The organism is Streptomyces johnsoniae (genome assembly GCF_031845565.1).
GTDB lineage: Bacteria > Actinomycetota > Actinomycetes > Streptomycetales > Streptomycetaceae > Streptomyces > Streptomyces johnsoniae.
The window spans coordinates 56,956-282,739 of record NZ_JAVREV010000004.1; the positions used below are offsets into that span (position 1 = coordinate 56,956).

Sequence of the window (225,784 nt, forward strand, 5' to 3'; positions counted from 1 at the left end):
CCTCACATCCGGGATCGCAGCACGTCGACCTCACAGCCCGGCGCGAACGCGTCGAAGCCATGCTCGACCAGCCAGCGAACCCCCAGCAGGCTTCGCAACGACCACCACGCGCGGATCACGTCGAGGTCGACGTCGGTGCCATAGCCGTCGATGACGTCGCCCAGGTGTTCCTCGTGTCCGAGCGTGAAGGTGGCGAGGTCGAACAGGGCATCGCCCCGGCCCGCTTCGGACCAGTCGATGATGCCGGTGACCTCGTCGCCATCGACGAAGACGTGCTCAATCTGCAGGTCGCCGTGCGCGAACACCGGAGTCCACGGCCGGATCGCGGCCTCGGCGACCTGGCGGTTGCGGGTGACAAGGTCGGCGGGCAGGATGCCGTTCGCCACGAGCAACTCGCACTCGCCGTCGAGTTCCGCCGCCAACTCGTCGGCATCCCGTCGGCGCCGGCCGGGCCAGGGCGGCAACGGCGCCTCGTGCAACTCCCGGATGGCGGCACCCGCCGCGGCCCACGCCGCCGGGGGCGCGGTCGACGGCTCCCCGAGGCGGCCGAGCGCCGTTCCTGGGAGTGCGGCGATCGCGAGCACAGGCGGCTTGCGCCACAGCACCTCCGGGGTCGGGACCGGCGCCAGGGCCATCGCCTCGACCTCCACGTCGATGTGCGCCTGATCGGAGTCCACCTTCAGGAACACGTCGCCGACGCGCAGAGTCGCGCGCTCGGAATGGGCGACGACGACTTTGACCTCATCCATGGGCGACCAGTATCCCGGGGGTGGTCGCCGACGTCGCCGGATTTATCGCGTGCGATCGCGCGGCTGACCGCGTCCCGCTACCCAGCGGCCTCATGCACGACGCCGACCGCTGACCAGGTCAGGTCCGCCGCTTCTGCTGGGAGCCTCCAGACCCTGGACGCGTCCTGCCGCCCTTTCTCGACCGCGAGGAGGAAAAGCCCTTCATGCCGCCCGATGACAGGGGCAGGGACAGGGGGGCGACGATCCCCGTGCGAGTCCAGGATCACCGCCGCAGAGGTGAGGTGCAGTTGTGTTCTGAGTCCCTGTTCGGAGCCGCACCGCTCCCGAGGAGCCGCTTCCGGAACCGGTGCGGCTGACACCGTCGCAGCTCGCCGAGGTCGACGCCGTCCTCGGCCGCCCGACCGCCGGGTCCGGGACCATCACCGGCCTGCGCGGCCGGGCCTGCCAGCGGGAACTCGCCCGCCTGCGTTCCTGGGTCGAGGAGGTGCTGCTGCCCGTCTACGGCCGGGAGATCTTCACCAACGCCCCCTGGTGCTCCTGGTGCCCCTGGTGCCCCTGGTGCCCCTGGTGGAGCGAGCATCCCGCAGCCGTGCCCCGGCCGCACGGGCTGTGGCAGGCGTGGCTCCAGCACATGGCCGCCGATGCCGGACCCAGCGGACCGGCGATCCGGCACCGTGATTTCCTCGACCACACGCCGTCGCCCAAACGCTCAGCCCACCGTCTCCTGCCCGCACCGCGGGCCATGAGCGCGGTCTTCGGCTTCGCCGCCGATCCTCGCGCCCTGGAGGACCTGCGCGCCGCCCCCGGCCGCATTCACGACCTCGCGCTGCTCGCCCTGAAAGATCTCGTCCACGGAGAACAGCGCGGACCGCGCCTCGGTGAACGTTCCGGGATCGACCTGATCGACTACCGCAAGCTGTACATCGACCCGGCAGCCGAATGGCGCCTGGTCTACGCCGAACGCCCGGCCCCGCCCGGCGACATGCGCAAGCAGGAAATCCTCCACCTGACGCTCGGGCCACCAACGACACACACCCAGCCCCCCGCTACATCACATAGGTGCCGAGGTCCTCGGCCTCCACGATGCCCGGCAGCGAGCCACCCTCCCGCGGCATTCCCCAAGGTGAGAACGGCGCGCGCCCGGTACTCTCGGGCCCCCCGGCGCCGTTCGCGCAGGGGCGCGGGCGGGTACGTTCGCGAGCGGGCACAACGAGGAAGGGGCCGGCGTGACCGGACCGATGACATCCCGTCGGAGTGTGGTGGCGGCGGGTGCCGCGGGACTGACAGGGCTGCTCGGCGCCTGCGGTTCCGAGACGGGCGGCAGTGAGGGCGGCGGCGAGGCGGGCGAACGCCTCGGTGCCGCCTCCGACGTGCCGGAGGGCGGCGGCAGGGTCTTCGACGGGCAGCGGGTGGTGGTGACGCAGCCCGCCGCGGGTGACTTCCGCGGGTTCTCCGCGGTCTGCCCCCATCAGGGCTGCACCGTCTCCGAGGTGCGCGACGGAACGATCGACTGCCTGTGCCACGGCAGCAAGTTCGCCATCGAGGACGGCAGCGTCGTGCAGGGGCCGGCCACCGAACCGCTGACGGCGCGCGAGGTCACCGTCAGCGGGGAGGACATCCGGCTCGCCTGATCAGCCGGCGGCGGCCCCCAGCGGCTCCTCGGCGACCTCAAGGGCCGCGGCGCGCAGCGCGCCGACCGCCGCCGCGACCGACGGCCTGCGGCCGGCGCCCGCACGCCAGACCGCGTACACGCGGCGGGTGATCGTCTGCCGCACCGGCACCACCGCGACCCCGGCCGGCACCGGCGTACGTCCGAGCCGGGGCGCGACGGCGACGCCGAGACCGGCCGCGATCAGCGCGAGCTGCGTGTGGTGTTCGGCCGCGGTGTGCGTGATCCGGGGCTCGACGCCGCGGCTGCGCAGCGTGAACATCAGCCACTCGTGGCAGATCGCGCCGGGCGGCCAGGACACCCAGGGGTCGTCGGCGAACTCCTCAAGATCCACCTCCCGCCGCCCGGCCAGCGGGTGGTCGGCGGGCATGGCGACGTCGGCCACGTCGTCCAGCAGCGGCTGCCTGGCCAGGCCGCCGGGCAGGGCCAGCGGCCTGTTGTACCAGTCGAGGACGACGGCCAGGTCGATGTCGCCGCGGGCCAGGTCGCGCAGCGCCTCCTCCGGCTCCACCTCCCGCAGCCGCGGCGCCAGCCGCGGATGCCAGGACCGCAGCGCGGCGAGCGTCTGCGGGAACAGGCCGCGGGCGGCGGTGGCGAACGCGCCGATGAGCAGCTCGCCGACGGCCCGGCCCTGCTGGGCCTCCAGGTCGGCGTGGGCCAGCTCGACCTGGGACAGGATGCGGTCGGCGTGCTCGCTCAGCAGCCGGCCCGCGTCGGTGAGGCGGATGCCGCGGCCGTTCTTGGCGAGGAGGCGCTGGCCGGTCTCGCGCTCCAGCTTGGCCATCTGCTGGGACACCGCGGACGTGGTCACGTGCAGCGCCGCCGCGGCGGCGCTGACCGAGCCGTGGTGGCTGATGGCGTGCAGGACGCGCAGCCGGTCGATGTTCAACACCTCAGTGATGCTACGGGCCCATGCGCCGGCTTCGTCGCTCTGCTTCACGGTCGCCCGCGCGGGCGACCCCGCGGTCAGTCGTACCGGCGCGCGGCCGAGGGCCGCACGGCCGCCGCGACGGCGTCCGCGAGCGGCGGGACCTCGGCCACGTCGAGGTCCGCAACGGTGATCCGGACGCCCGGCGGCGCGGCGAGCCGGAAGCGGGCCCCGGGCGCGACGGCCCATCCCGCGTGCAGCAGCCTGGCGACCGTGGTGGTCTCGTCCGGAACCGGCAGCCACACGTTCAGACCGCTGGGACCGTGGGCCGGCACGCCGCGGGCGGCGAGGGCGCCCAGCAGCGCATCCCGGCGCTCGCCGTAGGCACGCGCCGCTCGTCGCGCCTCCTCCGCGCCCCCTGCCCACAGTTGCGCCACCGCGTCCTGGAGCAGGTGGCTGACCCAGCCTGGGCCGAGGCGCTGCCGCCCCAGCACCCGATCGACGGTGACCGGGTCGCCGGTGCACGCGGCAACGCGCAGATCGGGCCCGTACGCCTTGGCGGCGGAACGGACGAACGCCCAGCAGCGGGTGTGCCCGGCCAGGGGGTGCGGGGGCACCTCCACGATGCCGTCGCCGTGGTCGTCCTCGATGAGGAGGACGTCCGGATGGGCGGCGAGAACGGCACGGAGCGCCACGGCGCGCGACGCGGAGACGGCGGCGCCCGTCGGATTCTGCGCGCGGGCGGTCACGATCAGGGCGCGCGCCCCCCGGCGCAGCGCATCCGCCGCCGGCTCCGGCAGCGGGCCCTCGTCGTCCACCGCGACGGGCGCGGTGCGCAGGCCGAGTGCGGGGATCAGGTCGAGCAGCGCACCCCAGCCCGGGTCCTCGACGGCCACGGTGTCGCCGGGGCGCAGGCGCGCGGCGAGGACACGTTCCACGGCGTCGAGCGCGCCCGAGGTGACGGCGATCCGGCCGGCCGGCACGCCGTCCCGCTCGAAGCGGTCGCGGGCCACCCGTTCCAGCGCGGCGTGCACCGGCGGGTCGCCGTAGAGCACGGGGGAACGCGTGGCGCGGGCGGCGGCGGACGCGAGCACGGTGCCGAGCCGCGGCAGCAGGTCCTGGGCGGGATTGCCGCGGGACAGGTCGCGGACGCCGGGCGGTACATCGACGCCGACGGCCTCGCGCGGGGTGCTGGCCGGACGGGCGCGCACGCGGCTGCCGCGGCGGCCGGCCGTTTCGATGACGCCCCGCTCGCGGAGCATCCGGTACGCCGCGGCCACGGTGTTCTGGTTCACGCCGAGCAACTCGGCCAGCTCCCGCAGCGTCGGCAGGGGCCGACCGGGGGCCAACGCGCCGCTGCCGACGCCCCGTTCGACGCTGGCCGCAATGTCGGAGGCGCCGCGACCCTCGATCCGATATTCTCCTAGCACAATCAGCATTTTGCACTAGTGTAATGCGCTGTGCAAGTCCGACCCGAGGAGCGTCCGATGTCCACCGCCCCCGACGCGGCCGACTACCCGCAGACCACCCGCACGACCGCGACCCGCGCCAGGCAACGGGTCTCCTACGACCGGGAGCTGGTGCACGCCGTCCTGGACGAGGGCTACCTGTGCCACCTCGGCTTCGTGCGCGACGGCGCGCCCGCCGTGCTGCCGACCCTGTACGCGCGCGAGGGCGAGCGGCTCTACCTGCACGGTTCCACCGCCTCCCGCCCGCTGCGGGCCGCCGGCGGACCGGAGCGTGGCCTGCCGGTGTGCCTGACGGTGACCCACGTGGACGGCCTGGTGCTGGCGCGCTCGGCGTTCCACCACTCCGTCAACTACCGCTCGGTGGTGGTGCACGGCACCGCGCGCCCCGTGACCGACACCGCGGAGAAGGCCCGCGCGCTCGACCTGCTGGTGGACCACGTGGTGCCGGGCCGGGCGGCCGACTGCCGCCCGGCCAACGCCCGGGAACTGGCCGCGACCGCCGTGCTGGTCCTCGACCTCGCCGAGGTCTCGGCCAAGGTCCGCGGCGGCGGCCCGAACGACGATCCCGAGGACGCCTCACTCCCGCACTGGTCCGGCGTCCTCCCGGTCCGCACCGTCCACGGCGCCCCCGTTCCCCATGACACCGAGCGGCTGCCCGCTCCCGGCTACCTGACGGCTTACGCCCGGGGCTGACCGGCCCTCGGCCAGGACCAGGCCCACGACCGCGCCGAGCAGCAGCGCCGTGCCCACGACGACGGCCGCGGTCAGCCGCTCGCCGAGCAGTGTCACGGCGATCAGCGTGGCCGTCACCGGCTCGATCAGCGCGATCACCGAGGCGGTGGCGGCCCGCACCACGGCGAGCCCGGCGAAGTACAGCGCGTAGGCCAGGGCGGTCGGCACGGCCGCCAGGTACCCGAGCAGCAACAGCGAGGCGGCCAGGTCCTCGCCCCGCGGAAGCACCCCGTCGGCCAGGGCGAACGGCAGCAGCAGCCCCGTTCCCACGGCCAGGGAGGAGAGGGTGGTCGTCAGCGGGTCGGCCGCCACTGCGGCCGTGCCCTGCCTGCGGCTGTGCAGGGTGATGACGGTGTAGCCCGCCGCGGCCAGCATGGCGAAGGCCAGCCCCGAGGGCCGTACCGCGCCCGCCCCGTCCGCGCCGCCGAAGGAGAGCACGGCGAGCCCCGCCAGCGCACCGGCCACCGCCACCGCCCCGCCCCTGCCGAGCCGCTCCCCCAGCAGCAGCCTGCCGCCGAGCGCTATCAGGACCGGGCCCGCGCCGAGGGTGACCACGGTGGCGACGGCCAGCCCTGTGGCGTCGACGGCCGCGAAGTAGGCGGCCTGGAACAGGGCGAACCCGGCGCCCATCACCCCGACGCTCGCGGCCCGGCGCAACGGGCGCTGCGCCGCGGGGCGCACGCGCGGGCGCGCCGCGCCCCGCCCGCGCAGCAGCGGGCGTACGGCGAGCAGCAGCACGAGGCCGCCCGCCGTACGCCAGAAGGTCAGGTCGATGGCGCCCAGCCCACTGGTGTCGAACAGCAGGGCCGCGACGGCGCCCGCGGTGCCCCAGGCGACGGCGGCCAGGGCCACGAAGGCCGCTCCACGGCCGGTCGGCAGCCCGGCCGGCAGCCCGGCCGGCACACGCGAAGATGATGAATGACGCATGAAGGTTCTCCCACACAGGACGAGGTGGCGGTCACTGATCCCGGAGGCGGGCAGGACCGGCCGCGCGCCGGGGCGCATCGCCCGGCACGTGCCTCGGTGGGGCCGCCCGCGTTACGCGGCCGGCGGCGGAAGAACAGTCCTGATCATGTCTGCCACCTTAAATGCCGAACCGCGGCACCGCACAGGCCCCGCGGGAAGCCCGTGCGCGAGCAGGCGTGCCAACCGGTCCACGGGGAACCTCTTTTGACGGGGACGCGTCCAATCCCCACAGCACTCCTCCGCCCAGCCGAATCCCCACACCGGAGGAACGAATCATGGCGTCTCATTCCCTACGTACCGCCGCGCTCGCCGCGCTCGCCGCACTCACCGTGCTCGTCGCCGGCGGCTGCGCCGGTTCGGACGACACCGACGACACCGCCGGAAGCCGCGACGCGTCCGACACCGCCGCGGAGGAGCGCTCCGCGGAACGGGACGGCGGCCCGGCGGAAGCGGACCCCGCGACCGAGGAAGCCGAACCGCTGCCCGACACCTCCGGGTCCGGTTCCGGGTCCGGGGAAGAAGAGGACAGCGACCGGGAGAACACCGCCGAGGACGGCAGCGGGCCGCCCCCGGCCGCCGCCGGCGACCCGGCGTGGTGCTCGCCCGACGCGCTGTCCGCCTCGCTGAACCCGCTCTCGCCCGGCGCCGGCAACCGCTACGCCGCGCTCGTGCTCACCAACACCTCCGACAGCGCCTGCCGCACCCAGGGCTGGCCCGGGCTCCAGCTCACGGCCCAGGACGGCGACGACATCCCGACCACGACCGTCCGCGACGACTCCGCCGCCCCGCAGGTGCTCACCGTCGAACCGGGCGGCAGCGCCTGGGCCCAGCTGCACTGGAGCGCGGTGCCCGGCGAACAGGACCCGGCCGACGGCAACTGCGGGCCCGACCCCGCGGGTCTTGCCGTGATCCCGCCGGACGAGTACAGCCCGACCAGCGCCGAGTGGGACTTCGGCTCGGTGTGCGGCGCGGGCCGGATCGAGGCGCTCCCGCTCGCCGCGGGCACCGGCCCCGCGCGGTAACGGCGGTCAGGCGGTGGGGAGCCAGTCGACGCGGCCGGCCAGCAGCGCGTAGCCGACGAACGCCACGATGTCGATCAGCGCGTGCGCCACGACCAGCGGCATGACCCGCCCCCACCGCCGGTACAGCCAGACGAAGATCACGCCCATCGCCACGTTCCCGAAGAAACCGCCGATGCCCTGGTAGAGGTGGTACGTGCCGCGCAGCACGGAGCTGGCGACCAGGGCGCCTATCGGCGACCAGCCGAGCTGCCCGAGGCGGCGCAGCAGGTAGCCGACGACGATGACCTCCTCCACCACGGAGTTCTGGATGGCGGAGAGGATCAGCACCGGCATCTTCCACCACACGTCCGGCAGCGATTCGGGGACGACGGTGAGGTTGGCCCCTGCCGCGTGGGCGCCGAGGTAGAGCAGCAGCCCGCTGCCGCCGATGCCCGCGGCCACCACGGCTCCCCAGGCCAGGTCGAAGCGGGGCCGGTGCCCGTCGAAGCCGATGCCCCGCAGCCCCGGGCCGGCGGCCTCGGCACGTTCGCGCAGCAGGAGGTGGGCGACCAGCGCGACGGGCACCAGCGCGGTGGCGATCCCGAACAGCTGCCACGCCAGGTCCAGCCACGGCCGGTCGGGGGCGCGGGAGCTGTTGAGCGTGGCGGCCTGGTCGCTCAGCCCGCCCGGGCGGGTCAGCACGCCCGAGAAGCGGATCAGTGCCCCGATCGCGCTCGCGCCGAGGGAAAGCCCGAGCACCAGCAGCACTTCGTGGCCGAGCAGGCGGCGGGAGCGCCGTCCCGCGCCGCCCGTGGCCGCCTTCGTCGCCTGCTCCGGCCCCAACGCCGCCTCCCGTCCGCGCACCGCCGCCGTGCGCCCGTGCGCGGGCCCCGGGGGCGTCAGCCCTCGTCCGGCCAGCTGTGCACGGGAGCGTCCGACCGCGCCAGTTCGCTGTACCGCCGGACGAGATCGCGCAGTGCGCTCGTCCGGTCCGCTCCATCGGCCACCGCCTGGTGGTAGACCCGAGTCTGCCAGCCCGCTCCGGTGACGCGGCGGCGGCACCTCCCCTCGATCACGGCGAGGTAGTGGTCACGGTCAGCGGCGGCGACGCCGCAGGCGTCGAGGCCGTCGGCGGCCAGCGGCAGCAGCCGCCGGCGGACCAGTTCGGCGGCGGGCCACGCCTTGGGGGCGCCCGCTCCCGGCTCCGGCCAGCTCAGTTCGGCGTCGATGCCGTGCCGACAGGCCGCGAGGAAGTTCTCCTCCGCGGTGGCGAACGGCATCCGCCGCCACACCGGCTCCGGGTCGTCCGCCAGCGCGCGCACCAGCCCGTAGTAGAACGCGGCGTTGGCCACGGTGTCGGTGACCGTGGGCCCGGTGGACAGCACGCGGTTCTCCACGCGCAGGTGCGGGACGCCGCCGGTGACCGCGTACACCGGCCGGTTCCAGCGGTACACCGTGCCGTTGTGCAGGATCAGCTCCGACAGCCGCGGCACGCCGCCGGACGCGAGCACCTCCAGCGGGTCCTCCTCGCCGCACAGCGGGAGCAGAGCGGGGAAGTAGCGGACGTTCTCCTCGAACAGGCAGCTGACCGAGTCGATCCAGCGTTCGCCGAACCAGGCCCGCGGGCGGACGCCCTGGGCCGCGTGCTCGGGCGGGCGGCTGTCGGTGGCCTGGAGGAAGAACGGGGGTCTCGACTCGTGCCACAGCTCGCGGCCGAAGACGAACGGGGCGTTCGCACCGACGGCGACCTGCGCGGCGGTCGCGGCCTGCGCGGCGTTCCAGGTGTCGGCGAATCGTTCCGGCGTGGTCTGGAGGTGGAACTGCACCGAGGTGCACGCCGATTCGGCGGCTATGGACTCGAAGGTCCCGCGCAGCCGCTCGGCGCCGGTGATGTCCAGGGTGATCGCTTCCCCGCGCGACGCCATGATCTGATCGTTCAGCAGCATGTAACGGTCGTCCGGGGAGAACGTATCGGGCGCCATCTGCTCAGCGGTGATCGTCGGCAGCACTCCGGTCATCACCAACCGCGCATCGAATTCCGCGGCCATTCGGTCGGCATAGCCCAGGGCGATGCGCAGTTCTTCGGCCAGATCGTCGAACACCCGCCCGGACAGCCGTCGGGGCGCCATATTGAGTTCGAGGGTGAATTGTCCGAGCTCCGCCTGGAAATCGCGGGTCGCCATTCGGGACAGCACTTCATCGTTGACCATTCGGGGCGAACCGTCGGAGTCGGCGAGGCACAGCTCCACCTCAAGACCGATCTGGTCACGCGGCCCCTCGAAGCGGTCCTCGCGCAGCAGCGCGCCGAGGGCGTCGAGACACGCGTGCAGCCGGGCCCTGAACCGCTGCCGTGCGGCCAGATCGAAGCGGTCGGCGACGACCTTCTCTCCCATGGGGCACCTCCTCGGTCGAGCGGTGTCATGGGCTCGATCCTGCCCAGGTGGCCGGGACGGCACGCATGTCCCGCGCGCCGCAGCCTCACCATCAGGGCATATTCCCCTGGAATAATCGCCGCTCCGGCGGTCGCCGCGGCGACCGGATTTCCCCCTTGCCGAAACCTCGCGGGTGGGCTACTTGAAACGTAGGGACAACAAGCCGCGTATAAAATCCGGCACGGCGTGTCTCCCTATCAAGAGGCGACCTACTCCGAAGCGAGAGGCGACCCATCATGCCCGTGCTTAACCCGACGGCTCCCGCTGCCGCCGAGCGCAGCATCCGTACGGCGCTTCACCCCGCAACGAGGCGGGCACCGCATCCGCTGTACCTCGACCACGGCGCCCTGGACCTGGCCCTTCCGCTGCCCGTGCACCGGCTGTCGCCGGTGACCGGGTCCGCCGCGCCGCCCGACGCCCGGCTGACCGGCTGGCGCTTCCTGCTCACGCGCGACGGCCGGGCCGTCGGCGCGGCGGAAACCGCGCGCACACCGGAGGGCTGGGCGTTCTCGCACTTCTGCGAGGGCCCGTACATCGCGTCGACGGAACGGGCCGTGCGGCTGGCCGAGTCGCTGCCCGCGCCCTACCAGCCGCGCCTGCTGTCCGTGCCGGAGCTGTACATGCTGACGCTCTGGCTGCACTCCGACCCGGCCGCGGACCCCGCCGAGGGCAGCCCTCAGCCGCAGGACCTGCTCATCCCGCTGGCCCCCGCGCCGCCCGGGATCGCCGCTGACCGGGCGGTCCGCACCGACGTGCTGCTTCCGGTGCTGAGCACCCGGCTCGCGCCCGTCGGGCTGGCGAGCTGACCGCTCACCACCCAAACGTCCGGGGCCGGGCCGCAACGGCGCGAACCGGCCCCGGCCCTCGTGCCCGGCGTTCAGTCCGCGTAGTCGGCCACCGGCGGGCAGGAGCAGACCAGATTGCGGTCCCCGAAGGCGCCGTCGATGCGCCGGACCGGCGGCCAGTACTTGCCCGCCCGCTGGTCCTGGGCCCCGGTCGGGAAAACGGCCTCCTGCCGGGTGTACGGGTGCGGCCACTCGCCGCTCAGCTGGGCCGCGGTGTGCGGGGCGTTGGCCAGCGGATTGTCGTCCTTCGGCCACTCCCCCGACCCGACGCGGTCGATCTCGGCACGAATGGCGATCATCGCCTCACAGAACCGGTCCAGCTCTGCCAGATCCTCGCTCTCCGTGGGCTCGATCATGAGAGTCCCCGGCACGGGGAACGACATGGTCGGCGCGTGGAACCCGTAGTCGATCAGCCGTTTGGCGACATCGTCGATGCTGACGCCGGTCGCCTTCGTCAGCGGCCGCACGTCGATGATGCACTCGTGCGCCACCAGCCCGCCGGGACCCGCGTACAGCACCGGGTAGTGCGGCTCCAGCCGCTTGGCGACGTAGTTGGCGGCGAGTACCGCGACCTGCGTGGCGCGGCGCAGCCCCGTCGCGCCCATCAGCCGCACGTACGCCCACGAGATCGGCAGGATGCCCGCCGAGCCCCACGGCGCCGCCGAGACCGGACCCGTGCCGCCGCCCACGGGTCCCGCGGCGGGCTGGAGCGGGTGGCCGGGCAGGTGGGGCGCGAGGTGGGAACGCACCGCGACCGGGCCGACGCCAGGACCGCCGCCGCCGTGCGGGATGCAGAACGTCTTGTGCAGGTTGAGGTGCGAGACGTCCGCACCGAACCGGCCCGGCCTGGCCAGGCCGACCAGCGCGTTGAGATTGGCACCGTCCACGTACACCTGCCCGCCCGCGTCGTGCACGGCCGCGCAGATATCCGCGATGTCCTCCTCGAACACCCCGTGCGTGGACGGGTAGGTGACCATCAGCACGGCCAGCTCGTCCGCGTGTGCGGCGATCTTGGCCCGCAGGTCATCGGCGTCCACATCGCCGTTCTCGCCGGTCGCGACCACGACGACCCGCATCCCGGCCATGACGGCGCTCGCGGCGTTGGTGCCGTGCGCGGAGGACGGTATGAGGCAGACGGTCCGGCCGGGCTGCCCGGCCGCCCGGTGGTAGGCGCGCACGGCGAGCAGGCCCGCCAGCTCGCCCTGGGAGCCGGCGTTCGGCTGGAGCGAGACGCTGTCGTAGCCCGTGACCTCGGCCAGCCGCTCCTCCAGCTCCCGGATCAGCGCGACGTAGCCCTCGGCCTGTTCGAGGGGCGCGAACGGGTGCAGCGCGGCGAACTCCGGCCAGGTGACCGGCTCCATCTCCACCGTCGCGTTCAGCTTCATGGTGCACGAGCCCAGCGGGATCATGCCCCGGTCCAGCGCGTAGTCGCGGTCGGCGAGCCGCCGCAGATAACGCAGCATCGCGGTCTCCGAACGGTACCGGTGGAAGACCGGATGCGCGAGGTAGTCGTCGCCTCGCAGCAGCTGCTCGGGCAGCGCGTCCGGCGTGCGCGCGTCCAGCGCGTCGATGCCGAACGCGTCACCCGCCACCCCGAACGCCGCCCAGACCGCGGCGAGCTGGCCGCGTCCCGTGGTCTCGTCGCACGAGACGCCGACGTGGTCGGCATCGGTCAGGCGCAGGTTCACCCCGGCCTCGCGGGCCGCCGCCACCACCTCCGCCGCCCGGCCTGGCACCTGGGCCGTGACGGTGTCGAAGAAGGAGTCGTGCACGACCGCCACGCCGCCATCGCGCAGCCCGGCCGCGAGCAGCGCGGCATACCTGTGGGTGCGGCGGGCGATGGCGGCGAGCCCGTCCGGCCCGTGGTACACCGCGTACATGCCGGCCATCACGGCCAGGAGCACCTGTGCGGTGCAGATGTTGCTCGTCGCCTTCTCGCGGCGGATGTGCTGCTCCCGCGTCTGGAGCGCGAGGCGGTGAGCCGGTGCCCCGGCCGCGTCCCGGGAGACGCCGACCAGACGCCCGGGCAGGCTGCGGGCATAGGTGTTCCGCACGGACATGAAGCCCGCGTGCGGGCCGCCGAAGCCCATCGGGACGCCGAACCGCTGGCTGGAGCCGACCGCGATGTCGGCGCCCAGCTCCCCCGGCGAGGTGAGGAGCGTCAGGGCGAGCAGGTCGGCGGCCACCGTGACGACCGCGCCGAGGCCGTGCGCCTCCTCGATCAGGCCGCGGAAGTCGCGCACGGCGCCGGAGGCCCCGGGGTACTGCACGAGAACGCCGAAGACCCCGCGCTCCGCGGCCTCGGCCGGAATGCCGTCACCGAGGTCCGCGACCAGCACGTCCACCCCCGTCGGCTCGGCGCGGGTGCGCACCACCGCGATGGTCTGCGGCAGGCAGTCGGCGTCGACGAGGAAGACCCCGCCCTTGACCTTGCCGACCCGGCGGGACAGTGCCATCGCCTCGGCGGCGGCGGTCGCCTCGTCGAGCAGGGACGCACCGGCCGTGGGCAGCCCGGTGAGGTCGGCGACGACGGTCTGGAAGTTGAGCAGGGCCTCCAGCCTGCCCTGCGAGATCTCCGGCTGGTACGGCGTGTACGCGGTGTACCAGGCCGGGTTCTCCATGACGTTCCGCAGGATGACGGGCGGGGTGAACGTGCCGTGGTAGCCGAGGCCGATCATGGAGTGCAGCACCGTGTTCCTGGCGGCGAGAGCGCGCAGCTCGGCCAGCACGCCCGCCTCGTCGCGCGCCTCGGGCAGCCGCAGCGCCTCGGTGGTGCGGATCGTCTCGGGCACCGCGGCGGCGGTCAGCTCGTCCAGGGAGCCGAAGCCGACGTGGGCCAGCATCTTGGCCTGGTCCTGCGCGTCGGGCCCGATGTGCCGGGCAGCGAAGGGAGTGCCCTGCTCAAGGGCGGACAACGGGGTGCGGCGAGCGGTCATCGGGAGGCTCCTCCTGGTCGCGGCGACCTGCGGGGGTGCCAGGCGCCGGCGCCTGGCTGCCTCCCCCTCTGTCATGTCGACCTGAGAGCTTCACCGCGTCACACACGTGACCGGCTTGCACCGTCGGTGAGGGAACCCGGGGAGCGTCGCTCCCCCGTCACCCTGCTTTCCAGAGTGGTCATCCCCGCGCGGTACAGGGGCCTGAGAGATTCCGGGGAGGAGTTGCTCCTTCGGCGCCCGGGGCCTGGTCGGCACCGGGACTCTCCCGCACGAGGTTGTCAACCGTCTTTGAGGGTACCAGCGGGGGTGGTTCCGGTGGCCCGGGTGCCACTCGACTGGCCAGTCCGCGGATTGTGCCTTTTCGTAGGTCGTGGAGACCTTCCGGGACCAGTGGTGATCAGTTGGAGGAATCGTGCAGACCGACATCGACCCGCGCAGTCTGATCGGCCTCAAGGCGTTCGACCGCGACGGCACCAAGATCGGCACTGTGGATGAGGTGTATCTCGACGACGCCACCGGGGCACCCGAATGGGCGGCCGTGCGCACCGGCCTTTTCAGCCGCGACGCGTTCGTTCCGCTGGAACCGAGCGAGCTGGTGGACGACACGCTGTGCGTCCCCTTCCCCCGCTCCCTGATCAGGGACGCCCCCGACTTCGGCGTGGGCCGCCACCTCTCCCCCCAGCAGGAGCTCCAGCTGTACCACCACTACGGCCTCGACGTCCCCCGGCTCGGCCCGGACGACACGCTGTCCGCCTGACTCCCGCCGCCCGGCGGGGCCGCCCGCTCGACCAGGGGCAGCGGCTCGCCGCCGGTCAGCTCCGGGTCATCCACCAGGAACGTGCGCACTCGGCCCGGCGGCGAATCGGGGCGCTCGAAACGGATCGTGACGCGGCCGACGCCGCTCCCCTGGACCCAGCCGGGACCGAACCGCTCGTGCGTCACATCGAGCCCGGGCAGCCAGTCGGTGGTCCGCGGGACCGGCCGCGGCGCGGGCGCACCGCCGGGCGAGGGCTCGGCGGCCGGCTGCTCCGGCGCGCGCGATGACTGGAGCGCCTGGGCGAACAGATCCTCCTGGGTGAAGTCGGCAAGACCGCTGACGCCCACACCGAGCAGCCGGACGCCCTCCGTGGTGTCCACGCCCTCCAGCAGCCGCCGGGCCGCCTCCTGGACCACCTCGGGGTCGTCCGTGGGGCCGCGCAGCGTCTCGGAACGGGTGAGCGTGGTGAAGTCGTAGCGCCTGACCTTCAGCACCACCGTCCGCCCCGAGCGGCCGGCCGCCCGCAGGCGCCGCGTGCAGCGGTCCGCCAGCCCGGCCACCTCGAACCGGATGCGGGCCCGGTCGGTGACGTCGACGTCGAAGGTGTCCTCCACGGAGACGGACTTGGTGTCCCGGTCCGCGACCACGGGCCGCTCGTCGACCCCGCGGGCCATGAGGTACAGCGAGGCGCCGTGCGCCTTGCCGAGCAGCCGCAGCAGCTCGGCCTCGCCCGCCTGCACCGTCTCGCCCACGGTCGTGATGCCCGCCCTGCGCAGCACCTCCGCGGTGGCCGGGCCGACGCCGGGCAGCGTGCGCACGGGCATGGGCGCGAGCAGCTCGCGCTCCGTGCCGGGGCGGATCAGCACAAGACCGTCCGGCTTGGCCTGCTCGGAGGCGATCTTGGCCAGCATCTTGGAGCCTGCCAGGCCCACAGAACCGGTCACGCCGGTGGCCTCGCGAATCGCGGCGCGCAGCCGCTCGCCGGTGCGCCGCGCCTCCTCCGCGGACGCGGCCGTGCCGCCCGCCGCCAGATCGACGAACGCCTCGTCCAGACTCAGCGGCTCGACCAGCGGTGACAGCTCGGCCAGCAGGCCCATCACCGTCTCGCTGATCGCCCGGTAGATCTGGAAGCGCGGCACCAGGAACGCGGCATGCGGGCACAGGCGGCGCGCCTGCGCCATGGGCATCGCCGAGTGCACGCCGAACCGCCTGGCCTCGTAGGAGGCGGTGGCGACCACGCCGCGCGGCCCGAGGCCGCCGACGATCACGGGCTTGCCGCGCAGGCTCGGCTTGGCCGCCTGCTCCACCGAGGCGTAGAAGGCGTCCATGTCGAGGTGCAGAACCGTAGGCTGGCCTCTCACACAACGATGGTGCCCCACGGGTCTGACAAGCCGGGGGGAACGTCTGCCCGGGCCCGGCTTCGGATCAGCCCGTGCGGTGCCTGCGGCGCGCCAGCTCGTCGCCCGGGTGGGCGACGGGCACGGGCTCGCCCGTGTCGAGCCGCTCGGCGCTCAGCTGGGCCAGCGCGCCCTCCACATCGCTCCACACCGCGCCGACGGCGATGCCGAAAACGCCCCGGCCGCCGCGCAGCAGCTCGGCCAGCTCCTCGGGGGAGGCACAGCGGTACACGGTGGCGCCGTCGCTCATCAGGGTCATGTCCGACAGCTCCGCAAGATCCGCGGAGCACAGCGCCTGAACGGCCGTGCGGATGCTCTGGAGGGAAACCCCGGCGTCCAGCAGCCGTTTGACGATCTTGAGGACCAGCACGTCCCGGAAACTGTAGAGACGCTGGGTGCCGGAGCCGTGGGCCGGGCGCACGCTGGGCTGCACGAGCCCGGTGCGGGCCCAGTAGTCGAGCTGCCGGTAGGTGATGCCCGCGGCCGCACAGGCGCTCGGGCCCCGGTAGCCGAGCCGGTCCGGCGCTTCGCGGTCCTGCCCGGCCGCGGAGGGTCTCAGCCCCGGTGGAGGCGGCGCGCCGGGGAGGGAGGATGTCCCGCCCACCGCTCTGCTGTCGCCGTTACCTGTCACGCCGGCCTCCGTTCCGCATGCCCCGACCGTGCCTTCGTCGCTCACCGGCTGTCACGATGAGCACGCACACAGCGCTCCTCCCAAGACATGCCCCATTGACGCTAGGCATCCACACTCAGCGCGTCAACGATCGCCACGCGCCGCTACTGGCTGCTCGTGCCGAAGTCCTCGGGGGAGATCTGGTCGAGGAACTCGCGGAACCTCTCGACCTCGTCCTCCTGCTCGTCGGGAATGATGATCCCGGCGTCGTCGAGTACGGCATCGCTGCCGTAGATCGGCGTACCGACGCGCAGCGCGAGGGCTATCGCGTCGGAAGGACGGGCGCTGACCTCTACCCCACTGGCGAACACGAGCTCGGCATAGAAGACCCCGTCGCGCAGGTCGGTGATGCGTACCGCGCTGAGCTCCTGCCCCACCGCCTCCAGCACGTTCTTGAAGAGATCGTGCGTCAGGGGCCGGGCAGGAGTCATCCCCTGCTGGGCGAACGCGATGGCGGTCGCCTCCCCCGGGCCGATCCAGATCGGGAGATAGCGGTCGCCTCCGACTTCACGGAGTAGCACGATGGGCTGGTTGTTGGGCATTTCCACCCGCACGCCCACGACGTCGAGCTGATTCACACAGCAACCCTAGGCGGTGCTCGGTGCATTTGGATAGTCGAGCACCGCCGTGCGGCGCGCGAGCGGCCACGCTCGCAGGTCAGAACGCCTGCCTGCTGGCGAAGAAAACCAGCCGGTACTTCCCGATCTGTACCTCGTCGCCGTTGTTGAGCACCGCCGAATCCAGGGGCTCCCGGTTGACGTAGGTGCCGTTGAGACTGCCGACGTCACTCACCGTGAAGCTGGCGTCGGGCTGGCGTCGGAACTCCACGTGACGGCGCGAGACCGTCACGTCGTCGAGGAAGATGTCGCTCTGCGGATGCCGGCCCGCGGTCGTCAGGTCCCCGTCGAGCAGGAACCTGCTCCCCGAATTCGGCCCGCGGCGCACGATGAGCAGGGCCGAACCAGGCGGCAGCGCCTCGACCGCCGCCTGGGCCTCGGGCGAGAGCGCCGGCGCCGGGTGCTGCCCGGTGACCTCGGCCTCGTACGCCTCAAGGCCCGAGATCGAAATGGTGGAGGTCGTCTCGGACGAGCCTTCGAGCCCCGGGCGCAGCCCATTGCCGCAGTTGGAACAGAACCTGCTGGTCGCGGCGGACCTGTGGCCGCAGCGGGAGCAGGTGACCGTCTCCCGTCCCGACCCCTGGGAGCCTATGCCGCCGGGGCCGGCGACCTCGTCCCGGAACAACGGGCGCCCCGGCTCTCCGCCGGGCGCCGTCGCTGGGTCGCCTTGTTGGCGGGCGCGGCTCCGTGCGGCGCTGTGCACGCCGCTCCGACGCCTGCCGAACAATCTAGCGAAAAAGCTCACCAGCGATCCCCTCGCGCCTAGCCCGGCCCTCGTCGGACGGGACCGGTCCATTGTCTCTCACCGGCCGTACAGGACGTCGTGACAACGTCCCCGGCCCCCGTTCAGTTTCCCTCACCGAGTGCCACGGAAGTGTGGCAGCCCCCGTGACGTCGGCTCCGTCACGGTGACGACTGAGCGTAGTCAGGCTGCTCCGCCGATCGCAAGGCGTCCACGACGACCTTCTCCTGGCGCTCCACCGACACCTCCGCCTGCTCGTTCTCCAGGGACTGCACCACGCCCCCGGGGATGTTCAGCGCCGGCTCCAGGTCCTGCGGCCGCCCGATGGCGGCGATCAGGAACGGTGCGCGCACCGGCTCGCCATCGACGAACACCCCGCCGTTCTCGTCCACGAAAGAGGTGCCCGCCGCGATCCGCACCTCGTTGATCTGGATGGCCTCGGCGCCCGCCGCGCGCAGCTCCTGCACCGCGTCGAGCAGCATATCCGCCTCGACGGCCCCGAGTGGATCGTCGATGCGCAGCGTGATGCCGGGGCCCTCGGCGGCGACGGTACCGGCGAGCACGCCGAGCTGCCGTTCGCGCTCCTCCGTCTGCCGCCTGGCCTCCTCGGCCTGGTCGGAGCTGGTCTCCAGCTCGGTGCGCTGCTCCTCCAAGCCGTTCTTCTCCTCCTCCAGCCGCGCGGTGCGGTCCTCCAGATCGCTGAGAATCCGCACCAGGTCCTCCTGCCGGGCGCCGCGCAGCGCCGTCTCCTCGCTGCCGGTGGCCCGCACCTGGATGGCGAGGCCGAGCCCGAGTACGAACAGCAGCACGGCGGCGAGCAGCTGGCTGCGCGTCGCGCGCGGCGGCCACAGCCCGGCGCGCAGGGCGCCGCGGCCGGTGGGGCGGTCCCGGCCCGGCTCGGGGGCGGGCGGCGGCGCGCTCTCCTCCTCGGTCACCGGCTCACGCCCCGAAGACGTGCCGGCGGATCGCGGCGGCGTTGGAGAAGATGCGGATGCCGAGGACCACGACGACGCCGGTGGACAGCTGCGCCCCGACGCCGAGCTTGTCGCCGAGGAAGACGATCAGGGCGGCGACCGTGACGTTCGACAGGAAGGACACGACGAACACCTTGTCGTCGAACAGGCCGTCGAGCATGGCGCGCAGCCCGCCGAAGACCGCGTCGAGGGCGGCGACGACGGCGATGGGCAGGTACGGTTCCAGACCGGCCGGAACGACCGGACGTGTCAGAATCCCGACCACGACCCCCAGCACGAGTCCCAGGACGGCGATCACGGCGCGCCCCCTTCTTCCGGTTGATCTTCCGGCTGTGTTTCCGGTGCGGCGGCGGGTCCGGCGGTGTGCGTGGTGAGGCCGGGCGCGGCGGGCAGTTCCAGCCTGTCGTGGACGGTGGTACCGGCCCTGATGCCGTAGTCCTCGCGCAGCACGTCCAGATAGCGGCCCTCCGCGGTGGCCCGGAAGGCCGCCGCCAGCTCGTCCCCCGGGCCGATCGCGAGCAGCGTGTACGGCGGGGCGAGGGGCCTGTTGTCGACGAGAACGGCGTCGCCCGCCGCCCGGATGGCGGACAGGGCGGTCAGGCGCCTGCCGTTGACCGATATCGCCTCGGCGCCCGCCTGCCACAGTCCGTTGACCACACGCTGGAGATCCCGGTCGCGCACCCGGCCGGTGTCGGCGAAGCCGGCGTCGCGCGGGCCGCCGGCGCCGGGGGCGGCGCCCTCCGCGTCGTTCACGACCAGCTCGATCCCCGGCCCCGTGACGGCGGTGGCGCCGGCCAGGAGCGCGGTCAGCTCGCCCGCCGCAGAGCGCGCGTCGCCGATGGCGTCGCGCTGCCGCTCGTCGACGTCCGCGCGCAGCGCGTCGACCTCCTCCTGGAGATCGTCCAGCTCGGCGGTGCGCGCCTCGACGCGGTCGAGCAGCTCCTCCCGGCCCCTGGCAAGGGTGGGCTCCGCCTCGCGCGCCTGCGCGGCGCCCAGGGTGACCACCACGGCGGCCAGCGCGAGGCCGCCGGCCAGCCAGAGCCTGGCGCGCAGCGTGCGCGGCAGCTCTGACCGGCCGGCGGACCGCCGCCCGGCCGCCGCGTATCCCTCGTCGAGGGTGTTGCTCATCACGGTGGTCAGCAGCGACATGGAGGCGTCGGGGCGCGCCGGGACACGTCGCCCGGGCTCCTGCTGTGGCATGGCGCACATCGTCGCACGCGCCACTCAGGAGACCGAATCGGGCCCGCTGCGGGCCCGTTCGTCCTCAGCGGTCGGCGCTGTCCACGACCGTCGACCAGGTGTCCAGCAGCTCCTGCGCGGCGGCGTCGTCCGGCCCCTCGGCCCACAGGTGGGTGACGGCCTCGGCGGGGTCGGGCAGCACGAGAATCCACCTGCCGTCCGGCTCGACGACGCGCACGCCATCGGTGGTGTCGATGGAGCGTTCCCCCGCCGCCTCGACGACCCGGCGCATCACCAGTCCCTTGATGGCCCAGGGGGTGGCGACGTCCCGCCGGAGCACGTGGGCCCGCGGGATGCGGGCGTCGATCTGGCTGAGCGAGAGCTGGGTGCGGGCGACCAGGGCGATGAGCCGGGTGAACGCCGCCGTGGCGTCGAAGACGGACGAGAACTCGGGGACGATGAAGCCCCCCTGTCCGTCCCCGCCGAAGACCGAGCCCTCCTTGTGGGCGACTCGGGTCAGGTCGTCGGGCGAGGTGGTGGTCCACTCGACCTGGGTGCCGTGGTAGGCGGCGACCTGCTCGGCGATGCGGGTGGTGGTCACCGGCAGTGCCACCCGCCCGCTGCGGCGCTCGGCCGCGATGAGGTCCAGCATGACCAGCAGCGCGCGCTGGTCCTCGATGATGCGGCCGCGCTCGTCGACCAGGGCGAGACGCTCGCCGACGGGGTCGAAGCGGACGCCGAAGGCGGCGCGGGCCGAGGAGACGATCTCGCCGAGGCGCACGAGTCCGGCGCGCCTGACGTCGGCGGTCTCGGTCGGCCTGGCCTCGTCCAGGCCGGGGTTGATGGTGAGGGCGTCCACGCCGATGCGGCCGAGCAGGCTGGGCAGGACCAGGCCGGCGCTGCCGTTGGCGGCGTCGACGACGATCTTGAGCCCGGACTCGGCCACGCCGGTGGTGTCCACGGCGCGCAGCACGGAGCCCGTGTACGCGTCGAAGACGCTGGCGGGGAACCGCAGGTCGCCGATCTCGCCCGGGAAGGCCCTGCGGTACTCCTGGCGGGCGTAGACGCGGTCCAGCTTGCGCTGGCCCGCCTGGGAGAGGTCCGCGCCGCGCTCGTCGAAGAACATGATGTCGACGGAGTCGGGCACGCCCGGGGTGGTGCGGATCATGACGCCGCCCGCACTGCCGCGCGCGGTCTGCTGTCTGGCGACGGGCAGCGGCACGTTCTCCAGGTCCCGCACGTCGATCGCGCTGGCCTGGAGGGCGGAGATCACCGCACGCTTCAGGGCGCGGGCACCGCGGGAGTGGTCGCGGGCGGTGGTGACGGTGGAACCCTTCTTCAGGGTGGTGGCGTAGGCGCTGGCGAGCCGGACGGCCAGCTCCGGGGTGATCTCGACGTTGAGAATGCCGGAGACGCCGCGGGCGCCGAACAGATTGGCCTGGCCGCGCGCCTCCCAGATGACCGAGGTGTTGACGAAGGCCCCGGCCTCCACGGTCTTGAACGGGTAGACCCGGACGTTGCCCTGGACGATGGACTCCTCGCCGACGAGGCACTCGTCGCCGATGACGGCGCCGTCCTCGATGCGGGCGGCCCGCATCACGTCGGTGTTCTTGCCGACGACGCAGCCCCGGAGATTGGTCTGCGGGCCGATGTACACATTGTCGTGGACGACCGCCCGGTGCAGGAACGCGTCGGCCTTGACGACCACGTTGGACCCGATGACGGTGTGCTCGCGGATTTCGGCGCCCGCCTCGATCTTCGCGTAGTCGCCGACGTAGAGGGGGCCCCTGAGCTTCGCGTCGGGGTGCACCTCCGCGCCCTCGGCGATCCACACGCCCGGCGAGATCTCGAATCCGTCGATCTCGACGTCGACTTTCCCTTCGAGCACGTCGGCCTGCGCCTTCACGTAGCTCTCGTGGGTGCCCACGTCCTCCCAATAGCCCTCGGCGACATAGCCGTAGACCGGCTTCCCCTCCTTCATGAGGCGGGGGAACACATCGCCCGACCAGTCGACCGGGACGTCCGGCTCGACGTAGTCGAAGACCTCGGGCTCCATGACGTAGATGCCGGTGTTGACGGTGTCGGAGAACACCTGTCCCCAGGTGGGCTTCTCCAGGAAACGGTCGACGCGTCCGTCCTCGTTGACGATGGTGATGCCGAACTCCAGTGGGTTCGGCACGCGCGTCAGGCAGACGGTGACGAGGGCACCGCGCTCCCTGTGGTAGCGGATGAGATCGGTCAGGTCGAAGTCGGTGAGCGCGTCCCCCGAAATCACCAGAAAAGAATCGTTCTTGAGTGCGTCCTCGGCGTTCTTCACACTTCCGGCCGTACCCAGGGGCTTCTCTTCATGGGCGTAGGTGAGATCCATCCCGAGTTCCTCACCGTCGCCGAAGTAGTTTTTCACGAGGGAGGCGAGGAATTGCACGGTGACCACGGTCTCCGTGAGTCCGTGCCGCTTCAGCAGCCGGAGCACGTGCTCCATGATCGGGCGGTTGGCCACGGGCAGCAGAGGCTTGGGCATGCTCGCGGTCATCGGGCGAAGCCGGGTGCCTTCGCCGCCAGCCATTACTACGGCCTTCATATCGGAAGTGTCCTCCTTGGGGAGTCGACAGTCACTCCGACTGCGCCCGTCTGGAGGGGCCCGGGCCCGGGGTGGCTCCCCGGAATACTGCGGCACATGCGGGCGCCAGGCCCCTGCGACGCTGCCAGGGCGAGCTCAGTCGGCCGTGGCATCCGCCTTGAGGAGACGGCGGACCTGGACCACGTAGAGCATCCCTGCCCACCAGTAGAGCGCTGTACCCCAGCCGGCGAACGCCCATCCGAAAATAGCAGCGAGGGTAGCGAGCCAGCCACCACCGTCGCTGAGCAGCAGCAACGGGAAGGCGTACATGAGATTGAGGGTCGCCGCCTTGCCGAGAAAGTTCACCTGTGGGGGTGCATATCCGTGCCGGTCGAGTCGCCACACCACCACCAGCAGCATCAACTCCCGGGCGAGCAGGAGCCCGGTGAGCCACAGCGGCAGGATGTCGCGCCAGGTGAGACCCACGAGTGTGGAGAGGATGTAGAGGCGGTCGGCCGCCGGGTCGAGCACGCGGCCGAGTGCGCTCACCTGGTTCCACCGGCGGGCGAGCTTGCCGTCCAAATAGTCGCTGACGCCGCTGAAGGCCAGCACGGCCAGCGCCCACACGTCCAGGTCGGGCCCGTCGAAGACCGGTGAGAGGACGAGCCACAGGAACACCGGAACGCCCAGCAGCCGGGCCATGCTCAGGATGTTGGGGATGGTGAGGACGCGGTCCGTCTGAATATCCGTTTCCTGGATCTCCACCCGGACGCCCTCCTGTTGACCTGTCGAAACGATTCCTGCCCGCGCTGTGCGCTCCGACCTTACCGGCCGGGCCGAACGCAGCCGCGAGGTGGGCCGTATGAGGCGGACGGTCCCGAGGGAGCACGCTTTCAGGTGGTTTGCCGTCCGGGTGGGCGGTCCCCGGCAAGGACCCGGGCCGGGGACCGCCCACCCCGGTCACGGCGCCGCGCAGCCGCCCGGCGGCAGCTCGTCCGCCGCCCGGTAGGCGACCCCCGGCTCCGGTGGGACCGGCTCGCCGGTCCGCACGTCCGTGCAGTAGGCCGCGAACACCTCGCCCTCGCTCAGGGCCCGCAGCCGGCCGCGGTGCAGGCTCCACCCGCGCACCTCCTCGCCCGCGCCCCCGGCGGCGCGCAACGAGCGCAGCACCAGGCCGCCCGGCTCGCCGGTGGCCAGGCCGACGGCGAGCAGGGTGCACAGCACCAGCGCGTCCGGCTCGCCCAGGTCGAGCGAGCCGTCGGCGGCGCGCTCCGCGTGCAGGGCCGCGGTCAGCGGCCCCGTCGGGGCGATCAGGCTGCACACCAGGTGGTGAACGCCGGGGCCGGCCCGCTCCATCACCGCCGCGAGCTGCCCCGCGGCCCGCTGGAACGCGCAACGGGAGTGCGGCGCCCCGCAGTCGGGGCAGGCCCCGGCCGCCGCCAGCAGATCCGTGCCCAGCTCCCAGGTCTCCCACCGCAGATGGGCGACCAGCAGCGCGGGCACCAGCCGGGCGATCGGCTGCCCCTCGTAGGGCACGGTCGCCCCCCGGGCCGCGACCTCCGCCGTATAGCGCGCGCGGCTGGCCGCGCTGTCCTGCGGCAGCCGCTCCCGCTCGCAGAAGTCGGCGAATCCGACCGGGTCGAACAGCGCGACACTGGTGTGCCCGTGCCGGCCCGCCAACGAGCGCAGCAGCAGCTCGGTCTGCCGCAGATAGCTGGTGTGGTCGGTGAAACGGAACGTCGCGTAGCGGCGCATCAGGGCGAACCCGCCCGCGTCCGCGACGACCGCAACCATCCCCGCCGACTCCCGCCAGGATGCCGCGCCCCGTCCGGCGCGCCGCCTGGTGTGTGCCATGACTCCCCCTCAACGGATCGGAAGCTCTTGGTCACTCACCGTAGTCGCCGTCACTGACAGTGGCCCTCTCGCGGGCCATGCGCTCGAAGAAGCGGAGCAGCTCCGGGTCGTCCACCGAGCCCGGATTGGCCGCCCGCTCCAGCGGCACGCCCTGGAGCAGGCGTTTGACGGGCACTTCGAGCCGCTTGCCGGTGAGGGTGTGCGGAACGCCGGGGATCTCCACGATGTCGTCCGGGAGATGGCGGGGCGACAGGGCCTCGCGGATCGTGCGGCGCACCCGTTCGCGCAGCGCGTCGTCGAGCACGGCTCCCTCGGCGAGCCGGACGAACAGCGGCATCCAGTAACCGCCGTCCGGCTCCTCGACGCCGATGACCAGCGACTCCCGGATCTCCGGGAGCCGTTCGACGGCCTCGTAGATGTCGGCGGAGCCCATCCGCACGCCCTGCCGATTGAGCGTCGAGTCCGAACGGCCGTGGATGACGACGGTGCCGCGCGAGGTCAGCGTGGTCCAGTCACCGTGCCGCCACACGCCGGGGAACATCGCGAAGTAGCTCTCGTGGTAGCGGACCCCCTCCGGATCGTTCCAGAAGCCGACCGGCATCGACGGCATCGGCGTGGTGACGACCAGCTCGCCGACCTCGTCCACCAGCGGCTGCCCCTCGGGCGAGAAGGCGCGCAGATCCGTGCCCAGGCAGGGGGCCTGGAGCTCCCCCGTCCACACCGGCAGCGTGGGCACGGCGCCCGCGAAACAGCTGCACACGTCGGTGCCGCCGCTGACCGAGGCGATCCACAGCCCGGCCCCGGCCTCCTCGTGCAGCCAGCGGAAGCCGTCGGGCGGCAGCGGGGAACCGGTGGTGGCCACGCCCCTGGTGGCGGACAGGTCGAAGTCGCGCCCCGGGTGGACGTCCGCCTTGGCGCAGGCCATCACGTACGCGGCGGAGGTGCCGAAGAGGGTGGCGCGGGTGCGTTCGGCGACCCGCCACTGCGCGGCGGTGTCCGGGTGTCCCGGGCTGCCGTCGTACAGCACCGCGGTGGTGCCGGTCAGCAGCGAGGACACCAGGAAGTTCCACATCATCCAGCCCGTGGAGGTGTACCAGAACAGCCGGTCGCCCGCGCCGAGATCGCAGTGCAGCCCCAATTGCTTGAGGTGCTCCAGCAGGATGCCGCCCTGGGACTGCACGATCGCCTTGGGCAGCCCGGTGGTGCCCGAGGAGTACAGCACCCACAGCGGATGGTCGAACGGGACCCGCGTGAAGTCGGGTTCGGCACCGTGGTCGGTCAGCTCCGCCCACTCAAGGGCCCCCTCCGGGGCCGGCGTGCCGAGCAGCGGTACGTGCACCACGGCCCGCAGCGTGGGCAGGCCGCGCCGCAGCTCCGCGACGGTGCCGGTGCGGTCGTGCACGCGACCCCCGTAGCGGTAGCCGTCGACGGCGAACAGCACCACCGGCTCGACCTGCTGGAAACGGTCAAGGACGCTGCGGGCGCCGAAGTCCGGGGCGCAGGAGGTCCACACGGCGCCGACGGCGGCACTGGCGAGCAGGGCGACGACGGCCTCGGGAATGTTGGGCAGATAGCCGCTGACGCGGTCGCCCGGGCGCACCCCCCGCTCCCGCAGCGCCGCGGCGAGCGCCCCGACACGGGCGCGCAGCTGCGCCCAGGTGACGGGCTCGGGCCGGTGGTCCTCGTCGACCCGGAGCAGCGCGGCCTCCGCCGCCCGCGGCGAGCCGGGCTCGCCGGCCCGCAGGGCGTGTTCCGCATAGTTGAGGGTGGCCCCGGGGAACCACCGGGCCCCCGGCATCGCGGCATCGGCGAGCACCGTGTCGTACGGGGTGGCGAAGCGGACGTCGAACCACTCGGCGACGGCCCGCCAGAACGGTCCGAGCCGCGTGACGGACCAGCGGTGCAGGGCGGCGTAGCTGCCCGCGGGGTCGCCCGGCACCGGGCCGGGGGCCCCGTGGCGGTCGGCGGCGAACGCGTGGAAGCGGCTGAGCCGGGCGGCGGCGACCCGTTCCGGGTCCGGGCGCCACAGGGGCTCGGGCGCGGCGGGCTCGGGCGCGTCGTGGTCAAGTGCGTCGTGCGTGGCGGTCATGGCGGCTCCCGGCGGGTACACGTGGCACGGTTTGCCTGGACGATGCCAGGTCAGCGGCGCGGATACCAGGCCCGCCCCACCCGAACGCCGGACAGGGGGCCGCGCCCGCTGTCGGGGGCGGCGGGCCGCTGGTAGGTGTGGAGACGTGCGCCGCCTTCCCGTTGCCCTCACCCTGGCCGCGCTGCTGGCCGGGCTCGCCGGTTCGGTGGCGCCCGCGCCGGTGGCCGAGGGCCGCGACGCGCCGGACGGGTTCGTCGCGCTGGCCGACGTCGCGCCCGGCATCCGGCAGGACGTGCGGTACGCGACGCCGCACAACTTCACCGGCGACACCGTCGACGGTTACCGCGCTCCGGTGTGCCTGCTGACCAGGGAGGCGGCGCTGGCCCTGCGCGCGGCGCACCGGGCGCTCGCGGAACGGGATCTCGGCCTGCTGGTGTACGACTGCTACCGGCCGCAGCGGGCCGTGGACCGGTTTCTGCGGTGGGCGGACGATCCGCGCGACGGCGGCACGCGGGACGAGTACCACCCGCGGGTGCCCAAGGAACGGCTTTTCGACGAGGGTTACCTGGCCGCCCGGTCGGGGCACAGCCGCGGCAGCACCGTGGACGTCACCCTCCGGCGGGCCTCGGGCGAAGCGGTGGACATGGGCACGCCGTTCGACTTCTTCGACCCGCGCTCGGCACCCGCCTCCCGCGACGTCGGGAAGGGGGCGCGCGCGGCGCGCGCACTGCTGGCGGCCGCGCTGACGGACGCGGGCTTCGAGCCGGTGGCGACCGAGTGGTGGCACTTCACGCTGCGGGAGGAGCCGTTCCCCGACACCTACTTCGACTTCCCCGTGACGCGCGGCGCGGTGGCCGGGGGCGGGGGCGGGGGCGGGGGCGGGTGAACGGGACGACGGCGGCGGCCCGGAGCCACCCCCGTCGGTCCCGGGCCGCCACCGTCATCGCAATCGACGCCGGGCCCGGCACGGCGGTTCACCGGCCCCGGGCCTTGTCACCGGTTCGCGACATCCGTGCAGCGCGGCGCGGAAGAACGGGCGGCGCCGGTCAGGAGAGCCCGCCGGGAATGGTGCGCGGCGCCGTGGCGAGCAGCGGCCCGACGTGCTTGACGAGCAGCGCCATCTCGTAGGCCACCTGCCCGATATCGGCGTCGGCCTCGGCGAACACGGCCAGGGCGCTGCCCGATCCGGCCGCGGTCACCAGGAGGAAGGCGTGGTCGAGCTCCACCAGGGTCTGGCGGGTGCTCCCGGTCTCGAAGTGGCCGCCGACGCCCCGCGCTAGGCTGTGGAACCCGGAGGCCACCGCCGCCAACTGCTCACCGTCCTCCCTGCCGAGGGAACGCGAGGCGCCGCGGGGAAGGCCGTCGGCGGCCAGCACGAGGGCGTGCCGGATGCTGGGCACCCGGTCGACCAGCTCGTCGAGAAGTGTGCTGATCCGGCTGCTCTCCTGCGCGGCGCCGTGCTGCGGGGTGCCGCCGTGAGCCCCGGACTCCGGTGCGGTCATCGGTCCTGCCTAACGCTGGTCTGGCTGCTTACACTCTCGGTTCCGGCGGGGCCTGGCCCCGGCGGGGGTCGCTCTGCTGCCGCCCGAGCCGCCAGCCGCGCTGAAGGGCCGCCATGCGCGAGCGGACCTCGTCGGCGTCCAGATCGGGAACGGTCTCTGCCCCGGTGTGGCCTTCGCTCTCCGCGGCCGCGGGGGCGCCGCGGTCCTGGGCGCGCTGCCGCACGCGGCGCGGCAGTCCTGAGCCGGTCGTGGGTTCGCTGTCCTGCCCGTCCTCGCCGGGCGGCGAGGCCACGGGGCGGCCGTGGTCGGAGACCAGAACCGGGGCGCGCCTGCGCTGCGGAAGCCGCGGCGGGGATGCGGAGGGCTCCGCGTCGTGCCCGGCGGCGTGGCCGGCCGCCCGGCTGCCCGCCTCGTCCCGCTCGTCGGTCCCATCGGCGGCGCGCCCGTGCCCGTTGACGAAGCGGCCACCCGCGTGTCCGGCGAACTCCGGCTCCTCTTCGCCGCGTTCGACGGCGCCGATCGGTGCCTCCAGCTCGACGGGCCCGTCGACGGGACCGTCGAGCAGGGCCGGCCTGCCGGGTGCGTGCGAGAGGCGCTCCCGCTCCTGCGGCTCCTCGGGAACCTCGGTGAGCAGCTCGCCGGGTATCAGGGTCACCGCGGTGGTGCCGCCGTAGGACGACTCCCGCAGGGAGACGCGGATGCCGTGGCGCTCCGCGAGGCGGGAAACGACGTGCAGTCCGAGCCGGTCGGTGTCGGACAGTTCGAAGGCCGGGACCTTGGCCAGCTGCTGGTTCGCGTCGCGCAGGGCGTCCGCCGTCATGCCGAGGCCCCGGTCGTGTATCTCCAGCGTGAAGCCGTGCGGAACGCGCTCCCCTGAGACCTGGACCGCGGTGTGCGGCGGCGAGAACAGCGTGGCGTTCTCCAGCAGTTCCGCGACGAGGTGCACGAGATCGGCGACCGCGCCCCCGGCGACGGAGAACGACGGAAGGCGGTGGATTTCGATGCGCTCGTAGTCCTCGACCTCGTCCACCGCCGCACGTATCACGTCCATCAGCAGCTCCGGCTTGCGCCACTGGCGGGCGGGCGCCGCGCCGGAGAGGATGACCAGGCCCTCCGCGTGCCGGCGCATGCGGCTGGTGAGGTGGTCGAGCCTGATCAGGTCGGCCAGGTCGTCGGCACTCTCGGAGCGGCGCTCGAGCCCGTTCAGCAGGTTGAGCTGGCGATGCAGCAGCACCTGGCTGCGGCGCGCGAGGTTGACGAAGACCTCCGACACGCCGCGGCGCGTCTCGACCCGCTCGACGGTGGCGGAAACCGCCTCCCGCTGAAGCGTGTTGAGCGCGCGCCCCACCTGGCCGACCTCATCGTCGCCGTACTCCAGCTGCGGCGCCTCCGTCTCCACGTCGATGCGTTCGCCGGCGGCGAGGCGCCGTTTCACGCCCGGCAGCCGCAACTCGGCCGCGTCCCCGGCCTCCCGCGACAGGGTCCGCAGGTCCCGCGCGAGGCCGCGGCCGACGCGCACCGCGATGACCGCGGAGGCGGCCACGGCCAGCAGGCCGATTCCCGCGATCACGCCACGTACGACGGCGGAGTCGACGCCGGGGTCCAGCCTGGCCCCGTAACGGCTCTGCGCGTCGGCGAGCAGCGCGCCCAGCTGTTCGTGCGCGCTGCTGCCGGTCTGCTCCCACTGGTCGGGGCGGATGACGGCGAGCCTGCCGTCGAGGAGGCTGGCCTCGGTGGACATCAGGAGGCTGCCGGTGCCGCTGTCCCAGAAACTCTCGTGCGCCTGCCGGTCTTCGAGCGGCAGATCGGGCAGGTAGGTGTCGTAGACCAGGTCGCGCCGGGCGATCAGATCGCCGAGGGTGCGCAGCTCCTCCTGGGTGATCTGGTTCGCCGCGAGGGCCGCCGCCACGAGGGCGTCCTCCTGGGACAGGTGCTCGCGGGCCTCCGCGAGGCCGGTGACGGCCCGCGCCTGGCGGGCGAGGTCGACGTCGTCGAGTGGCTGGAGGACGGCCAGGAAACGGTAGGCGGGATCGGCCAGCGCACTGTAGCTCTCCAGGGCGCCGGTGCCCGAGATGGTGCTGTTGGCCACCTGGTCGCGCAGCGGGCCGAGGCTTTCGAGCGAGGCGAGGAGGCTGTCGAGCCGGTCCCCGCCGACACCGTCGAGCGCGCCGCGCTCGGCCGAAGCGCGCCGCGCGAGGAGGTCGACGGCGGCGTCGGTGGCGGCCTGGATCTCTTCCAACTCCCGCAGCTCGTCGGCCCGGCGGGGGTCGGCGAGGTGCACGAGCGTCTGGCGGCGCTCGCGCTGGAGAGACAGCGCGACCTCGTCGGTGCGGGCGGTCAGCACGGTGGCGGCGTCGCGCGACGCGGTCACCTCGCGGGCCTCGGGGACGGTGATGGCCGTCACGAACGCCCAGACCGATACGAGCGACAGCAGCGGCACCAGAGTGAGCGCCCCTATCTTCCGTCGGATCGACTTGCCGCGAAAGCGCATGCCCTCCCCTTGGTTTCCGGCGGGATCGGTTCCCGGCGGACCGGCGGTCACCGGACCCGGTCCGGCAGCGCGAGCCTACTACCGGTCCGGGCGGCGGCTGGCCGATAACCCCGGGATTCCCTGGAGTTGACTACAAAGCCGCCCCATACTCGTGGGTCGCGTCCGGGCACGCAAGGCGTTCTACCATGTACGCAGAGACATATCCGCGTTCTCATCGTGCAGGAGCGAAGGCGGCGTGTACGCGAAACCCCGCATGCCGGACCCGGTACGTGCCGCCGCCGTGCGTGCCGTCATCATCATCGCCCTGACGCTCACACAGGTCGTGGTGGTCCTGCTGTGCACCCTGGCCGGATCGTGGCTCGCCTTCCCGATGACGCTGTCGTCGGTCGGCAGCACGTTCGTGGCGACGTGGGCGGTGCTCGATATCTGGATCACCCGTCAGTCCTGGCTCCAGCGCAACGGCGTGGTGTCGGAGCCGAGCAGCGTGGCCAGGCGCCGGCTGCTGCGCCGCCGGTGACCTGGCCCTGCGGGCCGGGCGTGCGGGCGGCCGCACGCCCACCCGGCAGCGGCCCGTCGAGGAGCCGCCGCCGGGAAGCCCCGGCTCAGTGGGCGGCGTCCGGCTCCTCGCGCGGGCGGCGGAAGACGCGGGTGGCGGTGATCTCGCCGTGCACCGGCTCGGCGGCGGGGTCCTGGCGCGGCAGGCCGGGGCGCAGATGCTCCTCGACGCTGATGTACTTCAGCCCCGCGCGCAGGTCCGCATCGTTGCGCAGGCGGATCACCAGGGGGAACTCGGCCAGCGCCGTCGTGTCGAACAAGCCCGTGGTGTACAGCAGCTGAACGCCCAGCGCGTCCGCGACCGCCCGCTGGAGCTCCAGCAGATAGGTCGCGTTGGCGCGGCCGATGGGGTTGTCCAGGAACAGTGTGCCCGCGTGCCGGTGCCGGTCGCGGCCGCGATCGTTCCCCCGCAGGGCGGCCATCGTGCAGTAGAGCGCGATGGCCGCGGTCAGCAGCTGACCGCCGGAGAACACGTCGCCCATCTGGCCGACCGGCACCCGCTCCGCGCGCAGCACGGCGTCCGGCTTCAGGATCTCGACGTGCACCCCGCGCGGCCCGAGCGCCGCGTGCACACCGCGCAGCAGCAGGGACATGCCGTCGCGGCGCAGGTCCGCGTTCTTCCTGACGGCGGCGCGGGTCGTCTCGTCGACGACCTCGCCCAGCCGCTCGGCCAGCGTCGCCTGGTCGGGGTCCTCGAACCGGATGCGCAAGAACTCCTGCCCCGACCACTCGCCCAGTCCCTCGGGGAGCCGGGAGAGCCGCTGCGCCGAGCGCAGGGTGTCGAGGGAGGACTCCACCAGTCCCCGCAGCCGGTCGACGATGCTGTCCCGGTTGCGCTCCAGCTGCGCCAGCTCGTCGGTGAGAACGCGCAGCCTGGGCGCGAACGCCTCGGCCCAGGCTGCGGCGTGGCCCGGCAGGGCCGCCGCGGGCAGCTCCCTGATCTGCTGCCTGGCGGGGGTGCGGACCTGCTCGTAGCGGGTGGAGTTGGCGTGCCGGACGAGGCGGTCGCACGCCTCGCGGACGGCCGACTCGGCGGCGGCGAGACCGGCCGCGCAGGACCGCAGCGCGCGCCTGGCCTCGGTCGCCGCCTCCCTGGCCGCCGCGGCGGTGCCCGGGTAGGGCTCCGCCTCCTCGGCGGGCTGCGCGCCGGGCGTCTCCCCGGCCTCCGCGGGCGCCTGGCCGGGCGGCGGATCGCGCAGGAGGTCCCGCAGCAGCGCGGCGGTCTCGTCGAAGGCGCCGGCCGCGTCCTGCGCGGCCCGGTGCTCCGCCACCAGATCGTGGTGGGCGTCGCGGGCGGCGCGCAGCGCGTCCTCGTGCGCCGCCAGCTCGGCGGTGGCGGTGCGCAGCAGGTCGCGGGCCGCCTCCGCGTCGGCGGGCACCAGCTCCTCGGGCAGGCCGATATGGGCGTCGCCCGCGGCGGGGGCCAGGCGCTCGGCCTCGCCGCGGAGCCGCCCCAGACGCTCGCTTGCGGCGGACGCGCGCGACTCCAGCAGCTGGACCAGCGCTTCGGCGCGGGCGGCGGCGGCCTGCCGGGAGGGGCCGTCGGCACCCTCCGGGCCGTCGAGGAGCCGCGCGGCGCGGGTCCTGACCTTGTTGCTGAGGCGGTCGAGGGTCGCGAGGGCGCCGCTCTCGTCGCCCTCGGCGCGCGCCTGCTCCGCGCGCAGATCGGCGCCGACGCCGACCTTCTCGTAGAGCTGGGACGCGGAACGGTACGCCTCCCGCAGCGCGGGCAGCGACTGCTGCGCGTCGGCGGCGGGCTCCTGGTCCCGCGGATCGTCGGGGGCCCCGGAGACCTCGGCCCGCTCCGCGCGGAGCGCGCGTGTGGTGCGGCGGGCGTCGTCGGCGGCGCGCTGGACGCCGCGGCGGTCCTCGTCTGCGGCGCGGGCACGGTCGAGCAGCTCGGCGGCGCGGGCCTCGGCCTCGGCCGCGTCGGCGGCCAGCTCCTTGAGGCGCGACTGCCAGCGGTCGCGCTCCCGGAGCCGGAAGGCGAGCCCGGCCAGGGCATCGGCCGAGCGGCGGGCCCGTTGCGCGGCCTCCTGCCGTTCGTCGCGGGCGCGGGCGGCCTCGGCGGCGGCCTCCTCGGCGGCGGACCGGGCGGCGGCGGTGTCGGCGAGGTGGCGGCGGGCGTCCCCGGCCGCGGTGGTGGCCGCCTCCGCCGCGGCGGCCAGCTCGGCCAGCCGGCCGGCCGGGCAGCCGGCGCGCCAGGAGGACAGGCGCGCGGCGAGAGTGCGGTCGGCGGTGAGCCGGGCGGCGAGGGCCCGGATGTCGGCGTCGCGGGCCGCGGCGCGCTCGCGCAGGGCGTGCCGCTCGGCGTCGGCGGCGCTCTCGTCGTGCATGGCCGGGTTGGGCGGGACGAGGAAGACGCCGCTGTCGGCGCCGCCCGGCGGCGGGGTCGGCGCGAGCAGCGCGGCCGCGGTGCCGACGGCCACGGCGGAACGTGGCAGCAGGGCCGCGCCGGCCAGGGCCTCGCGGGCACGGGCGTGGCTGTCCGGGTCGGTGATCACGACGCCGTCGACCAGCTCGGGCCTGGCGGCGAGCACCGCGGCGTGGTCGGCGGGGGCGACGGACTGGGCGAGGTAGCGCCAGCCGGGCAGCGCGGGGATGCCGTGCTCGCCGAGGAACTCGACGGTGGCCGTGACGTCGGGCCCCGGCGGCAGCAGGCCGCCGTCGCCGAGCGCGGACAGGATCCTGGAGTCGTCGGCCGCGGCGGTGCGCAGGTCGAACAGCTGCCGCTCCGCGGCGGCGACGGCGTCATCGAGGAGCGCGCCGAGCGTGTCGGCGTTGCGGTCAAGATCCTCGGCGCTCAGCGCGGCCCCGCCCTCGGCGGGCTGCGGGAGGCCGAGGAGCACGGCGACGCGGGGCTCGGCGGCCAGGGCCGTGGCCGCGTCGCGCTCCGCGGCGAACGCGGCGGCCGCGGCCTCGCCGGCATCCGCCGCGCGGGCCGCGGCCAGCTCGGCGCGCGCGTGCCCCGCCGCGGCCTCGCCGGCCTGCTCCGCGGTGCGGGCGGCGGCGTCTCGCGCGCTCTCCCAGGCCGCGACGGCGGCCTGCTCCGCGTCGCTCGCGGCGAGCGCGGCGCGCGCCGGGTCCGTGCCTCCGTCGCGGCCCGCGCCGGCCGGCTCCAGCCAGCCCGCGTGCACGGCCTGCTCGGTCTCCTGCTCGACCTCGGCGAGCCGCTGCCGCAGGTGCTCGGCCTCGCTGCGGGCGCGCTGGGCCTCGGTGGCGGCGGCGGTGGCGTCCCGGTGGGCGGCCTCGGACGCGGACTGGAGGGCACCGGCCCGCTCCTCCTGCTCGGCCGCGGCCCGCTCGCCCTCGCCCGCCGCGGCGTGCAGGGCCCGGACCAGGGCGGCGGCGGCCCGGCCGCGGGCGGCCAGGGCGGGGGCCGCGTCGCGCTCCGCCTCGCGGATCGCGGCGGCGACGCGGGCCGAACGGTCCGCGGCGGCGCGGTGCGCGAGTACGGTCTCCGCGGCCTGCCAGGCGGCGTGCAGGGTGCGGGCGTCGCTCAGCTCGCGGCGCTGGGCCGCCCCGGCCCTCTCGGCGGCGGCCAGGGCCAGCGAGGCGTGCCGGTACGCCAGCTCCGCGGCGGTGCGGGCGGCGTGTGCGCGGGCGTCCTCGGCACGCGTCGCGGTGGCCGCGGCGTCGGTGACCCGGCCGGCCAGCTCGGCCGCCCGGCCGCGCTCGGCGCCGCCGCGCGCGGCGAGCCGCTGGGCGAGGGCCCGGGCCCGGCTCCCGGCCGCGCCGTGCACGGCGCGGGCGGACTCGCGCTCCGCCGCGGCCTCGGTGATGTGCGTGAGCAGGTCGACGGAGCCGGCGGTGAAGTCCCGCTCGGCGGTCAACTCGGCGCGGCGCCCCAGTTTGTGGGCGAAGCCGTGGACGAGGTCGGCCAGGCCGTCGGTGTCGCGGGTGTCGGTGACGGCGCGCAGCAGCAGGTCGGTGAAATCCGAGTCGTTCTTGACGGCGAACAGGCCGGCGGCCTCGCCCTCGTCGGCGTTCATCTCGCGCTGGTAGCGGAACAGCTCCGGGTCGAGCCCGAGGCGTCCGAGGTGGTCGACCCAGCGCTCGTGGATCTCCTCCCAGACGAAGTCGAGATTCGGGTAGGTCCTGGCGGTCTCGGTCAGGACGTCGCGGAAGCCCTTCATGGTGCGGCGCCTGCCCCTGGCGCCGGAGCTGCCGTCCCGCTCCGCGCGGGGGCGCAGCGCCGTGGACTCGGCGACGGGCAGGGAGTCCAGGCTCATGCCAGGACCCGGCCGGAACGAGTACCACGCCTCGGCGAACTTGCGCGGGTCGCTCGACACCTGCCGGCCGCGCCACTCGCTGACCTTGCCGACCACGACGGTTTCACCGGTGACCGTGTGCTGCCACTCCAGGGCGACGTGCCCGCAGTCGTCGGCGAGCAGGAATTTGCGCAGCACGCCGGAGCTGGCGCCGCCCAGGGTGTTGCGGTGGCCGGGCAGCATGACGGAGAAGATGAGCTTGAGCAGGACGGACTTGCCGCCGCCGTTCTCCAGGAAGAGGACGCCCGCCGGGGCAGGTCTGCGGGGCGGGCCGGTGGGCTCCTCCTCGAAGAAGTCCGCCTGGGCCGGTGCGGGCCTGGGCACGGGGGCGCCGACGCCCCGCAGGTCGAGCACGGTGTCGGCGTAGCGGGCGCCTGCCGGTCCGATGGAGTAGAGGCGGATGCGGGACAGCTCGTACATGTCGGGTCTTCCGTGGAGCGGCGGCGGAGTCAGCGGTGGAAGGGGAGACCGGCGCCGTCCACCAGGTCGAGGGCGGCATCCTCCTCCGGGGGCAGCAGGGCGGCGGAGCCGTCGCCGACCGGGACGACGCCGAGGGCGAGCAGCTCGGTCATGGCGCTGCCCGCGGCCATGTCCCTGACCTGGAGCTGGTAGCGGGCGGTGGTGCGGTACGTGCCGCCCGCGTCGTCGCCCGTGCGCTGGAGGAATCCGGAGTCGGCGAGGAACGCGACGGCCTTGCCGACGATGCCCGTGGTCGAACCGGCGAGCCGGCGGGCGTCCTTGGTGGCGCCGGTGGCGCTGCGTCGGGCGTACACCCGCCATGCGGCCTCAAGGCCGGGTGCTTCGGTCTCCGGGTCGGTGTTGTCGCCGTGCTCGGCGGCGCGCTCCGCCAGCCGGTGGCACGCCTGGCGGACGAACGCCTCCACGCCGTTGACGGTGACGCGGCCGAGGTAGCCCTCGTCGGCGAGGTCGGCGGGGCGTGGGAACGCCAGGGCGGCGACGGCGAGATGGGCCAGGCCGTGCAGGAAGCGGTCGGCGGGGTCGGCGGTGGCGCGGCGCGCGTACTCGCTCATGCGGACGGCGAAGACGGAGTCCTCCGCCGCGGCGACGGCCATGCCCGCGCGTGGGGACACTTCGAGGACGATGAGGCCGAGGCCGGTGGCGACGGCGTCGGCGAGGCGGCCGAACCCGGGCTCCTCCTGGTAGCGCCGCAGCAGGGCGGCGTACTCGGCATCGCGGGCGGGCGCGAGCTTCGGCTGGAGGCCGAAGGACACCAGCCGGGCGGCGTCGGCGGCGTCCGCCGGGGTGGGCGGCGCGGCGGGGCGGGCGTCTCGCTCCGCGGGGGCGGTCTCGGTCACTCAGTCCTCCTCGTCGGTGCCGGCGGGCTCGTGCGGTGCGGCAGGCCCGCGGGGGCCCAGCAGGGCGGTGCCGACGATCAGGTCGGCGCCGCCGAACTCGGGGTCGTCCAGCTCGGCGCCGTCGTCGACGGCGAACAGCAGCCGCGGCTCGCCCTGCCGGTGCGCGGTGCCGACGGGCGGGCTCGCGGCGTGTACCGCGAGCAGGGCGACGAGATACGGGAGGTCGGCATCGCCGCGGCGGGCCTCGGCGAGCAGCCCGGAGAGGCGGCGCGGCGCGTCCTCGGGGAGCCGGAGCAGGTCAAGGGCGGCGCCGAGCTGCTCCTCGGTGAAGCGGCTGTCGTCCGGGGTGGCGACGAGGTCGGGCTCGGGCAGCTCGGCGCCGAGGTGCTCGCGCGGCGGCGGCGGGGTGAGCAGCAGCTCGGTGAGGTCGCCCAGGCGTACGGCGGCGGGCGGGCGCGGCCCCGTGCCGCGGGCGAAGAACGCGTCGGTGACGCGGGTGGCCCGCTCCACGGGCAGTGGCAGCAGCGGGGCGAGGAGCTGACCGTACAGGTCCGTCCCGGCGCGGGCGGCGGGCGGCTGGAACGCCTGCCGGTCCTGCTCGGCCCGGAAGAGCGGCCCGGCTTCGAGCAGCCGGGTCTGGAGCTGGGTGTGGCGGCGGATGCAGTCCTTGACGATGTCGACCAGCTCGGCGGCGCGCAGCTTGTGGCCGGTGTCGACGGCCTCGTCGCGGGCACGGCGGATGTTGGTGAGGATCGCGTTTTCGTGGCGGTATCGGTCGGCGATGTGGTCGAGCGCCTCGGTGATCATGTCGGGGACGGCGCGCAGCCAGTCGACGGCCCGGACGTCGCGCCTGGTGGTCTCCAGGGTGCGCCGCAGGGTCTCCGCGTACTGCACGGTGCGGTATCTGGCCTGCTCGGCGGCCAGCTGCGCGTCGGCGAGGCGCCCGCGGCTGATGAGGACCTCAAGCTTGACCTCGGCGGCGATCTGGGCGCTGGTGACGTCCGTGTCCAGGGCGCCGACGAGGACGTTGACGGCCTCGTCGGTGGTGCGCAGGTAGACCCCCCCGCCGGGGCCCTGGACCTCCTCGACGAGCTTGAAGTCGTAGTCCCTGCGCACGTAGACGCCGTCCGGTCCGAAGGTGCCGTAGACGGCCCGGAAGCCGCGGTCGACACTGCCCACGTTGATGAGATTGTCCAGCACCCAGCGGGCCACCCGCTCGTGCTCGGCGGCGGGGCGTCGCGGGGCCTGGGCGGCGATGCGGGGCAGGAGCCTGGCGACGATCTGCTCGTGATCGGCGCCGGTGTCGAAGTCCATGCTGAGGGTGACCAGGTCGATGGCGGCGAGCGCCACTTCGGCCATGGCGTACGTGCCGTACTCGCCCGCGAGGTTGGCCTTGCGGGAGTCCAGATCGTGCAGGGGCGCGGTGCAGGCGAGGGCGCGCAGCCTGCGGGCGAGCCCCTCGTCGGCCGCGGGCCCCGGTGCGGGGCTGCGGCCGGTCTGCGGGCCCGGGGCCTGGGCGGATACGGTCACGGGCACACCTTAGGCGCTGGCACCGACAGCGCCGTTCCGCAGCCGGTCAGTCCCGGTCGAGCAGCTGTTCCGTCCAGATGGTCTTGCCCGCCGACGTGTAGCGGCTGCCCCAGCGGTGGGCGAGCTGGGCGACGAGGAAAAGACCGCGCCCGCCCTCGTCGGTGGGGCGGGCGCGGCGCAGGTGCGGCTGGGTCTCACTGGGGTCGGAGACTTCGCAGATGAGCGTTTCGTCGAGGATCAGCCGCAGCCCGACGGGGCCACCCGCGTAGCGGATGGCGTTGGTGATCAGCTCGCTGACGATCAGTTCCGTGGGGAACGCGTTCCCGGTCAGCCCCCAGTCCTTCAGCTGGGCGAGTACGGCGTCCCGCGCGTCGGCGACGACGGTGGGGTCGGCGCGGAACTCCCAGTCGGCGGTGGCGCCTTCCGGCAGGGCCTGGACGCGGGCGACGAGGAGCGCCACGTCGTTGGCGGGGGCGCGGCCGGGCAGCAGCGCGTCGAGCACGGCCCGGCCGACGGCGGCCGGCGGGCGGCCGGCCGCGGCGCCCTCCGCCGCGCGTTCGCGGAGCAGGTTCAGGCGCCGGCGGCGGCTGTCGCCCGGCGCTTCTTCCGCGCCCTCGCCCTCGCCTCGGCTCTCGCCTCCGCCCTCGCCTCCGCTCTCGCGGCGCGCGTCGCCGGCGGCCCCCTGCCGCGCGCCTTCGCCCGCGTAGGTGACGAGTTCGTCGCTGAAGAACAGCAGCAGGGCGCCCGGTTCCAGCCGGACCCGCGCGGTCTCGAACGGGCTGCCGCCGACGCCGAGGGGCGGGCCTTGCTTGAGGGCGACCTCCTGCGCGGGCTCGCCGGGGCGTGCGACGACGGGCGGCACGCGCCCGGCGCCGGACATGGTGCAGTCGCCGGTGACCGGATCGTAGATGCAGTACAGGCAGGTGGCTCCGACGGCGCCGCCCGGGGAGGAGTTGTCCGGCCGCGGCTCGACGTCGGCGAGGCGGATGGCGAGGTCGTCCAGGCGGGTGAGCAGTTCGTCGGGTGCCAGGTCGAGGTCGGCGAGGGTCTGCACGGCGGTCCGCAGCCGGCCCATGGTGGCGGTGGCGTTCAGGCCGTGCCCGGCGACGTCGCCGATGACGAACGCGACCCGCGCCGAGGACAGCGGGATGACGTCGTACCAGCCGCCGCCGATGCCCGCGGCGGTGCCGGCCGGCACGTAGCTGCCCGCGGTTCTGGCGGCGCTGACCTCGACCACGGGCTGGGGCAGCAGGCTGCGCTGGAGGGTTTCCAGGGTGCGGTGCTCGCGCGTGTAGCGGCGGGCGTTGTCGACGCTGAGCGCGGTCCTCGAACCGATCTCCTCGGCGAGGTCGGCGTCGGAGCGGGTGAAGGGCGGCCGGGCGGCGGCCCGCCACAGCGCGAGCGAGCCGAGGACCTGGCCGCGGGCACGCAGCGGGATGATCATGCGGGAGCCGGCGCGCGACGGCAGCAGTTCTCCCGGGCCCGCTCCCGACTCGGCGTCCAGGGGCAGGGGCCGCAGCGCGGACACCTCGGCCTCGCGCAGCGTGACGCCCACGGGCAGCCCTTCCTCCTCCGGGTGGTCGATGCGGAACGCGGCGCCCAGCGGGTACACCTCGCCCGGCCAGGGCCCGGTCGCCGCGGTGGCGGCGACGCGGCGCACGGGCGCGCCGAGCAGCACGGCGCCGGGTTCGTCGCCGGAGAGCAGGGAGTCGGACAGGTCGACGGCGGCGAGGTCGGCGAAGTCGGGCACGAGGACGCGCGTCAGCTCCTCGGCGTTGCGGGCGACGTCCAGGGAGGGGCCGATGCGCTGTGCCGCGGTGTGCAGCAGCGCCATGCGGCGGCGGGCCAGGTGCTGTTCCGTGACGTCGGTGAAGACACTGACGACGCCGAGCAGTTGCTCGTTGGTGTCCTGGAGCTGGAGAGCGGAGACGGCCAGGACCCGCTCCTGTTCCGGGGCCGCCTTCAGGCGGGCGGAGTGCTCCCAGTAGACGAGGGGCTCGCCGGTGGCGGCGACGTGGCGCAGCTGGCCGAGCAGTGCGGCGGCGTCCCCGGGGACCATCAAGTCGAACAGATCAGCGGGGAGTCGCACTCCGAGGGGGACCTTGCCGCCGCGGATGATGGCGGAGGGGTCGGCGCTGAGCCTGCTGATGCGCAGGTCCGCGTCGTGGAGGGCGAGGCCCACGCGCGTCTGGGAGAACAGGGCACGCAGCAGCGCCTGGTCCTCCTCCTGGCGGTGGGCGGCGGGGTGGGGGGTGAGCGCGACGAGCTGCCCGGTGGCCTCGGCCGGGTCGAGCGGGTGGATGTCGATCCTGACCTCGACGGTGCTGCCGTCGGGGCGGCGCAGCGTTCGGGTGCCGTGACCTGCGGCGCCCGCGGCGGCCAGCTCGTCGAGGTCGGGCCAGTCGTTCGGCCCGGTGAGGAGGTCGGCGAAGCGGCTGCCGTGCAGCTCGGCGGCGGTCCTGCCGGTGAGTTCCGCGGCCCCTGGGGTGCTCGCCAGCACCTCGCCGCGCGGGTCCAGCAGGACGACGGCGGCCGGTCCTGGCAGGCCGCCGAGGCCGCCGGGGTGCGGGATCGCGCTCACGTTCCTCCCTCGGGCCTGTCCGTCGCCGCCCCTTCTCCCCCACTGTCGCGGACCTGAGGACTTGCGGCTACTTCAGGCGGTGCGCCCGGGATGCGGGACTGGGCCGTTCGGGGTCCAATGAAGGAGGGGGCCGCCCCGGCCGGGAGGAGGCTCGGCGATGACGGCACCACAGCGTTTGCTGCGCGTTCTGCCCGAGGACTATCGCGAACGGCTGATGGACCTGGCGCGCGAGGTGGCCTTCGCGCAGGGCGAGCGGATCTTCGAGGAACGGGGCGTCGCGGACCGGTTCTGGGTCATCCGTTCCGGCACCGTGACCCTGGACGTACGGCTGGCGGGGCCGCGGCCGACGGCCGTGTCGTCGCTCGACACGGGGGCGCTGCTCGGCTGGTCGTGGCTCTTTCCCCCGTACGAGTGGGATTTCGGCGCGGAGGCGCTGAGTCCGGTGCGGGCCTACGAGTTCGACGGGGCGCAGGTGCAGGCACTGTGCGACGAGGACCCGGCGTTCGGGTACGCGCTGCTGCGGGTGATCGCGGAGATCCTGGCCCACCGGGTGCGGGAGGCCCGCTCCCGGCTGCTTGACCTCTTCGCGCCGCACGCCGGGCGGCCGTGACCGTCAGTCGAGCGGCTCCAGGGCACGTTCCGGGGCGCGTTGGGGGGCACGTTGGGGGGCGGGTTCCGCGATGGCGCGCGGCGGGCCGGGGGCCGGGGCCCGCGGCTCGGCCGGGGTGAGCGCGCGCAGGGCGGCGCGGGTGGCGGCGCGGGCGGCCCGTTCGAGCGTGTCCTCCGTGCCGCGGTGCCGCAGCTCGACGGCGGCGAGCCGCAGCAGCCCGGGCAGCAGGTCGGTGGAGCGGGACAGGACCCAGCGGGTGCCGCGGGTGGCGAGCCACCGGGCGCCGGCCGAACGGGGCGGCGGGGGGCGGTCGGGGCTCGGGGAGGGCGGGCATCCGGCGGCGAGGCCGCGGGCGGCGAGCAGGGCGTGGAACTGGCGGGCCAGCAGGCGGTGGCCGAGTTCGCTGGGGTGCAGGCGGTCCACGCTCCACGCGGCCCGGTCGGTGACGAGCGGGTGGTCGGCGAGGTGGACGTGCACCGTTCCGTAGCGCCGGGAGAGGTGGTGCACCACCTGGTTGAGCGCCCGCATGCGCCGGGCGAGCGGATTCGCCAGGGGGCGCGGGAGCCGGAGCATGCGCCCCGGGTCGGGAAGGCAGGCGGTGAGCACCACGGCGCCGTCCAGGGTGAGGGTGCCGAGCACGGTGTCCAGGTCCCTGGCGGTGCGCGCGATGTCGAACGGGGAGCGCAGCGTGTCGTTCCCGCCGACGATGACGGAGGCCAGCTGGGGGCGCAGCTCCCGGGCGGCGGCCAGCTGCGGTCCGGCCGCGTCGGCGGTTCTGGCGCCGCTGCGCGCCAGATTGGCCACCCGCACGGTGCGGCCGGGCTCCGCCAACCCGGCGGCGAGCAGCGGCACGAAGCCGCGCCAGCCGCCGGGCAGCGGGTCGCCCAGGCCCTCGGTGAGGGAGTCGCCCAGGGCGGCGAACCGCAGGTCGGGGGCCGGAGCCCGGCCGTTCACCGCTCGCCGCCCTCGGGCAGGCCCTCGGGAAGGACCCGGGCGGGGGCGCGGTGCCGCGGCGCGTCCAGGGCCGTGAGGAACGCGTCGACGGCCGCACGCCACGGGAACTCCTCAGCGCGTGCCCGCGCCGCCGCGCGCCTGGCGTCCGCCGGGCGCGCGAGCAGGCGCAGCACGCCCTCGGCGAACGACCGGCCGTCGCCGTCGGCCTCGGTGCCCGCGCGGCCGAGCAGCGGGGGCACGGCGGACCGCGAACTGGCCACGACGGGCGTGCCGCAGGCCAGCGCCTCCATCGCCGCGAGACCGAACGTCTCGGCCGGGCCCGGCGCGAGCACGATGTCCGCGGTGGCCTGGAGGACGGCGAGGTCGGCCGGGTCGCCGATGTGGCCGGTGAAGACGACGGGCAGCCCCTCCGTCCTGGCCCGCGCCCGCAGCCGCGCGCCCAACGGGCCCTCGCCCGCGACGACCAGGGCCGCGTCGGTGCCGCGCCGCCGCAGGTCCGCGAGCGCGTCGAGGGCAAGTCCCGGGCGCTTCTCCGGCGACAGCCTTGAGCACATCGCCAGCAGCACCCGGGCGCCACCCGTGAGTTCGTCGTACAGCGCCTGGTCGTGCAGCTGCGGGCGGCAGCGGCGCAGGTCGACGCCGAGGGGGGCGCGCACGACGTTTCGCGCGCCGACGCGGCGGAACTCTCGGGCCGCCCACTCCGTGGTGCACACCACCCGCGTGTAGGCGTGCGCCGTACGGAGGTTGAGGCCGTCCGCGGCCCGGCGGCACAGCCCGCCGGGCAGCCCCCAGGTGGCGAGGACGCCGTCGACGCTCTCGTGCGAGACCATCACCGCGGGCACCCGGTGCTGCCTGGCCCACTCCCCCGTCCACCGCAGTGTGGTGCGGTCGGAGACCTCGAGCCGGTCCGGGGCGAGGGCTGCCAGGAGCCGCGCCACGCGGCGCCGGTCGGTCAGCACCCGGTAGCCGCCCGTTCCTGGCAGCACCCGGCCGGGCAGGGTGATGACCCGGCCCTGGGCGGTGGCGGCATCGCCCACGGTTTCGCCCGGCACGATCAGCACGGGATCGTGGCCGGCGGCGCGGTAGCCGGCCCCCAGTTCGCGCAGCGCGGTGCGCAGCCCGCCGGAGGCGGGGGCGACGAAGTTGGCCAGGCGGACGATCCGCAGACCGCGCTCGGTTGCCGTGCTCACCTGGCCGTCACCGCCCCGGCCTCGATCAGCCGCGCGTAGTGGCCGAGCAGCAGGTCGCCGACCGCCTCCCAGGTGCGGCCGGCCACGGCGTCGTGCCCCGCGGCGGCCAGGCCGGCCCGCAGGGCGGGGGCCTCGCGCAGCCTGGCGACGGCGTCCCCGACCGCGGCGGCGTCGCGGGGACGGACGAGCAGCCCGGTGCGGCCGTGCTCGACCAGGTCGAGCGGTCCGCCGACGGCGGGGGCCACCACCGCCACGCCGCTGGCCTGGGCCTCCTGGACGGTCTGGCAGAAGGTCTCGAACGGGCCGGTGTGGACGAACACGTCCAGGGAGGCGTAGATGCGGGCCAGGTCGTCGCCGGTCCTGCGGCCGAGGAAGTGCGCGCCGGGCAGCGCGGCGCGCAGCGCGCCCTCGCTCGGGCCGTCGCCGACGACGACGGCCCGCACGCCCGGCAGGGCGGCGGCCTCGGCGAGGAGTTCGACGTGCTTTTCCGGGGCGAGCCGGCCGACGTAGCCGATGAGCAGCTCGCCGTTGGGCGCGAGTTCGCGGCGCAGGGCCTGGTCCCTGTGCCGGGGCCCGAACCGTTCGGTGTCCACGCCGCGGGGCCACAGGTGTGTGCGGGGCACGCCGTGTTCCCGGAGGGCGTGCAGGGAGGCGCGCGAGGGCGCGAGCGTCAGGTCGGCCGCGGTGTGCACGGCGCGTATCCGGCGCCAGGCGGCGAGTTCGCCCGCCCCCAGGTAGGTGCGGGCGTACCCGGCGAGGTCGGTCTGGTAGACGGCGACGGAGGGCAGGCCGAGCCGAGCGGCCAGGGCGGCGCCGCGCGCGCCGAGGACGAACGGGCTGGCCAGGTGGACGACGTCCGGCCGGTGGGCGGCGACGGCGGCGGCGAGCTTGCGGCTGGGGAGCGCCACGCGGACCTGGGGATAGCCCGGGAGCGGCAGGGAGGGGACGTGCACGACGGGAGCGGGGCCGTCGTGGCGAACGCGGACGCCCGGAGCGGGGGCGGGCGCGACGACGAGCGGCTGGTGGCCGCGCCGCGCGAGGTGCCGCGCGGTCTGGAGGGCGCAGTGTGCCACGCCGTTGACGTCGGGCGGGTACGACTCGGTGATGATGGCGACTCGCATCGGGGAGGTGCGCATACGGCAGTTGTCACCGGCGCCGGAGTTCCCCCGCCCACATCCGTATGTCCGTTCGGGAAACGTCCCATGAGCATCGCCGCCCGGACGCCGCCAGGACCGCGGCGGGGCCCCGGCTCAGCCGGAGCCGCGGCCCGCGAGGCGCCCGCGCACGGCCGTCTGGACCCCGGCGCGCTCGGCCGGATCGGTGGCCAGGCGGCGCAGCCGCTCCACAACGCGGGTGTCCACGGTGGTGGCGAAGCGGGCGGCGACCTCGCGGGTGTCCTCCTCGCAGTCCCACAGGCACTCCACGGCGAAACCGGCCGCGAACGTCGGGTCGGTGACCGCGAGCGCGCGGGCGGTGTGGCCGCGCAGGTGCGAGGAGGAGGTCTCGCGGTAGACGTGCCGCAGCACCGGCACCGCCGGGCAGACGGCCAGCCGCCCCGCACCCTCCACCAAGGGCAGCAGCTCCCGCGCGTCGCTGCCGTGGGTGCGCACGGTGCGCAGCAGCGCCGCCAGCACCAGCGGCGCGTCGCGGCTCTGGCCGCGGCCCGCGAGCATCGAGGCGGCACACGCGCCGAGGTCGTCCGCGCGCCGCGCCCACTGTCTGGCCTGGATGAGCGCGGCGTCCCCGCGCATCCGGGAGAACGCCGTCACCGCGGCGCGGGCCACCTCGCGGTCGGGCGCCGCGGCGGCGGTGCTGATCAGCGTGAACGCCTCGGGATCGCCGCGCTCCGCGAGGTGCCGCAGGGCCGCCGCGCGCACGGCGGGCTGGCCGCAGGCAGCGGCGGCCAGCAGCTCGGGCCGGTCCTCCGGGCCCGCGACGGCGCCGAGGCAGCGGGCGGCGGCGGCCTCGCGCCACTGCCGCGGGGTCCGTTCATAGCCTTCGCGCGCCCACTGGAGCACGGCGTGCACGCTCCAGCCCGGCTGGGGCCCCGGCGGGCGCAGCTGGCGCTGCCAGCGGTCGAAGTCGCCGTGCTCCAGGGCGCGTTCCAGCCGGGCGCGCTGCCCCGGGCGGCCGGGGTCCGCCGCCCAGATGTGCCAGGGGCGCGGCTCGAAGGAGTCGCGCACGGCCGCGGTGAGGGCCGCCTCGCCCTCCTCGGTGCGCGGGAACCTGGCCAGGATCTCCGGGCCGAGCGCCCGGAGCCCCGCCTCGTCGTCGCGCACGGCCAGCTCGTCGAGTGCCCAGCGCCAGTTGGCGCCCACGACGGCGTAGCGGCGCAGCAGCCGCATCGCCTCCTGGTTGCCGTAGGAGGTGAGGTGGCCGAGGACGGACAGGGCCAGACCGGTCCGCTCCTCCTCGGGCCGCGCCGCGTCGTCCGCGTTCAGGAGGTGGGCGGCGACGGCGTCCAGGGGGGCGTTCAGCTCGACGTAGAGCCTGGCGTAGTAGAGCGAGCGGTGTTCGAGCCGCCAGTCCTGGCGTGGGTCGTGCAGTACGCAGCGTTCCAGGGCGGCGACGGCCTGCGCCCTGGGAGCCGCGAGGGCGTGCAGCCACCCGTCGCCGCGCCCTCGCTGGAGGAGCCCGAGGAGGGTCCCGCTGGGCGCTATGCCTGTTTCGGTAGGACTGGCGAACATATGAGTCAGCATCCGGTGCGTGAGATCCGGTGGCAACGGGATTTCCGTCGGTCGGCTCCTTGCCGGTGACAGCCGTTCTACACCTTCGCGCCGGAACGCGCCCGCCGGGGCGGCTGAATCTCTTACGGAGCGGGGAAGGCTGTGCAACAGTCTGGAGTCGTCTGCTCCGGCCTGTCAGGCCCGACCGCGCCGTAACGGGGATCACCCATGCTTCCCTCCCAGAACCCGGAACACCCCGCGAACGATGTTCCCGCGGGGGGTGCGCTCGACGATCTCATCGCGCGTGCCCGCCGCCTGCGCGACGACCTGAACGCCGCACGGCTCGGGGAGTCGGCGGACGGCGCCGAGCACGGCATACGGCACGCCGTCTGGGCGCTGGCCGCGCACCGGCTGGAGGACGTCGGCGAGCAGCTCGACCAGCTCAGATCGGTCCAGGCCCCCGATGGGCGGGCCCGGCTCGGCATGCGGATCGGCAGTGCCGAGTGGAACCTGCTGACCGACGGCGCGGTGTGGTCGGAGGAGCTGTTCTCGATCTTCGGCAGGCCGGTACAGGAGGGGCCGCTCACGCTGGACCAGCTGCCGTCCTTTCTGCCCCCCGAGGACCAGCCGACGCTGACCGCCGCCGTCACCGGCTGCCTGGTGGACGGGCGGCCCATGGACTGCGAGTTCAGGATCATGCGCGCGGACGGCTCGCAGCGGACCGTGCAGATGGCGGGCGAACCGGTGCTCGACGACCGGGGCGGCACGGTGGCGATGTGGGCCATGATCCGCGACGTGAGCGAGGTGCGGCGCAGCGCCGTCGCACCGACCGAGGCCGGGGAGCAGGACCTGGACGAGCTGCGGGCGCAGCACGGCCTCGCCAGGGCCGGGCACGGGCTGGCCATCGGCCTGGAGGACTCGGCGCTCGCCCCGTGGCTCGGCTCGCCCGAGCCGGGCCGCGCCGACGGGCTGCCCGGTTCGCTGGAGCTGGCCGCCCGCTACCTGCCCGCCCGGCCGGGCGCCCCGATGGGCGGCAAGTGGTACGACGTGCTCGAACTGCCGGACGGCGCCCGCCTGCTGAGCGTGGGCGACCTGTCGGGGCGCGGCCCGGCCGCCGCGGCGGGGGCGGCGACGACGCTCGGCGCGATCCGCGGCATCGGGCTGACCGGCAGCGAGCCGGGGGTGCTGCTCGGCCACCTCAACGAGCTGCTCGACCGGGGGGTGCATCCGGTGCTCGCCGGCGCGCTGTGCTGCCGGTACGAGCCGGAGGGCCGGCTGCTGCGCTGGGCGCAGGCCGGGCACCCGGCCCCGCTGCTGTGCCGGAACGGTACCGGCTGGGCGCTGCCGCGTCCGGCCGGGCCGCTGCTCGGCGCAGTCACCGGCGTCGCGTACGAGCAGCGCGCCGACCGTCTTGAGCCGGGAGATGTGCTGGTGCTCCACACGGATGGCTTGTTTTCGGACATCCCGCCCGGTGGCCGCTCCGGGCACGGCGGGGACGGCCGGCTGATCGAGCTGGCCCCGCGCCTCGGTGCGGCGTCGAGCGCGCTGGAAGCGTTGCGGGTGCTGGTGGATGCCTGCGGGGAGAGGGGCCGCGAGGACGACGCCTGCGTGCTGGTGGCCCGGGTAAGGGGCTGACCGCGGCGCCGGCCCGCGCGCGAGGCGGCGTTCGCGTCGCCCGTCCGTGCCGCTCCCTCGGACGGCACGGACGGGCGGCGGCACCTGCCGCCTCAGACCAGGCGGGCCACCGGGGGCGAGCCGCCGAAGGCGCGCGCCGGGATCGCCTCCTCGATCTCCTCACGGAGCGCGGCGATCCGCGGGTACTCGGCGTAGTAGCCGGTGAGGCGGTACATCTCCCGCAGCCGGTGCCAGGTCCTGTGCGAGGAGTTCTCCCCGATGGCGGCCAGCGCCAGCCGGGCGTAACGGTCGGCCTGGTCGGGGTCGTCGGCGATGAAACAGGCCGAGGCCAGGGTGATCTGGTCGAAGATCCGCGATCGCTGCCGCTGGTCCACGCGCAGCGCGAGGGCCTGTCTGGCGTGCTGGTCGGCCGGCCTGGCCGCCGCCGGATCGTGCTCGGCGAGGGTTCGGAAGGCCAGCGCCTCCATGCCGTGCAGGTCGGCCTCGTCGAACATCTGCATCCAGCTGGGCGGGGGCACGCTGGCCCGGTCGCTGACGAACAGCTCCTCGGCCTCGCCGAGCAGCCGCCGCATGACCTGGCCGCGGCCCATGGCCGCCTGCGCCCACGCCTCGATGGTGGACAGCATCGCCCGGGTCCGCGGCAGGGCCTCCTCGCCCATGCCCGACCTGGCCAGCTGCATGAGGTCCAGGGCGTCGTCCGGCCGGCCGAGGTGCACCATCTGGCGGGCGGCGCGCGAAAGCGCCTCCCCGGCGCGCGGCCGGTCGCCGCCCTCCCTCGCGGCGTGCGCGGCGATCACGAAGTACTTCTGCGCCGTGGGCTCCATGCCCACGTCGTGGGACATCCATCCGGCAAGCACGGCCAGATTGGCGGCCACGCCCCACAGCCGCCGCTGGAGGTGCGCCGGGTGCTGGTAGGCGAGCATGCCGCCCACCTCGTTCAGCTGGCCGACCACGGCTTTGCGCTGGAGGCCGCCGCCGCGCGCGGCGTCCCAGGCCCGGAAGATCTCGACGGAGTGCTCCAGGGCCTCGACCTCCTCGGAGCCCACCGGGGCGGCCTCGTAGCGGTCGAGCCCGGCGGGGTCGGCGTTCAGCAGGGAATTGTCGGGGTTTGCGGCGTCCTGAGCCGGTGCGGTCAGGAGCCAGTCGTGCATGGCGTCGCTGAGTGCTGATCCTGCGGCGAGCGCGGCGCCCGCGCCCACCATGCCGCGTCGGTTGAGCATGAGGTCCATTCCCGTGAATTCGGTGAGGACCGCGGCTGTGCGCCGGGGTGCCCACGGCAGTCCGTGCACGGACGGCCGCGTCCCCGCGTTCCCGGGCCGGCGCAACCCGAGATCCTCTATGGTCACGACACGGCCGAGTCGCTCGGTGAACAGGGTCGCCAGCACCTCCGGCACCGGATCGCGCGGGGTTTCCCCCACGTCGATCCACCGCCGCACCCGCGACGTGTCCGTTGCCAGCTGCGGATGGCCCTGGGCGGCCGCCTGGCGGTTCACCAGTCTGGCGAGTTCGCCCTTGGACCACCCGGTGAGCCCGAACAGGTCCGCAAGTCGGTTGTTGGGTCGTCTGCTCACATCAAGCCCCCAGGATCTCGGCTGAGTTGACAGTAACCGCCAGGCCCGGGCCCCATGACAATTCGCCATGGTTCGCCAGGGCACGCCAGATGGTGTGCCACCCGCGCGAGGGAGTGATGTGGACACCGCGCTTCCCCGGGCCGGTGTACCGCCGAGCATTTCCCCAGGGTGCGAGGGCCGGCCCGGCCCGGGGGCGCCACGAACCTTCCGGCACTCGAAGGGACCACGTGCGCCTATGTATTCAGCACCCTCTCCCGTGATCAACCGGCAGCGTCCGCAGCTGGGCGGCCGTACCGGCGGCGCGGCCGGCGGCGCGGCCGGCGGCGGACCGGAGGAGCGCCCCCGCAAGGCCCCCGGGACCGCGCCACCATTGCCCACGAGCCGCCTCGAATTCTCGGGCGCGAGAGGGGAACGGCTGCGCGTCGTGCTGTCCGCCGTGACTGAGATCTGCCCCGAATTCAGCCCGGTCCAACTCCTCGGCGACAACGGTCCTTCCGTGGTCGTCGCGGGCATGAACGGGCGGCGCGCCGTGGTCGCGAAGTGCCTGCTCGACCCGGCGGGGGCGGCCGCCGAGCGCTTCCGCCGCGACATAGCGGTCCACCGCGGCTTCGTGCGGCACCGGCCGCCGGTGCGGGTGCCGCGGCTGGTCGCCGACGATCCGGGCCGCTGCGTGCTGATCACCGAGTTCGTTCCCGGCCGCCCGACGGCGGGGGCGCGGCACCCCTTCGCGCCTGCCGCGGGCGACCTGCGCGCCACGCTCAGCGCCGTCACCCGCATCAACGGCTGGCGGCCACCGGCGGGCCTGCTGCCCGATGCCGTCAACTACCCGGTGCGGGTGGCCCGTTACCACACCCTCGGCTTCCTGACCGACCGCGACGTCGACGACCTCACGACGCTGCTGCACGGCCTGTGCGCGGGAGGCCGCCAGGACTTACCCAGGCAGCTGAACCACGGCGGTGCGCTGCTGTCCGACGTACTGATGTCCCCCGCGGGTCCCGTGCTCATCGGCTGGTCGGCCGCCGGCTGGTACCTGCCGGGCTACGACCTGGCGACGCTGTGGACCGGGCTGCGGAACGCCCCGCTGACCCGCCGGCAGATCAGCCAGACCGCCCAGGCGGCCGGGCCGCGCGGCCGGGACGCGTTCCTGGTCAACCTGATGCTGATGCTCACCCGCGAGATCCGGCGGTGCGAGGACGCGGTGCAGCGGACGATGCGCCAGCCCGCGCCCGCCAGGGCCGCGGACGGCTCGGGAAACGGGCCGGCCCTCGGCGAACGGCGGCGGCTGCTGCTGCGGCGGCTCCACGAGGACCGGTCACTCACCCGCCGGGCGGTGCGCGCCGCGGTCGGCACCCGCTGAGGCGCCGCCCCGGGCAGGGGCGGCGCCTCAGCGCTGGAACATCTCCGCGGGCAGCGGCTTGAGCAGCTGGTACAGCTCGTCGGTGATGGGACGGTCCCAGCTGGCGATGGTGACCAGCACGCCGTCGCTGCGGTCGAACTGGACGCAGGAGATCCGGCCCTCCGTGCAGGTGATCCGGCGCACGATCAGCAGATTCCCCTCGTGCATCACGGGGACCTCTTCGCGGCCGGTGGCCCGCACCTCGTCGTCCATCTCCAAAGCCATCAGCAACTGGTGCACCTCGAACGGCACCTCGCCGTCGGCGATGTCCCTGGCCGGTGAGCCCTCCGGCAGATTCCCGATGACCATGGCCGGGCCGCGTCCGCCGAACAAGTCGTAACGCAGCACCACGCCCTGGCAGCTGCCATCGGGCGCAGGCAGCAGTCCGGCACCCAGAACGCCAGGCCAGTCGCCCGGGTCCATGGCCAGCACATCGAAATCGGGCCCGGCGGGTGAAGCGGCGTTGCGGCGGCGGAGAAAGGACATGTCGCCATGGTACGTGGGGCCCGGATCAGCGCTCCGCCGCTCCGTGCTCCTGGAGCGTGGCCACCTGCCGGTACAGCTCCACCGCCTCCCCCGCCCTGCCGAGCTGTTCCAGACAGTGCGCCTCGTCGTTGCGGCTGGTGAGTGCGTCCGGGTGGCCGGGCCCGAGCACGCGCTCCCGGGCGGCCCGCACCTGCTGGTACTCCTCAAGGGCGGCGTCCCACCGGTCGAGCCAGCCCAGGGCGACCGCGATCTCGCGGCGGCTGACCAGGGTGTCCGGGTGATCGGGGCCGAGCACCCGGCCGCGGACGGCCCACACCGCGCGGGCCTCGGCGAGCGCCTCCTCCCACCGGCCGAGGCGGCCCAGGCTGATGCCACGGCCGTGCCGCGCGCGCAGTGTCTCGGGGTGGTCGGCGCCCTGCGACCTGGTCCTGGCCAGCACCAGGTCGGTGTACAGGCCGAGGGCCTCGGCCGGCCGGCCGAGGCGGCCTAGGCAGATGCCCGTCTCGTAGCGCGCGTCGAGGGTGGCCGGATGGTCCGCGCCGAGCAGCCGGGCGCGGGCGGCGGCCACGTGCAGCAGGCCGTCGAGCGCCTGCGCCCAGCGGCCGAGGCGCGCCATGGCGTAGGCGGTCTCGTACTGGCTCTCCAGGGTGTCCTGGTGGCTCTCGCCCAGGGCGCGCACCCGCTCGGCGGCGACCGCCCGGTGGACGTCGCACGCCTCCTCCCACCGGCCGAGGCGCCCGAGGCTGAGGCCGGCCCGGTGGCGGCTGGCCAGCACGGCCAGGTACTCCGGGGCGGGGCCACGACGTTCGGCGGGGCGCTGCACGAGAACGGTCGGCGCCAGGCCGGTGGTCCACTGGCCGGTCAGGCCGGCGGTGCGGTCGGGCGGCGGCAGCCGCAGGGACCAGGAGCCGGAGGCACGCGACCCGGCCCGCATGCCGCGGGTCCACGCCGGGAGCCGCTCGGTCGGGCGGGGCGGCGGCACGCGCAGCGCGGTGGTGCCGCGGTGCGCGGCGGCGACGAGCCCGCGGGCCAGGTGGGCGGCCTCCTCGGGGCGGTCGTCCGGATTCTTGGCGAGGAGGGCGAGGATGAAGTCCTGGATGTCCTCGGGGAGATCCGGCCGGTGGGCGCGGGGCGGCTCCGGCGGGGTGTCACGGTGCCCGACGAGGATGGCCCACGGGTCGCCGAGGTCGAACGGCGGGGCACCGGTGGCGATTTCGTACAGGACGCAGCCGAACGAGTAGAGGTCGCTGCGATGGTCCACATTGAGCCCGGCGATCTGCTCGGGCGACATGTAGTGCGGGGTGCCCATGGCCATGCCGGCGCTGGTCAGTTTTGCGCTGAGGCCGATGTCGTGGGCGAGCCTCGCGATGCCGAAATCGCAGATCTTGACGGTGCCGTCGCTCAGCCGCATGACGTTGGCCGGCTTCAGGTCGCGGTGGACGATGCCCTGCTCGTGGGTGTAGGCCAGGGCCGCGGCCACCTGGTCGGCGATGTCGGCGACGTCCGCCACGGGCAGCGGCGCGGGTCTGCGCTCGTGCAGCAGCTCGCTCAGATTCCTGCCGTCGAGCAGCTCCATCACCAGGTACAGCACACCGTCGGACTCGCCGAAGTCGTGCACGACGGTGACGCCGCGGTGCTGGAGGCCCGCGGCCACGCGGGCCTCGCGCCGGAACCGTTCCCGCAGCACGCGCAGGAAGGGCTCTTCCTGCCGCGGGCCCAGCGGTTTGAGGCACTTGACCGCGACGCGCCGGTCCAGCGCCTCATCGCGAGCATGCCATACCTCGCCCATGCCACCACGCCCGATGAGATCGAGCAGCTGGTAGCGGCCTTGGATCAGAGCGCGTTCCGCCATCGCCCGTCACTCGCCCCCGTCATTCGGCTCTCCGAAGCCCCCACTGTCTCCAGTATGGCTTCCAGCGGGCGCCTTTCTTATGCCAAGTACGGGGAAAGAGCGCTTTCCGGCGCTTCCGGGACCGGCGCTCCGCGGTCGCGGTCCGCGGTCCCGGTGCACGGGGATTCACGCGAAGTGGCGACATGGGGCCGCCGGGAGAACGGCGATGGTGGCGCGCTAACATACGCATCATGGTTGCGACATATGCAATACCACCGGAGGTGGTGTGCCTCGGGGAGACGATGGCGCAGGTGACACCGCTGCCCGGGGGCAGGATCGACGGCCGGTCCGAGCTGGTGCTGCGCCCCGGCGGGGCCGAGTCGAACGTCGCGATGGCCCTCGTGGCGCTCGGCCACCGCGCGGCGTGGGCGAGCCGGGTGGGCGCGGACCCGCTGGGCGATCTGCTGCTGACGGCGCTCGACGAGGCCGGGGTCGACCTCAGGCTCGTCGAGCGCGATCCGCGCCTGCCGACCGGCGTGTACTTCAAGGACCCGGCTCCCGCGGGCAGTTCCGTCTACTACTACCGCGCCGGCTCCGCCGCGGCCGCCATGGACCGCACGGCCGTCGGTCCCGTGGTCGCGGCCGGACCGCGGGTGGTCCACCTCAGCGGGATCACGCCGGTCCTCGCCCCCGGCTGCCGCGACCTCGTCGAGCACCTGATGCTTCAGCGGCCCGTCGCCGGTGCCATGGTGAGCTTCGACGTCAACCACAGGCCCGCGCTGTGGGACCGGGACGCGGGGCCCGAGCTGCTGCGGCTGGCCAGGGCGGCGGACGTGGTGTTCGTCGGCCTGGACGAGGCGGCACGGCTGTGGCCGGTGTCCGACGCGGCCGACGTGCGCGAGCTGATCGGCGCCCCGGTGTGCCTGGTGGTGAAGCAGGGCGCCGAAGAGGCGGTCTGCTTCGACGGCGACACGGTGGTGCGCGAGCCGGCCCCGGCCGTGGCGGTCGTGGAGCCGGTCGGCGCGGGCGACGCGTTCGCCGCCGGGTGGCTCGCCGGGCTGCTGCGCGGCCTCGACCACGGCGCGCGCCTGCGCCTCGGACACCTGGCGGCGGGCGCGGCCCTGGAGAGCATCAGCGACCAGGGAACGCTGCCCCCGACCGAGGAGATCTGCCGCCGCATCGGGGTGCCGCCGGCGCGGTGGCGGGCGGGCGCCGCGGCGGACGGCGAGGGCTGAGCCGTGTCGCAGACGGTGGCGCGCGCCCTGGACATCGTCGGGTTCGTCGCCGAGCGGCCCCGTTCGCTCGGCGAGACCGCCGCGCTGCTCGGCGTGCACAAGTCGACGGCCCTGCGGCTGCTGCGCACCCTGGAGACCGCCGGCTTCGCGCGGCGGCGGCCCGACGGCAGCTACGCCGCGGGATTCCGGGTGATCGCGCTGGCGCAGCAGGTGCTCGACCAGCTCGACGTCCGGGAGATCGCGCACCCCCATCTCGCGGCGCTCGCCGAGTCCTGCGGCCACACCGTGCACCTGGCGGCGCTGGAGGACGACGAGATCGTCTACCTCGACAAGGTGGACGGGAGCGGGCCGACGCGGCTGCGCTCGCGCATCGGCAGGCCGGCGGTGCTGCACACCGCCGCCGTGTCGAAGGCGATCCTGGCCCATCTGGAGCCGCCGCTGCGCGAACGGCTGCTGGCGCGCGCCGACTTCGCGCCGCTCACCCCGACGACGATCACCCGCCCCGAGGCGCTGCGGGCCGAGCTGGCCGCGGTCGCCGACCGGGGCTGGGCCGAGGACGACGCGGAGGGCGAGCCGTTCGTCAACTGCCTGGCCCTGCCGCTGTGGGACGCGACGGGCCGGGTACGGGCCGCCATGTCCGTCACCGCGCTCGCCGCGGTGGCCCCGCTCCCCGCGCTGCGCGAACGGCTGGCCGATCTGCGGGCCGTCGGGGAGCGCGTCTCGCGCGAGCTGGGCTGGGCCGGGCCCCCGGCCGCCGACGCCACGAACCCCGCCGCACACACCCACACCCACACCCCCACGCCCACCCCCACGCACACCGGTACCGGCATCACCACGGAAGGCAGCACCCCATGACCGACTTCTTCGAGCAGGCTTTCGCGGCGGGTCCCGTGATGGGAATCTTCCGCGGTTACGACGTTCCCCGCACCGTCGACACGTGCGAGCGGGCCTGGGATCTGGGCATCGAGCTGGTCGAGGTCACCGTGCAGGACCCGACGGCGATGCCCTCGCTGCGCGCCGCGGTGGCCGCGGGGCGGGAGCGGGGCCGGGTGGTCGGCGCGGGCACGGTGACCTCGGCGGAGCAGGTCGCGGAGGTGGCGGCGGCCGGCGCGGCGTTCACCGTGGCGCCCGGTCTGCTGCCCGAGGTGGCCGAGGCGTGCCGGGAGCGGGGGCTGCCGCACCTGCCGGGCGTGGCCACGGCGACGGAGATCTCCCGGGCGCGCGCGCTGGGCCTGCACTGGCTGAAGGCGTTCCCCGCGGCGCAGCTCGGCGCGGGGTGGATTCGCGCGCAGCGCGGTCCGTTCCCCGACGTGTCGTTCGTGGCCACCGGCGGTCTCGACGCGCACTCCGCCGCGGACTTCCTCGCGGCGGGCTGCCGGGCCGTCGCGGTCGGTTCCGCCCTCGACGACCCGGAGCAACTGCCGCTGCTCGCCCGCCTGATGGGTGCCACGCAGTAGCGCGGGGCCCGGCGGCAGGCGGTCAGCCGGTCAGGTGGGGCGGACCCGCAGACCGGCCATGCCGCCGTCGACGGCGAGGTCGGTGCCGGTGGTCCCACCGGCCAGCGGTCCCGCCAGGTAGGCGATGGCGGCAGCGACCTCCTCGGGCGCGACGAGCCTGCCGGTGGGCTGCCGCGCCCGCAGCGCGGCCCGTTCCGCCTCCGGGTCGGGCGCGGCGGCCAGGAGGCGCCCGATCCACGGGGTGTCGACCGTTCCGGGGTTGACGCAGTTGACGCGGATGCCGTCGCGGACCAGATCGGCGGCGCAGGCCCGGGTGAGGGCGAGCACCGCGCCCTTGGTGGCCGAGTACAGGGCCCGGTTGGGCAGTCCCGCGGTGGCGGCGACGGAGCAGGTGTTGACGATCGCCGCGTGCGCGGAGCGGCGCAGGTGGGGCAGTGCGGCGCGGGTGGTACGGACGATACCGAGCACGTTGACCTCGTGGACGCGGCGCCACTCCTCGTCGGGATTGTCCTCGATGGTGCCCTGGGCGCCGATCCCCGCGTTGTTGACGAGGATGTCCAGGCCGCCGAACGTCTCGGCGGCCTGGGCGACCGCGGCCCTGACCGATTCGTCGTCGGCCACGTCGGCGCGGATGCCGGTCAGCGGGGCGGGCACCTCCGGGACGAGGTCGAGGCAGGCGACGCGGGCGCCGCGGCCGGCCAGCAGGGCGGCGGTGGCCAGGCCGATGCCCGCGGCGCCCCCGGTGACGATGGCGGAAAGCCCGGTGAACTCGGCGTTCTCGATGACGGTTTCGCTCATGGCGCGGTGCTCCAGACGGGTCCGTCGGGGTAGCTGTGGTCGGCGATGGAGGCGGCGTGCATCTCGGCGCCCAGGCCGGGCGTGGCCGGCGCGAGGTAACGCCCGTCGCGCACCGTGACCGGGGCGGTGAAGTGTTCGTGCAGGTGGTCGACGTACTCGATGACGCGGTCCTCGGTGCTGCCGCTGACGGCGACGAAGTCGAACATGGCCAGGTGCTGCACCATCTCGCACAGGCCGACGCCCCCGGCGTGGGGGCAGACCGGAATGCCGAACTTGGCGGCGAGCAGCAGGATCGCCACGTTCTCCGTGACGCCTGCGACGCGGGCCGCGTCGAGCTGGAGCACGTCGATGGCCTCGGCCTGGAGCAGCTGCTTGAACATCACCTGGTTGTGGCAGTGCTCGCCGGTGGCGACCTTGACGGGGGCGACGGCGCGGCGGATCGCGGCGTGTCCGAGGACATCGTCGGGCGACGTGGGCTCCTCTATCCAGTACGGCTCGTAGGGCGCCAGCGGGCGCAGCCACTCGACGGCCTGCCCCACGCCCCACGCCTGGTTGGCGTCGACGGCGATGCGCACCCCGGGGCCGACGGCCTCGCGGGCCAGCCGCATCCGCCGCAGGTCGGCCTCGGGGTCGGTGCCCACCTTCAGCTTGATCTGGGTGAACCCCTCGGCGACCGCCTCGCGGGCCAGCCGCACCAGCTTGTCGTCGGTGTAGCCGAGCCAGCCGGGGGTGGTGGTGTAGGCGGGGTAGCCGTCGGCCAGCAGCCGGGCGCGGCGTGCCGCGCGGCCCGGCTCCGCGGCGCGCAGGATGTCCAGGGCCTCCTCGCGGGTGAGTGCGTCCTTCAGGTAACGGAAGTCGACGAGGGCGACGAGCTGTTCGGGGCTGAGGGAGGCCAGCAGGTCCCACAGCGGTTTGCCGGCCCGCCGCGCGTACAGGTCCCACGCCGCGTTGACGACCGCGCCGGCCGCCATGTGGATGACGCCCTTGTGGGGCCCGAGCCAGCGCAGCTGGCCGTCGCCGGTCAGGCGCCGGGAGAACGCGCCGAGGTCGGCCAGCAGGTCGTCCACCGGCAGCCCCGTCACCAGCGGCTGGAGGGCGCGCACGGCCGCGGCGGTGATCTCGTTGCCGCGTCCGATGGTGAACGCGAGGCCGAAGCCCTCGGCTCCGTCGGAGGTGCGCAGGGTCACGTAGGTCGCCGAGTAGTCGGGCTCGGGGTTCATCGCGTCGGAGCCGTCCAGCTCCCGCGAGGTCGGGAACCGCACGTCGGCCACCTCGACGGCGCTGATCACCTCGGCCACGGGGACCACCAGGGCGCAGGGGAAACACATCGCTTGGACATGGGATCGATTTATAGTTGCCATGGCGACGGACGTCCACCCCATGACGGAGAAGCGCCGCATCGTGTCCCATTTCCGGGAGAAGGCAACGACTCATCCTTTCAAGACATGGGATCTCTTTGTTAGGCTGCCGCCCCGTGTCATTGACCGACAAGGCCATCACCCGCATCAGGGAGCTGATCCAGTCCGGTGAGCTGCTCCCGGGCGCCAAGCTGCCGCCGGAGCAGCAGCTCGCGGCGGATCTCGGCCTGTCGCGCAACCTCATGCGGGAGGCCGTGAAGGCGCTGGTGGTCTCCCGCGTGCTGGAGATCCGCAGGGGCGACGGCACGTATGTGACGAGCCTGGAGCCGCACCTCCTCCTCGACGGTCTCGGCACCGCGGTCGAAATGCTGCGCGGCGAGACCTTGTTGCAGCTGACGGAGGTCAGACGGCTGTTCGAGCCGGTCGCGACCGGGCTCGCGGCGACCAGAATCGGTGCCGCGCAGCTCGCGGAGGTGCGCCGGCATCTGGACGCGATGCGTGCGGCGCGGGACGATGCCGAACTGCTGACCGAGCACGACGCGGCGTTCCACCGGGCCGTGCTCGCGGCGACCGGCAACGAGACACTCGTCTCCCTGCTGGAGGGCATCTCCAGCAGCACGCTCAGGGCGCGGGTCTGGCGCGGCCTGGTCGACGAGGACGCCTCGGGCCTGACCCTGACCGAGCACGAGACCATCTACGCCGCCCTGGCCGACCGGGACGCCGCCCTCGCGGAGGCCGCCGCCCTGGTGCACGTCAGCAGCACCGAACGCTGGCTGCGCGACCACCTCGGCGCGGACTGATCTCGCCTCAGCCCCCAGGAGAGCCATGCGATTGCATTCCGACCTTCCGCCACTCCGCGGCGGCGCGTGGCGCGCCGCCACCGCCGGGCCGCACGCCCTGGGGCGTGCGCGGTGATCGGCACCACCGCCCCGCTGGGGCGTTCCGGCGTCCGGGTCGGGCGGGTCGGCTTGGGCACCGGCCCGCTGGGCGGCCTGTTCTCCGCGGTCGACGACGAGCAGGCCGCGGACACGCTCGCCGCCGCCTGGGACGCGGGCATCCGCTACTTCGACACGGCCCCGCACTACGGCGCCGGGCTCGCGGAGGAACGGCTCGGCGCGTTCCTCGCGGGCCGCCCCAGGGCCGAGGCCGTGCTGTCGACCAAGGTGGGGCGGCTGCTGCGGCCCGCGACGCCGGCCGAGGCCAGGGCGGACGCCGAGGGCTTCGAGGGCGCTCCGGACCGGGTGCGGGTGCGGGACTACAGCTCCGAGGGCGTGCGCCGTTCCCTGGCCGAGAGCCTGGAGCGCGCCGGCCTCGACTCCTTCGACGTGGTCCTGATCCACGACCCGGACGCGCACTGGGAGCCGGCCGTCCGCGAGGCGTACCCGGCCCTGGCCCGGCTGCGCGAGGAGGGCGTGGTGAAGGCGATCGGAGTGGGCATGAACCAGTGCGCCATGCTGTCCCGGTTCGTCGCGGAGACCGACGTGGACTGCGTGCTGGTCGCGGGCCGCTACTCCCTGCTCGACCGGGAGGCGGCGCGGGACCTGCTGCCGCGCTGCGCGGCGCGCGGGACGGGCGTGCTGGTCGGCGGGGTGTTCAACAGCGGCGTGCTCGCCGCCCCTTCGTCCGGCGCGCACTACAACTACGCGCCCGTCCCCGAGCGGGTGCTGCGCCGCGCCCGGCGGCTGGCCGGGCGGTGCGCCGCCCACGGGGTGCCGCTGGCCGCCGCGGCGCTCCAGTTCCCGCTGCGGCACCCCGCGGTGACCGGGGTGGTCGTGGGGGCGCGTACCGCGGAGGAGGTCGCGCGGAACGCCGAACACGCCGCCACGGAGGTGCCGGACGCTCTATGGGACGAGCTGAACGAACCGGATGAATTGAACGAACCGGAGGAGTTGAACGAGTTGAACGAGCCGGAAGGGGAGGCGGGCCCATGACCCGGGTCGACGCGCACCACCACGTCTGGGACCTCGGCCGCAGGCCGCAGCCCTGGCTCGGCGCCGCGAGCATGGCGTCGATCCACCGCACGGTGCTCCTGGACGAGCTGGCGGGCCCGGCGGCCGAGGCCGGCGTCGGCCGCAGCGTCCTGGTGCAGGTGCTGCCGGACGCCGAGGAGACCACGGAGTTCCTGGCGCTCGCCGCGGGCAGCGAGCTGGTCGCCGGGGTCGTCGGCTGGGCGGACCTGACGCGCGGCGCGGCCGTCGCGGACCTGCTGGCCCGGCTGCGCGCCGCCCCCGGCGGCCACCTGCTGGCCGGGGTGCGGCACGGGGTGCAGGGTGAGGCCGATCCGCGCTGGCTGTGCCGGGCCGACGTGCGCGCCGGTCTTGCCGCGGTCGCCGACGCGGGTCTGGTGTACGACCTGCTGATCCTCCCCCACCAGCTGCCCGCGGCGATCGAAACGGTGCGGGCGCTGCCCGGGCTGACGTTCGTGCTCGACCACCTAGCCAAGCCGCCGATCGCCGCGGGCCGCACCGAGCCCTGGGCGGAGCTGATCGCCACCCTGGCGGCGGAGCCGAACGTCCACGCCAAGCTGTCCGGCCTGGTGACGGAGGCGGACTGGGCCCGGTGGACCGTCGCCGATCTGCGGCCGTACGCGGAGCGGGCCCTGGAGGTCTTCGGCGCCTCCCGGCTGATGTTCGGCTCCGACTGGCCGGTCTGCCTGCTGGCCGCGGACTACGGGCAGGTCGCCGCCGCCGCCGAGGAGTTGACGTCCGCGCTCTCCGCCGCGGAACGGGCCGAGGTCTTCGGCGGCACGGCGGAGCGCGTCTACGGCCTGCCGCCCGCGTGACGGCCCGGCGGCCGTGCGGCGGGCCGGGGCCCGGCGCACGGCCGCTCAGCCCTTCCCGCCGGTGGTGGCGATGCCCTGGACGAAGAACCGCTGCGCGACCAGGAACAGCAGCAGCACCGGCAGCACGCTGACGCAGCTGGCCGCCATCAGCGCCCCGTAGTCGGTGGTGTAAAGCCCCTGGAAGAAGCGGATGCCCACGGGGAGCGTGAACTTCGAGGAGTCCGTCAGGAAGATCAGCGGGCCGAAGAAGTCGTTCCAGGATGCGACGAACTGGAAGAGGGTCACCGTGACCAGCGCCGGCTTGGCCAGCGGGAGCGCGATCTGCCAGTACTGGCGCAGCCGCCCGGCCCCGTCGATCCGCGCGGCCTCGAACAGCTCGCGCGGTATGCCGAGGAAGAACTGCCGCAGCAGGAAGATGTAGAACGCGCAGCCCACGCCGAGGAAGTGCGGCACGGTCAGCGGCAGATAGGTGTCCAGCCAGCCGAGCCACTGGTAAAGGCTGTAGGACGGGATCAGGATGATGAACGGCGGCAGCATCATCGTGGACAGCACGAGGCCGAACAGCAGATTGCGGCCGGGGGCCCGCAGATAGGCGAACGCGAACGCCGCGAGGGTGGAGCAGAAGAGGGTGCCCACGGTGGAGACGACCGCGACCAGGACCGAGTTGCCCAGGTAGCGCCACAGCGAGACCCCCGCGGCGGCCTCCGTGAAGTTGCCCGTGCCCAGCCCGTCGGGGATGAACCGCGGTGGGTAGGCGGCGATTTCGCTGGGGTCCTTGAAGGCGCCCGAGAGCATCCACACGAAGGGCAGGATGAAGAAGAACGCGGCGATGCAGAGCGGCACGTACAGCGGGACCAGGGCGATCCGGCCGCGCGTCAGCGACAGGCGCAGGGTGGTGCGCGACCGGGGCGCGGGGGCGGTGGCGGTCATGGCTGATCCAACTCCCCTCAGGAGCCCATGTAGTGGACGCGCCGCCGGGCGAACCGGAGGACCAGGACGGTCAGGGCGACGATGACCAGGAACTGCACCCACGCCAGCGCCGAGGCGTAGCCGACGTTGGAGTACCAGAACGCCTCGTTGTAGAGGTACATGCCGAACACGTAGGTGGACCGCTCAGGTCCGCCCTGGGTCATCACGAAGGGTTCGGCGAATACCTGGAGCGAGGTGATCAGTCCCATGACCACGTTGAAGAGGATGACGGGCGACAGCAGCGGCACGGTCACCGCGCGGAAGCGGTGCCACCAGCCGGCGCCGTCCACGATCGCGGCTTCCCGCAACTCGACGGGGATGCCCTGGAGCCCCGCCAGGAAGATGATCATGGTGCCGCCGGTCGCGGTGAGGCTCATGAGGATCAGCGCGGGCATCGACCAGGTGGTGCTGCCCAGCCACGCCGGGCCCGCGATCCCCACCTTGTCCAGCAGGTAGTTGAGGATGCCGCCGCTGGGGTCGAACATCCACGACCAGACGACGAACATCGGCACGCCGGTGACGATCGCCGGCAGGAAGAAGACGGTGCGGAAGAACGTGCGTCCCGGCAGGCGGGTGTTGAGGATCGCGGCCAGCGCCAGGGCCATCAGCACCCCGAGCGCCACCCGGGCCCCCGCGTAGTAGAAGGTGCGGCCGAAGGACGGCCAGAAGTCGGGGTCGGAGCCGAACATCACCCGGAAGTTCGCCAGGCCGATCCACTCGGGGCTGTGCACGCCGTCCCAGCGGGTGAACCCGGCGTAGAGCGAGAACAGCATCGGCGCCAGGGTCAGCCCGACGAGGCCGACGATCCAGGGCACGAGGAAGAGGTAGAACGCCGCGGACTCCGAGCGGCGGAAACGCTGCCACCGGGTCGGCCGTTCCGCGCGCCGCGGGGCGGGGGGCGCGGCCTCGCGGGCGCGTGTCGTCGGGGTGTGGAGGGCGTTCATGCGCGCAAGATCTCCGTTCCGCGTTCCTGCACCTCGTGCAGCGCCTGCCCGACGGGCTTGCCGGTGTTCTCCACGGCCTGCACCGCGCCGCCCAGGACGTCCCAGATCTTGTTGAACACCCCGCCCTGGTAGGCGACGAGTTGGTCCCCCATCTGCTGGATCAGCTCCGGCCAGGGGTACTCCGCCGCCGCGGCGGGCAGGCCGCGCTGCCAGGTACCCGCGGTCTCCCGCAGCGCGGGGGTGCCCAGCGGGGCGAGCATCTCCTGCGCCTCGGGGTCGGTGGAGAGGAAGCGGGCGAACGCGAACGCCTCCTCCTTGCGCCGGGAGCCCTCGAACACCGCCGCGTTGTTGTTCTGGTAGGTGCCCGACCACTCCGCGGGGAAGGGCACCACGCCCCAGTCGAAACGGGAGCCGATCTGCTCCGTCCAGGCCGTCAGGGAGTACCCGGCGAACAGTGCGAGCCCGAACCGGCCGCTGGTGAAGTTGACCGTGTCCTGCTCCTGCGCGGCGCCCGGCATCGCGTCGTGCTCGTGCACCAGGTCGGCAAGCAGCTGGAGCGAGGAGACCACCCGCGGGTCCGTGGCCGTCATGCGGCGCTCGTACGGGTCGAAGGGCAGGCTGCCGTGGATCGTCGGCACATCCCACGGCTGCGCCGTGCCGAACCCGTTGTGCAGACCCCAGACGCGCCCCGCGCCCGAGCCATGCGCGACGGCGGCGGCCGTCTCCACGAACTGCGCCTCGCGCCAGCCGGGCCGCGGGTCCGGCATCCCGGCCTCCCGCAGCAACGTCCGGTTGTACGCGATGCCCTTGGGATAGACCAAGCACGGCAGGCACAGCGTCTGCCCCTCGATGCGGGCGGGAGTCAGCGCGCCGGGCACCCAGGTGTCCTCGCCGAGCCCGTCCCGTTCCAGGAACCGGGTCAGGTCCGCGTAGCCGCCCAGCTGGCTGAGCCCGGAGACCCAGCTCTCGGCGACGATGACCACGTCGGGCGCGGTGCCCGCGCGGAACATCAGCGGCAGTCGCTGGAAGAAGCCGAGCGAGTCGGCGTAGGTGCAGCGGACGCGCGCGCCGGGATTGCGGCGCTGGTACAGCTCGGCGACCCGCTGGTAGGTGTCGATGGCGATCGAGTCGCCGTGGAACCCGAAGACCAGACCGTCGCCGGAGCCGCGGCTGAAGCCGCAACCCGAGGCCGTGCCGGCCGCGAGCGCCGCACCGGCCGCCGCGCCCCGCAGAACGGCGCGGCGCGAGGGCGGACGGGCCGTCATCCGGGCCCGCCAGGTGACACGGAACGGGCCGCGCGGACCCGCGGGGGACAGGAGAAGGTCGGCATCACACCTCTTGGCTGCTCTGGGCGGCACACATCCGGCTCAGGCCGAATTCAGCCAGGACCGACGGCTTTCATCTGACGTATGAGCGTAGGAGTCCGCCCCCTGGGCGCCAATGGTCGTACCCGTGCACCGCTGGTCCATTTCCCTCACTCCGCGGCACAGGCCCAGGTAAAACGTGCCCCCAGCGTGCGGATATGGTCACGCAGCGGGGTCGGGCGCTGGTCGTGCACAGGTATGGAAGAGACCGGAACATCCGACGTATGGTCGGCCGATGGCGGAAAGCGGGGAGTCGGCGGAAAGCACCATGGCCGTGTGGCGGGTTCCGCTCGGGCGCCCGCCGGACATCGCGAGGGTGGACATCGGCCACCACGGAACGGCCTGCACCGTGGAGGAGTGGTGCCTCGACGACCTGTGGTCCCTCCACCTGTACGGCTACCACGGGCGCCTGGCGATCGGCCCGCACCGCGTGACGCTCGCCCCCGGCTGGCTGAGCCTGATCCCGCCCGGCACCGTTCACCGGTTCCACTACGTCGGCCCCTCGGTCCACCTCTTCGCGCACTTCCACCTGCCGGCCGCGGGCGCGCCCACCGCGGCGCTGCCGTCCGCGCTGGACTGCGGCACGGAACTGCCGCGCATCCGCGAACTGTTCGAGTCCGCGCGCGCCGCGAGCGGCACCGCGCCGCACCGGGCGCGGGCCGACCTGTGGTCCCTGCTGTGCCGGCTGGAGACCATGACCGCGGCCGCGGACCGGGACACGCGCGGCATGCACCCGGCGGTGGCCGCGGTGCTCGACCACGTCGACGCGCACCTCGACGAGCGGATGAGCGTCACCTTCCTCGCCCGCCTCGCCGGAATCTCCCCCAACCACCTCACCCGCCTCTTCCGCACCCAGGTCGGCGAGACGGTCGTGGCGCACGTCAGACACCGCAGGCTGGCCCGCGCCCGCACCCTCCTGACGTCCACCGGGATGCCGGTCAAAACCGTTGCGCACTCGGTCGGTTTCGGCGATCTCCAGACGTTCAACAAGGCGTTCCGGCGGCGCTACGGCATGTCTCCGCGCCGCGCCAGGCACGGCACAATGACCGCAGCACCCCGACCGGACGACCGGACGATCGGATGACTGGTATGAACGGGATGAACGGGATGAACGGGATGGTGCCGTGGGACTGATCGACGACGCCGTGGACAGTCTCAAGGGCATGCTGATCTCCGGGGAGATCGGTCCCGGCGACCGGCTGCCCGTGGAGAAGGACCTCGCGGCGCGGCTGGGGGTCTCCCGCAGCTCCCTGCGCGAGGCCGTCCGCGCCCTGGCCGCGATGGGCGTGCTGAGCACCCGGCAGGGCGACGGCACCTACGTCACCACCCTGGCGCCCGACATGCTGCTCGCCGCGCTCGGCTTCGCCGTCGACGTGCAGCGGGACCGGACGGTGCTCCAGTTCTTCCAGGTGCGCCGCCTCCTCGAACCGCAGGCCGCGGCCCTGGCCGCCACCCGCATCCAGCCCACCACGCTCGCGGAGCTTGAGGAACTGCTGCGGGAGGCGGAGGAGTTGGTACGGGGGGCCGAGGTCGACCACACCGCCCTCGTGGAGAACGACCTGCGCTTCCACGCCCTGGTCAACGGCGCCTCCGGCAACCCGGTGCTGGCCGCCGTCATCGAGGGGATGTCCGGCGGGACGACCCGCGCGCGGATCTGGCGCGGCAAGACCGACGCGCGGGCCGTGGAACGCACGGTCGGCGAACACCGGGCGATCCTCACCGCGTTGCGCGACCGCGATCCGGACCGCGCCAGGCTGCGGGCCGAGGCCCACATCGTCGAGGTCGAGGACTGGCTCAGGGAGCATCTGGCCGTGGACTGAGGCGCGACCGGTCACGGGGCCCGCTTCTTACGCTGTGCGACATGTTCGTCACAGCCAAACTCGTCGTCGCCACCGCGGTGGCCGTGGCGGCCGTGACCACCTCGGGGCACGGCGCGCCGCATCCCGTTCCGCCTCAGGAGTGCACCCTCGACGCGAATACCGGGGCGGGGTACGTGGTCTGCTTCGCCCGGAGCGGGGCATCACCTGACGCACGGTCATACGACCTGTTCTCCACCGTAACTTTTTGGATGTCCGGGTGATTAGACGACCGAAGCACCTTCAGTCCGGAACGAGAAAAGGGGCGGACATGAACGCATGGGCACGCTGGCCGTTGCTGGCGCTCGCGACCTTCGGCGCGGCGGGGCTCGCCTCCGGGTCCGCGGACGCCGACGAGCACTACTCGGGGCAGACGACGATCGGCTCCCGGTTCGCCCTGGTGAACACGGGCCAGATCGACGACCCGCTGGAGGACGTCCTGGAGCACGCCGCCATCTTCGGCAGCAGCACCTATACCTACGACTGACCGGCGGCGCCCCGGGTACGGTGAGGATCACCGCGTCCGCCACCCGGCGGTCCGGCACCGAACGGAGGCACGGACATGGCGGGCCGACTCTTCTGCGTCGGTTCCTACACGCAGGGGAACGGTGACGCCCGCCCCGGGATCACCGTCCTCAGGGAGAACGCCCGCAGCGGCGTCCCCGACCGCGTGCAGGAGCTCGACCTGCCGGACTGCTCCTGGCTGGCCTGGCACCCCCGGCTGCCCGTCGTCTACGCGGTGCACGAGCGGGCCGAGGGCACGGTCACCGCCGTGGAGTTGAGCGCGGACGGCACCCGCGCCACGGTCCTCGGCACGGTGCCGACCGGCGGCGCGGAGCCCTGCCACCTGGTCGTCACGCCGGACGCGCGGCACCTGCTCGCCGCCAACTACGGCTCGGGCAGCGCCGCGGTGATCGCCCTCGACGACCGGGGCGCGCCGACGGTGCGCACCGACCTGGCCGAGCACAGCGGTTCCGGCCCCGTGGCGGACCGGCAGGAGGGGCCGCACGCGCACATGGTCACGCTGGACGCGGCGGGAACGCTGGTGACCGTGACCGACCTGGGGAGCGACACCCTGTGGTCCTACCGGCTGAGCCCCGCGGGCACGATGGAGCGGGTCGCGGCGGGGCCGCTGCCGGCGGGCACGGGACCGCGGCAGCTGATCAGGCCGGGGGCGGGCAGCCGCGCCTACGTCGTGGCCGAGCTGGCCGCCGGGCTGCTGACCGTGACGGAGGAGACGCCCGGCGTCTTCTCCGTTCTCGGGTCGGCCCCCGCCTCCCGGCGGCCGGACGCCAACATGCCCGCGCAGTTCTCCCTCTCCCCCGACGGGCGCTTCGGCTTCCTGTCCAACCGCGGGCCCGACACGATCAGCGTGTTCGACCTCACCGGCGGCTCGGCCGTGCCGGTCGCCGAGTACGCGCTGAACGCCGCCTGGCCCCGCCACTTCGCCGTGACCGATGACCGGCTGTACGTGGCCGCGCAGCAGGCGGACGCCGTGGTGGTGCTGACCCTCGATCCGGCCACCGGGGTCCTGCGCGAGTCGCACCGGCTCACCGTGGCCGCCCCGGCCTGCGTCGCCCCCGAGCCCCTGCGGGCATAGGCCCGCGGAGAGGGTGCGGCCGAACGTCGGCCAGGCGGCGCCGGGCCCGCCGGCCTCGCCCGCGTTCCACCACCGGGCCCGTCTCGGTGCCGAGGCAGTCCCGCAGCGGGCCCGACCGTTCGACTAATACCCCCTGGGGGTATATCATCATGCTCGGGCGCACCCCTTCGCCGGTGCGTGCCCGCCGACACGACACGACACCGCACGGGACGGGACGGGACGATGAAGACCTCCGCCAAGGTCGGCTCCTTCGGAGCCGGACTCACCCTGATGTTCGGCGCCGCCTTCGGCGTCGGCAGTGCCGTCGGCCCGATCGGCGAGGACGAGGAGCCGGCCCACACGGACCCCCCGGCCCACACGGACGGCCACGCGGACCGCGAGGCGGAGCCGCGGCCCCCCGCGGCGCCCGGCGGCCTCCAGCACGAAGGGGCGGTCCACACCGCCCAGTTCACCGTCGCCACGAGCGGCGCCGGGGGGCACGGCAGCGGCCACGGCCACTGACCCGCGCCCCCCGGCGTCCGGTGCCCCGCACCGGTCAGGCGGTACCGGCGTGGAAGGCGACCGCGGACTTCGCGGGGAGGTCCAGGGCCGCCAGGCCGCCGGATACGGTCACCTCGGTCGCGCAGTCGTCGAGGACGTTGCAGTAGGTCCCGTCGGGCAGCTGGGTGCTGAACTGCGAACTGACCGCGGCGGAGCCATTGTTGATCGCGACGAAGCCGTCACCGCGGCCGAACCCGATGACATTGCCCTGCGGAGACTGCCAGTCGGTCACCTCGGCGTCGCCGACCGCGTTGCGCCAGCCGACCATGCCCGTGATCCGCGGGTCGCGGTCGAGGCAGTACCAGCCGTTGTCGCAGTCGGTGGCGGTGACGAAGCCATCGGCGTCGGAGGGCGGCGCGTCGTCCCTGCCGTTGTACTCGAAGCCCGCGTAGACGGTCGGCGCCGCGTGGTTCCAGGCCAGTTGGAAGACGTTCGCCAGGACCGCGGTGTCACCGTCGCGGTAGCTGAGGTGGCGGCCGTCCCGCTCGGTGTCGTGGTTGGTGACGAACGAGACCGAGTTCTCCGCGGGCAGCAGGCCGGGACCGAAGTCCGCCAGCTGCGCGATGTCCCCCTGGAACGCCGCCTTGAGCTGGTCGGCGTAGCCGAAGTCGAGGACGTCGCCGCTGCCGAAGTACTCCTCCGGGGTGGGGGTGGCGCCGGGGAAGACCTCGTGGAAGACGAACGGGGCCGATCCGTCGGCCGTCGGGTTCAGCGCGCCGACGATCGCCTCCAGGTCCGGGGCCGGTATGTGCTTGGCGGCGTCCACCCGGAAGCCGGAGACGCCCAGGGCTATCTGCGCGTTGAGGTAGTCCGCGATCTTCGCCCGGACGCCCTCGCCGCCCGTCTTGAGGTCCGGGAGGCCGAGCAGTTCGCAGTTCTGCACCTCCCAGGTGTCGTTCCAGTTGCTGATCTCCCGGTCGCACACGTCCACGTTGTACTCGCCGCGGCCGTAGACGGCCGACTCGTACTTGTCCGTGAGCTGCGTGCCGCCGTAACTCGTCCCGGTCTGCGCCGCGGTGTGATTGATCACGACATCGGTGTACACCTCGACGCCCGCCTCGTTGCAGGTACGCGCCATGGCGGCGAAGTCGCTCTCGCTGCCGAATCGGCCGCTCAACTCGTAGCTGTACGGCTGGTACACGTCCCACCAGGCACCGTCGGGGTGGGCGAACGACTCGGCGGGCGGCGCGACCCACACCGCCGCGTACCCGGCCGGGCCGAGCACATCGGTGCACTCGGTGGCGACCGACGGCCAGTTCCAGGACCAGAGGTTGGCGATCACGTCGTTGCCCGCCGCCCGCGGGGCGGGGTCGGAGGCGGCGAGCGCGCTGCCGGGCAGCAGGGCCGCGAGCAGCACCGCGGCGGGAAGCCCGAGCAGCGAACGCCGGGCGGGTTTACCGTGCAGAGTAAATCGTGGGGGGAAGTGCCTGCGCACAACGGCTCCTTCTGCTGAATCGGAAGGCCACACGCGCCAGCGGCCGCCTCTGCAAGTAGTTGCAGAAACTTGCGGCATGCTATGAGCCCCAAGAAGTCGTGTAAACAGTTCGCACAGAACACGTTCGGCGCCCCCACCCGGACATCAGGGCGCCCCGCGCGGCACGTGGGCGGCCGCCGCGACGACACGGCAGCGCCACGGTCAACCGGCTCCGAACCATCTCGGGGACGGCATCGGCGCGTTGCCCGCGGCCCTGGCGCTACCGGTCGTCACCTTGAGCATGGAGACCTGCCGGACTGGCCATCAGGCAGCACCGACCTGCCAACGGTTGGCTGAGGCCACGGTGGTTGCCGTACCGCAACCGGGCTCCGCGGCCGACGTCACCGTTGGCCATCGATTCCCACCAACATGCTCTCGAAGTCTGTTGGTGGGATGATGGGCGTCGTTCGCGGGCGTGCACCTGCGCTCATGGGTGGCCGACCGCCGGTGCACGGACGGTTCCGACTCCCGTTTTGAAGGGCAGTGAACGGCGCTAAATGAGACGGAGACGGAGCGCGGAGCCGGACTCACTAGCATCGTCGCCGTTGGAGGGGAGCCATGGCTCTGGTCCGGAAAGGATCACGACGGATCGTCGTCGACGGCACGGCCTACCGTTGGCGAGTGAGAGGCTGGCCGACGTACTTCCAGGGGCTGGCCTGGTCGCCGTGCACGTTCGCGGTCGAGCATGCGGACACCCCGGGCACGACGCTCGTGGTCACCACCGACCACCCGCATCCGAGCAATTGGATCGGTCGCGAAGCTGAGCCAGTGCTGCCGTCTGGTGTTGCCGCGGCTGTTCGGCTTGCCCTGCATAAGGGTTGGACTCCGACGACGCCGGGCTCTGCGTTCCACCTCGACCAGTCTGCTGGCTTCACGCCCTCGCACTGAACAGAGCGTCGGTGCTTGCACCTGGAGTTCTCAGCCCGCGAAGCGAAGGGCAGCTGGGCCTGCTCCGGGACTGACCTGCGGCGGAGCGGTGTCGGCGCCTGGCGGGCGGTCGACTGGTTTCCCGGCGCGCCCTGCGGTTCCCCACGCGATCTGGCGCACATCTGGCACGGGCCTCCGTCCCGCATCCCTCCACCACTGTCATACAGGCAGATCGCCAGACGGTAGCGCGGTACCGTGAGTGGTCAGTCACTGTCTGGTCACGGTGGCCGGTTGAGGAGGGGACGATGCAGTCCAGCACGCGTAAGACGATGAACCCCAGCGCCTACCTTGCTCTGGTCGAGGCGCTGACTGCGGTCTTCTGGAACAAGAAGCCCTTCGAGATGTACGTCAGGGGCATGCTGAAGGATCACAGCGAGCTGCTGGCGCGGCTGGACTTCGCGGCCACCAAACGAGAAGTATCGGGCCAGTTGGTCAATCTCCTGCGAGCCAACGAAGCCCGATACCTCGATCTGACGGTGGCACTCATGCTCGACATTGCCGGCATGAAGACATTTCCGAATCTGAACTCGCAACCCGACAGCGAGATCATGGTGGCAAAAGCAACAACAACAGTAGCCGAGTTGAAGCGCTGGACGGCCAAGCAACGAGAAGTCATCGCTGAGCATGAGGCTCACGCGGCCAGTATCGCCGAAAGCGCGAAGAAGGACCAGGATGGACGAGCGTTTGCGGAGGCCCACGAGAATCTAAGACAACGTTTCATCACAATGCATGGAGCCACGGATGTCCACCAGCGGGGCCGTGATTTTGAGGGCTTCATCAACGAGTCGTTTGCCTTGTACGACCTAGAGCCACGGGCATCCTACAGCCTGGACCACGAGCAGATAGACGGGGCGTTTTCCTTTGACACGGACCACTACGTTTTGGAAGCCAAGTGGTGGAAGGAAGCCATCGGCCGCTCACTACTGGACGTCTTCAAGGCCAATATCGAGCGGAAGGGCAAGAATACGCTGGGCTTGTACATCAGCATGAGTGGCTTCACCTCTGATGCCCTGGCGGTATACAGCTACAGCACGCCGTTCATCACGATGGATGGCCTTGACTTCATGGCGGTACTGGACCAGCGCATCCGCTTGGAGGAGCTAATGCGCCGGAAGCGGCGGTATGCCAGTGAGACAGGACACTGCTTCCTGCCGGTCGCAAAGATCATATCCGAGACTGAGTAGTCGGTCAGCTTGCATGACAGCGACGACCCAGCGGGGCACCGCCGGTTACCTGTTCGCGTTGTGAATAACCGGTGCCCCCATGCCGTATGACCCAAACTGATCGACGGCGGGCATGGCCTGTGGACGCCTGGCTGATCAAGGCTCCGACCTGCTTGCTCAGTTGTCAGTAGTTGTCGAGGTCGGTCATCATCGGGCGCCCTTTCACTGTCTGAAGGGGCGCTCGCACCTTGCGGAAACGGAAGCAGAGGCGAGGGGCTCGATGAACCTCACGTCGATCTGGACACGGTGGCCGGGGAACTGCTTCTCGTACCGCTTCCACCGCTTGTCGTGGCGCTTGTAGCGCTGCGGGCCGGCAGGCGGCCCATGTCCAGGCGGTAGAAGATGCGCCGGACGCCGGACTTGCTGATGGTGACGTCGTGGTACCGCCTGAGGTACATGGAGATCTCCTCGGGGCCGAAGTGGCAGTGCTGCCGCAGGCGGACGATCTTTCTCACGACCTCGACGTGGGTCGCGTTCGGGGAGGCCCTGGTTGCCTCGGAACGGCTGCGCAGGCCCTCAACGCCCTCGGCCTGGTAGCGGCGGTACCAGATGAAGTACGCCAGCCAGCTCATCCCGAAGTCGCGGCAGGACGTCGCGACGCTCCCGGGCGATCTCCTCGACGCGACGCATCACGGCGAAGCGCCGCATTGCCTCACGGTCGAGCGGGGGGTCTCGACATGCGGATCTCTTTAGCGATCCAAGCCCGGGGGTGTCAACTTAACGGCTGATCTTGGTTGTTGAGTGGTCAGTTGTTCCTCGGGGTCAGACGGCCCTCGAAGGCGATCTGGAAGGCGTTCAGCGGCGCCTTCCAGCGCATGGTCCACCGCTTGCGGCCCTTCCCGGTCGGGTCCAGGCTCCATCAGCGCCATGTAGACGCACTTGAGAGCGGCCTGCTCGTTCGGGAAGTGCCCGCGGGCCCGGACGGCCTTGCGTATGCGGGCGTTGACGCTCTCGATCGCGTTCGTCGAGCAGACGACCTTGCGGATCTCCACGTCGAAGGCGAGGAAGGGCACGAACTCGGCCCATGAGTCGGACCACAGCTTCACGATCGCTGGATACTTCCGGCCCCATGCCTCCTGGAAGTCCAGGAAGCGCTCGGTGGCAGCGTCCTCGCTGGGCGCGGTGTAGACGGGCTTGAGTGCTTTGGCGACCTTGTCCCAGTCCTGGCGGGCCGCGTAACGGAAGCTGTTCCGCAGCAGGTGGAGCCGTAAAGAATCAACTTGCTGGCGTGTTGCTGCTGACGGATGCCAGCAGTTCGGCGCCGGTGGTGAAGCGGGTTGGGGCAGGTGGCAGCGTGATCCCGGCTTCGTGGAGGACGGGTTGGGCGTCGGCGAGGGCGTTGTTGAGGGTGCCCAGGCTGACGCCGAAGGCGTCAGCCAGGATTTGTCGGGTGCCGAGCTTGCGCTGATAAAGGACGGCGGCCAGGAGGCGTTCGGCATCGGTGATCTTCTGGCGGAAGACGCCTCCTCGTGTGCCGGGCTGGCGCGGCCCGCCCCGCTGCTGGTGCCGACGGCGCTCGATCAAGGCGGCCTGCCGCACGGAGAGCTGGTCGATGAGGTCGGCGAGTTTAGTGCGGTCCATCCCGGTCAGGGACGGGTCGGCCAGGCGGTGCGTGAGCTGTCCCCGGGCGCTGACCGGGGCCTCAGTGCGTACGAAGTCCTCGATCTCCTTGCTGTTTGAGAAGCACAAGGTGGTGGGCGTGACGGAGATGCCGTTTTCCTGAAGGAGCCGACGGACTTCCTTGATCGACGGGCCGATGGTGCGCTGGCACAGGCCCAGCATCTCGGCGAGCAGGTTCTGTGAGCACACATGCCGGAGATAGATCACACTCACCAGGACGCGGTCCGCGGGGCTCAGGACCGGGCGCTTGTTGTCTCCGGCCCCGTGGCGACGCGGCCCACCGCGCTTGCGGTGCAGACGCTCCTCACGCAGTGAGCTCAGCTCGGGCGTGATCCTCCCGGTCAGGGCCGCGAGTTCCTCGCGGCTCATCCCGGTCAGGGCCGGCTCGGACAGCAGGTCGAGCACCCGTCGGCGAGCCGCGTGGTAGTGGTCCGTGTTCCGGACAGTCCCCTCACCCAGGGCGCCGTCGGCGTCGGGGCGGACGGTGTAGTTCCAGGTGCCGTGCGTGTCGTGGTAGTCGATCGGCAGGCTCTTCATCTGGGCCTTGCTGATGGCGATGCCCAGGGGGTAGCGGCCGGTGTCGAGTTCCGCGTCGACTCGCAGTCCGCTGCGGGTCCGGGTTGCAGCGATGGACTGGACAACGACGTCATAGCTGGTCAACGGCCTGCCTCGCCAGTTCATCGTGATGTGGGAGAACAGCCGGTGCTCGATCTTGTTCCATTTTGAGGTGCCGGGAGGGAAGTGGCAGACGGTGATCGCCAGGCCGGTCTCGGAGACGAGTTTGGCTAGCTCCGCCTTCCAGACGCGGTAGCGGTAGCCGTTGGAACCGCCCGCGTCCGCAGTGATCAGCAGCCGCGTCGCCTGTGGATAAGCGTGTCGCCCCCTCGCCTGCCACCAGCGGCGGATCGAGGCGACCGCGAATACCGAGGTGTCGTGATCAGTGCCGACGTTGACCCAGCCGGCGTCCGCCGAAAGATCGTAGATGCCGTATGGGATCGCTGCTTCGCCCGTCGGCCCGGAGAAGAAGCTGTGGTCATCGACCCTGACCGGGTCGCCCTTCGGACGCCACTGCCGACCAGGGTTGGGCAGCTGGCCGATCATCTCCTTCTTCTTCGTGTCTACGCTGATGACCGGCTCGTCGTCGGCCTGGTGCTGCTTGACCTGCTCGTTGATATAGCGGAACTGGGCGTCCCGGTCCGGATGCTGTTCGCCCTCCAACGTTTTGGCCTGGGCCTGGAGGCTGAAGCCGCTGTCCTTCAGCAGCCGACCCACCGTCATCGCGGAGATCGGATGCCCCTGACGCGTCAGCTCGTCAGCGAGATTCCGCAATGACTTCGTCGTCCACCGCAACGGCGACATCGGATCGCCCCGCTCGTCCGGCTCGACCAACGCCATCAACGCAGACACCAGGCCTGGATCGACCTCCTCGGCACGCTTGCGGCCCCCGCCCGGTCTCCGTGTCCGTCCCGCAGGCGGCGGGGCCTCGCCCGCCTCCAGTTCGAAGACGCCCCTGCGGACCGTGGTCTCGCTCACCCCCGAGACCCGTGCGACGGCCCGGACACCGCCATGCCCCAGCAACCTCGCCTCGGCCGCCAGCAGCAGACGCCGTTGCCGCTCGTCCAGATGCGGCAGCAACATCTGGAATCGCACGGCAAGTTGACCGTGCACCCCCTCCGAAAACGCCATACCAGATCAACGAGAAACACCGCGGGAAGCGACACCTTGTTTCCGTACGGCTCCGGTGAACCACGCACGTTTGAACAATCGTGCGAGGCCAGACGGTTTCCACCGCCTCGGGCAGGCCCTTCAGCCCGTCGCAGACCAGCATCAGCACATCACCCAGGCCGCGGTTCTTCAGCTCGGTGAACACATGTAGCCAGAACTTGGCGCCCTCGCCGCCGTCGCCGGCCCAGATGCCCAGGATGTCGCGGGTGCCGTCCACGGTCACGGCCATCACCACATAGATGGGCCGGTTGGCGACCTGCCCGTCCCGGATCTTCACGTTGATCGCATCAACGAACAGAACCGGGTAAACCGGGTCGATCGGGCGGTTCTGCCATTCGGCCATGCCGTCCATCACTTTGTCCGTGATCGTGGAGATGGTCTGCTTGGACACCTGGGCGCCGTAGACCTCGGCCAGGTGCGCGGAGATCTCCCCGTGGGTGAGACCCCTGGCCGACAGGGACAGCACCATCTCGTCTACGCCGGTCAGGCGGCGCTGCCGCTTCTTGACGATCTGCGGTTCGAAGGTGCCGGCAACATCGCGGGGCACCCTCACCTCGACCGGGCCGACATCGGTCAGCACGGTCTTCGCACGCGTGCCGTTACGGCTGTTGCCGCTGCCCCGGCCCGTCGCGTCGTGCTTCTCATAGCCGACGTGGTCAGTGATCTCGCCCTCCAGGGCGGACTCCAGCACCCGCCTGGTCAGCATCTGCAACAGCCCGCCCTCACCGGTCAGCTGCAGCCCTTCGCTTCAAGCCCGGTCAACCAGCATCGCGACGAGCTGCTCGTCCGACGCGGCCGACGGCACCCCACCACCGGCCGACTCCTCCACGGACTCCTGCCCGGTCGTCGTCTCGCTCACTTGGCGTCTCTCCTTGATCAGCAGATCCGCCGTTGATTAGACACTCCCGTAGAGCGTTTCGGTGGTGGGGTCGGTTAGGGTGAAGTGGTTGAGGCGCATGACGAGTTGGGTGGCGATGACCCACTGTATGGCGGGGTCGTCGAAGGGGATGCCTGCGGCGTCGGTGAGGATGGGGCCCTGGCGTCCGGGACGGTAGAGGGCGCCGTGGACTCCGGCCGCGGCCCAGGAGTGGACGCGCAGGGTGACGTAGCGCTGTTTCAGGTGGGGGCAGGCTCGGACCGATACCGAGGCGCAGGGTTGGCAGACCGGTGGGTGGGTGGTTTCCAGTCCTTGGGGCCAGGTGCCGGGTGCGTCGGGTGCTTCGCCCATGAGCCATAGAACACCGCGGTGGTTGCGGTCGGCTGGCTGTCCGCAGACCTGGCAGAGCAGGCCGGCCATCGCCACACGTTGGCGGAGGGCGTGGACCGCGCCGAATTCGGGCCTACCTCTCCCCGGGGTGGAGGGGATACGACGCCACAGGACGTCTCCGGTGTCACGATCGTAGGAGCGATCATCGGCGTAGGCCAGGCGCCCGCGCCGTTCCACGAGCCGTACGGCTGCGGGGCGTTCGCTGCTCCACTGGGTGATGTACGGGACCACGCTCGTAGTGGTCGCTGTCGGACTCGTCAGACGCGCTGGACGGTTGGACATGTGCGTCTCCCCATGCTGGTGTGCCGGGTAAGCGGGTGGGCTGTCGGCCGGTGAGGGCAGGGCCGTCGAGTTGGTCTCCTGTGTGAATGGCGCGACTTCGCAGCCACCGCAGAGCCAGTGCGTGTGGCCGGTCGTGGAATTGAGGGCTATGGCCTCGCACCAGTAGGCGCGTCGGAGTGCGAGGGCCGTTGCGGACGACTCGGCGGTCAGGCTGCGGGCCGAGTTCGGCGGTGACCGTATGGCCGTGGTTCTCGGTGTGGTGGATGTCGACCTTGGTGGCGCAGACCGTGACGAGTTCGAGACCGCGGCCGGGCGGGGATGGCTGCCAAGGGCGTCGCGGGCCCAGTGGCGTGCTCGGCTGGCCTCTCCCGGGAGCCCGGGAAAGGTACGGCGGTGGGTCGGCATTACGTTCCTCCGTCCGTCGTGACCTGCGGCTTTCGCATCGGGAGGTCGATTGCGCTGACGCGAGCCGCGCGAGGTAGTAGATTTAGTACTAGCACCGTACCCAATGTACGCGCAACGGAAGTACGCCCTCGCACTTTTCGTGCGGGTCGTTGGCCGCTTAGCGTGGCTGAGGGGCGGTGCCCAGCCCAGACGCCGACGAGAGAGGAACCGGAATGTTCGGACTGATGGTGCGCTTCACCTGCAAGGACGAGGCAGCGGCAGCCGCGTTCGATGACCTGGTGGCACGGACGGGAGAGCAGATCCGTGCGAACGAGCCGGGAACGGTGATCTACACCGTCCACCGCGTTGACGGGCAACCGCTCCAGCGGATCTTCTACGAGCTCTATCGCGACGTCGCGGCCTTCGAGACCCACGAGTCGCAGGACTACGTGATCCACTTCCTCGCCGAGCGGAACCAGTACCTCGCCTCGACCGAGGTCGACCGTCTGGACTTCATGTCCGGCAAGGGCGTCGACCTTGAGCGGTGAGGAGTACGAGAAGGCACTCGGGCGCAAGATCGCCCGGCACCGGAAGCGGCGGGGCCTGTCGCAGAAGGAGTTCGCGGGCCTGCTGGACCGGTCGGAAGCCTGGGTCTCCCAGGTCGAGCGGGGCGTGCGTCGCATCGACAGGATGACCGTCCTGGAGAAGGTCGCCGAAGTCCTGGACGTGCCGGTCGCGGAACTGGCGGCCGAGGCACCCATCGTTGCCTCCGTTGTGGAGGGCGAGGCCCCGGGCGCGTCACGGCTGCGGCTGGTACTCAGCACGGCCCATTCGCTGAAGGCAGTCCTCGCGCAGCCCGAAACTCCGGACGTTCCCGCGCTGCGGGCCGGGGTGGACCGGGCCTGGTCGCTGACCCACGAAGGCAACTACGCGGACCTGGCCGAGTTGCTGGAGGGCCTGGTCCCGCGGCTCGAATCCGCCACCCGCGCCGGAGCCTCAGAGGAGGAACGGGCCGGGCTGTTCCGACTCCTGGCGTCGATGTACCACACGTGCAGCGCCGCACTGGCGAACCTGGGCGAACCGGAAACGGCCTGGATCGCCGCGGACCGCGCAGTCGTCGCCGCGGAGCGGGCGAACGACCCGCTGCTGATGGCGGCCGGAGAATTCCGCCTGTCCATCGTGTTCATCGGCGCCCGCCACTACGGCCAGGCCGCCCAGGTTTCCGGAAGCGCCGCCGACGCGCTCGAACCTCTGGCCGAGACCGGGCAGTTGGAGGCCGTGGCCCTGCGCGGGGCGCTGACACTGCAACGCGCCCTCGCCGCCGGCCGGTTGAACCAGGCCGAGGAGGCGTACGAGCACCTGCGGCTCGCCAAGGAGCTGGCCGAACGTGTCGGCGAAGGCCGTAACGTCTACAACACCGAGTTCGGCCCCACCAACATCGCCCTCCACGAGGTCGCCGTGGCCGTCGACCTCGGCGACGCGGGCATCGCTCTCCGCGCGGCGGGGGCCGTTGATCCCTCCGGCCTGTCGCCGGAGCGGCAGGCACGCTTCGGCATCGACCTGGCCAGGGCACACACCCAGCGCAGGCAGATCAACGAAGCGGTGACCGCCCTGGTGAACGTGCACCGGACCCTGCCGGAGATGTTCCGCGCCAAGCCCGCCGTCAAGCAGCTCGTCGCCGATCTCCTGACCATGAGTTCGCTGCCGTCGGATCAACTTCGTGCCCTGGCGAGCGAGTTGGGCGTGCAAGAAAAGCGGGTCAGTAGCTGAAGTACTAGCCAGCACTTGCGTCCGGCGGTGAGAACACCGCGGGCATGCGAACGCTCCGGACCAGAGGGCACACCTGCCGGAGCGGGAGCGACACCGCCACAGGAACGCGAGTGGCCTGAGCGGGAGGCAGTCCACTCAGGTCGGGTGCGTCGCCGGCATCAAACGCTCCAAGAGTGGAACGCGCCCGACACCTATGAGTGACCGATCGCGCCTTGTGAGGGGCACGGCACAAGGGAGAAGCACGTCTTGCGTTCCGTTCCCCGCCACCGGCGGGTGGCGGGGGTTATTCCGGTCGGGCGTCGGCTGCCACCTGGCCGACGGTGCGGCCGGTGCGCGTGGATCTGGCGCGGGTCGGGTCGGGGGTACCGCCGCGGGCCCGTTCCCGTGCGGCGCCGCCCTCGCCGCGTTTGACGAGCAGCCAGGCCTCGCCGCGACCGGCCGCGTCCCCGTCGCGGAAGCGGGTGAGGGCGTAACCGCCGCGCAGCTTCGCACCGTTCAGCCGGAACGAGAGGTGCCCGCGCCGCAGCGACTCGGCCACGGGGACGGGCTCGTCCCCGGCGCGGCCCCCGCCGGGGTCGGGGCGGTAGGTGCCCTCGTCCCAGATGATCACGGACCCGGCACCGTACTCGCCCTCGGCGATCACGCCCTCGAAGTCCCGGTAGTCCAGCGGGTGGTCCTCGGTCGGCATTGCGAGCCGCTTGTCGCTCGGGTCGGTCGAGGGGCCCTTGGGGATCGCCCACGATTTGAGCACGCCGTCCGCCTCAAGGCGGAAGTCGAAGTGCATGCGGCTGGCGTCGTGGATCTGCACGACGAAGCGCGGCTCGCCGCCGCGGCCCGCGGCCCCGCCGCTCGGCTCCGCGGTTCGCGAGAAGTCGCGTTTGCGGTGGTACTCCGTGAGCGGCCGGTCCTTGCCGCCGCCGGTTGCGTTCCGCCTGGCGCGTTTGCCGTTCATCCTCCCCATCGTGACAGACGGGGGCAAAGGGCGCATGCGCAGCCGCCGCGGCGGCGGTCATGCGGCCCGCAGAAAACCGTTCCCCGGGCATTGACGGGCGCGCCGCCAGCTTCTTACATCGATGGAAACGTGCGACCCGGAACCTTTCGCACCTCCCGTACCCCCACGACCGGAGGACATCCATGCCCCGAACTCCCCTGAGACGGACGATCCTGTGCGTCGGCGCCCTGGTGGCCGCGCTCCTCACCGCCCCCGCCGCGACCGCCGCAGGCCCCGCGCCCGCGCCGGACTCCGCACCGGCGTCCGCCGTGGCCGGGGCCCCCGCACCGGCCGCCACCGGCACCCCGCTGCGCGACGACACCGGCCTGTATCCGCGGGCGATCCGCCTGGCGCACAACGGCGAGGCCAACGGCCGCGTCCTCGCGAGCGTCGTCACCTTCGACGGGAACAACGGCCTGGGCGCCATCCACGAGAGCACCGACGACGGTGCCACGTTCCGGCAGGTCGGCGCCGTCGCCGATCCGGACTCCGCCGGGGGTCAGGGCCTGTGCTGCGCGACCCTGTACGAACTGCCGCGCCCCGTCGGGGAACTGCCCGCGGGCACCCTGCTGTGGGCCTCGTCCGCCGGGCAGGACGAGACGGACCGCCGCATGAGCCTGCGGATCTGGCGCAGCAACGATGTCGGCCGCACCTGGTCCTACCTCTCCTCGTGCGCCACGGCGAACGGCACCGGCGGCCTGTGGGAGCCGGAGTTCTCCATCGCGTCGGACGGCGCGCTGGTCTGCCACTACGCCGACGAGACCGACCCGGGGCACAGCCAGAAGCTGGCCGCCGCCCGCTCCTACGACGGCGTGACGTGGAGCGGACACCACGACACCGTGGCCGGCACCTGGCAGCCCGACCGCCCCGGCATGCCGATGGTGCGGCAACTGCCCAACGGCACCTACTTCATGAGCTACGAGATCTGCAACCCGGGCGGCCAGTACCAGTGCGTGGTGCACTACCGGACCTCGGCCGACGGCTGGGACTGGGGCGATCCGGCCCACCTGGGCTTCCGGCCGGAGACGGCGGACGGCAGGTACTTCCGCGCCACGCCCACCATCGCGTGGGCGCCCTCGCCCGACGGCGGCGGTGACGGGCGGATTCTGCTGGTCGGTCAGATGCTGCTGAACCGGGACGGCAGCACGGCGGCGGGCAACGGCGCCACGGTGCTGGTGAACTCCGCGAATGGCGAGGGGCCCTGGCAGGACTTCGCCGCGCCGGTCCAGGTGCCGGGCGCCGAGCCGAACTTCTGCCCCAACTACAGCTCCCCGCTGCTGCCTTCCGCGGACGGCAGCCGGGTGCTCCAGATCGCGACCGACTGGGACGGCGACGTCTGCAAGCCGTACTACGCCACCGGGCCGATCGGCCCCTGACCGGGAACGGGCCGGGCACGCGGCGCACGGCCGCGTGCCCGGCGGCCGGTCAGCCGATCAACCGGTCAACCCGTCAACCCGTCAACCCGTCAACCCGTCAACCGACTGACGGCACGTCCCCCGCCCAGTGCAGCGGCGCCACGTACATGCCACGCACCAGCGGCTCCTCGCTCAGCACACCGTGGAACACCAGCCAGTCGTCGGTGCCGTCGCCGACCACGTCCTGCCCTCCCGGGCCGGGGATGCCGGTCTCCTCCGTGGTCAGCAGCGGTGTGTCGGACTTGGTGTACGGGCCGGTCAGCGCCGGGGCGGTCGCGTAGCCGGTGAAGTAACTCCCGTCGCCGTAGAACCCGGCGGAGTACAGGAGCACGTAGCTCCCGCCCCTGGCCACCAGGGTCGGCGCCTCGATCAGGCCCCCCTCCTCGGGCCGGTCCTGCTTCAGCAGCCGCACCGGGTCGCCTTCGAGCGTGAGGCCGTCGGCGGAGACGCGCTGGAGGTACAGCCAGGTGTCGGCCCCGACGGCGTTCCCGTCGTTCTTGTACAGCAGGTAGGTGCTGCCGTCGGTGTCGGTGAACGAGGCGGCGTCGATCGCGCCGCCCGCCTCGGCCGGGCAGACCAGCGGCCCGTCGCCGACCGGGGCGAACGGGCCGGCAGGGCTGTCGGACACGGCCGTTCCTATGCACTGCCGGTCCGACGCGGTGTCGCGCGCGGTGTAGTACAGCAGGTAGGACCCGTCGGGTCGCTCGGAGACGTCCGGCGCCCAGGTCAGCCCGGATCTGGCCCAGTCGCCCAGCTGGGGCAGGGCATCGCCCTGCCGCTCCCAGGTCCCGTCCACCGCGCCCGCACTCGCCACCTGGACGTTGTCGTCCCCCGAGTTGGTCGCGTAGGCGTAGTAGGTCCCGTCGACGGCGAGAACGTCGGGGTCGGGGAAGTCGGTGTCGATGACGATGCGGGGCGCGGCGGCGGCCGGCTGGGCGGTGGTGACGACGACGGCGGAGGCGAGGGCTGCGGCGGCGAGGGCCCGTTTGCCGGGGAACCAGGGCAACGGAGACATCTGCGGCTCCAGGGTGGGGGGTCGGGTGGGGGGTCGGGCGGCCGCCCGGGACGCCGGCCGGTGGCCGGTCCGCGGGCGTTTCCATCGATGTACATTGCGGCCGGCAGGTAGGACAGCACAGCCGCGGGCACGTGTCCAGGGGTACGGCACGGCAGCCGGGCGGCGACGTTCAACTGCCGCGGGTGACACGTCGGCACGCCCCGACCGGCGGAACGGACGGCGGGACTCAGGCCGCGCCGTTCCCTGATGCCAGGGCCAGGGCCCGGGCGCCGGGGGCGCAGGCGGCGTCGAGCTCCGCCCGTTCCCGCGGGGTGAGGCGGCCCGCGAGGTCGCGGCGGGCCGGATCGAGGATGCCGCGCGCGGCCGCCGGCCAGCCGGGCGGCACGTCGAGGCCGGCGAACGCGGCGAGCCGGGCGAGTTCACGGTCGGGGTCCGCCAGGAGCCGTTCGTAGGACAGCGAGGTGCGCCGCTCCGCGGGGATGTCGGCGAGAGCGGCGACGCCCTCGTCGATCATCTCGGACCACAGGGTGGCGAAGCGGACGAGCGGCAGGTCGGCGTCCAGGACGAGGGCCGGGTCGAAGCGGTCGGCGAACAGCCCGGCCAACCGCGGCGGCAAGGCGACCAGGTGACGTTCAGTCAGCTCGGACGAGCTGGCGACACCGGCGATGCCGAGCGCCTCGGTCACCAGCATGATCTTGCGGTAGCCGATATGGCGGCTCATCGAGACGGCGCAGTCGGGCCCGTTCCGGTGCAGGTGGACGAACCGCGCCCGGGGGAAGGCCCGGTGGAGGTGTGGCACCCAGCGCAGCGAGTAGCCGGAACGCTCCACCACGGCCCGCCTGCCGAACCGGTCCCGCAGCAGCCGGAAGAACGCGGCGAAGTGCTCGGCGGCGGGCCGCCGCGGCCAGGGGACGATCCGCGGCCCCAACTCGTCCAGCAGGCCGTCGGGGTCGTCGGTGAGGTGCGGAAGGACCATCATGCACAGCAGCGGGATGCCGGTGCCGTCCGCCGAGTACCGCCCCGGACGGCGCGGGTAGAGGAACTCCCCCATCGGCACGCCGCTGCGGACGAGCGCGTCGAAGGTGCGGTTGGGGCGCGACAGCAGCCGCCAGAACTCCTCGCCGGTGACGGGCTCGGCCGGGAAGGCCCGTTCCGGCGACATGAGGGAGGCGAACAGTTCGTTGAGGCTGAGTACATGCGGGTGGGCCCGCAGAATGGCGGACAGGGCCGTCGACCCGCTGCGCCCGGTGCCGACGACGAAGGTCACGCTCTCCACCTGGTGGTCCTCCTCGGGAGACGGGATCGGGTGCGGGGCCGGGCGCGAGGCGCTCGGGGTGCCCGGGGCGCTCGGTGCGGTCACGCCGCGGCGTCCGCGATCAGGGGTGTGATGCTGCCCGCGGCGCTGAGCGCGCGGTGCAGGGCGAGTTCGGCGGTCGCGCCCTCGGCGAGGAGGATGCCGCTGCACCCGCGCTGGTCGGTCAGGTGCTCCACGCGGTCCCCCGGCGCCATCGTCGGGTACCACCGGGGAGAGCCGGGGAACGCGTGCAGGCCGCCGAGACCGGACCACCCGGTCAACGTGCCCGTGGTCGCGGGGTACTTCAGGACGAAGCCGGTGGCGGGACCGGCGGCCTCCGGGCCGTCGAGCAGGGCCGGCCTGCGGCCGAGCGCCGTGTCGATCATGGCCTCGTAGACGTTGACGCCGAAGGAGAGGCACAGGGCCTCGCCGACCAGCGCGCCGCCGATGCGGCGGTTGATCTCCACCAGTTCGGGGCCGTTCTCGGTCAGCACGAACTCGACGTGCGCGAAGCCCGCGAGGTGCCCCGCGGCCCGCAGCGTGCGGTCCGCCCACGCCTCGATCCGCCGCGCCTGCGCACCGGGGAGGCCGACGGGGAACGCGGACGCCTCCTCGCGGACGTGCGGCTCGGGGGACATCTGGCGGCTGAGCACCCCGAGCAGCCTGGTGCGGCCCGCCCAGCTGAGGGTCTCCGCGCTGTACACGGGGCCCGCGAAGAACGGCTCGGCGAACAGGCCGCCGATGAACGGACGTTCGCCCGCCTCGGCGAGTGCCGCGGCCAGCCGCTGCTCGTCGCGCACCAGCCAGACGTTGCGGGACGAGGTGCCGGCGGAATCCTTCAGCACCGCGGGCAGGCCGACCTCCCGCAGGACGCCGACGGCGGCCCCAGGACCGGGAACGACGGCGTGCGCCCGCGTGCGGCCCGCGCCCCGCTCGTGCAGCAGGTTGCGCACGCGGAGCTTGTCTCGCAGCACGCGCACCGAGTCCGGGTCGGGGCCGGGCAGGCCGAGCTCCGCGGCGAGTTCGGCGGCGGGGACGCTCCAGGTGTCGGTGGAGTTGATCAGGCCGCTCAAGCCCGGCAGGGCGGACAGCGCGGCCCGGCAGGCGGCCTTGTCGTGGGTGTCGACGTCGACGATGTCCAGCGGCGCGTCGGGGGCGAGCCGCGCCAGCTCGTGGCGGTAGACGGCCCGGTTCCCGGTCAGCAGGCACAGCCGGTGACCGGCGCCGGCCGCCGCGGCGGCCATCCGGTCGAGGCCGAAGGTCAGCGCCTCCAGGGCGGCAATGGTCATCGGGGGCCTCCCCTCACTGCCCGGTCCGCGCACCGGCGGCGGGGCGGGTGCCGCGCACGATGAGGCGCTTCGCGTGGTTGTCGTAGGGCACCTTGTCGAAGTCCCCGTAAGCCTCGACGTCGGTGAACCCGGCCCGGTGGAACAGGGCCCGCAGTTCGGCCGCGCTGTACAGGGCGGAGGTGATCGACGCCTCGCGCGCGATCCCGCCGCGGACGAGGGTCCAGTCGGTGCGCAGGCGCGTCCAGTCGTCCAGGATGGTGTCCCGCTGGACCACGTAGGCGTCGCCCGCCTCGACGACCTGGGGCCGCCCGATCCAGCCGGCCAGCACCTCCTTGCCCATCATGTCGATCAGCAGCCGGCCGCCGGGAACCAGGGAGTCGTAGGCGTTCCGCAGGACCCGCAGGTTGTCCTCCTCGCGGGCGAAGTAACCGAAGGACGTGAAGACGTTGAGCACCACGTCGTACGTCTCCGGCTCGATGTGCGTCAGCATGTCGCCGTGGACCAGCCGCGCGTCAACACCCGCCGCCGCGCAGGCGGCGCGGGCCCGTTCCAGCATGGCGGGGCTGAGGTCGACGCCGGTCACGGCGCAGCCGCGGCGGGCCAGCGGCACCGCGTAGAGGCCGGGACCGCAGCACAGGTCGAGTACGCGCGTGCCGGCGGGGAAGTCCAGCAGCGGGGAACGTTCGACGAGGTCGGCGGTCGCCCGGCGCCGCGCCTCGGAGAACATGACGTCGGCGAAATCGACCCAAAAACCGTCATCCTCGTACCAATGCATGGATACAGAAACCTCGTTTCCGGGGGTGGCCGCCCTGTGCGGGCGGTAAGGTTCCGGCCGTCGGCGCGGTATCGTCCACCTCTTTCTGTCGGCGTGGAGCAGCGCTGAGTTCCCACCGCACCACGGGTGTTGGGGCCGTTCGACCGGGGGACACAGCACCCATTCACTTGAGAAGTCGTACGGCATGCCGACCCGGTTCCCCGGCCGGGACATTTGTTTTCCCCCGAGGAAAGTGCTGCCTGGCATATCGTCACCCGGACCGGGCGGTGTCACCATGGTTGAGTCATGGAAGCGGGCCGGGTGTTGCGAGTCGCGCGGGCAGCCGTATTTTCGGGGCTCTGCGTGGTGCTCGCCGTTTCCGGCCACGAGATGATGTCCGGAACTCCGGTACCGTCCTGGGTCTTTGCCGCGGCATTCCTCGGAATCTGGGCGGGCGCTCTCGCTTTCACGGGCCGCGAGCGCGGACGCGTCGCGGTGATCACGGCGGCACTCGCCACCCAGGCGCTGCTGCACGTGCTCTTCTCCTTCGGCCAGGTGCGGGCCGCGCCGCCGCCCACCGCCACGAGTTCATCCGCTTCCGCCGCGCAGTGGATGGCGGAGCGGGTGCTGTGCCCGGCCGAGGCCCACGCCCTTAGCCACGGCGAAGCTTTGCGCGTGGTGCACGACGCCGGCCTGACGTCACATCTGGCACACGGCCACCCCCCGGGCTCCGGCGGTGGTCCAGGAGCGTCCGTGGCCGAGGCCGCGCACAGCCTGCCGGGCGGAACGGCCGGCATGATCGCCGCCCATCTGGCCGTGGCCCTGCTGAGCGCGGGGTGGCTGTGGTCCGGGGAGCGCGCCGTCTTCGCGCTCCTGCGGTGGGCCGTCCTGCGGGTGCTGGTGCCCGTCCCGCGGTCCGCGCCGAGCCCCGCACCGGCGCCCGGCGGGCGGGCGGTGCCGGGCCCGGACGGCAGCAGGGTGCTGCGGCAGCTGCTGCTCGTGCGGCGCACCGGGTCCCGCGGCCCGCCCGCGCCCGCCGCTGCCCTCGCGGCAGCACGGCGCCACGGCCGGGTCTCCCCCGCCTGACCTGGGCGGCCCCCCGCCCCCGAACTCCGGCAGCCCCGGCCTCCCTTCCCCACCGTGCCCCTGAGCTGCAACGGCGCGGTTCACGCGAAAGGCGACTGGACTGTGACCCCCACCCTTGCTGCCGTGCCCCGCGGCGAGCCGGAACCCTCCGGCAGCCACGGCCGACGGCCGGGAACCGACGACCGCCGCCCCTCCCCCGGCGACCGGCCGGCCGGCCGCCCCGACGACGCCACCGTGACGGCCTGGGCCCTGGCGGCGCGCGGCGGCGACCCGCGCGCCGCGGAACTCTTCGTCCGCGCCGTGCGCGGCGACCTCCACCGCTACCTCATCCGGCTCAGCGGCGACCCGCAGGGCGCGGAGGACCTGACGCAGGACACGCTCCTGCGCGCCCTGCGGAGTCTGCCGTCCTTCGAGGGCCGTTCCTCGGCCCGCACCTGGCTGCTGTCCATCGCCAGGCGGGCCCTGATCGACCGCATCAGGTACGAGCGCTCAAGGCCACGGCTCGCCGAAACGGCCGACTGGATGTCCGCGGTCGAAAGCAAACAGCACGGAAACATACCGGGATTCGAGGAGGGCGTCGCGTTGAACGAACTTCTCGCCCGGCTGCCTTCCGACCGCGCAACGGCGTTCCGGCTCACCCAGATCCTGGGAATGCCATACGCCGAGGCCGCGGCGGCGAGCGGCTGCCCGATCGGCACCGTGAGATCCCGGGTCGCACGGGCGAGACAGGCTCTCATTTCGCAGCTCGCCACTGCGGAGCACGGCGAAACACCGCACTGACACCGGCGCGTTCCGTGCCGTTTCCGTCATAGAAAGGGAGCGGCACGGAACGCGGATAGGACCAGGTCAACGGGCCCTTAACGCGATGATCTCCGCGCACCGGGACGATACTCCCCCATTATTTGTCGTACGGAATCCGGGCGCGGTTCCCTGTCGGCCCCTCTCAATCAGGGGGCGCACGAAGCGTTTTGAGGCAGGCCGCCCCGGGCACAATGGACGTCGCCCTCAATGCTCTCATTCTGCCCCGGCAGTTCACCATTCTTCACGCCCATTCCGGGTACCGTGGGCGCGATTTTCCATCCGAGGTGGCGACGCTATGCAATGGGCCGTGCACGAGCACATCACCGACGCCATCAAGGCGCCCGACCTGATCAGGCTGACGCCCCACACCGTGCTGGCGCGCTTCGAGACGCTGAAGGTCTATGCGGCGCTCGGCGCCGTCCGCGCTCTGCTGGAGCAGGGCACCATCCGGCCGGGGCAGACCCTGGTGGACAGTTCGAGCGGCATATACGCACTGGCGCTCGCCATGGCCTGTCACCGGCACGGGCTGCGGTGCCACATCGTGGCCTCCACCACCGTCGACACCACCATGCGCGTGCAGTTGGAGATCCTCGGCGCCACCGTCGACCAGATGCCGCCCTCGCAGGACCTGCGCCTCGACCAGGAACGCAGGGTGCGGCGGGTGCGTGAACTGGTCGCGCGCCACCCGGACATGCACTGGATGCGCCAGTACCACGACGCCGTCCACTACGCGGGCTACCGGGAGTTCGCCGACCTGGTGGCCGCCGCACTGCCGGACCGGGAGCTGACCGTGGTCGGCGCGGTCGGCACCGGCGCCTCCACCGCCGGGCTCGTCCTGCCGCTGCGGGAACGCGGCCGCACCGTGCGGCTGGTCGGCATCCAGCCGTTCGGCAGCGTCACGTTCGGCAGCGAACGGTTCCAGGACCCGGAGGCGATCATCGCGGGCATCGGCAGCGCCATCCCGTTCGACAACGTCCGCCACCACCTGTACGACACGCTGCACTGGATCGGCTTCGGCCACGCGCTGGCCGGGGCCGTCGCGCTGCTGCGCGGCCACGCGGTGTTCGCCGGTCTCTCCACCGGCGCCGCGCACCTCGCCGCGGGCTGGGAGGCGGCCCGCAGCCCCGGCCGCACCCACCTGATCATCGGCCCCGACACCGGGCACCGCTATGTCGAGCGCGCCTTCACCCGCCACCGTGAGGCGCCCGACCCGCGCGGCCTGAAGCCGCACCAGATCACGACGCACGAGGACCTGGCGCCGCCCTGGTCCGTCATGGAGTGGCGGGGCAGGGAGCACGCGCGCCCGTCGTGACGGCCCGGCCGGCGCCCGCCGAGGACGTGGCTCAGATGACCCGGAAGAGGTCGCCGGCCGCGTGGATGTCGGTCAGGTCCTCGATGCCGCGGAGGTTGTCGCACAGGGCGTCCAGGGCCGTGCCCGGCTCGACGGCACCCGGGGCACGGATGGCCACGCCGAAGGAACGGAAGCCGAGCGTGTGCTTGGCGTCGTTCCAGCCGCGCATCCACCCCTCGGTGACCTCGCACTCCCCGTCGGTGATCATCACGATGTCGCCGCGCCGGCGTCCGTCGGTGTCGAACTCCTCGGCCAGCAGCCTGACGGCCGCCGAGAGCGGCGCCTGGTAGTCGGTACCGCCTCCGAAGAAGTGTTCGGCGAAGTCCAGCACGCCGGCGATACCGGCCGGCTCGGAGGCCGGGAAGCGGCACACCTTCACGCGCTCGGCGGAGGAGAACAGGATGCCGACGAAATCGCGCCGCCCCTGGCGGGCCTGGTCCAGCAGGGCCAGGGCGCACGCCTTGGCCCACGCCTCCGCGGTAACCCCGCCGGGGCCGGGCTCGTCCATGGAGTACGAGCAGTCGACGCACGCGATGATGGCGCCTTTTCCGGTGGTCTGCTCTCCACGGCTGTCGTAGAGCATCAGCCGGGCCTCGGCGTACTTCGCGGCGAACACGCTCCTCATCGCCGGTACGCCGAGGTTGGCCAGCTCGGAGGGGATGACCCGGGAGAGGTCGTCGCCCAGGGTGATTCCGACCAACTCGCCCGTGGCCTGCTCGACTTTGCGGGCGCGCTCGCCGGTGGCCATCTGCCGGAACCGGCCGATGAGATCCGCGAACCGCCCCAGCCGGCCCGAACGCAACCGTTCGGCGAGCCGGGCCCGTTGGTCGAACGGCATCCGCTCCAGCTCACCGGGGCCCACCCCCCACGCGCGCATCAGCGCGGTCTCCTCGCCGGCCTGCTCGGCGGCCTTGGCCGTGGTGTTGCGCGCGGCCGCACGGATACCGGCCGCCGCGGCGGCGAGTGCCTGCTCGGCCTCATGGCGGCCCTGCCGCGCGGCGGCGTCGGCGGCCCCGGCCGTCTCGATCGCCCGCGTCAGGGCTGCGGCCGCCCCGTCCGGCACCGCGCCGGCCTCGTCCGCCGCCCCGGCGGCCAGCTGAAGTGCCTCCGCGACGGCCGCCGCGGCCTGCTCGGCCGCCTCCTGGGCGTCCTTCGCCCGCCGGGCCCGCTCCGCCGCGTCCTTCGCCCACTCCAGCATCCGGCGCAGGGCGTCGGACTGGGCCAGCACGGCCATCGCGGCGGCATAGGGGTCGCCGGACGTCTCGCGGTGCAGCCCGGCGAACGCCGGGCTGCCCGTCATGCACGTGATGACGTGGTGGTTGACCAGCCGCGAGGGGTCCATCTCGGCCCGCTCGCGCACCCGGGGGCTGACCTTGTAGGCGGCCAGGAACACGTCGGAGAGCAGGTCCTCGGTGTGGTCGTAGCGCCCGTTCAGGTCGTCCGCGAGGTCCCGCAGCACGGCGACCTGGGCGTAGATCTCGCGCCAGGCCATCGTGTCGAACCGGTCGGCGGCCACCGCTGCGGTCGCCTTCGGCCGCTCGGTGCCGCCGGCCGGGCCGAGCCACTGCCCGGCGCGGCCCGCCAGCTCGTTGATGTGGCTCAGGGCCTCGCCCATGCCCGGTCCCCTCGCATACCCGGTCCCCTCGCCGCTCAGAGCTGGGCCTGCACGATGCTCGCGTCCATTCCGAGCGCTTCGGTCAGGACGCGGGCATGGACGGCGCGCCGGCGGGTGATCACGCGCTCGACGGCGGCCGTTGAGCGTCCGGCGGCCCGTGTCTCCTTGTGCAGTTTCTCCAGCTTCTTACCGGCCTTGTTGAGCTTGGTGATCGCTTCCCTGATCGCCCAGTCACTCAGGGCCTCGCGGGACTGGCCGGCCTTCGCGTCCAGTTCGGCCTCCAGCTCCTCGATGGCGTCGGCGAGGTCGAGCGCCTCCTTGGCGTCGGGGTTGACCAGTTGCAGGACCTCGCGCTCGACGGTCGGGCGCTGGGCGGGAGAATCCCACAGCACGTGGGTGAGCGTCGACAGATCGCTCTCGTCCACCTGCTCGCGGCCGTCAAGGAACGCGCTCGCCTGGAGCAGCCGGACCGACTGCCGCCAACGGCGGTCGGATGCGATCAGCTCCTTGCGGCGCAGGGCGGCCCGCAGGGTGCACACGGCATCCACGATCGGGTCCGGAACGCCCACGGCCGGCACGACATCGGTCACGACCTGCTGCAATTCGGTCAGCTCCACGGTGGTCCTGACCGGGGCGGCCGGGGCAGCGACGGCGGAACGCACCAGCCCCGCGAAGTTGGAGGGGTCGGCGAGATATCCCACTTCGAGCCGCACCAGCAGCCGGTCGTAGATCGCGGCACTGTCGTCGCCGGTGGGCAGCTCGTTGGATGCGGTGATGGCGCTGATCAAGGGGCAGTGAATCGGCTCGCCGCCGTTCTCCGGGTGATAAACGCGCTCGTTGAGCAACCCGAGGGTCTCGTTGAGCGCGGCCGTGGAGCACTTGAAAATCTCGTCTATGAAGGCTATATGCGCCGTCGTCGCGCGGCCGTCGAATATCTGCCGGTACTCGCCCCGGCTCAGCGCGCCCACGTCGATCGGACCGAACATCCGGGTCGGCGCGGTGAACTTGCTGAGCAGGATCTCCCAATAGTTCGCGTGCTCGATCCGTCCCGTCAGCTCGCGGGCCAGCTCCGACTTCGCGGTGCCGGGAGGGCCGAGCACAAGCGAGTGCTGACCGGCCAGCATCGCCACCGTCAACGTCCGTACCACGTCGTCCCGTTCGTAGAACAGCTCCGACAGCTCACCGGTGATCGCCCGCAGTCGCCCCGCCGTGACCTGTGCGTCCATCGCCATCTCCCTGCTCGGAAACCCTGCTCGGAAACCCTGCTCGGCGTCGAAGGGGCGCGGGGGCCGGCCCGCCCCGCGCCCGTCATTATGCCAACCCGGAGTTGGTGCGATTTCACCCTTCGGCGTCGATGACAATTCCTCTGCTCATGCAATGGCACCTGGCATCGGTGAGAAGTCCGCCCGCGGTAAACGGCTTCCGGTGCCCGGCCGGGGGCCCCGGCCGGGCACCGCGGGCCGATCAGAGCCCGAAGGCCGCCGGATAGCGGACGGTGCCCTGCGGAACGGTGCGGTCCTCGGCGAGCGGCAGCGCCATCATCGCCTCGTCCGGCACCTCGAAGGGCACGCGGATGCCGAAGCGTGAGGCCGGCACGAAGCCGAACCGCGGGTAGTACTCCGGGTGCCCGAGCACCAGGACCAGGTCCTCCCCCGCCGCGCGCGCCGCGCCGAGCGCCGCGCGGATCGCGGCGGAACCGGCGCCTGACCGCTGGTGGGCCGGCAGGACCGCGCAGGGCGCGAGGGCGAGCGCGGGCGCCGACCCGATGTGGCAGCGGGTCAGCAGCGCGTACCCGGCGGGCAGCCCGTCGGGCGTGCAGGTGACGAAGGACAGGCCCGGCCGCCAGGCCCCCGCGTCGGTCCGCAGGGCGTCGACGAGGTCGGCCTCCAGCGGCGTCGGGAACGCGGCAAGCAGCACCTCCCGCACCGCCGCCGCGTCCGCCGCGGTCTCCGGGCGGACGTGCCAGAGCCCCGGGCCGTCGTGCCCGGTGGCCCCCGGCCGCGGATCGTGCCGCAGCACGTACCCGGTGTACCGGTATTCCCGTCCGTACTCGCGCCGCAGCCGGATCTCGGCACCCGACGCGGCGACGGCCTCGGCCATGCCGGGCCGGCCGGTGTCCGCCGCGGCGATCCGTTCGGCCAGCGGGTCGTAGTACTCGGCCCACCAGTCACTCTCCGGCAGCGGCACCACGGCGTCCACCCGGTAGCCCGCGGCCTCGGCGGCCGTGACGTTGGCGCCCGTGGTGCGCAGCGGGGCGGCCGCGTCCCAGAACGCCCTGGACTCCGGCGAGGGGGCGCGGGTGGCCCACTCGGCCTCGGTGACGACGAGCACGCCGCCGGGCGCGAGCAGGCGGCGCCAGGCCCGCAACGCCGTGTCGAAGCCGACGGTGTACACCGAGCCCTCGGCCCAGATCACGTCGAAACTGTGGTCGGGGTACGGGAGTTCGGTCATGGAGCGGGCGAGGGTGGTGATGCGCGCGCCCAGGCCGAGCCGGGCAGCGGCGGTGTCCAGCTCGTCGAGGTAGGGGCGGTGCAGGTCGACGGCGACGACATCGGCGCCGTCGGCACCCGCCTCGGCGGCGAGCAGCAGCGCCGCGCGCCCCGGGCCGCAGCCCGCGTCGAGCACGCGGGGCCGGGCGGGCAGCTCGCCGGCGAGTGCCAGCAGGCGGCGGGTGGTGGCGTCGGAGCCGGGGCCCTGCCGCGGCAGACCGCGGTGCAGGTCGAGCAGGGCGTCGATGTGGTGATCTGGTGAAGAAGTGGACAACGTGGATTCCCTGGGAGAGAGGGCCCCGGTGCACGCGGGAACGCCGGTGAGCCGATGGGCTCACGCACGGCGGACGTGGGTCAGGCCGGGGCCCGGGACGTGAGGATGGCCCGGACGCTGCACGGAACGGCAGCCGCCACGACGGTCATCAACCTCACCTCCCTCATCGACCACGGCCGGGACCCGCTGTCCCGGCTCACGCCACCGTAACAGGAGCGCGGGAGCCGCGGGGCGGCCCGGTCCCGCGGTCATTTGACCGAGCCCGCCACCAGGCCGCGCACGTAGTAGCGCTGGAGGATGAGGAAGATCACCGCGCACGGGATCATGGTGACCAGCACCCCGGCCTCCAGCACGCCCCAGTTGATCGTGCCCAGCTGCCCGGAGGCCAGCGCGGTCAGGAAGATCGGCAGGGTGAACTTCGCCTCGTCGGACAGCAGGACCAGGGCGGCGAGGAACTCGTTCCAGGCCGAGAAGAACGCGAAAAGCGCGACGGACACGGCCCCCGGCCTGACCACGGGCAGCAGGACGCGCCACAGCGCGGACAGGCTCGAACAGCCGTCGATCTGCGCGGACTCGGGCAGGGCCTTGGGTATCTGCTCGAAGGAGTTGCGCATGAGGAAGACGGAGATCGGCAGCTGGAACGTCGCGTAGACAAAGATCAGCCCGATCAGCGAGTTCTGGAGGTGCAGGAAGCGCAGCACCATGTAAAGCGGCGTGAGGATCGCCTGGAAGGGGATCATCATGCACAGCAGCACGGTGCCGAAGAGGGGCTCGCGCATCGGGAAGCGGAAGCGGGCGAAGCCGTACCCCGCGAGGGTGGCGACGGTGACGGTCAGCAGCACCGTGCCGCAGGAGACGAGAAAGGTGTTGGCGACGTAACGCCACAGGCCCTCGCGGCTGTCGGTCAGCGCCGAGAAGTTGTCCGTGGACACCGCCTCCGGGAAGTAGGACGGCGGGCTGGCGGTGGCCGCCTCCGGTGTCTTGAACACGGTGACCAGCAGCGCGATCAGCGGCAGCAGGAACATGACGGCGATCAGCGAGCACACCGTCCACCAGGCCCAGGCGGGCATCTTCCCCCGGCGGCGGTCGCTGCCGCGCGTGCGGCGCGGACCCCGGGTGCGGGCGGTCAACGCAGAGGCGGCGGACATGAGTTCTCCGTAACTTCCCGGTCGGCGGGCGGGCCGGCGGGACGGCGGGCGGGGCGGACGGCAGGCATCGGCACTCCGGGGTCAGTCGCGTTCGCGCAGCAGGAAGAGCTGGATTCCGTTCACGATCATCAGCAGCACCAGGAGCAGGACGGACAGCGCCGAGCCGTAGCCGAGCTGGAAGTTGGCGAAGGAGCTGTTGTAGATCCAGTTGACGACGGTGAGCGTCTCGTTGCCGGGACCGCCGCCGGTCATGATGAAGAACTGCTCGAACGCGAGCATCGACCCCGACACCGAGAAGACCAGGACCAGGGCGACGTGGCGGCGCAGCAGCGGCAGCGTGATGCGCAGCAGCGTCGACCAGCGGCCGGAACCGTCCATCAGGGCCGCCTCGTTGATCTCGTCGGGGACGGACTGGAGCCCGGCCATCAGCAGCAGCATCTGGAAGCCGACGACCTTCCACACCACCATCACGATGACCGCGGTGGTGGCGGTGTCCGCGGAGTTCATCCACTGCACGGGTGCGTCGGTCAGCCCGAGGTCCATCAGTACCGGGTCGACGAAGCCCACCGAGGAGTCGAAGAGCCACAGGAAGAGGTAGGCCGAGGAGGCGAAGCCGAAGACGTACGGGAGGAACCACACGGTGCGGAAGATGCCGACGCCGCGCCGCTGGTCGCGCACGAGGAACGCCAGGCCGAGGCCGATGAACAGCAGCAGCGGGGTGATGATCACCGTGTACAGGACGGTGTAGCCGAGTGCGTCGAGGAAGGTCCTGTCACCGGGCATCGCGGCGTAGTTGTCGAATCCTGACCACTCGGGGGTGCCGAGCAGCGGCCACTTGTGGAACGACATCCACACGGTGAGGCCGAGCGGGGCCAGGAAGAACACGGCGACCAGCAGCAGCGCGGGGCTGATCAGCAGCAGCCCGGTCAGCGAACGCCGTCTGGCCGGCCCTTCGGCGCGCCTGCGCGGCGCGCGCGCCGAAGCGGCCGGGGTCGATGGGGACGGTGCGGAGGAGGCGGAGCGGGCGGCGACGGTGCCGCCCCTGCGGCGGGTCATGGAAATCTCCCTGCGGTCAGCCGCGGGACAGGATGTTGGCCATGGCGTCCTGGGCTTCCGCGACCGCGCGGTCGACGCTGTCCGGACTTTCGCCGAAGACGCCGCGCGCGATCATCGTCGCCCAGGGCGACGTGCTGGCGTTGAACAGTGCGTTCTCCTGAACGCTACGGATGGTGCGCCCGTTCACCAGGGCCTCGGCGAGCGCGGCGTACTCGGGGCCGCGTTCGCTGTAGGGGCCGAGGGCCACCTCGGTGTGGACGGGCACGGTGCCGAGTCCTGAGATCATCTCCTGCACGTCGGGCCGCACCGACCACTCCATGAAGGTCCAGGCGGCGTCCTGGTGGTCGGAGCCGCTGGTGATGGCGATGTCATCGCCCCCGGTGAACGACGAACTGCCGCCCTCGGGGCCGGGGATGGGGGTGACGCCGAAGTCGACGTCCGGATAGGTGCCGCGGATCTCGTCGAGCGCGAAGGCGCCCGTGGGGTACATCCCGATCCGGCCGCTGCCGAACAGCGCCAGGGCCTGGGCGCCGGTGTCGGCCGCCGCCTGCGGCGCTGTCAGGCCGTCGTGCCACAGGGTCCGGTACAGCTCAAGGGCGCGGGTGACGGCCGGGTCCTCCCCGACGACCGGGCGTTCCTCGCCGGCCTCGCCCTCGACGACGTTGCCGCCGGCCGCCCAGATGAACGGCGAGAGGGTGAAGACGTTGCAGCCTCCGCACCTGCCGGAGAAGTGGTACCCGTGCACGTCCTCGCCCAGGTCGCTGATCCGTCGCGCCGCTTCCGTGAACTCCTCCCAGTCGCGGGGCGGTTGCGCGGGATCGAGCCCCGCCCGGCGGAAGAGGTCCTTGTTGTAGAAGAGCAGGGACGCCTCCCCGGTGAACGGCAGGGCGTAACGGCGGTCCTGGTAGGTGCCCTGGTCGAGGTGGGGAGCGCTGAGCGCGTCGGTGTCCGGCAGGGCCTCGCTGCGCTCGGTGATGTCGGCCAGCACGCCGGAGGAGGCGAAGAACGGCACGTACACCAGGTCGATGGAGGCCAGGTCGGGCCCGGCGTCGCTGGCGACCGCGACGCCGAGCTTCTGCACGAAATTCGTGGCGGGCAGCAGCGTCAGCTCGACCTGGACGTCGTCGTGCGCGCTGTTGAACGCGTCAACGATCTCCGCCATGAATCCCGCCTGGTCCGATCTGGCCCACAGGTCGAGCGTGACCGGGCCGCCCTGGTCGCCGCCGCCCCCGCAGCCGGTCACGGCCAGCGCGCAGACCGCGAGGAGCGCCGCCACCAGCCGCGCCCCGCGCCGCGGGGGCGCGGAACGGTTCACCGGACCGCTCCGTTCGCCGCGGGTCCGCCGCCGGCGCCGCCCGCCGCGCCGAGCGCGGGCAGCCACACCCGCATCGAGGCGTGCGTGCGGTGTCCCCACAGGTGGTAGGGGACGGCGGTGAACTCGGCGCGCTCCCCGGCCGCTTCGGCAGGCGCGACGGCGGCCGGGCCGTAGGGCCACCAGTCGCCGGTGTCCGCGGGCGGGGCGGCGGCGCCCGTCGCGTGCACGGTGACGATGCCGCCGAGCAGGCCGGGCGCCTCGGCCTCGCGCAGCGGCCGGGCCTGGTCGATGCGCAGGTCGTCGAGCGCGGTGCCCTCGGGGTGGTCGGCACCCTCGATGCAGTAGACCAGCGGCCCGCGTTCGATGGCGACGCAGCCGCGCAGCGCGTCGGCGCGCGAGGGCGGCGCGGTCAGCCGCGGCGCGAGGTCCAGGTCGAGGTCCACCGTGTCGCCCGCCCGCCAGCGGCGGCGGATACGCAGCCAGCCCTCCCGTTCCGCGTCCGCCTCGACGGGCTCGCCCGCCGCCGTGGCCCGCCAGGCGCCGGACGACCAGGCCGGGACGCGCAGGGTGAGGGTCCAGTCGGCGTCCGGGGCCTCGGTGACGGTCACGCGCACCCGGCCGTTCCACGGGTAGTCGGTCGCGACCTCGACGGCGGCGCGGCCGGTCGCGCCGCCGATGGCCTCGGCCGCGTAGGTGCCGGTCGCGTACTGGTGCAGTGTGAGGCCCTCGCCGTCGCGCGCGGCCAGGTAGTGCGGCAGGGCGGCGAGCATGCGCATGACGTTGGGCGGGCAGCAGGCGCAGTGGAACCAGCGGGTCCGGTAGGCCAGCCGGTCGCCGCCGCCGGGCACATGGCCGTCGCGCACGTGGAGGGGGTTGACGTAGGAGTAGTGCGCCCCGTCCAGCGAGACGCCGGAGAGGAAGCCGTTGAACAGGACGCGTTCCATGTGGTCGGCGTACCGGGCGCGGCCGGTGGCGAGCAGCAGCCGCCAGCTGAACATGGCGGAGGCGATGGCCGCGCAGGTCTCGGTGTAGGCGCGCTCCGAGGGCAGTTCGTAGGGGTCGCCGAAGGATTCGTCGGTGTGGTGGGCGCCGAGGCCGCCGGTCAGGTAGGTCTTGGTGGCGGCCATCTCCTCCCACAGCCGTTCCGAGGCGGCGAGCAGGCCGGTGTCGCCGGTCTCCGCGTAGACGTCCACCTCGCCCGCGAGCAGGTACAGCTGGCGGACGGAGTGGCCGGCCACCGCGTCGGCGTCCCGCACCGGGACGTGGTCCTGCCAGTACTTGTCGCCGAAGCGGCCGACGGGCAGCAGGCCGTGGCCCCTGCGGTCGATGAAGTAGCGGGCCAGCGTCAGGTAGCGCTCCTCGCCGGTGCAGCGGTACAGCTCGACGAGCGCGGTCTCGATCTCGGGGTGGCCGCACACGCCGTCGATGCGGCCCTCCGCCGTGCCGAAGACCGTGTCGATGTGGTCGGCGAAGCGGCGGGCGACGTCGAGGAGCCCAGTGCTGCCGGTGGTGCGCCGGTGCGCCACGGCCGCCTGGATCAGGTGCCCCGCGCAGTACAGTTCGTGGCCCCAGTCCAGCTCGGCCCAGCGCCGCTCCGGGCGCACCACCTGGTAGTAGGACTGGAGGTAGCCGCTCTCCTCCTGCGCCTCGGCGAGCAGGCGGGTGACCTCCTCGACCCGTTCGGTCAGCCGGGCGGCCTCGTCGGCGCCGGTGGCCGGGTCGCCCAGCTGCCAGGCGACGGCCTCCAGCCACTTGTAGACGTCCGAGTCGAGGAACGGCAGGTTGTTGACGTACTCGCCGGTCGCGGTGCCCGCCGCGAGCCGGAGATTGTGGAAGTTACCGGCCTCCGTGAGGCGTTCGTAGCCGTCGGGCACGCTGACGTCGGCGTTGACCGATCGGCGGGCGGCCCAGAGGCCCCCGGTGATCTCGGCGTCGCTCGCGGGCCGCAGCGCGGTGCGGGCTGATTCGGTCGGCATGAGGGGTCCGTGGACGGGTCCGGTACGGACGGGCATGTGGTGCTCCCTGAGGGCGGTGCGCGGCGCGGGCAGTGATCTCGACTGCGTCTCGGACGCTTCTTCGACTGTCGCCTCGGCGGCAATCAAGGAAAAGGGTTTCCTCAAATGTCGTCTCGGAATCTAGGTGCGCCGGGATCGGCGGGTCAAGAGGTGTGCGCCCGGAGTATGATCGACCGTCCGGCGGTCCGGGTCCCGGCCGGGCGGACGGTGCTCAGGATTCGGCGCTCGCACCCGCGGGCGAGGAGTGGGGAAAAGGTTTGTCCGATTCACAGGGCAGCAGGCGGGAGGCGCGGCCGGACGGCAGGCGGGCCCCGGCCAGGCCGCGTGTCACCATCGCCGACGTCGCCGCCCTGGCCGGAGTGTCGGTCGGCACCGCGTCCAAGGCCCTCAACAACCGCGGCAAGCTGCGCGCGGAGACCAGATCGCGGGTGGCCGACGCCGCGAGGCAACTCGGCTTCCGGCCCAACGAGATGGCCCGCAGCCTGCTGAGCGGCCGCAGTTTCACCGTCGGCCTGCTCACCACCGACCACGTCGGGCGCTTCAGCCTGCCGGTGCTGCTCGGCGCCGAGGACGCGCTGGGCGCGGGCGAGATCTCCGTGTTCCTCTGCGACACCCGCGGCGACGCCATCCGCGAGCGGCACCACCTCCAGGCGCTGGCCTCCAGGCGCGTCGACGGCATCATCGTCGCCGGGCGGCGCACCGATCCCCGGCCGCCGCTGCGGCAGTTCCTCGACGTACCGGTCGTCTACGCCATGGCGCCCTCGCAGAGCGCGCAGGACCTGTCCGTGGCCCCCGACGAGGCACAGGGCGCGCGCGAAGCGGTGCGGCATCTGATCGCCGCGGGCCGTTCCCGCATCGCGCACATCACCGGCCCGGCACGGCACCACTCCTCCCAGGTGCGCGCCGCCGCCTTCCGCCGGACGCTGGCCGAGGCGGGTCTCGCGCCCGCGGCCGGGAAGGTGCTGTACGGCGAGTGGAACGAGCCGTGGGGGCGGCAGGCGGTACAGCACGTGCTGCACGCCGACCCGCGGTGCGACGCGGTGTTCTGCGGCAGCGACCAGATCGCCCGCGGCGCCGCGGACAGCCTGCGGGAGGTGGGGCGCACCGTTCCGGGGGATATCGCGCTGGCCGGTTTCGACAACTGGGACGTGATGGCCACCGCCTGCCGCCCGCCGCTCACCACCGTCGACATGGCGCTCGGCGAGCTGGGCCGCGCCGCCGCCGTGCGGCTGCTGGAGGCGATCGACGGCCGGGCCAGGAGCGGCGTGGAGTACCTGCCGTGCCGGCTGGTGATCCGCGACTCGACGTGAACGTGGCTGCGGCGGGCGGCAGGTGACGCGCCGTCAGGTGCCGCTGCCGAGCAGCAGGCCGCGGAGGTAGGCGGCCTGACCTGCGTGCTGGAGGTCGTCGGAGACGACGCTGATCAGGCGAACGCCGAGGGTGACGGGCGGCGTCCAGCCGCGGTCGACGACGCGGTCGAGCGCGGCGTCGTCCAGCCCGCGGATATGGGTGCGCGTCGCGGCGTGCACGGCGTCGTGGTAGCCGGTGAGCAGGGCGGGGTCGGCGACGCGGACCCGGGCCACCTCCCCAGGCCCGTGCCCGTACCCGGTGTCGGAGGCGGGCAGAGCCAGGCCGAACCGGCCCGCCCAGCCCTCCGCGGTCCAGACCTGCTCCCGCTCCGCGACGTCGGCGACATGGTCGTCCCGCACGCGCGTGAGGTGCCAGATCAGCCAGGCGACGGAGTTCGCCCCGGCGGCCGGGCGCTCGGCGAGCAGGTCGCCGGTCAGCCCCGCCACGGCCTCGTGGACGGCCTGCCGGACCCGGTCGAATGCCTCGGCGAGGAGATCGGCGCTGTGCATCGGGACTCCCTGCGGAACGGGCGGTGCCGCGGCGCGACCTACGACGCCCAGTGGTCAGGCGCGCTGGCACCGGAGAACGGCGGCCCGCCCGACTGGGTGTCGATCACGTCCTTCAACGAGTGGCACGAGGGCACCATGATCGAGCCCGCCTCCGCCAGCCCACCGCCCGGCCACGGCTACCTGACCTTCGCGGGCGCCTACGGCACGACCGGCGCCGCCGCGGAGACCGCGTACCTGGACCGCACCCGGTACTGGACCGAACGGTTCACCGCGGCCCGCGCCCGTTCCTGACCCGCACCGGGCGGCGCGCACCGCTGGCCGGTGCTCACCAGGAAGGACCGGCCGGGCGACCGTGCCAGGCGTCCCACACGGCGGCGTACGCCCCGCCCCTGGCCACGAGGTCGTCGTGCGCGCCCACCTCGATGAGGCGGCCCTCCTTCATGACCGCCACCCGGTCCGCGTCGTGCAGCGCCGTCGCCTCGTCGAGGATCAGGGTGTGCGGGTCGGCCGGCACGACGCGGGCGGGCGAGCGCGCGTTGCTTGGCCGCCGCCGCGTCGAGCCGGTGGCCGCCCGCCACGAACTCGGTGCCGAGGCCGTCGGGCAGCTCGTCGAGCCAGTCCGCGGCGACCGCGGCGAGTACCGAACGGAGCCGGCCGTCCGAGGCGTGGGGGCGACGATCGACAGGTTGCCGCGGAGCGTGCCGACGAAGACGTGGTTCTCCTGGGTGACCAGCACCACCTGGCGGCGCAGCCGGCTCGGGCCGAGCTCGGCCACCGGCACGTTTCCCACGGTGATCCGGCCGGCGCGCGGCGCGTCGATCCCCGCGAGCAGCCGCCCGAGACTGGACTTGCCGGCCCCGGAGGGGGCCCACCAGGGCTCGACGTGCTGGAGATCCCGAACGCCGTCGCGTTCGCCGGCCGGCCCTGCCCCGCCGAGGTGGTGCTCGACGAGGGCGGCGCGGTGGTCAGCGCGCGGCGTCTTGAGACCCAGGCGAGGGAGCTGACCCGGTAGCCATCCGGTCACGGTGCGGCACCGCGAGCCGCTAGCCTTGCCGCATGGACCGGAACGAGGCGGAGCTGCTTGCGCTGGAAGTGGACACGATCTACGGGCTCGACCGGACCGCGGGGAGGCGGCCCGCCCGGCTGAGGGACCGGAAGGTGCGTGCGGTGTGGGCCTGGTCCCCGGGAACGCGGCTGCTCGCGCTCGGACCCGGCGTTGCGGAGCCGGGCCCCGACGGCCTCAACGGCCTTGACGACGCGGATGGTTCGGGCGGCGGCGACGGTTCGGGCGGCGGCGAGCCGCGGGAGGACGCGCCGGGCGGGGTCCCGCGGGCGGTCGGCCGCCTGGCCGAGGCCCTGGGCGCGGGCGCCGCCGTCGAGGGCGGGCCCAGCTACGTCTTCCCCGGCCGCCTCGCCGGGGGCCACGCGACGTCCCTGCCGGTGATCGTGTCGGACGCCGGGGGCAAGCGGGCGGCCGGGCTGCTGGACCGCCCGGACAACTGGGAGCCCGGCGAGTGGGGCGAGTTGATCCGCGGCGAGCTGGGGGAATGGGCCATGGCCACCCACGGGAACGGGCCGGTGTCCATCTGCTTCTCCCCCGCGAGGAACGCCACGGCGGCCGAGGCCGGCATCTGGACCCGCCCCGACTTCCGCGGCCGCCGCATCGGGCCCGCGGTCGTGGCGGCCTGGGCCGGACGCGAGGGCCGCACCAAGGAGGTGCTGTTCTACAGCACCACCGCGGAGAACGCCGCCTCCCGGTCGGTTGCGCGCACCCTCGGGCTGCGCCCCCTCGGCTGGCTGTGGAAGATCGGCTGACCTTGCCGCGCGGTGGGGCCGCGCGTACCGTTATTCCGCGTCTACCCGCATTTGTTCCGCTCGGTGCCGTGCCGACTCCCCCGGCACGGCGGGCCGTTCGTCGCTCCTCCGTCTCTTCGCACCGGAAGGACCGCGCAGTTGAGCACGCACCCGATTCCCGCCCGCTGGCGCCTGGCCGACCACACGATCTCGCGCGAGGACCTGGCCGCCCTCGCGGACTGGCTCGGCAGCGATCCCTGGCTGGCGCAGGGGAAGCTGGTCGCCGACCTCGAACGTCGCTGGTCCGAGCGGATCGGCGTCCGCGGCTCGGTCATGGTCAACTCCGGCTCCTCGGCCAACCTCGCAGCCCTCGTCGCGGCCGGCCGCGCGAAGCCGGGCCCGCTGCGGGTCGGCGCGCCCGCCGTCGCCCGGGCGACGACCATCAGCCCCGCGCTGCTCCTGGGCCACGAGGTGGTGCTCTTCGACGTGGACCGCACCACGCTGGGCATCGACTCCGCCGCGGCGTGCGCGGCGATGGAACGCGGGGAGATCGACGTGCTGTTCGTCGTCCACCTGCTGGGGCTGAACGCCCTCACCCCGGACCTCGTCGCCACCGCGGCCCGGCACGGCGTGATTCTGCTGGAGGACTGCTGCGAGGCCGCCGGGACCCGTTTCGCCGACGCGCACGTCGGCACCGCGGGGCTGGCCGGCACGTTCTCGTTCTACTTCGGGCAGCATGTCGCCACCGTCGAAGGCGGGATGGTGAGTTCGGACGATCCCGAGGTGCTCGACGGGCTGCGGCTGCTGCGTTCGCACGGCCTGGCCGGGGAGAGCGAGCACTTCGACCGGTTCGCCGCCGATCACCCCGACGTCGACCCGCGGTTCCTCTTCATGGTGCCGGGGCTCAACCTGCGTTCCACCGACCTGAACGCGCTGCTCGGGCTGCGCCAGCTGGACCGGCTCGACGGGGCGATCCGGCGCAGAAACGCCAACCTGGCGCACTTCCTGCGCGTGCTGCCGCCCTATCTGTGGCGCGACTACGCGACGGAGGGCGCGAGTTCCTTCACGCTGCCGCTGATCGCCGAGGACACCGACGGCGCACGCCGGGCGCGCTCGGCCGCGGAGCGGCTCGGCATCGAGGCCCGCCCGATCGTCGCGGGCAACCTGCTGGCGCAGCCGTTCGTCCGCACGAGCGACCGGGTCAGGGCCGCGGCGCCCACCCCGGTGGCGGATCACGTGCACCGGCACGGCTTCTACATCGGCAACGGGCCGCACGTCTCCGCCGAGATGCTGGACGCGCTCGGCGCCGCGCTGCGCTGAGGCTCACTCCACCAGCTCGCGGTAGACCCGGTGGTGGCCCGCCACCATCGCCGCCACGTCGAACCGCGCGCGGGCCAGTTCCCTCGCGCGCTCGACCATGCCGGGCACCCCGGCCCCCGACGCCACGGCGCGCAGCCGGTCCGCGAGCGCCTCGACGTCGCCCGCGGGGTAGAGCAGGCCCGTCTCCGCGTGGGTCACGATCTCGTCGTGCCCCTCCACATCGCTGGTGATCACGGGGCGGCCCGCCGCCATGCCCTCGATCAGCGCGATGCCGAAGCCCTCGTGGGAGGACGGCAGCAGCACGGCGTCGGCCGCGGCGTACAGCTCGGGCATGTCCTGCCAGCCGGGGCCCCGTTCCCACCACACCGCGTCGCTCTGTCCCAGATCGGCGGCCAGCAGCCGCAGTTCGCCGACGTACTCCGAGTCGGCGGTGCGATCGGGCAGCGTCAGCATCAGCCGCACCCCCGGCCGCTCCCGCCGCACCAGCGCGAGCGCGCGGAGCGCGTCCTCGATGCGCTTGCGCCGCACCGGCCGCGCCGGAACGAGCACGGCGAACTCGCCGCCGAGGCCGCGCGCCTGGCGCGCGACGGCGCGCAGCGCACCGGCCCGCGCGAACCGGCGCGTCTCCGTACCGAACGGAACCACCCGAATCCGCTCCTCCGCGGCGCCACCGGCCAGCGCCCAGCGCCGGTACGCCTCCGAACCGCAGATCACACGTTCGGCGGCCAGCTGCCCGAACAGCGAACGCTGCAGCGCCTTTTCAAGGGCGTAATCCCCCCACAGACCGAATACCCGCCCCGCGGGAACCTGCGTTTCGAACAGCGATACGCACACCGGCTGGGGAACGGCGGCGCGCAGCCAACTCGGCAGCAGGGCAGGAACGTGGTTGAAGACGTGCACGAGATCCCAGGCCCGCCCCGAGAGCCGCGCATACAGATCGACCACCGCGTCCTTGCATTCCAGGGATTGACAGGCCGCCCAGAAACCGTCGACGTATTCGATGGACACCCCCGCATGGCGATACCGCCGCGCCTCGGCCCCCGGGTCGCTCGTCAACACGGTCACGTCATATCCGCGCCCCGAGAGGCCGTCGGCCAGATTCTGGATATGCGTCTCGCCGCCGCCCGCGATCGGCGGATATCTCTGGGCCACGAGTGCGATTTTCACCGGCCTGCCTCGATTCACCGTCGACGCCGTCCCGGAATGTCTTCCCGCCGGGGCCGCCGGGTTCCCCCGGACGGATCGCCGCACACAGGTCCGAACCAGCACCGGCCGGACCCGGCACGAAAAGGCCCCCCGTGTCCGCGCCGAGGGCGCTGTGGAAGACGGGCAAGATCCGTACCCTGGTGTCCGGCCGAAGACGCAACCGTCAGGAGGACAGCCCGTGACAATGCTGATCAACGTGGCAGAACGCGTCGTCGCCGACGCGCTGCGCGGAATGGCCGACGCGCACCCCGAGCTGGTCGTCGACGTCGAGCACCGGGTGATCGTGCGGCGGGACGCGCCCGTGGCGGGGAAGGTCGGGCTGGTGTCGGGCGGCGGCTCCGGCCACGAGCCGCTGCACGGCGGCTTCGTCGGGCCCGGGATGCTCGACGCGGCCTGCCCGGGCGAGGTGTTCACCTCCCCCGTCCCCGACCAGATGGTGCGGGCCGCGGCGGCCGTGGACAGCGGGGCCGGGGTGCTGTTCATCGTGAAGAACTACACCGGGGACGTGCTGAACTTCCGGATGGCCGCCGAGCTGGCCGAGGACGAGAACATCCAGGTCGCGAAGGTCCTCGTCCGCGACGACGTGGCCGTCGAGGACAGCACCCACACCGCGGGCCGCCGCGGGACCGGCGCGACGCTGTTCGTGGAAAAGGTGGCGGGCGCGGCCGCCGAGGAGGGGGCGCCGCTGGAGCGCGTGACCGCGCTCGCCCAGCAGGTCGCCGACTCCTCGCGCAGCTTCGGCGTCGCGCTCGGCGCACCGGCCACCCCGGCCAAGGGCAGTGCCACGTTCGACCTCCCCGCGGGCGAACTCGAACTCGGCATCGGCATCCACGGCGAGCCGGGCCGCGAGCGCCGCCGCATCATGACCTCGGGGGAGATCGCCGACTACACCGTGGACACCCTGCTGGCGGACCTGCGCCCCGGCGGCCCGCTGCTCGTCCTGGTCAACGGGATGGGCGCCACGCCGCTGCTGGAGCTGTACGGCTTCAACGCCGAGGTGCAGCGCGTGCTGCGCGAGCGGCGCGTCGCGGTGGCGCGTACGCTCGTCGGCAACTACGTGACGTCGCTGGACATGGCGGGCTGCTCGGTGACCCTGTGCCAGGCCGACGACGAACTGCTGCGGCTGTGGGACGCCCCGGTGAGCACGCCGGGCCTGCGGTGGGGTCGCTGAGAGGAGCGCAGAGGTGGCTGAGATGGACGCCGGGTTCTTCCGGCGCTGGCTCACCACGGCGGCACTGGCCGTCGAACGGGAAGCGGACCGCCTGACCGATTTGGACTCGGCCATCGGGGACGCCGATCACGGCAGCAACATGCGCCGCGGAACGGCCGCGGTCACCGCGGCCCTGGACAAGGAGGAGCCCGCCACTCCCGGGGCGGTGCTGCTGCTGGCGGGGCGGACCCTGGTGTCCACGGTCGGCGGCGCCGCGGGCCCGCTGTTCGGGACGCTGCTGCGGCGCACCGGCAAGGCGCTGGGCGATGCCGAACGGGTCGGCGGCGAAGAGCTGCGCCAGGCCCTGGCCACCGGAGTGGAGGCCGTGGCACAGCTCGGCGGCGCGGCCCCGGGCGACAAGACGATGCTGGACGCGCTGCGTCCCGCGGTGGAGGCACTGCCGGACGCCGCCGCCGCCGCGCGGGCCGCGGCTCGGGGCGCGGAGGCCACCGTTCCGCTGCGGGCGAGGAAGGGCAGGGCCAGCTATCTGGGCGAGCGGAGCGAGGGGCACATGGACCCGGGGGCCGCCTCCGCCACGCTGCTGTTCGAAGCCCTGGCCGAGGTGACGGCGGATGCCTGAGCGCGCCGGTGCCGTGGGCCTCGTTCTGGTCTCGCACAGCAGGGAGGTCGCCGAGTCGGTGGCCCGTCTCGCCGCGGGACTCGCGGGCGGCGGCGACCTGGCCCCGGTGGCCACCGCGGGCGGCACCCCCGACGGCGGTCTCGGCACCAGTGCCGACCTGATCGCCGAGGCGGCGCGGGAGGCCGACCGGGGAGCCGGGGTGGCCGTCCTCGCGGATCTGGGCAGCGCCGTGCTCACCGTTCAGGCCATGCTGGCGGAGGGCGACGAACTCCCGCGGGACACACGGCTGGTGGACGCCCCCTTCCTGGAGGGCGCCGTCGCCGCACTCGTCACCGCCTCGGCCGGCGGGGACCTGTCGGCCGTCGCGGGGGCGGCCGGGGAGGCGTACACCTACCGCAAAATCTGACCCATGGCCCGCCGCCCCGCCACGGGCCCGGAGTCAGTCCGCCGCGGGCGCCTCGCCGCCCGGCGCGAACCAGGTGGGGCCGTCCTCCGTGGCCAGCTTGATCCGCGCCAGCGCGAACTCCCGCAGCGGCGGCAGTCCGTCCAGCGGGAACCAGCCCACCTCCACCGACTCGTCGTCGTTGACACGGGCCTCGCCGCCCACGGCGTGGGCGCGCACGCAGATGTCGAGGAACTGGCAGGCGTCGCCGTTCGGGTAACGCGTCGGCTCCAGCGTCTCCACGAGCAGCACCCGGTCGACGGTGCAGCGCACGGCGGTCTCCTCGTACACCTCGCGCACGGCCGTCTCCGCGGGCTGCTCCCCCGGCTCGCAGATGCCGGAGATGAGCGCCCAGAGCCCGTTGTCCGCACGGCGGCCGAGCAGCACGCGGCCCGCATCGTCGAGAACGACCGCGCTCACCCCGGGAAGGAACAGCAGCCCGTGGCCGATGTGGGCACGCAGGTCACGGATGAAGCCAGGAGTACTCATGGGCCCGAGCCTAGGCCGTTCCCCCACGGCTGCCCGCGGCAGGCGCGGCTGTCCGGCGGGCGGGGGGTGCGAGGAAGCGGCCCTCCGCGTAGGCGAGGGCGGCCGGGGGCAGCGCCGCCGGGCGGCCACTCGCGAAGACGGTGAGGCCGCCGCGGTCGGCGGTGTCCGGCGCGGCGGCGCGGCCGGTGCGGCGCAGCACCTGGACGGCGACGGCCTCGGCGGAGCCGAACAGCGCGACCGCGATCCCCGTCACCGACAGCAGATGGGCGCGGATGCGTGCGGCGACCAGCTCGTAGTGGGTGCAGCCGAGCACGATCGCCGTGGTCTCGGGCGGGGTCAGCTCGGCGGCGGCCTTGACGGCCGCGGCGATGGCGGCCTCGTCGGCCCGTTCGACGGCGTCCGCGAGGCCGTGGCAGGGCACCTCGGCGACGCGGCCGTCCGGGGCGAACTCGCCGATCAGCCGCCGCTGGTAGGCGCTCCCCGTGGTGGCGGGGGTGGCCCAGATGGCGAACGGGCTGCCCGACGCGGCGGCCGGCTTGACGGCCGGCACGGTGCCGATCACGGGAACGGCAGGTTCGAGCGCGGCGCGCAGCGCGGGCAGCGCGTGCACGGTCGCGGTGTTGCAGGCGACGACGACGGCGTCCGGCCGTTCCGCCGCGGCGGCCCGCGCGCAGCGCAGCGCGCGGGCCGTGATCTCTTCGGGGCTGCGCGGCCCCCACGGCATGCCGTCGGGGTCGCAGGAGAGCACCAGGCCGGCGTCCGGCCGCACGCGCCGCAGCGCGGCGGCGGCCGGCAGCAGCCCGACGCCCGAATCGACGAGCGCGATCCTCACTTCCGCCCCGGCGTCCACTGCATGCCGAAGCCGTAGGCGGCGTCCACGGTCCGCTGCGGGCTGACGCCGCGGTCGGGGATGAGGTAGCGGGCCTCGCGGTGCACGACGAGGTCACCGCGTTCGTTGGTCAGCAGCGCGAGGGCGCACACCGGGGAGGCCACGGTGCACTCGTCGAGGTGGAACTCGATGGGGGCGCCCTGCTCAGGGGTGAGGGTGACCGTGGCGTTGATGTTCTGGAAGCTGGTCGCGCCGGAGTAGATCGTCACGAAGATGACGACGCGCTTCAGCTCGCGGGCATGGTCCAGGTTGACCGTCAGGTTCTCGCCCCTGGCGACGGCGCCGGTCCTGTCGTCGCCGTCCAGGTGGATGTAGGGCGGCTGGCTCAGCGAGCCGAACGCGTTGCCCAGCGCCTGGACGACGCCCTTGCGCCCGTCGGCCAGCTCGAACAGTGCGCCCAGGTCCAGGTCGAGACCGCCCGACATGGCCCTGCTCAGGCGGTCGCGCCACCCGCCGCCCGCCTGCTTCTGGGGCGTGCGCTGCTCCCAGTTGAGGTTGACGTGCATCCGGCCGGAGGTGGCGCCCTGCTTGGCCAGGGAGATCGCCGGCGACTCCTTGGTGAGCGTGATCTTGCTCAGCCGGATCGGGCTGCCGCCCGGGGCGGGCGCCGCCGGAGCCGGAGCCGGAGGCGGAGGCGGCGGCGGGGCGGGGACCGCCGGCGGCACGGGCGCCGCGGGAGCGGGCGGCGGCGGGGGCGCCGCGGGGGCGGGCGCGGCCGGGGGCGGCAGTGGGGCGGCCGCACCGGCCGGCGGGGGCGGCGGCGGGGCGGGCGCCGCGGCGGGCGGCTCGTCGTCGACGCTGATACCGAAGTCGGTGGCGAGCCCGGCGAGCCCCGAATCGTAGCCCTGGCCGACGGCCCGGAACTTCCAGGCACCCTGGCGCCGGTACAGCTCGCCCAGCACGAACGCGGTCTCGCTGCCGGCGTCCTGGCTGTCGAAGCGGGCCACCTCGGCACCGCTGTCGGCGTCGAGGACACGGATGTGCAGCCCCGGCACCTGGCCGAAGGTGCCGCCGTCCGCCGAGGCGACCAGCGCGACCTTCTCGATGGCGGGCTCGACCGCCGCCAGGTCGACGGCGAGGCGGTCGGTCACGGTGCCGCCCTGCGGCTGCTTGCCCTCGTGGCGCACGGCGCCCGAGGTGTGCCGCGGCTCGTTGTAGAAGACGAAATCGGCGTCGGAACGGACCTTGCCACCCGCGAGCAGCAGGGCCGAGGCGTCCACGTCGGGCACTCCGCCACCGGCGTTCCAGCCGATCTCGACGCGGACCGACCTCGCGGCCACCGGAACGTTCGCACCTTTGAGCATGTGGGTTCCTCCGTCGGGCGGCGGTCGTCACGCCACCTGGTCTGCGGGTACGGCCCACTATGCCATCCCCCGGCGGCGAGCCCGCGTGCGGGACCCCTGATACAACATCATGAGACGGGGCATCGACGTTTTTTCCGGAATTCCTTCCAATTGGCCACCCGGAGTCAGCTCAACCACGCGAAAAGACCCTCTAATCGGTCTCCCCAACGACCACATGGTGGGCTTAACTTATGGAGCATGACCTCCCCGCGCCCCTACGGCGGTGCCTACTCTTCGCCGTCGTTCCCTGACACCCCCATCTACGACAGGCTGGTGGCCGAGCGGGGAACCCCGCAGATCGCGCCGATCCGGGTCCCGGCCGCCTACGAGTCGTCCCTGGGCTACCAGCCCGGCCCCGCACAGCCGGCGCTCCCTTCCGCGCTTCCGGCGCTGCCCGCGGCCCCCTCGCACCAGCAGGCCCAGCCGCACCCCCACCAGCAGCCGGGCGGCTACCCCGGATACCAGTCGACGCCCGCCCGCGGGCTGCCGGGCCCCGGCGGGCCGCAGGCCCCCGCCCCCTACTTCCCGCAGCAGGCCGCCGCGCCCCGGCCGTACTCCGCCTCGCACGCGCCGCAGGCCCCGGCGCCGCAGCAGATGCGGCCCGCGGCGCCGCGCCCTGGCGCCCCGCGGCCGATGCAGCCCGGCGCGTACCCGGGGCAGTACCCGGCGCAGGGACAGCAGCAGGCCCAGCACCAGTACCCGTCGCCCGGGTACTGGTCGGAACAGGGGACCGGTCACTAGCACACGACGCCGAGCCCTCACGGGCCCGCGCCCCGGCGAACGGGGAGCCCCGCCGCGCCGCCACGGCGCGCGCACGCACGGGCCCGGTGGCGCGGTGCACAGGCACCGCGCCACCGGGGACCACCCGGGCGGGGCGGGGAGGGGCACGGCCCGGGGGGTGGCGATCCGCGCCGGCGTGACCGGCGCACCGCGGAGAGGTCGCGGCCGTCAGATTTCGACGTCCTCCAGAATGCCGAGGGCGTCCGGGACGAGGACGGCCGCGGAGAAGTAGAGGCTGACGAGGTACGAGACCACGGCCTGCTCGCTGACGCCCATGAAGCGGACGTTCAGGCTGGGCTCGTACTCCTCGGGGATGCCGGTCTGGTGCAGGCCGACCACGCCCTGGTTCTCCTGGCCGGTGCGCAGCGCGAGCACCGAGCTGGTGTGGGCCGCGGTCACGGGGATCTTGTCGCAGGGCAGCAGGGGAACGCCGCGCCACGCCTGCACGCGGACGCCGTCGACCTCGGCCTGGCCGGGGTACACGCCGCGGGCGCTGCACTCGCGGCCGATGGCGGCGATGGTGCGCGGGTGCGCCAGCAGGTACTGGGTCTTGCGGCGGCGCGCGAGCAGGTCGTCGAGGTCGGCGGGCGTGGGCGGGCCGCCGCGGGGGTGGACGCGCTGCCGCAGGTCGGCATTGTGCAGCAGGCCGAACTCCCGGTTGTTCACCAGCTCGTGCTCCTGCCGCTCCCGCAACGCCTGAACGGTCAGCCGCAGTTGCTGCTCCACCTGGTCCATGGGCTCGCTGTAGAGGTCCGCGACGCGGCTGTGCACCCGCAGCACGGTCTGCGCCACGCTCAGCTCGTACTCCCGCGGCGCCGCCTCGTAGTCCACGAACGTGCCCGGCAGCACCGGCTCCCCCACGTGCCCCGACGCCAGCTCGACGTCCGCCTCGCCGCGCTTGTTGCGGCGGGGGGCGGGCCGGGCGGCGACCGCGTCGAGGTGGGCCCGCAGGCCGCCGGAACGCCCGGCGACGGCCTGCACGCCGGAGAGCGGGAGCGCGAGAACGGTGCAGCGGGTCAGGGCCGTCAGGGTGTGGGGCCAGGCGCCGGGCGTTCCGGCCAGGGCCTCGTCGCCGGCGAAATCACCGCCGGCCAGGACGCCGAGGGTCGTTTCGCCGTCGTAGGCGCCGGGCGCCGACCTGCGGACCTTGCCGTGGGCGATCAGCAGGACGCCCTCGACGGGCCGCCCGGCCTCGGCGATGACCTCGCCCGCGGCGTACTCCCGTTGGACGCAGGCGGCCGCCAGGGCGTCGAGCGCGCCGGGGTCGTCGAAGCCGTGGAGCGCGGGCAGCTCGGTCAGCTCCGCGGGCACGACCCGCACGTCCGTGCCGGTGGCGACGAACTCGACGCGGCCGTTGCCGAGGGTGTGGGCGAGCCGGCGGTTCACCCGGAACGTGCCGCCGGACACCTGCACCCAGGGCAGCACCTTCGTCAGCCACCGCGGGGAGATGGCCTGCATCTGCGGCGGCGTCTTGAGGGTGCTGGCCAGCTTGGCCGCGGCCCGGGTGTCGAGGCTGGTGCGGGTCGGGTTCGCCGGGGAGTTCACGGGCGGATTCACAAGGGGCCTTCCGTAGCGGTGAGCCTGCGTGCGGGATAAGGGCGGGCGGCGGCCGTGGCGCAGGCACCGGCCGGGGTGGCCGGCCGCGTGCCCGCCGTCCCGTCCCGGCCGGCCGCTGCGCCCGCCTCTCGGGTATTCAGTGCCCGATTTCGACGTCCTCGAGGATTCCGAGCGCGTCGGGCACCAGCACGGCCACGGAATAGTAGGCGCTGACGAGGTAGGAAATGACGGCCTGCTCGTTGATGCCCATGAACCGCACGGAAAGACTGGGCTGATATTCGTCGGGGATTCCGGTGCGGTGCAGCCCGACCACGCCCTGGGCCTTTTCGCCGGTGCGCAGCGCGAGGATGGAGCTGGTGCCGGCCGCGCTCACCGGCAGCTTGTCGCAGGGCAGCAGGGGAACGCCGCGCCAGGCGGGCACCGCGTGCCCCTCCAGGTCCACGCTGCCCGGGTAGAGGCCGCGGGCGCTGCACTCGCGGCCGAAGGCGGCGATCGCCTTGGGGTGGGCCAGGATGACGCTGGGGTCCTTCCAGACGGTGGCCAGCAGTTCGTCGAGGTCGTCGGGCGTGGGCGGGCCGCCGCGGGTGTGGACGCGCTGCCGCAGGTCGGCGTTGTGCAACAGGCCGAACTCCCGGCTGTTGACCAGCTCGTGCTCCTGCCGTTCCCGCAACGCTTCGATGGTGAGTCGCAGTTGCTCCTCGACCTGGTTCATCGGCTCGTTGTACAGATCCGCGACGCGGCTGTGCACCCGCAGCACGGTCTGCGCCACGCTCAGCTCGTACTCCCGCGGCGCCGCCTCGTAGTCCACGAACGTGCCCGGCAGCACCGGCTCCCCCACGTGCCCCGACGCCAGCTCGATCGCGGACTCGCCGTGCGCGTTGCGCTGTCCCGGGACCGCGGCCCGGAACGCGGCGAGGTGGCCGGTGAGTGCCGGGGAGCGGGAGGCGATCTCCTGAAAGGCGGCCCTGCTGAGCGTGAGGACGGTGCCGCTGGTGAGGGCGGTCAGGCCCTCACCCCTGGTGCCCGGGTCCTCGTCGGTCAGCGCGGCCGCGCCGTGGAAGTCCCCGTCGGCGAGCACCCCGAGCTGGGTCTCCGTGTCATACGCGCCGGCGCCGCGCCTGGCGAGCTTGCCGTGCGCGATCAGCACCACCGCGTCCGCGGCGGCACCGGGCTCGACGACGACCTCGCCGGGCGCGAAGTCCCGCTGGACACAGGCCGCTGCCAGCTCCCGGAGGGTGCCGTCGTCCTCGAAGCCGGCCAGCGCGGGCAGTTCGCCCAGCTCGGCGGGGATGACCCGCACCTCGGCGCCGGTCGACTCGAACTCCACCCGCCCGTTCCCGACGGTGTGGGTCAGCCTGCGGTTCACCCGGAACGTACCGCCGGAGACCTGCACCCAGGGCAGCACCTTGAGCAGCCAGCGGGAGGTGATCCCCTGCATCTGCGGCGGCGTCTTGGTGGTGGTCGCCAGATTGCGTGCGGCGGCGGTGTCCAGGCTGAGCCTGGGATGGGCCGACTCATTTCCCATGGTCGGCTCGGTAGAGGTGGACATGCAAAACACCCGCCTATCTGCGGTCGTACTTCGGGGCCATTCGGGGGAGATCCCGCGAACGAAGCTAAGGGCTGTCCAGATGGGGGGCAATCACTCGAAAGTGGGGGCAACTCCTCGGTTCCCGCGCCGAATTGTGGGTATCGCGGCGACACGTTCCTGCAAGAACGCACGCACGGTGCATTGATCAACACGGTGCGTCACCGCATAGGCTTGGGGGGCGCTCGGGCGCACGACCGGCGCGCGGGAGTGAGCCAACGGCGCGCGTGCGCCGACATCGATCCAGTCATTCGATCGGTCTGCGGCGCGCTACGGTGGAGCGGCCAAGTACGCGTGATAACGCGCTTCCGTCATCGCACGAGGTTGGGGCACATCGGTTCCATGACTAAGGGCTCGGTCCAGGTGACGCACACCGGAACAGCACGCTGGCGGCGCAGGACCGCCGTGTACGCCACGGTCACCGAAGCCCTGGCCGCCGCGGCCGACGGCGACGTGCTGGTGCTCGGTCCCGGCACCTACCGCGAGAACCTGGTGATCGAGCAGTCGGTCACCGTGCGCGGCCCCGGCGAGGCCAAGGACGGCCCGGCGCGCATCGCGCCGCCGGACGGCGTGCCGCTGACCGTGCGCGGCTCCGCGACCGTGCAGGAACTGCGCATCGAGGGACAGGACACGGCCGCGCCCGCCGTGCTGATCGAGAACAGCACACCGGAGTTGAGCGGCCTCACGGTGCACACCGCCTCGGCGTCCGGCATAGAGGTGCGCGGCGGCGCGCGGCCGACCGTGCGCCGGTGCAGCGTCAGCAACCCCACCGGCACGGGGATCAGCGTGACCGACGGCGCCGGCGGGCTGTTCGAGGAGTGCGAGGTCGCGGAGTCGGGACAGCCGGGCATCACCGTCCGCGGCCCGGCCCATCTCAGGCTCGATGGCTGCCGCGTCCGCCGTTCCGGCGGCGCCGGTCTGTCCGTCAGCGGCGAGGGCAGCGCCGTCGACGCGGTGAACTGCGCCGTCCAGGACGTGCGCGGCACCGGCGTCCAGCTCGCCGACCGCGCCACGGCGCACCTCACCGACTGCCGGGTGAGCTCGCCGACGGGCGACGGGATCTCGCTCGACTCCGACGCCGTACTGACCCTCACCGACAGCCAGGTGTCCGACATCCCGGAGAACGCCCTCGACCTGCGGTCGCGTTCGGTGCTGACCCTGGTGCGGACGACCGTGAGCGGCTTCGGGCGCAACGGGATGTCCGTATGGGACCCGGGCACGCACGCCGACGCGCACGACTGCGAGATCCGGGAGTCCACCGGTGACTACCCGGCGGTCTGGGTGAGCGACGGCGCGACGGCCGTGCTGGAGTCCTGCCGGGTGCACCACGTGCCGGACGCGCTGTTCGTGCTGGACGCCGGATCGCGCGCGGACGTGGTGGACAGCCGGATCGAGGAGGTCCGCGGCTCCGCGGTCTCGGTCAGCGACGGCGCGACGGCCCGCCTCGACGCCTGCCGGATACAAGGCGTCGGCACCGGCGCGTGGTTCCGCGACCCGGGCAGCGGCGGAACGGTCACGGGCTGCACGATCGACCGCGCCAGAACGGGGGTCATCGTGACCAAGGAGGCCGACCCCGAGGTGTCGGACTGCACCGTCAGCGGCCCGGCCGAGGCGGGCGTGTACGTCTCGGCCGGCGGGCGGGGCACGTTCTCGCGCTGCCGGATCACCGGCTCGGGCGGCTACGGATTCCACATCATCGACGGCTGCCGCACCGCGCTGCGCCACTGCCGCACCGAACGCTGCACCCGCGGCGGCTACGTCTTCGCGGAGGACAGCCCCGTCCTCACCGAGTGCCAGAGCGACGAAACCTCGGCGCCGGGGGCCGATGTCAGGCTGAAGGAGAAGGAGACGCCGCGGGCGGCGCAGCCGGTGGCCGGGCATGCGCGGCAGGAGACCGCACCGCAGGGCGGCGCGGCACCGCCCCCGCCGCGGGTGCCCGACGCGACGGCCGGGCGCGCGGCCGACGAGGTGCTGGCGGAGCTGGAGGCCCTGGTGGGCCTGGACACGGTGAAGCTCGAAGTGCGGGCACTGATCGACATGATCGAGGTGGGCCGGCGCCGCAAACAGGCCGGTCTGAAGGCGGCCTCGGTCCGCCGCCATCTGGTGTTCACCGGCTCCCCTGGCACGGGGAAGACCACGGTGGCCCGGTTGTACGGCGAGATCCTGGCCTCGCTCGACGTGCTGGAGAAGGGCCACCTGATCGAGGTGTCCCGCGTCGACCTGGTCGGCGAGCACATCGGCTCCACCGCGATCCGCACCCAGGAGGCGTTCGAACGGGCCAGGGGCGGCGTGCTGTTCATCGACGAGGCGTACGCGCTCTCGCCCGAGGACGCGGGCCGGGACTTCGGCCGGGAGGCCATCGACACGCTGGTGAAGCTCATGGAGGACCACCGCGAGGCCGTCGTGGTCATCGTCGCCGGATACACCGGCGAGATGGAACGCTTCCTCGCGGTCAACCCCGGGGTCGCCTCGCGCTTCTCCCGCACCATCGCCTTCGGCGACTATTCCCCCGAGGAGCTGCTGAGCATCGTCGACCAGCAGGCGCGGGAGCAGGAGTACGACCTCGCCGACGGCACCAGGGAGGCACTGCTGAAGTACTTCACGGTGCTGGACCGCGGCCCCTCGTTCGGCAACGGAAGGGCGGCCCGTCAAACGTTCGAGGCGATGGTCGAACGGCACGCGGGGCGCGTGGCCCGGCTCGCGGAGCCGAGCACCGAGGAGCTGACGCTGCTCCACCCAGAGGACCTGCCGGCGCCGCGCTGAGACCTCACGGGCCCCGCTGCTCGGCCGCCTGGCCCTGCTGGGCCGGCACGGCCAGGGGCGCGTGGCCCAGCGCGCGGAACAACTCGGCGCGCTCCTGCGCGAAGGCCGGGTCCTCCTCGTAGTCGCCGTGCCCGAGGATCGGCTCGGGCAGGGGGCGTTGCAGATTCCGGCCGTAGTGCATCGGGTCGGGCAGCGGCCCGCGGTCCACCGGCGGATCGCCGCCCCCCGCGGGACCGCCGATCGGGTCGGTGGCCCGCCACAGGTTCCGCCAGCGCGGCATGTCGCGGTGCAGCGCGTCCAGGGCCTGGGGGCCGAAGAACGCCGGGAACCACGGGCCGTAGAGCCGGGCCAGCGGCGAGCCGTGGGTCAGCAGCGCGATCCGGCTGCGAGTCGCCGCGTCCAGCTGCCACACGGCCGCGGCGGCCAGCACGCTGCCCTGGGAGTGCCCGGAGATGATCAGCCGGCCGCCGGTGGAGTCGACCCAGGTGCCCATGCGCCACGACAGGTCGGGCACCGCGCGCTCGGCATAGCAGGGCGGCGCGAACGGATGGGCGGCGCGCGGCCAGAACGTTCCGATGTCCCAGAGGATGCCGATGGTCCTGCGGGAAGCCGTGTCACGGTAGGCGCGGCGGCCCATGGCCAGCAGCAGGACGACTCCTATCCCCATCAGCCAGGAGCCGAGGGCCTGGCAGGCGTCGGCGGTGAAGGACAGCACGGCGGGCGAGTCCGCCGCGGCCCGCGAGGGCGAGTCGCCGGTCAGCGAGCCGGCGACGGCGGTGAGCCCGAACACCAGGCAGGCGCCGCTGATCCAGCCGACGAGCACCGGCGCGTGGTCGGTCAGCGAGGCGCGGGCGACGGCGGACGCGATGCGGTCGCTGCGCTCCCGGAGCGGCTCGCAGCTCTCGTCCGGGTACTGGTCGCGCACGCTCGCGGCGAGCCGCTTCTTGCTCCGGCGCGCGTGCAGCAGCGCGGCCACGGCCAGGCCGAGCACCACGACGAGCAGAAGCGGGATGACCGACGCCTCCCAGCTGAGCAGCACCGGCGGCCCGGCGATGGCCGCGCCCGGCTCCCCCGGCGCCGCGGAGGGGTCGAGCCAGTCGGCGAGGCGCTGCGCGACACCGCCGGTGAGCACCCCGCCGAGGCCGCACGCCAGCATCGCGACGCAGGCGCCGCCGAGCCCCCCGAGCGCGCCGCGGTCCGCGCTGCGCGCCTGCCGGTGCAGGCGGTGCGCGGCGAGGGCGACGGCCACGACCAGCGCGCCCTGCACGAGGGTCAGGACGGGGAAGACGACGGAGCCGGCCGGGTGGCGGCCGGTGGCCGCCCAGTCGGGGCGGCTCCAGCCGGTGTGGACGACGACGAGGAGCAGCAGCAGCATCGCCGCCCGGGGCAGGGTGCGGGTCACCGAGGGCTCGGGCCGGTCGTCCGGCTCCTCCTCCGTGCGCCCGTGCCTGGCCTGCTGGACCGCGACGACGCAGCCGCCCGCCACGGTCGCGGCGAGCAGCAGCCAGCCGCAGACCGCGAGCGGGGTACTGCCCTGCCCGCCGCGGTCGTAGGGGCCGGTGGCGGTCAGCAGGGCCGCGGCCACCGTGAGCAGGGCGGCCGTGACGTGGGTGGCGCGCAGCCGGGCGACGAGGGCGCGGCCGTACCAGAAGCCGGGCAGGCTCAGGCGCGCGTGGTCTCCGCCGTCGGGGCGCGGCCTGACGGGCGGGGACGCCGACTCGTAAGCGCTCCAGGTCCGGTGGGACAGCCACCACAGCAGGGCAATCAGCGCCAGGGGCACGACCGCGGCCAGCGCGAGCCGGCGGCCGGGCTGGGCCCACCAGCCGTGGCCGGGTCCGAAGGGCTCGATCCAGGAGGTGCCCTCGGCGCAGGCGGCCGAGGCGGCGCACTGCCAGGCCAGGAGGTCCAGGGACACGGCACAGGCCCCGGCGGCCAGCAGTACGGTGAGCGACAGCGCGGTCAGCCGCACCAGGGTGTCGTAGAGCCGGTCGGTGCGCCGCGGCCCCGGGGCGGCGGGCCGCATCCAGTGCGCGAGATTGACGATGGTGAACGGCAGGAGCAGCAGCCACAGGGCGCGCGCCCCGTTCCCCGAGGTGAGGTTGCACCATATGTACGCCTCGCGCACGGGCCCGGTGTCCCCGCACGGCCGGTCGGCGAGGTCCTCGGTGCGCCGGTAGACGCTGGCCGTGGCGTCGCCTGTGACCCGGGTGGTACGCGCGTCCTCCAGCATCTTTTCCGGGGTGGTGCCGCCGACGCCGTGCACCATCAGCTCGACGGCGGGCTCCGGCGGCGTCCCCGCGAGCGGCTCCGGGACCGGGCGCACCGCCGCCGTGCCGTCCCGGCCCGCGGGCGGTGCCGTGCCGTCCGTGGTCATCGTGGTCCCCCTCCGTCGCTGCCCTGTTCAGCTCTTCTCCGCGCGGGGCCGTGCCGAACCGCCCTCGTGAGGGGGATGTTTGGCATGCAAGGATGACGTCGGCAGCATGGGGACGTTTGGCCCGTGCGCAACCCCCGGACGGGGTTCCGGGCGGCCCGCGACACCAAGAGGAGACGGCGTGAGCGACAACCAGAACCTGCTGGCCGGGCAGCGGCGGGCGCTCATCCTGGACGAGGTGCGGCGGCGCGGGGGCATCAGGGTCAGCGAGTTGACGCGCATGCTCCAGGTGTCGGACATGACGGTGCGGCGGGATCTGGACGTGCTGGCGCGCCAGGGCTCGCTGGAGAAGGTGCACGGGGGCGCCGTTCCGGTGGCGGAGCGGCGCACGCACGAGCCCGGCTTCGAGGCGAAGTCGTCCCTGGAGCTGTCGGCCAAGAGTGACATCGCACGGGCCGCCGCGGCGCTGGCGACTCCAGGGAGCGCGGTGGCGCTCTCCGGCGGCACGACGACGTACGCGGTGGCGCACCAGCTGCTTGAGGTGCCGGAGCTGACCGTGGTGACGAACTCGGTCCGGGTGGCGGACGTGTTCCACCACGCGGGGCAGGCGGCCGAGGGCGGCTCCTCGGCGCCGCAATCGGCGACGGTGGTGCTGACGGGCGGGGTGCGCACCCCGTCGGACTCGCTGGTGGGCCCGGTGGCGGACGCGGCCATTGCCTCCCTGCACTTCGACGTGCTCTTCCTCGGGGTCCACGGCATCTCGGTGGAGGCGGGGCTCTCCACGCCGAATCTGGCGGAGGCCGAGACCAACCGGCACTTCATCCGCTCGGCGCGGCGCGTGGTGGTCGTGGCGGACCACACCAAGTGGGGTACGACGGGTTTGAGTTCGTTCGCCTCGCTGGACGAGGTGGACACGCTGGTGACGGACGCCGGACTGGCGGCGCCGGACCGGGAGGAGATCGGCGAGCACCTCGCGGAACTGCTGATCGCCGGAGAGCCGGACACACCGGAACGGCCCACGCCGTGATGCGAGGCGGCAGCCTCGACGGAAAAACTGGAATAATCCGGACACTTTCCCGTCCGGAGCTTCCCGTCGATCCCGACGCCCCCGTCGATGTACGCCGAACCGCGCCGACCGCGCCCGCGCACAGGAGCAGTGAGCCCGCACCGTGATCAGACTTTCCGCCGCCCCGTCCCCCGCCCCTACCCGCGCGGTGGAGTTCGCCGCGCTGCCCTCCCGCGCCGACCAGGCGTGCCGCACGGTCGCGGCGCAGCTGCACGAGTGGCGGCTGCCGCAGCTCGGCGACGGAGCCGCCGCGGGCGTCGTCCGCCTGCTCGCCGACGCCCGCAGGCACGCGGGCGCCGGCGCCGAGCCGCCCTGCACCGTCGAACTGCGCCTGCTGTGGGACCGCGTGGCCGTCTCGGTGCGGGACCACGGGCCCCGCGCCCACCACGCACCGTCCGTGGCCGCCGTGCCGGACAGCGGCGGGCTGCGGGCCCACCAGGACGAACGGGGCCGCACCGTCTGGTTCACCCTGCCGGTCCCGCACCCGCCGACGCCGCCGGAGGCGCACGCGGTCCGCCACCCCTGGGCCGCGCACGCCTGAGCCGGGACCGACCGCGTCAGGTCCGCCGCCGGCCGGACAGCCGGCCCTCGCCGAGCACGGCGAGCCGCGCCCGGTACTCCTCCGCCTCGATCTCCCCGGCGGCGAAGCGCCGGCCCAGCAGACCGGCCGGCGTTTCGTGTCCCGGCCCCCGCCCGCCGCGCCACACGGTGCGGCGCAGCAGCCAGAAGGCGAGGGCCGCGATCGCCGCCCACAGCAGCGGAATAAGCAGAAGCCACGGCCCGGGGCCGTCGTCGCGATAGGCGTGCGCCAGGATCTCCATGGTGTGTCGCTCCTTCTCCGGAGGGCTGCCGACGGCCGCCCGCCGTGCGCGGGACGTCCGCGGGACGCGTTTCTCTTCACCCCCGAGCCTTGCGCCCGCACGGCCCCGCGTCGTCGTACGGGCAGCGGCTCCCGCGCTGCTCCCCCGGGAGTAGGTCCGTGCCGCGCGGCCGGGCGCTGTCAGTGGCGGCTGCCAGAATCGACCACATGAGCGAAAAGCGGCCGGTGGGCGGCAGATGGGCGATGGCGGAGTACGCCGACAGCTCGGTCGTGGTGTGCCCGCTGGACGAGGAGGGGCGGCCCGCCGGCCCGCCCGAGCGGTCCGCGGGCCCCGCCGAGGCGGTGCGCGCGAGGCCCGGCGTCGCGCGGTGGGTGTGGCGTTCCACGGCCTCCCTGTATCCGCGGCTGCTCGCCGCCGGGTTGCGGGTGGAGCGCTGCTACGACGTGGAGGCGGCCGAGGCGCTCCTGCTCGGGCACGAGGGCGCGTACGGGCTGCCGCGCTCGCTGAGCGCGGCCTTCGCCCGGCTCAGCGGCCTGCCGGTGCCGGACGACCCGCCGCAGGGCCCGGCGGATTCCGCGCAGCCTTCGCTGTTCGCCGCGGAGCCGGTGCCGCTGCCGCTGGACGCGGACCCGCTCCAGGCCCTGCTGCGGGTGTACGCCGGCCAGCTCGCGCGGGCGGCGGGGACGGTGCGCCCGGAGCGGATGCGGCTGCTGCTGGCCGCGGAGTCGGCGGGCACGCTGGTCGCGGCCGAGATGGGCCGGTCCGGTCTCCCGTGGCGGGCCGACGTGCACCGGGAGCTGCTGACGGAGCTGCTCGGGGAGCGCTATCCGGGCGGGGCGCCGCCCCGGCGGCTCGCCGAGCTGGCCGAGCGGGTGTCGGTGGCCTTCGGGGACGGCGTGCGGGTACGGCCCGACCTGCCGGCCGACATCATCCGGGCGTTCTCGCGCGCCGGGATCAGGCTCACCTCGACCAGGGCCTGGGAGCTGCGGGAGATCGACCACCCCGCCGTCGCCCCACTGCTGGAGTACAAGCGGCTCTACCGCATCCACACGGCGCACGGCTGGTCGTGGCTGCGTTCCTGGGTGCGGGACGGCCGGTTCCGCACGGAGTACGTGCCGGGCGGCGCCGCCTCGGGGCGCTGGACCACGCACGGCGGCGGGGCGCTCCAGATCCCCCGCGCGGTGCGGCGGGCGGTGGTGGCCGATCCGGGCTGGTGCCTGGTCGTGGCCGACGCCGACCAGCTGGAGCCGCGGGTGCTCGCTGCGATCTCGCGCGATCCCGGCCTGATGGCCGTCTCCGGGGGCACGGGCGATCTCTACACGGCGCTGTCGCGGCGCGGTTTCCCGGGCGACCGGGCGGCGGCCAAGCTGGCGCTGCTCGGGGCCGTGTACGGGCAGACGTCGGGCGACGGGCTGCGGCATCTGGCGGACCTGCGGCGAAGGTTCCCCACGGCGGTCGCCTATGTGGACGAGGCGGCGCGGGCGGGCGAGGAGGGCCGGCTGGTGCGGACCTGGCTCGGCCGCACCTGCCCGCCGCCCGGCACGGCGGAGCCGGCCGGTCCGCCGGAGGGGGCGGAGGAGCCGGAGCGGCCCCGCGGCGCCACCCCGTCGGCGCGGGCGCGCGGCCGGTTCACGCGCAATTTCGTGGTGCAGGGCAGCGCCGCGGAGTGGGCGCTGCTGATGCTCGCCGCCCTGCGGGCCATGCTCCGGGACCTGCGGGCCGAGCTGGTGTTCTTCCAGCACGACGAGGTCATCGTGCACTGCCCCACCGAGGAGGCGGGCACGGTGGCGGAGGCGGTGCGCGCGGCCGGGGAGTCCGCCGGCCGCCTGACGTTCGGCAGCACGCCGGTCAGATTCCCGTTCACGACGTCGGTCGTGGAGTGCTACGCGGACGCCCGCTAGATGTGTTGACCCGGAGGGTTGTTCCCGGGCGTGCCGGGCCGGCGGTCAGGCGATGTGCGCGAGCGGGGCCTCGGCGCCGGTGGCGGTGCCGTCCGCCACCGACCGGGCCGCGGCGGCCAGCCGTCCCACCGCCTCGTCGGCGACCGGGCCGCTCACGGTGAACGGGACGCGAATGTACCCCTCGAAGGCGCCGTCGAGGCCGAAGCGGGGACCGGAGGGGACGCGCACCCCGAGGCGCACGGCCGCCTCGGCGATCCGCGAGCCGGACAGGCCGCCGGTGCGCACCCACAGCGTGAGGCCGCCGGACGGCACGGTGAACTCCCAGTCCGGCAGGTGCGCGCGCAGCGCCAGGACCACGGCGTCGCGGCTCTCCCTGATCTCCGCCCTGCGCTGGTCCGCGGCCTCGTCCCAGCCACCCGAGGTCATCAGCCAGGTCAGCGCGAGCTGTTCCAGCACGGGGCTGCTCAGATCGGCCCAGGCGCGGGCGGCGACGAGACTGCGGATCACCTCGGGGGCGGCCCTGACCCAGCCGATGCGGAGCCCGGCCCAGAAGGTCTTGCTCGCCGAGCCGACGGTGACGACCCCGGCCCCGCCGTGGTCGAAGGCGGCCACCGGCCGGGGCCGGTCCCCCGGCGGGAAGTCGAGAGCCAGGTCGGCCATCGTCTCGTCGACCAGGAGCAGGGTGCCCGCGGCGCGGGCCGCCGCGACCAGCTCGCGGCGCTGCTCCTCGTCGGCGAGGGCGCCCGTGGGGTTGTGGAAGTCGGCCATCACGTAGGCGAGCCTGGGTGAGGAGTCCTTCAGCACCCGGCGCCAGGCCGACAGGTCCCAGCCGGCCGGCCCGGGCCCCAGGGGAACGGCCACCAGGCGCGCGCCCGCCTCGCGCATCAGCTGGAGAACGTTCGCGTAGGAGGGGTGTTCGACGGCGACGCGCTCCCCCGGCGGGGCGAACAGCCGGCAGATCGCGCCGACGGCACCCAGCGCCCCGGTGGTGACCATGATCTGCTCGGGCATCGTCGGCACGCCGAGCGCGGTGTAGCGGTCGGCCAGGGCCTGCCGCAGCGCGGGCAGCCCGGCGGGGAAGTCGCCGTGGGTGCGGGCGGCGGGCGGGAGGGCGTCGAGCGCGGCGCGGCAGGCCCGGGTCAGCCAGGGCTCGGGGGCCGTCGGCGCGGCGCAGCCCAGGTCGAGCATCGAGCCGGCCGCCTCGGGCGGCAGCGGATCGAGGCCGCGGCCCGGCAGCGGCCGGCCCGGCGGCACGGCGGTCCAGCTTCCCGAGCCGCGGCGCGAGCGGAGGAAGCCCTCGGCGCGCAGCGCCTCGAACGCCGAGGCCACGGTGGTGCGGCTGACGCGCAGCGCACCGGCCAGCTCGCGCTCCGCGGGCAGCCGCGCGGCAACGGGCACGCGCCCTTCGAGCACGAGCAGCCGCAGCCCGTCGGCGAGTGCGCGGTAGGCGGGCGCGCGTCCGGGGTCGGTCCGGTCGCCGCCGTGCTGGGAGCCGAGCAAACGGGCCAGATGAGCGGCTCCCACCGTAGAAGTCCACTGAGCCATGGATTCAGGCCACCTTTCGATCATTGGCTCTCGTTTCGCGCGGCACGCAGGCCACACAGTGACACAGGCCAGTCCACTTCCACCAGGGGGACCCTTCCGATGAACCGCTTGCCGCTCCGCCTCGTTCAGCTGTACGGCGGTCTCCTGCTGTACGGGGCGAGCATCGCCCTGATGGTGCGCGCCGGCCTCGGCCTCGATCCGTGGGACGTGCTCCATCAAGGCGTCTCGGAGCACACCGGCCTGTCCATCGGCCTGGTGGTGAACATCACGGGCGCGCTGGTCCTGCTGCTGTGGATTCCGCTGCGGGAGCGCCCCGGACTCGGGACGGTGTCGAACGTAGCTCTGGTCGGGCTGTCGATGGACGCCACCCTCGCGCTCGTCCCCCGGGTGGGTGCCCTGGCGGCGCAGGTGCCGCTCATGTTGTGCGCGGTCGTGCTCAACGGGCTGGCCACGGGCCTCTACATCGCCGCCGGCTTCGGCTCAGGCCCGCGCGACGGCCTGATGACCGCGCTGCACCGGGTCACCGGATGGTCGGTACGGCTGGTCCGCACGGGGATCGAGCTGGTGGTGCTCGCGGCCGGAATCCTGCTGGGCGGCACGGCCGGCGTGGGGACCGTGGTCTACGCCCTCGCCATCGGCCCGCTGGCCCAGATGTTCCTGCGGATGTTCGGAGTCCGGAAACCGGAATCCGGAATGGATTTCGAGGTCCGGCGGCGGCGGGGTATTCTACGCCCTTGGCCCCGCCGGATGGACCGTCACCCCGAGCCATCCTGTGCGGACGCCGGGTGACATCTCAAGTCAGATGTGACAAACCGGACGCCGGCGGGTACGAGAAGGGGCGGTACGACGGGCGACGTATGACCAGCAACGGGAATCTTCACCGCCGACCGGACGTTGACCTGATTGATGATGACAGCGAAACCTGTCCTGTGGGCGACCAGCCCGGGAGGCACGATTCATGAGTGAGCGAGCTCTGCGCGGCACGCGGCTCGTGGTGACCAGCTACGAGACGGACCGCGGTATCGACCTCGCGCCGCGTCAGGCGGTGGAGTACGCATGCCAGAACGGACATCGGTTCGAGATGCCGTTCTCGGTGGAAGCCGAGATCCCGCCGGAGTGGGAATGCAAGGTCTGCGGGGCGCAGGCCCTGCTGGTGGACGGCGAAGGCCCGGAGGAGAAGAAGGGCAAGCCCGCCCGCACGCATTGGGACATGCTGATGGAGCGCCGTACGCGTGAGGAGCTGGAGGAAGTGCTGGCCGAGCGGCTGGCGGTCCTGCGCTCCGGCGCCATGAACATCGCGGTGCATCCGCGCGACAGCCGCAAGTCGGCTTAGCCGCCACGGCGGCTAAAGGACGAGGGCTCGGGTCACGCACGGTGACCCGGCCCCTTATCTTTGCCTGCTTTCCCACCGCCCGCGCCCAACCGCGCGGGCGGTTTCAGGGCTGCCCGGGGCGCACCTCGCCGCTGCCCTCACCCGGCTCGCCGGGTCCGTCCTCGTCGTCCCGGATCACCTCGCCCTGGACGACCCTGCCGTCGCCCCGGCGCATGCGCATCTGCTCCCTGGCCGTCCTGGCCTCCTCGAACGCGGCGCCGAGCGGCCCGCTGCGGCTCGTGACGTACCGCGCCCCGGCACGGCGCAGCAGGGCCGCCGTCGGTGGGAAGACGCAGAGCAGCCCGAGCACGTCGGAGGCGAGCCCCGGCACCATCAGCAGCAGGCCGCCCAGCATCGTCAGCCCGTGCCCGCCGCGCGCCGCCCGCTCGTCACCGGCCGGTGGCTCGCCGCCACGCTGGAGACTCTCGGCCAGCCGCTGCCAGGCCCGCCGTCCGGCGTGCTTGATCACGACCGCGCCGAGCACGAGGGCGGCGAGGAGCAGCAGGAAGACCGTCACGCCCCCGGCCGCGTCCCCGACCAGGATCAGCAGCCAGATCTCCAGCAGCGCCCAGGCCGCGATCAGCAGCGGGAGGAGGACCAGGGGGCCACGGCGCCGCGGGGGCCCGGACCGGTGAGGGGAAGGACTGCCGCTCGTCATGTCTCAAGTGTGCCTGGAGCCGGTCGGTTTCCCGAAGCGCGCGGCGAGTCCCCACGCCGTGACCCGCCACAGCGCCTCGGTCACGATGTCCCCGCTCATCTTGCTGTCGCCGTGCTCGCGCTCCACGAAGGTGATGGGCACCTCGACGACCCGGTGCCCGGCCCTGACGGTGCGGTTCAGCAGGTCCACCTGAAAGCAGTAGCCCTGCGAGTCGACGTCCTGGAGCAGGTCGCTGTCCAGCACGTGCGCCCGGAACGCGCGGAAGCCGCCGGTGATGTCACGCAGCGGCAACCCGAGCAGCAGCCGGGAGTAGGCGCTGCCACCGCGGGAGATCAGCTGGCGGTGCCGCGGCCAGTTGACGATCCGGCCGCCGGGCACCCAGCGCGAGCCGAGCACGAGGTCGGCGTCCCGCAGGGCGGTCAGCAGTCGCGGCAGCTCCTCGGGGCGGTGGGAGCCGTCGCCGTCCATCTCGATCAGCACGCCGTAGCCGCGGGCGAGGCCCCAGCGGAAGCCCGCGACGTAGGCGGCGCCGAGCCCTTCCTTGCCAGCCCGGTGCAGCACGTGCACCTGCGCGTCCGCGTCGGCGATCTCGTCCGCGATCTTGCCGGTGCCGTCCGGGCTGTTGTCGTCGGCCACCAGGATGTCGCAGTCGGGCACCGCGGCCCGCAGACGGGCGATGAGCGGCGCCAGGTTGTCGGCCTCGTTGTACGTCGGAATGATCACCAGGGCCGGACCCGGCGGGGCTCCCTCGCGCGGGGCGCGGTCGCTCACTCGGCGGCCTCCTTCGATGCCGCCCGTGGCTCGCCGCCCCGCCCTCTGCGCTCGCGCACCGCGGCCCCCGCCCACATCAGCAGGCCGAGGCCCGCCAGCGTCCACTCGGGGGCGGCGCCCACCCGGTCGGAGACGGTTCTGTCGTCCCGCAGCGGCAGCTCGGCCGTCAGCACGTCCTGGGTGAACTCCTCGGTCTGCTGCTCGATGGTGCCGTCCGGGGCGACGATGGCGCTGATGCCGCTGGTCGCCGCGGTGACGATGGCCCGGCCGTGCTCCACCGCCCGCAGCCTGGACATGGCGAGCTGCTGCTCGGGCTGGCCGGTGTTGCCGTAGGTGGCGTTGTTGGTCTGGACGACGAGGGCGCGCGCGCCCGCGTTCACGGTGTCCCGCACGATGCCGTCGTAGGCGACCTCGAAGCAGATGACGTCGCCCAGCCGCGCCGGGCCGACGTCGAGGACGCCGGGCTCCTCGCCGGGGTGGAAGTCGCGCGGCACCCGCTCCAGGCGGCTGATCACCTTGCTCAGCTGGTCGCGGAACGGCACGTACTCGCCGAACGGCACGGGGTGCTGCTTGGTGTACGAGTCGCCCGGGCCCGTTTCCGGGTCCCACACGATGCCCTGGTTCTCGACGTAGCCCTCCTTGGTGGGGTGGTCGACCAGCGCCCCCACCAGGATCGGCACGCCGACGGCGGAGACGGCCCGGTCGATCGCGGCGCGCGCCTCCGTACTGCGGTAGGGATCGAGGTCGGAGGCGTTCTCCGGCCAGAGCACGAGGTCCGGGCGCGCCACCCGGCCGGCGTCGATGTCGTCGGCCAGGTCGAGGGTGGCCTCGACGTGGTTGTTGAGAATCAGCATCGGACGGCCGAGGAAGTCCATGCCCGCCTGCTGCACGTTGCCCTGCACCACCGCGACGGAGACCGTGTCGTCGGCGTCCGTGGGCACCGGCACCGCGTACCCGGCCGCCGCGACGGCCGCGGCGAGGCCGGTCGCGCCCAGCGCGGGCAGCGCGGCCGCGGGGGCGCGCCGGGTCCGCCACGTGCGCAGCAGGGGCAGCAGCCGCAGCGCGGCCCAGGCGAGCAGGGCGCCGCTCAGCGCGACGGCGAACGTGACCAGCGGGGCGCCCCCCAGGGCGGCCAGCGGCGTGAACGGGGTGCCGGTGTTGGCGAACGCCAGGCGGCCCCACGGGAAGCCGCCCAGCGGCACCCGGTCCCTGGCCCACTCCTGCGCGACCCACAGGCAGGCCGCCCACAGCGGCCACGCGGGCAGCCGCGAGGTGACGGCGAGCCCGGCCCCCAGCGGCACGAAGAACAGCGCCTCGACGAAGGACAGGCCGATCACCGTGTCCCAGCCGATGACGTGCAGCCACTTCAGCAGGCCGATGAAGAACGGCAGGCCGAGCAGGAACCCGAGCCAGGCGCCCTGCCGCGCGCTCCGGCCGCGGACGAGCGCGGACAGGACGGCCACGGCGACGATCGACAGCGGCCAGACGTCGTAGGGCGGGAACGCGAGGGCCAGTGCGAGACCGGCGGCCACGGCCACCAGCTCGGACCGCCAGTGCAGGCGGACAGCAGCCACCGACCTGCGGATGCGGCCGGGACGGCGGGCGGGGGCGGCCCGCAGCGGCTCGCCGTCGCGCGCCGACCCGTCCGGTCCCGGTGCGTCGGTCTCGCTTGCCATGGTCGTCTCAGGGCCCGATGGCACGGTCGTGGCCTCTCTGGAGAGCGGGCAATGATGAACGACCGTACCTCGAACGCGGCATACTGCGGCGACGCGGGGGCTGCGGATCGGGGCCCGGCGCCCTTCGGTCCGACCCGGGACCCGCTGGCTGCGGACCGACCGAAAGCCGTTGTCTACTGAGCGTCCGGGCCCCGCCCCGGGTCGCACCAGCCGACCGGACGAAACCTTCCGCCCCCGTGCCGCAGGCGGCTGGACCTGGCTCCCGCCGGCGGAGCGCCGGGTCTTGGCACTCCGCCCACTGGCCCAGCAGCGTTCGACGGCTGCGCGGAGGAGCGCCGGCCGGACGTCTTGTGGTGGACCCGGCCGAACCTACCCTTGCCCGACCGCCGCCTGTCAACAGGTGTCTGACCTGGAACTTTCCGCCAAACCGGCAGGTCAGTGCGGCTGGTGGGGCGGCGGCCGACAGGCTCAGCGCACGTCGTTCGGCGGTATGGCCCGCGAGCAGATCACTCGTTCAGCCGGTCGTACACCGTCCGGCCGCCGACGACCGTGCGCAGGCACCCGGGCAGCGGGGCGCCGGGGGCGAGGTCGGGCAGCCCCTGGGTGCCGGAACCGGGGTCGGTCGACCAGCGCGCGAGGCGTTCGTCGGGCGCCTGGACGATCAGCTCCCCGGTGTCCCACACCGCGTAGTCGGCCGGGGCGCCCGGCACGAGCACCCCCGCGTCGTCGTGGCCGAGCGCGCGCCAGCCGCCGCGGGTATGGGCGGTGAACGCGGCGCGCACGGAGATGCGGTGCCCGGGCGTACGGTGGAACGCCGCCGCGCGCAGCGTGCCCCACGGGTCGAGCGGGGTGACGGGGGCGTCCGAGCCGAAGGCCAGCGGGACGCCGGCGCCCAGCAGGGCGGCGAACGGGTTGAGGGTCCTGGCCCGGCCGGGGCCGAGGCGCCTGGCGTACATGCCGTCCCCGCCGCCCCACGCGGCATCGAACGCGGGCTGCACGGAGGCGGTCAGCCCGAGGTCGGCGAAGGCGGCGACGGTGTCCTCGGTCAGCATTTCAGCGTGCTCGACCCGGTGCCGCAGCGCCCGCACCCGGGCGGCGCCGAGCCGTTCCGCCGCGGCCCGCACGCCCTCGGTGACGGCGGTCAGCGCGGCGTCGCCGATGGCGTGGAAACCGGCCTGGAGACCGGCCTCGGTGCAGGCGGTGACGTGGGCGGCGACCTCGTGCGCGGTGAGGTGGGCGGTGCCGGTGTGCGGGGCGTCGGCGTAGGGATGGTGGAGGTGCGCGGTGTGGGAGCCGAGGGAGCCGTCGACGAACAGGTCGCCCGCGGCCCCGACGGCGCCGAGTTCGCGGATGCGGTCGGCGTCCTTCGCGGATGTGACGAGACCGGCCCAGTAGCAGAAGACGCGGGGTCCCGGCTCCCGCGCGGCCAGCGCGATCAGGGCGGCGAGGTCGTCCTCGCTGGAGATCTCAGGTCCCGCGCACTCGTGCACGGCACCGATGCCGAGCGCGGCGGCCCGGCGCAGCGCGGCGCGCTGGGCGGCCCGCCGCCCCTCGGCGCTGACACCGGCGTCGGCGGCGCGGCGCACCGCGTGGTGGGCGTCGGCGGTGAGCGGTCCGGTCGGGTGGTAGCCGCGGAGCCGGTCGACGCCGGGCACGAGGTCGAGCAGGGCGGTGGTGGCGAGTGCCGAGTGGGCGTCGACGCGGGAAAGGTAGAGCGGGCGGCCGACGGCGGCCTCGTCCAGCTCGCGCCGCGCGGGGGGCTCGCGTTCCGGCCAGTTTGTGGTGTCCCAGCCCTGTCCGAGGAGCACCCCGTCGCCCGGCTGCGCGGCGGCGTGGGCGCGGACACGGGCGAGCGCGTCGGCGGCGGAACGGGCCGTCGCCAGGTCGAGGCCGGTGAGGGCGAGCCCGGCGGCGGTCGTGTGCACATGCGCATCCGTGAACGCGGGTGTGACGAGTGCGCCGTCCAGGTCGACGATCTCGTCAGCGGCGGCGGCAAGGGAGTCCGCGGCGGCCTCGGAGCCGACCCAGGCGACGCGGTCGCCGGTCACGGCCATGGCCGTGGCGAACGGGTCGGCGGGGCTGTGGACCTCGCCGCGGCGCAGCAGCACGGTGCGCGGCCGGCTGCCGGGGGTGGTGCTTTCGGTCATGCCCCCAGTCTTCCGCTCCCCCGCCCCCGGCCGGCCCGCGGGGCCCGCGGGGCCGCGGCAGACGGCCGACCGGTGTCAGATGCTCGGGGGCCTGGATTCGTAGGGGGTGGACAGCACGACGGTGGTGCGGGTGGAGACGCCCGCCAGGGAACGGATGCGGGCGAGCAGGTGTTCCAGCTCCGCGGGCGTGGCGACGCGGACTTTCAGGATGTAGTTCTCGTCGCCCGCGACGCTGTGGCACGCCTCGATCTCGGGCACTCCGGCGAGGCGGTCGGCGATGTCGTCCGGCGCGCTCGGGTCGAAGGGCTTCACCGAGATGAACGCGGTGAGCGGCAGCCCGACGGCCTCGGGCGCGACGATCGCGGCGTAGCCGCGGATGATGCCGCGCTGTTCGAGGCGGCGCACCCGCTGGTGCACGGCCGAGGTGGAGAGGCCGGTGGCCTTGCCCAGGTCGGTGTAGCTCATCCGCCCGTCCTTGACGAGCAGTTCCACGATGCGCCGGTCCAGTTCCTCCACGGTCCCGTAACCTACCCGGAACGGCGGCGTTCGGGGGGCGCGCGCCGTGCGGACCGCCGCGTGGTGACGCGTTCGCGACGTTTGTGTGACCAACGACACAAAATGCTGTCGGCGTCCGGTTCTGCTTCACGATTATTCGCTGATCGCCGCGGGAAGTGCTTGCTGTGGCCGACGCCACTGTGCCGTCCTAGGGGGATGTCATGCGCACCGTGAAGCCACTGAAGCGTTCCGAACACAGCGGTTTCGGGGCCGAGTTCCATGAGGATGCCGAGGTGTCCGACGAAGAGATGGAGGCGGCTGACCTGTTCCGCGTCGTCTGCCCGGACTGCACCCAGCCGATAGCGCTCGCCGCCCCCGGGACGGCGCTGCCCGAGCACGCGCTCTGCCCGACCCCGTGGAACCCGTTCGGGCTGACCGTGTGTGCCGGGTCCGGCCGCATGGTCGCCGATGAGAAGGCGGCGGTGGCGCCGGTGCCGCGGACCGGCCACGACACCGCGCTGCTGGCCTCGCTGCCGGAGAGCCTCGACTGGCGCCTCCAGCCGTTCTCCCACGCGACCCCCGACGACGCGGCGCTGCGGCAGGCGGCCTGACAGCCGCCTGCCCCGCGCTCGTTCAGGACGGGCCGACCAGGTGGCGGGCGATGACGCTGCGCTGGATCTCGTTGGTGCCCTCGACGATCTGGAGCACCTTCGCCTCGCGCAGATACCGTTCCGCCGGGAAATCCGCGGTGTAGCCGTAACCGCCCAGCAGTTGAACGGCGTCCACGGCGACGCGCATCGCGGTGTCCGTGCAGAACAGCTTGGCCATGGCTGCCTGCCGGGAGAACGGCTCGCCCGCGTCGCGCAGCCGGGCGGCACCCAGGTAGAGAGCGCGGCCGGCCTCGATCTGCGTGGCCATGTCGGCCAGCATGAACCGCAGCCCCTGGAAGTCGGCGACGGGCCGCCCGAACTGCTCCCGCCCGGCGGTGAACGCGAGCGCCTCGGAGAGCGCGGCCTGCGCCACGCCGATCGCGCAGGCCGCGATGCCGAGGCGGCCGGAGTCGAGGGCGGCGAGGGCCACCGTGAAGCCCTGCCCCTCCTCGCCCAGGCGGCGGTCGTCCGGCACCACGACCCCGTCGAAGTGGACCTGCGCCGTGGGCGACCCGTTCATGCCCATCTTGCGCTCGGGCGCGGCGGCGCCGAGCCCTGCGGCGTCCCCAGGCACGAGGAACGCGGTGATGCCGCGTGGTCCTTCGCCCCCGGTACGGGCCAGGACCGTGTAGAAGTCGGCGATGCCGCCGTGCGTGATCCACGCCTTGGTGCCGGTCAGCACCCAGGTGCCGCCGTCCCGGACGGCACGCGTGCGCAAGCTGGCGGCGTCCGAGCCCGAGGAGGGCTCGGAGAGGCAGTAGGCGCCGAGCAGCCCGCCGCCGAGCATGCCGGGCAGGTGCGCGGCCCGCTGCTCCTTGGTCCCGTAGGCCGCGAGCGCGTGGCAGGCGAGGGTGTGCACGCTGACGCCGAGGCCGACGGTCAGCCGGGCGGCGGCCAGCTCTTCGAGGACCTGGAGGTAGACCTCGTACGGCTGCTCGCCGCCCCCGTACTCGCCGGGGTAGGGCAGCGAGAGCAGCCCGGCGGCCGAGAGCCGTCCGAACGTGGCGCGGGGGAAGGTACCGGTGGCCTCCTCCTGGGCCGCGGCCGGCCGGATCTCGCGTTCGCTCAGCTCGCCGACCAGGGCGAGCAGGTCGCGCGCCTCCTGGGTCGGCAGGTGGCGCCGGACACGTCCGGCGCGGTCGATGGTGGCCATCGCGTTTCCTCCCTGGGGTGACGGCAGGTCACACGTCGGACCGCCGGGTCGCGGCGGCCGGGTGGTGGGCAGGGGTATCGGGGCCGGCGGGCGATCGGCCGACCGGGTGGTGGTGGTGCGTGCGCGGCACGAGGGGTGGGGCCGATGCTATGGCCGCTCCGGAGCTGCCGCGTATGAGGAACGCTCGGCGCGGCGGCGCGGGTCACCACCGGTGGTGTGCGGCAGGGACCTGGCGCCCGCGCGTGCGAACGGGTACCGCCGAGACGGCGAGCGCCGTGGCCGGCTGCCGCCGGGCCGGCTTCCCACGCCCCACGGCACCCCGGCACGCTGCCCCCTCGTCGCGGTCACGCCTCGGCCCTACCCACCCGGACGTGCGGGTACGCGCGGCCCGGGGCGCGGCCGGGTCAGGGGATGGCCTCGATGCGCCGCATGTTCTCCTCGCCCCAGGCACCCAGCGGCTCCAGGGCCGTGTTGAGGGAACGGCCGAAGTCGGTCAGCGAGTACTCGACCTTGGGCGGGACCTGGTGGTAGACCTCGCGGTGCACCAGGCCGCTGTTCTCCATCTCACGCAGTTGCAGGACCAGCATCCGCTCGCTGATCCCGGGCACCGCACGCCGTAACTCCCCGAAGCGCAGGGGGCCTTCGTCGAGCGAGAAGAGGATCAGCCCCTTCCACTTGCCCCCCATGACGTCGATGGCGGCGTCGAGCCCGCACGTGTACGTCCGCTTCTTCATGCGCACTCCTGTCGTTCCTGGGGCGGTGACGGGGCTCGGATGCGGCACCCGATCACCTTAACCGCGGCGACGGTGGGGGCCGGAACGCCCACCGTGGCCGCGGCCCTCCCCGGGCGTCACCGTGGCCCCGCGCGTCCGCGGGGCCACGGCGGCGCCGAAACGGCCCGCCGGGTCAGTCGATACCGACCGCGGCCAGCGCGGATTTCTGCTGCTCCGTCAGCTCGGTCGGGAAGTACAGGTAGCACACCCCGCCGGTGCCGCTCCTGACCTGGCCGGCCGCGTCGTACCGCTTCGTGCGCAGCCAGATGTTCTCGAACTGCCGACGCGCGTACACCCGCCGGACGGCCGTATTGTCGCTGCTGGCCGGGTCGTTGGCGATGACGTCGCCGTCCTCGGTGAAGCCGGTGACCGTCATCAGGTGCCCCGCGGTGCCGTAGCCGGCACCGTCGAGCTCGGCCTCGTAGAACGACTGCGACGTGATCAGCGGAATGCCAGCGGCGACCAGCCGCTCCGCGTCCGCGAGGGTCGCGATGCGGGTGACCACCGCCTGGAGACCGGAGTAGGTGGCGGCGTAGGCGGCGTTGAACGGCCAGTTGCCACAGCCCGCGTACTGGTAGTCGTAGGTGTACCTGGCGGCGTGGCAGACCTGCGGGTCGTCGAACCGCGGGTCGACCCAGGCCAGATCCTCCTCGGTGGGCGCCCGGCCCCAGGACTCGATGATCATTTGGGAGGAGGTGGGGCTGCACCACGCCTCGCCGCCGTTGTCGTACTCCGGGTACCGCCCGATGTGCACGTTCTGCGAGTACGGGGGAACGGTCACCTCGACGCCCGCGGCGGGCCCCGGCTCGGTCGTCGGCACCTCGAAGCGGTCCGGTACGGCCGAGGTCATGGCGCCAAGACGCCAGACGGTCGGCGTCGCGCCGCCGCCGGGCGCCCGGTAGAGGGTCAGGCGCAGCCGGTAGGAGGCGAGGAGCGGACCGGCGGCCGGATCGTCGACGGCGAAGGTGTCCGTCCAGACGCTGCTCCTGCCGTCCGACTGGTCGTCGACGGAGGTGCGCCTGATGTCCTCGTCGCCCGACGCCCAGATGCCCAGCGTGTACCAGGGGGTGTCGGTGCCGTCGGTGTAGGTGCCGCGCATCTCGACCCGCAGCCAGGTCCCGGCGGGTGTCTCGGCGTTCCACGAGGCGATCAGCTCGTTCGCCGGGGTGGCCGCCCGCTGCCGCGGGGAGAGCCACGTCGCGTACTCCCAGCTGCGGGTGGTCCCGGTGTGCGGGTCGGCGTAGTCGGCGGTGCCAGCGGGCGTGCCCACGGCCACGCCCGGCCTTGCGCCGGTGACGACGGTCACGCCGTCCGCGGTGCCGGACCGCCACTGTGCCGCGGTGGTCCAGCTCTTGTTGTGGATGGTCGAGGCGGCCGGGCGACGGCGCCCGCCGGCGGCGGAGCCCTCCGCCGCGGCGGCGCCGGACGGGAGCGAGGCGGTCGAGCCGACCGCGGCGGCGACGGCGGCGGCGAGTACGGTGCGGCGGGGCGTCGTGGTCACGGTGATGTTCTCCCGGTTGTCTCCGGTCGTCTGAAGGACGCGTGCCGACCACTATCGCCCGTCGCCGTCCTGACGACCAGTAAGCGACAGGGAACGCGCAGAAACAATATTGGTGTCGACCTGTGGCGCCGATACCCTGGCAGAGATGATCTTCGAATCCGACGACGCCGAGGACGCCGACCGCCCCGGCGAAGGGCTCGGCGGTCTTGCGGCCCGGGTGCGCGCCCTGCGGCCCTCCTGCGGTCCCGTGCGCCTGGTGGGGATCGACGGGCACGCCGGCTCGGGAAAGAGCACCCTGGCCCGCCGCCTCTCCGCGGCCCTGGGCGGCGCCCCGGTGGTACACCTCGACGACCTCGCCAGCCACGGCGCGTTCTTCGGCTGGGAGGACCGGCTGGCGCGGGGCGTGCTGCGCCCGCTGGCCGCGGGCGGGCCGGCGCGGTACCCCGTGTACGACTGGGAGCGCCGGAGGTACGCGCGGACCGCCGCGCTGCCGCCCGCGCCGGTGGTCCTGCTTGAGGGGGTGGGCGCGGGCCGGCGCGTGGTGCGCCCGTGGCTGGCGCTGCTGATCTGGCTGGCCGTGCCCGAGGAGACCGCTCACGCGCAGGGCCTGCGCCGCGACGGCCCGGGGCTGGCGGAATTCTGGCGGATGTGGGCGGCGGCCGAGCGGAGGCATTTCGCTGAAGATCCGTCAAAGCCCTTTGCGGATATCCTGATGGTACCGAGGGATGGCGGTTACCATGCCTGCGCGTGAGGCCCGGCGGGTGCCGGAGGCAGGCAACCGGAGCCCGTTGTGGGGGTCTTCATGAGTTCTGGCACGCAGGGCCCGCCCGATGCACGGGGCCCGCATACGGGCGCCGACCTGGCCTGGCTGCGCGGCGTCGACGCCTACACGGCGGCGGCATACCCCGAGGCGGAGGAGGAGTTCCGCGCCGCGGTCCGGGAGGACCCGGGGATGGCGGACGCCTGGCTGGGGCTGCACGCGCTGCGCACGGACGTGCCGGCCGCGCTGGCCCAGATGTACCGCCACCGCGCCCGTTTCGGGGAGCAACGCGCCCGGCACGGACGCCCGTTGAGCTCCTGGTACTGGCTGGGCTGGTGGGTGCAGCCGGTGCTGGAGAGCGCCCGCGACCTGCGGCTCGCCTACGCCTCGCACCTGCTGGACGGGCGGCGCATGTCGGAGCTGGACCGCGCGCTGGCCGAGTGCCCCGCTCCCGAGTCCGACCCCTGCGCCCGCTTCCTGCACGCCTGCCGCTGCTACCTCTCCAAGGACTGGGAGGGCCTGTACCGCTTCACCGCCACGCTGACCGGCGATCCGCTGCTCGGCGTCGAGGCCGGGCTCTTCGCCGGGATGGCACGGGTGCGGCTGGAGATGTACGACCAGGCGGAGCCGCTGCTGACGGCCGCCCTGATGCGCTGCCGCAGCGAGCAGCCGCAGCGCAAGGAGCTGCGGTACTGGCTGGCGCGGGCGCGCGAGGGCAGCGGGCGGAGCGCGGCGGCGATCCCGTTGTACCGGGCGGTGCACGGGGTGGACCCCGAGTTCATGGACACGGCGGTACGGCTGACGGCGCTGGCGGCGGAGGACCCGGAGGCCGCGCACATGGCGGCCGCGCTGCACGGGGACGAGGAGGCGTGGGCGGATGAGGCCGCGGACGGCGGGGCGGACGCGCCGTTCGGCTTCGGCTACCAGGGGCGGCGGATGCCGTCGCCCGCGGCGCCCGCGTCCGCTCCCGGCACCGCGGCCGGGCACGGGCTGCCGACCGCCGCCTCGCGCGGACTGCCGCCGGAGCCCGATCCCGCGCTGCTGGCGCGGACGCTGGCGGAGCTGGACCGGATGGTCGGCCTCGGCCCGGTGAAGGAGCAGGTGCGGGCGATGTCGGCGCAGCTGCGCATGGCCAGGCTCCGCTCGGGCCAAGGGCTGCCGGTGCAGCCGCCGAAGCGGCACTTCGTGTTCTCCGGCCCCTCGGGCACGGGGAAGACGACGGTGGCGCGCATCCTCGGCCGGATCTTCCACGCGCTGGGCGTGCTGTCGCACGACCGGCTGGTGGAGGCGCAACGGGCCGACCTGGTCGGCGAGTTCCTGGGGCAGACGGCCGTCAAGGCGAATCGGCTGATCGATTCGGCGCTGGGCGGCGTGCTGTTCATCGACGAGGCGTACAGCCTGGTGCACTCCGGCTACAGCAAGGGCGACGCGTACGGGGACGAGGCGCTCCAGGTGCTGCTGAAGCGGGCGGAGGACAGCCGCGAACATCTGGTGGTGATCCTGGCCGGGTACCCGGCGGGCATGGACCGGCTGCTGGCGGCCAACCCCGGTCTCGGCTCCCGTTTTTCCGCCCGGGTGGAGTTCCCCAGCTACCAGCCGGCGGAGCTGACGGCGATCGGCGAGCTGCTCGCGGCGGAGCACGGCGACGCGTGGGACGCGGAGGCGCTGGAGGAGCTGCGCAGCATCGGGGAGCACGTGGTCGGGGAGGGCTGGATCGACGAGCTGGGCAACGGCCGCTTCCTGCGGACCCTGTACGAATCGTCGTGCGCGTTCCGGGACGTGCGGCTGTCGGAGTCGGCGGCGGCGCCGACCCGCCAGGAGCTGTCGACGCTGCGGCTGCCCGACCTGATGCAGGCTTACGGCGAGGTGCTGTCCGGCCGGGGCGGCCCGCGGGCCGAGGAGGAGGACGGGCTGCCCCCCGTGCTCTGAGCCGCCGGGCCCGGCGGCCGGCCGGTCAGGAGGTGGTGTGGGCGGTGCCGAACGTTTCGGCGAGGGAACGGAGGGCCCGCGCGTCGGCCAGCGCCCGCTTCCTGGAGACGCCCGGCTGGATGGCCATGACGGGCTGCACGGTGCCGTCGGCGAGGTCGAGCGTGACCCACGGGTCGCCGGGACGCAGGGTGACCCGCACGATCTCCGCCCAGGCCAGGCGGCGTTTGGTGGTCAGGTTGACGACGGTCACCCCGTCCCGGTCGGCCGCCAGCCGCGGGCGGCTCAGCAGGCACAGCACGCCCCATATCAGCAGGCCCGAGGCGGCGACCGCCAGGCGTTCGCCCAGGGCCCAGCTCACCGCGCCGCCGGCGGGCAGCAGCGCGGCGATGAGGGTCAGCACGCCGAAGACGATGCCGCCGGTGGTCAGCAGCACGATCCGGGTGAGGACCGGGCGGAACGTGACGGGCAGGTCCGGCGGGCGGACGGCGGGCGCGCTCACAGCCGGGCGGCGTGGATGCCGGTGGTCAGGATCGCGCGGGCGCCGAGATCGTACAGCTCGTCCATGATGCGCTGGGCATCCTCGACGGGAACCATGGAACGGACCGCGACCCAGCCCTTGTCGTGCAGCGGGGACACGGTGGGCGATTCGAGACCCGGGGTCAGCGCCACCGCCTTGTCGACCAGCTCGGCACTGATGTCGTAGTCCATCATCACGTATCTGCGGGCGACCAGGACGCCTTGGAGGCGCCGCAGGAACTGCTGCACCTTGGTCTCCTGCGAGGTGTCGCCGGGGCGGCGGATGACGACGGCCTCGGATTCGAGGATGGGCGCGCCGATGATCTCGAGCCCCGCGTTGCGCAGGGTGGTACCGGTCTCGACGACGTCGGCGATGACCTCGGCGACCCCGAGCTGGATGGCGGTCTCGACCGCGCCGTCCAGGTGCACGACGGATGCCTCGACGCCGTGGTCCGCGAGGTGTCTGGCCACGACGCCCGCGAAGGAGGTGGCCACCGTGAGGCCGCCGAACTCCCCGACCTCGGTGACGGTGCCGGGGCGCGTGGCGTAGCGCAGGGTGGAGGCCGCGAAGCCGAGGCGCATGATCTCCTCGGCCCTGGCCCCGGAGTCGAGCAGCAGGTCGCGCCCGGTGACGCCGATGTCCAGACGGCCCGAGCCGACGTAGACGGCGATGTCGCGGGGGCGCAGGTAGAAGAACTCCACCTGGTTGTCGGCGTCGATCAACACCAGCTCGCGCCGGTCCTTGCGCTGCCGGTAGCCCGCCTCATGGAGCATCGCCGCCGCAGGCTCGGACAGTGAACCCTTGTTGGGAACGGCGATGCGCAGCATGGCGGAAGGCTTCCTTCTCGGCGGATGCGGATGTACGGATGTACGGATGTACGAGCGTGAACGCGGGCCGCGGCGGGGCCGGGCCGGGCCGGCTCAGAGATGAGCGTATACGTCTTCGAGGGTGACGCCCCTGGCCACCATCATCACCTGGAGGTGGTACAGCAGCTGGGAGATCTCCTCGGCGGTGCGGTCGGCGCCCTCGTGCTCGGCGGCCATCCACACCTCCGCGGCCTCCTCGACGACCTTCTTGCCGATGGCATGGACACCTTGGGCCACCAGCTCGGCGGTCCTGGAGGTGGACGGGTCGCCCGTGGCGGCCTTCTGCGTGAGCTCGGCAAAGAGCTCGTCGAATGTCTTGTTGGCCATGGTCCTCTTACCCTACGGCCTGCGTCCCGCGGCTCACCCCCGGGGTTCGGGGCTCACCCCCGGGGTTCGGGGACGGCCCGCAGCACGGCCGCGGTGGCGACGGCGGCGGACACCGCCTCGTGGCCCTTGTCCTCGGCGGAGCCGGCCAGCCCCGCCCGGTCGCGCGCCTGCTCCTCGGTGTCGCAGGTCAGCACACCGAAGCCGATGGGCACACCGGTGTCCACACCTACCTGGGTCAGGCCCTGGGTGACCCCCTGGCAGACGTAGTCGAAGTGCGGGGTGCCACCGCGGATGACGACGCCGAGCGCGACGACCGCGTCATAGCCGCGCGTCGCCAGGACCCGGGCGGCGACGGGCAGTTCGAAGCTGCCCGGCACGCGCACCAGGGTGTGCTCTGGCACGCCCAACTCGTCCAGGGCGCGCAAAGCTCCTGCCACCAGGCCGTCCATCACCGTGGTGTGCCACTGGGCGGCGACCACCGCGACGCGCAGGTCGGCGGAATCGGTCACGGTCAGCTCGGGGGCGCCGTTGCCACTCACTCGTCGGTCTCCTCGTTCTCGTCGGTCTCGTCGGTCTCGTCGGTCTCGCCGGTGCTCCACCGGCGCGTCTTCCGGGCTGCTTCGGGGCCGCTTCCGGGCCTCGCCGCGGCGGCCGGCGCCTCGCGGGCCGCGGGCCGTCGGCCGCCGCGGCCGGTCACTGGTTGCCGCAGGCGTGGGCCGGGGCGGGGTCGAGCCACGGCAGGTCGTGCCCCATGCGGTCCCGCTTGGTGCGCAGGTAGCGCAGATTGTGCTCGCTCGCGGGGGCCGGCATCGGCTCGCGGCCGTTGATCCGCAGGCCGTGCCGGAGGAGCGCGGCGGTCTTCTCCGGGTTGTTGGTCATCAGCCGCAGGGAACGCACCCCGAGGTCGGCGAGGATGCGGGCACCGGCGGCGTAGTCGCGGGCGTCGGCGGGCAGGCCGAGTTCCAGGTTGGCGTCCAGGGTGTCGCGTCCGCGCTCCTGAAGCTCGTAGGCGCGCAGTTTGGACAGCAGTCCGATGCCGCGGCCCTCGTGTCCGCGCAGGTAGAGCACGACGCCGCGGCCCTCGGTCCTGATCCGGTCCAGGGAGGCGCGCAACTGCGGCCCGCAGTCGCATCTGCGGGAGCCGAAGACGTCGCCGGTGAGGCATTCGGAGTGGACGCGGACCAGCACGTCCTCCCCGTCGCCGAGGTCGCCGGCCACGAGCGCGATGTGCTCGACGCCGTCGGCGGTGGAACGGTAGCCGTAGGCGCGGAAGTCGCCGTGGACGGTGGGCAGCGCGATGTCGGCCTCGCGCCGCACGGTGGGGGCGGCCTCCTCGCCCGTGGTCCTGCGGTAGGCGATGAGGTCCTCGATGGAGATGATCGCGAGGCCGTGCTTGCGGGCGAACGAGCGCAGCGCGGGCAGGCGCAGCATGGTGCCGTCCTCGGCGGCGATCTCCACGACCACGGCCGCGGAGCGCAGACCGGCGAGCGCGGCGAGATCGACCCCGGCCTCGGTGTGGCCGGGGCGCACCAGGACACCGCCGGTGCGGGCCCGCAGCGGGAAGACGTGCCCGGGCCTGGCGAAGTCGGACGGGGCGGCGGCGGGGTCGGCGAGGAGCCTGATGGTGGCGGCGCGGTCGGCCGCGGAGATGCCGGTGGTGACGCCGTGCGCGGCCGTGGCGTCGACGGACACGGTGAACGCGGTGGCCATCGACTCGGTGTTCTTCTCGACCATCTGCGGCAGGTCGAGCCGGTCGAGGTCGTCGGGCGCCATGGGCACGCAGATCATCCCGCGGCACTCGCTCATCATGAACGCGACGACCTCGGGGGTGATCAGCTCCGCGGCGACGATGAGGTCGCCCTCGTTCTCGCGGTCGGCGCTGTCCACGACCACGACCGGGCGCCCCTGGGCGAAGTCCTGGACGGCGCGGGCGACCGGGTCGAGGGGCGGCTGGCCGCCGAGCGCGGGGGCGGTGCGGTCCGTGACGGTCACGTGGTGGCTCCTTCCGGGACGGGCCGCGGATCGGCGGTGCGGGAGCGCCGCCACCAGTCGCGCAGGCCCCACAGGACGAGGAAGAGGTAGACGACGTAGACGAGGCCGGAGAACGGGAGTCCGCTGCTGAAGGCGAGCGGCACGCCGACGACGTCCACCAGCAGCCAGGCGAACCAGAACTCGACCAGGCCGCGGGCCTGGGCGAACATGGCGGCCAGCGTGCCGACGAAGATGTAGGCGTCCGGCCAGGGGTTCCACGACAGGTCGGGGAAGGCGGAGAACAGCCCGCCGACGACGAGGGTGCCGACCGCGGTGCCGATCGCCAGCACGGCGCGCTCGGGCCAGGTGGCGAAGCGGACGACGATCTGGCCGTCGCCCGACTGCCTGCGGCCCAGCTGCCACTGCCGCCAGCCCCACAGGGCGACGGTGACGACCAGGAGCTGCTTGCCCACGCCGCCGCCGAGCTGGGCGGCGGTGTAGGCGGCGACGAGTATGAGGCCCGAGAGCAGCTGGACGGGCCAGGTGAAGATGGAGCGGCGCCAGCCCAGGGCGAGGGCCGCGAGCCCCGCCAGGTTCCCCGTCATGTCGGACCACATGACGTCCTGGCCGAACGCGGAGAAGGCCGTGGCGTTCAGCTGGTCCACGAGGCTCATCGGGTGCTCACCCGGTCAGGTGTGCGCTCCTGGTGGGCGAGCAGCCGTTCCACGTACTTGGCCAGGACGTCGACCTCCAGGTTCACCATGTCGCCCGGCTGCCGGAACCCCAGGGTGGTCAGGTCGAGCGTGGTGGGGATGAGGCCGACGGAGAAACGGTCCTCCGCGGCCTCGACCACGGTGAGGCTGACCCCGTCCACGGTGATGGAGCCCTTCTCCACGACGTAGCGGGACAGGGCCTCGGACAGCGAAAAGGTGACGGACTCCCAGTGGTCGCCCGGGGCGCGGCCGAGGACCGTGGCCGTGCCGTCCACGTGGCCCTGGACGATGTGGCCGCCGAGTCGCCCGCCCACGGGGGTGGGCCGTTCGAGGTTGACGCGGTCGCCCGGCCCGAGCAGCGCCAGGTTGGAGCGGTGCAGGGTCTCCGCCATCACGTCGGCCGTGAACTCGCCCTCCCCGGTCTCCACGACCGTCAGGCAGACACCGTTGACGGCGATGGAGTCGCCGTGCCCGGCGTCCTCGGTGACGACGGCGCCCCGCAGGCGCAGGCGAGCGGAGTCGCCGGTGCGCTCGATGGTGACGATCTCGCCCAGTTCTTCGATGATTCCGGTGAACACTCACAACTCCTCGGGGAGGCAGCCGGGAACGGCAGTGATCCGCACGTCGGGGCCGATGCGGACCAGGTCGGTGATGCGAAGGCGCAACGCCTCCGCGACGGTGGTGATTCCGGCGTTCGCCAGAACGTGCGGCCCCGCGCCGAGCAGTGCGGGGGCGAGGTAGCCCACGACCTCGTCGACGGCGCCCGCGGCGGCGAACGCGCCCGCCAGGGTGGGCCCGCCCTCCAGCAGGACCGACCGCACCTCGCGCGCGTGCAGGGCCGCGAGCAGCGCGGCGACGTCGAGGCCGCGCCCGCCTGCGGCGCGGGGCAGCCGCACCACGTCGGCCCCCAGGCGCCCGGTCCGCTCGGCCGGGAGGTCGTCGGCGACGGCGATCAGGGTGGGCGCCGCGTCGTCGAGCACGCGGGCGCCCGGCCGGACGGCTGCGGCCTCGGTGTCGGCCACGACGCGCAGCGGCGGCCGGGCGGCGGGGACGCCGCGCACGGCCAGGTGCGGGTCGTCGGCGCGGGCCGTGCCGGAGCCGACGAGCACGGCGTCGGACTCGGCGCGCAGCCGGTGGACGTCGGCCCTGGCGGCCGGGGAGGTGATCCAGCGGCTGGTGCCGTCCGCGGCGGCGACGCGGCCGTCCAGCGTGGCGGCGTACTTCCAGCGGACGTGCGGGCGCCCGCGGCGTACGGAGGTGAGCCAGGCGGCGTTGACGGCGGCGGCCTCGCCGGCGAGCAGACCGGCCGCGACCTCGACGCCCGCGGCGCGGAGGGTCCCGGCACCGCCCCCGGCGAGCGGGTTGGGGTCGGCGACGGCGTAGACGACGCGGGCGATTCCGGCGTCGACGAGGGCGCGGGCACAGGGCCCGGTACGGCCGGTGTGGTTGCAGGGCTCCAGGGTGACCACGGCGGTGCCGCCGCGGGCCGCGGCCCCGGCGGCGGCCAGCGCGTGCACCTCGGCGTGCGGGCCGCCGGCCTGCCGGTGCCAGCCCTCGCCCGCGGTCCGGCCGTCCGGGCCGAGCACGACGCAGCCGACGACCGGGTTGGGACTCGTGCTGCCGAGGCCACGCGCGGACAGCTCGATGGCGCGGCGCATCGCCGCTGCCTCGGGCGTGCCGCCGGGGCGGGCTGCGGGTGGGGCGGCCACCGGTCCTCCTGCCTGGATCAGGCACGGCTCCGGGGCTCGAAGAGACAGACGGACGCAAGGAGATGGCGGGCCTGGCAACCGGCCGCCCCCACGGGGGACGAACCGGCGCGCGGGGCCTGCCGGTCCCGCTCCGCCGCGCACTGCCTCCCATCCGGACTTTAACCGTCGGCCCAGGAATTCCACCTGGTCAACCGGCCGCTGGAAGCGGCCGGGTCGCGGACTATAACCGCCGGTTCGGAATTTCACCGACCCCGGAGTGCGCTACGTCACTGGTACGGATACCAGTGTGCCACGGCCGCCCGACGGCCACCTGTGGCTGTGGGCCGGCTCACAGCGAGAATGTCAGGTCCCGCGCCACTCGGGCCGCACGGCGCGGGAAGGGACGGATCAGCGTTCGGTGCCGAAGAGTTCGCGGCGCGCGGTGTCCAGGGCGGTGGCCAGCGCCCCGCTGAGGACGGGGCTGCCGGTGACCGTGGCGGCGCGGACCTCGGTGACGAGGGGTGAGAGGGTCCGCAGCCGCCGCTCGACGCGGCCGGCCAGCGCGGCGCCCCCGGCGCGGCCGACCTCGCCGCCGAGCACCACGCAGCCGGGGTCGAGCACCGCCACCACCCCGGCGGTGCCGACGGCGACCCGGTCGGCCAGCTCGTCGAGGAACGCGGCGCTCGGGCCCGCGTCGGCGGCGCCGGCGGCGCGGACGGCCTCCTCCGCGGCGCTGGCGTCGTCGGCGTCCGCGGCGGGCAGGCCGTGCCGCCTGGCCAGGGCGCAGACGGCGGCGCTGGCGGCCAGGGTGTGGAAGCCGCCGTCGCAGTCGGTGGCCGAGGGCAGCCCCCCGGTGCCGGGTACCGGCAGGAAGCCGAGCTCCCCCGCGCCGCCCGAGGCGCCGCGGCGCAGGGCGCCGTCGAGTACGACGGCGGCGCCGGTGCCGTGGCCGAGCCACAGGAGGACGAACGTGTCGCGGTCGCGGACGGCTCCGGCGCGGTGCTCGGCGAGACCGGCGAGGTTGACCTCGTTCTCCAGGAGCACCGGGGCGGCCAGGCGGCGCCGCAGGGCGGTGAGCAGGTCGCCGTGCCAGCCGGGCAGCGAGGTGACGGGCAGCAGGGCGCCGGTGGCCGGGTCGGCGAGACCGGGGGCGCCGAGCACCGCCGTGTGCACGGCGGGCACGCCGGCGGTGCGCATGGTGTGCTCCAGAGTGCCGAGCACGCCGTTCACCGCCTCGCGCGCCTGGGCGTGCGCTCCGGCGGGTACCGGGCGGGCGGCGCGGCCGACGATCTGCCCGGTCAGGTCGGCGAGCACGAGTGAGACGCCGTGGGTGCGGACGTCGAGGGCGGCGACGTGCGCGCGGTCGCCGACAAGCCCGTACAGCCGGGCGTTGGGTCCCCGGCGCTCCTCCCCCGCCTCGCCGACGACGGCGACGAGCCCGTCCCGGCCGAGACGGCCCAGGAGGTCGGCGACGCTCGGCCGCGAGAGGCCGGTGAGGTCCCGCAGCCGTGCCGCTGTCAACGGCCCCCGTTCAACGAGGAGTTCGAGGGCGATGCGGTCGTTGATGGCCCGCGCCGTGCGGGGCGACGCGGTGCGCGCTCGGATCATGCGGGCATCCTCGCAGACTTTTTATCAGTAAGGCTTCCTGATAGTTTAGCCCGCGGCCTCATGCGGCCTCGTCACGGCACCCGTCCCCCGCTCACGAAGGGCGCCCCACCACCCATGACGCAGCAGCACAACGCCACCGACGACCGGAGCCGCGTCCGCCGGGCCCGGCGGTCGGTCGGCATCGTCTTCGCCCTCCACGGAACCGTCAGCGGCAGCTTCGCCACCCGCATCCCCTGGCTGAAGGATCACCTGGACCTCAGCACGGCGGAACTCGGCCTCGCACTGGCCTTCCCCGCCATCGGCGCCTCCCTCGCCATGCCGCTGGCGAGCCGGCTGATGCACCGGCACGGGGCGCTCGCCGCGGTGCGCGCGCTGCTCGCGCTGTGGTGCGCGGCGCTCGCGCTCCCCGCGTTCGCGCCGGGCATCCCGGTGCTGTGCGCGGCCCTGTTCGCCTTCGGCGCCACCGCGGGCATGGCGGATGTCGCCATGAACGCGCAGGGCGTGGACGTCGAACGTCTCCACGGCCGGTCGATCATGTCCGGGCTGCACGGCCTGTGGAGCGCGGGCGCCCTCGCGGGCTCGGCCGCCGGGGTGGGCGCCGTCTCCCTCGGCCTCGACGCGCGGGCGCATCTGACCCTGGTCGCCCTCGCCCTGATAGCGGCGGTGCCCCTGGCCTGCCGCGGCCTGCTCGACGTGCGGCCGGAGCCGGCGGACGACCCGCCGCCGCGCTTCGCCCTGCCGCCGCGTTCCGCGCTGCTGATCGGCGCCGTCGGCATGTGCGCGATCCTGGCCGAGGGCGCCAGCATGGACTGGTCGGGCGTGTACCTCCAGGACATCACGGGGGCCTCGGAGGCGGTCGGCGCCGCCAGTTTCACCGCGTTCGCCTGCACGATGGCCGCGGCCAGGCTGGCGGGGGACGCCGTGGTCATGCGCTTCGGGCCGGTCCTGACAGTGCGGATCAGCGGCCTGCTCGCCGTCCTCGGCGGCGTCCTGGTGGTGACGGCCCGGGTGCCGGCGCAGGGCATCGCCGGGTTCGCGCTGCTCGGGGTGGGCATCGCGGTGGTCGTCCCGCTGGCCTTCGCGGCGGCGGGGCGCTCCAGCGCCCATCCGGGCCAGGCGATAGCGGGCGTCGCCACCGTCACCTACACGACGGGGCTCATCGCGCCCACGCTGGTCGGCACGGTCGGCGAGGTCTTCTCGCTCCAGGTGTCCTTCGGCCTGGTGACGGCCGCCGCCTCGGTGCTCGTGATCGCGGCCGGCGTGCTCGGCGCGCCCCGGCGCGGCGGGCCGGTGGCACGGGACGCGACGACCGCCGCGGGCGGTGCGCCGGCGCGCGGCGCCGGCGAACCGCCGTCCTGAGCCGGGCGGCCCGGCGGGACGGCCCGGCGGGACGGCGGCCCCGCCGGGCACGGCGGTCAGCCGAGGTTGCGGACCGCCTGGTAGTACGTCCATGCGGTGGCGTCGCAGGCCGAGCCCGTCGCTCCCGAGTAGTCGTCGCAGACCCGCTGGAGGTCCGCGTAGAAGGCACTGTCCAGCCGCGCCTTGTTCGCGTCGAACGTGCCGAGGTCCTTGTAGTTGCGGTACCCGAAATCATGCCGCGCGCACGACAGATCGAACGGAAAGCCGAACGGGTTGTCCGGCGACCACGAACACAGATCGGTGCTCCAGTCGAAGTCGTACTCCGACCAGCCGCCCTGGTTGTTGCGCGCGGACAGCCAGGAGCTGTAGCTGTTCGCCCCGGTCTGGGTCCAACTGGACAGCACCTGGGGCTTGTCGGCCGGCGCTGCGACGGCCGGGGCGGCCGAGGCGGCGACCGTGCCGACGGCGAGAGCGGCGGTGGACAGAGCGGTGGCGAGCCGATGACGGGTGCGCATGCGCATCCTCCGGGATTCGGACGGCCTGGTGAACGGCCGTGTGGGGACCGGAAGATGAAGTTACGACTCGGTAATGAAATACTCAACCCTATGCGCATTTACGCGAGTTGACAGACCGGCCAACGAAAGGCCCGCGCCCGGCGCAATGCGCGTCACACCCCCGCCGACCTGCGGCGCCGCGCGGCCGGGCGGGGCCGGGCCGCGCGGGCCCCGCAGCCGGTGCATGGGCACCCGCGCCGGGCGCGGGCCGGCGGGAACGCGCGGGAGACTCACACCGGGCGCGCCCGCACCCAGGTGCCGTCCTCGGTCAGGACCGTGTCGACGGCGAGCCCGGCCCCGGCCAGCGCGCGGGCGAAGGCGTCACCGCGGTACCGGTAGGACAGGAACGTCTGCGTCCACCGCACGTCGGGGAATTCGTACTCGACCCGTATCGAGGACGTGTCGGGCCCCACCGGATCGGCGGCGGCGACCCGGACGAGACCGCCGTCCCCGGTCCGCGACTCCCGCGGCGCCCGCTCGTGCCAGTCCGCCCCCTCCCGTTCGATGAGAACGCAGCCGTCGTCCGCGACATGGCCGCGGCAGGTGCGCAGCAGGCCCCGGCGCACCTCGGGATCGCCGCTGTGCACCAGGAACGAGCCGAGCAGCACCACGTCGAACCGCTCCCCGCCCAGGTCGAGCGACTCGGCCGACGCGCACACCGTGCGCGCGCCGCGGACGTGGCCCAGCATCTCCGGTGACTCGTCGACGGCCGTGACGGCGAACCCGCGTGCCAGCAGCGGATGCGTCACCCGCCCCACGCCGCAGCCCAGTTCGAGAACGGAGGAGCCCGGCGGCACGGCCGAGGCCACAACGTCGGGCTCCCGGCCGACCGGAAGCCTCAGGTAGCGTTCCACGGCGCAGCCGTCCGGGGTGATCGCGCCCGGGCCCGTTCCCTGATATCCCTCACGGGTGTGTGCAGTCATACCGAGCAGGACAGCACACCGCGGGCCGCGGCCGACAGCCCGCGCTCCGGATCACAGCCAACTGGCGTGCAGCGGCTGGCCCTCCGCGTATCCGGCGGCGCTCTGCACCCCGACCACCGCCCGCTCGGTGAACTCCTCCAGCGTCGCCGCCCCCGCGTAGGTGCAGGCGGACCTGACCCCGGCCACGATCGAGTCGATCAGGTCCTCCACCCCTGGCCGCGCCGGGTCGAGGAACATCCTGGAGGTCGAGATCCCCTCCTCGAAGAGGCTCTTGCGGGCCCGGTCGTAGGCCGACTCCTCGCTGGTCCTGTTCCGCACGGCCCGCGCCGATGCCATGCCGAAACTCTCCTTGTACAGGCGGCCGTCGGCGGCCTGCTGGAGATCGCCCGGTGACTCGAAGGTCCCGGCGAACCACGAGCCGATCATCACGTTCGACGCGCCGGCGGCCAGCGCCATGGCCACGTCCCTGGGGTGCCGCACGCCCCCGTCGGCCCACACGTGCTTGCCGAACCTCCGCGCCTCGGCGGCGCATTCGAGCACCGCGGAGAACTGGGGACGGCCGACCCCCGTCATCATGCGGGTGGTGCACATCGCGCCGGGTCCGACGCCCACCTTCACGATGTCGGCCCCGGCCTCGATGAGGTCGCGGGTGCCCGCGGCGGAGACCACGTTGCCCGCCACAACGGGCACCTGCGGATCGAGGCCGCGGACCGCGCGGACGGTGGCGAGCATCGACTCCTGGTGGCCGTGGGCCGTGTCCACCACCAGGGTGTCGACCCCGGCTTCGAGCAGCGCCTTCGCGCGGCCCGCCACATCGCCGTTGACCCCGACCGCCGCCGCGATCCGCAGCTGCCCGCGGTCGTCCGTGGCGGGCGTGTACAGCGTGGCGCGCAGCGCCCCCTTGCGGCTGAGTATGCCGACGAGGCGGCCGTCCCGGCCGACCGCGGGCGCGATCTTACGGTGGGCGGAGTCCAGGGCGGTGAACGCCTCGCGCGGGTCCTGCGTCGCGTCGAGCACCAGCAGATCGCGGGACATCACCTCGCCCACCTGCGTGAACCGGTCCACCCCCGTCAGGTCCGCCTCCGTGACGATGCCGACCGGACGTTCCGCGGAGACCACCACCCCGGCGCCGTGCGCACGCTTCGGCAGCAGCGCGAGGGCGTCGGCGACGGTCTGGGTGGGGGCGAGGACGATCGGGGTGTCCAGCACGAGGTGGCGGCGCTTCACCCAGCCGATGACCTCGGTGACGACGTCGAGCGGAATGTCCTGCGGGATCACCGCGAGGGCGCCGCGGCGGGCGACCGTCTCGGCCATCCGGCGGCCCGCGACCGCGGTCATGTTGGCCACGACGAGGGGAATGGTGGTGCCCGTCCCGTCGGGAGCGGCAAGGTCCACGCCCAGCCGGGAGCCGACCGCCGAACGGTTGGGGACCATGAAAACGTCGTCGTACGTCAGATCGTAGGACGGCGTGGAATCGTTGAGGAACCTCATGTTGCTCGCTCTCTCACCTGCTGCGGTACGGATTCGGCCGGTGGGGAGCTGCGGCTCCTGTGTCATTATCTCCGATCCCCGCGCGGACCGACGAGCCGGAGGGGCGGCGCCCGAGACATCCGCACACGCGTTCGCACGGCGAGCCCGGCCCGCGGCGGGCATGGCCCTGTGCGCCTCGCCCCGACCGCCACCTCCCGCTGCTGATGGGCGGCGCGGGCACCGGCGCCCTGCGCGTGGCCGCCCGGCACGCCCGACCTGTGGAACGTCCAGGGGCCGCCGCACCACGACATCGCCCAGGTCCGCGCCCGCGTCCTGGCCCTGGAGGCGCAGTGCGCGGCCGTCGGCCGGGCCCCCGGGGCGATCACCCGCTCCGCACAGCGGCACGTCTCCTACGACGACCCGGCCGCGACGCGCACGGCCGTGCCCGGCCTGATCGACGCGGGCATCAGCCACATCGTGCTCAGCCTGCCGATGCCGTTCCCGCCGGGGGCGGCCCGGTGGGCGGCAGAGGAGATCATCGGCCCGGTCCGCGCCGCCCGGGCTACGCGTCCGGGTCCGAGCGGTCCAGGGCCGGCTGCCGCCCGGACGGCTGCGACAGCAGCCGGTCGGCCGCCGCCGAGTCGGTGACCAGGCTCGTCACCAGTCCCGAGCGCAGCACCGCCCCGATGGCGTCCGCCTTGCGCCGCCCGCCCGCGATGGCCACCACCTCGGGCACCCGGCGCAGCCGCTCGGCCTCCACGGTGATGCACCGCTCCCCCAGATCGCGCCCGACGCGGCGGCCGTCCGCCGCGAACAGGTGCGCCGACATCTCGGCCGCCACCCCGAGCGAGGCGTAGTGCTCGCGCTCGTCCTTGGCCAGCATGTCGTGCACGGCCGAGATGCCGGGCTCCCACGAGCCGATCGACACCGCGGCGATCGTGACCTTGTCGAAGTATTCGAACGCCGCCGCGATCCCCGGCTGCCTGCGCAGCGCCGCCGCGGTGCCCGGGTCGGGCAGCAGCATCGGCGCGTAGATCGGGTGCGCCGCCCCGCCCGACACGGCCGCCGCGCGCCGCACCGCCTCGACCGAGCCGCGCTCCGCCGTCCCCGCGTCGTACACCCCGGTCAACTGCACCACGGTGCACGGCGGAAGCTCGCGCAGGGCCGCCGCCATGTGAATCGTCGAACGCCCCCACGCCAGGCCGAGCACGTCCCCCTCCGAGACCAGCTCCCCCAGCAGCTCCGCCGCCACCTCGCCCAGATGCTCGGGATCGGGCGTGTCGTCCGCCGTGCCGGACGGCGACTCGGCCACCACCACGTGCCGCAGGCCGTAGCGGGCGCGCAGCGCGTCGGAGCGCTCCGCGTCCAGCTCGGCGGGGACCCTGATCTCGATGCGCACCAGATCGTGCTCCACCGCGGACTCCAGCACGCGGGCGACCTTGAACCGGCTGACTCCGAACTCGTCGGCAATCTGGATCTTCGACTTGCCTTCCAAGTAGAAGCGGCGCGCCATCGCGGCCGCCTGCATCAGCTCGGCGGGCCCCATTCGTGTGGCTGACCTGCCGGTCGGCACCGCATTCACCTCACTGTCCTCCGCCTTGTGTCCCCGCTCACGTTCGCCTGTTCATCCTCGCAGATGCCGGGCACCACCGGTCCTGGCCCTGCACTCCGCGGGAGGCGGAGAACCGGATCGACAGCAGCTGTTCATCCCGATGTGGGGCGAGAGGCGGCCTTTTCGGCCTGGGCGCGGAGCGACGCGACGGCCGCCGCCGGATCGTCCGCGCCGTAGACGGCCGATCCGGCGACGAAGACGTCGGCGCCGGCCTCGGCGCACCGTTCGATCGTCGAGGCCGAAACCCCGCCGTCCACCTGGAGCCACAGCGGCAGCCCGTGCCGGTCGATGAGCTGCCGGGTACGGCGGATCTTCGGCAGCATGATGTCGAGGAACGACTGCCCGCCGAACCCCGGCTCCACCGTCATCACCAGCACCATGTCCAGCTCGGGCAGCAGGTCTTCGAACGGCTCGATCGGCGTGGCCGGTTTCAGCGCCAGCGAAGCCCGCGCACCCTTGGCCCTGATCTCGCGTGCCAGCCGCACGGGAGCCGCGGCGGCCTCGGCGTGGAAGGTGACGGAGCCCGCCCCGGCCTCGACGAAACCCGGCGCCCAGCGGTCGGGGTCCTCGATCATCAGGTGGCAGTCGAGCGGGGTGCCGGTGGCCCTGCCCAGCGCCTCGACGACGGGCAGCCCGAGCGTCAGGTTGGGCACGAAGTGGTTGTCCATCACGTCGATGTGCAGCCAGTCGGCGCCCTCGACGGCCGCCGCCTCCTCGGCGAGGCGGGCGAAGTCGGCTGACAGCATGCTGGGGTTGATCTGAGCCATGGCCTCAAGTATTCAGCATGTCAGCGCGGCAGAACGGGCCGCCCGCCCCCTGCCGGGTCCGCCGCAGCAGCGCCAGGTACATGGCGTCGGTGCCGTGCAGGTGCGGCCACAGCTGAACGTCCGGCCCCTCGCCGAGATCCGGCACACCGGGCAGCAGCGGACGGGCGTCCACCCACTCCGCGCCGGTGTCCGTCAGGCCCTTCAACACGTCCGCGACGACCAGGCGGGTTTCGGCCAGATGCGGCGAACAGGTCGCGTACCCCACGACTCCGCCCGGCCGGACCGCCCGCAACGCCCCGCGCAGCAGCTCGCGCTGCACCGAGGTGAGCCTGTCGATGTCCTCGGGACCGCGGCGCCAGCGCGCCTCGGGGCGGCGGCGCAGCGCGCCGAGGCCGGTGCAGGGCACGTCCACCAGGACGCGGTCGAACGTGCCCGGCCGCCAGGCGGGCCTGGTGCCGTCGGCCACGACCGTGTGCGCAGGGCCCGGGTTGCCCGCCAGGGTGCGGGCGACGAGCCTGGCCCGGTGCGGCTGCTTCTCCGCCGCGAGCAGTGTGGCCCCGCGCTCGGCGGCGAGCCCGGCGAGCAGTGCGGCCTTGCCGCCCGGGCCCGCGCAGCCGTCGAGCCAGCGGGTGTCGCCGCCGGTCAGCGGCGCGTTCGCCAGGGCGAGCGCCACCAGCTGGCTGCCCTCGTCCTGCACGCCCGCGCGGCCGTCCCGGACGGCGTCGAGCGCGCCGGGCTCGCCGCCCTCGGCCAGCCGGGCCGCGTACGGGGACCAGCGCCCCGGGTCGGCCCGCCCGTCCGCCAGCAGCTCGGCCACGGTGGAGCGCCCCGGCCGGGCCGCGAGGGTCACGCGGGGCCGTTCGTTGTCCGCGGCCAGCAGGCTCTCGATGCCCTCCCGGCCCCCGCCGAGCGCGTCCCACAGGGCCGCGACGATCCACCGCGGGTGGGCGTGCACCAGGGACAGGTGGCGTTCGGGATCGTCGTCGTAGGGCGGTGCCAGCCGCGTCAGCCAGCCGTCCAGGTCATGGGCCGCAACGCGGCGGAGCACGGCGTTGACGAACTTGGCCCGCCCGTCGCCGAGTACGCAGCGCGCCAGCTCGACGGTCGCGCTGACGGCCGCGTGGCTGGGGATGCGGGTGGCGAGCAGCTGGTGCGCGCCGAGCGAGAGCACGTCGAGCACCGGCGGGTCGACCTCGCGCAGCGGCCGGTCCACGCACTCGGCCAGCACCGCGTCGTAGGTGCCCTGGCGGCGCAGCGTTCCGTAGACCAGCTCCGTGGCCAGGGCGGCGTCCCTGGCGTCGAGCGTGCCGGTGGACCTGGCCCTGGCCAGCATCGGGGGCAGCACGAGATTGGCATAGGCATCGCGCTCGTCGACGGCACGCAGCGCGTCGAAGGCGAGAATCCGCACCGGGTCCCGGCGGGGTCGTCGGTAGGGCCTGGCGGGTCGGCGCGGCCGGCTGCTCACGGAAAGGTCAACTCCGGTGGTACGGGACGGGGTGCGGTTCAAGCCTACGGCGGAGTTCTCAGCTGCCGAGCCGCTCGCCGGGGGCGACGCGGACGCCCCTGGCCCAGTCCGCGGCCCGCATCGGCTTCTTGCCCTGGGGCTGCACCCAGACCAGCTCGACGGCGTGCGAGCCGGTGCCCGCGTGCACGGTCTGCTTCTCCGCGGCCAGCTCGCCCGGCGCCAGGCCGGTCCGCTCGGGCACCGGCGTGACCTGCCGCAGCTTCAGGCGTTCGCCGCGGAAGAGGGTCCACGCGCCGGGCGCTGGGGTGCAGGCGCGGACCCGCCGGTGGACGTGCAGGGCGGGCGCGGTCCAGTCGGCGGCGGCGTCCTCGACGCTGAGCTTGGGGGCGAGGCTCACGCCCTCCGCGGGCTGCGGCCTCGGGGCCAGCGTGCCGTCCTCGATCCCGTCCATGGTGGCGGCCAGCAGCCCGGACCCGGCCAGCGCGAGCCGGGTCAGCAGATCGCCGCTGGTGTCGTCGCGCCGGATCTCCTCGGTCAGCACCCCGAACACCGGACCGGAGTCCAGGCCCTCCTCGATGAGGAACGTGGCGGCGCCGGTGATCTCGTCCCCCGCGAGCAGCGCGTGCTGGACCGGTGCCGCGCCGCGCCAGGCGGGGAGCAGCGAGAAGTGCAGGTTGACCCAGCCGCGGGGCGGGATGTCCAGGGCGACCTTGGGCAGCAGTGCACCGTAGGCGACGACCGGGCAGCAGTCCGGCGCGATCTCCCTGAGCCGGTCGAGGAAGGCGGGGTCGCGCGGCCTGTGCGGCCGGAGGATCTCGATCCCGGCCTCCCGGGCGCGCTCGGCCACGGGGCTGGGGACCAGGCGCCGGCCGCGGCCCGCGGGGGCGTCGGGCCGGGTGACGACGGCGACGACCTCGTGCCGGTCCGAGGCAAGCAGGGCGTCCAAGGCGGGAACGGCTACCTCGGGCGTGCCGGCGAAGACGAGCCTCATCGTGCGGGATTCACCTCTCGTGCGAGTGCGAGTGCGGGGCGGGTGCGGGTGCGGGTGCGGGGCGGCTCGCAAGTCTACGGTCCGCGACGCCCGGGTGACGCGAGGGGCGGGCAGGACCCGGAGTGCTCCGCCCAGTTGACGATGCGCGCCGACAGCGTGACCCCGACGGGCGCTGGCGCGTTGTCAAGACAGATTGACCGCAACGGGCCGATTTCGGGCCCGCTTCCTTGACGCCGGTTCGAGAGGCTTGTTCATGGCCGACCACGCCACCCCTGACGCTCAGGCACGGGCCAGCTTGCATCTGCTGGTGCGGGACATCGAGCGGGTCCGCCGCCAGGTGGACGCGCTGCGCACCCTCACCGCACAGCTGGGCAACGTCTACCGTCCGCGCCGCGCCGGGCCTTCCGCCGGTTTCGTGGTGTACGGGCGGGCTCCCGCGCCAACGGTACGTCTCGCGCAGGAGCTCCGCGACAGTGTGGAGGCGCTGGTCACCGCCGCGGTGGACTTCGACCGCTCCCTCGGCTTCTCCTGGGACGCGGTGGGCTCGGCCCTCGGCGTCACCAAGCAGGCGGTACACCGCCGCTACGGCGCGCGGCGCCCCATCGGCGGCCAGACCGCCCCGGCGCGCGAGGGCGCGCGCCCGGAGCTGCCGGTGGCCCCGGGCGTGCCCCCGGCGCGCACGGTACCGGGGCAGGGCGGCGCCCCGCCGGACGCGGAGGAGGCGCGGCCCGGAGCGTTCCCCGGCCAGCGCAGCGGCTGAGGCCGGGGCCGGGATCAGCCGATGTCGGAAGGATCGATCAGCACCCGCGCACCGGCGCTCTCGCGCCGCGCGAGCCGGGCGGCCCGCGCTGTCTTCAGCGCCGCCGCGAGCGCGGCGCCCTGGCCGGGCGGCACCCGGACGAGCGCCCTGTCCCACTGCTCCCCCGCCGGCGGGTCGCCGGTGCGGCGCGGGCGGCCGGGGTCCGGCACGGGCAGCCGCACCGGGCCGAGCACCTCGGCATCGGGCGGGAGGCGGGCGGCGCCGAGCAGTCCGGCCACCGCGTCCGGCGGCCCACTGACCGCGGCCATGCGGGAGACCGGCGGGAAGCCGAGCGACGCCCGGTCGGCCAGCTCCCGCCGCGCATGGCCCGCCGGGTCCCAGCGCACCAGCGACTGCACGGGCCGCAGCGTCGGCTCGGCCAGCACGACGACCGTGCCGCCCTGCGGCTGCGGGCGGACCAGGGCCGCGGCATTGAGCCAGCGGCGCAGCGCCTCCTCACCGGCGCGCAGATCCGGGCGGCCGAGCAAAGCCCACCCGTCCAGGAGCAGCGCGGCGGCGTAGCCGGGCCCGGCCGGCACCGGCTCGGCGCCCGGCGTGCTCACCACGAGGGCGGGCGCATCGGGCACGGTGTCCAGCACGTGATCGCGCCCCGAGGTGCGGACCGGGACGGCGGGGAACGCGCGGCCCAGCTCCTCCGCGGTGCGCCTGGCGCCGATGACGACGGCCCGCAGCCGCGGGGAGCCGCACGCGTCGCAGTGCCACTCCGGCGCCCGGCGGCCGCACCAGCCGCAGCCCAGCAGCTCCAGCGCGCCCTCCGCGGCCAGCGGTCCGTGGCAGTCGGCGCAGCGCGCGGGCGTGCGGCAGCGGTCGCAGGCCAGCCGTGGGGCGTACCCGCGGCGCGGCACCTGGACCAGCACGGGCCCGTGTGCGAGGCCGTCGCGCAGGGCCTGCCAGGCAACGGTGGGCAGCCGCGCGTAGCGGGCCGCCTCGTCCCTGCGCTGGTCGTCCTCGACGACGGTGCGGATCACGGGCGCCGTTTCGCGCACGGTCTCCCGGGCCGCGGCGAGCGGACCGGCCCACCCGGTCTCGACCAGCTGCGCCGCCTCGACGGTGACACCGTGCCCGCCGAGCAACACCGCGGCCCGTTCCTGCGCGGCGCGCAGCACCAGCACCTCGCGGGCGTGCGGCTGCGGCGCGTGCTCGTCGCGGTGCGCCGCGTCGCCGTCGTCCCAGATGGCGGCGAGGCCGAGGCCGTGCACGGGCGCGAACATCGCGGCACGGGTACCGACGACACAGCGCACCGCCCCGCGGCTGACCGCGAGCCACCGCCGGTACCGCTCCTCGCGCCCGGCGTCGGCGGTCAGCAGCACGTGTGCGCCGCCACCGGTCAGCGCCGTCAGGGCGGCGTCGACGCGCGCCGCGGCACGCCCGTCGGGCAGCACCGCGAGTGCGCCCCGCCCGGCGGCGAGGCTGGTGGCCAGGGCGCGGGCCAGCTCGTCGGCCCAGCCGGGCCCCGGCAGCGCGGTCCACACGGCACGCGGTGCCTCGCCGCGGGACAGGGCGTCGAGGAAGCCGGGGCCGTGGGGATAGCGGGCCCAGCCGCCGGGGTCCGGGGGCGCGGGCGGATCCTGCGGCTCGGGCGAGGGCCGCCGCTCGGCGCGGGCCATGCGTGGCGGCACGGCCAGCGCGACGACATCGGCGAGGGCGCCCGCGTACCGGTCGGCGACCGAGCGGCACAGCCGCAGCAGCGCGGGCGTGAGAACGGGCTCGGTGGAGAGCACCTGCGCGAGCGGCGCGAGCACCCCGGGGAAGTCGGTCTCCTCGCGGCGCTCCACGATGAACCCGTTGATCAGCCGGCCGCCCTCGCGGCGGCCCTCGCGCTGACCGGCACCGAACCGCACGCGGACCCGGACCCCCGGCCGGGCCTCGGCGTCCATGGCGGCCGGCACGGCGTAGTCGAAGAGGCGGTCGAGATGGACGAGCCCCTTGTCGACGAGGACGCGGGCCACGGGCAGCCGCTCGGCGCGCTCGGCATCGCGCCACGTGCGCGGTCTGGCGCGGGGAGCCGCGGAACGGCGGCCGGCCGCGCGGACCAGCGCCAACTGCTCGCCGACCTCTGCCGCCTGCTCCGGTCCCTCGCCCACAGGGTCAGTACATCAAACGCGTCGGACAGGGCCCGGAAGCCGCGTGGGTCCCCGGGCCGGCCGGCTGGGTCCTGTCCTGTCGATCTTGTCGGATCAGCCCGCGGCTCCCCCAGACTCCTCCCCCAGACTTCGTCTGGGAGGTGCCCCCAGGGAGGTGCCCCCAGATGCGGTGCATCGCAAGGCACCGGATCGCAGCTCATACGTGGCCGTATTCGCTCGATTCGGTAACGCTGCGAGGTGCCGTGCGCATGGGGGCACCCCCAGCCCCCAGAGGGGCTGGGGGAGTCGTGACGGGGCGAACCTTGGCTGACGCGGTACTAGATACCCGCGGCGGTGCGCAGGGCGTCGACGCGGTCGGTGCGCTCCCAGGTGAACTCGGGCAGTTCGCGGCCGAAGTGGCCGTAGGCCGCGGTCTGGGCGTAGATGGGGCGCAGCAGGTCCAGATCGCGGATGATGGCGGCCGGACGCAGGTCGAAGACCTGCGAGATGGCCCGCTCGATGCGGTCGGCCGGGACGGTGGCGGTGCCGAAGGTCTCCACGAAGAGGCCGACCGGCTCGGCCTTGCCGATGGCGTAGGCGACCTGCACCTCGCAGCGCGTGGCGAGCCCGGCGGCCACCACGTTCTTGGCGACCCAGCGCATCGCGTACGCGGCGGAACGGTCCACCTTCGAGGGGTCCTTGCCGGAGAACGCGCCGCCGCCGTGCCGCGCCATGCCCCCGTAGGTGTCGATGATGATCTTCCGGCCGGTGAGCCCCGCGTCGCCCATCGGCCCGCCGATCTCGAACCGCCCGGTCGGGTTGACCAGCAGCCGGTACCCGTCCGTCTCCAGCTTGATGCCCTCGTCGATCAGCAGCTTCAGCTCCGCCTCGACGACGAACTCCCGGATATCGGGCGCGAGGAGCGAGTCCAGGTCGATGTCGCTGGCGTGCTGGCTGGAGACCACGACGGTGTCGAGACGGGCGGCCTTGTCGCCGTCGTACTCGATCGTGACCTGCGTCTTCCCGTCGGGGCGCAGGTAGGGGATCGTCCCGTTCTTGCGGACCTCGGACAGCCGGCCGGAGAGGCGGTGGGCCAGGCGGATGGGCAGCGGCATCAGCTCGGGCGTCTCGTCGCACGCGTAGCCGAACATCAGGCCCTGGTCGCCGGCGCCCTGCCGGTCCAGCTCGTCCTCGTCGCCCTCGACCCGGTTCTCGTAGGCGGTGTCGACGCCCTGCGCGATGTCGGGGGACTGCGCGCCGATGGACACCGAGACGCCGCAGGAGGCGCCGTCGAAGCCCTTCTTGGAGGAGTCGTAGCCGATCTCCAGGATCTTGTTGCGAACGAGTGAGGCGATCGGCGCGTAAGCCTGGGTGGTGACCTCCCCCGCGACATGGACGAGTCCGGTGGTGATCAGGGTCTCCACGGCGACGCGGGAGGAGGGGTCCTCCTTGAGCAGCGCGTCGAGGATCGTGTCGCTGATCTGGTCGGCGATCTTGTCGGGGTGACCCTCGGTCACGGATTCCGAGGTGAAGAGGCGGCGGGACACATCGCTCCCTAGTGTTGCAGCGGCTGCTGACTGAATCACTGGCGACCGCCCGCTACGGGGCGAGGCCGGCGCCAGTGTAACCGGCCGGAATCCCCCCTGAACCTTCGGCACGGCTTCGGCTCAGGCGTGAATCCGGATGACAACAGTAACGGTCCGGCAACCTTCAGGCATAGAGGCTGCCCGCTCTGCGAGACGGCAACGTCCGTGCCCCGGTCAGGAAACCGCAGCCCAGCGCCTTGCCACGGCGTCCCAAATCCGGTCGGCCAGTACGTCCTTGGGGCCGTGGGGAACGGATGTCTCACCGCCGCCCGCCTCGATGATGACCGCCTCGTTCTCCTCGGTACCGAACGCCAGCGCCTCGCCGACCTGGTTGACCACGAGGAGGTCGCAGCCCTTGCGGGCCAGCTTGGCGCGCCCGTTGGCCAGCACGTCCTCGGTTTCTGCCGCGAATCCGGCGACGACGCGGCCCGCCGGACGGTCCGCCGACAGCTCGGCCAGGATGTCGGGATTGCGGACCAGCGCGATCGGCTCCGGGTCCTGCCCGTCCCGCTTCTTGATCTTGTTCTCGGCGCGGACGGCGGGCCGGAAATCGGCCACCGCCGCGGCCATCACCACCGCGTCGGCGTCCGCGGCGGCCTTGCGGACCGCCTCCCGCAGCTCACCGGTGGTGCTCACCTCGATCACGTCGGCACCCGCGGGCTCGGGCAGCACGGTGTTGGCCGCGACGAGGGTGACCCGGGCGCCCCTGGCGACGGCGGTGCGGGCCAGCGCGTAGCCCTGCTTGCCCGAGGAACGGTTGCCGAGGAAGCGCACCGGGTCGAGCGGCTCGCGGGTGCCGCCGGCGGTGACCACCACGTGCCGCCCGGCGAGGTCGGTGTCCAGGGCCGCGGGTCCGCGGTCCAGCACGCGGCGGCAGAACGCGAAGATCGCCTCGGGGTCTGGCAGGCGGCCCTTGCCGGTGTCCGCGCCGGTGAGGCGCCCCACGGCAGGCTCGACGACCAGCGCGCCGCGGCGGCGCAGCGTCGCCACGTTCTCCCTGGTGGCGGGGTGCTCCCACATCTCGGTGTGCATCGCGGGCGCGAAGACCACCGGGCAGTTCGCGGTGAGCAGGACGTTCGTCAGGAGGTCGTCGGCCCGGCCGCCGGCCGCGCGGGCGAGGACGTCCGCCGTGGCGGGAGCGATGACGACGAGGTCCGCCTCGCGGCCGATCCTGACGTGCGGCACCTCCTCGACGTCCTCCCAGACCTCGGTGGCCACGGGCGCCCCGGAGAGCGCGGCCCAGGTGGCCGCGCCGACGAAGCGGAGCGCCGACGCGGTCGGCACCACCCGCACCTCGTGCCCTGACTCGGTGAACCGCCGCAGCAGCTCGCACGCCTTGTAGGCGGCGATGCCGCCGCCTACCCCGAGGACGACCCTGGGCCGCTCCATCGCTCGCCTCTTCCCGCTGCCGCTGCCTGTCATCGCCTGCCGCCTGCGCCTTGCGCCTTGCGCCTGCCGGGGACCATCCTGCCGCACGGCAGACGGAGGGCCCGGCCGCAGGGTTGCGACCGGGCCCGTACGCGAACGCCGTCAGTCGGTGGCGCCCTCGACGGCCTCTGAGGTGAGCAGGCCCGCGTTGATCTCGCGGAGCGCGATGGAGAGCGGCTTCTCGTGCACGTGGGTGTCCACGAGCGGGCCGACGTACTCCAGCAGGCCCTCGCCGAGCTGCGAGTAGTACGCGTTGATCTGGCGCGCGCGCTTGGCGGCGTAGATCACGAGGCTGTACTTCGAGTCGGTGGCCTCGAGCAGCTCATCGATCGGCGGGTTGATGATGCCCTCGGGCGTGGTGATGGAAGAGGACACGCTCTGCCTTCCGCTGGATGTCTCGGGATTGCCCCACTTCACAGAGTGGTCAACGAATCAAGGCTAGCAGCTCCGCCGCGACGTCCTCGACGGAGGTATTGACCAGCGTGACGTCGAACTCGCGCTCCGCCGCCAGCTCCGTCCTGGCCACGGCGAGGCGCCGTTCGACGACCTCGGGCGGCTCGGTGCCGCGGCCGGTGAGCCGGCGGACCAGCTCCTCCCAGCTGGGCGGCGCCAGGAACACCAGGCGGGCGTCCGGCATGGAGGTGCGGACGAGCCGGGCGCCCTGGAGGTCGATCTCCAGGAGCACCGGCGCCCCGGCCTCCAGCCGGTCGAGCACGGCACGGCGGGGCGTCCCGTAGCGGTGCCCGGCGAACTCGGCCCATTCGAGCAGCTCGCCATTGGCGACCAGCTTGTCGAACTCCTCGTCGTCCACGAAGAAGTAGTGCACGCCGTGGCGCTCGCCGGGGCGTGGCCTCCGCGTGGTGGCGGAGACGGAGAGCCACACCTCGGGATGGGCTTTACGCAGATGAGCGACGACCGTGCTCTTGCCGACCCCGGAGGGGCCGGAGAGCACGGTCAGTCGCGGACGATCGGTCATGCGGCGATTATCGCTTCTCCCGCGGCGGCGGCGGAAACCGGAGCCGGCGGGGACCCGCGGCTCAGGCCGGGGTGCTGCCGAACTCGCGCTCGAGTGCCGCGATCTGGTTGGAGCCGAGCCCCCGGACCCGGCGGCTCTCGGAGATGCCGAGCCGCTCCATGATCTGGCGGGCGCGGACCTTGCCGACGCCAGGCATCGACTCCAGCAAGGCACTGACCTTCATCTTGCCGATGACATCGTTCTCCTGGCCCTGCTTGATGACCTCGTGCAGCGAGGCGCCGGAGTGCTTGAGCCGATTCTTGACCTCGGCGCGCTCCCGGCGAGCCGCGGCGGCCTTCTCAAGCGCGGCTGCGCGCTGTTCAGGGGTTAGGGGCGGAAGAGCCACGCCTACGTCACCTCGGTTGTCGAACTGTCGGATACGGAACGGTGAGGAACCTAGTAGCCCCGCACCGGTGGAGCAACGAGCAACGCGCTCGGCTGCTCCGCTTCGACGGAGACTAGCGGGGGTCGCCGCGATAAGTCAGGGAGAATCGGCAAAAACTCCAGGTCAGCTATCGAGCAGCCCCGACATTTCCGGCATATCACTACGGCTGGCGGCGCATCGCGACGACCCGTCACGCTCCGGCACCGGTGAATCGGGCCATCGCCTCCGCCTCGCGTTCCGCCGCGGCGCGCAGCGCGCCCGCGTCCGGCCCGTGCCGGAGCACGCCCCGGCTCACGGCGGGCAGAACGTTACCGAGCGCGGCGCCGAAAACGCGCGGCAGGTCCGCGGCGCTCGCGCCCTGCGCGCCGATGCCGGGGGCGAGCAGCGGCCCGTTGATCGCCAGATCCGCACCGGCCTCGGCGAGCGTCGCGCCCACCACGGCCCCGAACGGACCGAGCGGCCGCTCCCCCGCGTTCTCCGCCCGCAGCCGGTCCAGAACGGCCTCGGCCACCGTGGTGCCCGCCGCGTTCCTCGCCCGCTGCACCTCGGGGCCCTCCGGGTTGGAGGTCAGCGCCAGCACGAACACGCCCGCCCCGTTCTCCCGGGCCAGGTCGAGCGCGGGGCGCAGCGCGCCGTAGCCGAGGTAGGGGCTGAGCGTCACCGCGTCGGAGAACAGCGGGGCGCCCCTGGCCAGGTACGCGTCGGCGTAGGCGGCCATCGTGGAGCCGATGTCGCCGCGCTTCACGTCCGCAACGACCAGCGCCCCCGCGTCGCGCGCGTCCGCGACGGCCCGCTCCAGCACGGCGATACCGCGGGAGCCGAACCGCTCGAAGAACGCGGACTGCGGCTTCAGCACCGCGACCCGGCCCGCCAGCGCCTCCACCACGGTCCGGGTGAAGCGCTCCAGGCCGTCGATGTCGTCGCCCAGGCCCCAGTCGGCCAGCAGCGCGGCATGCGGATCGATGCCCACGCACAGCGGGCCGCGTTCGTCCATGGCGCGCCGCAGGCGGGCGCCGAAGGGCTCGGTCGTGGTCACGGTGCCTCCTTCGCTGCCGGGCCCGGCGCGGCCGTGCCCGGTGCGGCCGTGCCCGGCGCCGGTGCGCGGGCCGAGGCGCCGACGGCGTCGGCGAGCGTCGCGTACGGGCTCGCGGCCAGCCGCTCGGCCAGCCCGCGGTGGATGGTGCGGGCCCAGCCGGGGCCGCCGTAGATGAGGCCGCTGTAGCCCTGGATCAGGGTGGCGCCGGCCAGCACCCGTTCCCAGGCGTCCTCGGCCGTCTCGATGCCGCCGACGCCGATCAGCGTCAGCCGGTCGCCGACCCGCGCGTACAGGCGGCGCAGCACAGCGAGCGAGCGCTCCTTCAGCGGTGCCCCGGACAGCCCGCCGGCCCCGAGGGCCGCCACCGCCGCCGCGTCCGTGGCGAGGCCGTCCCTGCCGATGGTGGTGTTGGTCGCGACGATGCCGTCGAGGCCCGTTTCCGCGGCGAGGTCCGCGACCGCGTCGACGTCCTCGTCGGCGAGGTCGGGGGCGATCTTCACCAGCAGCGGCACGCGTCGCACCGGCGAACCGCGGTCGGCCGCCTCGCGGACGGCGGCGAGGAGGGGACGCAGCCGGTCGGCGGCCTGGAGGTCGCGCAGCCCCGGGGTGTTCGGCGAGGAGACGTTGACGACGAGGTAGTCGGCGTAACGGGCCAGGCGCTCGGTGGAGGCGATGTAGTCGGCGACGGCCCCCGATTCGGGGACGGCCTTGGTCTTCCCGATATTGACGCCGACCACGGGCCAGGTGGCGCGGCGGCGTGCCAGGCGGGCGGCGACGGCGACGGCGCCGTCGTTGTTGAAGCCCATCCGGTTGACCAGGGCGCGGTCGCGCGGCAGGCGGAAGAGGCGCGGCGCCGGGTTCCCCGGCTGCGGCCGCGCGGTGACCGTTCCGATCTCCACGAAGTCGAAGCCGAGGGCGGCCAGGCCCTGGACCCCGACCGCGTTCTTGTCGAAGCCGGCGGCCAGGCCGAACGGGCCCGGCAGGTCCAGGCCGAGCGCCCGCACGCGCAGCGCCGGATGCCGCGGCGCGAACGCGCCGCGCACCGCCCCCCGCGGCCCCGGCACGCGGGACGCGGCGCGGATGAGGGCGAACGCGAGGCGGTGGGCGCGCTCGGCGTCGAGGCGGCGCAGGACGGTGTCGAAGAGCAGCGGGTAGCCGGGCACGGCGGTCACTGCTCCCGCGCCGCGCCGAGGGCGCGTGCGTGGTCCTGGAGGGAGCGCACGCCGACCTCGCCGCGCCCCAGCGCGTCGATGCCCTGCACGGCGGCGGCCAGGGCCTGCACCGTGGTCAGGCAGGGCACGCCGCGGGCGACGGCGGCGGTGCGGATCTCGTACCCGTCGAGCCGGCCGCCGGTGCCGTAGGGCGTGTTGACGATGAGGTCCACCTGCCCGTCGTGGATGAGCTGGACGATGGTCGGCTGACCCTGCGGGCCCTCGCCCTGGCTCTGCTTGCGCACGACGGTCGCGCTGATCCCGTTGCGCTGGAGCACCTCCGCGGTGCCGGAGGTGGCCAGCAGCTCGAAGCCGTGCTCGACCAGCGCGCGGGCCGGGAAGATCATGGCCCGCTTGTCGCGGTTGGCGACCGAGACGAACGCCCGCCCCTTGGTGGGCAGCGCGCCGTAGGCGCCGGCCTGCGACTTGGCGTACGCGGTGCCGAAGACCGAGTCGATGCCCATGACTTCACCCGTGGAACGCATCTCGGGCCCCAGCACGGTGTCCACGCCGCGTCCGTGCACGTCGCGGAACCTGGACCACGGCATCACCGCCTCCTTGACGGAGATCGGCGCGTCCGGCGGCAGCGTGCCGCCGTCGCCGTGCGCCGGGAGCACGCCCTCGGCGCGCAGCTGCGCCACCGTGGCGCCGAGCGAAATCCGGGCGGCGGCCTTCGCCAGCGGCACGGCGGTGGCCTTGGAGGTGAACGGCACGGTGCGGGAGGCGCGCGGATTGGCCTCAAGTACGAACAGGATGTCCCCGGACATCGCGAACTGGATGTTGATCAGGCCGCGGACGCCGACGCCGCGGGCGATGGCCTCCGTCGAGGCGCGCAGCCGCTTGATGTCGAAGCCGCCCAGGGTGATCGGCGGCAGCGCGCAGGCCGAGTCGCCGGAGTGGATGCCGGCCTCCTCGATGTGCTCCATGACGCCGCCGAGGTACAGCTCCTCGCCGTCGTACAGCGCGTCGACGTCGATCTCGATGGCGTCGTCGAGGAAGCGGTCGATCAGCACCGGGTGTTCGGAGATCAGCCCGGCGTGCAGCCTCAGGTACTCGGCGAGCGCGGGCTCGTCGTACACGATCTGCATGCCGCGCCCGCCCAGCACGTAGCTGGGCCTGACCATGACCGGGTAGCCGATGCCGGCGGCGATGGCCTTGGCCTCGTCGAACGAGAAGGCCGTGCCGTACTTCGGCGCGGGCAGCCCGGCCTCCGCCAGCACGCGGCCGAACGCGCCGCGTTCCTCCGCGAGGTTGATCGCCTCGGGCGAGGTGCCTACGACGGGCACCCCGTTGTCCTTGAGCGCCTGGGCCAGGCCGAGCGGGGTCTGCCCGCCGAGCTGCACGAGCACCCCGGCGACGGGGCCCGCCTGCGTCTCGGCGTGCACGATCTCCAGAACGTCCTCCAGCGTCAGCGGCTCGAAGTAGAGCCGGTCGGAGGTGTCGTAGTCGGTGGAGACGGTCTCCGGGTTGCAGTTGACCATCACGGTCTCGTAGCCGGCGTCGCTGAGCGCGAAGCAGGCGTGGACACAGGAGTAGTCGAACTCGATGCCCTGGCCGATGCGGTTGGGACCGGAGCCGAGGATGATCACGGCGGGCTTCTCGCGCGGCGCGACCTCGGTCTCCTCGTCGTAGGACGAGTACAGGTACGGGGTGCGGGCGGCGAACTCGGCGGCGCACGTGTCGACCGTCTTGTAGACGGGACGCACGCCCAGCGCGTGCCTGACCTCGCGCACGACGTCCTCGCGCAGCCCGCGGATGCCGGCGATCTGGGTGTCCGAGAACCCGTGGCGCTTGGCCGTGGCCAGCAGCTCGGGAGTCAGGAGCGCCGCGGCGGCCAGCTCGTCCGCGATCTCCTTGATGAGGAACAGCTGGTCGACGAACCACGGATCGATGCGCGTGGCCTCGAAGACCTCCTCCTGCGTGGCACCGGCCCTGATGGCGGCCATCACCGTGTTCAGCCGGCCGTCGGTGGGGACGGCGGCCACCGCGAGGAGGCCCGCCTTGTCGCCGGGCGCGCCCGTGAAGTCGAACGGGGCGTCCTTCTTCTCCACCGACCGCAGGGCCTTGTTCAGCGCCTCGGTGAAGCTGCGGCCGATGGCCATGGCCTCGCCCACGGACTTCATCGTCGTCGTCAGCGTGGCATCCGCGGCCGGGAACTTCTCGAACGCGAACCGCGGGACCTTGACGACCACATAGTCGAGGGTCGGCTCGAACGAGGCGGGCGTCTTCTCGGTGATGTCGTTGGGGATCTCGTCCAGCGTGTAGCCGATCGCCAGCCGGGCGGCGATCTTGGCGATGGGGAAGCCGGTGGCCTTCGACGCGAGGGCGGAGGAGCGGGAGACCCGCGGGTTCATCTCGATGACGACGACGCGGCCGTCCTCCGGGTTCACGGCGAACTGGATATTGCAGCCGCCGGTGTCGACGCCGACCTCACGGATGACCTCGATGCCGATGTCCCGCAGGATCTGGTACTCGCGGTCGGTGAGCGTCATCGCCGGGGCCACGGTGATCGAGTCGCCGGTGTGGACGCCCATCGGGTCCAGGTTCTCGATGGAGCAGACGACCACCACATTGTCGTTGCGGTCGCGCATCAGCTCCAGCTCGTACTCCTTCCAGCCGAGGATGGACTCCTCCAGGAGCACCTCGGTGGTCGGCGAGAGCGCCAGGCCCTGGCCCGCGATGCGGCGCAGCTCCCCCTCGTCGTGGGCGAAGCCGGAGCCGGCCCCGCCCATGGTGAACGAGGGCCGGACGACGACCGGGTAGCCGCCCAGCTCTTCGACCCCGGCCAGCACGTCCGCCATGGAGTGGCAGATCACGGAACGGGCGGACTCGCCGTGCCCGATGCGCCCGCGGACGGCGGCGACGACCTTCTTGAACTGGTCGCGGTCCTCGCCCTTGCGGATCGCCTCGATGTTGGCCCCGATCAGCTCCACGCCGTACGACGCGAGAGTGCCCGCCTCGTGCAGGGCGACCGCGGCGTTCAGCGCGGTCTGGCCGCCGAGGGTCGCCAGCAGCGCGTCGGGGCGCTCCTTGGCGATGATCTTCTCGACGAACTCGGGGGTGATCGGCTCGACGTAGGTGGCGTCGGCGATCTCCGGGTCGGTCATGATGGTCGCCGGGTTGGAGTTGACCAGGATGACGCGCAGCCCCTCGGCCTTCAGCACCCGGCACGCCTGGGTCCCGGAGTAGTCGAACTCTGCGGCCTGGCCGATGACGATCGGACCCGAGCCGATGACCAGGACGGACTGGATATCGGTGCGCTTAGGCACGCTGGTCCTCCATCAGGGAGACGAAGCGGTCGAAGAGGTAGGCGGCGTCATGCGGACCCGCGGCGGCCTCGGGGTGGTACTGCACGCTGAAGGCCGGGCGGTCCAGCAGCCGCAGCCCCTCGACGACGTCGTCGTTCAGGCAGACGTGGGAGACCTCGACGCGACCGTGCGGGGTCTCCGAGACCGCGTCGAGCGGCGCGTCGACGGCGAAGCCGTGATTGTGCGCGGTGACCTCGACGCGGCCCGTGGCCAGGTCCTTCACCGGCTGGTTGATGCCGCGGTGGCCGTACTTCAACTTGAACGTGCCGAAGCCGAGGGCGCGGCCGAGGATCTGGTTGCCGAAGCAGATACCGAACAGCGGGGTGCGCCGCTCCAGCACGCCGCGCGTCAGCGCGACCGGGTGGTCGGCGGCCGCCGGGTCGCCCGGACCGTTGGAAAGGAACACCCCGTCCGGGCCCGCGGCGTACACCTCCTCCAGCGTGGCCGTCGCGGGCAGGACGTGCACCTCGATACCGCGCTGGGCCATCCGGTGGGGAGTCATGCCCTTGATGCCGAGGTCGATCGCGGCGACGGTGTAGCGCTTCTCGCCGATGGCCGGGACCACGTAGGGCTCCGTCGTGGCGACCTCCGCGGACAGGTCGGCGCCGACCATGGGCGGCGCGGACCTGACGCGCGTCAGCAGCGTCTCCTCGTCGCTGAGCGCGGGCCCGGAGAAGATACCCGCGCGCATGGCGCCCCGTTCGCGCAGGTGGCGGGTGAGGGCGCGGGTGTCGACGCCGCTGATGCCGACGACGCCCTGGCCCGCCAGCTCCGCGTCGAGGGGCCGCACCGAGCGCCAGTTGGACGGGATGCGGGCAGGGTCACGGACGACGTAGCCGGCGACCCAGATGCGGCGGGACTCCGGGTCCTCGTCGTTCACCCCGGTGTTGCCGATGTGCGGGGCGGTCATCACGACCACCTGCCGGTGGTACGAGGGGTCGGTCAGCGTTTCCTGGTAGCCGGTCATGCCGGTGGCGAACACGGCTTCCCCGAAGGTCTCGCCGACCGCGCCGTAGGCACGGCCGTGGAAGGCCCGGCCGTCCTCGAGAACCAGCACGGCGGGGGCCGTGGCGGTGTGCCGCGGGGCGGTGGTCATCGTGCACCTTCCTTACGGGTCTTACGGGTCTTACGGGTGTCGCTCGGCTCGCGGTGGTCCTGGCCGGGGTCTTCGTGCGGCGTGAACGGGCCGAGCGCCCCGACCCACGCGGCGTGCTCGGCCGCCCGGTCCGCGCGGAAGCCCGAGTCGAGCAGCCGGCCGCCGTGCTCCCACGTGATGACGAGCAGGCCGCCCTCGGTGAGCACCTTGCCCGCGATGCCCTTGTCGAGGCGCGCGCCGCGCACGCGGCCGGCCGGGATGTGGAAGTCGGCCGCGCCGGGGCGGAGTACGGTCACGCCCTCGTCGGTGAGGGTGACGTCCGCGCGGCTCCTGGCGCCGAGGCCGTGGGCCACGATGCGGTCCAGCCACTGCCCCGCCGTCGTGGTGCCGTGGTAGCGGCCGGTCAGGTGCAGCCGGGGGTCCGCGGGGACGGCGGGCGCGGGCGTGAGCGCGGGCACGTCGCCCTGGAGCACGGCCCGCCACTTCCAGCCCTCGCGCATCAGCCAGTAGACGAGCGCGAGGAAGAACAGGATGCCGACGATCCACCCGATGCGGGCGGCCCAGTCGGTCACCTCCTGGGACCTGCGTTCCGTCTGCTCCTCGGCCAGCAGGTGGTACAGCGCCGCGGTCATACCGGGGCCCCGTCCCGCACGGTGGCCCGGCCGCGCAGGAACGTGTGCAGTACCCGGCCGGGCAGCTCGCGTCCCCGGTAGGGCGTGTTACGGCTGCGGGAGGCGAACGCGCCCGGCTCCACGACGGCGCGGTGCGCCGGGTCCAGAAGCGTCAGGTTGGCGGGCTCGCCCGCCGCGACCGGCCGGCCGTGGCCGCCGAGGCGGCCGATGGCGGCGGGGCGGACGGACAGCCGGTCGGCGACGGCTGACCAGTCCAGCAGCCCGGTGTCGACCATGGTGTGCTGGACGACGGAGAGCGCGGTCTCCAGGCCGATCATCCCCATGGCCGCGGCGCCCCACTCGCAGTCCTTGTCCTCGTGCGGGTGCGGGGCGTGGTCGGTGGCGACGCAGTCGATGGTGCCGTCGGCCAGGGCCTCCCGCAGCGCCATCACATCCTCCTCGGTGCGCAGCGGCGGGTTGACCTTGAACACCGGGTCGTAGGAACGCACCAGGTCGTCGGTGAGCAGCAGGTGGTGGGGCGTCACCTCGGCGGTGACCTGCCAGCCCTTGGACTTGGCCCAGCGCACCAGCTCCACCGAGCCCGCGGTGCTCAGGTGGCAGACGTGCACGCGGGAGCCGACGTGGGCGGCGAGCAGCACGTCGCGCGCGATGATCGACTCCTCGGCGACGGCGGGCCAGCCGGCCAGGCCCAGCTCGGCGGAGACGATGCCCTCGTTCATCTGGGCGCCCTCGGTCAGCCGCGGTTCCTGCGCGTGCTGGGCGATGACGCCGTCGAACGCCTTCACGTACTCCAGGGCGCGCCGCATCATCACCGCGTCGTCGACGCACTTGCCGTCGTCGGAGAAGACGACGACGCGCGCCGCCGACTCGTGCATGGCGCCCAGCTCGGCCAGTTGCTTGCCCTCCAGGCCGACGGTGACGGCGCCCACCGGCTGGACGTCGCAGTAGCCGGACTCGGCGCCCAGGCGCCAGACCTGCTCGACGACGCCCGCGGTGTCGGCGACGGGGAAGGTGTTGGCCATAGCGTGCACGGCGGTGAACCCGCCGGCCGCGGCGGCCCTGGTGCCGGTGAGGACCGTTTCCGAGTCCTCGCGGCCCGGCTCGCGCAGGTGCGTGTGCAGGTCGACCAGGCCAGGCAGCAGGATCAGCCCGTCCGCCTCGACGACGGCCGCGCCGGCCGCGGACAGGCCGGTGCCCACCTCGGCGACCGTCTCACCGTCGATCAGAAGGTCCCGCGGCGATCCGCCGAGGATGCGCGCGCCGCGGATGAGGGTGCGCTCGGTGTGGGTCATGCGGGCTGTCCGTTCTCGTCGGTGCGGGCGGTGTCGGCGGGCCAGGCGCCGCCGAGCAGCAGGTACAGGACGGCCATGCGGACGCTGACGCCGCCGGATACCTGTTCCACGGCGGTGCAGCGCGGCGAGTCGGCGACCTCCGCGGTGATCTCCATGCCGCGGTTCATCGGGCCGGGGTGCATCACGACGGCGTGCTCGGGCATCCGCGCCATCCGGGCGCCGTGCAGTCCGTAGCGGCGGGCGTACTCGCGCTCGGTCGGGAAATAGGCGGCGTTCATCCGCTCGCGCTGGACGCGCAGCATCATCACGGCATCGGACTTGGCCAGGACCGCGTCCAGGTCGTAGGAGACCTCGCACGGCCAGTGGGCGACGCCGATGGGCAGCAGCGTCGGGGGCGCGACCACCGTGACCTCCACCCCGAGCGTGGTCAGCAGGTGCACATTGGAACGGGCCACCCGGCTGTGCAGGATGTCGCCGACGATGGTGACGCGCCGGCCGGAAAGGTCGGCGCCCGCGCCGCCGTTCCGGCCGCCGACCAGGCGGCGGCGCAGCGTGAACGCGTCGAGCAGCGCCTGCGTGGGGTGCTCGTGCGTGCCGTCGCCCGCGTTGACCACGCAGCCGCCGATCCAGCCCGAGGTGGCCAGCCGGTGCGGGGCGCCGGAGTCGTGGTGGCGGATGACGACCGCGTCGGCGCCCATCGCCTCCAGGGTCAGCGCGGTGTCCTTCAGCGACTCGCCCTTGGAGACGGACGAGCCCTTGGCGGAGAAGTTGATCACATCGGCGGAGAGCCGCTTCGCCGCCGCCTCGAACGAGATGCGGGTGCGGGTGGAATCCTCGAAGAACAGGTTGACGACGGTGCGGCCGCGCAGCGTCGGCAGCTTCTTGATCGGCCGGTCCGCGACGCGGGCCAACTCCTCGGCGGTGTCGAGGATCAGCACGGCGTCGTCGCGGGTGAGATCGGTGGCCGAGATGAGGTGGTGCTTCATCAGGTGCCTTCCGTGGGAGAGGGAAGCGTGCTGGGGACGGGACCGAGCGCGGCGGCGCGCTAGCGCTCGCCGGCCGGCGTGTGCTCGCGCACGCCGAGCAGCACGCCGTCGCGGCCGTCCTCCTCGGTGAGCAGCACCTTGACCGTCTCCCGCAGCGACGTCGGAATGTTCTTGCCGACGTAGTCGGCGCGGATCGGCAGCTCCCGGTGTCCCCGGTCCACCAGGACGGCGAGCTGAACGGCGCGGGGGCGGCCGATGTCGCCCAGCGCGTCGAGCGCGGCCCTGATGGTGCGGCCGGAGAACAGGACGTCGTCCACGAGCACGACGAGGCGCCCGTCGATGCCGTCGCCGGGGATGTCCGTCGGCGCCAGCGCGCGGGCCGGCCGCAGCCGCAGGTCGTCGCGGTACATGGTGATGTCGAGCGAGCCGACGGGCACCGGGTGGCCGGTGATGTCCCGCAGCTTGGCGGCGAGCCTGCGGCCGAGGAAGACGCCGCGGGTCGGAATGCCGAGAAGCACCACGTCGTCGGCGCCCTTGGCACGCTCGACGATCTCGTGGGCGATGCGGGTGAGAGCCCGCGCGATGTCCGGCGCCTCCAGGACGGAGCGTGCCGAAGATTCCCTTGCGTCCATACGAAAAGGACCTCCTTCCCCGCCTCACGGGACGGGCCTTAAAGGACGTCTGGCCGATCGGCGCCGAGGATACCAGGCCGATTGGCACCCTCCGCATTCTCCCAGGTCAGAGGCCCACTCCCCAGCCCCGGCTTGACGGGAGATATCACGCTGCGTAACCTCACAGTGAGTTACGAAGTAGCCGTCCGGGGAGACACATGTCCAGCGAATACGCCAAACAGCTCGGGGCCAAGCTCCGCGCCATCCGCACCCAGCAGGGTCTGTCGCTTCACGGCGTCGAAGAGAAGTCGCAGGGCCGCTGGAAGGCGGTCGTCGTCGGCTCCTACGAGCGCGGCGACCGTGCCGTGACCGTGCAGCGCCTTGCGGAGCTGGCGGACTTCTACGGCGTCCCGGTGCAGGAGCTGCTGCCCGGCTCGACGCCCGGGGGTGCCGCCGAGCCGCCGCCGAAGCTCGTGCTCGACCTGGAGCGCCTGGCCCACGTGCCCAGCGAGAAGGCGGGGCCGCTCCAGCGGTACACCGCGACGATCCAGAGCCAGCGCGGCGACTACAACGGCAAGGTGCTGTCGATCCGGCAGGACGACCTGCGCACCCTGGCCGTGATCTACGACCAGTCGCCGTCCGTCCTGACCGAGCAGCTGATCAGCTGGGGCGTGCTGGGCGCGGACGCGCGCCGGGCGGTGCAGGCCGAGGAAGGCTGACGCCTTCGCCGGTGGATCACCGGACTGCCGGGGCGGCGGACCCGCCCCGGCAGTCCACGGCGGTCTAGCGGCGGAGCGTGGGCTTGAGGTCCTTCAGACGGCCGAGCAGGCCGTTGACGAAGGACGGGGAGTCGTCCGTGGAAAACTCCTTGGCCAGCTGCACCGCCTCGTCCAGCACGACGGCGTCCGGCGTGTCGTCCTGCCAGATCAGCTCGAAGGTGCTCAGTCGCAGAATATTGCGGTCCACGACCGGCATGCGGTCCAGCGGCCAGCTCACGGTGTACTGCGTGATCAGCTCGTCGATGCGCTCCGCATGTGCGGCGAAGCCCTCGACCAGCTCCCGGGTGTACTCGCTGACCGGCGGCTGCCGGTCGTCGGTCCGGGCGAGCCGCACCCAGTCCGCGAGGACGTCGACCGGCGGGACGCCGCGTTGATCGGCCTCGAAGAGGATCTGGAGGGCGCGCTTGCGGGCCTTGCTGCGGGCAGCCACGGTTAGCTGTTCACCCGGCCAAGGTATTCGCCGGAGCGGGTGTCGACCTTGATCTTCTCGCCGGTCGTGATGAAGAGCGGCACGCCGATCTCGTAGCCGGTCTCCAGCCTGGCCGGCTTGGTGCCACCGGTGGAGCGGTCGCCCTGGACGCCCGGCTCCGTGTACTCGATGACCAGCTCGACCGCCGCGGGAAGCTCCACGAACAGCGGGTTCTCCTCGTAGATGGCGACCGTGCAGTCCTGGCCCTCCAGGAGGTAGTTGGCCGCCTCGCCCACGGTCTCGGGGTTGACCTGCAGCTGGTCGTACGTCTGGGTGTCCATGAACACGAAGTCGTTGCCGTCCTTGAAGGAGAACTGCATACCACGTCGGTCCACGGTCGCCGTGTCGACCTTGGTGCCGGCGTTGAAGGTCCGGTCGACCACCTTGCCGGAGAGTACGTTCTTGAGCTTGGTGCGCACGAATGCGCCGCCCTTGCCGGGCTTCACATGCTGGAACTCGACAACGGACCACAGCTGGCCCCCGTCGAGCTTGAGCACCATGCCGTTCTTGAGGTCGTTCGTGGTGGCCACGGTCGCGGAATCTCCTACCGAATGCTGCGTGAGGTGACCGCGGTTTCCTCGCGCCACCCCCTGGCAGGGCCTAGAGGGCGAGGAGCTCCTTGGTCGTGATGGTGAGTAGCTCGGGTCCGCCGTCCGCCGGTGAGCGGACGACGAGCGTATCGTCGATCCGGACACCGCCCCGGCCTGGAAGATGGACTCCCGGCTCGACGGTGACCGGAACACAAGGGCCCAGTCTACCCATGGCCGTCGGCGCCAACTGAGGGTCCTCCCCGATTTCCAGCCCCACCCCGTGCCCGGTGACGGGCCCGAGCGATTTGCCGTGCCCCGCGGCGTCCAGCACGTCCCGCGCCGCCCGGTCCACCGACCGGTACTCCGCCCCGGGTGCCAGCGCCTCGCGGGCCGCCCGCTGGGCTGCGAAGACCACCTCGTACAACTCGATCTGCCAGTCCGCCGGGCTCGTTCCGATGACGAACGTCCGCCCGATCTGACAGCGGTAGCCACGGAAGCGGGCCCCCAGGCAGACGGTGAGGAAATCGCCCTCCTCCACGCGCCGGTCGGTCGGCCGGTGCCCGGCAAGACCCGAGTGGCTGCCCGTCGCCACCGAGGTGGGGAACGCCGGACCGTCCGCGCCGTGGTCCACCAGGCGCCGTTCCAGCTCCAGGGCGAGATGGCGCTCGGTCCGGCCGACGAGGATCGACTCCAGCAGCTCGCCCAGCGCCCGGTCGGTGATCTCCGCCGCGGACCGCAGTGCCGCGATCTCGTCCTCGTCCTTCACCAGCCGCTGCCGCTCCACCGCGCGGTCCAGATCGTTCAGCACCAGGTCGGGGACCGCCGCGGCCACGGCACGGTGCCTGGCCACCGTCAGGTGGTGCTCCTCGACGGACAGCGCCGCCGCGCCGTCCCGCGCCGCCTGCGCGGCGGCGGTCACCGCCGGGTCGGCATCCGTGCCGAGGGCCACGCTGCGCAGCCCGTCGTCGCCCGCCGGGCGCGGACCGGCCGGATCGCCCGCCGGATTCCAGTGGGCGAACAGCACGTCGGCGCCGGAGTGGCCCACGAGCAGTACGGCACCCGCCGGCGCCGGGCCCGCCAGATAGCGGACGTTGGCCGACCGGGACACCAGGGCGGCCTCGGCGCCCGCCGGCGCGCGGCGGGCCCGCAGCCGCGACCGTCTGGCCGCGTGTACCTCGGACATGGGTCGAGCCTACGCAGGGCCGGTGCCCTTCGCCCGCCTGAGCGCGTCCGGATGAGCGGTCACCACTGTGGCGGGCTCATCAGGCTGCGCGCCACCGCGTCGTCCAGCATGCGGGCGGTGGTGGCCACGTCGTGCCGGGAATTGTCGATGATCGGCAGTCCGGAGCCGTACCACCCGGCCATCCGGCCGTGGATCGTGGCCACCTCCTCGTCGGAGAGGCGGCGGGTGCCGGAACGCGCCGCGTTCCGCTCCAGGACGACGTCGAGCCCCGGCAGCAGCACGATCGGGATGAGGCCGGGGCCGACATGCCGCTTCCACCCGCCGAGGCCGACCGCGGGCCGGTCGGGGAAGACGGCGTCGTCCAGGATGCAGGAGATGCCGTTGGCCAGATAGTTCCGCGCGGCGAAGCCGCAGGTCCTGCGGGCCAGCCGGTACTGGGCCTCGGAGCGGTCGTCCCACCCGGAGCGGGGGTCGGCGAAGCCCGACCTGACCCACTCCCGGACGTCGTCGAGGCTGATGTGGGCCGTCGGCACCGGCCTGCGCTCGGCCCAGAACCTGGCCACCGTCGTCTTGCCCGCGCCGGCCGGCCCGATCAGCAGCACGGCCACGCCGACGTGGGTGACGTCGGGCCGCACGGTCCCGGTGGCCGGGGACGGCGCGGGCACCATGCTGTCGGCAGGCAGTTGAAGGGAGCTGGCCGTCCCGCCGTCGAGCGGGGCTGGGGGTGGCACAGGCATCCCGCCGGACTGTTGCATCCGCTCCCCACCTACGTCGTCTCCGCACGGCACACGGGCACGTGCATCCCTTCGGACCAGACACACCGTACCCGGTGGTACCGGCTGCGGGGTGAACGTGCGGCGCTGCCGGGAAGTGCCGCACGCCCGGCTCAGCCGGCCAACTCCTCGGCCAGCGCCCGCAGGGCCAGCAGATACGAGCCGATCCCGAATCCCGCGACCGTTCCGCTGGCCACGGAGGCGATCACCGAGGTGTGACGAAACTCCTCCCTGCGGTACGGGTTGGAGATGTGCACCTCGATCAGGGGGGCCGTCCGCTGGGCGGCGGCGTCCCGCAGGCCGTACGAATAGTGGGTGAACGCACCGGGGTTGAGCACCACGGGCACGGCCCCGTCCGCCGCCTCGTGCAGCCAGCGGATCAGCTCGCCCTCGTCGTTGGTCTCCCTGACCTCGACGGCGAGATCCAGCTCCTTGCCGAGCGCGGTGCACCGTTCGACGAGCCCCGCGTAGGAGGTCGAGCCGTACACGTCCGGCTCGCGGGAGCCCAGGCGCCCGAGGTTGGGCCCGTTCAGCACCAGGACCGGGCGGCTCATGCGGCGATCTCCGCGTGTGCGGCCAGCAGCATCGCCGGATCGGGGCTCTCCAGAACCGTCGGCCGTGCCAGCCCGTCCAGCACGATGAAACGGAGCCGGTTGCCACGGGACTTCTTGTCGATACGCATGGTCTCAAGCAGCCGCGGCCACTGGTCCCCGCGGTAGGTGACCGGCAGGCCGACGGAGGCCAGCACCGCCCGGTGGCGGTCGGCCGTCGCGTCGTCGAGGCGGCCCGCGATACGGCCGAGCTCGGCCGCGAAGACCATGCCGACCGATACGGCGGCGCCGTGCCGCCACTGGTACCGCTCGTTCTTCTCGATCGCGTGGGCCAGCGTGTGCCCGTAGTTGAGGATCTCCCGCAGCCCCGACTCCTTCAGGTCGGTGGCCACCACCTCGGCCTTGACGCGGATGGCGCGCTCGACCAGCTCGGCCGTGTGCGGCCCGCGCGGCCCGCGGGCGCCCTCGGGATCGGACTCGACGAGGTCCAGGATGACCGGGTCGGAGATGAAGCCGGCCTTGATCACCTCGGCGAGCCCGGACACGTAGTCGTGCACCGGGAGCGAGTCCAGCGCGGCCAGGTCGCACAGCACCCCGGCGGGCGGGTGGAAGGCACCCACCAGATTCTTGCCCTCGGCGGTGTTGATTCCGGTCTTGCCGCCGACCGCCGCGTCCACCATGCCGAGCACGGTGGTGGGCAGGGCGATCCAGCGCACGCCGCGCAGCCAGGTGGCCGCGACGAAGCCGGCGAGATCGGTGGCCGCGCCGCCGCCGAGGCCGACGATCACGTCGGTGCGGGTGAAACCGCTCTGTCCCAGGGCCGTCCAGCAGTAGGCGGCGACCTCGGCGGTCTTCGCCTCCTCCGCGTTGGGCAGCTGAACGGCGATGGTCTCGTAACCCTGCTCCGCCAGATCCTTGCGCACCGCCTCTCCCGACTCGGCGAGCGCCTCGGGATGCAGCACCGCCACCCGCTGCGCCGCCGTGCCGATGAGCTGCGGAAGCTCGCCCAGCAGGCGGTGGCCGACCAGCACGTCGTAGGGCGCGGTGCCCGCGCTGCCGCCCACGGTGATCCGGGTGGGCGCGTCGGTGGGTGGGTCCTTCGGGGAGTTGGTCATGCGGTCTTGAGCTCCAATGCGTCAAGGACGGCCCGGGCGACCTCGTCCGGCGTGCGCTCCGCGGTCTGCACGACCGCGCGGGCCACCTCGGTGTAGAACGGGCGGCGCTCCTCCATCAGCACCCGCCACCGCTGCCTGGGATTGACGGCGAGCAGCGGACGGGGAACGTCGAGGCCGACGCGGCGAACGGCCTCGGCGAGCGCCACGTCGAGGAAGACCACGGGCAGCCCGGCGAGCAGCGCGCGGGTCTCCGGGTCCATGATGGCGCCGCCGCCCAGCGAGACGACACCGTCGTGCTCAGCGACGGCGGCGCGCACGGCGGCGGCCTCCAGCTCGCGGAACCGCGGCTCGCCGTCCTCCACGAAGATGTCGGGAATCGGCTTGCCCGCGGTCGCCTCGATATCGGTGTCCGTGTCGCGGACGGTGCAGCCGAGCCGCCGCGCGAGCACCGCGCCGACGGTCGACTTGCCCGACCCCGGGGGCCCCACCAGCACCACGGCGGGGCCATGCGCCCCCCGCCCGGCCCCGGTGCCGCTCACCGGATCTCCAGGTTGTCGAGGAACCCGGTCACGTTCCGCCGGGTCTCGGCCACGCTGTCCCCGCCGAACTTCTCGGCGACGGCGTCCGCGAGCACCAGCGCGACCATGGCCTCCGCGACGATGCCGGCGGCCGGAACGGCACAGACGTCGGACCGCTGGTGGTGCGCGCTGGTGGCCTCCCCGGTGGCGATGTCCACCGTGGCCAGCGCGCGGGGCACCGTGGCGATGGGCTTCATCGCGGCCCGCACGCGCAGCACTTCGCCGGTGGACAGGCCGCCCTCGGTGCCGCCGGAACGGCCGCTCGCCCGGCGGATGCCGTCCTCGCCGCGCACGATCTCGTCGTGCGCCTTCGACCCCGGCACCCGGGCCAGCCCGAAGCCGTCGCCGAGCTCCACGCCCTTGATGGCCTGAATGCCCATCAGGGCGCCCGCGAGACGGGCGTCCAGGCGGCGGTCCCAGTGCACGTGGGAGCCGAGCCCGACCGGCAGGCCGTAGGCGAGGACCTCGACCACGCCGCCGAGGGTGTCGCCGTCCCGGTGGGCCTGGTCGATCTCGGCGACCATCGCCTTGGAGGCGTCGGCGTCCAGGCAGCGCACAGGGTCCTCGTCGAGCCGCGCGGTGTCCGTCAGCCGCGGGAGCACGCCGTGCGGGGCGCGCGCCCCGCCCAGCTCCACCACGTGGGAGACGATCTCGACGCCCGCGGTCTCCCTGAGGTAGGACCTGGCGACCGTGCCGAGGGCCACCCGGGCCGCGGTCTCGCGCGCGGAGGCCCGTTCCAGGATGGGACGAGCGTCGTTCACGCCGTACTTCTGCATGCCGGCGAGGTCGGCGTGCCCCGGGCGCGGGCGCGTCAGCGGGGCGTTGCGGGCGAGCTCCGCCAGCTCCGCCGGGTCGACGGGGTCGGCCGCCATGACCTTCTCCCACTTCGGCCACTCGGTGTTGCCGACCATGACGGCCACCGGCGAGCCGAGCGTGAGCCCGTGCCGGACGCCGCCGATGAACGTGACCTCGTCGCGCTCGAACTTCATCCGCGCACCGCGGCCGTAGCCGAGCCGCCGACGGGCCAGGGCGTCCGCAACCATCTCGGTGGTGACGGGCACCCCGGAGGGCAGCCCCTCCAGGGTCGCCACCAGGGCGGGACCGTGCGACTCTCCCGCCGTCAGCCAGCGCAGCCTGCTCAACGGTGCTCCTTAGGAATTCGCGCCTGTGGGACCTCTCACCGTTGATCCTCCCACGCCCGCCGCGCGGGACTCCTTCCGGTGAGGTGCGGGCCGCACCGGGGGGCGCTCAGCGGCTGGTGAGCGCCGCCTGCCCGGCGGCGCGCATCTGCTTCAGCGGTGCCGGCGCGATACCCGTCATGGCCTCCACCTGGAGGACGGCCTGGTGCACGAGGAGGTCGAGCCCTCCGACGACCTCGCCGCCGCGGGCCGCCCAGGCGGCCGCGAGGGCCGTGGGCCAGGGCTCGTAGAGCACGTCGAACAGGGTGCCGGGCGCGCCTGGCACCGCCGCGGCCAGGGCGTCGGTCGCGCCCGCGGGGGTGGTGGCGATCACCAGCGGGGCCTCGAAGGCCCGCGCCGCCTCCTCCCAGCCGCCGGTACTCACCCGCACCCCGAGCCGTTCGCCCCAGCCGCGCATCTCGGCGGCCCGCTCCGGGGTCCGCACGTAGGCGGCGACCTCGCCGTCGCAGATCTGCGCCAGCGCGGCCAGCGCCGAGGAGGCGGTGGCGCCCGCGCCCAGCACCGCCGCGCCCGCCACGCGCGTCACCCCGCGTTCGCGCAGGGCCTCGACCATGCCGGGGACATCCGTGTTGTCGCCCAGGCGACGGCCGTCCGCGGCGAACGTCACCGTGTTGACGGCTCCCACGGACGCGGCGGTGTCGCCGATCTCGTCGAGCAGCGGGATCACCGCGCGCTTCAGCGGCATGGTGAGGGAGAGGCCGGCCCAGTCGGACCCGAGGTCCGCGACGAAGCCGGGCAGGGCCTGCTCATCGACCTCGAACCGCCCGTAGGACCATGTGTCCAGCCCGAGCGCCCGGTACGCGGCCCGGTGCAGCACCGGCGAGAGCGAGTGGTCGATGGGCGAACCGAGTACCGCGGCGCGCCGCCCCGCGAGGGTGTGCTCCGTCATTCGCCCTCCTGCTGGGCCGCGTTGAAGTCCTCGACGTTCCGCAGGTGTTCCTGGTAGTCGTCCGTGAAACGGGTGTCGCCCTCGCGCACCGTGACGAAGTAGAGCCAGGGCCCGTCGGCCGGGTTGAGCGCCGCCTCGATGGCCTCGTGCCCGGGGTTGTCGATGGGGCCGGGCGGCAGCCCGAACTCGACGTACGTGTTGTACGGCGAGTCGTACTCCGTGTCCTCGATGGTGGTTTGCAGCTCGGAGCGGCCCATGGCGTAGTTGATGGTGGAGTCGAACTCCAGCCGCGTGTTGTCGTCCAGCCGGTTGTGGATGACCCGCGAGACCCGGACGAACTCCTCGTCCGACTGCCCCTCCGCCTCGATCAATGAGGCGATGATCAGCACCTCCCGCGGGGTGAAGCCGATCTCCGCGGCCTGGCTCTCCAGGTCGACCTCGCTGAACTCGGCCTCCGCCCGGTCCACCATCGCCCGCAGCACCTCCTCGGGCGCGGTGTCCGCGCCCACGTCGTAGCGCGCGGGGAAGAGGAATCCCTCCGGATCGCCCTCCGCCCAGTCCGGCAGCCCGAGATCGGCGTTCTCGGCGGCCTCGGCGGTGGTGCCCTCCGCCAGGCCGAGGTACTCGTCGATCATGGCGTAGATCTGCGTGGCGCGGCGGCCCTCGGGGATGATGAGCGCGCTGATGGCCGCCGGGTCGAGCAGCAGCTCGACGGCGGACTCGGCCGACATCTGCTCCCGCAGCACGTAGACGCCCGCCTGGATCAGCTGGCCGTCCGCACCGGCCGCCTCCACGAACGCGTCGTGGCTGCGGACGACGTCCGCCTCGCGCAGGAGGTTCGCCATGTCGGAGACCGTGGCGCCGTCGGGGATCGTCACCTGCACCTCGCCGGTGCCCTCCCCGGCGTAGTCGGGCGCCGGGGCGAACCGGTCCTGGTAGAACTGGTAGCCGAAGTAACCGGCGCCGCCCACGCCGCCGACGACGAGCAGGGCCGCGACCATGCAGCCGCGGCCGCGCCGCTTCTTCGGCCGGTCGCCGCGGCGCCCGGAGCGCCGGCCGGAGTCCTCGGGGCTGCCGTCGTCCTCGTCCTCGTCGCGGCCGAAGAAGTCCAACTCGCCCTGGTCGGGGCCCGGGTCCCACCCGGTATCCGGATCGGGCCCCGGCTGCCGCCCGCGGCCGGCCGGCGGCGCCTCATCCGGGGCCTGCATCCTGTCCTGCCGCTGCTGCTGCTGCCCGTACGGCGCCTGCCCGCCCTGCTGCGCCATCGCATCGTGCTGCTGATGGTGCTGGTACTGGTCGTGCCCGGCGTACTCCCCGTGCCGCGGGGACTGCGGGTGCGGGTCGAGCCCCGGATGCTGCGCGTACTGCTGCTCCGGGTACTGCTGGTCCCCGTACTGCTGCTGGACCCCGTACTGCTGCTGTTCTGTGTACTGCTGCCCGGGGTACTGCTGCTGCTCCGGGTACTGGTGACCGGCGCCGTAGCCACCCTGGTACTCGCCGGTCCCGTAATCGGCACCCTGGTGCCCTGCCGCGGGATAGGCGCCCTGCGCATAGTGCCCGCCCGTGGTGTCCCAGCCGCCCTGATCGGCGTACTGCTGCGGCGGGTAGTACGCCTGCTGCTGCGCGTCGTACTGCTGCTCCCACGAGCCCTGTTGCGCAGGCTGGCTCCCTGCCCCCTCCTGCCCGTCGGACCAGTTCCGATCCGCATGGTGCGGGTCATCGGGGTACCACGGTTCGGAGCCGGGATTCCGGCCATAGTCAGTCATCGAACCCCTTGTCATGCAAGGCGGCAGCCGGTCCCCCGCGGTCCGCACGGCTGCCCTGTCGCGCGGAACGTTACCGTATCGCGATCAGACAACCACTTCGACGCACTGCCCCGGTGGCCGTCCCGCGGTGCGCTCGGTTTCGAGCGCGGCCTGCAAGATCACGACGGCGGCGGCCTGATCGATCCGAGGCCTGCCCTTCTTGGCCGAGACCCCGGAGGCCCGCATGCCACGGGCGGCGCTGACGGTGCTCATCCGTTCGTCCACCAGCCGGACGGGCACCGGTGCGATCCGGCGCGCGAGGCGCTCGGCGAACGCCCGGACCCGCGCCGCCGCCGGGCCCTCGCCGCCGCCGAGCGACCGCGGGAGACCGACCAGCACCTCAAGGGGCTCGTACTCGGCGACCAGCTCCGCCAGCCGCCGCTGCGCCGCCGCGGCATCACGGCCCGGCACCGTCTCGACCGGAGTGGCGATCAGGCCGTCGGGGTCGCAGCTCGCCACCCCGATCCTGGCCTCCCCCACGTCGACGGCCAGCCGCCTGCCGCGCCGCATCAGGCGATGTCCGCGACCTGGCGCTCGACCGCGGCCAGCGCCTCGTCGATGGCCGCCGGGTCCTGCCCGCCGCCCTGGGCGACGTCCGGCTTACCGCCGCCGCCACCACCGAGCGCCTTCGCGGCGGTGCGCACCAGGTCACCGGCCTTCAGACCGCGTTCCCTCGCCGCCTCGTTGGTGGCGACGACCGTCAGCGGGCGGTCCTTGACCACGGTGAACAGCGCGACCACGGCGGCCCGGTCGCCCCGCATCCGGCCGCGCACGTCCAGCACGAGCCGCCGCAGGTCGTCGGCCGTCGTGCCGTCGGGTACCCGGCCGGTGGCGAGCGCCACGCCGCGCACGTCGCGCGCCCCCTCCGCGAGCGCGCCCGCGGCCTGGAGGACCTTCTCGGCGCGGAAGCGCTCGATCTCCTTCTCCGCCTCCTTAAGCCGGGACAGCACGCCGGAGATCCGCTCGGGCAGCTCCTCGGGGCGCCCCTTGACCAGCTCGGTCAGCTGCGCCACCACGGCGTGCTCACGGGCGAGGAAACGGTAGGCGTCGGCGCCGACCAGCGCCTCGACGCGGCGCACGCCCGAGCCGATCGAGGACTCGCCGAGCAGCTTGACGAGGCCGAGCTGCGCGGTGTTGTGCACGTGGGTGCCGCCGCACAGCTCCTTGGAGTAGTCGCCGATGGTCACCACCCGCACCCGGTCGCCGTACTTCTCGCCGAACTCGGCGATGGCGCCCTGCTTCCTGGCCTCGTCCATCGACATCACCTCGGCCGTGACGTCGAGTTCGCGGGACAGTACCTCGTTGATCTTCTGCTCGACGTCGCTGAGGACCGTGCCCGGCACCGCGGCCGGCGAGCCGAAGTCGAACCGGAAGCGGCCCGGCGAGTTTTCCGAGCCGGCCTGCGCCGCGGTGGGCCCCAGGGCGTCGCGCAGCGCCTGGTGCGTGAGGTGGGTGGCGCTGTGGGCGCGGGCGATGGCGCGGCGGCGCCCGATGTCGATGTGGCAGTACGCGCCGGCGCCGACGGTGACCTCGCCGACCTGGACCTCGCCCTTGTGAACGGTGACGCCGGGCACCGGCTGCTGGACGTCCCTGACCTCCACGACGGCGCCCGAGTCGAGGCGGATGCGCCCGGTGTCGGCGAGCTGGCCGCCGCCCTCGGCGTAGAACGGGGTCCGGTCCAGCACGACCTCGACCTCGTCGCCCTCGTGCGCGGCGGGCGCCGAGACGCCGTCGACCAGGAGCCCGACCACGGTCGACTCGCCGTCCGTGCGCGTGTAGCCGACGAACTCCGTGATCCCGGAGGCGTCGGCGACCTGACGGTAGGCGGACAGGTCGGCGTGGCCCTGCTTCTTGGCCCTGGCGTCGGCCTTGGCCCGTTCGCGCTGCTCCTTCATCAGCCGCCTGAAGCCCGTCTCGTCCACCGAGAGACCGGCCTCCGCGGCCATTTCGAGCGTCAGGTCGATCGGGAAGCCCCAGGTGTCGTGCAGCAGGAACGCCTTGTCCCCGGCCAGCATGCTGCCGCCGCCGGCCCTGGTCTCGGTGACGGCGGAGTCGAAGATGTTGGTCCCGGCGCGCAAGGTCTTCAGGAACGCCGCCTCTTCGGCCAGCGCGACCGTTTCGATGCGTCCGCGCTCGGTCAGCAGCTCGGGGTACTGCTCCCCCATCGTGGTCAGCACCACGTCGACCAGCTCGCCGACGACGGGCCGGTCCGCGCCCAGAATCCGCATGTTGCGGATGGCGCGGCGCATGATGCGCCGCAGCACGTAGCCGCGGCCCTCGTTGCCGGGGGTGACGCCGTCGCCGATCAGCATGACGGAGGTGCGCATGTGGTCGGCGACCACGCGCAGCGCGACGTCGGAGCCGTCGGCCTCCCCGTACCGCACGCCGGTCAGCTCGCCGGCCTTGTCGATGACGACGCGCAGGGTGTCCGTCTCGTACATGTTCTGTACGCCCTGGAGGATCATCGCCAGGCGTTCGAGACCGAGTCCCGTGTCAATATTCTTGGCGGGCAGCTCACCGAGGATCGGGAAGTCGTCCTTGCCCTCGCCCGGGCCCCGCTCGAACTGCATGAAGACCAGGTTCCAGATCTCCACGTAGCGCTCGTCGTTGACGGCGGGGCCGCCCTCGGGGCCGAACTCGGGGCCGCGGTCGTAGTTGATCTCGGAACAGGGCCCGCAGGGTCCCGGCACGCCCATCGACCAGAAGTTGGGGCCCATGCCCAGGCGCTGGATGCGCTCGGCGGGCACGCCGACGACGTCCCGCCAGATGCGCTCGGCCTCGTCGTCCTGCTCGTAGACGGTGATCCACAGCCGCTCGGGGTCGAGACCGTAGCCGCCCTCGGCGACCGGGCCGGTCAGCAGCTCCCAGGCGAGGGTGATCGCGCCTTCCTTGAAGTAGTCACCGAAGGAGAAGTTGCCGCACATCTGGAAGAACGTGCCGTGCCTGGTGGTCTTGCCGACCTCTTCGATATCCGGGGTCCGCACGCACTTCTGCACGCTGACGGCGCGCGGGTAGGGCGGGGTGACCTCGCCGAGGAAATACGGCTTGAACGGCACCATGCCGGCGGGAACGAGCAGCAGCGTGGGGTCGTCCGCGATCAGCGACGCCGAGGGCACGACGGTGTGCCCGCGCTTCTCGAAGAAGCTCAGCCAGCGACGGCGGATTTCAGCCGACTCCATCAGTGATCCTCTTTTCCGGTCGTTCCGGTGATTCCGGTGGTGTCTGCGGCCGGGACGGTCCCGGCTCCGTGGGCGGGCGGGGGCAGGAGGGCGGGCGGCGCGGCACCGCCGCCGACGCCGAGCGCGTCGTTCAGCTCCTCCTCGCGCCTGGCCATGCCCGTCCTGACGTCGATCGCGAACCCGCGCACGCGGTGGCCCGCCGCCACGGCGCGGTCGGCGGCCCGGACTGCGAGGCTGTCGGGCGCGAGTGCGCGGAGCCTGCGCTGGACCCGGGTGGTGGCCCAGACCCCGGCTGCGGCGCCGGTGGTGAACCAGAAGGCGCGGCGGATCATGGCCGGTATCAGTCCTTTCGCGGGGAACGGCGCCGGGGGACCGGGATCGTCCTGACGGCCGGCTCGCCGCCGGCAGGCGGCCCGCCGCCGCGGCGGCGCAGCGCCTGCCGCACGCCGTAGCCGAAGGCGGCCACCTTGACCAGCGGCCCGCCGAAGGTGGAGGCGACGGTGCCGGAGAGGGCCGAGGCGTTGGCCGCGACGTCCTGCACGTCGGAGGCGATGGTCTCCACGCGGTCCAGCTGGGCCTGCGCGGACTTCACGGTCCTGGACGCCTCGCCGAGCAGCGGAACGGCGTGCTCCGTCACGTCCGTCACCAGCTTGGTCGCGGCCCTGAGCGTCTGGGCCAGCCGGACCAGCGCCACGGCGAGGAACGAGACCAGGATGGCCCAGAAGACGGCCACGAGGAGGCCGGCCACCTCTCCACCGGACACAAGCGCACCGCTTCCCTCGGACGGGTACTTTCTGACAGCTGTCGTTCGGCCGCCGTGCGCCAGGGCGGCGGCCCCGTGGGCAGGCCGACGGCAGGTCCCGACCCTATCGCGCCCGCCCCCCGCGCTCGTACCGCAATCACCCGCGGCTGCCAAGACCGGGCGGCCGCAATTGTACGTTCTGCATACCCCCCAGTACGCTCCGTGTCCCATGCGAGGCTTTCAGGGATCAGGGCCCGGGGCCCGGGAGAATTCGGGGCGCGGCCGCAGGCCGGGCAATCTGCCCGCCGAGCTCACGCGGTTCATCGGCCGGGACGTCGAAGTGGGCGTTCTCGTTCGGAAGTTGACGGTGTCACGGCTGGTGACGGTGACCGGGGTCGGCGGTGTCGGAAAATCGCGGTGCGCGGTGCAGGCCGCCCGACAGGCGCAGGAACGCTTCTGCGACGGTGTCTGGCTGGTCGAGCTGGCCACGGTGCGCGACGCCGAACTGCTGGACCACGCCGTCGTGGACGCGCTCGGACTGACCGACCACACCGGCCGGCCGCCGCGCACGGTGCTCACCGAACGGCTGGCCGACCGCCGCCTGCTGCTCGTCCTCGACGGCTTCGAGCACCTCGTCGAGCCGTCCGCCGAGCTGGTGCACGACCTGCTGCGCCGGGCTCCCGGGCTGCGGGTGCTGGCCACCGGCCGCCGCCCGCTCGGCGTGGCCGGCGAACGCCTCTACCCGCTCCCGCCGCTGGCGGCCCCCGTGCCGGGCACAGGCGCGGCCAGCTCCCACGCACCCCTGAGCGAGGCCGCCTGGCTGTTCGCCGACCGGGCCGCCGCCGTACTGCCGGGCTTCGCCATCGACGAGGACAACCACAAGGTCGTCGCCGAGCTGTGCCACCGGCTCGACGGCATCCCGCTCGCCCTCGAACTGGCCGCGGGGCGGCTGCGGACGCTCTCCCTCGACCAGACGCTGCACCGGCTCGGCGACCGGTTCCGGCTGCTGGTCGGCGGCAGCAGGGACGCGCCGCCGCACCACCAGACGCTGCGCACGGCGATCGGCTGGAGCCACGAGCTGTGCACCCCGGCGCAACGGCTGCTATGGGCGCGGCTGTCCGTCTTCGCCGGGCACTTCGACCTGGAGGCCGCCGAATACGTCTGCTCGGGACCCGATCTGCCGGCCGAGGACGTGCTCGACGTGCTGACCGAGCTGGTCGCGCAGTCCGTCGTGAGCCGCGAGGACGCCGCCTCCGGGGTGCGCTACCGGCTGCTGGAGACGCTGCGGGCGTACGGCGCCGACTGGCTGGCGGCCACCGGCGACAGCGACCGGCTGCGGCGCAGGCACCGCGACTGGTGCACCGGCCTCGTCACCTGGTGCGAACTGGAGTGGTTCAGCCCGCGGCAGGCCGAGGTGGCGCGGCGCATCGAGGACGAGATGCCGAATCTGCGGGCGGCGCTCGAGTTCGCGCTGGACGAGAAGGACGGGCGCCTCAGCCTCTACCTGGCCGGCACGCTGTGGTTCTGCTGGGTCGGCTGCGGGCGGCTCCGCGAGGGAAGGCACTGGCTGAGGCGCGCGCTCCAGCTGGAGACCGACCACGAGGAGACGCGGCTGAAGGCCCTGTGGGTGGCGGGCTACGTCGCCGTTCTCGAGGGCGACACCGTCCGCGCGCTCTCCGCGCTGCACGAGTGCCAGGAGGGCGCCGAGCGCACGGGCAACGCGAGGGCCGCCGCCTACGCCGACCACCGCAACGGCTGCCTGGCGCTGATCAGCGACGAGACGCAGCGCGCCGAGCAGTTGCTGCGCGCGGCGCTCGACCGGTTCGAGGAGATCGGCGAGCTGAACAGCGACGTGCTGATGTGCCAGGCGCAGCTCGCGATGGCCGTCGCCTTCCAGGGGGATCTGGCCGGCGCGGTGGCGTTGTGCGAGGAGGCCAGGCAGGTGTGCGACGAGCACGGCGAGCGCTGGGCGCGCACCTATGCGCTGTACGTGCTGGGCTTCGCCGCGTGGAGCCAGGGGGACACGGTCGAGGCCAGGCGGCTGATGGAGGCATCCCTCCCGGTCAGCCACGCCTTCCAGGACCTGGTCGGAACGGTGCTCGCGCTCGAACTGCTCGCGGGTGTCACGGCCACCGAGGGGCACCCGGCAGAGGCGGCGGTGCTCCAGGGCGCCGCGGGGCGGCAGTGGCGGTCGGTGGGGATGCAGCTCTTCGGCTCGGGCTACTTCAACGCGCCGCACATCCAGTGCGAACGGCACCTGCGCCGGGAGCTCGGCGCCGCCAGGTTCCGCGAGTGCATCGGGGAGGGGGAACGGCTCGACGCGGACGCCGCGGTCGCCAGGGCCCTGCGCCGCCGCTTCGCGGACGAGGAACGCGCGGCAGCCGGGCACGCGGCGGGCGGGCAGGCGCCGGCCGGCGTCGCCCCGGCCGCGGGCGGGCAGGCGCGGGCGGCGGGCGGCTCCCCGGCCGCCCCTCCCCGCCGGGACGGCGGGGAGCACGGGCGGTTCCGCGGGGGTCAGCGTGCGTAGTACTCGACGACCAGCTGCTCGTCGCAGATGACCGGGATCTCGCGGCGGTTGGGGTCGCGGTCGAGGCGGAACGCCAGGGCTTCGAGGTTGACCTGGAGGTAGCGCGGCGTCTCGCCTTCGCCCGCGTAGCCGCCCTCCCTGGCCACGAGGAACGGGTGCTTGACGCGGCTGCGTTCGCGAACGGAGACGACGTCGTCGGGGCGGACGCGGAAGGACGGCTTGTCCACCTTGCGGTCGTTGACCGCGATGTGGCCGTGCACGACCATCTGGCGCGCCTGGTAGATCGTGCGGGCCAGCCCCGAGCGCAGCACCAGGGCGTCCAGACGGCGTTCGAGCTCGATGATGAGCGCCTCGCCGGTCTTGCCCTCGACCTTGCGGGCACGCTCGTAGGCGCGGACCATCTGGCGCTCGCTGATGTCGTACTGGGCGCGCAGGCGCTGCTTCTCCAGCAGACGGACTTTGTAGTCACTGGTCTGCTTCCGGCCGCGCCCGTGTTCGCCCGGCGGGTAGGGGCGCTTCTCGAAGTACTTGACGGCCTTCGGGGTGAGCGCGATGCCGAGGGCGCGCGACTTCTTGACCTTGGGACGCGACTGGTTCACGTGGAACTGACCTCCATGTAAGTTAGGTGAGCCTTACCTTAGCTGAGGAGTGCGCATGATTCGACCTGGGAGCCCAGCGCCCGGAACGGGACACCGTGATCACGAGGGCCCGCCGTGCCCCGACGAAGAAGCCGGGCAGCCGACCGCCGCCGAGCGGGTGCGCACCCTGCTCGCGTCCAACGCCTCCGCCACGCTGGCGATTCCCGGCGCCGACCAGGAGGAACCCGGCGCCTGGGCGCTCGACTTCCGCGTCGTCGCGCCCTCGGGAGACGTGTACCTGCTGGCCGTCTCCGGCTCGCCGACCGCGCGGATCGCCGCCCATGCCCTGGCCGACGAGCTGACGGCCGTGATCGAACTCACGGATGTCGCCCCCGTCGCCGTGCCCCACCGCATCCGCGGACGCGGCTGGGTGGCCGGCTGGCTGACCACCGCGCGGGGCGCGGAACGGGCCACGGCGATCGGCCTGCTGGCCGAACGGTACCCCGCCCTGGACGCCCTGCCGGGACTGGGGCCTGGCGGCGCGGAACACGAGGACGCCGACCCGGTGCTGCGCCTGGAGGTGGGCGAGGCGTTCACCGACGACCTCTGGGGCGCCTGCCACGTGGAGCCGGACGAGTTTGCCGAGGCCGCGCCCGACCCGCTGGCCCGGCACGAGGCCGAGCTGCTTCAGCACCTCGCCGCCGCCCACGAAACCCAACTGCGCTCCCTGTGCACGCTGCTGGGCCGGGGCCCGGCCGACTGCGGCATGGCGTGGCCGGCCGCGGGCGGGCGCGCCGTCCCCTGGGAGGCGGTGACGCCGCTCGGCCTCGACCGCTTCGGGCTGCGGGTGCGTTTCCGCGCCGGCGAGGCGTGCTTCGACGCGCGTTTCGATTTCCCCGAGCCGGTGCGGGACCTCACCCAACTGCGGCGGGCGATGCGCCAGCTGTTCGAAGCAGCGGGCGCGTGAGCCCGGCGGACGGCCGTCAGCCGCGCGGCTCACGGCCGTCCCCCAGCCGCCTCCTGACCCGCTCCAGCACCTCCGCGTACCGCCCTTCCGCCCCGTGCCCGGTGGGCCGGTAGTACCGCTTCCCGTCCACGGCGTCGGGGGCGTACTGCTGGGCCGCGATACCGCCCGGCAGATCGTGCGGGTACTGGTAGCCCGCGCCGTGGCCGAGGCGCTTGGCGCCCTGGTAGTGGCTGTCCCGCAGATGGGCGGGGACCGGACCCGCGAGACCGGCCCTGATGTCCGCCTGGGCCTCGCCGATGGCGACGACCGCGGCATTGGACTTGGGGGCGAGGGCCAGCGCGATGGTCGCGTGGCTGAGGGTGATGGCGGCCTCCGGGAAACCGATCATCGCCACCGCCTGCGCGGCGGCCACGGCCGTCGGCAGCGCGGTCGGGTCGGCCATGCCGATGTCCTCACTGGCCGAGATCATCAGCCGCCTGGCGATGAAACGGGGGTCCTCGCCCGCCTCGACCATGCGCGCGAGGTAGTGGAGCGCCGCGTCCACGTCCGAGCCGCGGATCGACTTGATGAGGGCGCTCGCCACGTCGTAGTGCTGATCGCCGTCCTTGTCGTACCGCACCGCCGCGCGGTCCACCGCCTCCTCCAGCGTACTCAGGGTGATCTCCGCCTCGCCCTTGGCCAGGGCGGCCCCCGCACCGGCCTCGAGCGCCGTCAGGGCGCGCCGCGCATCCCCGCCGGCGATGCGGAGCAGGTGCTCCTCCGTGTCGTCCGGCACCGCGACCGCGCCGGCGAGCCCCTGCTCCTCGGCCACCGCGCGGCGCAGCAGCCCCCGCAGATCGTCCTCGGTCAACGGCTCGAGCGTCAGCAGCAGGGACCGCGACAGCAGCGGCGAGATCACCGAGAAGTGCGGATTCTCCGTGGTGGCGGCGATCAGGGTGACCCACCGGTTTTCCACCGCGGGCAGCAGGGAGTCCTGCTGCGCCTTGCTGAACCGGTGGATCTCGTCGAGGAAGAGGACCGTGTCCTTGCCGAACGCCCCGGAGGAGCGCCGCGCCCCGTCGATGACGGCACGCACCTCCTTGACCCCCGCGGTGATCGCCGACAGCTCGACGAAGCGCTTGTCGGTGGCCTGGCTCACCACATAGGCCAGGGTGGTCTTGCCGGTGCCCGGCGGCCCCCACAGGATGACCGAGGACGGGCCGGCCGGACCACCGCCGCCCTCGCCCACCAGGCGGCGCAGCGGCGCCCCGGGCCGCAGCAGGTGCTGCTGGCCGACGACGTCGTCCAGGGTGCGCGGGCGCATCCGAACGGCCAGCGGCCGGGCGGACGGGTCCTTCTCCGCGCGCTCATCGGCGGCGGCAGTGAACAGATCGGGCTCCACGCCACGACCCTAAGCCACCCCACCGACAGCGTGGTCCGGGCAGGTCAGCTGGTCCAGAAGTCCCACCAGCGCGTGAGGATCAGCATGCCGATGATCCCCATGTGCACCGCGGGGATCAGCCAGTGGAACTCGGCCATCGTCCGGCGCACGCCCTCGGGCGCGGGCAGAATACCGTTCCGCACGTTGTGCAGCGTCGTGTACCAGAACATGACGATCGTCGCCGCCCAGGCGAGGCAGCACCACAGGCACAGCGCATTGATCTCGTACAGCGACTGGTACTGGAGCCAGGTGCAGAAGCCGACGCCGAACAGCGTGCCGGCCTGGAGGCCCAGCCAGAACCAGCGCCGGTAGGCCGCCCCGGCCAGCAGGCCCATGCCCACCGCGATCACCACGCCGTAGGCCACCATGCCGAGCATCGGATTGGGGAAGCCGAAGACCTCCGCCTGCTCGCTTTCCATGATGTTGCCGCAGGACACGACCGGGTTGAGACTGCACGCGGGCGTGAAGTCCGGGTCCTCGAGCAGGTGGAACTTGTCGAGCACGATGACCCACGAGGCCAGCAGCCCGGCGAAGCCGGTGACCACCAGGGTCAGCGCGAACGCGCGCCCGGCCCCCACGACCTGCCGCCCGCCATGGGCCACGGGCCCGCCGTCCGTACGGGCCACGTCCACCGCCGATGCTGCCATCTCGCCAATCCGCTCCGTCAGGGGTCCGGCTGTCCATTCTGCAGGAGTGACACAACGCTCACGGCGCGCTGATGTCAACCGGGACCCCGCCGCTCAGGCCAGCCGGCGGCGCAGATCGTCGACCACGGCCGTCAGCGGCACCGGCGACTGCTCGCCGCTGCCGAGGTCTTTGACCTGGACCACGCCCTCGGCGAGGTCCCGGTCACCCGCCACCACGGCGTACCTGGCACCGCTGCGGTTGGCCGACTTCATCGCCGACTTCACCCCGCGGCCGCCGTAGGCGAAGTCGGCCGCGACGCCCGCCCTGCGCAGGGCCGTGACCATGGTGAACAGCTCCCTGCGGGCCTCTTCGCCCAGCGGGACGGCGAAGACGTCGGTGGGCGAGGGCAGGTCCTGGACGACGCCCTCGGCGCGCAGCGCCAGCAGGGTGCGGTCCACGCCGACGGCCCAGCCGACCGAGGGCAGCGCCGGGCCGCCGAGCATCTCGGAGAGGCCGTCGTACCGCCCGCCGCCGCCGACCGCGGACTGGGAGCCGAGCCCGTCGTGGACAAATTCGAACGTAGTGCGGGTGTAGTAATCCAGACCGCGCACGAGCCGCTCGTCGTCCGTGAAGGCGACACCCGCACCGCTGATCAGATCGCGGACCTGCTCGTGGTACTCCTTGCACGCCTGGCACAGGTGATCGCTCATCGCCGGCGCACCGGCGAGCTGGCGCCGCACGCTCTCGCGCTTGTCGTCCAGGACGCGCAGCGGATTGATCTCGATGCGCGCCCGGGTGTCCTCGTCCAGGTCGAGCCCGCGCAGGAACTCCTGGAGCGCGGCCCGGTAGGCGGGCCGGCACTCCCGGTCCCCCAGCGAGTTGAGCAGCAGCCGCACACCGGTCAGGCCGAGCGAACGGTAGGCGTCGGCGGCGAGGATGATCAGCTCGGCGTCGAGGGCGGGGTCCTCGGTGCCGATGGCCTCGGCACCGATCTGCGAGAAGTGGCGGTAACGGCCCGCCTGCGGGCGCTCGTACCGGTAGTAGGTACCCGAGTACCAGAGCTTGACGGGCAGGCTGCCCGCGCGGTGCAGGCTGGCCTGGAGCGCGGCGCGCAGCACGGACGCGGTGCCCTCGGGGCGCAGCGCCAGGCGCGTGCCGCCCTTGGTGGTGAGGGTGTACATCTCCTTGGTCACGATGTCGGTGGACTCGCCGACGCCGCGGGAGAACAGCTCGACGTGCTCGAAGCCGGGCGTCTCGACGTAGCCGTACCCGGCGCCGCGCAGCGGGGCGGCGAGGGCCTCGCGCACGGCGAGGAAGGCGGCGGAGTCGGGCGGCAGCAGGTCGTAGGTGCCCTTGGGGGCGGAAAAGGTGCTCACGGGAAGAGTCTTCACATTCCTGGTCGCGGGGCCGCGGCGTCGGCGGCTCCGTGGCCGGCGGCCGTCTCCCGCAGAAACGGGTTGGTGGCGCGCTCGCGGCCGATGGTGGTCTGCGGGCCGTGCCCGGAGAGCACCACGGTCGAGTCCGGCAGCGGCAGGCAGACACGGGCCAGCGACCGCAGGATCTCGGCGTGGTCCCCGCCGGGCAGATCGGTGCGTCCGATGGAGCCGGCGAACAGCAGGTCGCCCGAGAACAGCACCGGCGGAACGTCGGCCTGCTCGGGCAGCCGGAAGGTCACCGACCCCTTGGTATGGCCCGGCGCGTGCGCGACGGAGAACTCGAGACCCGCCAGCGACAGCGCGGCGCCGTCGCTCAGCTCACGCAGGTCGTCGGGCTCGCCGAGGGTCAGCTCGCCGAGCAGCGGGGCCCCGAGCTTGGCGCCGAGGGCCTTCTCCGGGTCGGTGAGCATGAAGCGGTCCGACGGGTGAATCCAGGCGGGCACGCCCCTGGCCCCGCAGACGGGCACGACCGAGGCCACGTGGTCGATGTGGCCGTGGGTGAGGATGACCGCGACCGGCTTCAGCCGGTGCTTGGCGATCGTCTCCTCGACGCCCGGCGCGGCCCGGTGCCCCGGGTCGATGATCACGCATTCCTCGCCGGCCGCGGGCGCGACCAGATAGCAGTTGGTCCCCCAGGCCCCGGCAGGAAAGCCAGCGATGAGCAAGGTCGTCCTTCGGTCGTCGTGGCGGGTGCGGCTTGGGCAAGAGCCTACCGGCGGCGGTGCAGCGCGGGCGAACCCGTATACGGTGACGCCACGGGGCTGGTCGATAGCAACGTCGGGACAGTCGAGACAAGGGAGAGCTCGGTGGTCAGCAAGGAGCAGCGCCGCAGGCAGCTCGCGCGGGCGAAGTTCGAACGGCAGCAGCAGCGGCGGGCGAACCGGGCACGGCGGGGACGCCGTCGCCAGATTCTGCTCGTCGCCCTGCTCGTGGCCCTCCTCGCGGGGGGCGGAACGGCGTGGGCCGTGCTGAGCGGGGGCGACGACGAGGACTCGCAGCAGGCCGCGGACGACGAGGCGACCGCGGACCCAGGCGAGGAGACGAGCCCGCCCGTGGAGGACCCGTGCGAGGAGCCGGCGGAGGGGGAGCCCTCGACCCAGACCTGGGAGGAGGAGCCGGAGATGGCCGTGGACACCGCGTCGGACTACCTGATGCGGCTGCGGACCACCTGCGGCGATATCGGGATCACCATGGACGCCGAGGTGGCCCCGCGCACGGTCAACTCGTTCAACTTCCTCGCCGGTGAAGGCTTCTTCGACCACTCCAGGTGCCACCGCCTGGTGCCCGAGGGCATCTTCGTCCTCCAGTGCGGCGACCCGGAGGGCACCGGGGCCGGCGGGCCCGGCTACACGATCCCGGACGAGAACCTGGACGACCCGGACGTGGCCGAAGGCGTCTACCCGGCCGGCACGGTGGCGATGGCCAACCAGTACAACCCGCAGGACGACAGCGGGCGCGACTCAGGCGGCAGCCAGTTCTTCATCGTGTACGAGGACAGCCAGCTGCCGCCCGACTACACGCCCTTCGGCACGGTGACGGAAGGTCTTGACGTGGTGCAGCTGATCGCGGAGACGGGCGCCACCCAACCCGATCCGACGACCGGGAACACCGCGCCCCACGCGACCGTCGTCATCAACGAGGCCACCGTGGAAGAGGTGGTGGCGGAATGAGGCCCGCTGAGCGGCAATTTCCGCCGGGCAAGGTGCGGACAGCCGGGCGGCCTGTCGCCTATGTTGGCGTTGTGTAGGGTGCCTGCGCCGGTCAGGCGGGAGAAGACAACGGTTGGACCGGCCGAGAACTGTGGACGGTGCCGGGGGCGTGAGGCCCTGTCGCGCGCATCAAACGAGGAGGCGCTGTGAGCAGCGAGCCGTGGGGCCGCGTTGACGAGACGGGGACCGTGTACGTTCGGACGGCGGACGGCGAGAAGGCCGTCGGCTCCTGGCAGGCCGGCTCCCCCGAGGAGGCGCTCGCCTATTTCGAGCGCAAATACGAGGGCCTGGTCGTCGAGATCGGCCTCCTGGAGCGCCGGGTACGGACGACGGACCTGTCCGCCAAGGACGCGATGACGGCCATCGGGCACCTGAGGGAGCAGGTGGACGCCGCGAACGCGGTGGGCGATCTGGCGGCGCTCGGCACGCGGTTGGACGGTCTCGTCTCCGCGGTCGACGCCCGCCGGGAGGAGCGGAAGGCGGCGAAGGCCCGGCAGACCGATGAGGCCAGGTCCGCCAAGGAGGCCCTGGTCGCGGAGGCCGAGGAGCTGGCCGCGAGCGAGCAGTGGCGGTCGGCGGGCGAGCGGCTGCGGAGCCTGGTGGACACGTGGAAGGGACTGCCCAGGCTTGACCGCAAGACCGACGACGAGCTGTGGCACCGGTTCTCGCAGGCGCGTTCCGCGTTCTCCAAGCGCCGCAAGTCGCACTTCGCGGCACTGGACGCGCAGCGCGAGGACACCAGGCGCCGCAAGGAGAAGCTGATCGCGGAGGCGGAGGCGCTGTCCGACTCCGTGGACTGGGGCCCGACGGCCGCCCGTTACCGCGAGCTGATGCGGGAGTGGAAGGCGGCGGGCCGGGCGCACCGGGACGCCGAGGAGGACCTGTGGACCCGGTTCCGGGCGGCGCAGGACGTCTTCTTCCAGGCCCGCGGCTCCGCGTTCGCCGAGCGGGACGCCGAGCAGCGGGACAATCTGGCGCGCAAGGAGCAGCTGGCCGCCGAGGCCGAGAAGCTGCTGCCCGTGGCGGATCTGCGGGCGGCCAGGGCGACCCTGCGGTCCATCGGCGAACGCTGGGAGGCCATCGGTCACGTGCCGCGCGACGCGCGGGCGGGGATCGAGGGCCGGATGCACGCGGTGGAGCGTGCGGTGGCGGAAGCCGAGGACGTCGAGTGGCGCCGGAGCAATCCGGAGGCCAGGGCGCGGGCGGCGGGGCTCACGGGCCAGTTGCAGGATGCGGTGGACCGGCTGCGCGAGCAGGCGGAGCGGGCCAGGGCGTCCGGCAACACCGCGAAGGCCGACAAGCTGGAGCAGGAGCTGGCGGGCCGGCAGGCCCTGCTGGACCAGGCGCTCAAGGGCCTGCAGGAGTTCGGCGGCTGACCGGATGGCGGCGGGGCCGGTGCGTCAGGGGCGGCGCGGCGAGGTGACGCGGTAGACGTCGTAGACGCCCTCCACACCGCGCACGGCCTTCAGCACGTGCCCCAGGTGCTTGGGGTCGCCCATCTCGAAGGTGAAGCGCGAGGTGGCGACGCGGTCCCGGGAGGTCTGCACGGCGGCGGACAGGATGTTCACGTGCTGGTCGGAGAGCACCCGTGTGACGTCGGACAGCAGCCGCGAGCGGTCAAGGGCCTCGACCTGGATGGCGACCAGGAAGACGGAGGACTGGGTGGGAGCCCACTCGACGTCGAGGATGCGCTCCGGCTCGCGGGCCAGCGAGTCGACGTTGACGCAGTCGGCACGGTGCACGGAGACCCCGTTGCCCCGGGTGACGAAGCCGATGATGGGGTCGCCGGGCACCGGGGTACAACAGCGGGCGAGCTTGACCCACACATCGTCCACGCCCTTGACGACCACGCCGGGGTCGGCGGTGGTCCGGCGTTTGCCGCGGGCCGGTACGGGCGGGGCGGCCTCGGCGATGTCCTCGTTCGCCGCCTCCTCGCCGCCGACGGCCTGCACCAGCTTCTGCACGACGGACTGCGCGGAGACGTGGCCCTCGCCGATCGCGGCGTACAGCGAGGAGATGTCCGGGTAGCGCATCTCGTGGGCGAGCGTGACGAGCGTGTCGCCGCTGAGCACGTGCTGGATCGGCAGGTTCTGCTTGCGGACGGCGCGGGTGATGAAGTCCTTGCCCTGCTCGATCGCCTCGTCGCGGCGCTCCTTGGAGAACCAGCCGCGAATCTTGTTGCGGGCGCGCGGCGACTTGACGAAGCCGAGCCAGTCGCGCGAGGGCCCCGCGCCTTCGGCCTTGGAGGTGAAGATCTCCACGGTGTCGCCGTTGTCGAGCGTCGATTCCAGCGGCACCAGACGCCCGTTGACCTTGGCCCCTATGGTGCGGTGGCCGACCTCGGTGTGGACCGTGTAGGCGAAGTCGACGGGCGTGGCGCCGGCGGGCAGCGCGATCACGTCGCCCTTGGGCGTGAAGACGAACACCTCGTTGCGCGACAGGTCGAAGCGCAGCGATTCGAGGAACTCCCCCGGGTCCTCCGTCTCCTTCTGCCAGTCGAGGAGCTGCCGCAGCCACGCCATGTCGTCGACGGTGCTCCTGCCCCCCTTGCGCTCGCCCTTCTTCGGGGCGTCGGAGCGGACCTTGGAGGAGCCGGCGACGGCCTGCTGCTTGTACTTCCAGTGGGCCGCGATGCCGAACTCCGCGCGCCGGTGCATGTCGAAGGTGCGGATCTGGAGCTCGACGGGCTTGCCGCCGGGTCCTATGACCGTCGTGTGCAGCGACTGGTACATGTTGAACTTCGGCATCGCGATGTAGTCCTTGAACCGCCCCGGCACCGGATTCCACCGGGCGTGGACGGTGCCGAGCGCCGCGTAGCAGTCACGGACGGTGTCGACGAGTACGCGGATGCCGACCAGGTCGTAGATCTCGGCGAAGTCCCGGCCGCGCACGATCATCTTCTGGTACACGCTGTAGTAGTGCTTGGGGCGCCCGGTGACCGTGGCCCTGATCCGCGCGCCGCGCAGGTCGGCCTGTACCTCGTCGATGACGGTGGCGAGGTACTCGTCACGCTTGGGGGCGCGCTCGGCGACCAGCCGCACGATCTCGTCGTACATCTTGGGGTAGAGGATGGCGAACGCCAGGTCCTCCAGCTCCCACTTGATCGTGTTCATCCCCAGGCGGTGCGCGAGCGGGGCGTAGATCTCCAGCGTCTCGCGGGCCTTCTGCTCCTGCTTCTCGCGCTTGAGGAAACGCATGGTCCGCATGTTGTGCAGGCGGTCCGCGAGCTTGATGACCAGAACCCGGGGGTCCTTGGCCATCGCCACGACCATCTTGCGGACCGTCTCCGCCTGCGCGGCCTCGCCGAACTTGACCTTGTCGAGCTTGGTGACGCCGTCGACGAGCTGGGCGACCTGGTCACCGAAGTCGCGGCGGAGGGTGTCGAGCCCGTACTCGGTGTCCTCGACCGTGTCGTGCAGGAGACCGGCCATCAGAGTGGCCGGGTCCATGCCCAGCTCCGCCAGGATGGTGGTCACGGCCAGCGGATGGGTGATGTAAGGATCGCCGCTCTTGCGCTTCTGCCCGCGGTGCCAGCGTTCAGCGACCTGGTAGGCGCGCTCGATCTGCCGCAGCACCGTGGTGTCGGCCTTGGGGTCCCCGGCGCGGACCACGCGCAGCAGCGGCTCCAGGACCGGGTTGTAGGGACTTGACCGCTGGACGCCGAGCCGGGCGAGCCGGGCGCGTACCCGGTTGGAAGAGCCGGAACGGCCCGAGACGCCGGAGACTGCGGGCGCCGGCTGCGCGGCGGCCGGTGCCTGGGCGCGACCGTCCGCGCCGTCCCGCCAGCTGAGGGCGGTGGACGGCTTGGCACTCTTCCGCTGGACTGAGGTGAGCGGCTGGGCGTCGTCTGGCAAGGGCACTCCTTCTCGGGCCCTTTCCTGTCCGCCGGCGGCCAGGAAGGGGAGCGGTCCTCCGGGCCGCGGGCGGCCTGAGGAGAGTCCGGCCGGGAAACGATCGGACTGCCATGGTAACGAGCCCAGGCGAACCTCACGCCCGCAAGCCCGCGTAAGCGCCCGGCGCCCGCACGATATGCGGGCGCCGGGCGCGTGCGCGGGCTGTTTCAGACGGTGATGAGGGCCTGGTAGGGGGCCCCGTCCAGTTCGGGGAGCACTCGCTCACGGCCGTCGAGAAATTTCAGCTCCATCAGCACGGCGAGTCCGGCCACCCGCGCGCCGGAGCGCCGGATCAGGCGCAGCGACGCCTCGGCGGTGCCGCCGGTGGCCAGGACATCGTCGATCACCAGCACCCGGTCGTCCGCGGTCAGGTCCTCGGCGTGGATCTCTATTTCCGCGCTGCCGTACTCCAGCTCGTACGCCTGCGAGAGGGTGGCGCCCGGCAGCTTGCCCGCCTTGCGGACCGGCACGAAGCCGAGGCCCGCCCGGACCGCCACCGGCGCCGCCAGGATGAAGCCGCGCGCCTCCAGGCCGACCACCTTGGTCGCGCCGTGCCTGCGGCAGAACGCGGCCAGCTCGTCGGTGAGCGCGGAGAACGCTTCCGGGTCGGCCAGCAGCGGCGTGATGTCCTTGAAGACGATTCCCGGCCGCGGATAGTCGGGCACGTCCCGGATGCGGCTGAGCAGCAGACCGGCCACATCCGCCGGGACGGGCGGCACGGCGGTCATCGCCGCTTCCCCGAGGGCCGACCGCGTCCCCGCGTGCGTGAGACGGGCTGACGGCGCGGGCCGCGCGGGCCCGGCGCCCCCGCGGCGGCCACCGGAGCGGGCTCGTCGTCCTCGTCCGCGCGCTCGGCGTCGGTCCGCGGCTCCTCGGCCGCCTCGTCGCCGCCGTCCTCGTCGTCCCTGCCGTCCTCCGCGCGCTTGGCACGCCGTGCCAGCACCTTGCGGTCCTGGACCCGGATCGTCGGTTCGCGCTTTTTGAAGTCCGCCACCAGGGGCGTGGCGATCATGATGGAGGAGTACGCACCGGCGGTGAGGCCGACGAACAGCGAGAGCGCGATGTCGTTCAGCATGCCGCCGCCGAGGGCGCCGCCACCGATGAACAGCAGCGCGCCCACCGGGAGCAGGGCCACCACCGAGGTGTTGATCGAACGCACCAGTGTGCCGTTGAGACTTCGGTTGGCCAGCTCGCTGTAGGTGTGGCGGGTCTGTTTGGTGAAGTGCTTGGTCGTCTCCTTGAGCCCGTCGAAGACGACGACCGTGTCGTACAGCGAATAGCCGAGGATGGTCAGCAGGCCGATGACCGTGCCCGGCGTGACCTCGAAGCCGACGATCGCGTAGACGCCGACGGTGATCGTGAGGTCGTGGACCAGGGCGATCAGGGCGGCGAGCGCCATGCGCCATTCGAAGGCGATGGCGAGGTAGATGACCACGAGCACGAGGAAGATCGCGAGACCCTGCCACGCCTGGTTGGCGATCTGGGAGCCCCAGCTCGGGCCGATCAGCTCCGCGTTCAGATCCTCGGTGGGAACGCCGAGCGCCTCGGCGAGGGCCGCGCGCGTCTCGTTGGACTGGTCGGTGCCCAGGCCGCTGACCTGGATGCGCATCGCCCCGTCGTCGCCGAGGGTCTGCACCAGCGCCTGGCTGCCCGAGGCGTCCTCGGCCACCTCGCGCGCCTCCTCGACCGAGACCTCGGTGCCCTCGGTGGTGAAGACGGCGCCGCCCTCGAACTCCACGCCCATGTGGAGGCCGCGGACACCGAGGCCCGCGAAGGCGACGATGGTGATCAGGATGGAGAAGGCGTACCAGATCTTCCGCTTGGCGACGAAGTCGAAGCCGACCTCGCCGCGGTACAGCCGTGCACCGAGATCGCCGAGCCGTGACATCTCACGCCTCCTTCGGGTCGCTGGGAACGGGGGCGGGGCGCCGGCCGCGCAGCAGCGGCTTGGCGCCGAGCCGCTTCGGGTCGAGCCCGGACCAGGGATGCCCGCTGGCGAAGAACTTGCGGCGGGCGAGCAGCGTCATCAGCGGCTTGGTGAACAGGAAGACGACCACGACATCCAGGGCCGTGGTGAGGCCCAGGGTGAAGGCGAAGCCCTGCACCTTGCCGACCGTGACCACGAACAACACCGCCGCGGCGAGGAAGGACACGAAGTCCGAGACCAGGATGGTGCGCCGGGCCCGTGGCCACCCGCGCTCCACCGCGGGCCGCAGACTCCTGCCCTCTCTGATCTCGTCCCTTATACGTTCGAAGTAGACGATGAACGAGTCCGCCGTGATGCCGATGGCCACGATGGCGCCGCACACGGCCGGCAGGTTCAGCGCGAAGCCGATGGCCGGGCCGAGCAGCGACATGATCGTGTAGGTCAGCACACCGGAGACGATGAGGCTGGCCAGCGCGATCAGCGCCAGGCCGCGGTAGTACGTGACCATGTAGATCACGACCAGCGCCAGGCCGATGGCGCCGGCGATGAGGCCGGCCTCCAGCTGCTCGCCGCCCAGGGTCGGGGAGACGGTGGAGACGCTCGCCTCCTCGAAACTCAGGGGCAGAGCACCGTACTTGAGGATGTTGGCCAGGTCGTCCGCGGACTCCTGGTTGAAGCCGCCGGAGATCTCGGCGCTGCCGCCGCCGAGCCGCTCGGAGACCGAGGGGGCGGAGACGACGCCGCCGTCGAGGACGATGGCGAACTGGTTCTGCGGCTCGACCTGGGTGGCCAGCTCGGCGGTGATGTCCGCGAACTTGTCGGCACCGGAGCCGTTGAACTCCATCTGCACGATCCAGCCCTGGCCGCGCTGGGTGTCGTACACCGCGTCGGCGCCGCTGACGTCGGTGCCGGGAACGGCCACCGGGCCGAGCGCGTACTTGTACACACCCTCGTCGTCGCAGGCGACGATGACTTCCTCGTCCTTGGCCGTGGCGGCCTCGCGGCCGGAGGCGACCCTGGCCTCCTCGGTGCCGCAGTCGAGCGCGTCGAGCCGGGCCTGGAGATCGGCCGCTTCCTGGGCCGCCTCGTCCTCGGTGGGCTCCTCGGGGGCGTCGGTCTCGTCCGTGCGGTAGGACGCCTGGCTGACGGAGCCGGCCGCGCCGGGAGCGGACAGGCCCTGGTTGCTGGTGTCGCCACCGTCACCCGAGTCGGTCGGCTCCTCCGTGGGCTCGTCCGTGGGCTCGTCCGAGGCGTCGTCCGCCGGCTCCTCGGTGGGCTCGTCCGTGGGCTCCTCACCGGAAGGCTCGTCCGAGGCCCCGTCTGTGGGCTCCTCGGTCGGCTCCTCGGTCGGCTCTTCCGCCGGCTCCTCCATGGGGACCGCGGAACCGATCGTCAGCACCGGCCGGAAGCCGAGCTCAGCGGTGGTGCCGACCTGCTCCCTGGCCTGGTCCTCGTCGGTGCCCTTGGGGATGTTGACGATGATGTTCCGGTCGCCCTGGGTCTGGACCTCGGCTTCCTGGACACCGAGGCCGTTGACCCGGCGCTCGATGATGTTGACCGCGGTGTTGAGGTTCGTCGAGTTGATCGCGTCCTCGGCGCCCTCCTCGGCCACCGCCGAGAGCGTGATGCTCGTACCGCCGGCGAGGTCGATTCCCAGACGGGGGGTGGTGTGACCGGAGAGGAACATGCCCCCGGTCAGCGCTCCCATGATCAGCACTACCAGCAGCAGGGCCCGTCCTGGCCTGCCCTGCGCTCCCCCGGACCGGGATTTCCTCTTCGGGGAGGACCTGAGGTCCCTCTTCGGTGTCGCCACCTTCTCGTCTCTCTCTGTCCAGCGACCCGCGGCCGGTGACCGCCGCGCGGCTCAGCGGAATGACTGACGGGCGGCCGGTGCCGCCGCGTTCAGGACCTGGCAGATCCGTTCTCGCCGTCGTCGTCCCTGTCGTCCCGCGACTCGGCCCGGTCGCGGTCCTCGGCGTCGGTCTTGTCCAGCTCGACCCGGTCCCCCTCGCCTTCGGTCAGAGCGGAGGCGTCGTCCGGAACGACAGTGTCGTCGTCGTCGGGGTAGGAGTCGTCGCCGCTGATGATGCGCTCGTACTCCTCGGCGTCCAGCACGGCCCCGATGGCGTTCTTCGCGAAGAGAGTGTGCACGCCCGGCGCGATCTCGAGCAGCACCGAGTCCTCACGGACCTCCTTGACCTCGGCATACAGACCGCCGATGGTCCGCACGCCGGTGCCGGGTTCCATCGAGTTCCGCATCTCCATGGCCTGGCGCTGCCGGTTCTTGGCAGAGCGTGTCATGAGGAACATGACACCGATGAGCAGAATGAACGGGAAGAGAAACGCGATGTCCACGGTGGAGGAAATTCCTTTGTCTGGCCGCCGGAGCAGCCTGATATTCGGGGGGTGGGCATGCCGTCCTGAGTGGGGACGGCATCGGCGGAGTCTAAGCGAGGCCGCGCCTGGGGAACAACGTCCAGGATGCTATCGGAGTTCCACACGGGGTAAATCCGCGCGGTCGCGCATCGTCACGTCCCGAACAGTCCTTCTTGTCCGCCGGCCGCGGCGGGTGGCGGCTCCATGTCCAGGTGGCGCCAGGCCGCCGGAGTGGCGACCCGCCCGCGCGGGGTGCGGGCCAGCAGCCCCTCGCGCACCAGGAACGGCTCGGCGACCTCCTCGACCGTCTCCCGCTCCTCCCCCACCGCGACCGAAAGGGTGGACAGGCCGACCGGACCGCCGCCGAACAGCTTCAGCAGGGCGCGCAGCACCGCTCGGTCCAGGCGGTCGAGACCGCGCTCGTCGACCTCGTAGACGGCCAGCGCCCGCGTCGCCGTCTCCCGGGTGACGACGCCGTCCGCACGCACCTGGGCGTAGTCCCTGACGCGGCGCAGCAGGCGGTTGGCGATGCGCGGGGTGCCGCGGGAGCGGCCGGCGATCTCGGCGGCGCCGTCCGCCGTCACCTCGACTCCCAGCAGGTGCGCCGAACGGTGCACCACCCGCTCCAGCTCGGCCGACTCGTAGAACTCCATATGACCGGTGAAACCGAACCGGTCGCGCAGCGGCGGCGGCAGCAGGCCGGCCCGCGTGGTGGCTCCCACCAGGGTGAACGGCGGCAGCTCCAGCGGAATGGCGGTGGCCCCCGGGCCCTTGCCGACGATGACGTCGACCCGGAAGTCCTCCATGGCCATGTACAGCATTTCCTCGGCGGGCCGGGACATCCGGTGGATCTCGTCGAGGAACAGGACCTCGCCCTCGGCGAGGGAGGAGAGGATGGCCGCGAGGTCGCCCGCGTGCTGGATGGCCGGGCCCGAGGTGATGCGGATGGGGGCGGCCATCTCGGCCGCGATGATCATGGACAGGGTGGTCTTGCCGAGCCCGGGCGCCCCGGAGAGCAGTACATGGTCCGCGGTCGCGCCCCGGGCGCGCGCCGCGCGCAGGACGAGGTCGAGCTGCTCGCGGACGCGGGTCTGCCCGATGAACTCGCCGAGCTCCTTGGGCCGCAGAGCGGCCTCGACGGCCAGGTCCTCGCCGTCTGCCGCGGCGCCCACCAGGCGTTCTCCCGCCTCGCCTGCCTGCTCGTACGCGCTCATGCGGATCGCTTCCTACCGGGTGCGGTTGAGGGTCTGGAGGGCGGCGCGCAGCAGGCCGGACACGGAGGGCGCGGTGCCGTCCGCGACTGCCGCCTCGGCCTGCGGGGCGACGGCGGCCACCGCGTCGTCGGCCTCGCGCGGTGCGTAGCCGAGGCCGACGAGGGCGGCGTGCAGCTGCTCACGCCAGCCCGCCGCGGCCGGTCCCGCGGGGCGGGCCGGGCCGCGCGCCCCGGTGCCCAGCGGCTCACCGAGCCGGTCCTTCAGCTCCAGCAGCAGCTTCTGCGCGCCCTTCTTGCCGATGCCGGGGACCGCCGTGAGGGTCTTCTCGTCGCCGGTGGCGACGGCCAGGCGCAGCGCGTCCGGGCTGTGCACCGCCAGCATGGCCTGGGCCAGCCGGGGCCCCACGCCGCTCGCGGTCTGGAGCAGCTCGAAGGTCTGCCGTTCGTCCTCGTCGGCGAAGCCGTAGAGGGTGAGCGAGTCCTCCCGGACGACGAGCGAGGTGGCCAGCCTGGCCTCCTCGCCGGGGCGCAGCCCGGCGAGCGTGCCGGGGGTGCACTGGACGGCGATCCCGATGCCCCCGACCGCCACCACGGCGGAGTCGGGGGCGAGGGCCGCGACCGGCCCCTGGACGAAGGCGATCATGAGCGGATGGTGCCCTTCGGTCGGGGCGCGCCTGACCCCGGGTACGCCGCGGCGCGGGCGCGGCTGAGCCGGTCGTGCGCGGGGGCGCGCCAGATATGGCAGATGGCCAGGGCCAGGGCGTCGGCCGCGTCGGCGGGGCGGGGCGGGGCGTCGAGGCGGAGCAGGCGCGTCACCATGGCGCCCACCTGCGCCTTGTCGGCCCGGCCGCTCCCGGTCACGGCCGCCTTGACCTCGCTGGGCGTGTGCAGGGCGACGGGGAGGCCGCGGCGGGCGGCGCAGAGCATGGCGACGGCGCTGGCCTGGGCGGTGCCCATGACGGTCCGGATGTTGTGCTGGCTGAACACGCGCTCGACGGCCACCGCGTCGGGGCGGTAGGTGTCGAGCCACTCCTCGATGCCGCGCTCGATCAGGACCAGGCGCGCGGCGGTCTCGTCCTCGGCGGGGGTGCGCAGCACGCCGACGGCGGCCATGTGCAACGGCCGCCCCGTCGAGCCGTCCACCACGCCGAGCCCGCAACGGGTCAGCCCCGGGTCCACGCCCATGACACGCACCGGCCCTCCCTCGCTCGCCGTCTTCGGTCGGCCGTTCCGGCAGGCTACCGGCCGGCACCGACAATTCCGCGGTGGCGAGCCGCCGGGACCCGCGGGCCAGGACGCCCGGCCCCCGGTCCTGGGCCAGGTCCTAGGCGTCGACCTTGGCCATGACCTCGTCGGCGACGTCGAAGTTGGCGAAGACGTTCTGCACGTCGTCGCTGTCCTCCAGCGCGTCGATCAGGCGGAAGATCTTGCGGGCGCCGTCCTCGTCGAGCTCGACCTGCATGGTCGGCACGAACGCGGCTTCCGCCGAGTCGTAGTCGATACCGGCCTCCTGGAGCGCGGTCCGCACCGCGACCAGGTCCCCGGCCTCGCTCAGCACCTCGAAGGACTCGCCGAGGTCGTTGACCTCCTCCGCACCGGCGTCGAGCACCGCGCCGAGCACATCGTCCTCCGTCGGCCCGCTCTTGGGGACGATGATGACGCCCTTGCGGTGGAACAGGTAGGAGACCGAGCCCGGGTCGGCCATCGAGCCGCCGTTGCGGGTCATCGCGACGCGCACGTCGGAGGCGGCGCGGTTGCGGTTGTCGGTGAGGCATTCGATCAGTACGGCGACCCCGTTGGGGCCGTAACCCTCGTACATGATCGTCTGGTAGTCGGCGCCGCCCGCCTCCAGGCCCGCGCCGCGCTTCACGGCCCGGTCGATGTTGGTGTTGGGCACGGAACTCTTCTTCGCCTTCTGAATGGCGTCGTAGAGCGTGGGGTTGCCGTCCGGGTCACCGCCGCCCGTGCGGGCCGCGACCTCGATGTTCTTGATCAGCTTTGCGAACAGCTTGCCGCGCTTGGCATCGATCACGGCCTTCTTGTGCTTGGTGGTTGCCCACTTGGAGTGGCCGGACACAGCGCTGCTCCTTCGATGTCACCCAGAATTCAACCGACGTGGTGATCCTACCGGGAGCCGTCTACCGGGCGGCGCGCACCATGTCGGCGAACAGCGCGTGCACGCGGTGGTCGCCGGTCAGTTCCGGGTGGAACGCGGTCGCGAGCAGCGGTCCCTGCCGCACGGCGACGCTGTGGCCCTCGTACGCGGCGATGGACTCGGCCGCGGCGCCGATGGACTCCACCCAGGGAGCGCGGATGAAGACGCCCTGGACCGGCCCGCCCGGCACACCCGCCACCTCGACGGCGGCCTCGAACGACTCGTTCTGCCGCCCGAAAGCGTTACGCCGGACGATCATGTCGATGCCGCCGACGGTCTCCTGCCCCGAGCGCGGATCGAGAATCTTGTCGGCGAGCATGATCATCCCCGCGCAGGAGCCGTAGACCGGCAGCCCGGCGCGGACCCGCTCGCGCAGCGGCTCCAGCAGGCCGAATGCGGTCGCCAGCTTGGAGATGGTGGTGGACTCGCCGCCCGGAATCACCAGGCCGTCCACGGCGGCCAGCTCGCCGGGACGGCGCACGGGCAGGGCCCGCGCGCCGGCCCCGGTGAGCGCGGCCACGTGTTCGCGTACGTCGCCCTGGAGGGCGAGCACGCCGATGGCGGGTGCGGTCACGGGGTGGTGCCTCGCCTTCCTGCCCTGCTCACCAGCCGCGCTCGGCGTAGCGCTCCGCCTCGGGCAGGGTGTCGATATTGATGCCGACCATGGCCTCGCCCAGTCCACGGGAGACGTCCGCGACGACCTTCGGGTCGTCATAGAAGGTGGTGGCCTTGACGATCGCGGCGGCGCGCGTCGCCGGGTCGCCGGACTTGAAGATGCCGGAGCCGACGAAGACGCCCTCGGCGCCGAGCTGCCGCATCAGCGCGGCGTCGGCGGGGGTGGCGACGCCGCCCGCGGAGAACAGTACGACGGGCAGCCGGCCGAGACCGGCGACCTCGCGCACCAGCTCGTAGGGAGCGCGCAGCTCCTTGGCCGCGGCGAACAGCTCGTTGTTGTCCAGGGCGCGCAGCCGGCCGATGTCGCCCTTGATCTGGCGCAGGTGGCGGACGGCCTCGACGACGTTGCCCGTACCGGCCTCGCCCTTGGAACGGATCATCGCCGCGCCCTCGGCGATACGCCGCAGGGCCTCGCCGAGGTTGGTGGCGCCGCACACGAAGGGGGTGGTGAACGCCCACTTGTCGGTGTGGTTGACCTCGTCGGCCGGCGTGAGGACCTCGGACTCGTCGATGTAGTCGACGCCGAGGGCCTGGAGCACCTGGGCCTCGACCAGGTGCCCGATCCTGGACTTGGCCATCACGGGGATGGAGACGGCCTCGACGATGCCGTCGATCATGTCCGGGTCGGACATGCGGGCCACGCCGCCGTCCTTGCGGATGTCCGCCGGGACGCGCTCCAGCGCCATGACGGCCACCGCACCGGCGTCCTCGGCGATCTTCGCCTGCTCCGGGGTGACGACGTCCATGATCACGCCGCCCTTGAGCTGCTCCGCCATGCCTCGCTTGACACGGGCGGTGCCGGTTTCTGGGGTCTGGGGGGCACTGGAAGACGCGCTGGACACGGAATTGACCTCACTCGACGAAAATGTGTGCGACAGGACCATGGTAGGGCTGTTCCGGGCGGAACCTCGAAGACGTCCGGGCGCCCGCGGATGCCACGCCCTCGATGAAACCTGCGCAGTGGCCCCTGCCGGAAGGGCCAATCGTCGCTCAGTGGCCCCGGCCTTCGGCCCGCACCACGTGGCCGGCCAGCGCGGGGGGCGGCTCGTCGTCCATCTCGAAGGCCAGTGGGAACGGCGCATGACCCGCCAGCCGGAACCAGCGCACCGTGCGGTGCCGACGCACCGCGCGGGCCGCGCGCACCGCGTCGTTGTGGAAGCGCCTGGCCATCGGCACCCGGCGCACCGCCGCGACCAGCTCCTCCGTCGTGTCCAGGCCGCCGGGCGCCTCCTGCACCGCCTCGACCTGCGCGCTTTCCGCGAACACCACGCGCAGCGCCTGGCTCAGCTCGCTCTCGGCGACTTCGCGCTGCTCCTCCTGCGCGAGCCTGGCGGCGTGCGCCGCCTGGTAGAGCACCATCGACGCGGCCGGGTCGAACACGCCCGCGGAGGCCAGTTCCTGGGCGATGGAGGCGCGGCGCAGCAGGTGGGCGTCCAGCGCGGCCCGGGCCGCGTCGATGCGCGCGTGCAGCCGGTCGAGGCGACCGGCGGTCCAGCTGAGGTAGATGCCGATGAGCACCAGGGCGACGGCGATCCAGATGACTGTGGTCACGGCCCGTCACCCTACCGGCCGGGCCGCGGCGGCTCAGTCGCGGGCGAAGCCGAGCCGGCCGAGCAGACCCACCCGGTCGTCCGGTGCGACGGCCCCCGCGCCCGCGGCCACCGTCTCGTACACGGCGAGGATGTCGGCTCCGACGGTGGACCAGTCGAACCTGCGGACGTGCTCGCTGCCCCGCGCGCGCAGCTCGGCCAGCCGCCGCGGATCGCCCAGCAGCCCGGCCGCCGCGGCGGCCAGCGCGTCGGCGTCCTCGTTCGGGAACAGCTCACCGGCCGTTCCCCCGTCCAGGACCTGGGCGAACGCGTCGAGATCGCTCGCGAGGACCGGCGCGCCCGCCGACATGGCCTCCACGAGGATGATGCCGAAGCTCTCGCCGCCGGTGTTGGGGGCGACGTAGAGGTCGACGCTGCGCAGCAGCCTCGCCTTGTCCTCGTCGCTGATCATGCCGAGGAACTCGACGCGTTCGCGCACCTGCGCGGGCAGTCCCGAGACCGCCTCCTTCGCGTCCCCGCGCCCCGCGACGAGCAGCCGCGCGTCCGGCCGGGCGGCGAGGATGGCGGGCAGCGCGCGCATCAGTACGGGCAGCCCCTTGCGCGGCTCGTCGGTGCGGCCGATGAAGCCGATGGTCCCGCCCTGCCACTCCGCCTTGGGCTCGGCATCCGCGAAGAAGCGGACGTCCACCCCGTTCGGAATCACCACGGCGTCCCCGCCGAGGTGCTCCACGAGGGTGCGCCGCGCGTACTCGCTGACCGCGATCCTGGCGCTGATCTTCTCCAGCGCAGGCTGGAGGATCGGGTAGGCCGCGATCATCGCCCTTGACCTGGGGTTGGAGGTGTGGAACGTGGCCACGATCGGGCCGCGCGCGGCCCAGCAGGTCAGCAGCCCGAGGGAGGGCACGACGGGCTCGTGGATGTGCAGCACCTCGAAGTCGCCGTCGTGGACCCAGCGACGCACCCGGCTCGCGGACATCACGCCGAGATTGACCCGGGCGACAGACCCGTTGTAGGGCACGGAGACGGCACGGCCCGCGGAGACCACGTACGGCGGCAGCGGCGTGTCCTCGTCGGCGGGCGCGAGGACGGAGACGTGGTGGCCGCCCCGCACCAGGTGCTCCGCCAGGTCGCGCACATGGAACTGCACGCCTCCCGGCACGTCCCAGGAATAGGGGCAGACGATGCCGATCCTCATACCGTTCCGCCTCCATCGTGGGCCGCCCGGCGCGGTTCCAGGTCGCGCAGCCACAGCCGCTGGAGCATGTGCCAGTCCTGCGGGTGGGCGGCGATACCGGCGGCGAATCTGTCGGCCACGGACTGGGTCATGACCGCCGTCCGCTCGGCCCTGGTCCCGGAGTCGGGCACCGGGACCGGCGGGTGGACGTGCCCCTTCATCACCGGCGTCTCGTCGTACCACAGGCTGACCGGCAGCAGCAGCGCGCCCGTCTGCTGGGCCAGCATGGCAGGTCCCGCGGGCATGCGCGCGGTTTCGCCGAAGAACGAGACCTCGACCCCGGACGCGGACAGGTCACGGTCGGCGACGAGGGCGACGAGGCCGCCCTGGCGCAGCCGCCTGGCGAGCTTCCCGAACGAGGCGCCGCCGGTGTGCGGCAGCACCTCAAGGCCGAGGGACTCGCGGTGGGCGATGAACCGCTGGAAGACGCTGTCGGGTTTCAGCCGTTCGACGACGGTCGTCAGCGGGGTGCCGAGTGCCGTGACGGCCCAGGCGCCGGCCAGGTCCCAGTTCCCCATGTGGGGCAGCGCCAGAACGACGCCGCGCCCGGAGTCGAGCCCGTCGGTGAGCCGGTGCATGTCCTCGCCGGCGAAGGAGTCGCGGATGCGCTCCTTGCTCCACACCGGCAGCCGGAAGGACTCCATCCAGTACCGCAGGTAGCTCCGCATGCCGGCCCGCGAAAGCGCCCGCAGCTCGGCGGGACCTGCCTGCGGAACGACGCGCGCGAGGTTCGCCTCAAGCCGGCGCACGCCCTGCCCGCGCCGGCGCCAGGAACGGTCCGCGACCCGGCGGCCGAGGGCGCGCGCGGCGGGCTCGGGCAGGCGCTTGACCGCGCCCCACCCGGCCCCGTAGAGCACGCCGGCCAGCCGTTCGTTCATGACGCCGGTCCGCTGCCCTGCTCCTGCGCGCGCCGCTCCGCGGCGTCCGCCTCGGCGGACTCCCGGCGTACGGTGACCACGCGCTGCACCAGGGTCACGGCACTGCCCGCGGCCACCACCCACAGCGCGACGGGCAGCAGGATGTCGATGTGCGGCACGTCGAACGTCCGCTCCCAGCCCGCGAATCCGGCGCAGACGAGCGTGATGACCAGCCGCTCCGCCCGTTCGACCAAGCCGTTGACCTTCACCGGCAGGCCGATGCTCTCGCCCCTGGCCTTGGTGTACGAGACGACCTGGCCGCTGGCGAGGCAGAACAGCGTCACGGCGCACAGCGCCAGGTTGTCGCCGTCGGCCGCGTACCACAGCGCGATGCCGGAGAAGATCGCGGCGTCGGCGAGGCGGTCGAGCGTCGAGTCGAGGAACGCGCCCCAGCGGCTCGAAGTGCCGATCTGCCGGGCCATATTGCCGTCGACGAGGTCGGAGAACACGAACAGCGTGATGACGACCGTGCCCCAGAAGAACTCGCCCCTGGGGTAGAAGGCCAGTGCTCCCGCCATCACTCCGGCGGTGCCGATGAGTGTCACGGCGTCCGGGGTCACCCGCATTCTCAGCAGCAGTGCGGCGAACGGCGTGAGGACACGCGTGAAGAAAGCACGCGCGTACTTGTTGAGCATGTCCTTCCCAGGGGTCGCAGGGGGCCGCAGCGTCGGGCGGCCACCGTAAGGGCCCCATCGTAGTCACGCCCCGCGGGCGGCGGCGCGGGGCCCGGCGGTAGGGCGGAAGGTCCTGAATCGGCCGTCGGGGTGGTCACGCGCCGCTAGGCTGAACCCGCGCAGGGTTGCCGGGCCGCCGGGAAGGGCAAAGGCCAGACGGCGGCCGGAGTCGGCGGGGCTTGCGGGGCGGGCCCCCGGAGGCGGGAAAGGTTTGGGGGTGGCCCATGGCCGGGCTGGACGACCTGAGGAGGGCGGCCGGGGTCGAGTTCGACTTCGCGCCGGGTGCCCAGGTCCCGCTGTCCGCCGTGAGCAGCGGAAAGACGGGCGTCAGTCATGCCATCGCGTCGGTCGCGTACCGTGATGTGGCGCCGGGCGACATAGCGGAGGCCAACGACGCGGCGGCGTTCAAGGCAGGCAAGTTCTCGCTGCTTGAGCCGAATCTCGGGGAGGCGTTCACCCGCGCGGTCGAGATGCGGATGCTCGCGGACGGGCGCAAGCCGCTGATCCAGTCCTTCGGCGCCGAGCCGCAGATGGTCGTGGAGCACGCGCTGGCCGCCAAGCGGATCAGGAAGCAGCGCGACCGGCGGCTGACGGCGATCATGCTGGCCTTCGGTCTGCTCTTCCTGCCGGGCGTGCTGATATGGCTCGGCCTCTTCCAGCTGCGCCGCACGATCGCGGGGGCGCAGGACAAGCGGGCGGGCGCGTTCGGCATGGCGCTGCTGGTGCTGCTCTGCGCCCTGATCGTCTTCCTGGTGCTGCAACTCCCGGTGTCCGGGATTCTCCAGATCTATGTGTGGGCCATGCTGCCCGCGCCGATCATCGGCTGGTTCCTGGCCCGGCGGATCAGTGAGCGCACCGCGAAGAATCTGCGCGCCCACTGGTCGGAGCTGCTGGGCGGCGGCGGCGCCGGGGCGCGGATACCGGAGGCGGTCCCACAGAATCCGAACGACGCGGACGCGGAACGGCTGCGCATCGGCCTGGCGAAGCTGGCCGCGGAGCAGGGCAGCAATCTCGTCCACTACGCGGGGCCCAAGGGGATACTGGGCATGGGCGTGCGCTGGGCGAGCTGGCAGCTCGCGGAGGAGCTTCGGCCCCGCGACCCCGGGCGCGAGATCGACCCGTTCCGCAGCTGGGACGTCGCCAGGGCGATGCATGACCAGCTGCGGATGCTGGAGCGGGGCCCGCTGCACACCGGCGGCTTCTCGGCCCCCTCGATAACGCACTGGGTGGTGCGGCACGTCGGCGAGGGCGCCTCGGAGGTCTCGCGGCCCGAGGGCCCCAACGCCGAGGGCTACAGTTTCAGCAATATCGAGGTGCAGCGCATCTGCAACGAGCAGCAGTTCGGCAGCGGCGACCGGCACTACCTGGGCGTGCAGTTCGTGCTGTGGGACGGCGAGCTGGTCGTCACCATGATGATCACGGTGACCGTGCTGCACCACACGCTGCGCATCGAGGTGACCGCGCACGCGCTCGGCCCGATCCACGGTTTCTTCCGCAAGGGCCCCGCGACCAAGACCAAGGATGTGCCCAATCCGCTGCGCCCCTGGAAAAAGCAGAAGCAGCCGCTGCCCCTCGTGGACGCCAAGGAGGTCGTGCGGCTGGCCGCCCGCGCCCCGCTGACCTGGTTCCCCGCCCGCCTGGACAAGTTCGGCGGCACGCTGGCCCTGCCGGAGCCGTTCGGCCTGCGGCACACCTGGGCGACCACCCCGTGGAACCACCGCTTCATGGTGGACGACGCCCTGCGGGCCGCGACGCCGGTGCTTCGCGTGGCGCACGCGGCGGCCCTGCGGGTGCTGGAGGAGAACGGGGTGGACGTCAGCCCGTTCGAGAGCAGGTCGCAGGCGCTCAGCGGGCAGGTGCAGACCGCGGAGCCGAAGCGGGCGGACGAGTACAACATGTGAGGCGGGGCCGCACCGGCCCGCGTGCGGGCCGGTGCGGCCGGCTCAGGCCGGCCAGGCGTCGGCCAGCATCCGCCGGGTGTCGGCGAGGAGTTGCGGCAGCACCCTGGTGTGTCCGACGACCGGCATGAAGTTGGCGTCCCCGCCCCACCGGGGCACCACGTGCTGGTGCAGGTGGGGGGCGATGCCGGCGCCGGCCGCCGAGCCCTGGTTCATCCCGATGTTGAAGCCGTGTGCCCCGGAGGCCGTGCGGACCGCGGTCATGGCCTGTTTGGTGACCTCGGCCAGCTCCGCGGTCTCCGCGTCCGTGAGCCCGGTGTAGTCGGCGACGTGCCGGTAGGGCACCACCAGCAGGTGACCGCCGTTGTACGGGTAGAGGTTGAGGACGGCGTAGACCTCGCGCCCGCGGGCGATGATCAGCCCGTCCTCGTCGCTCTTGCCCGGGATGGAGCAGAACGGACAGCCGTCGTCGGCGCCGGGTCCGGTGGGCTTGCCCTCTCCCTGGATGTAGGCCATCCGGTGAGGCGTCCACAGGCGCTGGAACGCGTCGGGCGTCCCCACCCCGATCTGGTGCTCCGGCTCGCTGCTCATGGCGGCCAGCATATGGCGTACGCGGGCCCGCGCGGGTCCCGGGGCGGCGGGCCCCGGGACCCGCCGCTAGGCCCTGTCGTTCGGATCTTCGCGGGGCCGCGCTTCCCCCAGACTCCGTCCGGGAGGTGCCCCCAGGGAGGTACCCCCACGTACGAGCTGCGATACTCCTCCCCCAGCCGCCAGGCTGGGGGAGCACCGCATCTGACAACGCGACCTGATCCACGAAGATCCAAACGACGGGACCTACTAGACCTGGGCGCGCGTCTCGACGGCCTCGGCGATCTCGCGCAGCGCGTCGGCGCGCGGGATGCCGTTCTTCTGCGAGCCGTCCCGGTACCGGAAGCTCACCGCCCCTTGGGCGACATCGTCGTCCCCGGCGATGACCATGAACGGGATCTTCTGCTTCTGCGCGTTCCTGATCTTCTTCTGCATGCGGTCGGCCGAGGAATCCACCTCCATCCGCAGCCCGGCGGCCTTCGCCTCCGCCGCGAACTCCTGGAGGTAGGGCACGTGCGGATCGCCGATCGGAATGCCCACGGCCTGAACGGGCGCGAGCCACGGCGGGAAGACGCCCGCGTAGTGCTCCAGCAGGACCGCGAAGAAACGCTCGATGGAGCCGAAGAGCGCCCGGTGGATCATCACCGGCGTCTGCCGCGTGCCATCGGCCGCGGTGTATTCGAGCCCGAATCGCTTCGGCTGCTGGAAGTCGACCTGGATGGTGGACATTTGCCAGGTCCTGCCGATGGCGTCCTTCGCCTGGACGGAGATCTTCGGCCCGTAGTACGCGGCGCCGCCCGGGTCCATCACCAGCTCAAGGCCCTGCTTCCCCGCCGCCTGCCGCAGCGTCTCGGTGGCCTCCGCCCACTCCTGGGGCTCACCGATGAACTTGTCGGAGTCGCCGCGGGTCGACAGTTCGAGGTAGAACTCGCTGAGCCCGTAGTCGCGCAGGAGCCCCAGCACAAAGGTGAGCAGCGCGTCCAGCTCGTCGGGCATCTGCTCCTTGGTGCAGTAGATGTGCGAGTCGTCCTGCGTGAAACCGCGGGCGCGTGTGAGTCCGTGCACGACGCCCGACTTCTCGTACCGATACACCGTGCCGAACTCGAAAAGCCGCAGCGGCAATTCCCGGTAGGACCGCCCACGCGCCCGGAAAATCAGGTTGTGCATGGGACAGTTCATCGCCTTGAGGTAATAATCCTGCCCCTCGAATTCCATGGGCGGGAACATTGAGTCGGCGTAGTGCGGCAGATGTCCCGAGGTTTCGAAGAGGTGCGCCTTGCTGATGTGCGGCGTGTTGACGAAGTCATAACCGGACTCGACGTGCCGGCGGCGCGAGTAGTCCTCCATGACCTTGCGGATGACCCCGCCCTTTGGGTGGAAGACCGCGAGACCCGAGCCCAGCTCCTCGGGGGTGGAGAAAAGGTCCAGCTCGGCCCCAAGCTTGCGGTGGTCGCGCTTCTCGGCCTCCGCGAGGAACGCCAGGTGCGCCTTCAGCTCGTCGCGGCTGGGCCAGGCGGTGCCGTAGATGCGCTGGAGCTGCGGATTGCGCTCGCTGCCACGCCAGTAGGCGGCGGCGCTGCGCATCAGCTTGAACGCCGGGATGAGGCGGGTGCTGGGCAGGTGCGGGCCGCGGCACAGGTCCTTCCAGCACAGCTCGCCGCTCTTGGCGTCGACGTTGTCGTAGATCGTCAGCTCGCCGGCGCCGACCTCGGCCCCCGCGCCCTCGGCCGACTCGGCGGCCGCGCCCTTCAGCCCGATCAGCTCCAGCTTGTAGGGCTCCCCCGCCAGTTCACGGCGGGCGTCCTCGTCGGTCACCGCCCGCCGCGCGAAGAGCTGGCCCTGCTTCTGGATCTGCTGCATGCGCTTCTCGATACGGCCGAGATCCTCCGGCTGGAACGGCCGGTCCACGTCGAAGTCGTAGTAGAAACCGTCCCTGATGGGCGGCCCGATGCCCAGCTTCGCCTCCGGGAACAGCTCCTGCACGGCCTGCGCCATGACGTGGGCCGTGGAGTGCCGCAGGATGTCGAGACCGTCAGGCGAGGTGATGTCCACCGGCTCGATTTCGTCGCCTTCGGCAGGCCGGTAGGCCAGATCCTTCAGCTGCCCGCCGACCCGTGCGGCCACGACGGAACGCTCGCCCTCGAACAGCGCGGCCGTCGTCGTGCCCGCGACCACCACGCGTTCCTCCCGCTCGGAATCGCGTTTGAGGGTTACACGGACGTCCGACACCGGTCTCTCCTGACGACATGAAGGGGAAGCGGCCCGCGCTGCTCGGCCCGCACTGCGCAGTCCGCATCGTACCGACCGCGCACCACCCGCCGCGCAGCGGCAACGGGCGGCGGGCCACACGCAGAAGGCCGGTCCGCTGATGCGGACCGGCCATCCAGGGGGTGGGCGATACTGGGATCGAACCAGTGACCTCTTCGGTGTGAACGAAGCGCTCTCCCGCTGAGCTAATCGCCCTGGGCTCGTGCCCTGCGGCACGGGAAGAACCATACAGGGCGGATCACTCCTCATCCAAATGAACTCCCAACCAGGCCCGCAGACCTCGCTGTCCGGCCCGCATCATGGCCATGTGGTTGGCGGTGAAGACGGGCCGCGCGGGCCGCGCGAGGTGCCGGAGGAACGGTTTGCGCAGCTCGGTGTCCTGGTCGTAGTGCGCCCACGTGCCGCCGTCCCGCCGGGTGAGCGTCCAGCGCAGCCGGCCCGCCAGGTCGCCGCCGAGCGCGATCTCCAGCACCCCGGCTCGGGGGTCGCGCGTGGTGGCGACGACCGTCACGCGCAGGGCGAAGGGGAGGAAGGACCTGAACCGGCAGGTACCGGTGTCGGGCCCGGTGCGGACCACCTCCCGGACCTGGGGCCACCACCGCGGATAGTCCTCCGGACGGTCCAGGGCGGCATAAACGGCCGCGGACGGGGCAGCTACCGACCAGTCGCCGTGAAATCGGAAACGGTAGCTCTTGGTCTCCGTCATCCCGCTCCTCCCGCTATGGCCCATATCGCTACTCGCCCATTGGAATGACATTAAAGGCCACAATTAGGGCAGAGGCGTTTACAACCGGCGCGTACGTGGCATCTCGATTTCGCCGACGTGCGAATCCCCGAGCGCACACTGAGCGAAAGGCCCTGGCGCTTATGAACACCACGGTCAGCTGCGAGCTGCACCTGCGCCTCGTTGTATCGAGCGAGTCCTCACTTCCTGTACCCGCGGGGCTGCGGTATGACACGGCGGACCCCTACGCCGTACACGCGACGTTTCACACCGGAGCCGAAGAAACCGTCGAATGGGTATTCGCCCGCGACCTGCTGGCCGAAGGTCTCCACCGGCCGACGGGCACCGGCGACGTCCGGGTGTGGCCCTCCCGCAGCCACGGGCAGGGGGTCGTCTGCATCGCCCTCAGCTCGCCCGAGGGCGAAGCACTGCTGGAGGCCCCCGCCCGGGCCCTCGAATCATTCCTGAAGCGAACCGACGCGGCCGTGCCGCCGGGCACGGAACACCGCCACTTCGACCTCGATACGGAGCTCTCGCACATCCTGGCGGAGAGCTGACAGACCCGCCGGTTCTTCGTGCCGTCTGAACTCGGGGCGACGGCGCGGAACCGGCGGCGGGCGCATCTGACGGCGTCGCCGCGGCCCCCCGGCCGCGGCGGCGCCGTCGCCTGCGTCAGCGGCTAGAGTCACGTCAACGTTGCCCAGTGCGGACCTCGGAGCCCTCGGTGCTGATCAATCACGACACCCGGTGCGCGCTCGGCCACACCGTCGACCTGCTGAACACCCGGTCCGCGGACGCCGGGGTCACCGGGGACGCGCTCGCCGACGTGGCCGCCCTGCGCGCCTTCGTGGCGGAGCACGGTGTCAGCGACGTCCGCGTGGAGAAGCTGGGTGCCGACGACCTGCGGGCCGTGCACCGGGTCCGCGACCGCTTCGCCGATATCTTCGCCGCCCCCTCCGACCGGGCGGCGGCCGAGCTCGTCAACGCCCTGGTGGCGGACGCGGGCACGACGCCGCAGCTGACCGACCACGACGGCCACGGCTGGCACGTCCACTACTTCGCGCCCGGCGCCTCGGTCGCCGACCACCTCGCCGCGGACTGCGGCATGGCGCTCGGGTTCATCGTGGTCGCCGGGGAACGGGAGCGGCTGCGGTGGTGCGGGGCGCCGGGCTGCGGGCACGCGTTCGTCGACCTGTCGCGCAACCGTTCACGCCGCTACTGCTCCAACCGCACATGCGGGAACCGGCTCCACGTGGCCGCGTACCGGGCCAGGCAGCGGGAGACCTGAGCCGCCCCCGGCGGCCCTCACAGCAGGAACTGGTCATGCAGCCCCGCGATGAGCAGCAGCGCCCCGATGACGGTCAGGAAAAGCATCAACGGCGGCTGCGAGAGGGCGAAGAGACAGCCGCGGCTCTCCTGGGCCGCGCTCGCGTGGTCCTGGGGGGTGGCCGTCAGCGGCCGGTTCGCGGAGTCGGGAGCCTGCTCCCTCGTGGTGTGCGCCATGTCGCGGCGATCATGACGCAGCGGGACGGCGCTCCGCGATCAACACATCTCATTTGCCCGGACATGGGTCAAATGTCGAGCTGGATTGGGGACCCCTCGGTCAGGTGCCGCGGTGGTCAGATCCCGTGCTTCTTCAGGATGGCCTCGATATCGGAGAAGTCGTCCGCCTCCCCGCCGCCCCGGCGGCCCGACTTCGGCAGCGAACGCGGGGACCCGGCCGCGGGCTCGGCCGCCGGCGTACCGCCGCCCGACCGCTCCCGGTCCCGGCCGCGCCCCTCGGCGAGACGGCCGGACAGGAACAGCAGCACGGCGCACGCCAGCACGCCGAAGCCCGCCCAGGCCACCGGGTTGAACGTCATATTGACCACGAAACGCACCACGCCCGTCATCGCGAGACCGACGGGGAGCAGCGCCACCGCGGCCGTCCTGAGGGCCAGCGCGTACCGGCGGCGGCGGGCCACCAGGAAGGCGATGCCCAGGCCCGCGGCGGATAGAAGGGTACAGGCGGTGCCAATCAACATCTTTCCATCCTGCCGCCCTCATCCGCAGAAGGCCATGGCTCCCGGACGAGGATCAGGGTCTTTTCGGGGTAAGGCCCCGGGGTCGCCCGGATGGAAGACTGTGCGTATGAACGAGAAGACCGGCCCAAGCGCCGTGCTGGACGTGTGGTGCGACCTCCAGTGCCCCGACTGCCACCGCGCCGAATCCGACCTGCGCACCCTGGCGGAACGCTTCGGCCCCGCCCTGGAGATCCGGCGCCGCCACTTCCCGCTCGCCGGGCACCAGCACGCGCTGGCCGCCGCCCAGGCGGCCGAGGAGGCGTACGCGCAGGGCAGCGGCGACGCGTTCTGGACGGCGCTGCTCGCCCGCACCGCCGAGCTGAAGGAACGCGGCGCCCCGGTGCTGATCGAGGTCGCCGCCGAGCTCGGCCTCGACACCGACGAGGTGGACACCGCCCTCGTCGACGGGCGGCACATGCTGATGGTCGACGCCGACCACGCCGAAGGTCAGGCACTCGGCGTGACCGGCACCCCCACCTACGTGATCGACGGGCAGCGGCTCGACGGCGGCGCGAGCCAGGAGGGGCTCCTCGCGCGCGTCACGGAGATCGCCGAATCGCTGCTGGCTCAGCAGAGCGGCTTGGACAGCCGGTACTCGTCCACGCCGTAGCCGAGCGCCCCGAACAGCCGCGGCCCCGCCCCGCCGTCCGCGGGCACGCGGGCGCCGAGCACCCGCCCGCCGTCGGCCAGGCACAGGCGCTCGGCCGCGAGCAGCAGTGCCCTGCCGTATCCGCGGCGCCGGTGCTCCCGGCACACCCGCACGGCCAGGACGCGCATGTCCGCGCCGCGCGGCGCCCCGGCGGCCGCGGCGGACGTCCACAGCGCGCCGACGTCCGTGCCCCGGTGGGCCAGCAGGTGCAGCCAGGCCTCCTCCCCCGGCCCCTCCCCCGGCCACCGCGCACGTTCCGCGCCGGCCGCGGGGCGCACGGCGCAGTCCCGCGGCAGCGCGGGCGGCGGCCCGGTCAGCCGCTTGCTCATCATGCGGGCCAGCTCGGTGTACCCGAGGCCCGCCGCGAGCGCGGCGGCGCCCGTCGCGCCGGCCGGTACGGCGGCGGCGACCCGGCGGCAGCCCCGCGCCCGCAGCACCTCCTCGGCGGCGAGCAGCGCGACCGTGGCCCGGCCGCGGCGGCGCTCCGGCGCGTCGACCTCCAGGTCGGTGATCTCCCCCGCCCGGCCGCGCGGCTCCGCCGCCACGACCAGGCGCAGGCCGCCGACGCGGCGGCCGTTGACGCGTATATCGAACGGCAGGACCGATCCTGCGGGGCCGCCGGGCAGCCGCTCCTCTGGTCCTGCGGGGCGGAGTGTGGTGGTCACCCGGGCATCCCTACCCACGTGCGCCCGCGCGTGATGTATGGCGCACCGGGCCGTCCCGCCCCGCGGGGGCGGGACGGGGGGCGCGCCGCTACGGGTCGATGTCCGCCGCGGCGCGCTCGCGGAAGATCCGCATGGCCTTGGCCGTCACCGGCCCCGGCGCGCCCGGCAGCTCGCGGCCGTCGACCCGGCGCACGGCCTGCACGTCGCGCGCGCTTGAGGTGAGGAACACCTCGTCCGCGGTGCGCAGGGCGTCCATCGGCAGCTCGGTCTCGCGGGCCCCGGTCCACTCGACCACCAGGGCCCGGGTGACGCCGGCCAGGCAGCCCTCGGACAGCGTCGGGGTCAGCAGCTCGCCGTCGACGACGACGAACACATTGGTCCCGGTGCCCTCGCACAGCCGGCCCGCGGTATTGGCGAACAGCGCCTCGGACGCGGCCTCCTGGCGGGCCCGCGCGAGGGCGATGACGTTCTCCGCGTAGGAGGTGGTCTTCAGACCGGCGAGCGCACCGCGCTCATTGCGGGTCCAGGGAACGGTGATCACGGCCGTGGTGTCCGGGCGGCGGGACATCTCGGCATGGGCCACGACCAGCGTCGGCGGCGCGTCGCCGCGCGCCGATCCGAGCGGCCCGGGGCCCCCGGTGTAGGTGATGCGCAGGCGGCCGAGAGCGAGCGGCACGGCGTCGAGAACCGCCGCGCAGGCACGCTCGACCTCCGCCCGGTCCGGCTCCGGCAGCCCGAGCCCGGCGGCCGAGGCCGCGAGGCGGTCCAGGTGCCTGGTCGTCGCGAACGCCCGGCCGTTCTCCGTCTTGAGCGTCTCGAACACCCCGTCACCCACGGTGAGTCCGTGGTCGAAGACGGAAACCCGTGCGCTGCCGGCGTCCCGCAGCTCACCGTCCAGCCAGATCAGCGCCATGGTGGCTCCCTTCCCTGTCCTGCTCCCTGCCGTTCGGCGGCCCTCCCGTAGACGCTACCCCGATCAGCGCCGCGGCCTTCAGCTCGGTCTCCGCCCATTCGCGCGCCGGGTCGGAGTCCCAGATGATCCCCGCGCCGGTGCCGAAGCGCAGCAGCGCGCGGCCGCCGGTCCGCTCGATCCAGAACGTGCGGATGGCCACGGCCAGTTCACCGGTGCCACGGTCGGCGTCCACCCAGCCGACCGCGCCGCAGTAGGGGCCGCGGGGCGCCGTTTCCAGCGCGTCGATGATCCGCAGCGCGCTGGATTTGGGCGCGCCGGTCACCGAGCCGGGCGGGAAGGCGCCGGCCAGCAGCTCGGCCCAGCCGGCTCCCGCGGCCAGTTCGCCGCGGACGGTGGAGACCAGATGCGTCAGCCCGGGGCGCTCCTCGGGGACGCACAGTTCGGGAACGGTGACGGAACCGGGGACGCAGACGGTGCCGAGGTCGTTGCGGACGAGGTCGACGATCATGACGTTCTCGGCACGCTCCTTGGCACCGAGGTGGGCGGCGGTCCGTCCGGTGCCCTTGATCGGCCCCGACTCCACCGTGCGGCCCGCACGGCGCAGGAACAGCTCGGGCGACGCGGTGGCGATCTCCACGCCGTGGGCGGGCAGCCGCACGGTGCCCGCGAACCTGGCCGGGTCGCGGCGCACGAGCAGCGCGGTCAGCGCGTCCGCATCGGCCTCCGCGGGAACGGGCGCGGAGAGCACACGGCACAGGTTCGCCTGGTAGACGTCCCCGGCCGCGATGTGCTCGCGGATGCGCAGCACGGCGGCCCGGTAGGCGGCGGCGTCCAGGGAACCGGTCCAGCCGTCGGGCGCGGGACCGCGCCAGCGGCCGGGCACGGCGACCGGGCGCGGCGCCGGGCGGACGTCCGCGAACCGGGCACACACCAGGTCCCCGGCGTACCCCGCGACCACGGCCCACCAGCCGGCCGAGTCGAGCGCCCGCGGATCGCTGGTGACATCGCAGAGCCCGGTGGCCAGAAATCCGCCGAGGCGGACGATCGGAGCGGCTTCGTGCACGCGTGCGATTCTAGGCCCTGCCCTGAAGCCCTGGTCCGAGGGCCCTTGCCGGTGGCCGGCGCGGTACCGAGTTTGAGCTGGCCCACGAATCCGCTAAGGTTCATGACGTCGCCGCAAGCCGGAGGCCGCGGCGGAGACAACACTGCGGACGTAGCTCAGTTGGTAGAGCACCACCTTGCCAAGGTGGGGGTCGCGAGTTCGAATCTCGTCGTCCGCTCGAAGGGGGCACGCCCCCATCCGGTGGAGTGGCCGAGAGGCGAGGCAACGGCCTGCAAAGCCGTCTACACGGGTTCAAATCCCGTCTCCACCTCGGACGATTAGCTCAGCGGGAGAGCGCTTCCCTGACACGGAAGAGGTCACTGGTTCAATCCCAGTATCGTCCACGGGACCCTCGCGGGTCCGCCCCGCGGCGCAAGCCGCGGGCCCGCGCGATTAGCTCAGCGGGAGAGCGCTTCCCTGACACGGAAGAGGTCACTGGTTCAATCCCAGTATCGCGCACCGCACAAGAGGCCGGAGAGCTTACGCTCTCCGGCCTCTTTGACGCGGAGCCCGAGCAGCTCCCCAGCTGCCCGGGCCCATAGCCGTCCGCCTCACCCCCGTCCCCACGGGGCTGTAGACCGGTGTCCCCGACCCGGGCCGCTCTCCCGGGCCCGAGGCGCGCTCAGCGCCCCAGCATGCCGGCCACGGACGACGCCTGTGTCATGACGGCCTCCACGCCGCCGATGACGACGGCAAGGGCGAGGGCAAAAGGCAGCACCATCGCCGCGGCCACCAGCGGATGGCGCCGATCGGCCCTGCTGGTCTCGCGCGGCAACGCTGTGCGTGCCATCTGTCCCCTCCCGTCATGTCGTTGGGGCGGCGGGCGGGTGACCTCGGGGGACGAGTGCTGCGCCCGCCGCTTGACCACAACATTAGGCGCGCGCGCCGTCCCGGACGTCAGCCCGGCGTACTGACCTGGGGGCCTCCCGCAGGATGAGACAGGGGTGGCTGGGCTACTCCCCAGGGTGGATACCCGTGCGGGGATGCCGGGGGTTTCCCCCAGGGGTGGTGCCGCGACGCCGAAAACGCCTGCGCGCGCGGCCTTATCGCTGCTCGGGCCGCGCAGTCCGTAAGCTGAGGCCATCACAAGCACGGGGCAGCGAGGTAGACATGGCGATGATGCGGCTCCGGCGCGAGGACCCGCGAGTCGTCGGCGCGTTCCGGCTCCATCGGCGGCTCGGCGCCGGCGGCATGGGTGTGGTGTACCTCGGCTCCGACCGGCGCGGGCAGCGGGTCGCGCTGAAGGTCATCAGGCCGGACCTCGCGGAGGACCAGGAGTTCCGTTCGCGGTTCGCGCGGGAGGTCTCCGCCGCGCGGCGCATCCGCGGCGGCTGCACCGCGCGCCTGGTCGCCGCCGATCTGGACGCCACGCGGCCGTGGTTCGCCACCCAGTACGTGCCCGGTCCCTCGCTGCACGACAAGGTGCTTGAGCACGGCTCGCTCTCCGCGGCCGAGACGGCCGCGATCGGCGCCGCGCTCGCCGAGGGGCTGGTGGCCGTGCACGAGGCGGGAGTCGTCCACCGCGACCTCAAGCCGTCGAACATCCTGCTGTCGCCCAAGGGCCCGCGCATCATCGACTTCGGCATCGCCTGGGCCACCGGGGCCAGCACCCTCACGCACGTCGGAACGGCGGTCGGCTCGCCCGGCTTCCTCGCGCCCGAGCAGGTGCGCGGCCAGCCGGTGACCCCTGCCTCCGACGTCTTCTCGCTCGGCGCGACGCTGGCGTACGCGGCGCTCGGCGACTCGCCGTTCGGACAGGGCAGTTCCGAGGTCATGCTGTACCGCGTCGTGCACGAGGAGCCGCAACTGCGCGGCGTGCCCGCCGCCCTGGCCCCCCTGGTGCGCTCGTGCCTGGCGAAGTCGCCGCAGGAGCGCCCCAGTACCCTTCAGCTCTCGCTGCGGCTGAAGGAGATCGCGGCCAGGGAGGCCAGGGGCGTCGCCCGGCCCATGGCGCGGGCGCGCTCCTCTGCCGCTCAGGAGCGCGCGCAGGACCGCGCCCCGGAGCGCGCGCCAGAACGCGCGCCGGAGTCCAAGCGTCCGGCACCGCGGTCGGGCACGCGGGGCACCGGCGCGAGCCGGCCCGTCCCGGGGCCGCGCCGACGGCTCGACCGGCGGCTGCTGCGGCAGCGGCTGGTCGTCTTCGTGACGGTGACCCTGCTGGTGGCGCTCGGCATCGCCGCGGCACAGGGCTGCCAGGGGCCGCTGTAGGACCGCCGCGCGCTCAGGCCGCGGTGATCGCGAAAAACGCGACGGCAGCGGCGGCGGCCACGTTGAGCGAGTCCACGCCGTGCGCCATGGGAATCCGCACCCACGTGTCCGCGGCGGCCAGCGCGCGCGCCGAAAGCCCCGCCCCCTCCGCCCCCAGCATCAGCGCCACCCGGCCGTCGGCCTGCTCCGCCGCCACCGCTTGGATATCGCGGGCGCGCGCGTCGGGCGTGAGGGCGAGCAGCCGGAATCCGGCTTCCCGGACCTCGTCCAGCGCCCGCGGCCCACGCGGCAGGCGGGCGTAGGGCAGGGAGAACACCGCGCCCATGGACACCTTGACCGACCGGCGGTAGAGCGGGTCCGCGCAGTCAGGGGAGAGCAGGACGCCGTCCATGCCGAGGGCCGCCGCCCCGCGGAACACCGCGCCGATGTTGGTGTGGTCGTTGACCGCTTCGAGCACGGCCAGCCGACGCCCGCGGGCGAGGAGTTGGCCCGGCTCCGGCAGCGGAACGCGCTCCATCGCGGCCAGCGCGCCGCGGTGCACGTGGTAGCCGGTGACGCGTTCCGCCAGCTCCTCCTCGACCACGTAGACCGGCGCCGCGGCGGCCCCGGCCAGCTCGCCCATCGCCCCGGCCCACCGCGGGGTCAGCAGCATCGAACGCATCGGGTAACCGGCGTCGAGCGCACGGCGGATCACCTTCTCGCCCTCCGCCATGAACAGGCCCTCGGCCGGCTCGCGCCTCCGGCGCAGCGCCACGT

Annotated in this window: 206 protein-coding genes, 5 tRNA genes, 5 pseudogenes and 3 riboswitches (1 of these 219 cut by a window edge); of the genes and pseudogenes, 65 read left to right on the plus strand and 151 right to left on the minus strand. The window is 73.3% G+C overall.

Features of this window, described 5'->3' with window-relative positions; translation table 11 throughout:
• Window positions 1–2: 2 nt before the first annotated feature.
• Window positions 3–749 carry a phosphotransferase family protein gene (locus RM779_RS08425; protein WP_311617048.1) on the minus strand — a complete coding sequence of 249 codons (747 nt, stop codon included), beginning with the start codon at window positions 747–749 and terminating at the stop codon, window positions 3–5.
• 346 nt (window positions 750–1,095) lie between these two features.
• Here RM779_RS08425 and RM779_RS08430 point away from each other — a divergent pair.
• Window positions 1,096–1,428 (plus strand): annotated as a pseudogene (locus RM779_RS08430) (DUF4913 domain-containing protein); the annotation flags it as partial.
• 30 nt (window positions 1,429–1,458) lie between these two features.
• Here RM779_RS08430 and RM779_RS08435 read toward each other — a convergent pair.
• Window positions 1,459–1,755, minus strand: coding sequence for a hypothetical protein (locus RM779_RS08435; protein WP_311617049.1), 297 nt, complete (start codon window positions 1,753–1,755; stop codon window positions 1,459–1,461).
• A 232-nt stretch (window positions 1,756–1,987) separates the two neighbouring features.
• Here RM779_RS08435 and RM779_RS08440 point away from each other — a divergent pair, with 232 nt between their 5' ends.
• Window positions 1,988–2,380, plus strand: a complete 393-nt coding sequence (locus RM779_RS08440; RefSeq protein WP_311617333.1) for a Rieske (2Fe-2S) protein — start codon at window positions 1,988–1,990, stop codon at window positions 2,378–2,380.
• On the opposite strand, the gene RM779_RS08445 is transcribed toward RM779_RS08440, so the two are convergent.
• A complete protein-coding gene (locus tag RM779_RS08445) occupies window positions 2,381–3,310 on the minus strand; it encodes a LysR family transcriptional regulator (protein WP_311617050.1) in 930 nt (309 codons plus the stop codon). It lies immediately after the preceding gene.
• 74 nt (window positions 3,311–3,384) lie between these two features.
• Entirely contained in the window at window positions 3,385–4,716 is a 1,332-nt protein-coding gene (locus RM779_RS08450; RefSeq protein ID WP_311617334.1) for an aminotransferase class I/II-fold pyridoxal phosphate-dependent enzyme, read from the minus strand.
• A gap of 57 nt (window positions 4,717–4,773) precedes the next feature.
• Between RM779_RS08450 and RM779_RS08455 the strand changes: the two genes are divergently transcribed.
• Window positions 4,774–5,448, plus strand: a complete 675-nt coding sequence (locus RM779_RS08455; protein WP_311617051.1) for a pyridoxamine 5'-phosphate oxidase family protein — start codon at window positions 4,774–4,776, stop codon at window positions 5,446–5,448.
• Here RM779_RS08455 and RM779_RS08460 read toward each other — a convergent pair.
• Entirely contained in the window at window positions 5,332–6,414 is a 1,083-nt protein-coding gene (locus RM779_RS08460; protein WP_394813250.1) for a DMT family transporter, read from the minus strand. The genes RM779_RS08455 and RM779_RS08460 overlap by 117 nt on opposite strands.
• A 314-nt stretch (window positions 6,415–6,728) precedes the next feature.
• Here RM779_RS08460 and RM779_RS08465 point away from each other — a divergent pair, with 314 nt between their 5' ends.
• Window positions 6,729–7,475, plus strand: coding sequence for a DUF4232 domain-containing protein (locus RM779_RS08465; RefSeq protein WP_311617053.1), 747 nt, complete (start codon window positions 6,729–6,731; stop codon window positions 7,473–7,475).
• Window positions 7,476–7,481: 6 nt separating this feature from the next.
• On the opposite strand, the gene RM779_RS08470 is transcribed toward RM779_RS08465, so the two are convergent.
• Window positions 7,482–8,297 (minus strand): CPBP family intramembrane glutamic endopeptidase, encoded by an 816-nt coding sequence (locus RM779_RS08470; RefSeq protein ID WP_311617054.1) that lies wholly within the window; start codon window positions 8,295–8,297, stop codon window positions 7,482–7,484.
• Window positions 8,298–8,353: 56 nt separating this feature from the next.
• Window positions 8,354–9,847, minus strand: a complete 1,494-nt coding sequence (locus tag RM779_RS08475; protein WP_311617055.1) for a glutamate--cysteine ligase — start codon at window positions 9,845–9,847, stop codon at window positions 8,354–8,356.
• 275 nt (window positions 9,848–10,122) lie between these two features.
• On the opposite strand from RM779_RS08475, the gene RM779_RS08480 reads away from it, so the two are divergent.
• Window positions 10,123–10,692: a hypothetical protein gene (locus RM779_RS08480; protein WP_311617056.1), complete on the plus strand. Its 570-nt coding sequence runs from the start codon at window positions 10,123–10,125 to the stop codon at window positions 10,690–10,692.
• A gap of 71 nt (window positions 10,693–10,763) precedes the next feature.
• On the opposite strand, the gene gcvP is transcribed toward RM779_RS08480, so the two are convergent.
• On the minus strand, window positions 10,764–13,667 hold the full coding sequence (gcvP, locus tag RM779_RS08485; RefSeq protein ID WP_311617057.1) for an aminomethyl-transferring glycine dehydrogenase: 2,904 nt from the start codon (window positions 13,665–13,667) through the stop codon (window positions 10,764–10,766).
• 61 nt (window positions 13,668–13,728) lie between these two features.
• A riboswitch (glycine riboswitch) is annotated at window positions 13,729–13,845 on the minus strand.
• Between the two features lies 1 nt (window position 13,846).
• A riboswitch (glycine riboswitch) is annotated at window positions 13,847–13,945 on the minus strand.
• A gap of 134 nt (window positions 13,946–14,079) precedes the next feature.
• Here gcvP and RM779_RS08490 point away from each other — a divergent pair.
• The gene (locus RM779_RS08490; protein ID WP_311617058.1) at window positions 14,080–14,424 is read left to right on the plus strand and encodes a PRC-barrel domain-containing protein; all 345 of its coding nucleotides are present in this window, start codon (window positions 14,080–14,082) and stop codon (window positions 14,422–14,424) included.
• Here the strand turns inward: RM779_RS08490 and RM779_RS08495 are convergent.
• From RM779_RS08495 to RM779_RS08545, 11 genes are all read right to left on the minus strand, one after another.
• Window positions 14,373–15,785, minus strand: coding sequence for a DNA polymerase IV (locus tag RM779_RS08495; RefSeq protein ID WP_311617059.1), 1,413 nt, complete (start codon window positions 15,783–15,785; stop codon window positions 14,373–14,375). The two genes, RM779_RS08490 and RM779_RS08495, sit on opposite strands and share 52 nt — an antisense overlap.
• Window positions 15,786–15,849: 64 nt before the next feature.
• A complete protein-coding gene (locus tag RM779_RS08500) occupies window positions 15,850–16,452 on the minus strand; it encodes a MerR family transcriptional regulator (protein WP_394813251.1) in 603 nt (200 codons plus the stop codon).
• Between the two features lie 143 nt (window positions 16,453–16,595).
• Window positions 16,596–17,069, minus strand: a complete 474-nt coding sequence (locus tag RM779_RS08505; protein WP_059008346.1) for a bifunctional nuclease family protein — start codon at window positions 17,067–17,069, stop codon at window positions 16,596–16,598.
• Window positions 17,070–17,148: 79 nt separating this feature from the next.
• Window positions 17,149–17,853: an FHA domain-containing protein gene (locus tag RM779_RS08510; RefSeq protein WP_311617060.1), complete on the minus strand. Its 705-nt coding sequence runs from the start codon at window positions 17,851–17,853 to the stop codon at window positions 17,149–17,151.
• Window positions 17,854–18,011: 158 nt separating this feature from the next.
• Window positions 18,012–18,785: a DUF881 domain-containing protein gene (locus RM779_RS08515; RefSeq protein ID WP_311617061.1), complete on the minus strand. Its 774-nt coding sequence runs from the start codon at window positions 18,783–18,785 to the stop codon at window positions 18,012–18,014.
• 4 nt (window positions 18,786–18,789) lie between these two features.
• Window positions 18,790–19,122 (minus strand): small basic family protein, encoded by a 333-nt coding sequence (locus RM779_RS08520; protein ID WP_077062689.1) that lies wholly within the window; start codon window positions 19,120–19,122, stop codon window positions 18,790–18,792.
• Window positions 19,119–20,024: a DUF881 domain-containing protein gene (locus tag RM779_RS08525; RefSeq protein WP_394813252.1), complete on the minus strand. Its 906-nt coding sequence runs from the start codon at window positions 20,022–20,024 to the stop codon at window positions 19,119–19,121. The genes RM779_RS08520 and RM779_RS08525 overlap by 4 nt, the downstream gene beginning before the upstream one ends.
• A gap of 64 nt (window positions 20,025–20,088) precedes the next feature.
• Complete coding sequence (locus RM779_RS08530; RefSeq protein ID WP_077062687.1) at window positions 20,089–22,584, minus strand: mannose-1-phosphate guanyltransferase; 2,496 nt, start codon at window positions 22,582–22,584, stop codon at window positions 20,089–20,091.
• A 135-nt stretch (window positions 22,585–22,719) separates the two neighbouring features.
• Window positions 22,720–23,328 carry a CDP-alcohol phosphatidyltransferase family protein gene (locus RM779_RS08535; RefSeq protein WP_311617062.1) on the minus strand — a complete coding sequence of 203 codons (609 nt, stop codon included), beginning with the start codon at window positions 23,326–23,328 and terminating at the stop codon, window positions 22,720–22,722.
• A gap of 195 nt (window positions 23,329–23,523) precedes the next feature.
• The gene (locus RM779_RS08540; protein WP_311617063.1) at window positions 23,524–24,417 is read right to left on the minus strand and encodes a hypothetical protein; all 894 of its coding nucleotides are present in this window, start codon (window positions 24,415–24,417) and stop codon (window positions 23,524–23,526) included.
• 31 nt (window positions 24,418–24,448) lie between these two features.
• Window positions 24,449–26,506, minus strand: coding sequence for an acetoacetate--CoA ligase (locus tag RM779_RS08545; protein WP_311617064.1), 2,058 nt, complete (start codon window positions 26,504–26,506; stop codon window positions 24,449–24,451).
• Window positions 26,507–26,651: 145 nt separating this feature from the next.
• Between RM779_RS08545 and RM779_RS08550 the strand changes: the two genes are divergently transcribed.
• Window positions 26,652–27,392 (plus strand): M15 family metallopeptidase, encoded by a 741-nt coding sequence (locus tag RM779_RS08550; protein ID WP_311617065.1) that lies wholly within the window; start codon window positions 26,652–26,654, stop codon window positions 27,390–27,392.
• 160 nt (window positions 27,393–27,552) lie between these two features.
• On the opposite strand, the gene RM779_RS08555 is transcribed toward RM779_RS08550, so the two are convergent.
• Window positions 27,553–28,008, minus strand: coding sequence for a roadblock/LC7 domain-containing protein (locus RM779_RS08555; RefSeq protein ID WP_311617066.1), 456 nt, complete (start codon window positions 28,006–28,008; stop codon window positions 27,553–27,555).
• 28 nt (window positions 28,009–28,036) lie between these two features.
• On the minus strand, window positions 28,037–30,499 hold the full coding sequence (locus RM779_RS08560; RefSeq protein WP_311617067.1) for a nitrate- and nitrite sensing domain-containing protein: 2,463 nt from the start codon (window positions 30,497–30,499) through the stop codon (window positions 28,037–28,039).
• Between the two features lie 235 nt (window positions 30,500–30,734).
• On the opposite strand from RM779_RS08560, the gene RM779_RS08565 reads away from it, so the two are divergent.
• Window positions 30,735–31,016, plus strand: a complete 282-nt coding sequence (locus RM779_RS08565) for a hypothetical protein (protein WP_311617068.1) — start codon at window positions 30,735–30,737, stop codon at window positions 31,014–31,016.
• Between the two features lie 85 nt (window positions 31,017–31,101).
• Here the strand turns inward: RM779_RS08565 and RM779_RS08570 are convergent, their stop codons facing one another.
• Genes RM779_RS08570 through RM779_RS08585 form a run of 4 tightly spaced genes read right to left on the minus strand, consistent with a single transcriptional unit; the run spans window position 31,102 to window position 40,752 of the window.
• Window positions 31,102–35,745: a hypothetical protein gene (locus tag RM779_RS08570; protein WP_311617069.1), complete on the minus strand. Its 4,644-nt coding sequence runs from the start codon at window positions 35,743–35,745 to the stop codon at window positions 31,102–31,104.
• Window positions 35,746–35,774: 29 nt separating this feature from the next.
• Window positions 35,775–36,641: a hypothetical protein gene (locus RM779_RS08575; protein WP_311617070.1), complete on the minus strand. Its 867-nt coding sequence runs from the start codon at window positions 36,639–36,641 to the stop codon at window positions 35,775–35,777.
• Window positions 36,642–38,171 (minus strand): hypothetical protein, encoded by a 1,530-nt coding sequence (locus RM779_RS08580; protein WP_311617071.1) that lies wholly within the window; start codon window positions 38,169–38,171, stop codon window positions 36,642–36,644.
• A gap of 46 nt (window positions 38,172–38,217) precedes the next feature.
• The gene (locus RM779_RS08585) at window positions 38,218–40,752 is read right to left on the minus strand and encodes a SpoIIE family protein phosphatase (protein ID WP_311617072.1); all 2,535 of its coding nucleotides are present in this window, start codon (window positions 40,750–40,752) and stop codon (window positions 38,218–38,220) included.
• Between the two features lie 157 nt (window positions 40,753–40,909).
• Here RM779_RS08585 and RM779_RS08590 point away from each other — a divergent pair, with 157 nt between their 5' ends.
• Complete coding sequence (locus RM779_RS08590; RefSeq protein WP_311617073.1) at window positions 40,910–41,362, plus strand: Crp/Fnr family transcriptional regulator; 453 nt, start codon at window positions 40,910–40,912, stop codon at window positions 41,360–41,362.
• Window positions 41,363–41,365: 3 nt separating this feature from the next.
• Here the strand turns inward: RM779_RS08590 and RM779_RS08595 are convergent, their stop codons facing one another.
• The 4 genes from RM779_RS08595 to RM779_RS08610 all read right to left on the minus strand — a co-directional run bounded on the left by RM779_RS08595 (window position 41,366) and on the right by RM779_RS08610 (window position 46,193).
• Window positions 41,366–42,316: an SGNH/GDSL hydrolase family protein gene (locus RM779_RS08595; protein WP_311617074.1), complete on the minus strand. Its 951-nt coding sequence runs from the start codon at window positions 42,314–42,316 to the stop codon at window positions 41,366–41,368.
• Window positions 42,313–43,506: a glycosyltransferase gene (locus RM779_RS08600; protein WP_311617075.1), complete on the minus strand. Its 1,194-nt coding sequence runs from the start codon at window positions 43,504–43,506 to the stop codon at window positions 42,313–42,315. Before RM779_RS08600 ends, RM779_RS08595 begins: the two co-directional genes overlap by 4 nt.
• Window positions 43,503–44,627: a glycosyltransferase family 4 protein gene (locus tag RM779_RS08605; protein ID WP_311617337.1), complete on the minus strand. Its 1,125-nt coding sequence runs from the start codon at window positions 44,625–44,627 to the stop codon at window positions 43,503–43,505. Before RM779_RS08605 ends, RM779_RS08600 begins: the two co-directional genes overlap by 4 nt.
• Window positions 44,628–44,756: 129 nt before the next feature.
• A complete protein-coding gene (locus tag RM779_RS08610) occupies window positions 44,757–46,193 on the minus strand; it encodes a HEAT repeat domain-containing protein (RefSeq protein WP_311617076.1) in 1,437 nt (478 codons plus the stop codon).
• Between the two features lie 207 nt (window positions 46,194–46,400).
• Between RM779_RS08610 and RM779_RS08615 the strand changes: the two genes are divergently transcribed.
• Window positions 46,401–47,807, plus strand: a complete 1,407-nt coding sequence (locus RM779_RS08615) for a PP2C family protein-serine/threonine phosphatase (protein WP_311617077.1) — start codon at window positions 46,401–46,403, stop codon at window positions 47,805–47,807.
• A 92-nt stretch (window positions 47,808–47,899) separates the two neighbouring features.
• Here the strand turns inward: RM779_RS08615 and RM779_RS08620 are convergent, their stop codons facing one another.
• Window positions 47,900–49,378: a DNA-binding protein NsdB gene (locus tag RM779_RS08620; RefSeq protein ID WP_311617078.1), complete on the minus strand. Its 1,479-nt coding sequence runs from the start codon at window positions 49,376–49,378 to the stop codon at window positions 47,900–47,902.
• 235 nt (window positions 49,379–49,613) lie between these two features.
• Between RM779_RS08620 and RM779_RS08625 the strand changes: the two genes are divergently transcribed.
• Window positions 49,614–50,735: a phosphotransferase gene (locus RM779_RS08625; protein ID WP_311617079.1), complete on the plus strand. Its 1,122-nt coding sequence runs from the start codon at window positions 49,614–49,616 to the stop codon at window positions 50,733–50,735.
• A 27-nt stretch (window positions 50,736–50,762) separates the two neighbouring features.
• On the opposite strand, the gene RM779_RS08630 is transcribed toward RM779_RS08625, so the two are convergent.
• Together RM779_RS08630 and RM779_RS08635 are read right to left on the minus strand one after the other, a co-directional pair.
• Window positions 50,763–51,260, minus strand: a complete 498-nt coding sequence (locus RM779_RS08630) for a hypothetical protein (RefSeq protein WP_077062670.1) — start codon at window positions 51,258–51,260, stop codon at window positions 50,763–50,765.
• 25 nt (window positions 51,261–51,285) lie between these two features.
• Window positions 51,286–53,112: a serine/threonine-protein kinase gene (locus tag RM779_RS08635; protein ID WP_311617080.1), complete on the minus strand. Its 1,827-nt coding sequence runs from the start codon at window positions 53,110–53,112 to the stop codon at window positions 51,286–51,288.
• A 230-nt stretch (window positions 53,113–53,342) separates the two neighbouring features.
• On the opposite strand from RM779_RS08635, the gene RM779_RS08640 reads away from it, so the two are divergent.
• Genes RM779_RS08640 through RM779_RS08650 form a run of 3 tightly spaced genes read left to right on the plus strand, consistent with a single transcriptional unit; the run spans window position 53,343 to window position 55,783 of the window.
• Window positions 53,343–54,326: a sugar kinase gene (locus RM779_RS08640; protein ID WP_311617081.1), complete on the plus strand. Its 984-nt coding sequence runs from the start codon at window positions 53,343–53,345 to the stop codon at window positions 54,324–54,326.
• Between the two features lie 3 nt (window positions 54,327–54,329).
• The gene (locus RM779_RS08645; RefSeq protein ID WP_311617082.1) at window positions 54,330–55,181 is read left to right on the plus strand and encodes an IclR family transcriptional regulator; all 852 of its coding nucleotides are present in this window, start codon (window positions 54,330–54,332) and stop codon (window positions 55,179–55,181) included.
• A complete protein-coding gene (locus RM779_RS08650; protein WP_311617083.1) occupies window positions 55,178–55,783 on the plus strand; it encodes a bifunctional 4-hydroxy-2-oxoglutarate aldolase/2-dehydro-3-deoxy-phosphogluconate aldolase in 606 nt (201 codons plus the stop codon). The genes RM779_RS08645 and RM779_RS08650 overlap by 4 nt, the downstream gene beginning before the upstream one ends.
• A 30-nt stretch (window positions 55,784–55,813) precedes the next feature.
• Here the strand turns inward: RM779_RS08650 and RM779_RS08655 are convergent, their stop codons facing one another.
• On the minus strand, window positions 55,814–56,581 hold the full coding sequence (locus RM779_RS08655) for an SDR family NAD(P)-dependent oxidoreductase (protein ID WP_311617084.1): 768 nt from the start codon (window positions 56,579–56,581) through the stop codon (window positions 55,814–55,816).
• Window positions 56,578–57,909, minus strand: a complete 1,332-nt coding sequence (locus RM779_RS08660; protein WP_311617085.1) for an enolase C-terminal domain-like protein — start codon at window positions 57,907–57,909, stop codon at window positions 56,578–56,580. Before RM779_RS08660 ends, RM779_RS08655 begins: the two co-directional genes overlap by 4 nt.
• Window positions 57,910–58,055: 146 nt before the next feature.
• On the opposite strand from RM779_RS08660, the gene RM779_RS08665 reads away from it, so the two are divergent.
• The 3 genes from RM779_RS08665 to RM779_RS08675 all read left to right on the plus strand — a co-directional run bounded on the left by RM779_RS08665 (window position 58,056) and on the right by RM779_RS08675 (window position 60,721).
• On the plus strand, window positions 58,056–58,739 hold the full coding sequence (locus RM779_RS08665) for a FadR/GntR family transcriptional regulator (RefSeq protein WP_311617086.1): 684 nt from the start codon (window positions 58,056–58,058) through the stop codon (window positions 58,737–58,739).
• A gap of 111 nt (window positions 58,740–58,850) precedes the next feature.
• The gene (locus RM779_RS08670) at window positions 58,851–59,870 is read left to right on the plus strand and encodes an aldo/keto reductase (protein WP_394813253.1); all 1,020 of its coding nucleotides are present in this window, start codon (window positions 58,851–58,853) and stop codon (window positions 59,868–59,870) included.
• On the plus strand, window positions 59,867–60,721 hold the full coding sequence (locus tag RM779_RS08675; protein ID WP_311617087.1) for an amidohydrolase family protein: 855 nt from the start codon (window positions 59,867–59,869) through the stop codon (window positions 60,719–60,721). The genes RM779_RS08670 and RM779_RS08675 overlap by 4 nt, the downstream gene beginning before the upstream one ends.
• Window positions 60,722–60,766: 45 nt before the next feature.
• Here RM779_RS08675 and RM779_RS08680 read toward each other — a convergent pair whose 3' ends face one another.
• Genes RM779_RS08680 through RM779_RS08690 form a run of 3 tightly spaced genes read right to left on the minus strand, consistent with a single transcriptional unit; the run spans window position 60,767 to window position 63,899 of the window.
• The gene (locus RM779_RS08680) at window positions 60,767–61,651 is read right to left on the minus strand and encodes a carbohydrate ABC transporter permease (protein WP_311617088.1); all 885 of its coding nucleotides are present in this window, start codon (window positions 61,649–61,651) and stop codon (window positions 60,767–60,769) included.
• A gap of 17 nt (window positions 61,652–61,668) precedes the next feature.
• Entirely contained in the window at window positions 61,669–62,634 is a 966-nt protein-coding gene (locus RM779_RS08685; RefSeq protein ID WP_311617089.1) for a carbohydrate ABC transporter permease, read from the minus strand.
• Entirely contained in the window at window positions 62,631–63,899 is a 1,269-nt protein-coding gene (locus RM779_RS08690; protein WP_311617090.1) for an extracellular solute-binding protein, read from the minus strand. Before RM779_RS08690 ends, RM779_RS08685 begins: the two co-directional genes overlap by 4 nt.
• Before the next feature lie 334 nt (window positions 63,900–64,233).
• Here RM779_RS08690 and RM779_RS08695 point away from each other — a divergent pair, with 334 nt between their 5' ends.
• The 6 genes from RM779_RS08695 to RM779_RS08720 all read left to right on the plus strand — a co-directional run bounded on the left by RM779_RS08695 (window position 64,234) and on the right by RM779_RS08720 (window position 67,955).
• Window positions 64,234–65,082: an AraC family transcriptional regulator gene (locus RM779_RS08695; RefSeq protein ID WP_311617091.1), complete on the plus strand. Its 849-nt coding sequence runs from the start codon at window positions 64,234–64,236 to the stop codon at window positions 65,080–65,082.
• A 40-nt stretch (window positions 65,083–65,122) separates the two neighbouring features.
• Window positions 65,123–65,818: a FadR/GntR family transcriptional regulator gene (locus tag RM779_RS08700; RefSeq protein ID WP_311617092.1), complete on the plus strand. Its 696-nt coding sequence runs from the start codon at window positions 65,123–65,125 to the stop codon at window positions 65,816–65,818.
• A 41-nt stretch (window positions 65,819–65,859) separates the two neighbouring features.
• Complete coding sequence (locus RM779_RS08705; protein WP_311617093.1) at window positions 65,860–66,078, plus strand: hypothetical protein; 219 nt, start codon at window positions 65,860–65,862, stop codon at window positions 66,076–66,078.
• A gap of 47 nt (window positions 66,079–66,125) precedes the next feature.
• Window positions 66,126–66,341, plus strand: coding sequence for a hypothetical protein (locus RM779_RS08710; protein ID WP_311617094.1), 216 nt, complete (start codon window positions 66,126–66,128; stop codon window positions 66,339–66,341).
• Window positions 66,342–66,416: 75 nt separating this feature from the next.
• Complete coding sequence (locus RM779_RS08715; RefSeq protein ID WP_311617095.1) at window positions 66,417–67,454, plus strand: lactonase family protein; 1,038 nt, start codon at window positions 66,417–66,419, stop codon at window positions 67,452–67,454.
• 222 nt (window positions 67,455–67,676) lie between these two features.
• Window positions 67,677–67,955 carry a hypothetical protein gene (locus tag RM779_RS08720; protein ID WP_311617096.1) on the plus strand — a complete coding sequence of 93 codons (279 nt, stop codon included), beginning with the start codon at window positions 67,677–67,679 and terminating at the stop codon, window positions 67,953–67,955.
• Between the two features lie 34 nt (window positions 67,956–67,989).
• On the opposite strand, the gene RM779_RS08725 is transcribed toward RM779_RS08720, so the two are convergent.
• Window positions 67,990–69,429 (minus strand): alpha-amylase, encoded by a 1,440-nt coding sequence (locus tag RM779_RS08725; RefSeq protein WP_311617097.1) that lies wholly within the window; start codon window positions 69,427–69,429, stop codon window positions 67,990–67,992.
• 597 nt (window positions 69,430–70,026) lie between these two features.
• Here RM779_RS08725 and RM779_RS08730 point away from each other — a divergent pair.
• Together RM779_RS08730 and RM779_RS08735 are read left to right on the plus strand one after the other, a co-directional pair.
• Window positions 70,027–70,356, plus strand: a complete 330-nt coding sequence (locus RM779_RS08730) for a hypothetical protein (RefSeq protein WP_311617098.1) — start codon at window positions 70,027–70,029, stop codon at window positions 70,354–70,356.
• A gap of 284 nt (window positions 70,357–70,640) precedes the next feature.
• Window positions 70,641–71,579, plus strand: coding sequence for a restriction endonuclease (locus RM779_RS08735; protein ID WP_311617099.1), 939 nt, complete (start codon window positions 70,641–70,643; stop codon window positions 71,577–71,579).
• 243 nt (window positions 71,580–71,822) lie between these two features.
• Here RM779_RS08735 and RM779_RS08740 read toward each other — a convergent pair.
• The 5 genes and pseudogenes from RM779_RS08740 to RM779_RS08760 all read right to left on the minus strand — a co-directional run.
• Window positions 71,823–72,266 (minus strand): annotated as a pseudogene (locus tag RM779_RS08740) (helix-turn-helix domain-containing protein); the annotation flags it as partial.
• Between the two features lie 97 nt (window positions 72,267–72,363).
• Window positions 72,364–72,823: pseudogene (locus tag RM779_RS08745) on the minus strand (transposase); the annotation flags it as partial.
• A 10-nt stretch (window positions 72,824–72,833) separates the two neighbouring features.
• On the minus strand, window positions 72,834–74,924 hold the full coding sequence (locus RM779_RS08750) for an ISAzo13 family transposase (RefSeq protein WP_311617101.1): 2,091 nt from the start codon (window positions 74,922–74,924) through the stop codon (window positions 72,834–72,836).
• A gap of 34 nt (window positions 74,925–74,958) precedes the next feature.
• Window positions 74,959–75,708 (minus strand): annotated as a pseudogene (locus RM779_RS08755) (IS256 family transposase); the annotation flags it as partial.
• A gap of 150 nt (window positions 75,709–75,858) precedes the next feature.
• On the minus strand, window positions 75,859–76,191 hold the full coding sequence (locus RM779_RS08760; protein ID WP_311617102.1) for a hypothetical protein: 333 nt from the start codon (window positions 76,189–76,191) through the stop codon (window positions 75,859–75,861).
• A 938-nt stretch (window positions 76,192–77,129) separates the two neighbouring features.
• Between RM779_RS08760 and RM779_RS08765 the strand changes: the two genes are divergently transcribed.
• Together RM779_RS08765 and RM779_RS08770 are read left to right on the plus strand one after the other, a co-directional pair.
• On the plus strand, window positions 77,130–77,444 hold the full coding sequence (locus RM779_RS08765) for a putative quinol monooxygenase (protein ID WP_311617103.1): 315 nt from the start codon (window positions 77,130–77,132) through the stop codon (window positions 77,442–77,444).
• Window positions 77,434–78,666 (plus strand): helix-turn-helix domain-containing protein, encoded by a 1,233-nt coding sequence (locus tag RM779_RS08770; protein WP_311617104.1) that lies wholly within the window; start codon window positions 77,434–77,436, stop codon window positions 78,664–78,666. Before RM779_RS08765 ends, RM779_RS08770 begins: the two co-directional genes overlap by 11 nt.
• A gap of 283 nt (window positions 78,667–78,949) precedes the next feature.
• Here RM779_RS08770 and RM779_RS08775 read toward each other — a convergent pair whose 3' ends face one another.
• Window positions 78,950–79,618 carry a DNA polymerase ligase N-terminal domain-containing protein gene (locus RM779_RS08775; protein WP_311617105.1) on the minus strand — a complete coding sequence of 223 codons (669 nt, stop codon included), beginning with the start codon at window positions 79,616–79,618 and terminating at the stop codon, window positions 78,950–78,952.
• A 182-nt stretch (window positions 79,619–79,800) separates the two neighbouring features.
• On the opposite strand from RM779_RS08775, the gene RM779_RS08780 reads away from it, so the two are divergent.
• The gene (locus RM779_RS08780) at window positions 79,801–81,033 is read left to right on the plus strand and encodes a sialidase family protein (RefSeq protein WP_311617106.1); all 1,233 of its coding nucleotides are present in this window, start codon (window positions 79,801–79,803) and stop codon (window positions 81,031–81,033) included.
• 97 nt (window positions 81,034–81,130) lie between these two features.
• On the opposite strand, the gene RM779_RS08785 is transcribed toward RM779_RS08780, so the two are convergent.
• The 4 genes from RM779_RS08785 to RM779_RS08800 form a co-directional block, all read right to left on the minus strand.
• Window positions 81,131–82,087: a glycoside hydrolase family 43 protein gene (locus RM779_RS08785; protein WP_311617107.1), complete on the minus strand. Its 957-nt coding sequence runs from the start codon at window positions 82,085–82,087 to the stop codon at window positions 81,131–81,133.
• 226 nt (window positions 82,088–82,313) lie between these two features.
• The gene (locus tag RM779_RS08790) at window positions 82,314–83,447 is read right to left on the minus strand and encodes a sulfotransferase (protein WP_311617108.1); all 1,134 of its coding nucleotides are present in this window, start codon (window positions 83,445–83,447) and stop codon (window positions 82,314–82,316) included.
• A complete protein-coding gene (locus RM779_RS08795; protein WP_311617109.1) occupies window positions 83,444–84,670 on the minus strand; it encodes an ATP-grasp domain-containing protein in 1,227 nt (408 codons plus the stop codon). Before RM779_RS08795 ends, RM779_RS08790 begins: the two co-directional genes overlap by 4 nt.
• A gap of 13 nt (window positions 84,671–84,683) precedes the next feature.
• Window positions 84,684–85,445: a class I SAM-dependent methyltransferase gene (locus RM779_RS08800; RefSeq protein WP_311617110.1), complete on the minus strand. Its 762-nt coding sequence runs from the start codon at window positions 85,443–85,445 to the stop codon at window positions 84,684–84,686.
• 474 nt (window positions 85,446–85,919) lie between these two features.
• Here RM779_RS08800 and RM779_RS08805 point away from each other — a divergent pair, with 474 nt between their 5' ends.
• From RM779_RS08805 to RM779_RS08815, 3 genes are all read left to right on the plus strand, one after another.
• On the plus strand, window positions 85,920–86,510 hold the full coding sequence (locus tag RM779_RS08805) for a hypothetical protein (RefSeq protein WP_311617111.1): 591 nt from the start codon (window positions 85,920–85,922) through the stop codon (window positions 86,508–86,510).
• A gap of 234 nt (window positions 86,511–86,744) precedes the next feature.
• Entirely contained in the window at window positions 86,745–87,290 is a 546-nt protein-coding gene (locus tag RM779_RS08810; RefSeq protein ID WP_311617339.1) for a sigma-70 family RNA polymerase sigma factor, read from the plus strand.
• Window positions 87,291–87,606: 316 nt separating this feature from the next.
• Window positions 87,607–88,623, plus strand: a complete 1,017-nt coding sequence (locus RM779_RS08815; protein ID WP_394813254.1) for a pyridoxal-phosphate dependent enzyme — start codon at window positions 87,607–87,609, stop codon at window positions 88,621–88,623.
• 31 nt (window positions 88,624–88,654) lie between these two features.
• On the opposite strand, the gene RM779_RS08820 is transcribed toward RM779_RS08815, so the two are convergent.
• The 3 genes from RM779_RS08820 to RM779_RS08830 all read right to left on the minus strand — a co-directional run bounded on the left by RM779_RS08820 (window position 88,655) and on the right by RM779_RS08830 (window position 93,040).
• Window positions 88,655–90,277: a VWA domain-containing protein gene (locus tag RM779_RS08820; RefSeq protein ID WP_311617113.1), complete on the minus strand. Its 1,623-nt coding sequence runs from the start codon at window positions 90,275–90,277 to the stop codon at window positions 88,655–88,657.
• A gap of 35 nt (window positions 90,278–90,312) precedes the next feature.
• Window positions 90,313–91,509: an AAA family ATPase gene (locus RM779_RS08825; protein WP_311617114.1), complete on the minus strand. Its 1,197-nt coding sequence runs from the start codon at window positions 91,507–91,509 to the stop codon at window positions 90,313–90,315.
• A 232-nt stretch (window positions 91,510–91,741) separates the two neighbouring features.
• On the minus strand, window positions 91,742–93,040 hold the full coding sequence (locus RM779_RS08830; RefSeq protein ID WP_311617115.1) for a bifunctional class I SAM-dependent methyltransferase/N-acetyltransferase: 1,299 nt from the start codon (window positions 93,038–93,040) through the stop codon (window positions 91,742–91,744).
• 54 nt (window positions 93,041–93,094) lie between these two features.
• Between RM779_RS08830 and RM779_RS08835 the strand changes: the two genes are divergently transcribed.
• Window positions 93,095–93,250 carry a hypothetical protein gene (locus RM779_RS08835; RefSeq protein WP_311617116.1) on the plus strand — a complete coding sequence of 52 codons (156 nt, stop codon included), beginning with the start codon at window positions 93,095–93,097 and terminating at the stop codon, window positions 93,248–93,250.
• Between the two features lie 38 nt (window positions 93,251–93,288).
• Here the strand turns inward: RM779_RS08835 and RM779_RS08840 are convergent, their stop codons facing one another.
• From RM779_RS08840 to RM779_RS08855, 4 genes are all read right to left on the minus strand, one after another.
• Complete coding sequence (locus tag RM779_RS08840; RefSeq protein ID WP_311617117.1) at window positions 93,289–94,188, minus strand: carbohydrate ABC transporter permease; 900 nt, start codon at window positions 94,186–94,188, stop codon at window positions 93,289–93,291.
• A gap of 81 nt (window positions 94,189–94,269) precedes the next feature.
• On the minus strand, window positions 94,270–95,244 hold the full coding sequence (locus RM779_RS08845; RefSeq protein WP_311617118.1) for a carbohydrate ABC transporter permease: 975 nt from the start codon (window positions 95,242–95,244) through the stop codon (window positions 94,270–94,272).
• Window positions 95,245–95,260: 16 nt separating this feature from the next.
• The gene (locus tag RM779_RS08850) at window positions 95,261–96,559 is read right to left on the minus strand and encodes an ABC transporter substrate-binding protein (protein ID WP_311617119.1); all 1,299 of its coding nucleotides are present in this window, start codon (window positions 96,557–96,559) and stop codon (window positions 95,261–95,263) included.
• Entirely contained in the window at window positions 96,556–98,535 is a 1,980-nt protein-coding gene (locus RM779_RS08855) for a glycoside hydrolase family 127 protein (protein ID WP_311617120.1), read from the minus strand. Before RM779_RS08855 ends, RM779_RS08850 begins: the two co-directional genes overlap by 4 nt.
• Before the next feature lie 296 nt (window positions 98,536–98,831).
• Here RM779_RS08855 and RM779_RS08860 point away from each other — a divergent pair, with 296 nt between their 5' ends.
• Window positions 98,832–99,884: a LacI family DNA-binding transcriptional regulator gene (locus RM779_RS08860; RefSeq protein WP_311617121.1), complete on the plus strand. Its 1,053-nt coding sequence runs from the start codon at window positions 98,832–98,834 to the stop codon at window positions 99,882–99,884.
• A gap of 33 nt (window positions 99,885–99,917) precedes the next feature.
• Here the strand turns inward: RM779_RS08860 and RM779_RS08865 are convergent, their stop codons facing one another.
• Window positions 99,918–100,433 (minus strand): mycothiol transferase, encoded by a 516-nt coding sequence (locus tag RM779_RS08865; protein ID WP_311617122.1) that lies wholly within the window; start codon window positions 100,431–100,433, stop codon window positions 99,918–99,920.
• Between RM779_RS08865 and RM779_RS08870 the strand changes: the two genes are divergently transcribed.
• The gene (locus tag RM779_RS08870) at window positions 100,428–100,724 is read left to right on the plus strand and encodes a glycoside hydrolase family 71/99 protein (protein WP_311617123.1); all 297 of its coding nucleotides are present in this window, start codon (window positions 100,428–100,430) and stop codon (window positions 100,722–100,724) included. The genes RM779_RS08865 and RM779_RS08870 overlap by 6 nt on opposite strands.
• A gap of 34 nt (window positions 100,725–100,758) precedes the next feature.
• Here RM779_RS08870 and RM779_RS08875 read toward each other — a convergent pair.
• A pseudogene (locus RM779_RS08875) lies at window positions 100,759–101,298 on the minus strand (ATP-binding cassette domain-containing protein); the annotation flags it as partial.
• 191 nt (window positions 101,299–101,489) lie between these two features.
• Here RM779_RS08875 and RM779_RS08880 point away from each other — a divergent pair.
• Both RM779_RS08880 and RM779_RS08885 read left to right on the plus strand, forming a co-directional pair.
• On the plus strand, window positions 101,490–102,248 hold the full coding sequence (locus RM779_RS08880; RefSeq protein WP_311617125.1) for a GNAT family N-acetyltransferase: 759 nt from the start codon (window positions 101,490–101,492) through the stop codon (window positions 102,246–102,248).
• Between the two features lie 138 nt (window positions 102,249–102,386).
• Complete coding sequence (locus tag RM779_RS08885) at window positions 102,387–103,547, plus strand: DegT/DnrJ/EryC1/StrS family aminotransferase (protein WP_311617126.1); 1,161 nt, start codon at window positions 102,387–102,389, stop codon at window positions 103,545–103,547.
• A 3-nt stretch (window positions 103,548–103,550) separates the two neighbouring features.
• Here RM779_RS08885 and RM779_RS08890 read toward each other — a convergent pair whose 3' ends face one another.
• Window positions 103,551–104,699 carry a glycosyltransferase family 4 protein gene (locus tag RM779_RS08890; RefSeq protein ID WP_311617127.1) on the minus strand — a complete coding sequence of 383 codons (1,149 nt, stop codon included), beginning with the start codon at window positions 104,697–104,699 and terminating at the stop codon, window positions 103,551–103,553.
• Window positions 104,700–104,931: 232 nt separating this feature from the next.
• Here RM779_RS08890 and dhaK point away from each other — a divergent pair, with 232 nt between their 5' ends.
• The 3 genes from dhaK to RM779_RS08905 are packed head-to-tail and all read left to right on the plus strand — an operon-like array spanning window position 104,932 to window position 106,949.
• Entirely contained in the window at window positions 104,932–105,924 is a 993-nt protein-coding gene (dhaK, locus tag RM779_RS08895; protein ID WP_311617128.1) for a dihydroxyacetone kinase subunit DhaK, read from the plus strand.
• Window positions 105,925–105,946: 22 nt separating this feature from the next.
• Window positions 105,947–106,543, plus strand: coding sequence for a dihydroxyacetone kinase subunit DhaL (gene dhaL, locus RM779_RS08900; RefSeq protein WP_311617340.1), 597 nt, complete (start codon window positions 105,947–105,949; stop codon window positions 106,541–106,543).
• Entirely contained in the window at window positions 106,536–106,949 is a 414-nt protein-coding gene (locus RM779_RS08905) for a PTS-dependent dihydroxyacetone kinase phosphotransferase subunit DhaM (protein WP_311617129.1), read from the plus strand. The genes dhaL and RM779_RS08905 overlap by 8 nt, the downstream gene beginning before the upstream one ends.
• A 33-nt stretch (window positions 106,950–106,982) precedes the next feature.
• On the opposite strand, the gene RM779_RS08910 is transcribed toward RM779_RS08905, so the two are convergent.
• The 3 genes from RM779_RS08910 to RM779_RS08920 are packed head-to-tail and all read right to left on the minus strand — an operon-like array spanning window position 106,983 to window position 109,667.
• Entirely contained in the window at window positions 106,983–107,474 is a 492-nt protein-coding gene (locus RM779_RS08910) for an NUDIX hydrolase (protein ID WP_311617130.1), read from the minus strand.
• Between the two features lie 10 nt (window positions 107,475–107,484).
• The gene (locus tag RM779_RS08915) at window positions 107,485–108,306 is read right to left on the minus strand and encodes a glutamate racemase (RefSeq protein WP_311617131.1); all 822 of its coding nucleotides are present in this window, start codon (window positions 108,304–108,306) and stop codon (window positions 107,485–107,487) included.
• Window positions 108,303–109,667, minus strand: coding sequence for a TerD family protein (locus RM779_RS08920; RefSeq protein WP_311617132.1), 1,365 nt, complete (start codon window positions 109,665–109,667; stop codon window positions 108,303–108,305). Before RM779_RS08920 ends, RM779_RS08915 begins: the two co-directional genes overlap by 4 nt.
• A gap of 237 nt (window positions 109,668–109,904) precedes the next feature.
• Here RM779_RS08920 and RM779_RS08925 point away from each other — a divergent pair, with 237 nt between their 5' ends.
• On the plus strand, window positions 109,905–110,447 hold the full coding sequence (locus RM779_RS08925) for a DUF6643 family protein (protein ID WP_311617133.1): 543 nt from the start codon (window positions 109,905–109,907) through the stop codon (window positions 110,445–110,447).
• 207 nt (window positions 110,448–110,654) lie between these two features.
• Here the strand turns inward: RM779_RS08925 and RM779_RS08930 are convergent, their stop codons facing one another.
• Both RM779_RS08930 and RM779_RS08935 read right to left on the minus strand, forming a co-directional pair.
• Complete coding sequence (locus tag RM779_RS08930; protein ID WP_311617134.1) at window positions 110,655–112,031, minus strand: family 2B encapsulin nanocompartment shell protein; 1,377 nt, start codon at window positions 112,029–112,031, stop codon at window positions 110,655–110,657.
• Window positions 112,032–112,179: 148 nt separating this feature from the next.
• The gene (locus RM779_RS08935) at window positions 112,180–113,592 is read right to left on the minus strand and encodes a family 2B encapsulin nanocompartment shell protein (RefSeq protein WP_311617135.1); all 1,413 of its coding nucleotides are present in this window, start codon (window positions 113,590–113,592) and stop codon (window positions 112,180–112,182) included.
• Between the two features lie 378 nt (window positions 113,593–113,970).
• Between RM779_RS08935 and RM779_RS08940 the strand changes: the two genes are divergently transcribed.
• On the plus strand, window positions 113,971–116,391 hold the full coding sequence (locus RM779_RS08940) for a right-handed parallel beta-helix repeat-containing protein (RefSeq protein ID WP_311617136.1): 2,421 nt from the start codon (window positions 113,971–113,973) through the stop codon (window positions 116,389–116,391).
• 4 nt (window positions 116,392–116,395) lie between these two features.
• On the opposite strand, the gene RM779_RS08945 is transcribed toward RM779_RS08940, so the two are convergent.
• Window positions 116,396–118,765, minus strand: a complete 2,370-nt coding sequence (locus RM779_RS08945) for a hypothetical protein (protein WP_311617137.1) — start codon at window positions 118,763–118,765, stop codon at window positions 116,396–116,398.
• Between the two features lie 178 nt (window positions 118,766–118,943).
• On the opposite strand from RM779_RS08945, the gene RM779_RS08950 reads away from it, so the two are divergent.
• Both RM779_RS08950 and RM779_RS08955 read left to right on the plus strand, forming a co-directional pair.
• Window positions 118,944–119,789 carry a DeoR/GlpR family DNA-binding transcription regulator gene (locus RM779_RS08950; RefSeq protein ID WP_311617138.1) on the plus strand — a complete coding sequence of 282 codons (846 nt, stop codon included), beginning with the start codon at window positions 118,944–118,946 and terminating at the stop codon, window positions 119,787–119,789.
• Window positions 119,790–119,931: 142 nt separating this feature from the next.
• Window positions 119,932–120,369: an ATP-binding protein gene (locus tag RM779_RS08955; RefSeq protein ID WP_311617139.1), complete on the plus strand. Its 438-nt coding sequence runs from the start codon at window positions 119,932–119,934 to the stop codon at window positions 120,367–120,369.
• A 16-nt stretch (window positions 120,370–120,385) separates the two neighbouring features.
• Here the strand turns inward: RM779_RS08955 and RM779_RS08960 are convergent, their stop codons facing one another.
• Entirely contained in the window at window positions 120,386–120,649 is a 264-nt protein-coding gene (locus RM779_RS08960) for an SHOCT domain-containing protein (RefSeq protein ID WP_311617140.1), read from the minus strand.
• A 206-nt stretch (window positions 120,650–120,855) separates the two neighbouring features.
• On the opposite strand from RM779_RS08960, the gene RM779_RS08965 reads away from it, so the two are divergent.
• Window positions 120,856–122,550, plus strand: a complete 1,695-nt coding sequence (locus tag RM779_RS08965) for a bifunctional 3'-5' exonuclease/DNA polymerase (protein WP_311617141.1) — start codon at window positions 120,856–120,858, stop codon at window positions 122,548–122,550.
• Between the two features lie 45 nt (window positions 122,551–122,595).
• Here RM779_RS08965 and yczR read toward each other — a convergent pair whose 3' ends face one another.
• Window positions 122,596–124,095, minus strand: a complete 1,500-nt coding sequence (gene yczR, locus RM779_RS08970) for a MocR-like transcription factor YczR (RefSeq protein ID WP_311617142.1) — start codon at window positions 124,093–124,095, stop codon at window positions 122,596–122,598.
• Between the two features lie 99 nt (window positions 124,096–124,194).
• Between yczR and yczE the strand changes: the two genes are divergently transcribed.
• Together yczE and RM779_RS08980 are read left to right on the plus strand one after the other, a co-directional pair.
• Window positions 124,195–124,884: a membrane protein YczE gene (gene yczE / locus RM779_RS08975; RefSeq protein ID WP_311617143.1), complete on the plus strand. Its 690-nt coding sequence runs from the start codon at window positions 124,195–124,197 to the stop codon at window positions 124,882–124,884.
• A 169-nt stretch (window positions 124,885–125,053) separates the two neighbouring features.
• On the plus strand, window positions 125,054–125,428 hold the full coding sequence (locus tag RM779_RS08980) for an RNA polymerase-binding protein RbpA (protein WP_049570522.1): 375 nt from the start codon (window positions 125,054–125,056) through the stop codon (window positions 125,426–125,428).
• A 103-nt stretch (window positions 125,429–125,531) separates the two neighbouring features.
• Here the strand turns inward: RM779_RS08980 and fxsA are convergent, their stop codons facing one another.
• The 5 genes from fxsA to RM779_RS09005 form a co-directional block, all read right to left on the minus strand.
• On the minus strand, window positions 125,532–126,125 hold the full coding sequence (gene fxsA, locus RM779_RS08985) for an FxsA family membrane protein (RefSeq protein WP_311617144.1): 594 nt from the start codon (window positions 126,123–126,125) through the stop codon (window positions 125,532–125,534).
• Window positions 126,126–126,128: 3 nt separating this feature from the next.
• Window positions 126,129–126,896, minus strand: coding sequence for a polyprenol monophosphomannose synthase (locus tag RM779_RS08990; RefSeq protein WP_311617145.1), 768 nt, complete (start codon window positions 126,894–126,896; stop codon window positions 126,129–126,131).
• The gene (lnt, locus tag RM779_RS08995) at window positions 126,893–128,572 is read right to left on the minus strand and encodes an apolipoprotein N-acyltransferase (RefSeq protein ID WP_311617146.1); all 1,680 of its coding nucleotides are present in this window, start codon (window positions 128,570–128,572) and stop codon (window positions 126,893–126,895) included. The genes RM779_RS08990 and lnt overlap by 4 nt, the downstream gene beginning before the upstream one ends.
• 506 nt (window positions 128,573–129,078) lie before the next feature.
• Complete coding sequence (locus tag RM779_RS09000) at window positions 129,079–130,719, minus strand: amidohydrolase (RefSeq protein WP_311617147.1); 1,641 nt, start codon at window positions 130,717–130,719, stop codon at window positions 129,079–129,081.
• Between the two features lie 75 nt (window positions 130,720–130,794).
• Window positions 130,795–131,235: an Lrp/AsnC family transcriptional regulator gene (locus RM779_RS09005; RefSeq protein ID WP_077062607.1), complete on the minus strand. Its 441-nt coding sequence runs from the start codon at window positions 131,233–131,235 to the stop codon at window positions 130,795–130,797.
• A 200-nt stretch (window positions 131,236–131,435) separates the two neighbouring features.
• On the opposite strand from RM779_RS09005, the gene RM779_RS09010 reads away from it, so the two are divergent.
• Window positions 131,436–131,825, plus strand: coding sequence for a hypothetical protein (locus tag RM779_RS09010; protein ID WP_077062606.1), 390 nt, complete (start codon window positions 131,436–131,438; stop codon window positions 131,823–131,825).
• Between the two features lie 22 nt (window positions 131,826–131,847).
• Here the strand turns inward: RM779_RS09010 and RM779_RS09015 are convergent, their stop codons facing one another.
• The 3 genes from RM779_RS09015 to RM779_RS09025 all read right to left on the minus strand — a co-directional run bounded on the left by RM779_RS09015 (window position 131,848) and on the right by RM779_RS09025 (window position 135,291).
• A complete protein-coding gene (locus tag RM779_RS09015) occupies window positions 131,848–133,017 on the minus strand; it encodes an acyl-CoA dehydrogenase family protein (protein ID WP_311617148.1) in 1,170 nt (389 codons plus the stop codon).
• 404 nt (window positions 133,018–133,421) lie between these two features.
• Window positions 133,422–133,751, minus strand: a complete 330-nt coding sequence (locus tag RM779_RS09020; protein WP_077062604.1) for a winged helix-turn-helix transcriptional regulator — start codon at window positions 133,749–133,751, stop codon at window positions 133,422–133,424.
• Between the two features lie 172 nt (window positions 133,752–133,923).
• A complete protein-coding gene (locus RM779_RS09025; protein ID WP_394813255.1) occupies window positions 133,924–135,291 on the minus strand; it encodes a peptidase C39 family protein in 1,368 nt (455 codons plus the stop codon).
• A 145-nt stretch (window positions 135,292–135,436) separates the two neighbouring features.
• Between RM779_RS09025 and RM779_RS09030 the strand changes: the two genes are divergently transcribed.
• Together RM779_RS09030 and RM779_RS09035 are read left to right on the plus strand one after the other, a co-directional pair.
• Window positions 135,437–136,042 carry a uridine kinase family protein gene (locus tag RM779_RS09030; protein ID WP_311617149.1) on the plus strand — a complete coding sequence of 202 codons (606 nt, stop codon included), beginning with the start codon at window positions 135,437–135,439 and terminating at the stop codon, window positions 136,040–136,042.
• Window positions 136,043–136,093: 51 nt separating this feature from the next.
• A complete protein-coding gene (locus RM779_RS09035; RefSeq protein WP_311617150.1) occupies window positions 136,094–137,980 on the plus strand; it encodes an AAA family ATPase in 1,887 nt (628 codons plus the stop codon).
• Window positions 137,981–138,005: 25 nt separating this feature from the next.
• Here RM779_RS09035 and RM779_RS09040 read toward each other — a convergent pair whose 3' ends face one another.
• The 10 genes from RM779_RS09040 to RM779_RS09085 all read right to left on the minus strand — a co-directional run bounded on the left by RM779_RS09040 (window position 138,006) and on the right by RM779_RS09085 (window position 145,670).
• Window positions 138,006–138,479 (minus strand): PH domain-containing protein, encoded by a 474-nt coding sequence (locus tag RM779_RS09040; protein WP_311617151.1) that lies wholly within the window; start codon window positions 138,477–138,479, stop codon window positions 138,006–138,008.
• Window positions 138,476–139,324, minus strand: coding sequence for an ATP phosphoribosyltransferase (hisG, locus tag RM779_RS09045; protein ID WP_311617152.1), 849 nt, complete (start codon window positions 139,322–139,324; stop codon window positions 138,476–138,478). The genes RM779_RS09040 and hisG overlap by 4 nt, the downstream gene beginning before the upstream one ends.
• A gap of 93 nt (window positions 139,325–139,417) precedes the next feature.
• Window positions 139,418–139,690 carry a phosphoribosyl-ATP diphosphatase gene (locus RM779_RS09050; protein WP_077062600.1) on the minus strand — a complete coding sequence of 91 codons (273 nt, stop codon included), beginning with the start codon at window positions 139,688–139,690 and terminating at the stop codon, window positions 139,418–139,420.
• Window positions 139,691–139,743: 53 nt separating this feature from the next.
• Entirely contained in the window at window positions 139,744–140,229 is a 486-nt protein-coding gene (gene ribH, locus RM779_RS09055; RefSeq protein ID WP_077062599.1) for a 6,7-dimethyl-8-ribityllumazine synthase, read from the minus strand.
• Entirely contained in the window at window positions 140,226–140,387 is a 162-nt protein-coding gene (locus RM779_RS09060; protein ID WP_311617153.1) for a hypothetical protein, read from the minus strand. Before RM779_RS09060 ends, ribH begins: the two co-directional genes overlap by 4 nt.
• Window positions 140,384–141,682 (minus strand): bifunctional 3,4-dihydroxy-2-butanone-4-phosphate synthase/GTP cyclohydrolase II, encoded by a 1,299-nt coding sequence (locus RM779_RS09065; RefSeq protein ID WP_311617154.1) that lies wholly within the window; start codon window positions 141,680–141,682, stop codon window positions 140,384–140,386. The genes RM779_RS09060 and RM779_RS09065 overlap by 4 nt, the downstream gene beginning before the upstream one ends.
• Window positions 141,679–142,335, minus strand: coding sequence for a nicotinamide mononucleotide transporter family protein (locus RM779_RS09070; protein WP_311617155.1), 657 nt, complete (start codon window positions 142,333–142,335; stop codon window positions 141,679–141,681). Before RM779_RS09070 ends, RM779_RS09065 begins: the two co-directional genes overlap by 4 nt.
• A complete protein-coding gene (locus tag RM779_RS09075; protein ID WP_311617156.1) occupies window positions 142,332–142,952 on the minus strand; it encodes a riboflavin synthase in 621 nt (206 codons plus the stop codon). The genes RM779_RS09070 and RM779_RS09075 overlap by 4 nt, the downstream gene beginning before the upstream one ends.
• On the minus strand, window positions 142,953–144,032 hold the full coding sequence (ribD, locus tag RM779_RS09080; protein ID WP_311617342.1) for a bifunctional diaminohydroxyphosphoribosylaminopyrimidine deaminase/5-amino-6-(5-phosphoribosylamino)uracil reductase RibD: 1,080 nt from the start codon (window positions 144,030–144,032) through the stop codon (window positions 142,953–142,955).
• A 184-nt stretch (window positions 144,033–144,216) separates the two neighbouring features.
• A riboswitch (FMN riboswitch) is annotated at window positions 144,217–144,347 on the minus strand.
• A gap of 123 nt (window positions 144,348–144,470) precedes the next feature.
• Entirely contained in the window at window positions 144,471–145,670 is a 1,200-nt protein-coding gene (locus RM779_RS09085) for an ROK family transcriptional regulator (protein WP_311617157.1), read from the minus strand.
• A gap of 114 nt (window positions 145,671–145,784) precedes the next feature.
• Here RM779_RS09085 and RM779_RS09090 point away from each other — a divergent pair, with 114 nt between their 5' ends.
• Window positions 145,785–147,029: an MFS transporter gene (locus RM779_RS09090; protein WP_311617158.1), complete on the plus strand. Its 1,245-nt coding sequence runs from the start codon at window positions 145,785–145,787 to the stop codon at window positions 147,027–147,029.
• 56 nt (window positions 147,030–147,085) lie between these two features.
• On the opposite strand, the gene RM779_RS09095 is transcribed toward RM779_RS09090, so the two are convergent.
• From RM779_RS09095 to fmt, 8 genes are all read right to left on the minus strand, one after another.
• Complete coding sequence (locus RM779_RS09095; protein ID WP_311617159.1) at window positions 147,086–147,544, minus strand: phospholipase; 459 nt, start codon at window positions 147,542–147,544, stop codon at window positions 147,086–147,088.
• A 269-nt stretch (window positions 147,545–147,813) separates the two neighbouring features.
• Window positions 147,814–148,506: a class I SAM-dependent methyltransferase gene (locus tag RM779_RS09100; protein ID WP_311617160.1), complete on the minus strand. Its 693-nt coding sequence runs from the start codon at window positions 148,504–148,506 to the stop codon at window positions 147,814–147,816.
• Window positions 148,507–148,557: 51 nt separating this feature from the next.
• A complete protein-coding gene (locus tag RM779_RS09105) occupies window positions 148,558–149,997 on the minus strand; it encodes a GuaB1 family IMP dehydrogenase-related protein (RefSeq protein WP_311617161.1) in 1,440 nt (479 codons plus the stop codon).
• A 389-nt stretch (window positions 149,998–150,386) separates the two neighbouring features.
• Window positions 150,387–150,515: a hypothetical protein gene (locus tag RM779_RS09110; RefSeq protein ID WP_311617162.1), complete on the minus strand. Its 129-nt coding sequence runs from the start codon at window positions 150,513–150,515 to the stop codon at window positions 150,387–150,389.
• A 23-nt stretch (window positions 150,516–150,538) separates the two neighbouring features.
• On the minus strand, window positions 150,539–151,522 hold the full coding sequence (locus tag RM779_RS09115; RefSeq protein ID WP_077062588.1) for a sugar-binding transcriptional regulator: 984 nt from the start codon (window positions 151,520–151,522) through the stop codon (window positions 150,539–150,541).
• A 158-nt stretch (window positions 151,523–151,680) separates the two neighbouring features.
• A complete protein-coding gene (gene rpe / locus RM779_RS09120) occupies window positions 151,681–152,355 on the minus strand; it encodes a ribulose-phosphate 3-epimerase (protein ID WP_077062587.1) in 675 nt (224 codons plus the stop codon).
• A 4-nt stretch (window positions 152,356–152,359) separates the two neighbouring features.
• A complete protein-coding gene (locus tag RM779_RS09125) occupies window positions 152,360–153,820 on the minus strand; it encodes an RsmB/NOP family class I SAM-dependent RNA methyltransferase (RefSeq protein ID WP_311617163.1) in 1,461 nt (486 codons plus the stop codon).
• A gap of 58 nt (window positions 153,821–153,878) precedes the next feature.
• Window positions 153,879–154,811 carry a methionyl-tRNA formyltransferase gene (gene fmt, locus RM779_RS09130; RefSeq protein ID WP_311617164.1) on the minus strand — a complete coding sequence of 311 codons (933 nt, stop codon included), beginning with the start codon at window positions 154,809–154,811 and terminating at the stop codon, window positions 153,879–153,881.
• 253 nt (window positions 154,812–155,064) lie between these two features.
• Here fmt and RM779_RS09135 point away from each other — a divergent pair, with 253 nt between their 5' ends.
• Window positions 155,065–155,571 (plus strand): hypothetical protein, encoded by a 507-nt coding sequence (locus RM779_RS09135; protein WP_311617165.1) that lies wholly within the window; start codon window positions 155,065–155,067, stop codon window positions 155,569–155,571.
• A gap of 14 nt (window positions 155,572–155,585) precedes the next feature.
• On the opposite strand, the gene RM779_RS09140 is transcribed toward RM779_RS09135, so the two are convergent.
• The 14 genes from RM779_RS09140 to pyrR form a co-directional block, all read right to left on the minus strand.
• Window positions 155,586–157,715: a primosomal protein N' gene (locus RM779_RS09140; RefSeq protein WP_311617166.1), complete on the minus strand. Its 2,130-nt coding sequence runs from the start codon at window positions 157,713–157,715 to the stop codon at window positions 155,586–155,588.
• Window positions 157,716–158,032: 317 nt separating this feature from the next.
• Window positions 158,033–159,241 (minus strand): methionine adenosyltransferase, encoded by a 1,209-nt coding sequence (metK, locus tag RM779_RS09145; RefSeq protein WP_311617167.1) that lies wholly within the window; start codon window positions 159,239–159,241, stop codon window positions 158,033–158,035.
• 213 nt (window positions 159,242–159,454) lie between these two features.
• Complete coding sequence (gene coaBC, locus RM779_RS09150; protein WP_311617168.1) at window positions 159,455–160,669, minus strand: bifunctional phosphopantothenoylcysteine decarboxylase/phosphopantothenate--cysteine ligase CoaBC; 1,215 nt, start codon at window positions 160,667–160,669, stop codon at window positions 159,455–159,457.
• 141 nt (window positions 160,670–160,810) lie between these two features.
• Window positions 160,811–161,083 carry a DNA-directed RNA polymerase subunit omega gene (gene rpoZ, locus RM779_RS09155; protein ID WP_059008417.1) on the minus strand — a complete coding sequence of 91 codons (273 nt, stop codon included), beginning with the start codon at window positions 161,081–161,083 and terminating at the stop codon, window positions 160,811–160,813.
• Between the two features lie 49 nt (window positions 161,084–161,132).
• Window positions 161,133–161,684 carry a guanylate kinase gene (gmk, locus tag RM779_RS09160; RefSeq protein ID WP_311617169.1) on the minus strand — a complete coding sequence of 184 codons (552 nt, stop codon included), beginning with the start codon at window positions 161,682–161,684 and terminating at the stop codon, window positions 161,133–161,135.
• A gap of 61 nt (window positions 161,685–161,745) precedes the next feature.
• Window positions 161,746–162,069: an integration host factor gene (locus RM779_RS09165; RefSeq protein ID WP_077062580.1), complete on the minus strand. Its 324-nt coding sequence runs from the start codon at window positions 162,067–162,069 to the stop codon at window positions 161,746–161,748.
• A gap of 229 nt (window positions 162,070–162,298) precedes the next feature.
• Window positions 162,299–163,144 (minus strand): orotidine-5'-phosphate decarboxylase, encoded by an 846-nt coding sequence (pyrF, locus tag RM779_RS09170; RefSeq protein ID WP_311617170.1) that lies wholly within the window; start codon window positions 163,142–163,144, stop codon window positions 162,299–162,301.
• Window positions 163,141–164,316 carry a quinone-dependent dihydroorotate dehydrogenase gene (locus RM779_RS09175; RefSeq protein ID WP_311617171.1) on the minus strand — a complete coding sequence of 392 codons (1,176 nt, stop codon included), beginning with the start codon at window positions 164,314–164,316 and terminating at the stop codon, window positions 163,141–163,143. Before RM779_RS09175 ends, pyrF begins: the two co-directional genes overlap by 4 nt.
• Window positions 164,313–167,624: a carbamoyl-phosphate synthase large subunit gene (gene carB / locus RM779_RS09180; RefSeq protein ID WP_311617172.1), complete on the minus strand. Its 3,312-nt coding sequence runs from the start codon at window positions 167,622–167,624 to the stop codon at window positions 164,313–164,315. Before carB ends, RM779_RS09175 begins: the two co-directional genes overlap by 4 nt.
• Window positions 167,617–168,759 (minus strand): glutamine-hydrolyzing carbamoyl-phosphate synthase small subunit, encoded by a 1,143-nt coding sequence (gene carA, locus RM779_RS09185; protein WP_311617173.1) that lies wholly within the window; start codon window positions 168,757–168,759, stop codon window positions 167,617–167,619. Before carA ends, carB begins: the two co-directional genes overlap by 8 nt.
• Window positions 168,756–169,391, minus strand: a complete 636-nt coding sequence (locus RM779_RS09190; RefSeq protein WP_311617174.1) for a PH-like domain-containing protein — start codon at window positions 169,389–169,391, stop codon at window positions 168,756–168,758. Before RM779_RS09190 ends, carA begins: the two co-directional genes overlap by 4 nt.
• Window positions 169,388–170,683 (minus strand): dihydroorotase, encoded by a 1,296-nt coding sequence (locus RM779_RS09195; protein ID WP_311617175.1) that lies wholly within the window; start codon window positions 170,681–170,683, stop codon window positions 169,388–169,390. The genes RM779_RS09190 and RM779_RS09195 overlap by 4 nt, the downstream gene beginning before the upstream one ends.
• Window positions 170,680–171,669: an aspartate carbamoyltransferase catalytic subunit gene (locus RM779_RS09200; protein ID WP_311617176.1), complete on the minus strand. Its 990-nt coding sequence runs from the start codon at window positions 171,667–171,669 to the stop codon at window positions 170,680–170,682. Before RM779_RS09200 ends, RM779_RS09195 begins: the two co-directional genes overlap by 4 nt.
• 59 nt (window positions 171,670–171,728) lie before the next feature.
• Window positions 171,729–172,301, minus strand: a complete 573-nt coding sequence (gene pyrR / locus RM779_RS09205; protein WP_311617177.1) for a bifunctional pyr operon transcriptional regulator/uracil phosphoribosyltransferase PyrR — start codon at window positions 172,299–172,301, stop codon at window positions 171,729–171,731.
• A 197-nt stretch (window positions 172,302–172,498) separates the two neighbouring features.
• Between pyrR and bldD the strand changes: the two genes are divergently transcribed.
• Window positions 172,499–172,999, plus strand: coding sequence for a transcriptional regulator BldD (gene bldD / locus RM779_RS09210; protein ID WP_077062573.1), 501 nt, complete (start codon window positions 172,499–172,501; stop codon window positions 172,997–172,999).
• Window positions 173,000–173,063: 64 nt separating this feature from the next.
• Here the strand turns inward: bldD and nusB are convergent, their stop codons facing one another.
• The 14 genes from nusB to RM779_RS09280 all read right to left on the minus strand — a co-directional run bounded on the left by nusB (window position 173,064) and on the right by RM779_RS09280 (window position 186,093).
• A complete protein-coding gene (gene nusB / locus RM779_RS09215; RefSeq protein ID WP_311617178.1) occupies window positions 173,064–173,489 on the minus strand; it encodes a transcription antitermination factor NusB in 426 nt (141 codons plus the stop codon).
• A gap of 2 nt (window positions 173,490–173,491) precedes the next feature.
• The gene (gene efp / locus RM779_RS09220; protein ID WP_311617179.1) at window positions 173,492–174,058 is read right to left on the minus strand and encodes an elongation factor P; all 567 of its coding nucleotides are present in this window, start codon (window positions 174,056–174,058) and stop codon (window positions 173,492–173,494) included.
• Between the two features lie 70 nt (window positions 174,059–174,128).
• A complete protein-coding gene (locus RM779_RS09225) occupies window positions 174,129–175,241 on the minus strand; it encodes a M24 family metallopeptidase (protein WP_311617180.1) in 1,113 nt (370 codons plus the stop codon).
• Window positions 175,242–175,300: 59 nt separating this feature from the next.
• A complete protein-coding gene (locus tag RM779_RS09230; protein WP_394813256.1) occupies window positions 175,301–176,029 on the minus strand; it encodes an AAA family ATPase in 729 nt (242 codons plus the stop codon).
• A gap of 98 nt (window positions 176,030–176,127) precedes the next feature.
• Window positions 176,128–176,568 carry a type II 3-dehydroquinate dehydratase gene (gene aroQ / locus RM779_RS09235; protein ID WP_311617181.1) on the minus strand — a complete coding sequence of 147 codons (441 nt, stop codon included), beginning with the start codon at window positions 176,566–176,568 and terminating at the stop codon, window positions 176,128–176,130.
• Window positions 176,565–177,680 (minus strand): 3-dehydroquinate synthase, encoded by a 1,116-nt coding sequence (gene aroB / locus RM779_RS09240; protein WP_311617182.1) that lies wholly within the window; start codon window positions 177,678–177,680, stop codon window positions 176,565–176,567. Before aroB ends, aroQ begins: the two co-directional genes overlap by 4 nt.
• On the minus strand, window positions 177,677–178,219 hold the full coding sequence (locus RM779_RS09245; protein ID WP_311617183.1) for a shikimate kinase: 543 nt from the start codon (window positions 178,217–178,219) through the stop codon (window positions 177,677–177,679). The genes aroB and RM779_RS09245 overlap by 4 nt, the downstream gene beginning before the upstream one ends.
• Window positions 178,216–179,400 (minus strand): chorismate synthase, encoded by a 1,185-nt coding sequence (gene aroC, locus RM779_RS09250; protein WP_311617184.1) that lies wholly within the window; start codon window positions 179,398–179,400, stop codon window positions 178,216–178,218. Before aroC ends, RM779_RS09245 begins: the two co-directional genes overlap by 4 nt.
• Window positions 179,401–179,506: 106 nt before the next feature.
• The gene (locus RM779_RS09255; protein ID WP_311617185.1) at window positions 179,507–180,346 is read right to left on the minus strand and encodes a shikimate dehydrogenase; all 840 of its coding nucleotides are present in this window, start codon (window positions 180,344–180,346) and stop codon (window positions 179,507–179,509) included.
• A complete protein-coding gene (mltG, locus tag RM779_RS09260; RefSeq protein ID WP_311617186.1) occupies window positions 180,343–182,112 on the minus strand; it encodes an endolytic transglycosylase MltG in 1,770 nt (589 codons plus the stop codon). Before mltG ends, RM779_RS09255 begins: the two co-directional genes overlap by 4 nt.
• An 84-nt stretch (window positions 182,113–182,196) precedes the next feature.
• A complete protein-coding gene (ruvX, locus tag RM779_RS09265; protein ID WP_077062563.1) occupies window positions 182,197–182,661 on the minus strand; it encodes a Holliday junction resolvase RuvX in 465 nt (154 codons plus the stop codon).
• On the minus strand, window positions 182,661–185,330 hold the full coding sequence (gene alaS / locus RM779_RS09270) for an alanine--tRNA ligase (RefSeq protein WP_311617187.1): 2,670 nt from the start codon (window positions 185,328–185,330) through the stop codon (window positions 182,661–182,663). Before alaS ends, ruvX begins: the two co-directional genes overlap by 1 nt.
• The gene (locus tag RM779_RS09275; RefSeq protein ID WP_311617188.1) at window positions 185,330–185,662 is read right to left on the minus strand and encodes a DUF6167 family protein; all 333 of its coding nucleotides are present in this window, start codon (window positions 185,660–185,662) and stop codon (window positions 185,330–185,332) included. Before RM779_RS09275 ends, alaS begins: the two co-directional genes overlap by 1 nt.
• A gap of 8 nt (window positions 185,663–185,670) precedes the next feature.
• Complete coding sequence (locus RM779_RS09280; RefSeq protein WP_311617189.1) at window positions 185,671–186,093, minus strand: DUF948 domain-containing protein; 423 nt, start codon at window positions 186,091–186,093, stop codon at window positions 185,671–185,673.
• 208 nt (window positions 186,094–186,301) lie between these two features.
• Here RM779_RS09280 and RM779_RS09285 point away from each other — a divergent pair, with 208 nt between their 5' ends.
• Window positions 186,302–188,599, plus strand: coding sequence for an ATP-binding protein (locus RM779_RS09285; protein WP_311617190.1), 2,298 nt, complete (start codon window positions 186,302–186,304; stop codon window positions 188,597–188,599).
• Here RM779_RS09285 and rpsD read toward each other — a convergent pair.
• On the minus strand, window positions 188,587–189,198 hold the full coding sequence (rpsD, locus tag RM779_RS09290; RefSeq protein WP_311617191.1) for a 30S ribosomal protein S4: 612 nt from the start codon (window positions 189,196–189,198) through the stop codon (window positions 188,587–188,589). The genes RM779_RS09285 and rpsD overlap by 13 nt on opposite strands.
• Window positions 189,199–189,253: 55 nt before the next feature.
• On the opposite strand from rpsD, the gene RM779_RS09295 reads away from it, so the two are divergent.
• Window positions 189,254–190,144, plus strand: coding sequence for a DUF2470 domain-containing protein (locus RM779_RS09295; protein WP_311617192.1), 891 nt, complete (start codon window positions 189,254–189,256; stop codon window positions 190,142–190,144).
• A gap of 16 nt (window positions 190,145–190,160) precedes the next feature.
• On the opposite strand, the gene RM779_RS09300 is transcribed toward RM779_RS09295, so the two are convergent.
• The 4 genes from RM779_RS09300 to RM779_RS09315 all read right to left on the minus strand — a co-directional run bounded on the left by RM779_RS09300 (window position 190,161) and on the right by RM779_RS09315 (window position 194,292).
• Window positions 190,161–191,525: a replication-associated recombination protein A gene (locus RM779_RS09300; RefSeq protein WP_311617193.1), complete on the minus strand. Its 1,365-nt coding sequence runs from the start codon at window positions 191,523–191,525 to the stop codon at window positions 190,161–190,163.
• A gap of 44 nt (window positions 191,526–191,569) precedes the next feature.
• Entirely contained in the window at window positions 191,570–192,211 is a 642-nt protein-coding gene (locus RM779_RS09305) for a vitamin K epoxide reductase family protein (RefSeq protein ID WP_077063758.1), read from the minus strand.
• 93 nt (window positions 192,212–192,304) lie between these two features.
• On the minus strand, window positions 192,305–193,567 hold the full coding sequence (gene hisS, locus RM779_RS09310; RefSeq protein ID WP_311617194.1) for a histidine--tRNA ligase: 1,263 nt from the start codon (window positions 193,565–193,567) through the stop codon (window positions 192,305–192,307).
• A gap of 11 nt (window positions 193,568–193,578) precedes the next feature.
• Entirely contained in the window at window positions 193,579–194,292 is a 714-nt protein-coding gene (locus RM779_RS09315) for an MBL fold metallo-hydrolase (protein WP_311617195.1), read from the minus strand.
• A 141-nt stretch (window positions 194,293–194,433) separates the two neighbouring features.
• Here RM779_RS09315 and RM779_RS09320 point away from each other — a divergent pair, with 141 nt between their 5' ends.
• Window positions 194,434–195,297, plus strand: a complete 864-nt coding sequence (locus tag RM779_RS09320; protein WP_311617196.1) for a peptidylprolyl isomerase — start codon at window positions 194,434–194,436, stop codon at window positions 195,295–195,297.
• A gap of 185 nt (window positions 195,298–195,482) precedes the next feature.
• Entirely contained in the window at window positions 195,483–196,712 is a 1,230-nt protein-coding gene (locus tag RM779_RS09325) for a DUF349 domain-containing protein (protein ID WP_311617197.1), read from the plus strand.
• A gap of 24 nt (window positions 196,713–196,736) precedes the next feature.
• On the opposite strand, the gene RM779_RS09330 is transcribed toward RM779_RS09325, so the two are convergent.
• The 15 genes from RM779_RS09330 to pgsA all read right to left on the minus strand — a co-directional run bounded on the left by RM779_RS09330 (window position 196,737) and on the right by pgsA (window position 211,911).
• A complete protein-coding gene (locus RM779_RS09330; RefSeq protein ID WP_311617198.1) occupies window positions 196,737–199,190 on the minus strand; it encodes a RelA/SpoT family protein in 2,454 nt (817 codons plus the stop codon).
• Between the two features lie 206 nt (window positions 199,191–199,396).
• Window positions 199,397–199,957 carry an adenine phosphoribosyltransferase gene (locus RM779_RS09335; protein WP_311617199.1) on the minus strand — a complete coding sequence of 187 codons (561 nt, stop codon included), beginning with the start codon at window positions 199,955–199,957 and terminating at the stop codon, window positions 199,397–199,399.
• Complete coding sequence (gene secF, locus RM779_RS09340) at window positions 199,954–201,117, minus strand: protein translocase subunit SecF (RefSeq protein WP_311617200.1); 1,164 nt, start codon at window positions 201,115–201,117, stop codon at window positions 199,954–199,956. Before secF ends, RM779_RS09335 begins: the two co-directional genes overlap by 4 nt.
• 1 nt (window position 201,118) lies before the next feature.
• Complete coding sequence (secD, locus tag RM779_RS09345) at window positions 201,119–202,864, minus strand: protein translocase subunit SecD (protein ID WP_311617201.1); 1,746 nt, start codon at window positions 202,862–202,864, stop codon at window positions 201,119–201,121.
• A 194-nt stretch (window positions 202,865–203,058) separates the two neighbouring features.
• Window positions 203,059–203,511, minus strand: coding sequence for a preprotein translocase subunit YajC (gene yajC, locus RM779_RS09350; RefSeq protein ID WP_077062548.1), 453 nt, complete (start codon window positions 203,509–203,511; stop codon window positions 203,059–203,061).
• A 173-nt stretch (window positions 203,512–203,684) separates the two neighbouring features.
• Window positions 203,685–204,746 (minus strand): Holliday junction branch migration DNA helicase RuvB, encoded by a 1,062-nt coding sequence (gene ruvB, locus RM779_RS09355; RefSeq protein ID WP_311617202.1) that lies wholly within the window; start codon window positions 204,744–204,746, stop codon window positions 203,685–203,687.
• Between the two features lie 12 nt (window positions 204,747–204,758).
• Window positions 204,759–205,388: a Holliday junction branch migration protein RuvA gene (gene ruvA, locus RM779_RS09360; protein WP_311617203.1), complete on the minus strand. Its 630-nt coding sequence runs from the start codon at window positions 205,386–205,388 to the stop codon at window positions 204,759–204,761.
• Window positions 205,385–205,939 (minus strand): crossover junction endodeoxyribonuclease RuvC, encoded by a 555-nt coding sequence (gene ruvC / locus RM779_RS09365; RefSeq protein ID WP_311617204.1) that lies wholly within the window; start codon window positions 205,937–205,939, stop codon window positions 205,385–205,387. The genes ruvA and ruvC overlap by 4 nt, the downstream gene beginning before the upstream one ends.
• Before the next feature lie 130 nt (window positions 205,940–206,069).
• Window positions 206,070–206,822 (minus strand): YebC/PmpR family DNA-binding transcriptional regulator, encoded by a 753-nt coding sequence (locus tag RM779_RS09370; RefSeq protein WP_311617205.1) that lies wholly within the window; start codon window positions 206,820–206,822, stop codon window positions 206,070–206,072.
• Window positions 206,823–206,883: 61 nt separating this feature from the next.
• Entirely contained in the window at window positions 206,884–207,474 is a 591-nt protein-coding gene (gene pdxT, locus RM779_RS09375) for a pyridoxal 5'-phosphate synthase glutaminase subunit PdxT (protein WP_311617206.1), read from the minus strand.
• Between the two features lie 28 nt (window positions 207,475–207,502).
• Window positions 207,503–208,459: a pyridoxal 5'-phosphate synthase lyase subunit PdxS gene (gene pdxS / locus RM779_RS09380; protein WP_311617207.1), complete on the minus strand. Its 957-nt coding sequence runs from the start codon at window positions 208,457–208,459 to the stop codon at window positions 207,503–207,505.
• Window positions 208,460–208,565: 106 nt separating this feature from the next.
• Window positions 208,566–209,126: a LemA family protein gene (locus RM779_RS09385; RefSeq protein ID WP_311617208.1), complete on the minus strand. Its 561-nt coding sequence runs from the start codon at window positions 209,124–209,126 to the stop codon at window positions 208,566–208,568.
• Between the two features lie 33 nt (window positions 209,127–209,159).
• Window positions 209,160–210,320, minus strand: a complete 1,161-nt coding sequence (locus tag RM779_RS09390) for a glycosyltransferase family 4 protein (protein ID WP_311617209.1) — start codon at window positions 210,318–210,320, stop codon at window positions 209,160–209,162.
• Window positions 210,317–211,237, minus strand: a complete 921-nt coding sequence (locus RM779_RS09395; protein ID WP_311617210.1) for a phosphatidylinositol mannoside acyltransferase — start codon at window positions 211,235–211,237, stop codon at window positions 210,317–210,319. The genes RM779_RS09390 and RM779_RS09395 overlap by 4 nt, the downstream gene beginning before the upstream one ends.
• On the minus strand, window positions 211,234–211,911 hold the full coding sequence (gene pgsA, locus RM779_RS09400; RefSeq protein ID WP_311617211.1) for a phosphatidylinositol phosphate synthase: 678 nt from the start codon (window positions 211,909–211,911) through the stop codon (window positions 211,234–211,236). Before pgsA ends, RM779_RS09395 begins: the two co-directional genes overlap by 4 nt.
• Window positions 211,912–212,174: 263 nt before the next feature.
• Between pgsA and RM779_RS09405 the strand changes: the two genes are divergently transcribed.
• A complete protein-coding gene (locus RM779_RS09405) occupies window positions 212,175–213,851 on the plus strand; it encodes a hypothetical protein (RefSeq protein ID WP_311617212.1) in 1,677 nt (558 codons plus the stop codon).
• 42 nt (window positions 213,852–213,893) lie between these two features.
• Here RM779_RS09405 and RM779_RS09410 read toward each other — a convergent pair whose 3' ends face one another.
• The 4 genes from RM779_RS09410 to RM779_RS09425 all read right to left on the minus strand — a co-directional run bounded on the left by RM779_RS09410 (window position 213,894) and on the right by RM779_RS09425 (window position 217,410).
• Entirely contained in the window at window positions 213,894–214,451 is a 558-nt protein-coding gene (locus RM779_RS09410) for an HIT family protein (RefSeq protein WP_311617213.1), read from the minus strand.
• 234 nt (window positions 214,452–214,685) lie between these two features.
• Entirely contained in the window at window positions 214,686–216,665 is a 1,980-nt protein-coding gene (gene thrS / locus RM779_RS09415; protein ID WP_311617214.1) for a threonine--tRNA ligase, read from the minus strand.
• 162 nt (window positions 216,666–216,827) lie between these two features.
• Window positions 216,828–216,899, minus strand: a tRNA-Val gene (locus RM779_RS09420).
• 43 nt (window positions 216,900–216,942) lie between these two features.
• Window positions 216,943–217,410 (minus strand): SRPBCC family protein, encoded by a 468-nt coding sequence (locus RM779_RS09425; RefSeq protein ID WP_311617215.1) that lies wholly within the window; start codon window positions 217,408–217,410, stop codon window positions 216,943–216,945.
• A gap of 161 nt (window positions 217,411–217,571) precedes the next feature.
• On the opposite strand from RM779_RS09425, the gene RM779_RS09430 reads away from it, so the two are divergent.
• Together RM779_RS09430 and RM779_RS09435 are read left to right on the plus strand one after the other, a co-directional pair.
• Window positions 217,572–217,985, plus strand: a complete 414-nt coding sequence (locus RM779_RS09430; protein ID WP_003959770.1) for an SsgA family sporulation/cell division regulator — start codon at window positions 217,572–217,574, stop codon at window positions 217,983–217,985.
• A 167-nt stretch (window positions 217,986–218,152) separates the two neighbouring features.
• Window positions 218,153–218,716 (plus strand): CGNR zinc finger domain-containing protein, encoded by a 564-nt coding sequence (locus RM779_RS09435; protein ID WP_311617343.1) that lies wholly within the window; start codon window positions 218,153–218,155, stop codon window positions 218,714–218,716.
• Window positions 218,717–218,733: 17 nt separating this feature from the next.
• On the opposite strand, the gene RM779_RS09440 is transcribed toward RM779_RS09435, so the two are convergent.
• On the minus strand, window positions 218,734–218,931 hold the full coding sequence (locus RM779_RS09440) for a hypothetical protein (RefSeq protein WP_311617216.1): 198 nt from the start codon (window positions 218,929–218,931) through the stop codon (window positions 218,734–218,736).
• A 116-nt stretch (window positions 218,932–219,047) separates the two neighbouring features.
• A complete protein-coding gene (locus tag RM779_RS09445; RefSeq protein ID WP_311617217.1) occupies window positions 219,048–219,452 on the minus strand; it encodes a hypothetical protein in 405 nt (134 codons plus the stop codon).
• Window positions 219,453–219,558: 106 nt separating this feature from the next.
• Between RM779_RS09445 and RM779_RS09450 the strand changes: the two genes are divergently transcribed.
• Window positions 219,559–220,101, plus strand: coding sequence for a DsbA family protein (locus RM779_RS09450; protein ID WP_311617218.1), 543 nt, complete (start codon window positions 219,559–219,561; stop codon window positions 220,099–220,101).
• Here RM779_RS09450 and RM779_RS09455 read toward each other — a convergent pair.
• The 3 genes from RM779_RS09455 to RM779_RS09465 all read right to left on the minus strand — a co-directional run bounded on the left by RM779_RS09455 (window position 220,059) and on the right by RM779_RS09465 (window position 222,781).
• Complete coding sequence (locus RM779_RS09455; RefSeq protein ID WP_311617219.1) at window positions 220,059–220,805, minus strand: GNAT family N-acetyltransferase; 747 nt, start codon at window positions 220,803–220,805, stop codon at window positions 220,059–220,061. The genes RM779_RS09450 and RM779_RS09455 overlap by 43 nt on opposite strands.
• 88 nt (window positions 220,806–220,893) lie before the next feature.
• The gene (locus tag RM779_RS09460) at window positions 220,894–221,718 is read right to left on the minus strand and encodes an aminotransferase class IV (protein ID WP_311617220.1); all 825 of its coding nucleotides are present in this window, start codon (window positions 221,716–221,718) and stop codon (window positions 220,894–220,896) included.
• Window positions 221,693–222,781 (minus strand): chorismate-binding protein, encoded by a 1,089-nt coding sequence (locus RM779_RS09465; RefSeq protein ID WP_311617221.1) that lies wholly within the window; start codon window positions 222,779–222,781, stop codon window positions 221,693–221,695. Before RM779_RS09465 ends, RM779_RS09460 begins: the two co-directional genes overlap by 26 nt.
• Window positions 222,782–222,925: 144 nt before the next feature.
• Here RM779_RS09465 and RM779_RS09470 point away from each other — a divergent pair.
• The 4 genes from RM779_RS09470 (at window position 222,926) to RM779_RS09485 (ending at window position 223,279) form a co-directional block, all read left to right on the plus strand.
• Window positions 222,926–222,998 (plus strand) — tRNA-Gly (locus RM779_RS09470).
• 22 nt (window positions 222,999–223,020) lie between these two features.
• A tRNA-Cys gene (locus RM779_RS09475) sits at window positions 223,021–223,091 on the plus strand.
• A 1-nt stretch (window position 223,092) separates the two neighbouring features.
• A tRNA-Val gene (locus RM779_RS09480) sits at window positions 223,093–223,164 on the plus strand.
• 43 nt (window positions 223,165–223,207) lie between these two features.
• A tRNA-Val gene (locus RM779_RS09485) sits at window positions 223,208–223,279 on the plus strand.
• 163 nt (window positions 223,280–223,442) lie between these two features.
• Here the strand turns inward: RM779_RS09485 and RM779_RS09490 are convergent.
• The gene (locus RM779_RS09490) at window positions 223,443–223,610 is read right to left on the minus strand and encodes a hypothetical protein (RefSeq protein ID WP_171987833.1); all 168 of its coding nucleotides are present in this window, start codon (window positions 223,608–223,610) and stop codon (window positions 223,443–223,445) included.
• 320 nt (window positions 223,611–223,930) lie between these two features.
• Between RM779_RS09490 and RM779_RS09495 the strand changes: the two genes are divergently transcribed.
• Window positions 223,931–225,028 (plus strand): serine/threonine-protein kinase, encoded by a 1,098-nt coding sequence (locus RM779_RS09495; RefSeq protein WP_311617222.1) that lies wholly within the window; start codon window positions 223,931–223,933, stop codon window positions 225,026–225,028.
• A gap of 13 nt (window positions 225,029–225,041) precedes the next feature.
• Here RM779_RS09495 and RM779_RS09500 read toward each other — a convergent pair whose 3' ends face one another.
• Window positions 225,042–225,784, minus strand: the 3' portion of a protein-coding gene (locus tag RM779_RS09500) for a TrmH family RNA methyltransferase (protein WP_311617223.1). It continues 67 nt past the right edge of the window; the window shows 743 of its 810 coding nt (coding positions 68–810); its start codon lies off the right edge, out of view; it ends in the stop codon at window positions 225,042–225,044.

Bases quoted from the DNA above. Each gene is read 5' to 3' on its own strand.
- RM779_RS08425 (WP_311617048.1), bottom strand. From the start codon at position 749: ATGGATGAGGTCAAAGTCGTCGTCGCCCATTCCGAGCGCGCGACTCTG.
- RM779_RS08440 (WP_311617333.1), top strand. From the start codon at position 1,988: ATGACATCCCGTCGGAGTGTGGTGGCGGCGGGTGCCGCGGGACTGACA.
- RM779_RS08455 (WP_311617051.1), top strand. From the start codon at position 4,774: ATGTCCACCGCCCCCGACGCGGCCGACTACCCGCAGACCACCCGCACG.
- RM779_RS08460 (WP_394813250.1), bottom strand. From the start codon at position 6,414: ATGCGTCATTCATCATCTTCGCGTGTGCCGGCCGGGCTGCCGGCCGGG.
- RM779_RS08465 (WP_311617053.1), top strand. From the start codon at position 6,729: ATGGCGTCTCATTCCCTACGTACCGCCGCGCTCGCCGCGCTCGCCGCA.
- RM779_RS08475 (WP_311617055.1), bottom strand. From the start codon at position 9,847: ATGGGAGAGAAGGTCGTCGCCGACCGCTTCGATCTGGCCGCACGGCAG.
- RM779_RS08480 (WP_311617056.1), top strand. From the start codon at position 10,123: ATGCCCGTGCTTAACCCGACGGCTCCCGCTGCCGCCGAGCGCAGCATC.
- gcvP (WP_311617057.1), bottom strand. From the start codon at position 13,667: ATGACCGCTCGCCGCACCCCGTTGTCCGCCCTTGAGCAGGGCACTCCC.
- RM779_RS08525 (WP_394813252.1), bottom strand. From the start codon at position 20,024: ATGCCACAGCAGGAGCCCGGGCGACGTGTCCCGGCGCGCCCCGACGCC.
- RM779_RS08530 (WP_077062687.1), bottom strand. From the start codon at position 22,584: ATGAAGGCCGTAGTAATGGCTGGCGGCGAAGGCACCCGGCTTCGCCCG.
- RM779_RS08540 (WP_311617063.1), bottom strand. From the start codon at position 24,417: ATGGCACACACCAGGCGGCGCGCCGGACGGGGCGCGGCATCCTGGCGG.
- RM779_RS08545 (WP_311617064.1), bottom strand. From the start codon at position 26,506: ATGACCGCCACGCACGACGCACTTGACCACGACGCGCCCGAGCCCGCC.
- RM779_RS08555 (WP_311617066.1), bottom strand. From the start codon at position 28,008: ATGACCGCACCGGAGTCCGGGGCTCACGGCGGCACCCCGCAGCACGGC.
- RM779_RS08560 (WP_311617067.1), bottom strand. From the start codon at position 30,499: ATGCGCTTTCGCGGCAAGTCGATCCGACGGAAGATAGGGGCGCTCACT.
- RM779_RS08570 (WP_311617069.1), bottom strand. From the start codon at position 35,745: ATGTACGAGCTGTCCCGCATCCGCCTCTACTCCATCGGACCGGCAGGC.
- RM779_RS08590 (WP_311617073.1), top strand. From the start codon at position 40,910: ATGACGGCACCACAGCGTTTGCTGCGCGTTCTGCCCGAGGACTATCGC.
- RM779_RS08605 (WP_311617337.1), bottom strand. From the start codon at position 44,627: ATGCGAGTCGCCATCATCACCGAGTCGTACCCGCCCGACGTCAACGGC.
- RM779_RS08610 (WP_311617076.1), bottom strand. From the start codon at position 46,193: ATGTTCGCCAGTCCTACCGAAACAGGCATAGCGCCCAGCGGGACCCTC.
- RM779_RS08615 (WP_311617077.1), top strand. From the start codon at position 46,401: ATGCTTCCCTCCCAGAACCCGGAACACCCCGCGAACGATGTTCCCGCG.
- RM779_RS08625 (WP_311617079.1), top strand. From the start codon at position 49,614: ATGTATTCAGCACCCTCTCCCGTGATCAACCGGCAGCGTCCGCAGCTG.
- RM779_RS08630 (WP_077062670.1), bottom strand. From the start codon at position 51,260: ATGTCCTTTCTCCGCCGCCGCAACGCCGCTTCACCCGCCGGGCCCGAT.
- RM779_RS08635 (WP_311617080.1), bottom strand. From the start codon at position 53,112: ATGGCGGAACGCGCTCTGATCCAAGGCCGCTACCAGCTGCTCGATCTC.
- RM779_RS08640 (WP_311617081.1), top strand. From the start codon at position 53,343: ATGGTTGCGACATATGCAATACCACCGGAGGTGGTGTGCCTCGGGGAG.
- RM779_RS08650 (WP_311617083.1), top strand. From the start codon at position 55,178: ATGACCGACTTCTTCGAGCAGGCTTTCGCGGCGGGTCCCGTGATGGGA.
- RM779_RS08655 (WP_311617084.1), bottom strand. From the start codon at position 56,581: ATGAGCGAAACCGTCATCGAGAACGCCGAGTTCACCGGGCTTTCCGCC.
- RM779_RS08660 (WP_311617085.1), bottom strand. From the start codon at position 57,909: ATGTGTTTCCCCTGCGCCCTGGTGGTCCCCGTGGCCGAGGTGATCAGC.
- RM779_RS08675 (WP_311617087.1), top strand. From the start codon at position 59,867: ATGACCCGGGTCGACGCGCACCACCACGTCTGGGACCTCGGCCGCAGG.
- RM779_RS08680 (WP_311617088.1), bottom strand. From the start codon at position 61,651: ATGACCGCCACCGCCCCCGCGCCCCGGTCGCGCACCACCCTGCGCCTG.
- RM779_RS08685 (WP_311617089.1), bottom strand. From the start codon at position 62,634: ATGAACGCCCTCCACACCCCGACGACACGCGCCCGCGAGGCCGCGCCC.
- RM779_RS08690 (WP_311617090.1), bottom strand. From the start codon at position 63,899: ATGACGGCCCGTCCGCCCTCGCGCCGCGCCGTTCTGCGGGGCGCGGCG.
- RM779_RS08695 (WP_311617091.1), top strand. From the start codon at position 64,234: ATGGCGGAAAGCGGGGAGTCGGCGGAAAGCACCATGGCCGTGTGGCGG.
- RM779_RS08705 (WP_311617093.1), top strand. From the start codon at position 65,860: ATGTTCGTCACAGCCAAACTCGTCGTCGCCACCGCGGTGGCCGTGGCG.
- RM779_RS08710 (WP_311617094.1), top strand. From the start codon at position 66,126: ATGAACGCATGGGCACGCTGGCCGTTGCTGGCGCTCGCGACCTTCGGC.
- RM779_RS08715 (WP_311617095.1), top strand. From the start codon at position 66,417: ATGGCGGGCCGACTCTTCTGCGTCGGTTCCTACACGCAGGGGAACGGT.
- RM779_RS08720 (WP_311617096.1), top strand. From the start codon at position 67,677: ATGAAGACCTCCGCCAAGGTCGGCTCCTTCGGAGCCGGACTCACCCTG.
- RM779_RS08730 (WP_311617098.1), top strand. From the start codon at position 70,027: ATGGCTCTGGTCCGGAAAGGATCACGACGGATCGTCGTCGACGGCACG.
- RM779_RS08735 (WP_311617099.1), top strand. From the start codon at position 70,641: ATGCAGTCCAGCACGCGTAAGACGATGAACCCCAGCGCCTACCTTGCT.
- RM779_RS08750 (WP_311617101.1), bottom strand. From the start codon at position 74,924: ATGGCGTTTTCGGAGGGGGTGCACGGTCAACTTGCCGTGCGATTCCAG.
- RM779_RS08760 (WP_311617102.1), bottom strand. From the start codon at position 76,191: ATGGGCGAAGCACCCGACGCACCCGGCACCTGGCCCCAAGGACTGGAA.
- RM779_RS08765 (WP_311617103.1), top strand. From the start codon at position 77,130: ATGTTCGGACTGATGGTGCGCTTCACCTGCAAGGACGAGGCAGCGGCA.
- RM779_RS08775 (WP_311617105.1), bottom strand. From the start codon at position 79,618: ATGAACGGCAAACGCGCCAGGCGGAACGCAACCGGCGGCGGCAAGGAC.
- RM779_RS08780 (WP_311617106.1), top strand. From the start codon at position 79,801: ATGCCCCGAACTCCCCTGAGACGGACGATCCTGTGCGTCGGCGCCCTG.
- RM779_RS08785 (WP_311617107.1), bottom strand. From the start codon at position 82,087: ATGTCTCCGTTGCCCTGGTTCCCCGGCAAACGGGCCCTCGCCGCCGCA.
- RM779_RS08795 (WP_311617109.1), bottom strand. From the start codon at position 84,670: ATGACCATTGCCGCCCTGGAGGCGCTGACCTTCGGCCTCGACCGGATG.
- RM779_RS08800 (WP_311617110.1), bottom strand. From the start codon at position 85,445: ATGCATTGGTACGAGGATGACGGTTTTTGGGTCGATTTCGCCGACGTC.
- RM779_RS08815 (WP_394813254.1), top strand. From the start codon at position 87,607: ATGCAATGGGCCGTGCACGAGCACATCACCGACGCCATCAAGGCGCCC.
- RM779_RS08820 (WP_311617113.1), bottom strand. From the start codon at position 90,277: ATGGGCGAGGCCCTGAGCCACATCAACGAGCTGGCGGGCCGCGCCGGG.
- RM779_RS08825 (WP_311617114.1), bottom strand. From the start codon at position 91,509: ATGGCGATGGACGCACAGGTCACGGCGGGGCGACTGCGGGCGATCACC.
- RM779_RS08835 (WP_311617116.1), top strand. From the start codon at position 93,095: ATGGGCTCACGCACGGCGGACGTGGGTCAGGCCGGGGCCCGGGACGTG.
- RM779_RS08840 (WP_311617117.1), bottom strand. From the start codon at position 94,188: ATGTCCGCCGCCTCTGCGTTGACCGCCCGCACCCGGGGTCCGCGCCGC.
- RM779_RS08845 (WP_311617118.1), bottom strand. From the start codon at position 95,244: ATGACCCGCCGCAGGGGCGGCACCGTCGCCGCCCGCTCCGCCTCCTCC.
- RM779_RS08855 (WP_311617120.1), bottom strand. From the start codon at position 98,535: ATGCCGACCGAATCAGCCCGCACCGCGCTGCGGCCCGCGAGCGACGCC.
- RM779_RS08865 (WP_311617122.1), bottom strand. From the start codon at position 100,433: ATGCACAGCGCCGATCTCCTCGCCGAGGCATTCGACCGGGTCCGGCAG.
- RM779_RS08880 (WP_311617125.1), top strand. From the start codon at position 101,490: ATGGACCGGAACGAGGCGGAGCTGCTTGCGCTGGAAGTGGACACGATC.
- dhaL (WP_311617340.1), top strand. From the start codon at position 105,947: ATGGACGCCGGGTTCTTCCGGCGCTGGCTCACCACGGCGGCACTGGCC.
- RM779_RS08905 (WP_311617129.1), top strand. From the start codon at position 106,536: ATGCCTGAGCGCGCCGGTGCCGTGGGCCTCGTTCTGGTCTCGCACAGC.
- RM779_RS08910 (WP_311617130.1), bottom strand. From the start codon at position 107,474: ATGAGTACTCCTGGCTTCATCCGTGACCTGCGTGCCCACATCGGCCAC.
- RM779_RS08920 (WP_311617132.1), bottom strand. From the start codon at position 109,667: ATGCTCAAAGGTGCGAACGTTCCGGTGGCCGCGAGGTCGGTCCGCGTC.
- RM779_RS08925 (WP_311617133.1), top strand. From the start codon at position 109,905: ATGACCTCCCCGCGCCCCTACGGCGGTGCCTACTCTTCGCCGTCGTTC.
- RM779_RS08935 (WP_311617135.1), bottom strand. From the start codon at position 113,592: ATGTCCACCTCTACCGAGCCGACCATGGGAAATGAGTCGGCCCATCCC.
- RM779_RS08940 (WP_311617136.1), top strand. From the start codon at position 113,971: ATGACTAAGGGCTCGGTCCAGGTGACGCACACCGGAACAGCACGCTGG.
- RM779_RS08945 (WP_311617137.1), bottom strand. From the start codon at position 118,765: ATGACCACGGACGGCACGGCACCGCCCGCGGGCCGGGACGGCACGGCG.
- RM779_RS08960 (WP_311617140.1), bottom strand. From the start codon at position 120,649: ATGGAGATCCTGGCGCACGCCTATCGCGACGACGGCCCCGGGCCGTGG.
- RM779_RS08965 (WP_311617141.1), top strand. From the start codon at position 120,856: ATGAGCGAAAAGCGGCCGGTGGGCGGCAGATGGGCGATGGCGGAGTAC.
- yczR (WP_311617142.1), bottom strand. From the start codon at position 124,095: ATGGCTCAGTGGACTTCTACGGTGGGAGCCGCTCATCTGGCCCGTTTG.
- yczE (WP_311617143.1), top strand. From the start codon at position 124,195: ATGAACCGCTTGCCGCTCCGCCTCGTTCAGCTGTACGGCGGTCTCCTG.
- RM779_RS08980 (WP_049570522.1), top strand. From the start codon at position 125,054: ATGAGTGAGCGAGCTCTGCGCGGCACGCGGCTCGTGGTGACCAGCTAC.
- fxsA (WP_311617144.1), bottom strand. From the start codon at position 126,125: ATGACGAGCGGCAGTCCTTCCCCTCACCGGTCCGGGCCCCCGCGGCGC.
- lnt (WP_311617146.1), bottom strand. From the start codon at position 128,572: ATGGCAAGCGAGACCGACGCACCGGGACCGGACGGGTCGGCGCGCGAC.
- RM779_RS09000 (WP_311617147.1), bottom strand. From the start codon at position 130,719: ATGACCGAAAGCACCACCCCCGGCAGCCGGCCGCGCACCGTGCTGCTG.
- RM779_RS09010 (WP_077062606.1), top strand. From the start codon at position 131,436: ATGCGCACCGTGAAGCCACTGAAGCGTTCCGAACACAGCGGTTTCGGG.
- RM779_RS09015 (WP_311617148.1), bottom strand. From the start codon at position 133,017: ATGGCCACCATCGACCGCGCCGGACGTGTCCGGCGCCACCTGCCGACC.
- RM779_RS09020 (WP_077062604.1), bottom strand. From the start codon at position 133,751: ATGAAGAAGCGGACGTACACGTGCGGGCTCGACGCCGCCATCGACGTC.
- RM779_RS09030 (WP_311617149.1), top strand. From the start codon at position 135,437: ATGATCTTCGAATCCGACGACGCCGAGGACGCCGACCGCCCCGGCGAA.
- RM779_RS09035 (WP_311617150.1), top strand. From the start codon at position 136,094: ATGAGTTCTGGCACGCAGGGCCCGCCCGATGCACGGGGCCCGCATACG.
- hisG (WP_311617152.1), bottom strand. From the start codon at position 139,324: ATGCTGCGCATCGCCGTTCCCAACAAGGGTTCACTGTCCGAGCCTGCG.
- RM779_RS09050 (WP_077062600.1), bottom strand. From the start codon at position 139,690: ATGGCCAACAAGACATTCGACGAGCTCTTTGCCGAGCTCACGCAGAAG.
- RM779_RS09070 (WP_311617155.1), bottom strand. From the start codon at position 142,335: ATGAGCCTCGTGGACCAGCTGAACGCCACGGCCTTCTCCGCGTTCGGC.
- ribD (WP_311617342.1), bottom strand. From the start codon at position 144,032: ATGCGCCGCGCCATCGAGCTGTCCGCGCGTGGCCTCGGCAGCACGAGT.
- RM779_RS09085 (WP_311617157.1), bottom strand. From the start codon at position 145,670: ATGATCCGAGCGCGCACCGCGTCGCCCCGCACGGCGCGGGCCATCAAC.
- RM779_RS09090 (WP_311617158.1), top strand. From the start codon at position 145,785: ATGACGCAGCAGCACAACGCCACCGACGACCGGAGCCGCGTCCGCCGG.
- RM779_RS09095 (WP_311617159.1), bottom strand. From the start codon at position 147,544: ATGCGCACCCGTCATCGGCTCGCCACCGCTCTGTCCACCGCCGCTCTC.
- RM779_RS09100 (WP_311617160.1), bottom strand. From the start codon at position 148,506: ATGACTGCACACACCCGTGAGGGATATCAGGGAACGGGCCCGGGCGCG.
- RM779_RS09105 (WP_311617161.1), bottom strand. From the start codon at position 149,997: ATGAGGTTCCTCAACGATTCCACGCCGTCCTACGATCTGACGTACGAC.
- RM779_RS09110 (WP_311617162.1), bottom strand. From the start codon at position 150,515: ATGATCTCCTCTGCCGCCCACCGGGCCGCCCCCGGCGGGAACGGCATC.
- RM779_RS09115 (WP_077062588.1), bottom strand. From the start codon at position 151,522: ATGGGGCCCGCCGAGCTGATGCAGGCGGCCGCGATGGCGCGCCGCTTC.
- rpe (WP_077062587.1), bottom strand. From the start codon at position 152,355: ATGGCTCAGATCAACCCCAGCATGCTGTCAGCCGACTTCGCCCGCCTC.
- fmt (WP_311617164.1), bottom strand. From the start codon at position 154,811: ATGAGGCTCGTCTTCGCCGGCACGCCCGAGGTAGCCGTTCCCGCCTTG.
- RM779_RS09135 (WP_311617165.1), top strand. From the start codon at position 155,065: ATGGCCGACCACGCCACCCCTGACGCTCAGGCACGGGCCAGCTTGCAT.
- coaBC (WP_311617168.1), bottom strand. From the start codon at position 160,669: ATGGAGCGGCCCAGGGTCGTCCTCGGGGTAGGCGGCGGCATCGCCGCC.
- gmk (WP_311617169.1), bottom strand. From the start codon at position 161,684: ATGACCGATCGTCCGCGACTGACCGTGCTCTCCGGCCCCTCCGGGGTC.
- carA (WP_311617173.1), bottom strand. From the start codon at position 168,759: ATGACCACCGCCCCGCGGCACACCGCCACGGCCCCCGCCGTGCTGGTT.
- RM779_RS09190 (WP_311617174.1), bottom strand. From the start codon at position 169,391: ATGACCGCGGCGCTGTACCACCTGCTGGCCGAGGAGCAGACGGAACGC.
- RM779_RS09195 (WP_311617175.1), bottom strand. From the start codon at position 170,683: ATGACCCACACCGAGCGCACCCTCATCCGCGGCGCGCGCATCCTCGGC.
- RM779_RS09200 (WP_311617176.1), bottom strand. From the start codon at position 171,669: ATGAAGCACCACCTCATCTCGGCCACCGATCTCACCCGCGACGACGCC.
- pyrR (WP_311617177.1), bottom strand. From the start codon at position 172,301: ATGGACGCAAGGGAATCTTCGGCACGCTCCGTCCTGGAGGCGCCGGAC.
- bldD (WP_077062573.1), top strand. From the start codon at position 172,499: ATGTCCAGCGAATACGCCAAACAGCTCGGGGCCAAGCTCCGCGCCATC.
- RM779_RS09225 (WP_311617180.1), bottom strand. From the start codon at position 175,241: ATGTCCGAGGTACACGCGGCCAGACGGTCGCGGCTGCGGGCCCGCCGC.
- aroQ (WP_311617181.1), bottom strand. From the start codon at position 176,568: ATGAGCCGCCCGGTCCTGGTGCTGAACGGGCCCAACCTCGGGCGCCTG.
- aroB (WP_311617182.1), bottom strand. From the start codon at position 177,680: ATGACCAACTCCCCGAAGGACCCACCCACCGACGCGCCCACCCGGATC.
- RM779_RS09255 (WP_311617185.1), bottom strand. From the start codon at position 180,346: ATGACGGAGCACACCCTCGCGGGGCGGCGCGCCGCGGTACTCGGTTCG.
- mltG (WP_311617186.1), bottom strand. From the start codon at position 182,112: ATGACTGACTATGGCCGGAATCCCGGCTCCGAACCGTGGTACCCCGAT.
- ruvX (WP_077062563.1), bottom strand. From the start codon at position 182,661: ATGCGGCGCGGCAGGCGGCTGGCCGTCGACGTGGGGGAGGCCAGGATC.
- alaS (WP_311617187.1), bottom strand. From the start codon at position 185,330: ATGGAGTCGGCTGAAATCCGCCGTCGCTGGCTGAGCTTCTTCGAGAAG.
- RM779_RS09275 (WP_311617188.1), bottom strand. From the start codon at position 185,662: ATGATCCGCCGCGCCTTCTGGTTCACCACCGGCGCCGCAGCCGGGGTC.
- RM779_RS09285 (WP_311617190.1), top strand. From the start codon at position 186,302: ATGCGAGGCTTTCAGGGATCAGGGCCCGGGGCCCGGGAGAATTCGGGG.
- RM779_RS09295 (WP_311617192.1), top strand. From the start codon at position 189,254: ATGATTCGACCTGGGAGCCCAGCGCCCGGAACGGGACACCGTGATCAC.
- RM779_RS09305 (WP_077063758.1), bottom strand. From the start codon at position 192,211: ATGGCAGCATCGGCGGTGGACGTGGCCCGTACGGACGGCGGGCCCGTG.
- RM779_RS09335 (WP_311617199.1), bottom strand. From the start codon at position 199,957: ATGACCGCCGTGCCGCCCGTCCCGGCGGATGTGGCCGGTCTGCTGCTC.
- secF (WP_311617200.1), bottom strand. From the start codon at position 201,117: ATGTCACGGCTCGGCGATCTCGGTGCACGGCTGTACCGCGGCGAGGTC.
- secD (WP_311617201.1), bottom strand. From the start codon at position 202,864: ATGGGAGCGCTGACCGGGGGCATGTTCCTCTCCGGTCACACCACCCCC.
- ruvB (WP_311617202.1), bottom strand. From the start codon at position 204,746: ATGAGCGCGTACGAGCAGGCAGGCGAGGCGGGAGAACGCCTGGTGGGC.
- ruvA (WP_311617203.1), bottom strand. From the start codon at position 205,388: ATGATCGCCTTCGTCCAGGGGCCGGTCGCGGCCCTCGCCCCCGACTCC.
- pdxS (WP_311617207.1), bottom strand. From the start codon at position 208,459: ATGGTCCTGTCGCACACATTTTCGTCGAGTGAGGTCAATTCCGTGTCC.
- RM779_RS09390 (WP_311617209.1), bottom strand. From the start codon at position 210,320: ATGAGGATCGGCATCGTCTGCCCCTATTCCTGGGACGTGCCGGGAGGC.
- RM779_RS09395 (WP_311617210.1), bottom strand. From the start codon at position 211,237: ATGAACGAACGGCTGGCCGGCGTGCTCTACGGGGCCGGGTGGGGCGCG.
- pgsA (WP_311617211.1), bottom strand. From the start codon at position 211,911: ATGCTCAACAAGTACGCGCGTGCTTTCTTCACGCGTGTCCTCACGCCG.
- RM779_RS09405 (WP_311617212.1), top strand. From the start codon at position 212,175: ATGGCCGGGCTGGACGACCTGAGGAGGGCGGCCGGGGTCGAGTTCGAC.
- RM779_RS09410 (WP_311617213.1), bottom strand. From the start codon at position 214,451: ATGCTGGCCGCCATGAGCAGCGAGCCGGAGCACCAGATCGGGGTGGGG.
- RM779_RS09425 (WP_311617215.1), bottom strand. From the start codon at position 217,410: ATGACGGAGACCAAGAGCTACCGTTTCCGATTTCACGGCGACTGGTCG.
- RM779_RS09430 (WP_003959770.1), top strand. From the start codon at position 217,572: ATGAACACCACGGTCAGCTGCGAGCTGCACCTGCGCCTCGTTGTATCG.
- RM779_RS09440 (WP_311617216.1), bottom strand. From the start codon at position 218,931: ATGGCGCACACCACGAGGGAGCAGGCTCCCGACTCCGCGAACCGGCCG.
- RM779_RS09445 (WP_311617217.1), bottom strand. From the start codon at position 219,452: ATGTTGATTGGCACCGCCTGTACCCTTCTATCCGCCGCGGGCCTGGGC.
- RM779_RS09450 (WP_311617218.1), top strand. From the start codon at position 219,559: ATGAACGAGAAGACCGGCCCAAGCGCCGTGCTGGACGTGTGGTGCGAC.
- RM779_RS09460 (WP_311617220.1), bottom strand. From the start codon at position 221,718: ATGGCGCTGATCTGGCTGGACGGTGAGCTGCGGGACGCCGGCAGCGCA.
- RM779_RS09490 (WP_171987833.1), bottom strand. From the start codon at position 223,610: ATGGCACGCACAGCGTTGCCGCGCGAGACCAGCAGGGCCGATCGGCGC.
- RM779_RS09495 (WP_311617222.1), top strand. From the start codon at position 223,931: ATGGCGATGATGCGGCTCCGGCGCGAGGACCCGCGAGTCGTCGGCGCG.